This is a genomic window from Maritimimonas sp. 2205BS37-2 (assembly GCF_056591755.1).
Genome location: NZ_JBWQOI010000001.1, coordinates 519,042 through 749,727, shown reverse-complemented (window position 1 = coordinate 749,727; position 230,686 = coordinate 519,042). Strand labels below are relative to the sequence as shown.

Annotated in this window: 229 protein-coding genes, 6 tRNA genes and 1 other RNA gene (2 of these 236 only partly in view); 101 read left to right on the top strand and 135 right to left on the bottom strand. The window is 33.7% G+C overall.

The annotated features are described in order from the left end of the window. The 5 genes from efp to AC1EUU_RS03495 all read left to right on the top strand — a co-directional run. Window positions 1-319 carry the 3' portion of an elongation factor P gene (gene efp / locus AC1EUU_RS03515; protein ID WP_480199989.1) on the top strand. It extends 248 nt beyond the left edge of the window, so the window shows 319 of its 567 coding nt (coding positions 249-567); the start codon falls outside the window, past its left edge; it ends in the stop codon at window positions 317-319. Window positions 320-359: 40 nt separating this feature from the next. Next, entirely contained in the window at window positions 360-1,298 is a 939-nt protein-coding gene (locus tag AC1EUU_RS03510) for a UDP-3-O-(3-hydroxymyristoyl)glucosamine N-acyltransferase (protein ID WP_480199988.1), read from the top strand. A gap of 81 nt (window positions 1,299-1,379) precedes the next feature. Then, window positions 1,380-2,252 carry a succinate--CoA ligase subunit alpha gene (gene sucD, locus AC1EUU_RS03505; protein WP_480199987.1) on the top strand — a complete coding sequence of 291 codons (873 nt, stop codon included), beginning with the start codon at window positions 1,380-1,382 and terminating at the stop codon, window positions 2,250-2,252. Between the two features lie 138 nt (window positions 2,253-2,390). Continuing rightward, the gene (locus tag AC1EUU_RS03500; RefSeq protein WP_480199986.1) at window positions 2,391-2,924 is read left to right on the top strand and encodes a Crp/Fnr family transcriptional regulator; all 534 of its coding nucleotides are present in this window, start codon (window positions 2,391-2,393) and stop codon (window positions 2,922-2,924) included. A gap of 66 nt (window positions 2,925-2,990) precedes the next feature. After that, entirely contained in the window at window positions 2,991-3,536 is a 546-nt protein-coding gene (locus AC1EUU_RS03495) for a hypothetical protein (RefSeq protein ID WP_480199985.1), read from the top strand. A 59-nt stretch (window positions 3,537-3,595) separates the two neighbouring features. On the opposite strand, the gene AC1EUU_RS03490 is transcribed toward AC1EUU_RS03495, so the two are convergent. Then, window positions 3,596-5,530 (bottom strand): S9 family peptidase, encoded by a 1,935-nt coding sequence (locus tag AC1EUU_RS03490; protein ID WP_480199984.1) that lies wholly within the window; start codon window positions 5,528-5,530, stop codon window positions 3,596-3,598. A 149-nt stretch (window positions 5,531-5,679) separates the two neighbouring features. On the opposite strand from AC1EUU_RS03490, the gene fabG reads away from it, so the two are divergent. From fabG to AC1EUU_RS03475, 3 genes are read left to right on the top strand one after another with little or no spacing between them, the layout of a single operon-like run. Beyond that, window positions 5,680-6,426 carry a 3-oxoacyl-[acyl-carrier-protein] reductase gene (gene fabG / locus AC1EUU_RS03485; RefSeq protein ID WP_480199983.1) on the top strand — a complete coding sequence of 249 codons (747 nt, stop codon included), beginning with the start codon at window positions 5,680-5,682 and terminating at the stop codon, window positions 6,424-6,426. Window positions 6,427-6,462: 36 nt separating this feature from the next. Continuing rightward, the gene (locus tag AC1EUU_RS03480) at window positions 6,463-8,463 is read left to right on the top strand and encodes a VWA domain-containing protein (RefSeq protein ID WP_480199982.1); all 2,001 of its coding nucleotides are present in this window, start codon (window positions 6,463-6,465) and stop codon (window positions 8,461-8,463) included. 46 nt (window positions 8,464-8,509) lie between these two features. Continuing rightward, entirely contained in the window at window positions 8,510-9,334 is an 825-nt protein-coding gene (locus AC1EUU_RS03475; RefSeq protein WP_480199981.1) for a prohibitin family protein, read from the top strand. A gap of 79 nt (window positions 9,335-9,413) precedes the next feature. Here AC1EUU_RS03475 and AC1EUU_RS03470 read toward each other — a convergent pair whose 3' ends face one another. From AC1EUU_RS03470 to AC1EUU_RS03455, 4 genes are all read right to left on the bottom strand, one after another. Next, window positions 9,414-10,244 (bottom strand): carboxypeptidase-like regulatory domain-containing protein, encoded by an 831-nt coding sequence (locus AC1EUU_RS03470; protein WP_480199980.1) that lies wholly within the window; start codon window positions 10,242-10,244, stop codon window positions 9,414-9,416. A gap of 461 nt (window positions 10,245-10,705) precedes the next feature. Further along, window positions 10,706-11,188: a hypothetical protein gene (locus tag AC1EUU_RS03465; protein ID WP_480199979.1), complete on the bottom strand. Its 483-nt coding sequence runs from the start codon at window positions 11,186-11,188 to the stop codon at window positions 10,706-10,708. 143 nt (window positions 11,189-11,331) lie between these two features. Then, a tRNA-Leu gene (locus tag AC1EUU_RS03460) sits at window positions 11,332-11,416 on the bottom strand. A gap of 68 nt (window positions 11,417-11,484) precedes the next feature. Further along, window positions 11,485-11,557: transfer RNA gene (locus AC1EUU_RS03455), tRNA-Lys, on the bottom strand. 112 nt (window positions 11,558-11,669) lie between these two features. Here AC1EUU_RS03455 and AC1EUU_RS03450 point away from each other — a divergent pair. Continuing rightward, window positions 11,670-12,182 (top strand): shikimate kinase, encoded by a 513-nt coding sequence (locus AC1EUU_RS03450; protein ID WP_480199978.1) that lies wholly within the window; start codon window positions 11,670-11,672, stop codon window positions 12,180-12,182. On the opposite strand, the gene AC1EUU_RS03445 is transcribed toward AC1EUU_RS03450, so the two are convergent. From AC1EUU_RS03445 to AC1EUU_RS03435, 3 genes are all read right to left on the bottom strand, one after another. Further along, window positions 12,163-12,660, bottom strand: a complete 498-nt coding sequence (locus AC1EUU_RS03445; protein WP_480199977.1) for a phosphoribosyltransferase domain-containing protein — start codon at window positions 12,658-12,660, stop codon at window positions 12,163-12,165. The two genes, AC1EUU_RS03450 and AC1EUU_RS03445, sit on opposite strands and share 20 nt — an antisense overlap. 70 nt (window positions 12,661-12,730) lie before the next feature. Beyond that, complete coding sequence (locus tag AC1EUU_RS03440) at window positions 12,731-13,102, bottom strand: RNA-binding S4 domain-containing protein (protein ID WP_480199976.1); 372 nt, start codon at window positions 13,100-13,102, stop codon at window positions 12,731-12,733. 58 nt (window positions 13,103-13,160) lie between these two features. After that, window positions 13,161-14,663, bottom strand: a complete 1,503-nt coding sequence (locus tag AC1EUU_RS03435; RefSeq protein ID WP_480199975.1) for a S41 family peptidase — start codon at window positions 14,661-14,663, stop codon at window positions 13,161-13,163. Between the two features lie 138 nt (window positions 14,664-14,801). On the opposite strand from AC1EUU_RS03435, the gene AC1EUU_RS03430 reads away from it, so the two are divergent. The 4 genes from AC1EUU_RS03430 to AC1EUU_RS03415 are packed head-to-tail and all read left to right on the top strand — an operon-like array spanning window position 14,802 to window position 16,929. Continuing rightward, window positions 14,802-15,311: an RNA polymerase sigma factor gene (locus tag AC1EUU_RS03430; RefSeq protein WP_480199974.1), complete on the top strand. Its 510-nt coding sequence runs from the start codon at window positions 14,802-14,804 to the stop codon at window positions 15,309-15,311. Beyond that, on the top strand, window positions 15,298-15,741 hold the full coding sequence (locus AC1EUU_RS03425; RefSeq protein WP_480199973.1) for a hypothetical protein: 444 nt from the start codon (window positions 15,298-15,300) through the stop codon (window positions 15,739-15,741). Before AC1EUU_RS03430 ends, AC1EUU_RS03425 begins: the two co-directional genes overlap by 14 nt. 29 nt (window positions 15,742-15,770) lie before the next feature. Next, a complete protein-coding gene (locus tag AC1EUU_RS03420) occupies window positions 15,771-16,328 on the top strand; it encodes a DUF4252 domain-containing protein (protein ID WP_480199972.1) in 558 nt (185 codons plus the stop codon). A 43-nt stretch (window positions 16,329-16,371) separates the two neighbouring features. After that, the gene (locus tag AC1EUU_RS03415; protein WP_480199971.1) at window positions 16,372-16,929 is read left to right on the top strand and encodes a DUF4252 domain-containing protein; all 558 of its coding nucleotides are present in this window, start codon (window positions 16,372-16,374) and stop codon (window positions 16,927-16,929) included. Between the two features lie 48 nt (window positions 16,930-16,977). Here AC1EUU_RS03415 and AC1EUU_RS03410 read toward each other — a convergent pair whose 3' ends face one another. Then, a complete protein-coding gene (locus tag AC1EUU_RS03410) occupies window positions 16,978-17,340 on the bottom strand; it encodes a helix-turn-helix domain-containing protein (RefSeq protein ID WP_480199970.1) in 363 nt (120 codons plus the stop codon). Between the two features lie 244 nt (window positions 17,341-17,584). On the opposite strand from AC1EUU_RS03410, the gene AC1EUU_RS03405 reads away from it, so the two are divergent. The 5 genes from AC1EUU_RS03405 (at window position 17,585) to AC1EUU_RS03385 (ending at window position 22,177) form a co-directional block, all read left to right on the top strand. Next, on the top strand, window positions 17,585-18,703 hold the full coding sequence (locus tag AC1EUU_RS03405) for a M14 family zinc carboxypeptidase (RefSeq protein ID WP_480199969.1): 1,119 nt from the start codon (window positions 17,585-17,587) through the stop codon (window positions 18,701-18,703). Window positions 18,704-18,766: 63 nt separating this feature from the next. Further along, window positions 18,767-19,252 carry an Lrp/AsnC family transcriptional regulator gene (locus AC1EUU_RS03400; RefSeq protein ID WP_480199968.1) on the top strand — a complete coding sequence of 162 codons (486 nt, stop codon included), beginning with the start codon at window positions 18,767-18,769 and terminating at the stop codon, window positions 19,250-19,252. Between the two features lie 116 nt (window positions 19,253-19,368). After that, a complete protein-coding gene (locus AC1EUU_RS03395) occupies window positions 19,369-21,342 on the top strand; it encodes an alpha-ketoacid dehydrogenase subunit alpha/beta (protein WP_480199967.1) in 1,974 nt (657 codons plus the stop codon). A gap of 19 nt (window positions 21,343-21,361) precedes the next feature. Continuing rightward, complete coding sequence (locus AC1EUU_RS03390; RefSeq protein WP_480199966.1) at window positions 21,362-21,898, top strand: hypothetical protein; 537 nt, start codon at window positions 21,362-21,364, stop codon at window positions 21,896-21,898. 96 nt (window positions 21,899-21,994) lie between these two features. After that, window positions 21,995-22,177 carry a zinc ribbon domain-containing protein gene (locus AC1EUU_RS03385; protein WP_480199965.1) on the top strand — a complete coding sequence of 61 codons (183 nt, stop codon included), beginning with the start codon at window positions 21,995-21,997 and terminating at the stop codon, window positions 22,175-22,177. A 1,166-nt stretch (window positions 22,178-23,343) separates the two neighbouring features. Here AC1EUU_RS03385 and nfsB read toward each other — a convergent pair. Then, window positions 23,344-23,997 carry an oxygen-insensitive NAD(P)H nitroreductase gene (nfsB, locus tag AC1EUU_RS03380; protein WP_480199964.1) on the bottom strand — a complete coding sequence of 218 codons (654 nt, stop codon included), beginning with the start codon at window positions 23,995-23,997 and terminating at the stop codon, window positions 23,344-23,346. A 1-nt stretch (window position 23,998) separates the two neighbouring features. Further along, a complete protein-coding gene (locus AC1EUU_RS03375) occupies window positions 23,999-24,433 on the bottom strand; it encodes a DUF1330 domain-containing protein (protein WP_480199963.1) in 435 nt (144 codons plus the stop codon). A gap of 128 nt (window positions 24,434-24,561) precedes the next feature. Here AC1EUU_RS03375 and AC1EUU_RS03370 point away from each other — a divergent pair, with 128 nt between their 5' ends. Then, window positions 24,562-24,906: a winged helix-turn-helix transcriptional regulator gene (locus AC1EUU_RS03370; protein ID WP_480199962.1), complete on the top strand. Its 345-nt coding sequence runs from the start codon at window positions 24,562-24,564 to the stop codon at window positions 24,904-24,906. Window positions 24,907-25,288: 382 nt separating this feature from the next. Here the strand turns inward: AC1EUU_RS03370 and AC1EUU_RS03365 are convergent, their stop codons facing one another. The 3 genes from AC1EUU_RS03365 to AC1EUU_RS03355 are packed head-to-tail and all read right to left on the bottom strand — an operon-like array spanning window position 25,289 to window position 29,188. Then, on the bottom strand, window positions 25,289-27,271 hold the full coding sequence (locus tag AC1EUU_RS03365) for a serine hydrolase (RefSeq protein WP_480199961.1): 1,983 nt from the start codon (window positions 27,269-27,271) through the stop codon (window positions 25,289-25,291). Window positions 27,272-27,329: 58 nt separating this feature from the next. Then, complete coding sequence (locus AC1EUU_RS03360) at window positions 27,330-28,253, bottom strand: hypothetical protein (RefSeq protein ID WP_480199960.1); 924 nt, start codon at window positions 28,251-28,253, stop codon at window positions 27,330-27,332. Between the two features lie 35 nt (window positions 28,254-28,288). After that, window positions 28,289-29,188: a TolB-like translocation protein gene (locus tag AC1EUU_RS03355; RefSeq protein WP_480199959.1), complete on the bottom strand. Its 900-nt coding sequence runs from the start codon at window positions 29,186-29,188 to the stop codon at window positions 28,289-28,291. A gap of 241 nt (window positions 29,189-29,429) precedes the next feature. Here AC1EUU_RS03355 and AC1EUU_RS03350 point away from each other — a divergent pair, with 241 nt between their 5' ends. Both AC1EUU_RS03350 and AC1EUU_RS03345 read left to right on the top strand, forming a co-directional pair. Beyond that, complete coding sequence (locus tag AC1EUU_RS03350; protein WP_480199958.1) at window positions 29,430-30,428, top strand: sensor histidine kinase; 999 nt, start codon at window positions 29,430-29,432, stop codon at window positions 30,426-30,428. A 10-nt stretch (window positions 30,429-30,438) separates the two neighbouring features. After that, window positions 30,439-31,134, top strand: a complete 696-nt coding sequence (locus AC1EUU_RS03345) for a LytR/AlgR family response regulator transcription factor (RefSeq protein ID WP_480199957.1) — start codon at window positions 30,439-30,441, stop codon at window positions 31,132-31,134. Between the two features lie 255 nt (window positions 31,135-31,389). Here the strand turns inward: AC1EUU_RS03345 and AC1EUU_RS03340 are convergent, their stop codons facing one another. The 9 genes from AC1EUU_RS03340 to AC1EUU_RS03300 all read right to left on the bottom strand — a co-directional run bounded on the left by AC1EUU_RS03340 (window position 31,390) and on the right by AC1EUU_RS03300 (window position 42,399). After that, window positions 31,390-33,699, bottom strand: coding sequence for a hypothetical protein (locus AC1EUU_RS03340; RefSeq protein ID WP_480199956.1), 2,310 nt, complete (start codon window positions 33,697-33,699; stop codon window positions 31,390-31,392). Window positions 33,700-33,947: 248 nt separating this feature from the next. Then, window positions 33,948-35,009, bottom strand: a complete 1,062-nt coding sequence (locus AC1EUU_RS03335; protein ID WP_480199955.1) for a helix-turn-helix domain-containing protein — start codon at window positions 35,007-35,009, stop codon at window positions 33,948-33,950. Between the two features lie 35 nt (window positions 35,010-35,044). Continuing rightward, window positions 35,045-36,148, bottom strand: a complete 1,104-nt coding sequence (locus AC1EUU_RS03330) for a type 1 glutamine amidotransferase domain-containing protein (protein ID WP_480199954.1) — start codon at window positions 36,146-36,148, stop codon at window positions 35,045-35,047. A 115-nt stretch (window positions 36,149-36,263) separates the two neighbouring features. Further along, window positions 36,264-38,798 carry a heavy metal translocating P-type ATPase gene (locus AC1EUU_RS03325; RefSeq protein WP_480199953.1) on the bottom strand — a complete coding sequence of 845 codons (2,535 nt, stop codon included), beginning with the start codon at window positions 38,796-38,798 and terminating at the stop codon, window positions 36,264-36,266. Window positions 38,799-39,007: 209 nt separating this feature from the next. After that, complete coding sequence (locus AC1EUU_RS03320) at window positions 39,008-39,436, bottom strand: hypothetical protein (RefSeq protein ID WP_480199952.1); 429 nt, start codon at window positions 39,434-39,436, stop codon at window positions 39,008-39,010. A gap of 111 nt (window positions 39,437-39,547) precedes the next feature. Further along, window positions 39,548-40,153, bottom strand: a complete 606-nt coding sequence (locus tag AC1EUU_RS03315; RefSeq protein ID WP_480200759.1) for a protein-L-isoaspartate(D-aspartate) O-methyltransferase — start codon at window positions 40,151-40,153, stop codon at window positions 39,548-39,550. 148 nt (window positions 40,154-40,301) lie between these two features. After that, complete coding sequence (locus AC1EUU_RS03310; protein ID WP_480199951.1) at window positions 40,302-40,952, bottom strand: class I SAM-dependent methyltransferase; 651 nt, start codon at window positions 40,950-40,952, stop codon at window positions 40,302-40,304. Then, window positions 40,942-41,511, bottom strand: a complete 570-nt coding sequence (locus AC1EUU_RS03305) for a DUF4251 domain-containing protein (protein ID WP_480199950.1) — start codon at window positions 41,509-41,511, stop codon at window positions 40,942-40,944. The genes AC1EUU_RS03310 and AC1EUU_RS03305 overlap by 11 nt, the downstream gene beginning before the upstream one ends. An 87-nt stretch (window positions 41,512-41,598) precedes the next feature. Then, complete coding sequence (locus tag AC1EUU_RS03300; protein ID WP_480199949.1) at window positions 41,599-42,399, bottom strand: BtpA family protein; 801 nt, start codon at window positions 42,397-42,399, stop codon at window positions 41,599-41,601. Window positions 42,400-42,465: 66 nt separating this feature from the next. On the opposite strand from AC1EUU_RS03300, the gene AC1EUU_RS03295 reads away from it, so the two are divergent. Both AC1EUU_RS03295 and AC1EUU_RS03290 read left to right on the top strand, forming a co-directional pair. Then, on the top strand, window positions 42,466-43,389 hold the full coding sequence (locus AC1EUU_RS03295; protein ID WP_480199948.1) for a carbohydrate kinase family protein: 924 nt from the start codon (window positions 42,466-42,468) through the stop codon (window positions 43,387-43,389). Further along, window positions 43,386-44,309, top strand: a complete 924-nt coding sequence (locus AC1EUU_RS03290; protein ID WP_480199947.1) for a pseudouridine-5'-phosphate glycosidase — start codon at window positions 43,386-43,388, stop codon at window positions 44,307-44,309. The genes AC1EUU_RS03295 and AC1EUU_RS03290 overlap by 4 nt, the downstream gene beginning before the upstream one ends. A gap of 85 nt (window positions 44,310-44,394) precedes the next feature. On the opposite strand, the gene AC1EUU_RS03285 is transcribed toward AC1EUU_RS03290, so the two are convergent. The 3 genes from AC1EUU_RS03285 to AC1EUU_RS03275 form a co-directional block, all read right to left on the bottom strand. Beyond that, window positions 44,395-44,601 (bottom strand): helix-turn-helix transcriptional regulator, encoded by a 207-nt coding sequence (locus tag AC1EUU_RS03285; protein WP_480199946.1) that lies wholly within the window; start codon window positions 44,599-44,601, stop codon window positions 44,395-44,397. Further along, window positions 44,601-45,041, bottom strand: a complete 441-nt coding sequence (locus tag AC1EUU_RS03280) for a hypothetical protein (RefSeq protein ID WP_480199945.1) — start codon at window positions 45,039-45,041, stop codon at window positions 44,601-44,603. Before AC1EUU_RS03280 ends, AC1EUU_RS03285 begins: the two co-directional genes overlap by 1 nt. Window positions 45,042-45,192: 151 nt before the next feature. Next, a complete protein-coding gene (locus AC1EUU_RS03275; RefSeq protein WP_480199944.1) occupies window positions 45,193-46,497 on the bottom strand; it encodes a carboxypeptidase-like regulatory domain-containing protein in 1,305 nt (434 codons plus the stop codon). A 247-nt stretch (window positions 46,498-46,744) separates the two neighbouring features. Here AC1EUU_RS03275 and AC1EUU_RS03270 point away from each other — a divergent pair. From AC1EUU_RS03270 to AC1EUU_RS03260, 3 genes are all read left to right on the top strand, one after another. Next, window positions 46,745-46,828, top strand: a tRNA-Ser gene (locus AC1EUU_RS03270). A gap of 14 nt (window positions 46,829-46,842) precedes the next feature. Continuing rightward, window positions 46,843-46,917 (top strand) — tRNA-Pro (locus tag AC1EUU_RS03265). Between the two features lie 132 nt (window positions 46,918-47,049). Next, window positions 47,050-47,123 (top strand) — tRNA-Arg (locus AC1EUU_RS03260). A gap of 61 nt (window positions 47,124-47,184) precedes the next feature. Here AC1EUU_RS03260 and AC1EUU_RS03255 read toward each other — a convergent pair. From AC1EUU_RS03255 to AC1EUU_RS03230, 6 genes are all read right to left on the bottom strand, one after another. Further along, window positions 47,185-48,285, bottom strand: a complete 1,101-nt coding sequence (locus tag AC1EUU_RS03255) for a glycoside hydrolase family 3 N-terminal domain-containing protein (RefSeq protein WP_480199943.1) — start codon at window positions 48,283-48,285, stop codon at window positions 47,185-47,187. A gap of 97 nt (window positions 48,286-48,382) precedes the next feature. Continuing rightward, window positions 48,383-49,282: a hypothetical protein gene (locus AC1EUU_RS03250; RefSeq protein WP_480199942.1), complete on the bottom strand. Its 900-nt coding sequence runs from the start codon at window positions 49,280-49,282 to the stop codon at window positions 48,383-48,385. Beyond that, window positions 49,272-49,964: a hypothetical protein gene (locus AC1EUU_RS03245; RefSeq protein WP_480199941.1), complete on the bottom strand. Its 693-nt coding sequence runs from the start codon at window positions 49,962-49,964 to the stop codon at window positions 49,272-49,274. Before AC1EUU_RS03245 ends, AC1EUU_RS03250 begins: the two co-directional genes overlap by 11 nt. Next, window positions 49,961-50,875: a FlgO family outer membrane protein gene (locus tag AC1EUU_RS03240; protein ID WP_480199940.1), complete on the bottom strand. Its 915-nt coding sequence runs from the start codon at window positions 50,873-50,875 to the stop codon at window positions 49,961-49,963. The genes AC1EUU_RS03245 and AC1EUU_RS03240 overlap by 4 nt, the downstream gene beginning before the upstream one ends. Next, the gene (locus AC1EUU_RS03235) at window positions 50,872-51,903 is read right to left on the bottom strand and encodes a hypothetical protein (protein WP_480199939.1); all 1,032 of its coding nucleotides are present in this window, start codon (window positions 51,901-51,903) and stop codon (window positions 50,872-50,874) included. The genes AC1EUU_RS03240 and AC1EUU_RS03235 overlap by 4 nt, the downstream gene beginning before the upstream one ends. Before the next feature lie 110 nt (window positions 51,904-52,013). Continuing rightward, window positions 52,014-54,071, bottom strand: a complete 2,058-nt coding sequence (locus tag AC1EUU_RS03230; RefSeq protein ID WP_480199938.1) for an HD family phosphohydrolase — start codon at window positions 54,069-54,071, stop codon at window positions 52,014-52,016. 125 nt (window positions 54,072-54,196) lie between these two features. Here AC1EUU_RS03230 and AC1EUU_RS03225 point away from each other — a divergent pair, with 125 nt between their 5' ends. Together AC1EUU_RS03225 and AC1EUU_RS03220 are read left to right on the top strand one after the other, a co-directional pair. Then, on the top strand, window positions 54,197-55,372 hold the full coding sequence (locus AC1EUU_RS03225) for an acetyl-CoA C-acyltransferase (RefSeq protein WP_480199937.1): 1,176 nt from the start codon (window positions 54,197-54,199) through the stop codon (window positions 55,370-55,372). A 6-nt stretch (window positions 55,373-55,378) separates the two neighbouring features. Beyond that, window positions 55,379-56,149, top strand: coding sequence for a C40 family peptidase (locus AC1EUU_RS03220; protein WP_480199936.1), 771 nt, complete (start codon window positions 55,379-55,381; stop codon window positions 56,147-56,149). A gap of 52 nt (window positions 56,150-56,201) precedes the next feature. Here AC1EUU_RS03220 and AC1EUU_RS03215 read toward each other — a convergent pair whose 3' ends face one another. Both AC1EUU_RS03215 and gyrA read right to left on the bottom strand, forming a co-directional pair. Then, window positions 56,202-57,476 carry a tetratricopeptide repeat protein gene (locus AC1EUU_RS03215; RefSeq protein ID WP_480199935.1) on the bottom strand — a complete coding sequence of 425 codons (1,275 nt, stop codon included), beginning with the start codon at window positions 57,474-57,476 and terminating at the stop codon, window positions 56,202-56,204. Between the two features lie 15 nt (window positions 57,477-57,491). After that, window positions 57,492-60,014, bottom strand: coding sequence for a DNA gyrase subunit A (gene gyrA, locus AC1EUU_RS03210; RefSeq protein ID WP_480199934.1), 2,523 nt, complete (start codon window positions 60,012-60,014; stop codon window positions 57,492-57,494). Between the two features lie 224 nt (window positions 60,015-60,238). On the opposite strand from gyrA, the gene AC1EUU_RS03205 reads away from it, so the two are divergent. From AC1EUU_RS03205 to AC1EUU_RS03185, 5 genes are all read left to right on the top strand, one after another. Then, on the top strand, window positions 60,239-62,794 hold the full coding sequence (locus AC1EUU_RS03205; RefSeq protein ID WP_480199933.1) for an ATP-dependent Clp protease ATP-binding subunit: 2,556 nt from the start codon (window positions 60,239-60,241) through the stop codon (window positions 62,792-62,794). Between the two features lie 81 nt (window positions 62,795-62,875). Next, window positions 62,876-63,349: a YybH family protein gene (locus AC1EUU_RS03200; RefSeq protein ID WP_480199932.1), complete on the top strand. Its 474-nt coding sequence runs from the start codon at window positions 62,876-62,878 to the stop codon at window positions 63,347-63,349. A gap of 41 nt (window positions 63,350-63,390) precedes the next feature. Beyond that, window positions 63,391-63,696, top strand: a complete 306-nt coding sequence (locus AC1EUU_RS03195) for a hypothetical protein (RefSeq protein WP_480199931.1) — start codon at window positions 63,391-63,393, stop codon at window positions 63,694-63,696. A gap of 136 nt (window positions 63,697-63,832) precedes the next feature. Further along, a complete protein-coding gene (locus AC1EUU_RS03190; protein WP_480199930.1) occupies window positions 63,833-64,357 on the top strand; it encodes a TlpA family protein disulfide reductase in 525 nt (174 codons plus the stop codon). Between the two features lie 104 nt (window positions 64,358-64,461). Beyond that, the gene (locus tag AC1EUU_RS03185; protein WP_480199929.1) at window positions 64,462-65,484 is read left to right on the top strand and encodes a redoxin family protein; all 1,023 of its coding nucleotides are present in this window, start codon (window positions 64,462-64,464) and stop codon (window positions 65,482-65,484) included. A gap of 31 nt (window positions 65,485-65,515) precedes the next feature. Here AC1EUU_RS03185 and AC1EUU_RS03180 read toward each other — a convergent pair whose 3' ends face one another. From AC1EUU_RS03180 to ychF, 6 genes are all read right to left on the bottom strand, one after another. Then, window positions 65,516-67,096 (bottom strand): NAD(P)H-hydrate dehydratase, encoded by a 1,581-nt coding sequence (locus AC1EUU_RS03180; protein WP_480199928.1) that lies wholly within the window; start codon window positions 67,094-67,096, stop codon window positions 65,516-65,518. 79 nt (window positions 67,097-67,175) lie between these two features. Beyond that, complete coding sequence (locus AC1EUU_RS03175) at window positions 67,176-68,129, bottom strand: acetyl-CoA carboxylase carboxyltransferase subunit alpha (RefSeq protein WP_480199927.1); 954 nt, start codon at window positions 68,127-68,129, stop codon at window positions 67,176-67,178. Window positions 68,130-68,181: 52 nt separating this feature from the next. Continuing rightward, window positions 68,182-69,078 carry a DMT family transporter gene (locus AC1EUU_RS03170; protein ID WP_480199926.1) on the bottom strand — a complete coding sequence of 299 codons (897 nt, stop codon included), beginning with the start codon at window positions 69,076-69,078 and terminating at the stop codon, window positions 68,182-68,184. Continuing rightward, complete coding sequence (locus tag AC1EUU_RS03165) at window positions 69,065-70,150, bottom strand: LptF/LptG family permease (RefSeq protein ID WP_480199925.1); 1,086 nt, start codon at window positions 70,148-70,150, stop codon at window positions 69,065-69,067. Before AC1EUU_RS03165 ends, AC1EUU_RS03170 begins: the two co-directional genes overlap by 14 nt. A gap of 2 nt (window positions 70,151-70,152) precedes the next feature. Further along, a complete protein-coding gene (tgt, locus tag AC1EUU_RS03160) occupies window positions 70,153-71,283 on the bottom strand; it encodes a tRNA guanosine(34) transglycosylase Tgt (RefSeq protein ID WP_480199924.1) in 1,131 nt (376 codons plus the stop codon). An 8-nt stretch (window positions 71,284-71,291) separates the two neighbouring features. Continuing rightward, a complete protein-coding gene (gene ychF / locus AC1EUU_RS03155; protein ID WP_480199923.1) occupies window positions 71,292-72,383 on the bottom strand; it encodes a redox-regulated ATPase YchF in 1,092 nt (363 codons plus the stop codon). 104 nt (window positions 72,384-72,487) lie between these two features. On the opposite strand from ychF, the gene AC1EUU_RS03150 reads away from it, so the two are divergent. After that, entirely contained in the window at window positions 72,488-72,700 is a 213-nt protein-coding gene (locus tag AC1EUU_RS03150; protein ID WP_480199922.1) for a hypothetical protein, read from the top strand. Between the two features lie 188 nt (window positions 72,701-72,888). Here AC1EUU_RS03150 and speB read toward each other — a convergent pair whose 3' ends face one another. Together speB and AC1EUU_RS03140 are read right to left on the bottom strand one after the other, a co-directional pair. After that, the gene (speB, locus tag AC1EUU_RS03145; RefSeq protein ID WP_480199921.1) at window positions 72,889-73,662 is read right to left on the bottom strand and encodes an agmatinase; all 774 of its coding nucleotides are present in this window, start codon (window positions 73,660-73,662) and stop codon (window positions 72,889-72,891) included. A 97-nt stretch (window positions 73,663-73,759) separates the two neighbouring features. Then, entirely contained in the window at window positions 73,760-74,113 is a 354-nt protein-coding gene (locus tag AC1EUU_RS03140; RefSeq protein ID WP_480199920.1) for a 4Fe-4S dicluster domain-containing protein, read from the bottom strand. Window positions 74,114-74,175: 62 nt separating this feature from the next. Between AC1EUU_RS03140 and AC1EUU_RS03135 the strand changes: the two genes are divergently transcribed. Continuing rightward, entirely contained in the window at window positions 74,176-75,228 is a 1,053-nt protein-coding gene (locus AC1EUU_RS03135) for an acyl-CoA reductase (RefSeq protein WP_480199919.1), read from the top strand. A 36-nt stretch (window positions 75,229-75,264) separates the two neighbouring features. Here AC1EUU_RS03135 and AC1EUU_RS03130 read toward each other — a convergent pair whose 3' ends face one another. The 6 genes from AC1EUU_RS03130 to dnaB form a co-directional block, all read right to left on the bottom strand. Further along, a complete protein-coding gene (locus AC1EUU_RS03130; RefSeq protein ID WP_480199918.1) occupies window positions 75,265-76,692 on the bottom strand; it encodes an alpha-amylase in 1,428 nt (475 codons plus the stop codon). Between the two features lie 254 nt (window positions 76,693-76,946). Next, a complete protein-coding gene (gene folE, locus AC1EUU_RS03125; RefSeq protein WP_480199917.1) occupies window positions 76,947-77,633 on the bottom strand; it encodes a GTP cyclohydrolase I FolE in 687 nt (228 codons plus the stop codon). A 21-nt stretch (window positions 77,634-77,654) separates the two neighbouring features. Next, entirely contained in the window at window positions 77,655-79,028 is a 1,374-nt protein-coding gene (gene hisS, locus AC1EUU_RS03120; RefSeq protein ID WP_480199916.1) for a histidine--tRNA ligase, read from the bottom strand. A 170-nt stretch (window positions 79,029-79,198) separates the two neighbouring features. Continuing rightward, entirely contained in the window at window positions 79,199-79,771 is a 573-nt protein-coding gene (locus AC1EUU_RS03115) for a DUF4126 domain-containing protein (protein WP_480199915.1), read from the bottom strand. 457 nt (window positions 79,772-80,228) lie between these two features. Then, complete coding sequence (locus AC1EUU_RS03110; protein ID WP_480200758.1) at window positions 80,229-81,413, bottom strand: asparagine synthetase B; 1,185 nt, start codon at window positions 81,411-81,413, stop codon at window positions 80,229-80,231. An 82-nt stretch (window positions 81,414-81,495) separates the two neighbouring features. Next, window positions 81,496-83,019 (bottom strand): replicative DNA helicase, encoded by a 1,524-nt coding sequence (gene dnaB / locus AC1EUU_RS03105; RefSeq protein ID WP_480199914.1) that lies wholly within the window; start codon window positions 83,017-83,019, stop codon window positions 81,496-81,498. A 140-nt stretch (window positions 83,020-83,159) separates the two neighbouring features. Between dnaB and AC1EUU_RS03100 the strand changes: the two genes are divergently transcribed. The 9 genes from AC1EUU_RS03100 to AC1EUU_RS03060 all read left to right on the top strand — a co-directional run bounded on the left by AC1EUU_RS03100 (window position 83,160) and on the right by AC1EUU_RS03060 (window position 93,725). Continuing rightward, the gene (locus tag AC1EUU_RS03100; RefSeq protein ID WP_480199913.1) at window positions 83,160-84,233 is read left to right on the top strand and encodes a DUF3810 domain-containing protein; all 1,074 of its coding nucleotides are present in this window, start codon (window positions 83,160-83,162) and stop codon (window positions 84,231-84,233) included. A 30-nt stretch (window positions 84,234-84,263) separates the two neighbouring features. Further along, a complete protein-coding gene (locus AC1EUU_RS03095) occupies window positions 84,264-85,061 on the top strand; it encodes a TrmH family RNA methyltransferase (protein WP_480199912.1) in 798 nt (265 codons plus the stop codon). Between the two features lie 3 nt (window positions 85,062-85,064). Further along, window positions 85,065-85,526 (top strand): NlpC/P60 family protein, encoded by a 462-nt coding sequence (locus tag AC1EUU_RS03090; RefSeq protein ID WP_480199911.1) that lies wholly within the window; start codon window positions 85,065-85,067, stop codon window positions 85,524-85,526. A gap of 7 nt (window positions 85,527-85,533) precedes the next feature. Continuing rightward, window positions 85,534-86,766: a M48 family metallopeptidase gene (locus AC1EUU_RS03085; protein ID WP_480200757.1), complete on the top strand. Its 1,233-nt coding sequence runs from the start codon at window positions 85,534-85,536 to the stop codon at window positions 86,764-86,766. A 48-nt stretch (window positions 86,767-86,814) separates the two neighbouring features. Next, window positions 86,815-89,034 carry a RelA/SpoT family protein gene (locus AC1EUU_RS03080; RefSeq protein ID WP_480199910.1) on the top strand — a complete coding sequence of 740 codons (2,220 nt, stop codon included), beginning with the start codon at window positions 86,815-86,817 and terminating at the stop codon, window positions 89,032-89,034. A 78-nt stretch (window positions 89,035-89,112) separates the two neighbouring features. Beyond that, the gene (locus AC1EUU_RS03075; RefSeq protein ID WP_480199909.1) at window positions 89,113-89,574 is read left to right on the top strand and encodes a Fur family transcriptional regulator; all 462 of its coding nucleotides are present in this window, start codon (window positions 89,113-89,115) and stop codon (window positions 89,572-89,574) included. A 9-nt stretch (window positions 89,575-89,583) separates the two neighbouring features. After that, entirely contained in the window at window positions 89,584-90,855 is a 1,272-nt protein-coding gene (locus tag AC1EUU_RS03070) for an adenylosuccinate synthase (protein ID WP_480199908.1), read from the top strand. Window positions 90,856-90,966: 111 nt separating this feature from the next. Beyond that, window positions 90,967-92,544, top strand: a complete 1,578-nt coding sequence (locus AC1EUU_RS03065) for an OstA-like protein (protein ID WP_480199907.1) — start codon at window positions 90,967-90,969, stop codon at window positions 92,542-92,544. A gap of 2 nt (window positions 92,545-92,546) precedes the next feature. Then, window positions 92,547-93,725, top strand: coding sequence for an aspartate aminotransferase family protein (locus tag AC1EUU_RS03060; protein ID WP_480199906.1), 1,179 nt, complete (start codon window positions 92,547-92,549; stop codon window positions 93,723-93,725). 3 nt (window positions 93,726-93,728) lie between these two features. Here AC1EUU_RS03060 and AC1EUU_RS03055 read toward each other — a convergent pair whose 3' ends face one another. From AC1EUU_RS03055 to AC1EUU_RS03015, 9 genes are all read right to left on the bottom strand, one after another. After that, entirely contained in the window at window positions 93,729-94,310 is a 582-nt protein-coding gene (locus AC1EUU_RS03055) for a TlpA family protein disulfide reductase (protein ID WP_480199905.1), read from the bottom strand. Between the two features lie 114 nt (window positions 94,311-94,424). Continuing rightward, entirely contained in the window at window positions 94,425-95,324 is a 900-nt protein-coding gene (locus AC1EUU_RS03050) for an anti-sigma factor domain-containing protein (RefSeq protein WP_480199904.1), read from the bottom strand. 74 nt (window positions 95,325-95,398) lie between these two features. Continuing rightward, the gene (locus AC1EUU_RS03045) at window positions 95,399-96,070 is read right to left on the bottom strand and encodes a Crp/Fnr family transcriptional regulator (protein WP_480199903.1); all 672 of its coding nucleotides are present in this window, start codon (window positions 96,068-96,070) and stop codon (window positions 95,399-95,401) included. 48 nt (window positions 96,071-96,118) lie between these two features. After that, window positions 96,119-96,424, bottom strand: an RNA gene (gene rnpB / locus AC1EUU_RS03040) — RNase P RNA component class A. 366 nt (window positions 96,425-96,790) lie between these two features. Continuing rightward, window positions 96,791-97,909 carry a molecular chaperone DnaJ gene (gene dnaJ / locus AC1EUU_RS03035; RefSeq protein ID WP_480199902.1) on the bottom strand — a complete coding sequence of 373 codons (1,119 nt, stop codon included), beginning with the start codon at window positions 97,907-97,909 and terminating at the stop codon, window positions 96,791-96,793. Between the two features lie 7 nt (window positions 97,910-97,916). Further along, window positions 97,917-98,453, bottom strand: a complete 537-nt coding sequence (locus tag AC1EUU_RS03030) for a nucleotide exchange factor GrpE (RefSeq protein WP_480199901.1) — start codon at window positions 98,451-98,453, stop codon at window positions 97,917-97,919. A 108-nt stretch (window positions 98,454-98,561) separates the two neighbouring features. Further along, window positions 98,562-99,872, bottom strand: a complete 1,311-nt coding sequence (gene murA / locus AC1EUU_RS03025) for a UDP-N-acetylglucosamine 1-carboxyvinyltransferase (RefSeq protein WP_480199900.1) — start codon at window positions 99,870-99,872, stop codon at window positions 98,562-98,564. Window positions 99,873-99,897: 25 nt separating this feature from the next. After that, window positions 99,898-100,530, bottom strand: a complete 633-nt coding sequence (locus AC1EUU_RS03020; protein WP_480200756.1) for a DUF4290 domain-containing protein — start codon at window positions 100,528-100,530, stop codon at window positions 99,898-99,900. A 55-nt stretch (window positions 100,531-100,585) separates the two neighbouring features. Further along, window positions 100,586-102,919 carry an ATP-dependent helicase gene (locus tag AC1EUU_RS03015; RefSeq protein WP_480199899.1) on the bottom strand — a complete coding sequence of 778 codons (2,334 nt, stop codon included), beginning with the start codon at window positions 102,917-102,919 and terminating at the stop codon, window positions 100,586-100,588. A 152-nt stretch (window positions 102,920-103,071) separates the two neighbouring features. Here AC1EUU_RS03015 and AC1EUU_RS03010 point away from each other — a divergent pair, with 152 nt between their 5' ends. The 6 genes from AC1EUU_RS03010 (at window position 103,072) to AC1EUU_RS02985 (ending at window position 106,429) form a co-directional block, all read left to right on the top strand. After that, window positions 103,072-103,596 carry a DUF7935 family protein gene (locus AC1EUU_RS03010; RefSeq protein WP_480199898.1) on the top strand — a complete coding sequence of 175 codons (525 nt, stop codon included), beginning with the start codon at window positions 103,072-103,074 and terminating at the stop codon, window positions 103,594-103,596. An 80-nt stretch (window positions 103,597-103,676) separates the two neighbouring features. Then, the gene (locus AC1EUU_RS03005; RefSeq protein WP_480199897.1) at window positions 103,677-104,435 is read left to right on the top strand and encodes an MBL fold metallo-hydrolase; all 759 of its coding nucleotides are present in this window, start codon (window positions 103,677-103,679) and stop codon (window positions 104,433-104,435) included. 18 nt (window positions 104,436-104,453) lie between these two features. Further along, window positions 104,454-104,711: a hypothetical protein gene (locus AC1EUU_RS03000; RefSeq protein ID WP_480199896.1), complete on the top strand. Its 258-nt coding sequence runs from the start codon at window positions 104,454-104,456 to the stop codon at window positions 104,709-104,711. Window positions 104,712-104,743: 32 nt separating this feature from the next. Beyond that, window positions 104,744-105,235 (top strand): cupin domain-containing protein, encoded by a 492-nt coding sequence (locus tag AC1EUU_RS02995; protein WP_480199895.1) that lies wholly within the window; start codon window positions 104,744-104,746, stop codon window positions 105,233-105,235. Window positions 105,236-105,315: 80 nt separating this feature from the next. Further along, window positions 105,316-105,693 (top strand): VOC family protein, encoded by a 378-nt coding sequence (locus AC1EUU_RS02990; protein WP_480199894.1) that lies wholly within the window; start codon window positions 105,316-105,318, stop codon window positions 105,691-105,693. A 43-nt stretch (window positions 105,694-105,736) separates the two neighbouring features. Next, window positions 105,737-106,429: a helix-turn-helix transcriptional regulator gene (locus tag AC1EUU_RS02985; protein ID WP_480199893.1), complete on the top strand. Its 693-nt coding sequence runs from the start codon at window positions 105,737-105,739 to the stop codon at window positions 106,427-106,429. Window positions 106,430-106,434: 5 nt separating this feature from the next. Here AC1EUU_RS02985 and ettA read toward each other — a convergent pair whose 3' ends face one another. The 14 genes from ettA to aceB all read right to left on the bottom strand — a co-directional run bounded on the left by ettA (window position 106,435) and on the right by aceB (window position 118,382). Continuing rightward, window positions 106,435-108,126, bottom strand: coding sequence for an energy-dependent translational throttle protein EttA (gene ettA, locus AC1EUU_RS02980; RefSeq protein ID WP_480199892.1), 1,692 nt, complete (start codon window positions 108,124-108,126; stop codon window positions 106,435-106,437). Between the two features lie 42 nt (window positions 108,127-108,168). Beyond that, the gene (locus AC1EUU_RS02975; protein WP_480199891.1) at window positions 108,169-108,351 is read right to left on the bottom strand and encodes a CAL67264 family membrane protein; all 183 of its coding nucleotides are present in this window, start codon (window positions 108,349-108,351) and stop codon (window positions 108,169-108,171) included. Window positions 108,352-108,407: 56 nt separating this feature from the next. Beyond that, complete coding sequence (locus AC1EUU_RS02970; protein ID WP_480199890.1) at window positions 108,408-110,435, bottom strand: oxidoreductase; 2,028 nt, start codon at window positions 110,433-110,435, stop codon at window positions 108,408-108,410. A 107-nt stretch (window positions 110,436-110,542) separates the two neighbouring features. Next, a complete protein-coding gene (locus AC1EUU_RS02965; protein ID WP_480199889.1) occupies window positions 110,543-111,259 on the bottom strand; it encodes a pirin family protein in 717 nt (238 codons plus the stop codon). Between the two features lie 16 nt (window positions 111,260-111,275). Next, window positions 111,276-112,148 (bottom strand): pirin family protein, encoded by an 873-nt coding sequence (locus AC1EUU_RS02960; RefSeq protein ID WP_480199888.1) that lies wholly within the window; start codon window positions 112,146-112,148, stop codon window positions 111,276-111,278. Between the two features lie 51 nt (window positions 112,149-112,199). Then, on the bottom strand, window positions 112,200-112,637 hold the full coding sequence (locus tag AC1EUU_RS02955) for a MarR family winged helix-turn-helix transcriptional regulator (RefSeq protein ID WP_480199887.1): 438 nt from the start codon (window positions 112,635-112,637) through the stop codon (window positions 112,200-112,202). A gap of 10 nt (window positions 112,638-112,647) precedes the next feature. Then, window positions 112,648-112,896 carry a glutaredoxin family protein gene (locus AC1EUU_RS02950; protein WP_480199886.1) on the bottom strand — a complete coding sequence of 83 codons (249 nt, stop codon included), beginning with the start codon at window positions 112,894-112,896 and terminating at the stop codon, window positions 112,648-112,650. A gap of 14 nt (window positions 112,897-112,910) precedes the next feature. Then, window positions 112,911-113,192 (bottom strand): GNAT family N-acetyltransferase, encoded by a 282-nt coding sequence (locus AC1EUU_RS02945; RefSeq protein ID WP_480199885.1) that lies wholly within the window; start codon window positions 113,190-113,192, stop codon window positions 112,911-112,913. 3 nt (window positions 113,193-113,195) lie between these two features. After that, window positions 113,196-113,627 carry a (4Fe-4S)-binding protein gene (locus tag AC1EUU_RS02940; protein ID WP_480199884.1) on the bottom strand — a complete coding sequence of 144 codons (432 nt, stop codon included), beginning with the start codon at window positions 113,625-113,627 and terminating at the stop codon, window positions 113,196-113,198. 11 nt (window positions 113,628-113,638) lie between these two features. Continuing rightward, on the bottom strand, window positions 113,639-114,058 hold the full coding sequence (locus AC1EUU_RS02935) for a DUF1801 domain-containing protein (RefSeq protein WP_480199883.1): 420 nt from the start codon (window positions 114,056-114,058) through the stop codon (window positions 113,639-113,641). Window positions 114,059-114,061: 3 nt separating this feature from the next. Further along, on the bottom strand, window positions 114,062-114,592 hold the full coding sequence (locus tag AC1EUU_RS02930) for an NADPH-dependent FMN reductase (RefSeq protein ID WP_480199882.1): 531 nt from the start codon (window positions 114,590-114,592) through the stop codon (window positions 114,062-114,064). Then, complete coding sequence (locus AC1EUU_RS02925) at window positions 114,592-114,948, bottom strand: DoxX family protein (protein ID WP_480199881.1); 357 nt, start codon at window positions 114,946-114,948, stop codon at window positions 114,592-114,594. The genes AC1EUU_RS02930 and AC1EUU_RS02925 overlap by 1 nt, the downstream gene beginning before the upstream one ends. A 135-nt stretch (window positions 114,949-115,083) precedes the next feature. After that, on the bottom strand, window positions 115,084-116,715 hold the full coding sequence (locus AC1EUU_RS02920) for an isocitrate lyase (RefSeq protein WP_480199880.1): 1,632 nt from the start codon (window positions 116,713-116,715) through the stop codon (window positions 115,084-115,086). Window positions 116,716-116,783: 68 nt separating this feature from the next. Beyond that, window positions 116,784-118,382 (bottom strand): malate synthase A, encoded by a 1,599-nt coding sequence (aceB, locus tag AC1EUU_RS02915; RefSeq protein WP_480199879.1) that lies wholly within the window; start codon window positions 118,380-118,382, stop codon window positions 116,784-116,786. 122 nt (window positions 118,383-118,504) lie between these two features. Here aceB and AC1EUU_RS02910 point away from each other — a divergent pair, with 122 nt between their 5' ends. The 3 genes from AC1EUU_RS02910 to AC1EUU_RS02900 all read left to right on the top strand — a co-directional run bounded on the left by AC1EUU_RS02910 (window position 118,505) and on the right by AC1EUU_RS02900 (window position 122,593). Beyond that, a complete protein-coding gene (locus AC1EUU_RS02910) occupies window positions 118,505-119,986 on the top strand; it encodes a helix-turn-helix domain-containing protein (RefSeq protein ID WP_480199878.1) in 1,482 nt (493 codons plus the stop codon). Between the two features lie 76 nt (window positions 119,987-120,062). Then, on the top strand, window positions 120,063-121,706 hold the full coding sequence (locus AC1EUU_RS02905) for an acyl-CoA carboxylase subunit beta (RefSeq protein WP_480199877.1): 1,644 nt from the start codon (window positions 120,063-120,065) through the stop codon (window positions 121,704-121,706). A 2-nt stretch (window positions 121,707-121,708) separates the two neighbouring features. Beyond that, complete coding sequence (locus AC1EUU_RS02900) at window positions 121,709-122,593, top strand: hypothetical protein (protein WP_480199876.1); 885 nt, start codon at window positions 121,709-121,711, stop codon at window positions 122,591-122,593. Here the strand turns inward: AC1EUU_RS02900 and AC1EUU_RS02895 are convergent. Beyond that, entirely contained in the window at window positions 122,586-124,742 is a 2,157-nt protein-coding gene (locus AC1EUU_RS02895) for a TonB-dependent receptor plug domain-containing protein (protein ID WP_480199875.1), read from the bottom strand. The genes AC1EUU_RS02900 and AC1EUU_RS02895 overlap by 8 nt on opposite strands. A 71-nt stretch (window positions 124,743-124,813) precedes the next feature. Here AC1EUU_RS02895 and AC1EUU_RS02890 point away from each other — a divergent pair, with 71 nt between their 5' ends. The 5 genes from AC1EUU_RS02890 to AC1EUU_RS02870 are packed head-to-tail and all read left to right on the top strand — an operon-like array spanning window position 124,814 to window position 127,749. Then, entirely contained in the window at window positions 124,814-125,533 is a 720-nt protein-coding gene (locus AC1EUU_RS02890) for a YebC/PmpR family DNA-binding transcriptional regulator (protein WP_480199874.1), read from the top strand. Window positions 125,534-125,537: 4 nt separating this feature from the next. Beyond that, window positions 125,538-125,945, top strand: coding sequence for a tRNA (adenosine(37)-N6)-threonylcarbamoyltransferase complex ATPase subunit type 1 TsaE (tsaE, locus tag AC1EUU_RS02885; protein WP_480199873.1), 408 nt, complete (start codon window positions 125,538-125,540; stop codon window positions 125,943-125,945). Window positions 125,946-125,951: 6 nt separating this feature from the next. Beyond that, the gene (locus AC1EUU_RS02880; protein WP_480199872.1) at window positions 125,952-127,154 is read left to right on the top strand and encodes an alanine dehydrogenase; all 1,203 of its coding nucleotides are present in this window, start codon (window positions 125,952-125,954) and stop codon (window positions 127,152-127,154) included. After that, a complete protein-coding gene (locus tag AC1EUU_RS02875; RefSeq protein ID WP_480199871.1) occupies window positions 127,154-127,540 on the top strand; it encodes a hypothetical protein in 387 nt (128 codons plus the stop codon). The genes AC1EUU_RS02880 and AC1EUU_RS02875 overlap by 1 nt, the downstream gene beginning before the upstream one ends. Further along, window positions 127,537-127,749 carry an RNA-binding S4 domain-containing protein gene (locus AC1EUU_RS02870; RefSeq protein ID WP_480199870.1) on the top strand — a complete coding sequence of 71 codons (213 nt, stop codon included), beginning with the start codon at window positions 127,537-127,539 and terminating at the stop codon, window positions 127,747-127,749. Before AC1EUU_RS02875 ends, AC1EUU_RS02870 begins: the two co-directional genes overlap by 4 nt. Window positions 127,750-127,752: 3 nt before the next feature. On the opposite strand, the gene AC1EUU_RS02865 is transcribed toward AC1EUU_RS02870, so the two are convergent. The 5 genes from AC1EUU_RS02865 to AC1EUU_RS02845 form a co-directional block, all read right to left on the bottom strand. Continuing rightward, on the bottom strand, window positions 127,753-128,187 hold the full coding sequence (locus AC1EUU_RS02865; protein WP_480199869.1) for a cold-shock protein: 435 nt from the start codon (window positions 128,185-128,187) through the stop codon (window positions 127,753-127,755). A 224-nt stretch (window positions 128,188-128,411) separates the two neighbouring features. Continuing rightward, a complete protein-coding gene (locus AC1EUU_RS02860) occupies window positions 128,412-128,825 on the bottom strand; it encodes a VOC family protein (RefSeq protein WP_480199868.1) in 414 nt (137 codons plus the stop codon). A 67-nt stretch (window positions 128,826-128,892) separates the two neighbouring features. Then, a complete protein-coding gene (locus tag AC1EUU_RS02855) occupies window positions 128,893-130,503 on the bottom strand; it encodes a DUF1501 domain-containing protein (RefSeq protein WP_480199867.1) in 1,611 nt (536 codons plus the stop codon). Between the two features lie 6 nt (window positions 130,504-130,509). After that, entirely contained in the window at window positions 130,510-132,000 is a 1,491-nt protein-coding gene (locus AC1EUU_RS02850) for a DUF1800 domain-containing protein (RefSeq protein ID WP_480199866.1), read from the bottom strand. A gap of 97 nt (window positions 132,001-132,097) precedes the next feature. Beyond that, the gene (locus tag AC1EUU_RS02845) at window positions 132,098-132,775 is read right to left on the bottom strand and encodes a TrmH family RNA methyltransferase (protein WP_480199865.1); all 678 of its coding nucleotides are present in this window, start codon (window positions 132,773-132,775) and stop codon (window positions 132,098-132,100) included. A gap of 85 nt (window positions 132,776-132,860) precedes the next feature. On the opposite strand from AC1EUU_RS02845, the gene AC1EUU_RS02840 reads away from it, so the two are divergent. Together AC1EUU_RS02840 and AC1EUU_RS02835 are read left to right on the top strand one after the other, a co-directional pair. Beyond that, the gene (locus AC1EUU_RS02840) at window positions 132,861-133,547 is read left to right on the top strand and encodes an SIR2 family NAD-dependent protein deacylase (protein ID WP_480199864.1); all 687 of its coding nucleotides are present in this window, start codon (window positions 132,861-132,863) and stop codon (window positions 133,545-133,547) included. Then, on the top strand, window positions 133,540-134,124 hold the full coding sequence (locus tag AC1EUU_RS02835) for a hypothetical protein (protein ID WP_480199863.1): 585 nt from the start codon (window positions 133,540-133,542) through the stop codon (window positions 134,122-134,124). The genes AC1EUU_RS02840 and AC1EUU_RS02835 overlap by 8 nt, the downstream gene beginning before the upstream one ends. Here the strand turns inward: AC1EUU_RS02835 and AC1EUU_RS02830 are convergent. The 5 genes from AC1EUU_RS02830 to rpsF all read right to left on the bottom strand — a co-directional run bounded on the left by AC1EUU_RS02830 (window position 134,111) and on the right by rpsF (window position 139,020). After that, window positions 134,111-134,587 carry a DUF6495 family protein gene (locus AC1EUU_RS02830; RefSeq protein WP_480199862.1) on the bottom strand — a complete coding sequence of 159 codons (477 nt, stop codon included), beginning with the start codon at window positions 134,585-134,587 and terminating at the stop codon, window positions 134,111-134,113. The two genes, AC1EUU_RS02835 and AC1EUU_RS02830, sit on opposite strands and share 14 nt — an antisense overlap. A gap of 82 nt (window positions 134,588-134,669) precedes the next feature. Further along, window positions 134,670-137,777, bottom strand: coding sequence for a TonB-dependent receptor (locus AC1EUU_RS02825; RefSeq protein WP_480199861.1), 3,108 nt, complete (start codon window positions 137,775-137,777; stop codon window positions 134,670-134,672). Between the two features lie 131 nt (window positions 137,778-137,908). Beyond that, window positions 137,909-138,364 carry a 50S ribosomal protein L9 gene (gene rplI / locus AC1EUU_RS02820; protein ID WP_480199860.1) on the bottom strand — a complete coding sequence of 152 codons (456 nt, stop codon included), beginning with the start codon at window positions 138,362-138,364 and terminating at the stop codon, window positions 137,909-137,911. Window positions 138,365-138,378: 14 nt separating this feature from the next. Then, window positions 138,379-138,675: a 30S ribosomal protein S18 gene (rpsR, locus tag AC1EUU_RS02815; protein ID WP_480197802.1), complete on the bottom strand. Its 297-nt coding sequence runs from the start codon at window positions 138,673-138,675 to the stop codon at window positions 138,379-138,381. A 3-nt stretch (window positions 138,676-138,678) separates the two neighbouring features. Next, window positions 138,679-139,020: a 30S ribosomal protein S6 gene (gene rpsF / locus AC1EUU_RS02810; protein ID WP_480199859.1), complete on the bottom strand. Its 342-nt coding sequence runs from the start codon at window positions 139,018-139,020 to the stop codon at window positions 138,679-138,681. A 117-nt stretch (window positions 139,021-139,137) separates the two neighbouring features. Between rpsF and AC1EUU_RS02805 the strand changes: the two genes are divergently transcribed. Then, window positions 139,138-140,028 (top strand): sterol desaturase family protein, encoded by an 891-nt coding sequence (locus tag AC1EUU_RS02805; RefSeq protein ID WP_480199858.1) that lies wholly within the window; start codon window positions 139,138-139,140, stop codon window positions 140,026-140,028. A gap of 82 nt (window positions 140,029-140,110) precedes the next feature. Next, on the top strand, window positions 140,111-140,677 hold the full coding sequence (locus tag AC1EUU_RS02800) for an RDD family protein (RefSeq protein WP_480199857.1): 567 nt from the start codon (window positions 140,111-140,113) through the stop codon (window positions 140,675-140,677). 23 nt (window positions 140,678-140,700) lie between these two features. Here the strand turns inward: AC1EUU_RS02800 and AC1EUU_RS02795 are convergent, their stop codons facing one another. Beyond that, window positions 140,701-141,348, bottom strand: a complete 648-nt coding sequence (locus tag AC1EUU_RS02795; protein ID WP_480199856.1) for a porin family protein — start codon at window positions 141,346-141,348, stop codon at window positions 140,701-140,703. An 86-nt stretch (window positions 141,349-141,434) separates the two neighbouring features. Then, window positions 141,435-143,906: a replication restart helicase PriA gene (gene priA / locus AC1EUU_RS02790; RefSeq protein ID WP_480199855.1), complete on the bottom strand. Its 2,472-nt coding sequence runs from the start codon at window positions 143,904-143,906 to the stop codon at window positions 141,435-141,437. A gap of 194 nt (window positions 143,907-144,100) precedes the next feature. On the opposite strand from priA, the gene AC1EUU_RS02785 reads away from it, so the two are divergent. The 7 genes from AC1EUU_RS02785 (at window position 144,101) to AC1EUU_RS02755 (ending at window position 148,815) form a co-directional block, all read left to right on the top strand. Then, window positions 144,101-145,351, top strand: a complete 1,251-nt coding sequence (locus AC1EUU_RS02785; RefSeq protein ID WP_480199854.1) for a hypothetical protein — start codon at window positions 144,101-144,103, stop codon at window positions 145,349-145,351. Window positions 145,352-145,566: 215 nt separating this feature from the next. After that, window positions 145,567-146,076: a DUF4468 domain-containing protein gene (locus AC1EUU_RS02780; RefSeq protein ID WP_480199853.1), complete on the top strand. Its 510-nt coding sequence runs from the start codon at window positions 145,567-145,569 to the stop codon at window positions 146,074-146,076. Window positions 146,077-146,156: 80 nt separating this feature from the next. Further along, the gene (locus AC1EUU_RS02775; protein ID WP_480199852.1) at window positions 146,157-146,600 is read left to right on the top strand and encodes an SRPBCC family protein; all 444 of its coding nucleotides are present in this window, start codon (window positions 146,157-146,159) and stop codon (window positions 146,598-146,600) included. An 11-nt stretch (window positions 146,601-146,611) separates the two neighbouring features. Continuing rightward, window positions 146,612-147,535 carry an alpha/beta fold hydrolase gene (locus AC1EUU_RS02770; protein WP_480199851.1) on the top strand — a complete coding sequence of 308 codons (924 nt, stop codon included), beginning with the start codon at window positions 146,612-146,614 and terminating at the stop codon, window positions 147,533-147,535. Between the two features lie 2 nt (window positions 147,536-147,537). Continuing rightward, window positions 147,538-148,149, top strand: coding sequence for an alpha-ketoglutarate-dependent dioxygenase AlkB family protein (locus tag AC1EUU_RS02765; protein ID WP_480199850.1), 612 nt, complete (start codon window positions 147,538-147,540; stop codon window positions 148,147-148,149). 65 nt (window positions 148,150-148,214) lie between these two features. Next, window positions 148,215-148,436, top strand: a complete 222-nt coding sequence (locus tag AC1EUU_RS02760; protein ID WP_480199849.1) for a hypothetical protein — start codon at window positions 148,215-148,217, stop codon at window positions 148,434-148,436. Window positions 148,437-148,443: 7 nt separating this feature from the next. After that, window positions 148,444-148,815 (top strand): VOC family protein, encoded by a 372-nt coding sequence (locus tag AC1EUU_RS02755; protein ID WP_480199848.1) that lies wholly within the window; start codon window positions 148,444-148,446, stop codon window positions 148,813-148,815. A 3-nt stretch (window positions 148,816-148,818) separates the two neighbouring features. Here the strand turns inward: AC1EUU_RS02755 and AC1EUU_RS02750 are convergent, their stop codons facing one another. The 3 genes from AC1EUU_RS02750 to AC1EUU_RS02740 form a co-directional block, all read right to left on the bottom strand. Then, entirely contained in the window at window positions 148,819-149,232 is a 414-nt protein-coding gene (locus tag AC1EUU_RS02750) for a VOC family protein (protein WP_480199847.1), read from the bottom strand. Window positions 149,233-149,244: 12 nt separating this feature from the next. Further along, complete coding sequence (locus AC1EUU_RS02745; RefSeq protein WP_480199846.1) at window positions 149,245-149,550, bottom strand: hypothetical protein; 306 nt, start codon at window positions 149,548-149,550, stop codon at window positions 149,245-149,247. 343 nt (window positions 149,551-149,893) lie between these two features. Next, window positions 149,894-150,541, bottom strand: coding sequence for a rhomboid family intramembrane serine protease (locus tag AC1EUU_RS02740; RefSeq protein WP_480199845.1), 648 nt, complete (start codon window positions 150,539-150,541; stop codon window positions 149,894-149,896). Between AC1EUU_RS02740 and AC1EUU_RS02735 the strand changes: the two genes are divergently transcribed. Continuing rightward, window positions 150,541-151,494, top strand: coding sequence for a lysophospholipid acyltransferase family protein (locus tag AC1EUU_RS02735; RefSeq protein ID WP_480199844.1), 954 nt, complete (start codon window positions 150,541-150,543; stop codon window positions 151,492-151,494). The two genes, AC1EUU_RS02740 and AC1EUU_RS02735, sit on opposite strands and share 1 nt — an antisense overlap. Here AC1EUU_RS02735 and glmM read toward each other — a convergent pair. The 7 genes from glmM to AC1EUU_RS02700 all read right to left on the bottom strand — a co-directional run bounded on the left by glmM (window position 151,491) and on the right by AC1EUU_RS02700 (window position 160,885). Next, window positions 151,491-152,882, bottom strand: a complete 1,392-nt coding sequence (gene glmM, locus AC1EUU_RS02730; RefSeq protein ID WP_480199843.1) for a phosphoglucosamine mutase — start codon at window positions 152,880-152,882, stop codon at window positions 151,491-151,493. The genes AC1EUU_RS02735 and glmM overlap by 4 nt on opposite strands. A 103-nt stretch (window positions 152,883-152,985) precedes the next feature. Next, window positions 152,986-155,211: a 30S ribosomal protein S1 gene (gene rpsA, locus AC1EUU_RS02725; RefSeq protein ID WP_480199842.1), complete on the bottom strand. Its 2,226-nt coding sequence runs from the start codon at window positions 155,209-155,211 to the stop codon at window positions 152,986-152,988. Window positions 155,212-155,400: 189 nt separating this feature from the next. Further along, window positions 155,401-156,354 (bottom strand): AAA family ATPase, encoded by a 954-nt coding sequence (locus AC1EUU_RS02720; RefSeq protein WP_480199841.1) that lies wholly within the window; start codon window positions 156,352-156,354, stop codon window positions 155,401-155,403. Window positions 156,355-156,379: 25 nt separating this feature from the next. Then, complete coding sequence (locus tag AC1EUU_RS02715; protein ID WP_480199840.1) at window positions 156,380-157,768, bottom strand: peptidylprolyl isomerase; 1,389 nt, start codon at window positions 157,766-157,768, stop codon at window positions 156,380-156,382. Further along, window positions 157,758-158,609 carry a hypothetical protein gene (locus tag AC1EUU_RS02710; RefSeq protein WP_480199839.1) on the bottom strand — a complete coding sequence of 284 codons (852 nt, stop codon included), beginning with the start codon at window positions 158,607-158,609 and terminating at the stop codon, window positions 157,758-157,760. The genes AC1EUU_RS02715 and AC1EUU_RS02710 overlap by 11 nt, the downstream gene beginning before the upstream one ends. After that, on the bottom strand, window positions 158,606-160,507 hold the full coding sequence (locus AC1EUU_RS02705; RefSeq protein ID WP_480199838.1) for a peptidylprolyl isomerase: 1,902 nt from the start codon (window positions 160,505-160,507) through the stop codon (window positions 158,606-158,608). Before AC1EUU_RS02705 ends, AC1EUU_RS02710 begins: the two co-directional genes overlap by 4 nt. A gap of 96 nt (window positions 160,508-160,603) precedes the next feature. After that, complete coding sequence (locus tag AC1EUU_RS02700; RefSeq protein WP_480199837.1) at window positions 160,604-160,885, bottom strand: DUF493 family protein; 282 nt, start codon at window positions 160,883-160,885, stop codon at window positions 160,604-160,606. 137 nt (window positions 160,886-161,022) lie between these two features. Between AC1EUU_RS02700 and AC1EUU_RS02695 the strand changes: the two genes are divergently transcribed. The 5 genes from AC1EUU_RS02695 (at window position 161,023) to AC1EUU_RS02675 (ending at window position 165,511) form a co-directional block, all read left to right on the top strand. Continuing rightward, entirely contained in the window at window positions 161,023-161,562 is a 540-nt protein-coding gene (locus tag AC1EUU_RS02695; protein WP_480199836.1) for an AAA family ATPase, read from the top strand. Next, window positions 161,562-163,457 carry a RecQ family ATP-dependent DNA helicase gene (locus AC1EUU_RS02690; RefSeq protein WP_480199835.1) on the top strand — a complete coding sequence of 632 codons (1,896 nt, stop codon included), beginning with the start codon at window positions 161,562-161,564 and terminating at the stop codon, window positions 163,455-163,457. Before AC1EUU_RS02695 ends, AC1EUU_RS02690 begins: the two co-directional genes overlap by 1 nt. 2 nt (window positions 163,458-163,459) lie before the next feature. After that, window positions 163,460-164,404, top strand: a complete 945-nt coding sequence (gene fmt / locus AC1EUU_RS02685; protein ID WP_480199834.1) for a methionyl-tRNA formyltransferase — start codon at window positions 163,460-163,462, stop codon at window positions 164,402-164,404. 161 nt (window positions 164,405-164,565) lie between these two features. Then, entirely contained in the window at window positions 164,566-164,865 is a 300-nt protein-coding gene (locus AC1EUU_RS02680) for an HU family DNA-binding protein (protein ID WP_480200755.1), read from the top strand. A gap of 88 nt (window positions 164,866-164,953) precedes the next feature. Then, the gene (locus AC1EUU_RS02675; RefSeq protein WP_480199833.1) at window positions 164,954-165,511 is read left to right on the top strand and encodes a YqgE/AlgH family protein; all 558 of its coding nucleotides are present in this window, start codon (window positions 164,954-164,956) and stop codon (window positions 165,509-165,511) included. Here the strand turns inward: AC1EUU_RS02675 and AC1EUU_RS02670 are convergent. Both AC1EUU_RS02670 and AC1EUU_RS02665 read right to left on the bottom strand, forming a co-directional pair. Beyond that, window positions 165,508-166,335 (bottom strand): aminotransferase class IV, encoded by an 828-nt coding sequence (locus tag AC1EUU_RS02670; protein WP_480199832.1) that lies wholly within the window; start codon window positions 166,333-166,335, stop codon window positions 165,508-165,510. The genes AC1EUU_RS02675 and AC1EUU_RS02670 overlap by 4 nt on opposite strands. 78 nt (window positions 166,336-166,413) lie before the next feature. Continuing rightward, window positions 166,414-166,794 carry an START-like domain-containing protein gene (locus AC1EUU_RS02665; RefSeq protein WP_480199831.1) on the bottom strand — a complete coding sequence of 127 codons (381 nt, stop codon included), beginning with the start codon at window positions 166,792-166,794 and terminating at the stop codon, window positions 166,414-166,416. Window positions 166,795-166,918: 124 nt separating this feature from the next. Between AC1EUU_RS02665 and AC1EUU_RS02660 the strand changes: the two genes are divergently transcribed. Beyond that, window positions 166,919-166,992 (top strand) — tRNA-Met (locus AC1EUU_RS02660). Window positions 166,993-167,046: 54 nt separating this feature from the next. Here the strand turns inward: AC1EUU_RS02660 and AC1EUU_RS02655 are convergent. From AC1EUU_RS02655 to AC1EUU_RS02640, 4 genes are all read right to left on the bottom strand, one after another. Continuing rightward, the gene (locus tag AC1EUU_RS02655) at window positions 167,047-168,639 is read right to left on the bottom strand and encodes an FAD-binding protein (protein WP_480199830.1); all 1,593 of its coding nucleotides are present in this window, start codon (window positions 168,637-168,639) and stop codon (window positions 167,047-167,049) included. 2 nt (window positions 168,640-168,641) lie between these two features. After that, window positions 168,642-168,980, bottom strand: a complete 339-nt coding sequence (locus AC1EUU_RS02650; RefSeq protein ID WP_480199829.1) for a hypothetical protein — start codon at window positions 168,978-168,980, stop codon at window positions 168,642-168,644. Between the two features lie 209 nt (window positions 168,981-169,189). Next, on the bottom strand, window positions 169,190-169,936 hold the full coding sequence (locus tag AC1EUU_RS02645; RefSeq protein ID WP_480199828.1) for a M15 family metallopeptidase: 747 nt from the start codon (window positions 169,934-169,936) through the stop codon (window positions 169,190-169,192). A 344-nt stretch (window positions 169,937-170,280) separates the two neighbouring features. After that, window positions 170,281-171,441: a THUMP domain-containing class I SAM-dependent RNA methyltransferase gene (locus AC1EUU_RS02640; RefSeq protein ID WP_480199827.1), complete on the bottom strand. Its 1,161-nt coding sequence runs from the start codon at window positions 171,439-171,441 to the stop codon at window positions 170,281-170,283. A gap of 78 nt (window positions 171,442-171,519) precedes the next feature. Between AC1EUU_RS02640 and AC1EUU_RS02635 the strand changes: the two genes are divergently transcribed. Continuing rightward, entirely contained in the window at window positions 171,520-172,242 is a 723-nt protein-coding gene (locus tag AC1EUU_RS02635) for an SAM-dependent methyltransferase (protein WP_480199826.1), read from the top strand. Next, complete coding sequence (locus AC1EUU_RS02630) at window positions 172,239-172,925, top strand: ZIP family metal transporter (RefSeq protein ID WP_480199825.1); 687 nt, start codon at window positions 172,239-172,241, stop codon at window positions 172,923-172,925. The genes AC1EUU_RS02635 and AC1EUU_RS02630 overlap by 4 nt, the downstream gene beginning before the upstream one ends. A gap of 22 nt (window positions 172,926-172,947) precedes the next feature. Here AC1EUU_RS02630 and recQ read toward each other — a convergent pair whose 3' ends face one another. Then, window positions 172,948-175,146 (bottom strand): DNA helicase RecQ, encoded by a 2,199-nt coding sequence (recQ, locus tag AC1EUU_RS02625; RefSeq protein ID WP_480200754.1) that lies wholly within the window; start codon window positions 175,144-175,146, stop codon window positions 172,948-172,950. A gap of 75 nt (window positions 175,147-175,221) precedes the next feature. On the opposite strand from recQ, the gene AC1EUU_RS02620 reads away from it, so the two are divergent. From AC1EUU_RS02620 to AC1EUU_RS02600, 5 genes are all read left to right on the top strand, one after another. Further along, on the top strand, window positions 175,222-176,187 hold the full coding sequence (locus AC1EUU_RS02620) for a KpsF/GutQ family sugar-phosphate isomerase (protein ID WP_480199824.1): 966 nt from the start codon (window positions 175,222-175,224) through the stop codon (window positions 176,185-176,187). A 2-nt stretch (window positions 176,188-176,189) separates the two neighbouring features. Beyond that, the gene (gene tatC / locus AC1EUU_RS02615) at window positions 176,190-177,005 is read left to right on the top strand and encodes a twin-arginine translocase subunit TatC (RefSeq protein ID WP_480199823.1); all 816 of its coding nucleotides are present in this window, start codon (window positions 176,190-176,192) and stop codon (window positions 177,003-177,005) included. A gap of 22 nt (window positions 177,006-177,027) precedes the next feature. Continuing rightward, a complete protein-coding gene (locus AC1EUU_RS02610) occupies window positions 177,028-177,618 on the top strand; it encodes a YdeI/OmpD-associated family protein (RefSeq protein ID WP_480199822.1) in 591 nt (196 codons plus the stop codon). A gap of 2 nt (window positions 177,619-177,620) precedes the next feature. After that, window positions 177,621-178,361, top strand: a complete 741-nt coding sequence (lptB, locus tag AC1EUU_RS02605; protein ID WP_480199821.1) for an LPS export ABC transporter ATP-binding protein — start codon at window positions 177,621-177,623, stop codon at window positions 178,359-178,361. 62 nt (window positions 178,362-178,423) lie between these two features. Next, window positions 178,424-179,125: a tetratricopeptide repeat protein gene (locus AC1EUU_RS02600; protein ID WP_480199820.1), complete on the top strand. Its 702-nt coding sequence runs from the start codon at window positions 178,424-178,426 to the stop codon at window positions 179,123-179,125. 143 nt (window positions 179,126-179,268) lie between these two features. Here AC1EUU_RS02600 and AC1EUU_RS02595 read toward each other — a convergent pair whose 3' ends face one another. The 4 genes from AC1EUU_RS02595 to AC1EUU_RS02580 form a co-directional block, all read right to left on the bottom strand. Continuing rightward, window positions 179,269-179,571: a hypothetical protein gene (locus AC1EUU_RS02595; RefSeq protein ID WP_480199819.1), complete on the bottom strand. Its 303-nt coding sequence runs from the start codon at window positions 179,569-179,571 to the stop codon at window positions 179,269-179,271. Window positions 179,572-179,590: 19 nt separating this feature from the next. Next, a complete protein-coding gene (locus AC1EUU_RS02590; protein ID WP_480199818.1) occupies window positions 179,591-180,559 on the bottom strand; it encodes a PorP/SprF family type IX secretion system membrane protein in 969 nt (322 codons plus the stop codon). A 22-nt stretch (window positions 180,560-180,581) separates the two neighbouring features. Beyond that, a complete protein-coding gene (locus AC1EUU_RS02585) occupies window positions 180,582-183,896 on the bottom strand; it encodes a T9SS type B sorting domain-containing protein (protein WP_480199817.1) in 3,315 nt (1,104 codons plus the stop codon). A gap of 129 nt (window positions 183,897-184,025) precedes the next feature. After that, the gene (locus AC1EUU_RS02580) at window positions 184,026-184,793 is read right to left on the bottom strand and encodes a CDP-alcohol phosphatidyltransferase family protein (protein WP_480200753.1); all 768 of its coding nucleotides are present in this window, start codon (window positions 184,791-184,793) and stop codon (window positions 184,026-184,028) included. 146 nt (window positions 184,794-184,939) lie between these two features. On the opposite strand from AC1EUU_RS02580, the gene AC1EUU_RS02575 reads away from it, so the two are divergent. The 4 genes from AC1EUU_RS02575 to AC1EUU_RS02560 are packed head-to-tail and all read left to right on the top strand — an operon-like array spanning window position 184,940 to window position 191,238. After that, entirely contained in the window at window positions 184,940-186,799 is a 1,860-nt protein-coding gene (locus AC1EUU_RS02575) for a DNA topoisomerase IV subunit B (RefSeq protein ID WP_480199816.1), read from the top strand. Window positions 186,800-186,847: 48 nt separating this feature from the next. Beyond that, window positions 186,848-189,502, top strand: a complete 2,655-nt coding sequence (locus AC1EUU_RS02570; RefSeq protein ID WP_480199815.1) for a DNA gyrase/topoisomerase IV subunit A — start codon at window positions 186,848-186,850, stop codon at window positions 189,500-189,502. 1 nt (window position 189,503) lies between these two features. Continuing rightward, window positions 189,504-190,355 carry a mechanosensitive ion channel family protein gene (locus tag AC1EUU_RS02565; RefSeq protein ID WP_480199814.1) on the top strand — a complete coding sequence of 284 codons (852 nt, stop codon included), beginning with the start codon at window positions 189,504-189,506 and terminating at the stop codon, window positions 190,353-190,355. A 4-nt stretch (window positions 190,356-190,359) separates the two neighbouring features. Further along, entirely contained in the window at window positions 190,360-191,238 is an 879-nt protein-coding gene (locus tag AC1EUU_RS02560) for a DUF1684 domain-containing protein (RefSeq protein WP_480199813.1), read from the top strand. 10 nt (window positions 191,239-191,248) lie between these two features. On the opposite strand, the gene AC1EUU_RS02555 is transcribed toward AC1EUU_RS02560, so the two are convergent. After that, window positions 191,249-191,827 (bottom strand): non-canonical purine NTP diphosphatase, encoded by a 579-nt coding sequence (locus tag AC1EUU_RS02555; protein ID WP_480199812.1) that lies wholly within the window; start codon window positions 191,825-191,827, stop codon window positions 191,249-191,251. 142 nt (window positions 191,828-191,969) lie between these two features. Between AC1EUU_RS02555 and AC1EUU_RS02550 the strand changes: the two genes are divergently transcribed. Both AC1EUU_RS02550 and AC1EUU_RS02545 read left to right on the top strand, forming a co-directional pair. Next, window positions 191,970-192,962: a hypothetical protein gene (locus AC1EUU_RS02550; RefSeq protein ID WP_480199811.1), complete on the top strand. Its 993-nt coding sequence runs from the start codon at window positions 191,970-191,972 to the stop codon at window positions 192,960-192,962. A gap of 262 nt (window positions 192,963-193,224) precedes the next feature. After that, window positions 193,225-194,328, top strand: coding sequence for a tetratricopeptide repeat protein (locus tag AC1EUU_RS02545; RefSeq protein ID WP_480199810.1), 1,104 nt, complete (start codon window positions 193,225-193,227; stop codon window positions 194,326-194,328). A 6-nt stretch (window positions 194,329-194,334) separates the two neighbouring features. Here AC1EUU_RS02545 and mscL read toward each other — a convergent pair whose 3' ends face one another. Further along, entirely contained in the window at window positions 194,335-194,784 is a 450-nt protein-coding gene (mscL, locus tag AC1EUU_RS02540; protein ID WP_480199809.1) for a large conductance mechanosensitive channel protein MscL, read from the bottom strand. A gap of 109 nt (window positions 194,785-194,893) precedes the next feature. On the opposite strand from mscL, the gene ppgK reads away from it, so the two are divergent. Then, window positions 194,894-195,667, top strand: a complete 774-nt coding sequence (gene ppgK, locus AC1EUU_RS02535; protein WP_480199808.1) for a polyphosphate--glucose phosphotransferase — start codon at window positions 194,894-194,896, stop codon at window positions 195,665-195,667. A 7-nt stretch (window positions 195,668-195,674) separates the two neighbouring features. On the opposite strand, the gene AC1EUU_RS02530 is transcribed toward ppgK, so the two are convergent. Then, window positions 195,675-196,940, bottom strand: coding sequence for a hypothetical protein (locus AC1EUU_RS02530; RefSeq protein ID WP_480199807.1), 1,266 nt, complete (start codon window positions 196,938-196,940; stop codon window positions 195,675-195,677). Between the two features lie 117 nt (window positions 196,941-197,057). On the opposite strand from AC1EUU_RS02530, the gene AC1EUU_RS02525 reads away from it, so the two are divergent. Continuing rightward, the gene (locus AC1EUU_RS02525; protein WP_480199806.1) at window positions 197,058-198,158 is read left to right on the top strand and encodes a hypothetical protein; all 1,101 of its coding nucleotides are present in this window, start codon (window positions 197,058-197,060) and stop codon (window positions 198,156-198,158) included. A gap of 1 nt (window position 198,159) precedes the next feature. Then, entirely contained in the window at window positions 198,160-198,924 is a 765-nt protein-coding gene (locus AC1EUU_RS02520) for an alpha/beta hydrolase family protein (protein WP_480199805.1), read from the top strand. A gap of 19 nt (window positions 198,925-198,943) precedes the next feature. Here AC1EUU_RS02520 and rlmH read toward each other — a convergent pair whose 3' ends face one another. After that, on the bottom strand, window positions 198,944-199,417 hold the full coding sequence (rlmH, locus tag AC1EUU_RS02515) for a 23S rRNA (pseudouridine(1915)-N(3))-methyltransferase RlmH (protein WP_480199804.1): 474 nt from the start codon (window positions 199,415-199,417) through the stop codon (window positions 198,944-198,946). Window positions 199,418-199,536: 119 nt separating this feature from the next. Here rlmH and nadC point away from each other — a divergent pair, with 119 nt between their 5' ends. Then, window positions 199,537-200,394 (top strand): carboxylating nicotinate-nucleotide diphosphorylase, encoded by an 858-nt coding sequence (gene nadC / locus AC1EUU_RS02510; RefSeq protein WP_480199803.1) that lies wholly within the window; start codon window positions 199,537-199,539, stop codon window positions 200,392-200,394. A gap of 69 nt (window positions 200,395-200,463) precedes the next feature. Here nadC and AC1EUU_RS02505 read toward each other — a convergent pair whose 3' ends face one another. Next, complete coding sequence (locus tag AC1EUU_RS02505) at window positions 200,464-201,108, bottom strand: protein-L-isoaspartate(D-aspartate) O-methyltransferase (RefSeq protein ID WP_480199802.1); 645 nt, start codon at window positions 201,106-201,108, stop codon at window positions 200,464-200,466. Between the two features lie 87 nt (window positions 201,109-201,195). Between AC1EUU_RS02505 and AC1EUU_RS02500 the strand changes: the two genes are divergently transcribed. Both AC1EUU_RS02500 and AC1EUU_RS02495 read left to right on the top strand, forming a co-directional pair. Continuing rightward, entirely contained in the window at window positions 201,196-202,155 is a 960-nt protein-coding gene (locus AC1EUU_RS02500; RefSeq protein WP_480199801.1) for a Gfo/Idh/MocA family protein, read from the top strand. 118 nt (window positions 202,156-202,273) lie between these two features. Next, window positions 202,274-203,161, top strand: coding sequence for a 3-hydroxybutyryl-CoA dehydrogenase (locus AC1EUU_RS02495; protein WP_480199800.1), 888 nt, complete (start codon window positions 202,274-202,276; stop codon window positions 203,159-203,161). A 65-nt stretch (window positions 203,162-203,226) separates the two neighbouring features. Here the strand turns inward: AC1EUU_RS02495 and AC1EUU_RS02490 are convergent, their stop codons facing one another. The 4 genes from AC1EUU_RS02490 to AC1EUU_RS02475 are packed head-to-tail and all read right to left on the bottom strand — an operon-like array spanning window position 203,227 to window position 207,597. Then, window positions 203,227-204,351 (bottom strand): efflux RND transporter periplasmic adaptor subunit, encoded by a 1,125-nt coding sequence (locus AC1EUU_RS02490; protein WP_480199799.1) that lies wholly within the window; start codon window positions 204,349-204,351, stop codon window positions 203,227-203,229. Between the two features lie 43 nt (window positions 204,352-204,394). After that, a complete protein-coding gene (locus tag AC1EUU_RS02485) occupies window positions 204,395-205,654 on the bottom strand; it encodes an ABC transporter permease (protein ID WP_480199798.1) in 1,260 nt (419 codons plus the stop codon). Between the two features lie 18 nt (window positions 205,655-205,672). After that, window positions 205,673-206,902 (bottom strand): ABC transporter permease, encoded by a 1,230-nt coding sequence (locus AC1EUU_RS02480; RefSeq protein WP_480199797.1) that lies wholly within the window; start codon window positions 206,900-206,902, stop codon window positions 205,673-205,675. Between the two features lie 2 nt (window positions 206,903-206,904). Continuing rightward, on the bottom strand, window positions 206,905-207,597 hold the full coding sequence (locus tag AC1EUU_RS02475) for an ABC transporter ATP-binding protein (RefSeq protein WP_480199796.1): 693 nt from the start codon (window positions 207,595-207,597) through the stop codon (window positions 206,905-206,907). Between the two features lie 119 nt (window positions 207,598-207,716). Between AC1EUU_RS02475 and AC1EUU_RS02470 the strand changes: the two genes are divergently transcribed. Continuing rightward, a complete protein-coding gene (locus AC1EUU_RS02470; RefSeq protein WP_480199795.1) occupies window positions 207,717-208,127 on the top strand; it encodes a thiol-disulfide oxidoreductase DCC family protein in 411 nt (136 codons plus the stop codon). A 207-nt stretch (window positions 208,128-208,334) separates the two neighbouring features. Here the strand turns inward: AC1EUU_RS02470 and AC1EUU_RS02465 are convergent, their stop codons facing one another. The 8 genes from AC1EUU_RS02465 to AC1EUU_RS02430 all read right to left on the bottom strand — a co-directional run bounded on the left by AC1EUU_RS02465 (window position 208,335) and on the right by AC1EUU_RS02430 (window position 215,891). Next, window positions 208,335-208,910 carry a DUF2911 domain-containing protein gene (locus AC1EUU_RS02465; RefSeq protein ID WP_480199794.1) on the bottom strand — a complete coding sequence of 192 codons (576 nt, stop codon included), beginning with the start codon at window positions 208,908-208,910 and terminating at the stop codon, window positions 208,335-208,337. Between the two features lie 52 nt (window positions 208,911-208,962). Beyond that, window positions 208,963-209,370: a hypothetical protein gene (locus AC1EUU_RS02460; protein WP_480199793.1), complete on the bottom strand. Its 408-nt coding sequence runs from the start codon at window positions 209,368-209,370 to the stop codon at window positions 208,963-208,965. 89 nt (window positions 209,371-209,459) lie between these two features. Further along, window positions 209,460-209,861 (bottom strand): hypothetical protein, encoded by a 402-nt coding sequence (locus AC1EUU_RS02455; protein ID WP_480199792.1) that lies wholly within the window; start codon window positions 209,859-209,861, stop codon window positions 209,460-209,462. Window positions 209,862-210,602: 741 nt separating this feature from the next. Continuing rightward, complete coding sequence (locus AC1EUU_RS02450) at window positions 210,603-211,760, bottom strand: peptidase MATCAP family protein (protein ID WP_480199791.1); 1,158 nt, start codon at window positions 211,758-211,760, stop codon at window positions 210,603-210,605. Between the two features lie 30 nt (window positions 211,761-211,790). Further along, complete coding sequence (locus AC1EUU_RS02445; protein WP_480199790.1) at window positions 211,791-212,621, bottom strand: N-formylglutamate amidohydrolase; 831 nt, start codon at window positions 212,619-212,621, stop codon at window positions 211,791-211,793. Between the two features lie 44 nt (window positions 212,622-212,665). Continuing rightward, entirely contained in the window at window positions 212,666-213,499 is an 834-nt protein-coding gene (locus AC1EUU_RS02440) for a sulfurtransferase (RefSeq protein WP_480199789.1), read from the bottom strand. 10 nt (window positions 213,500-213,509) lie between these two features. Beyond that, the gene (gshB, locus tag AC1EUU_RS02435) at window positions 213,510-214,544 is read right to left on the bottom strand and encodes a glutathione synthase (protein ID WP_480199788.1); all 1,035 of its coding nucleotides are present in this window, start codon (window positions 214,542-214,544) and stop codon (window positions 213,510-213,512) included. A 21-nt stretch (window positions 214,545-214,565) separates the two neighbouring features. Beyond that, window positions 214,566-215,891, bottom strand: coding sequence for a dicarboxylate/amino acid:cation symporter (locus tag AC1EUU_RS02430; protein ID WP_480199787.1), 1,326 nt, complete (start codon window positions 215,889-215,891; stop codon window positions 214,566-214,568). A 166-nt stretch (window positions 215,892-216,057) separates the two neighbouring features. Between AC1EUU_RS02430 and AC1EUU_RS02425 the strand changes: the two genes are divergently transcribed. Beyond that, entirely contained in the window at window positions 216,058-216,699 is a 642-nt protein-coding gene (locus AC1EUU_RS02425; protein ID WP_480199786.1) for a DUF937 domain-containing protein, read from the top strand. Between the two features lie 106 nt (window positions 216,700-216,805). Continuing rightward, complete coding sequence (locus tag AC1EUU_RS02420) at window positions 216,806-217,111, top strand: DUF6787 family protein (RefSeq protein ID WP_480199785.1); 306 nt, start codon at window positions 216,806-216,808, stop codon at window positions 217,109-217,111. A 24-nt stretch (window positions 217,112-217,135) separates the two neighbouring features. On the opposite strand, the gene AC1EUU_RS02415 is transcribed toward AC1EUU_RS02420, so the two are convergent. The 4 genes from AC1EUU_RS02415 to AC1EUU_RS02400 all read right to left on the bottom strand — a co-directional run bounded on the left by AC1EUU_RS02415 (window position 217,136) and on the right by AC1EUU_RS02400 (window position 220,242). After that, the gene (locus tag AC1EUU_RS02415; RefSeq protein WP_480199784.1) at window positions 217,136-217,408 is read right to left on the bottom strand and encodes a hypothetical protein; all 273 of its coding nucleotides are present in this window, start codon (window positions 217,406-217,408) and stop codon (window positions 217,136-217,138) included. A 46-nt stretch (window positions 217,409-217,454) separates the two neighbouring features. Next, window positions 217,455-218,051: a GTP cyclohydrolase I FolE gene (folE, locus tag AC1EUU_RS02410; protein WP_480199783.1), complete on the bottom strand. Its 597-nt coding sequence runs from the start codon at window positions 218,049-218,051 to the stop codon at window positions 217,455-217,457. 93 nt (window positions 218,052-218,144) lie between these two features. Then, window positions 218,145-218,702, bottom strand: coding sequence for a peptide-methionine (S)-S-oxide reductase MsrA (gene msrA / locus AC1EUU_RS02405; protein WP_480199782.1), 558 nt, complete (start codon window positions 218,700-218,702; stop codon window positions 218,145-218,147). A gap of 193 nt (window positions 218,703-218,895) precedes the next feature. Further along, on the bottom strand, window positions 218,896-220,242 hold the full coding sequence (locus AC1EUU_RS02400) for a M28 family peptidase (RefSeq protein WP_480199781.1): 1,347 nt from the start codon (window positions 220,240-220,242) through the stop codon (window positions 218,896-218,898). Between the two features lie 101 nt (window positions 220,243-220,343). Here AC1EUU_RS02400 and AC1EUU_RS02395 point away from each other — a divergent pair, with 101 nt between their 5' ends. Continuing rightward, the gene (locus AC1EUU_RS02395; RefSeq protein ID WP_480199780.1) at window positions 220,344-220,850 is read left to right on the top strand and encodes a hypothetical protein; all 507 of its coding nucleotides are present in this window, start codon (window positions 220,344-220,346) and stop codon (window positions 220,848-220,850) included. A gap of 3 nt (window positions 220,851-220,853) precedes the next feature. Here the strand turns inward: AC1EUU_RS02395 and AC1EUU_RS02390 are convergent, their stop codons facing one another. The 3 genes from AC1EUU_RS02390 to AC1EUU_RS02380 all read right to left on the bottom strand — a co-directional run bounded on the left by AC1EUU_RS02390 (window position 220,854) and on the right by AC1EUU_RS02380 (window position 224,821). Then, window positions 220,854-221,306: an N-acetyltransferase family protein gene (locus AC1EUU_RS02390; protein WP_480199779.1), complete on the bottom strand. Its 453-nt coding sequence runs from the start codon at window positions 221,304-221,306 to the stop codon at window positions 220,854-220,856. Continuing rightward, window positions 221,307-222,329 (bottom strand): threonine aldolase family protein, encoded by a 1,023-nt coding sequence (locus tag AC1EUU_RS02385; RefSeq protein ID WP_480199778.1) that lies wholly within the window; start codon window positions 222,327-222,329, stop codon window positions 221,307-221,309. It lies immediately after the preceding gene. Window positions 222,330-222,427: 98 nt separating this feature from the next. Next, complete coding sequence (locus AC1EUU_RS02380; RefSeq protein ID WP_480199777.1) at window positions 222,428-224,821, bottom strand: zinc-dependent metalloprotease; 2,394 nt, start codon at window positions 224,819-224,821, stop codon at window positions 222,428-222,430. Window positions 224,822-224,934: 113 nt separating this feature from the next. Between AC1EUU_RS02380 and prfB the strand changes: the two genes are divergently transcribed. Together prfB and AC1EUU_RS02370 are read left to right on the top strand one after the other, a co-directional pair. After that, window positions 224,935-226,026, top strand: coding sequence for a peptide chain release factor 2 (gene prfB / locus AC1EUU_RS02375; RefSeq protein WP_480199776.1), 1,092 nt, complete (start codon window positions 224,935-224,937; stop codon window positions 226,024-226,026). Window positions 226,027-226,144: 118 nt separating this feature from the next. Beyond that, window positions 226,145-226,762, top strand: coding sequence for an HAD family hydrolase (locus AC1EUU_RS02370; protein WP_480199775.1), 618 nt, complete (start codon window positions 226,145-226,147; stop codon window positions 226,760-226,762). Here the strand turns inward: AC1EUU_RS02370 and AC1EUU_RS02365 are convergent. The 6 genes in view from AC1EUU_RS02365 to pxpA are tightly spaced (at most 18 nt apart) and all read right to left on the bottom strand, a layout consistent with a single transcriptional unit that may run on beyond the window. After that, entirely contained in the window at window positions 226,728-227,144 is a 417-nt protein-coding gene (locus AC1EUU_RS02365; RefSeq protein WP_480199774.1) for a 3D domain-containing protein, read from the bottom strand. The genes AC1EUU_RS02370 and AC1EUU_RS02365 overlap by 35 nt on opposite strands. Before the next feature lie 18 nt (window positions 227,145-227,162). Continuing rightward, window positions 227,163-228,479 (bottom strand): NAD(P)/FAD-dependent oxidoreductase, encoded by a 1,317-nt coding sequence (locus AC1EUU_RS02360; RefSeq protein ID WP_480199773.1) that lies wholly within the window; start codon window positions 228,477-228,479, stop codon window positions 227,163-227,165. 10 nt (window positions 228,480-228,489) lie between these two features. Then, on the bottom strand, window positions 228,490-229,020 hold the full coding sequence (locus AC1EUU_RS02355) for a GNAT family N-acetyltransferase (protein ID WP_480199772.1): 531 nt from the start codon (window positions 229,018-229,020) through the stop codon (window positions 228,490-228,492). Continuing rightward, a complete protein-coding gene (locus AC1EUU_RS02350) occupies window positions 229,020-229,871 on the bottom strand; it encodes a 5-oxoprolinase subunit C family protein (protein ID WP_480199771.1) in 852 nt (283 codons plus the stop codon). Before AC1EUU_RS02350 ends, AC1EUU_RS02355 begins: the two co-directional genes overlap by 1 nt. Continuing rightward, window positions 229,864-230,598: a 5-oxoprolinase subunit PxpB gene (gene pxpB, locus AC1EUU_RS02345; protein WP_480199770.1), complete on the bottom strand. Its 735-nt coding sequence runs from the start codon at window positions 230,596-230,598 to the stop codon at window positions 229,864-229,866. The genes AC1EUU_RS02350 and pxpB overlap by 8 nt, the downstream gene beginning before the upstream one ends. A gap of 1 nt (window position 230,599) precedes the next feature. Continuing rightward, window positions 230,600-230,686 carry the end of a 5-oxoprolinase subunit PxpA gene (gene pxpA, locus AC1EUU_RS02340; RefSeq protein ID WP_480199769.1) on the bottom strand. Its footprint extends 648 nt past the window's final position, so only the last 87 of its 735 coding nucleotides appear in the window; its start codon lies beyond the right edge, outside the window; it ends in the stop codon at window positions 230,600-230,602.

Sequence of the window (230,686 nt, the reverse complement as noted above, 5' to 3'; positions counted from 1 at the left end):
GAATAATGATGACTATACACAGATACAATTACAAAAAGAACTCTTAGATCGATCAGATTTAATGAAAGAAGGTGAGGTGGTGACTGTAATTGTTCGTGCAGCCGATGAAATTCCGTTGGCTGTTGAAATGCCAGCAAGCGTTATACTTGAGATTACACATACTGAGCCAGGTGTTAAAGGTAATACAGCAACAAATGCGACAAAACCTGCTACCGTTGAAACCGGAGCAAGGGTAAATGTTCCTTTATTTATTAATGAAGGAGATAAAATAAAAATAGAGACCGAAAAAGGTACTTACCAAGAACGTGTTAAGGAGTAGCTTTTTAATTGGCTATTTGAATTAATTGTAGAAATCGAAGATGAAATTCAATAGAACTTACACTTTAAAAGAAATTTCTCAACTAATTGATGTTGAATTTATTGGAGAAGAAAATTTTCCAGTAGAAGGGATGAATGAAATTCATGTTGTAGAGCCTGGTGATATCGTTTTTGTTGATCATCCTAAATACTACGATAAAGCATTAGAATCTGCCGCAACCATTGTACTTATTAATAAAAAAGTAAAACGCCCAGACGGAAAGGCATTACTAATTTCAGACGATCCTTTTCGCGATTTTAATAAACTGGCACAGCATTTTAATCCTTTTGCTTCTTCAAGTAAAATGATTGCCGATTCAGCCGAAATTGGTAACGGATCTATTATTCAACCTAATGTTTTTATTGGAAACAATGTGAAAATCGGGAAAGACTGTATTATACACCCTAATGTAACTATTTATGATAATTGTGTTATAGGCAATCACGTTACAATACATGCTGGTACCGTTTTAGGAAGTGATGCGTTTTATTATAAAAATCGCCCTGAAGGATTTGATAAATTATTATCCACCGGAAGAGTAGTGATTGAAGACCATGTTGAGATAGGTGCTTCATGTACTATTGATAAAGGAGTTACCGGAGATACGACAATAAAAGAAGGTACAAAAATCGATAATCAAGTTCAAATTGCACATGACACGGTAATTGGCAAGAAATGTCTGATTGCCTCGCATGTTGGCATTGCCGGTTGTACAATTCTTGAAGATGAGGTTACACTTTGGGGGCAAGTAGGAGTTATTAGCGGGATTACCATTGGTAGAAAAGCAATTATACTCGCACAATCTGGTGTAGGAAGAAGCTTGGAAGGCGGCAAAACGTATTTTGGATCGCCTTGTGAAGAAGCTAGAAAAAAATATCGTGAACTAGCCGGAATTAGAGTATTGCCAGAAATTATTGAAAAAGTAAATAATATATCTTAAAAGACTTTTGAAGTCGTTTATAAAAAATTACTTTTGTCAAGTCTAAATTGAGAAATTAATCAAACTAAATATAAAAATCACATGAGTGTTTTAGTCGATAAGAATTCAAGAATTATTGTTCAAGGTTTTACTGGAAGTGAAGGCACGTTTCATGCAGGTCAAATGATCGAATACGGAACCAATGTTGTGGGTGGTGTTACCCCGGGAAAAGGTGGTCAAACACATTTAGATAAACCGGTTTATAATACGGTAGCTGAAGCTGTACAAAAAGCAAATGCGAACACAAGTATCATTTTTGTACCACCAGCGTTTGCAGCAGATGCAATCATGGAGGCTGCTGATGCCGGAATTGAAGTTATTATTTGTATTACCGAAGGTATTCCTGTAGCTGATATGGTAAAAGTGAAATCTTATATAGAAGATAGAGATTGCCGTTTGGTTGGGCCTAATTGCCCAGGTGTAATCACGCCAGATGAGGCTAAAGTTGGTATTATGCCAGGATTTGTTTTCAAAAAAGGAAATGTGGGTATTGTTTCTAAATCAGGTACATTAACTTATGAAGCTGCCGATCAAGTGGTAAAGCAAGGTTTAGGGATTACAACAGCCATCGGAATTGGAGGAGACCCAATTATTGGTACAACAACGAAAGAAGCTGTAGAGTTATTAATGAATGATGATGAAACAGATTGCATTGTGATGATCGGTGAAATTGGAGGACAATTAGAAGCTGATGCAGCAAAATGGATCAAAGCTGACGGTAATAGAAAACCCGTGATAGGTTTTATTGCCGGGCAAACGGCTCCTGCGGGGAGAACTATGGGACATGCAGGTGCTATTGTAGGTGGAAAAGATGATACCGCTCAAGCTAAAATGGAAATCTTGGCTGCTAATGGAATTCACGTAGTGAGTTCACCGGCTGAAATAGGTAAAAAAGTAGCTGAAGTATTAGGATAAATATTTGAAATCAAAAAATATTAAGAGCCTGCGATAGCAGGCTTTTTTGTTTTCTTTTATAGAGCAAGTCGCTTCATGTTAAATTCAATAAGAATTTACTATGAGAAATGATTGACTAGGTTTATTTAACTTTATAGAATGGGTAACGCGTCTTCACTAAACGAATCTTTACATAAAATCCGTCATTTTAAAACTGGGGATTACTTTTTAAAGAAAGGAAAACCATGCACCACAATTGGTCAACTTAATAAAGGAGTAATGCGTGGTTTTGTATATGATAATGATGGTGATGAAGTTACTACACACTTTTACCAAGAAGGCGATATGATTGTGGGTAGCTTTATACCTAATGTAAATATTGCTTTTACTATAGAAGCCTTAACAGAATGTAAGGTTTCGGTTGCTGATTATGCCGAGGTAATGTCATGGGTAAATAAGGATAGAAAAATAACAGATGTAATCACTCATGAATTTCAAAAATTAAATAATCAATTACAATCAAGACTGGTATCCCTTTTAAATTTAAGTTCTGTTGAAAAGTATGAGCTTTTTTTGACAGAATATCCAAACTTAATTAACAGAATTCCACATTATTTTATCGCAAACTATTTAGGTATTACTCCAACACAATTAAGTAGAGCGCGAAAACAATTTATTGACAAATTGAAATAGTCAGATCATTTTCATTTATCAACAAATGTAAATGAAAAAGAAAATGCTCGTATGTTTCTTTGCCATATGAAAACAACAAGTATACTCATTTTATTGGCTATTTCGGTTACGGGATGTAGCGGACAGCATAGTGTAAAAAAGAAGTTCATCTCAGAAAGAGTTTCTAAAACAGCTTCATTTCAAGTAAATGAAAATATTAAAAAGGTTTTTCCTTTATATGGAGCTTTTGAAGAGCGCAAATGGGCCCCGGGTTGGGAGCCGGTCTTAGTTTATCCTGATAAAGAAATAATGGAAGAAGGAACAACATTTAAGATAAAAGCACATGGCCATGGACATGGAGGTAAGGGAGACATTCTGTGGGTCGTTTCTAAATACGAACCTAAAAATTACCTGGTACAATATTTTGTTTCTACTAAAAATAGATTTTGGACAATAACCGTAGAATGTAATGCTATTGATGCTTCAAAAACAAATACAACAGTTACCTACACATTTACAGGTTTAAACGAAAAAGGGAATAAGCTCAATGAAGATTCCCTTGAAAAGATGTATAAGAACAATTTACAAGATTGGGCAGATTTGATTGAAGAATATTTCAAAAATTTAAAATAACATAACAAAAGCCTGTCAATTGACAGGCTTTTTTCGTTAACTAAATAAAACTAAAACGATCAGGTTTTGATCTTTTCAGGCTTTTCTTTAAGGTTTTTATCTAAGAATTCAGTCATTGCATTATAGAAATCGAAACGATTTTCTTCATTTCTAAATCCGTGACCTTCATTTTCTTTTAGCATATATTGTACAGTAACGCCATTCTTTTTAAGCGCCTCTACCATTTGATCAGATTCAGCTTGTACAACACGCGGGTCATTAGCACCTTGCGCAATAAATAATGCAGCTTTAATCTTATTAACATGGAAAACCGGGCTGTTTGCCTTCATCATAATACTGTCCTTTGTGCTTGGATCACCTACCATTTCATAAAGCATTTTTTTGTAAGGTTCCCAGTATGGAGGAATTGTTTCCATAAAAGTAAATAAGTTAGAAACGCCTACATAGTCAACTGCTGCTGCATATAAATCTGGTGTATTTGTAATACCTGCTAAAGTTGCATAACCACCGTAACTACCTCCGTAGATGGCAACTCTTTTTGGATCAGCAATACCTTCGTCGATTAACCATTTAACCCCATCGGTAATATCATTTTGCATTTCTTGTCCCCATTTTTTAAATGAGCTTTCCCAGAATTTTTTACCATATCCTGTAGAACCTCTAAAGTTCATTTGCAACACGGCATATCCTCTGTTTGCCAATAACTGCACTTCTGGATTATATCCCCAGTTATCGCGTGCCCATGGACCACCATGAGGGTTGATAACTACAGGTAGATTTTTAGCTTCAACACCAATTGGTAACGTTAAATAACCATTGATCTTTAAACCATCTCTAGAAGTGTAGGAGATAGGCTTCATTTCGGCCATATGTTCAGATTTAATCCATGGACTTAAGTCTGCCATATGTTTCACATCGCCAGAGTTTCTATCATAATAATAGTAAGAACCACGTGTTTTATCATTACCAGCATAAATTAAGAACTTGTCTTCTTCTTTATTGCTTGAAGTAACATAATACTCGTTATTAGCACCTAATTCTGCTTCTAGTTTTTTGAAAATATCTTCAGCCTCTTTGTCTAAGAATTTTCTATTTAATTTGTCTTTAGTGAAATTAATTACGGTAGGTACTTTTCTTTTTGTAGAATAAGAAATACCTCCGGCATCTACTTCATCATTAATAAAGATTTCTTCAACTTCTTTATTTTCTTTCAAATCATATTTAACAATGGCTGCTTTATCTCTACCTCCTAAGTTAGATATAGCATATACAATATCACCATTGTCGAAATCAAAAAACTGTGGAGCTAAAGTTTGCTTAAAGTTCGTAGTAATCACCTCATTAAAAGGTTTGTCTTCAGCTTCTCTGTATAATAATGTTTGATCAACACCATTCGTTACATAAGCTAAACGTAGTTTACCGTCATGATCTGTTCCCCAACCTGTAATATTACCTGGATTTTCATATAATAAATCCATTTCACCGGTATTAATATTTAATCGATACGGATCAAACACTTGAGGTATACGTTTATTTAAGCCAACAATCATTTCATCTTGATTATCTTCTAAATTATCAATGATTTGAGCACGTACTCCATCGAAAGGAGTTAAATCCTTCTCATTAGAGCCGTCTTTGTTAACAGCGAATAAGTGGAAGTTTTCGTTACCTCCTTTATCACGCACATATACTAAGCGATCATCATTTGCCCAAAAATAACCGGCAAGATCACGATCTTCAACATTCGTTACTCTGGTAACGGAGTCACTATCGAACTTACGAACATGAATATTCATCCTTTTGTTATGAGGAGCCAAATAAGCGATGTACTCGCCATTAGGAGACATTCTAAATGTTCTTTTTTCGGAGTTTTTGAAGAAGTCTTCAACTGGAATTTTTGGTGCTGGTTTCATTGCGACAAGATCGTCGGCTTTGTCTTTTTTACATGCTACCACAAATAGAAGAACTAGCGATAGCATTGCTAATTTTTTCATGAATTATAATATTTAGTTATACATACTTGACGACGTTCAAAGATAAAAGTTACATTTTGTGAATTATTTTAACAAAATCAACCCTCAAAATGAGTATTTCCGCATAACTATTTTAGTATATTTGAATCTTAATTAACTAATGAAAACTTATGAAATTATTAGAAAATAAAACAGCTTTAATCACCGGCGCAACCCGAGGAATCGGTAAAGGAATTGCAGAAGTTTTTGCAATGCATGGTGCAAATGTTGCATTTACTTATAATTCTTCAGCCGAAGCTGCGAAAGCATTAGAAGAAAGCTTGCAATCACATGGTGTTAAGGCTAAAGGTTATCAATCTAATGCCGCTGAGTTTGATGCTGCTCAAGAACTAGCTAAAAATGTATTAGAAGAGTTTGGAGCTATTGATGTTTTAATTAATAATGCAGGAATTACCAAGGATAATCTTTTAATGCGAATTAGCGAAGAAGATTTTGATAAGGTTATTGAAGTAAATTTAAAGTCGGTTTTTAATCTAACAAAAGCGGTTATCCGCCCTATGATGAAGCAACGTGCAGGTTCTATCATTAATATGAGTTCTGTGGTAGGTGTTAAAGGTAATGCTGGACAGACCAATTATGCTGCCTCGAAAGCCGGTATTTTAGGATTTACAAAATCTGTTGCCTTAGAGCTGGGTTCGAGAAATATTAGATGTAATGCAATTGCACCTGGTTTTATAGAAACTGAAATGACTGGAGCATTACCTGAAGAAACTGTACAAAGTTGGCGCGATGCAATTCCATTGAAAAGAGGAGGGACACCAGAAGATATTGCAAATGCATGCGTGTTTTTAGCTTCAAATATGTCTGAATATGTTACAGGACAAACTTTAAATGTTGATGGCGGGATGCTTACATAAGTTGTATAATTAAACTTGGATACAAAGACTTATTTAATGATTTTACTAGCTGCAATTGCTGCATTAGCAATTGCAGTTTTTCAATATTTTTATAAAAGTAATAAACGCTCTAAAACAGTAATACTTCTAGCATTCCTCAAATTTTTGAGTATCTTTTTATTACTACTCTTACTAATTAACCCCAGCATAGAAAGTAATCAGCTTGAAACTAAGAAACCTCGATTGGTTGTGGCAATTGACAATTCATCGTCAGTGAAATTACTAAATAATGATGATGACGTAGAAGACGTTATTACATCTATTTCAAATGATAATGACTTGAATACTCGGTTTGATGTTGACTTCTTTGTGTTTAATGAAAATGTTGATCGTTTAGATTCTTTAGATTTTTCTGTTAACAAAACCAACATCATTAATACATTACAGTCACTTGATAATCTATATGAAAGTTCTGATGCCTTGGTTTTGGTTACTGATGGAAATCAAACATTGGGCTCTGATTATGCCTTCTATAATACAAAACCTAAAGCATATCCGTTGGTTTTAGGCGATACCGTGCCACATATAGATTTGAAAATTAATAAGTTAAATGTAAACAAGTACAGTTTTTTAAACAATACATTTCCGGTTGAAGTTTTTGTAAACTATAATGGTAGTGACCCAGTTACCACTAATCTTACTGTTGCAAATGATTCTAATACTATTTTTAGAAAGACAGTTACTTTAAATGGTAGTAAAAATTCAGAACGTATTACATTTAATACAACAGCAACGAACGTTGGTGTATTAAATTATAGCGTACAACTTTCTCCGTTAACAAATGAAATTAATAAGGTAAACAATCAAAGTAATTTTACGGTTGAAGTTATTGATGAGCAATCTAAGGTTGCTTTAATCTCTGATATTACGCACCCTGATTTGGGAATGTTAAAGCGTTCTATTGAAACAAATAAACAACGTAAAGTTGAAATAATAAGTATAAATGAAGTCGGTAATTTAAATGATTATCAACTAATTATGCTATATCAACCAACAATTAGTTTTCAGAATGTTTTTGACAAATTAAAAGAAAGCACTCTCAATTATTTTATAATTACGGGCACAAGAACTAATTGGAGTTTTTTAAACAGCGTTCAAGAAGATTTTATAAAAAGTACGATTAATCAAACAGAAGAAGTGCAGGCTACTAGAAATACTTCTTATAGTTCTTTTGTGGTTGATGATTTTGATTTTGAGAATTTACCACCTTTAGAAGCTAAATTTGGAACGTTGGAGTTTAAGCTTCCATCTGAAACCATACTTTATCAAAGCATTAACAATATTGAAACAGAAAAACCATTATTGGCAACTTTTATAAAAAATGACAAACGTGGAGCTATTCTGTTGGGTGAGGGTATTTGGAAGTGGAGAGCCTTTTCATATGCCAATACGAAGTCTTTTTTAGAATTTGACCAGTTTATAAATAAGTTAATTCAGTACTTATCGATTAAGAAACGACTTAACCGTTTAGATTTAGATTATGCGCCTGTTGTTTATCAAAATGATGTGGTCACCATTAAAGCTACCTACTTTGATAGTAATTATAATATAGACGCTAGGGCAAGCTTAAATCTAACACTTAGGAATAAGGAAAATAACGATGTACGAGTGTTTCCTTTTCGATTGAGCGGACAAAATTTTATAAGTAGTATTTCAGACCTTGAAAGCGGTAACTATACATTTACTGTAAAAGCAGAAGGACAACCTATAAGTAGAAGCGGTTCTTTTACCGTTTTGAACTATAATATAGAACAACAATTTACTTATGCTAACCTAGGGGCACTGAAAAGTCTTGCGGCCAATTCTAATGGCACTCTTTACCATGTTTCAAATTTTAATGAGCTCTTACAAGATTTAAAAAACGATGATACATATCGGCCAATTCAAAAAAGTAGTGTAAAAAAAATAGCACTGATCGATTGGAAATGGCTTTTAGGGCTTATTGTTTTATTCTTAGGCTTAGAGTGGTTTATTAGAAAATACTATGGAAAAATTTAAAACCAGGTTTTAATTGTAAATTTGAAAGAATAACAAAACGAAAATTATGAGTAATACACAATTAAGGTTTCCAAAATTAGGATTACCAATTATTATTTTAGGAATAATTACAATTTTTCTCTTTACTAAGTCAGCGGTGACTATTGGCTCGGGTGAGGCAGGTGTTTTATATAAAACATTTGGAGGTGGTGTAGTAACCGACCAGACATATGGTGAAGGATTTCATATAGTTGCTCCTTGGAACGACATGCATGTATATGAAGTTAGACAACAAGAGCTTTTTGAGAAAATGAAGGTATTGTCTTCTAACGGATTAGAAATTCAAATTGATGCTTCTGCTTGGTATCAACCCGTTTATGATGACTTAGGTAATTTACACCAAACTCTTGGAGAAAATTATTTACAACGTGTTATACAGCCAGCTATTAGAAGTGCAGCGCGTAGTGTTGTAGGCCGTTATACGCCAGAACAACTGTATTCAAGTAAAAGAGATGCTATACAAGATGAAATATTTGCAGAAACTAAGAAAATCTTGGAAAAGCAATATGTACAATTAAACGAGGTATTAGTAAGAGATGTAACACTACCACCTACTATTAAAGAAGCAATTGAGCGTAAATTAAAACAAGAACAAGAATCTTTAGAATATGAATTTAGACTTGTTACCGCTCAGAAAGAAGCTGAAAAGCAACGAATAGAAGCACAAGGTAAAGCTGATGCGAATAAAATATTAAGTGCTTCGCTAACCGACAAAATTTTAAAAGATAAGGGTATAGAGGCTACTTTAAAATTGTCTGAGTCACCAAATGCGAAGGTTGTAGTTGTAGGAAGTGGTAAAGATGGTATGCCACTTATTTTAGGGAACAACTAATAAATTATTGCATAAAAAATGTCATTTCGAGCGATAGATTTCTCACTTCGTTCGAAATGACATTTAGTATTGGTCAAGATTAATCTTCTTGTTTTTCGTTATTAATTCGAATTACTTCTTTTTTTACTTTGCCTTGTTTTAAAGCATTATAACTTTCATAGCATTCGAGTATAGCCTCAATTACCTGTAAATCGCTTGCTTTTCTTATGAAACGATTAGAATAATTACATTCTTTTAAAAGATCATTCAGATCTTTTCTACTCATATCCATATACTCCATCAAGATCTCACGACTAAACTTTTCTTCCATAATACCGCGAAGTTTATCTTCTTGTTTCAATTTTTTAAGCTTACGGAGCTGTTTAGGGCGTTTTCCAAGTTTATTATACCAAAAGTCAATGGGATTAAAAACGGCGTTTAGAGCGGATGTATATTCTTGTCCTGTAGGCCTACCTATTTCATAAGCTTGTGGAAGTCCTTCAATTTTAATTCTATTAAATTTATCGAGCGGAACACTAGCGGCATCTACAACTAAAACACCAATAAGTTTATGAGCTTTTATGGTTACTTCATCTATGTTCACTGTTTTTTCATGGATAGCAATCTCCAGTTCATGACCTTTTAATAAATCTTTGGTCACTTTTAATTTAATAGATTGAAATCCTACATAAGATATATAAACGGTGTCGTTAGCTTGCGCTGTGATTTCAAATTTTCCTTCTCTATTAGTGGTAGTACCTACAACCGAATTAAGATTTAAGATATGTGCACTTTGTAAAGGTTGTTGGTCGGTTACACTAATAATACGACCTTTTAACTTCTTAATAGAGTCTTGTGTAACTTCATTTTGAGCATACAAAGACAGGCCAAGTATACTAAGAAATAATGTTAGAAGTAGCTTTTTTTGCATGGGCAATGATACTAATTATTCAGTAATTATCTGTTAAAATAATACAAAAAGGATACCATAATTAATTAGTAAGGAAAAGTTGAAAAACTTACAGGGCGTGCTATTGTTTTGGATTATAGCAGTAGTGCAGTAGCGTTTTGTTAATGCTAAAAACCTCTTAGCACGAAAAGAAATGAAGCGTCATTCCTAATGGTTTTTAGGTGTCATTTTACTAAACTGGTAGAAAGCAGATGCGATAACTCTTTCTTTTTTCTTACTTTTAATCTGTCATTACCCTTCTTTCTGAAGGTTGATTGACTTAATATTTTGTTTTAGCTAGAGTTTCGACTCTAGCTTTTTAATTAAATAGCACTTGAACCCAATAATTTATCAACGTATAACCAAAATTGAGGAAAATAGGAGACAAGTGCTTTTCTTTTGAGTCGTTCTTGTTTAAACCTTGTTATCTTGAACTTATTAATTTAACGCGCTTTATTTGTTTTTGTAAAATTTTCGGTAAATATTGGATATGCGCATTGATAATGGCACTTAAATCGATCTAATGCTGCGATTGCCAAACATCTTAAATCTCCATCATCACAATCACTTTTACTTGATGCATAATGCTGATCGCAAATTTTTTCGCAGGGAAGCGGTGGTAAATCACCACCTGGTGGTAATCTTGGAACTCTAACTTTCCCGTCACCAATTTTTTCCCAAAACTCGGGAGAATTAAAAAACTCAAGCATAGAATCATGAATATTCAAACTCATCAATGTTTTTTTTGTAGCCTTATGATAAGATAAGAGCATCGCATTATATTCAGCTACTTCTAAATCTTTTGCTTTAATTTCAGCTTTAAGGCTCGTATTTTCTTTTTTAAGGTCAAGAATTTCTTTATTCTCGCAGTTCTCACAATTAGTTAGTAAGAAGCATAACAATAATAATATAACTGCAGCTTTCATTTTATTTGAATTTTAAAGATTAGCAAAGAATTACGGTTTATAATGTAGAAATCGAATGAATTCAAATCAAGAGGAAATATCCTGTATTTCTATAGGATTTTTCCTGTTTTATTTATGAAAATGAAATTAATGAAAAGATTTTGTGCGCACGAGAAGACTCGAACTTCCACGACCTAAACGGTCACTAGGCCCTCAACCTAGCGCGTCTACCAATTCCGCCACGTGCGCATATAGTAAGAAGTGCTGTAAAACTAAAAAAGTTAAGCGATTTAGCTTAACTTTTTAATTAAAAATTGTGACCTGGCTGGGGCTCGAACCCAGGACCCTCTCCTTAAAAGGGAGATGCTCTACCAACTGAGCTACCAGGTCATTCAAAATTCGGATGCAAAGATACTATCTAATATTAATTATACAAGTAAAATAATAATAATTTTTGTTAGATATTTGCGAAAATTTTTACCGACTTAAAAATCAGTTTTTTATGCAGATAGTTTTATTGGGTTATATGGGAAGTGGTAAATCTACTATAGGAAAAATACTCGCCGAAAAATACAACATTGATTTTGTTGATTTAGATCATTATATTGCTGAAAAAGAGAATGATAGCATAAATTCTATCTTTGATAAAAAAGGGGAAATCTATTTTAGAAAACTGGAAAACAAGGCTTTAGAAGAAATATTAACTTCTAACAGAAAAATGATACTTGCAGTTGGTGGTGGTACTCCTTGTTATGCCAATAATATAACAATCATTAATAGATACGCTACTTCGATTTATTTAAAGGCTTCGATGTTAGAATTATATAAAAGATTGGCAACTCAAAAGGAGGAACGACCGTTGATTAAAGATATTAATAACAACGACTTAAAAGAGTTTATAGCGAAGCACTTATTTGAACGTTCACATTACTACGAAATGGCTGACCATACGATTACCACCGATAATAAAAACACAGAACAAGTGGTTGAAGAAATTATGTTAAGTAAGCAGTAGCCTCTTTTTTAGAGAATTCTACAGTTACGTGCTCTTGTAAAGAGGTAGAAAGACTGATCCCTTTAAAATCTGCTTTTACAGGGTACTTCTTATGATTTCTGTTAACGAGAACAGCCGTTTTAAATTGTTTTAATGGTACCTCTAAGAAATGCTTTATAGCGTACATTAAAGTTGTTCCAGAGTTTAATACATCATCTACAAGAACCAATGATTTATTTTTATAGGCATTGGTATCTAATGAAGTGGTAATTTGGTTAATGGGGTTTTGTTTATCAACAAATACTTCACATAAGGTTGACTTTAAGTCAGAAACTTCATCTAATACCTTTTTTAATTGCGTAGCTAGAACAAATCCATTTTTTGAAATACCAGCAATAATTATTTCCTTATTATTAGAATTACTTTCATAGATTTGAAAAGCGATACGACGTATTTTATGCTCAATTTCTTGGTTGGTAAGAATAATAGATTTACTCATTTAAAGTGATTCTTTTATCAAAAGTACATGAATTTATAAATTCAAACAAAGTAAAATACACTTTAACATGTTATGAATCTAAATCTGTATAATCCTCAAGATCTCTTCGATCTTTTTTAGTTGGTCGGCCGGTTCCTTTTTTACGATAATAATCTTTTGCAAGTTTTAATAATTCTTGGTTTTCAAAAGCTTCTTTAGGTGTAATATCTTTTCGATATAAATCAACGAGTTTTGCTCCAACGCGGTTAGGAGGGATGTCTATAACCTCAAATTGGTAATTAATTTGATTTTTCCGCAGACTTATTTTATCACTTATATAAACCTCTCTTGCCGGTTTAATAACGAGGTCATTAATGCGCACCTGACCTTTTTTACAAGCAGTAGCTGCTTGATTTCTTGTTTTGTAATAACGCGTAGCCCAAAGGTATTTATCAATTCGCATGCTGTAAAAATAAAAAAGCTGCCGGGAAGGGCAGCTTTTTAAAAATATTTTTTATCAATTACTGTGCAAAATCTTCTTCACCAGGTAAGATATACATCTCATCTGAGAACCTTCCTTGATTTACACTTTCAAATAATTGAACTTTCTTGCGTGGTTGAATTTGAGACTTCGCAGCAGCTCCGCTTATATGATTTAATGCGGCTCTAAGCTGTACTTCATTTGTATCACCAAAGGGTAAGATATTGTCGAAGTAATCTAATTCGTCTACTGCAATATCTGCAGGGAATCCATCTGCATAATCACTTTGATTTAAGCTATTGAAGATTTGAAAAACAATAGGCTGCATTCCAATGGTATGGCTAGTGCTTCTTCCATCTAAATTAGTATACGGTTCATTATCTGCTGTGCCAGGAGCGTCAACAACAGTAATCGATCCCTCATTTTTACCTACTGTAGTTGTGCCAACCGTAATTACAGGCATTGAAGGCCTTAATCCGTTAATAATCATCTCACTTGCTGATGCCGTACGTCTAGAGGTTAATACATACAATCTATTTAAACTCGTTAAACGACTAATTGGTACAAATGTATTTGTAAAATCGCCTGTTTGCTTATCGAATATTGCGGCCTGATCAAAGAATGGGTAGATAACACCATTTTCAGCATTTCTTTTTTCATTGTATGTTAAACTCGCAAAAGCACTTCCGTCTGCTTTACTGCCATCAATCATACTTGATAGGTAAGCCGAAGTTAATACAGAGCCTCCACCATTGTAGCGCATATCTAAAATTAATTCATCAATACCTTGACTTTTAAAATCAGCGAATGCGTCGTTCAATTCTGGGTGGAATGTACTTCTAAAGCCATTATATACTAAATAACCGATCTTTTTACCGCCTTCTTCAATTACTGATGAATAATGTACAGGGTTCTCAGAAAGTAAAACAGCAGTTAATGATGCATCAGACTTTGGCACTACAGCGCCATTTTCAATACTACCAATACCTAATTCAATAGTTGGTTCACTAAAAATGTTATTAATTAATGAGGCGTTACTTGTATTCAGTAAGGTGCCATTTACCTTATATATAAGATCACCACGAACAATCCCAGCATTATCTGCAGGAGATCCTGGTACAACATAAGCTACATAAATAACTATATTGTCGCTAGATGGATTCTCTCTTACAATATGACTTGGTAGTCTAATACCATAAGATTCTGAGATTCCTCTAAAAGAATTTAACTGCGCATCTACATCAGGGATATACCATGAGAAATCATCTGCAGAAAATTTTAAACTATTAAAAAGTTGTTCAGAGTTAGAAAACCCATTTAGATAGGTGTAGTAATCATCTTGAACATCATCTTTTGTGTCAGCTAAATTTGGAATACTAGATTGCCAGAAGTACCAGTGATTCATTCCTTTCCAAATAAAATCACTTACCGGATCATTTAGTGTTACGCTTGGTGCTGGTTCTGGTTCAGGCGTGCTATCATCTTCACTACAACTGATAACAAATAGGCCTAGAAACAATAAGGCTAAAAAAGCTTTCTTCATAATTCTTGTCGTTTATATATGTATTTAAATTAAGTCGCAATTTAACAAAATTTATTACAGCGTGTAACAAAATTGTAACTTGCTCGTCGTAAGGTTGAGATACGATAAAAAAGCTTGTATCAAGAATCAAACCAAACTATGAAACAAACTGAATTTTTAAATACAGTTTTACCCTTAAAAGACAAGGTTTTTAGATTAGCCAAACGGTTATTGGTTTCTACAGACGAAGCTGAAGATGCTACCCAAGAGCTTTATCTAAAACTTTGGAAGAACAAAGCAAAGCTTAAAGATTATAAAAATGTAGAGGCTTTTGCGATGACTATGACCAAGAATTATTGTTTAGATCAATTAAAAGCTAAAAGATCAAATAATTTAACCTTAGTACATAGTAATTATAAAGATGACTCGGTTTCGTTACAGCGAAAACTAGAGTTGCAAGATAGTGTTAATAAAGTGCATGAATTGATAAAGAATTTGCCAGAAAAACAAAAGTTGATCATACAGCTTAGAGACGTTGAGCAATATGAATACGAAGAAATTGGCAAGATTCTTGACTTACAACCAACAGCAGTGCGTGTTGCGCTATCAAGAGCAAGAAAAACAATTAGAGAACAACTCATAAAACAACATAAGTATGGAATTAGCTAACATAGAAAAGTTACTCGAAAAATACTTAGAAGCTGAAACTTCAGTTCAAGAAGAAGCTATATTGCAAGATTATTTCGCACAAGACACTATAGCACCTCATTTACATGAATATCAAGCATTATTTGCTTATTTCGGCGAAAGTAAAGCAGAACGTTTTACAAAGACCATTCCTTTAAAACCTAGAAGCTCGAATTGGAAATGGTTATCTGTAGCGGCTGCCGTAGTATTATTATTTAGCGTTTATTCTGTACAACGTTCTTCTGTAGGGTTATCTGTGCAAGAAGAACAGCAAGCCAGAATGGCTTTACTAGAAACCCAAAAGGCATTCCAACTTATTTCTGAAAATCTAAATAAAGGAGAAAGTGTTGCTATTGCCGGATTGAGTGAATTTGATAAAGCCCAAAACAAAATTTTAAAAACAAAAAAATAGAAATCATGAATACTAATAAATACATAAAAATGAATACTAGAAAATTAATTATAGCATTCTCATTAGCATTATTACCACTGTTTGCTTTTTCGCAATCGTCTTTTGATGCTTTTGAAGATATGGATGATGTGTCTTCTGTAGTGATTAATAAACGTGCTTTTAAGCTATTAACACAAATAGATGTAAGCAGTGAAGATGAAGAAGCACAAGAATATATCAACTTAATTAGAAATTTAAATAGCCTAAAGGTATTTGCTACCGAAAATGCAACGATTGCAGCTAAAATGAAAGCTAAAGTATCAAGTTACCTAAAGTCGTCTTCGCAACTTTCTGAATTAATGCGTGTAAAAGATAAAGATGCAAATGTGAAAATTTACATTAAAGAGGGTAGAGATGAAGATCATGTAACAGAGTTATTTATGTTTGTTGACGGACTTAGTAAGCATATTGATGGTGAAGAGCGTAAGCCGGAAGCAGTGATCGTTTCTATTACAGGAGATATTGATTTAAACAAAATCTCTAAGTTGACGAAAGAAATGAATATTAAAGGTGGAGAGCACTTAAAAAAGGTAAAAAAGAAGAATTAGTATCATTCCTTATACAGGATGTGATATTTGAAAAGAACGAATTATGAAAAAACTAACGATCCTAGTAGTAAGTATTGCAACACTTCTTGTGTCATGCGCAGGTAGCGAAGCTTCCTTACAGAAATATTATATAGATAAACAAGATAATAAGAACTTTATATCGGTAGATATTCCTGCAAGTATTATTGACTTAAAAGATGATGTGCCTGCTGATGCGAAAGAAGCTTTATCGTCATTAAAAAAGATGAATGTGTTGGCCTTTAGAAAGAATGCTACGAATGGTGCCGAATATGAGGTAGAGAATAAAAAGGTAAAGGAAATCTTAAAAAGTAATAAGTTTAGTGAGCTAATGCGTGTTAAAGACAAGGGGAAAAGCATGGTTGTGAAGTATGAAGGTGATGAAAATACTGAAAGCTTTGATGAAGTAGTGGTATATGCTTCTGATAAAGAGACCGGATTTGCCTTAGTACGCGTTTTAGGAGATGATATGAAGCCTGAAAAGATTATGAAGCTAATGACAAGCATTAGAAACGTTGATGATGGTAGCCAAGGATTGAAACAGTTAAGTGATTTTTTAAATATAAAAATCGATAAAGATTAATTAATCGTTCGCCATATAAATATAGAATCCCGCTTCGAGCGGGATTTTTTATGGAATATAGTTCTCAAAGGTACCATCATTGTAGAAAATGATTATACGATCAATAGACTTTGTTTCTTTAAAAGCGCTTTTGGCTTGCTTTGGTGATTCTAGGGTTGGTGGTAGTGTAGAAGCTGTTTGCTCTGCTTTAGGGAAACTTCCTTTACCATTAAGCAACCAATAGAGTTCAACCTCTTTAAATCGTTCTAATACTTTTAAAACAAAATCTAGACTCGGTTTATTTCTGCCCGAAAGCAAATGAGAGATACTAGAGCGCTGTACATTGATTTCTTCTGCGAAAGCCGCTGATGAAAGCTGATAATAATCCATTACTTTTTTTAAACGACGCCCGAACTTCTCTGTATTGATCATTTGTAAAATATTTGAATTACAAATGTAAATATTTTGTTAAGACAAGAATTAATAATTGGATAATAATTATAGATTGTAGTTATTTATCACTTTACATAAAATAACATTAAATACTGAAATATAAAATATTACATGTATAAAATATTTATTTTTAAATATTTAATATTTTTTAATTGAATGAAAATTAATTTTGATTACAATTGTAAATTACATTTGTAAACTTTCCTTTATTTACATTTGCACCATGATAGCAATTGACCCTAAACAAATTCAACGTTGGCATGATGATAATCATCAATCATCTTTATATGATCGATGGATCACATTAAATCATATTACACCAATTATTGAAGGGTTAAGTGCAAACTTTAAATTTGAGAAAATAGGAGCTTCTACCTTAAATAGACCAATTTATAAGATCACCATTGGTAGTGGTACAATAAATGTTCTCATTTGGTCGCAAATGCATGGCAATGAAAGTACCGGAACTAAGGCCTTGTTTGATTTATTAAAATTTTTTGATGCTCCTAAGGAGTTTGTAGAGCTACGAGATCAGATTTTAAATCAATGCAGTATTACCTTTATTCCAATGCTGAATCCTGATGGAGCAGAAGCTTATACTAGGGTTAATGCTTCAAATATTGATCTAAATAGAGATGTTATTGCTCAAAAAGCTCCAGAAAGTCAGTTGTTGTTGTCCACCTTAAAAGAAGTAAACCCTATATATTGCTTTAACTTACACGACCAGCGTACCATTTTTACTGTAGGTGATACAATGGAATCAGCAACTTTATCTTTTTTAGCGCCTTCTCAAGACGAAAAACGTAAAATTACCAAAGGAAGAAAGGAAACAATGAAGGTTATTGTGGCGATGAATGACTTATTACAACAATTAATTCCGAATCAGATTGGGCGCTATACAGATGAATTTTATCCTACTGCAACCGGTGATAATTTTCAGAAAATGGGGCATAATACCATTTTAATAGAAGCAGGACACTTTAAAGATGATTACAAACGCGAAAAAGTTCGCGCTTATAATTTTATGGCCTTAGTGCAAGGATTAAATTACATAAGTTCGCCAGAAAAGCTTTCACACAAGCCTTATTTTGACATTCCAAACAACACAAAAAACTATTTAGACCTAATTTACCAAGATGTTTATTTAGAATCAGAGAAAAAGACCGTTGATGTTGGCGTTTTATTTAAAGAAGTATTAGAAGAGAACAAGCTTGTTTTTAACCCTGAAATTGAATGTATTGGAGATTTAAAAGCAATGGGAGCCAATACAATTATTAAAGAAAAAGAATTAAAGTTTGCCGATAGAACTGAACTACAACGTTTTCTTAAAAAAAGAAGTTAATTTTTTGGGATTTTTTTAAAATAATCCTCAATTTTACCCTTACAATCCCCTAAACTCAAAATAATGGCTAAATTCAAAATGGACGAGATCGATCATCAAATTCTGGACATCCTAATAGAAAATGCAAGAACTCCGTTTACGGATATTGCAAAAAAATTATTAGTATCAGCGGGTACAATACATGTACGTGTAAAAAAAATGGAAGAAGAAGGCGTAATTAAAGGTTCTACTTTAACCGTAGATTATGACAAAATGGGTTATACCTTTATAGCATATGTGGGTATATTACTTGAAAATTCTTCATTAACGACACGTGTTATTCAAGAGTTAGAAAGTATTCCAGAGGTTACTGTAGCACATCTAACTACAGGTAAGTTTACCGTATTTTGTAAGTTGAGAGCTCAAAACACAAAACATGCAAAAGATATTATCTTTAGAATCGATAATATTAGTGGTGTGCAGCGCACGGAGACCTCTATTTCTTTAGAAGAAGTTATTAATGACAAAAAACGATTGATGCATCAAATATTTAATGATTATATTATTTGATCTGTCAATAACCTTATAAACGTAAATCTTCTCAATTTTTTGAGAAGATTTTTTTTTGTTTAAGAGTAGCATAAACTAATTTTGTTACATTTGAAGCTGCACATTTTTAACTCTTAATGAACTACAAAAGAAATAAGTTAAGCCAAGAAAAATTAGAAGAATTATACAAAGCCATGATGCTCCCTCGATTAATAGAGGAGAAGATGCTGGTTTTATTGCGTCAGGGAAAAATCTCTAAGTGGTTTAGTGGTATTGGTCAAGAGGCCATTTCGGTAGGAATAACATCGGCTTTAAAGGATGATGAATATGTATTGCCGATGCATCGTAATCTTGGAGTATTTACCACGCGTAAAGTTCCATTATACCGTTTATTCTCGCAATGGCAAGGTAAAGAAAGTGGTTTTACAAAAGGACGCGATCGCAGTTTCCATTTCGGTACACAAGAATATAAAATTGTAGGTATGATCTCGCATCTTGGTCCGCAATTTGGCATTGCCGATGGTATTGCGTTAGGCAATAAGCTAAAAAATAATAATCAGGTTTGTGCAGTATTTACAGGAGAGGGTGGAACCAGTGAAGGAGATATTCATGAAGCTTTGAATGTAGCCTCTGTATGGAGCTTGCCTGTATTATTCTGTATTGAAAATAATGGTTATGGACTTTCAACGCCAACCGCAGAACAGTATAATTGTAAGGATTTAGCGGATAGAGCCATTGGTTACGGTATGGAATCGCATATTATTGATGGTAATAATATTCTTGAAGTGTATACTAAAGTTGATGCATTGGTAAAAAGTATACGTAAAAAGCCAAGGCCTGTATTGTTAGAGTTCAAAACCTTTAGAATGCGTGGTCATGAAGAGGCGAGTGGTACTAAATATGTTCCGCAAGAACTTATGGATACCTGGGCAAAGAAAGATCCAATAAAAAATTATGAAGATTATTTACTTAAGGAAGCCATTCTTACCGATGCTCAGATTAGCACTATAAAACAAGAATTAAAGAAAGAAATAGATGATAACTGGCAGTTAGCCAATAATGAAAATGAATTAATACCTGATATAACTACTGAATTAAATGATGTTTATAAAAACTTTGATTATCAAGAGGTTAATGCTAATTCAGAAATAGAAACTATTCGTTTTGTAGATGCCATTTCTCAAGGACTCAAACAGGCAATGCAAAGGCATGAAAACCTTGTGATCATGGGGCAAGATGTAGCCGAATATGGCGGTGTTTTTAAAATCACAGAAGGGTTTGTAGAAGCCTTCGGTAGAGAACGTGTTAGAAATACGCCCATTTGTGAATCGGCCATTGTTTCGGCAGCCTATGGTTTATCAGTCAATGGTATGAAAGCAGTTGTAGAAATGCAATTTGCTGACTTTGTGAGTTCCGGATTTAATCCGATTGTAAATCTATTGGCAAAATCACATTACCGTTGGAATCAACAAGCAGATGTAGTGGTTCGAATGCCATGTGGAGCAGGCGTAGGAGCAGGGCCATTCCATAGCCAAACAAATGAAGCCTGGTTTACGAAAACACCCGGACTCAAAGTAGTATATCCTGCTTTTCCTTATGATGCAAAAGGACTCTTAGCAACAGCCATTCAAGATGAAAATCCTGTATTATTCTTCGAGCATAAAGCCTTGTATAGAAGCATCCGACAAGAAGTTCCAACAGATTATTATACACTTCCGTTAGGAAAGGCATCTTTATTAAAAGAAGGAAATGATGTTTCTATTATTGCTTTTGGGGCAGCGGTTCATTGGGTATTAGAAGCATTAGAAAGCGAAACCATCGCTGCAGATGTTCTCGATTTAAGATCACTACAACCATTAGATACTGAAGCAATTATATCTTCAGTGAAGAAAACCGGAAAAGCTTTGATTGTGCAAGAAGATACCATGTTTGGAGGTGTAGCCAGTGATATTTCGGCATTGATCATGGAAAATTGTTTTGAATATTTAGATGCGCCTGTTAAAAGAGTAGCGAGTCTCAATACTCCGGTTCCTTTTCAAAAAGGACTAGAGGCACAGTATCTGGCAAAAGATAAAGTTCTGGCAGATTTGAAAGAATTAATTAACTATTAATAGAAACACCATTAATGCTATGGGAAAGAAGAAATTTTGGACTTCAGATCGTATCGTAAGTTTATCGGCAATGTTTATTAGTATAATTACCTTGTTTATATTTATTAAGCAGACCAATATTATTGAGAGGCAGAGTAAACTGTCTGCAATGCCGTATTTAATGATGAATATGTCTAATAATGCGTTTAAGAAGACCATATCGTTAGACATTGTAAATCACGGACTCGGACCCGCAATCATAGAAAGCACAAGCATGTCTTATAAAGGAAAAGAATATAATACGAGCATATTAGACTTTTTAAAAACGCAAATTAAAGAGCTAGATAGTGTAGAAATAGTGAATGTTACTAAGTTTGGTAAAGGTTTGGCCATACCGGCTGAAGACAAATTTAATATCATTACGGCAGGCGGATCTACAAAAGGATATGAGGTATTTCAAAATGCTGCCAGCTTGTTAATTTCTGAAGAATTTGAATATAAAATCATCTATAAATCGGTTTATAATGATCGCTGGTTGATTGATTCTAAAAGTGAAGTTCCAATATTATTAGATTGATTTGGTTTTGTGCTAAGTTATACTACAATTTGATTTAATTCGTTTTAAATTAAACCATTAGCTAAACTTACAAGTCTTACTAAAAACCGAATAGCTATGAAGGAACATGAATTTAATTGCCCTTATTGCTGGAATGAAGTTTCTACTTGGGTTGAAACGGATAAAGTTAAACAACAATTTATTGAAGATTGCATGGAGTGTAGTAATCCTATTGAAATGGTTATTGATTGTACGTTTGGATATATCATCAATGTGATGATAAATCCGATTGCTCAATAAGTTGATAGAGGAGATTATACTTTACATATCAAAATTAACAATTTAACATAATATTAATTATAGTACATATATAGTAATTTGCGTATAGCCATATTTCAGGCTATTTACACATAATTATAGATATAATACCTTTAGGTTTATATCGATTATAATTATGTTAAAGTAAATTACGGCTTATAAACTTTATGGTTTTATTTGATAGCCATAATTCAATATTATGTCTGCGCTTTGCTTGGCCTCGCCAATGCCGCTCGGCTAAATAGATTCGCACCGGCCATGCTTTTCTTTGCGTTCTACAAGATTATTGTACAGAAATTTTAAAATACGAGATTCTCAGAGACTTCAGCTAGTTCGTTTATTTGTATCTATAATTTTCCATCGCTTGCAGCCACCAAAAAAAAGCAAATCCTTTTAGTTCCTTTTTAAACATTCATTGTGCATCGTAAATTCTACAATAAAAATCTCAAAGGCATTTGTACAAGCTTCTCGCAACAGAACAGGTCGCGATTTTACAAAGTACAGTGTACTTTTAAAATTTCGGGCCAGTCGATGTGGCTGCGTAACAAATTCTGTTCACTTGCTTGCTTTCTTCTGCTAATTCAGCATTCTTTCTTTAGCTTTTCGATATTATGTTAAATAGAAATTAAACTTAACATGATTTACCTCTCTATCTTTTTTGCTTGTCCAAAAAAGAAACAAAAAAAGACACTCTTTATGAGGAATTTTTGTTGCACAAAACCTAAAGCTAAAAACTAAATTTTAGTTCACTAATCAATTATTGGTTTTGGTGTTCATGAATCTTCGATTTCTCCAAGGCCTCAAAAATTCTTAACGCTTTTAGCTTTTTATTCTGGCGTAAAGAGGAAAACTTAGCAAAAGAAATCGAAGAATGAGATTAGCCGAAGGCAAATCTTATTTAAGATTCACGAGCTCCACTTTATGAAACAACGAAGTGGCGAGTAAACAAAAAATCAAGACTGCATATAATTTTGGAAACAATGTACGGTTCGTTACGCTATATTTTAGGAAACATTGTAACAAACCAAGACTGTAAAGAACTTGATTTAATATTTAGAAAAACCAAGAATATTAGCTACTAAACCCCTAAAATATGGACGCTCCTCTCTCCTATTGTTTTAGCCAAAATTTTATGAGGTCGAGAGAGTTTATACAATTGTTAGAATTTCGTCTTGAGACAAACGCGATTTTGGTAGTTTGGCATTAAAATCAGAATCTTTACGATAACCTAAAGCTACAATAGTTACTGCTGTATATCCTTTTTCTCGTAAACCAAACTCTTCATCAAAAGCCTTTAAATCAAATCCTTCCATTGGCGTTGCGTCTATTCCTAATGTTGCAGCTCCTAATAAAAAATTACCAATATTAAGATACACTTGTTTTTCCATCCAATGCTGAAAATCTTTGATATCATAGCGATGTATATCTGCAAAGATATTACGAGCATTATAAGTTTGCTCTTTAAATTCTGGTTTTGCATAACGACCATCTACGTCTTCTTTATTTACCAAATGGCGCATATATACATCATCTGCTGACGTACGAGCACAAAACGCCACAACATGAGATGCGTTTAATACTTTAGGCTCATTAAAAATAAAAAAGCCTTGTGTACCTTTAGTAAAACGCTTTTTTCCCTCTTTGGTTTTTGCAATAACAAAATGCCAAGGTTGTAAGTTAGTGCTTGATGGACTCATTTGAAGTAAGGTTTTTAATTGCTTAAAATCTTCTTCTGAAATTTTTTTTGTTGGGTCAAACTCTTTGGTTGTATAGCGCCAGTTTAATACTTCTGTTAAATTCATTCTATAATTTATTTATTATTTCTTCTGTTTTATTAATCAATACTTTTATTTTTTCATCATTATATGCATCTTGATGTGCTGGACCAAAAACGCCTTTAGGGTTTCCTTTATCATTATCAAAATATTTCCCTGTTTCTCCTTTATATTCTTCAGTAACAGCTAAATCGTATAATATATCAGAACCTTTTGTACGTGCCTTTAAATGTGGTATATATTCTGGGTCTTTCATAAAGTTTTTTGCTGCTTCTTTTGATGGCCATTCTAAAATAATGCGTAATGCGGCTGGTTGGTCATCACCTTCTATTTGTTCGTGAGTTGCTGTTCTTGCTAAATACTTTCCTCCATATTTTGCAGCAACTTTTCCTGATACTTTTACATAATCTTCAACCCAATCCATATTTGTTGGTGTTACGTCTAATACTGAATAATAACTCATGTTTTTTTAATTTTAATGTTAAAATAATTTTACTATAATTTTTATAGTTGCAAAATTAAGTATAGTTTTACATCTACACAATAACGGTCAAAAAGGATAGTACAAAAAAATCATTAAAATCTAATAGAATGTATACATTTAAAGGTAAACAATACCCTTGTTGCGCAAGTTTAACAATGGGAGTTATAGGTGGAAAATGGAAAACAGTAATCCTGTTTCACCTTATAGATGGAACTCTACGCTATAATGAATTACGAAAATGTATGCCAACTGTAACCGAACGTACGTTAAGTTTACAACTGAAAAAATTAGAAGAAGATGGAATAATTAAAAGGAAGGTTTATACTTCTAAACCTCCATTAAAAGTAGAATATTCTTTAACTGATTTAGGAAAAACACTTATACCAATACTACAATCTATTGCAGATTGGGGAGATTTTGTGGTTGAAAACTATTCACCAAAAACAGTATAGAAATTCCGTTTTATAAAAATTAAGTATTTTTCTATTATTCCCATTACACACACATTACACTTCCCTCCTGCGTCGTCGTGTAAAAAGTGTTCCATTAATTTCAGTAAAAAATAGCTTTGGAGGAGAAAACTTTTAAAAGAAAAATAACAAATGAAACTATTGCTTTTACCAAAGCAAAGTAATCCCGAATCAAGTTCGGGACAGGCGTCACGCAAAACATTATAGTACATTTTATAATATTGGTTTATCCTGTGGATAAAGCTATATTTAAGAATGATGGCGTGCTGGTCAATATATATCTATTTCTATGAAGTTATAATTCTACGTTATGTAAAATACCCCAGAAGCTGTACTTATTCTTTATGATATTCTATGCTTGTATTTACTTCACAAAGGCTGGTAATATAATTTCAGAAATTGGTGTCATTATTTTATCTTCCCTATCATGACCAGAAATTACAATTGTTAAATCAAGCTCTTCTATAATTATTACACGTTGTCCTCCGCCTCCCCAAGCAAATGCAGCATTATAACTTTTGTCGCCTATCGTTATTGGTGTTTGATACCAAAAATAGCCATAGCGATAGTCTTTGGGTATCCAATCTTGAGTAGGTTTTACAATTCCAGCGGTGGCTTTAGCAAGATATTCTTTAGAAATAAGTTGCTCACCTTTTAATTTGCCTTTATTGAGAACCAAATTACCTAGTTTGATCATGTCGCGAGACATAATACTAGCACGCCACCCCGCTTCCGGTAAACCGCTAACATGATTTGACCATTTATAATTTGTAATACCAAGTTTGTCAAGTAGCTCAGTTTTAATAAAGTTCTCAGCCGTTCCCGGAACAACAGCATCAATGACCGTCATCACCAACATTGGATTGAAGTTGCCATACAAATAAGTTTGAGACTCTGAAGTTATGGGTTTACTTTGCTCAAGAAGCGTCTGAACCAGTCCCTGGCCTTTTAGTAGAACGGAATCTTTCTCAAACTCTTTCCATGTATCTCTGTCTATATTCAATCCTCCATGCATGGTTAACGCTTTATGAAGCGTGATTTTTTCAGCTCCTTTGGTCAATTTTTTAGGATTAACATCCTTTAGAAAATTAATTAACGGCTTGTTTAAATCTTCCATTGAAAGATATCCCATTTGTATAGCCCTACCCAAAACCAAACTCGTATAAGCTTTTACTGCTGATGCTTGCCCATGAGGTAAATTGATACGCCCTTTTTTATAATAGGACTCAAAGACTAATTTGTTTTTATGTGAAATGAGCAGCGCATCATAATTTCCATGCTTTCCATCAAAAATATCTTGAGAAAGTTTGACGATTGAGTTTATGTGATTGCTATCTAACGATAACGTATCAACAGATATCCCATCTTTTCTGTCTTCGGGTGTTGTATTGATAAATGCATTATTGAGATGTGGAATATCCCAAAATGAGATGTCGTTACCAATGCTTGAAACATGACTCATAAGAGATGACAACCAAGTCACACTGCGAACTGCCGTCATCGGAAAAGCAGTTTGATGATCACCATCAATCACTTCTTTTAAAACCGATAAACCATTGTCTCTTCTATTTTTTAATAAACTAACAAATTCATCAATTGGTTTAGCCATTTCATGCTCTAAAGAGCCATATGTAATAAAAACATTTGCATTAAGGCTTGAATTTTTCTTTGATGACTCATATGGTCCAAACTTTGTATTTAGTTCAGACAAGTAAGCCACTTCATTTTTAATTGACGGACTACCCAAAATGTAATTGTTAAAAGTATCTGGTTGTGTCAATAATATATAAGCGCCAAATTCTGCCCCAAGTGAATAACCAAAATATGTTTGACTGTTTGCATCGGTACGATAGTTATTGTTGATATACGTAATGACATCATTTCGAATAAAATCTAAATGCTTGCTGGCTTGTCCTAATTGATATTTAGCTTGAATTTCAGGATTTTTTGATTTGGTTATACTGTAATTTTTAAATCTGCCGGCATGTGCTCCTAATTTCCCTAATTCTCCTTTTAGATCTTTTTCCCATGAAATACCAACTAGAATGGCATCTTCTAACATATATTCTGTGGAGGCCGATAGTATTTCGATATGCCACATAGCATCTGTGAAATAAATAACAGGATAGTCTACATTCTTATTCTTTGAATAATCTTTCGGCAGTTTTATATAAAGTTCAAAGTTTCTTTCATTCTTAGTGTCTTTTATTGGAATTACTTGTGTATGAGGTAATTCTAAGGAAGATCCTTTCACCATTTGCAAATTTCGGTTTTCGCTAGTTTCTTGTGCAAAGGCGGCTTGTAACGAAATAGCAAATAACACTATTAATAACTTCGCTGTATTCATGTTTCTTATTTTAATGGTTTACTTTTCTTAATAGGTTGTTTTGGTGGTAATACCAGTTTTATTTTTTTGATCGTTGCTTTTCTATAACCGCTGTACTTACCCAATAGATATTAGCCAATCCAGGCTCAATATCTCTTTCATCTCTACCAAAAAACAAATACTTTCCGTCTGGCGTGATGGTTGGGCCTTTTTCATTAAAACTACTGTTTATGGTATTCCCAAGATTTATGGGTTTTGTCCACGTTCCATCTTTCTCTTTGAAATAAACATACATATCATTATCCTTTCTTTCATCTCCTTCATCGCTTCGAGCGGTTACTATCAAGTAATCTTGAGATGGGGAAATGAAAGCATGATGACCAAATTCAAGTGCAACTTCCCGTATTTCGGGAAATTCACCATTTCTATTGGGTGCATAATATGTTTTGAATTTTGACAAATTGAAATAATAGAGGTCCCCGTTTTTAGCCTGATTAGGGAAAAACACCAAGTCGTTATTTATTGGTGAATCAAGTAGAATTGCCTCACTCCAAGAATCCTCTAAGCGATTTACATACCAAATTTTTTCGTCTGTAAAAGCAGAGTCTAAAGCAGTGAAATAAATCCTTTTACCATCTTGACTCACATATGGATGCATTTCTTCATTTCTTTTTCCATTCGTGAAACCTATTCTTTTTATGGGAGTCCATTTATCACCTTTAAGCTTTGAGAAATAGATAGCTGTTTCTTCGTTTTCATTATTAGCTCCAAAATACATTTCAGTGAGCTTAGGAGAAAACGATACGGTACCTTCAAACCTTCCATCAATTGAAACAATATTTGGAGCAAAAATTTGGGGAACTAAACCTGGTGGTTTTTGACCAAAATATCGATTCTCTAAGCTTGGAAAATCATTACCCTTTACTTTTTGTTTTTTAGTATTACAAGCATATAGAAATAGCGTAAGTACAAGTATTAAAATTATAAGGTTGTAATTTCTCATTCTTTAAGCTTTTAAAATAGTGTGTTTACCTTGGGTTATTGTTTTGGTCTTAGCTTTTCTATAACCTGACTACTTACCCAAAAAATATCTACATTCACGTAATTTTTCGCCCCCATATTTCTGTTAAAAAAAAGATACTTTCCATCTGGAGTAATACTGGCAACAGCTTCCCAAGCTTTTGTATTTATTTCTTTTCCTAAATTAATAGGATCGCCCCAAGAACCATCTTGCCTACGAAAACTAATATAAATGTCTGAGTCGCCGTATCCATCTTCTCTCGTGCTATCAAATATTAAGTAGGATTCATCTGGAGCGATAAAAGGATGAAAGCTTCTCCCGGTATTAATCTTTTTATTGAGCAGTTTTGGTTCTTCGCGTTTACCATTTACAATTCGTGAATACCGAATGTCACCAGTAAAGTCACGTTTAAACTCATCAAAAAAATAGGTCCCTTTAGCAGAAACTGTAAGACGCATAGTTGGTAAGCTGTCAAAAGGAGCATCGAGGTTTTTTAGTTCAGACCAATCACCTTTATTGGTTCGTTCCCTATATTTTCTGCTTAAATACATTCTTTTTCCATCGGGAGCTATAAATGGTGCCCCTACTCTTGGAGATACCACAGATTTTTGCCATTCATTTTTGTTTTTTTGAACAACCACTAATTCCATTTTGCTTTTCCCGTCTTTTTCTTCTCCTTCTCTGAGGAAATAAAATTCTTTTAAATCTGGAGTGAATGCACCACAATTTTCCCAACTACTTGTTGTAACTAAACCAGGAGCGAAAGGTTCTGGTTTTAAACCAGGAGGCTTTTGACCAAGGTAGAAATTTCCTTCATTTGAAGTTTCATTTGCTTTAGTCTTTGATTTCCCAGTTTCACAAGAACTGAAAAATAGTATGAATACCAATACTGAAAATAGCGCTGTAGAATTTCTCATAATCTATTAATTTTTAACTGTTGCATTTCTGGTAATTTTTACCCGATAAAAGTTAGATACTCACAATTAAAATTTGAATAAAAGTATAATATAATCCAGGGGCAATATCTTAAATATGATAAACGCAAAAATTAAATGATGAAATCGTTTCATCATAGATATTTGTCTTTTATAAAGAATTTGTGCTACTTTGAATTTCAAGATAGTATCTTTATTCAGTTTCTAATAACATCCATAGTTTATGATGAAAAAGTCTTTACGGAATACCCTGCTTATTAATATTGGAGCCTTTTTATTGGTGGCTATGCTAGAAATATTGGGCGGATGGTTATCTAGAGATAAATATGATAGCGATTATGCATTTTATACATGGCAATTGGGCTTTGCAATAAGTATTATGGCGGTTATTTGGATCAACCATTTTATTCTTATTCCGCTTTTTTATGATAAAAGAAAGTACTTTTTATATGGTATATTACTAATTGGAGCCATATTCCTAACGTCTTACTTAAAAGGGTATTCTCCAACTAGTTGGGTTGGTGTCTATAAGATGTTCTTTTTCCTTATTTATACTACAGGAACCGGAATGGCTGCATTTTTTCTGAGGAGAAGTATCTTATTTCGAAGAAAAAATGATGAGAAGGAAAAACTACAAAAAGAAATGGAACTTACCTATTTAAAGGAGCAGGTGAATCCTCATTTTTTGTTTAACTCCTTAAATAGTATTTATTCATTGTCAAGACAGCAATCGTCAGAAACTCCTGATGTAGTTATGCAGCTTTCAGAATTAATGCGATATCAGTTAGAGAGTGCTAAAAAAAACACTGTTTTATTAAAAGAAGAGCTAGAATTTATAGAAAACTACTTGTTACTTGAAGAGAAAAGACTAAGCAACCGTTGCACTGTTGAATTCTTAATTGAAGGAGATTTGCCAGATTTAAGAATTGCCCCGATGTTATTAATTCCATTTGTTGAAAATGCAATTAAACATGGTGCACAAAGCACTAATGAACGTAGTACAATTGATATTTCAGCCTCAATAAAAAATAACACACTTCATTTTTATGTAGTGAATTCAAAGCCTACAATGACTACTACATCAAAAAGAGAAGGACTGGGTCTTGAAAATGTGAAAAGGCGTTTAAAGCTATTATACCCAAAATCCCACGTTTTAGAAATTGACGCCCTAGAAAAAGAATATCGCGTAAATTTAACCATTGAATTAACTGCGGAATATTAAAAAATGATGAATGATTAAAATAGGCATTATAGATGATGAAATACTAGCTCGTAAAGTTTTAGAAGATTATTGTTCTAAAATTGACAGTTTTGAATTGGTATTAAGCACAGGGAATCCGCATGAATTTATCAATTTCATTCAGCAAAATGAAGTTGACCTCATTTTTCTAGATATTAAAATGCCAGAACTTAATGGTATGGAGATTTTGCGCTCTATGATAAAGCCACCGAAGGTTATTTTAACCACGGCATATTCTGAGTATGCCTTAGAAAGTTATAATTATGGTGTGGTAGATTATTTATTGAAACCTGTAAAAATTGAACGTTTTCTGAAAGCAATAAATAAAGTTTCGGCCTCAAGAATCACAGCATCTAAAGAACATAGCAGAAATGAAGAGCTTCAAATAAAACATGATGGTATGCCTGTTAATATTTCATTTAAATCCATTTTATACATTCAGAGTTTTGGAAATTATTTGAAAATATTTACAGATTCAAGAATGTACCTTATTTCTGAAACACTTATTAATATTACTACATTATTATCTGATAATTTTCAACGCACGCATAAATCATACATTGCGAATTTAGATAGGGTTACAAAGGCCACTAGAACACATTTATTTATTGAATCTACTAAAGTACCTGTAAGCACAATGTATAAGGTTATTGTTTTTAAAAAATTGGATGCTTTATCTAAATTATAACGTAGCTCTTAGTCTTTTTACATGTATGATGCTTCCCTCCTACATCGTTGAGTAAAAAGTATTTCATTGATTTAAATGAAATATTTACTTTAAAGAAAACTGGTATTTGTAGTTGGTTATTAATTATTCGGTGGGACTTTAGAGTTAAATTTATGATTTTAAAGTACGCTAGTTATTACATAAACCCGCAAACAGATTTGTCTACGGGCTTATTCTTTACATATATTCTTTTGAATGTATGTTAGTAATGATATTTTATGGTTCTAGTGCAAATGCAGCACTCGCATCATCATCTCTATTTACTCGTGTGGAACCATTGGTAGCCATAGCATAAACCTTAAGGTCTTGTGCAAAAGCAGCTTTGCCTACTCCATCTTCATAACATTCACTCAGTAGTTCAGATGGATTAAACTCCTTACTATATTTCCCTATTGATGCATCTAGCGTGTAACCATCAGCACTATCTATTACCATTCCACTTGCGTTTGCAATACCCACAGAACCACAAGTTCCTTTTACAACACCAAAGTTAAATACTGCAAAATTTGTAGGATGCTTTGCTTCAAAAGTGATTTCAAGAACTGCCTCGGTGCCGTCAGGTTTGTAATTTACAAAACCACAACAATCTAAAGAGGCAGGTGCTCCATTAACATTAATGGTAAAAATGTCGGCTCCACAATCTTGGTTATCAAAACGCATTAGCATTTTATAGGCGTCTGCAGTGCCACCGGTAATTGAAGTTCCGGTAGGATTTTCAAGTAAGATATCTGGTGCATTTTCACTAAAATTGGCATTGTCATATTTAGGAACTTTAAATGTATCCCTTTGAATATCTTGAAGCAAGTTTCCGGCTTTGTCAAATAATTCTAGCTTGAATTCATACAAGCCATTCCCAAAATCAGACAAATTCATAGAGTTAAAACTTATTGTAAGCATATTATAGGTGCTCTCATTCCAAAGCGGACTTGATGCCGAATCAATATTAAATGGTTCCTCGGTTGGTGATTGTGGTGGAATAATATAAAGATGGTCACTAGGTCCTTCTGTAAAAGGCCCTAATTTCACACTGCTCGATCCTATTTGCTCATCACCATTAGAATCAGTATATTCGAATTCATAGCCTTTTCTTACTTCAGCATTATTAGCAGCTGGAATCAGTGGTTTAAACGAATCTGCAACAGGGAGCAGGTCTGCATCTTTTACCTGGCGATAACTCCATCGATAATAATAGATATTGTTATTTGGCAAACCACTACCGAAGCCAACATATAATGAAGGGCTTCCACCAAATGGTCGTTTATAATCGCCAACCGTTGTTGGTAATATTCCAGGATCTCCTATTGCGCCAGCATCAGTAAGGCCAATACGATTGTAAGGTACCGTTTGACCAGCTGGAGGTTGAAGCAGATCTGTTTGTTGAATATGAGAAACACTAGCGCCACGGCTAATCGTTCTAACAAAGACTAAATCACCTGCAATTTGACAGTCACAACAGCAGTCTCCAGGTATTCTTGGATCTGTAATAGTAATGTTGATGTTTGTACCGCAAACGTAGTTCCAATGCGTATAACATGGAATCGGCGGCCTATATACAGTTACCCATTCACCATTGATAAAATATTCTACCCAGATATAAATGTCTGGCTTATCTCCAAAACAAGAATAGGTAATCGTTGTGTCAAATTTACCATTAGCATCGGTTCTTACAACAGCTAATTCTTTGCAACGATAAAAATAAGGCCACCACCAAGGCCATAAACAAAACCAAGGATGGAATAAGGCATAATTTTTAACTATGGATGCTCTAATTAAGCTTAGATTTCCAGAAGCCAATTGTTGTTTTACCTCAATTCCTAATTCTGGCAAGTGTGCTGTTGCTAGTTTCCTTTTCTCTTCTATAGATTTTGTGTCGAATATATTTATTGGTTTTGGAGGATTTATGGAAGACATATCAAAGCGCTCAAATGGCGGAGGATCTGGTATAGGCCTCGGAAATGGCTTTACACGATCAGGGTTTAAAATTGCATCGGGGATTTTAGCAATGATATGATCTGGTATTCGTTCAATCCAATAACGTAGATGGTCAATCTCGCAAATATGCACTCTTGCCTTACAGATAGCCTTCTTTTCCCAAATATGTCCATTATTAAACCATTTTGATACCGTCCCTCTAATTCTGCATTTACAATAAAGCCAATATTTTGATAGAACATCTGGTATAGGTTCAATTTTAACTGCACCTCCTTTTATCTCGGTAAGCACTGGCTCATAAGCCTTGTAGCTTTCTAGTTCTTCAAGAGTTGTAACCTTTTCAATACGTTTATCAGTTGCAGGTGCAATAAATAGTCTTAGCTGATCAAGGCGGTTAACAGTAGACGTTTTACGAGACTTACTAGTTTCTAGTTTAGAAAAAACAAGCACATTATCTTCAGCGAGTTCTCTTGCAAGTAATAAGCCTTTACAGTTAAAAAGAAAACCTATAAGTGCAATTTTTTCCTTTGGTATTTGTTCATAGCTTAAAGGAACCTTAAACCATGATTTTTGACCTTTCACTTTCTTTTCCATAATTACAATTTTTTAGGATGAACTGCATTAATAAAGAGGTTAATGGTATACCCAAAGTGGCAGTTCAAAAACACGATGATATAGAAAATAGCAATTTGTAGGAGTAACAAATTTAGAAGTGATTTTAATACCAATCAAGAGGAATTATCACCTTTTTGTAATGGATTTTCCCTGTGCTTTTTATGGGGTTTTTCCTGTTTTAATTACGCTACAATTAATAAAGTATCATAATATCAGGAGATTATTAATTAAGATGAAGATTGGTTATTTTTTCTATAAATAGAAGGCGTTACGCCTTCAAATTTTTTAAATGCGCTGTTAAAAGATGAAAGACTACTAAAACCTGTATCAAATGCTATTGATGAAATTGTAAAATTTTTAGAATGCTCATCTAATAACATTTCTTTTGCGGCTTGTATTCGATAATAATTAATAAAATCATTGAAATTTTGTTTGGCATATTGATTAATGATCTCTGAAGTTTTTTGTGTTGTTTGCCCAATTTGTTTGCTTAAGCTTGAAAGCGAAACATCTGATTCTAAGTATACTTTTTCATTAACCACTATTTTTGAGAGTTTCTCAAAAACGGAAGCATTATTATTCTCTTTAAAAACATTGCCATCAATCTCGGTGGCTCCTAATTGAAATGCCACAAAACTTAAATAATAAACCACTATTGAGTAAATTATGGGCCCAATAATATAAGGAATAGTATCTTCTATAATATTTAGAAAAAAAGATATCCAAATAATTACAAAACCAATAATTAAATATTGCAACCATTTAAATATTATTTTTTGCGATTTTGTCTGTAATTCAGATTTAAAATTTCTTTTGGTCTTTTGCAATAATCGATGAGCTGAGAATATGTAGAAGGCAAAATGTAGGTAAATAAATATTAGCGTACTACCAAAAACAATAATGGCCTGTTTATTATTGGTGTCAAACCAATTTTTGGTAATAAAAAGGCTCATAATGAAAACCAAAACGAATGGTGTTAGTTCAATTAGATAATGATTAGAAAGCTTAAAATTTGGACGTGTCATAGCTAAAACGTACCATCTTAAGAACGGACCAATTAATAATAAAAATGCCAATCCGGCAATTATGAATAATGGCTCCAGATCATTGCCAAAATTGAGCATAACAGATTTACCAATTCTAAACGCCATAAATATCAACAGCAACCCTAGTAAGAGATTGGCTAGTGTTCTTTTCTTTTTGAAAAAACATAAGTATGCAGCAAATAGCATTCCATGTAACAGACCAGCACTGCTAATAATAATAAGAAGTATGTCTAAAAAACTCAATACACTATTTTTCTCAAAGCTACTGATATTTTTTCTTAAGTAGCTTCACATTTTTTCGCAAAAGACACCAAACCTATAATATCAAAAAAGCGTCCGATTTCTCCTTTCATTCCAGCAACAATACTGTGTGAAGCAATCACTACTAGTTTTACGGGTTTCTTTTCTTTTACTAACATTTTTTCTATCATTCCCTTTGCTTTTTTTGAACCATATCGATCATAAACTGATAGTATTTTTATTGCATTCTCTTCTCCTGTGATCTCTCTATATTTTGGTGTATAGCCCAATTGCTTGATCATCGTTTCGGCCAATGTCCAAGTTGACCATGGATTTTGCCCTGTAATTAAATTTTTATCGTGACTTATTTTTTCTAGATACATAGATCCTTCATTAAAGCGTGCGCCTTGACTTACTAATTTATCCTGTAAAAGAAATGGAAAAATTGACTTTGCCTTTGGTATTAAAAGCAACTCCTCTTTGTTAGTAAAGCTACTTATTGTTTTATTTTCTAAAATAGGCCGGCCATTATCTAAAGTTACATTAACTAATGCCGCAGGGCCATGGCAAACTGCTCCCACTACTTTATCTGATTGATAGTACTTTTTAATAATATTTTGAATTGCTTTGTTCTCTGGAAAATCAAACATAGCGCCTTTACCGCCTGCAAAAAATACCGCTTGATAGTCTTCGGCTTTTACTTTGGCTACAGGAATAGTATTTTTAATTTTACGTTGCGCTTCTTGATCATTTAAAAAAGCATAGTCATACACACCCATATCATCATCATCAATAACAACTGGTGGTGTACCTCCTTTCGGGCTCGCAATATCAACATCAAAACCATTGGCTTTAAATACATAGTAAGCTCTTGACAGTTCTGTTAACTCATAACCAGTGCTTTTTCCACTACTACCCATAGTATCAGTGCTTGTAACCACTGCCAAGATCTTACCTTTAACAGGATACACATTCTCTGATAAATAAGGTAGGTCTTTTGCCATTGTGGTTTCTAATGCCTCCTCTTTTGGTGGAATAAGACTCATAAACCAATACCCAAAGGTAAACAGCACTAGGATTAATGCTGTGAAAGAAATTAATAACCACTTAAAGATTTTAAGAATTCGCTTTTTTCTCGACATAATTTTACTTTTATAAATCGATGACGAAATAAGCCATTTTGATCTATAAAAACTGTCGGAATGATAATTCCGTCAGAGTAAAATATGATTTTACAATTCTTTAAATGGAGCTATTTTAAAGACGAACTCTTCTTAATCTTAATGCGTTTGCAATAACAGAAACGGAACTAAAACTCATTGCCAAGGCAGCAATCATTGGCGATAATAAGAGTCCAAATAATGGATATAAGAGTCCAGCAGCAATTGGCACACCTAGTATATTATATACAAAAGCAAAAAATAGATTCTGTTTGATATTATTCATTACAGACTCACTAAGTTTCTTAGCTTTAACAATACCATAAAGGTCGCCTTTCACCAATGTAATTGTTGCGCTTTCTATAGCAACATCGGTTCCTGTACCCATAGCTATACCAACGTCAGATTGTGCTAAAGCCGGGGCGTCATTAATACCATCACCAGCCATAGCTACTTTTTTTCCACTAGCTTGTAATTGCTTAATTTCTTCGAGCTTATCTTCGGGTAAACATTCGGCTTTGTAATGTTTTAAATTCAATTTTTCAGCAACCGCTTTTGCAGTATTTTTATTATCTCCGGTAAGCATAATTACATCTATTCCTAGCTGTTGTAATGATCTTATAGCTTGTTTGCTGGTATTTTTAATAGCATCAGAAATAGCTGCATATCCTACAACTTTATTGACTATTGCAATATATGAGACTGTTTTGCCTTGCCGTTGCTCTTCTTTGATTTTTGTACTAAACTCTGTAGGGATTACTATTGAGAACTGTTGCAGGAGCTTATCATTACCTACAAGAACTTGCTGCCGGTCAACCATGCCTATAACTCCTTTGCCAAGTATAGCTTCAAAGTTTTGAACCTGCATCATTGTTATTGATTTCTCTTTACCGTAATTTACAATGGCTTCTGCTAAAGGGTGTTCGCTAAACTGATTTAAAGAAGTAATTTTTTTGGTTAATTCTAAATCTGAATATTCATCAGAGAAAGAGATCACTTTTTCAACAGATGGCTTTCCTTCTGTAATAGTTCCTGTTTTGTCAACAATTAAAGTGTTAACCTTATGCATTTTCTCTAGTGCTTCGGCATTTTTTATTAAGACTCCTGACTGTGCACCACGGCCAACACCAACCATAACAGACATAGGAGTTGCCAATCCGAGTGCACAAGGACATGCAATGATTAACACCGCGATCGCATTTACAAAAGCGAATACATATGAGGGTGTAGGGCCAAAAATTGCCCAAATAATGAAGGTTAGTACTGCAATAATAATGACAATAGGTACAAAATACTTAGAAATTTTATCGGCTAACTTCTGAATTGGTGCTTTAGATCGGCTCGCATTATTTACCATGCTAATAATTTGAGAAAGCAGTGTTTCTGCTCCTACTTTCTCTGCCTTCATCACGAAAGATTTAGTACCATTAATGGTTCCTGCACTTACTAAATGGCCTTTACCCTTATCAATTGGTATTGGTTCTCCCGTAATCATAGATTCATCGATCGTGCTTTCGCCTTGTATAATTATTCCATCAACGGGAATTTTCTCGCCGGGCTTTACGCGTAGAAGATTGCCTTGCTCGATTTTATCAATTGCAATTACCTTTTCTTTATTGTCTATTAAAAGTGTAGCCGTTGATGGCACTAACTTTAGTAGTTCTTTAATGGCACCACTCGTTTGATTATGCGCTTTTGCCTCTAATAATTGACCTAGCAATACTAAGGTCAATATTACTGTGGTTGCTTCAAAATAGACAAAAACATTACCATGATGGGTTCTAAATTGTGCGGGAAATATTTCTGGAAATACCATTGCAACAACACTAAATACCCAAGCAATTCCGGCTCCAATTCCTATTAAGGTGAACATGTTTAGATTCCATGTCTTGATGGATCTCCACGCTTTTTCAAAAAACATCCAGGTTGCATAGAATACCACAGGAATCGATAAAATAAATTGAATCCAATTCCATGTTTTCTGACTTAAGATTGTATACAGTGGATTATTAGGAATCATTTCTGACATTACAATGATGAAGATTGGTAGTGTGAAAAAAATGGCTGTTTTAAACTTTTTGAGTAAACTTTTATAAGCCAAATCTTCGTCATTATCAGTAGTTATAGGAATTAAATCCATACCGCATATTGGGCAGTCACCCGGTTCATTTTGAACAATTTCTGAATGCATTGGGCAGGTGAACGCTATCGCTTTAGGAATTAGTTCAGGAATCTTCTCTAGACGCATACCACAAACAGGGCAGTCTCCAGGATTTTCATATACTTTTTCTCCTTCACAATGCATCGGGCAATGATATTTTCCAACTGCATCTGAGCCTAAAGTTGGCTCTGGATGTTCATGAGACTTTTCATGATTATTGCAACAGCTTTCTTTATGGAGATGAGAAGCGTTTAAAGAATCTTCATTAGCAGCTTCTATTGTATAATTTCCTGCGCTCTCTAAGGCTTCTTGCATTGCTGAAATGTCTATATGCGTATCCATTTCAACAAGGGCCATATTTGGTAGTCTTACCGCTGCAAAACTTATTCCATCTATTGTTTTTAACGTTTTTTCAACCTTAGCTCTGCATCCATCACAGGTCATGCCTGTTATTTTATATGAATGTTTCATTTACTAGCACTTTTTACCATATAGAATTGAAATATTCTCACCCTATCAATAAGGGTTCATAAAGTACTGTAAAGATACGCCTTGCTTTTTCTTAAGCCTAAGAAATGCCGTAATAATAAAAATTAATAAAGAGTATTTGGAATCTAGCGTTGAAATACCAAATATGGTCTTCTAATCACTTATTTGGTATACTAAAATGCAAATTGCAATTATGATTTTGCCATAACCACGAGTTGGGCTCCTCCTCTACTTGACCTACCATTTCTATAAATGAACAAGATCTTTTTAATCATACGATGATGCCCTATAAGATCGAAAGCGCGTGTGGAGTCTCCTTTATCTAAACGACGAGAAATAATATGATTTTCTGAAGTGTCATCTTCATAAATAACTTTAACACTAGATAGATATACCGATGTTTTTAATACTTTTAATTTAAGGCGTTTTATGTTCTTCTTTTCTTCGGTGATATCTAGTGTGTCATAATCAACGCCTTCACTTACTTCTTGCTTTCCTAATTTTACCCAACCACCAAAACTGGTAATGTTAGCAACACTCGTATTAAGCTTTGTAAATGAAGTTGAACTTATTATTAGAAATAACATGAATACATATAAAACTCTTGTATCATTCTTCATAGGTCAATATTTTTGGTTGAAATGATTACTATTAAAAACGAAAATCATCCTTAAATAGTATATATCAACTATTTAGGCGAAATAACTTGAAGTGTTTTTCTAGTGAAGATTTTAATCTTTTCTGGTAAATGGAACAAAGCGAACACCTAATCTTTTCTCTTGCTTTATCGCGCCATTTTTCTTAGTAATTAAAATTAATTGTTGATTGTAAGGGTTGGAACCAACAGGAATTATCATTCGTCCACCTTCTGCTAATTGGTCAATTAGAGGTTGCGGAATTTTGGTCGCACCAGCAGTTACCATAATAGCATTAAACGGAGCTGCCTTGGGCCAGCCATGATAACCATCACCAATTTTTACGTTTATATTAGTGTAGCCTAACTCCCCTAAGACTTTTTTTGCTTTTAATCCTAGCTCCTCAATAATTTCTATGGTATACACTGAATCTGCAATTTTCGCCAATACTGCTGCCTGATACCCAGAACCTGTGCCTATTTCTAAAACCTTATGGTCTTTTTTTAGTTTTAACTCTTGCGTCATAAAAGCAACAATATATGGCTGTGAAATTGTTTGTTTATTACCTATAGGCAAGGCTGTATCTTCATAAGCATAGTCTTTTATTTCATCTGGTACGAAAAGATGTCTAGGTACTATAGTCATCGCGCTAAGCGTTGCCTTATTAGTAATCCCTCTAGACTTGAGTTGCTTTGATACCATAACTTCTCTTTTCACAACTAAGGTATCTTGACTATAGCTTACGCTGGAATAAAATAAAAATATCAGTAAGAATAATACACGAAAATACATTAGAGCTACCTAAAATTGATACCAATAAAAATACTCAAAAAAATGGTAGTAAGTAAAATTAAGGTTTTATAGCAACCAATATCCACATGGTTTTAGTTCGATCACGCTCCCAATAACCAAAGTTCGTAATTTCTTTTTTTATAATGAAACCAGCCTGTTGCAGTTCTTCTTTTACATAACTTAATGATAAAGTATGAGCGGTTACTTGCCTTTCTCTAGACTCTCCTATCATATGTTTCTTAATTTTTTCTAATAGAACTATTCTTCCTTGTGACTTTAAAGAGTTATTAAAATGTTGAAGCATCTTTTTATATGAGGTCATTTCATGATAAGTATCTATCACGAAGAGTGCATCTAAAGTGGTTTTGGGTAGTTTAGGGTCATCATATTCTCCTACAATGGTTGTAATATTTTGACGCTCTCGTTTTTTAGCATTCCTTTTAAGTTTCTCTAATCGATCACTTCTAACATCTACAGCGTATACACCACCCTGCTCTCCTACTTTTTTTGAAAGATGCATGGTTAGATAGCCTTCATGGCTTCCAACATCAGCAACAGTATCTCCTAACTTTAGATCGGCCAAATTTAGAAGCGTATTCACTTTCATCCATTGATCTCTGGATTTCCAATCACTTGAAGTATATTGTGAAAAACAATACGAATAACAGCAAACAAATACTAAAAAGAATAAGCGTTTATTATAATTCATTCTCTAATTTAATACTACTTGCTTTACCTCTATATTGAATGAAGGAGCGATGTGAGCTATTTATATTCACAACACTGGTTAAATTTGGAAATAAGGTGATTTGAACAATATAACTTTCACTGGGATTGTTCTTGTCATTTACTTCAAAACGAATTTCATAACTATCTTTTTTCCCTTTCTTTATCTTGTAGTTATTATAACTTTCATCAAATTCGATACCTATTTTTGTACTTCCTAAATTACTTCCCATTCTCCTTTCTCCGTAAAAAGGTAAATATGCCTGAGCTACGCTATCATTTAGTTTTAAAAAATTAGTATTTCCAATTAAGTTTATACTTCCAGAATTACTTCCTGGAGGAAAGAAACCAGAATTACCAAATTGCATTAGTGCATTTGAGGCAATTGGTCGAGCCCATTGAGATTCAATTTCAAATGATTTGTTGTTAATTAATGATTCTAATGCTGCGGTATTAACATTGGCTGTATCGCTAGTTTTTGAAGTAGAAGCGCATCCATAAATTAAGCCAAGAACCATTAGTAATAAGCCTATCCGTTTCATCTTTAATAATTTTGGTGCTATTAAAGTTAGTTAATAATGCTTTTATTCACTTTAATTTTAACGTATTTTAACGCATATCACTTAAAATTAAGATTTAAAAGCTTTCATAAATTGATGAATGCGGTCAAAATTTAATTGATTGTTCCATTTGCCATTTTCTTTAAAGTACGAACCAATAATCATAGCATCGCAAAGTGGTAAATAGGTGCTAAAGTTTTCTAATGTAATGCCAGACCCGATCATTATGGGAGTATCTAATTTCCCTTTTAATGACTTTAATTCTTCTACTGAAGCTGCTGTACCAGTATGATTTCCGGTAACAATTAAGCCATCACTTAAGAAGAACTCTGCTGCCTGTGCTGTCTCCAAAATTGAAACATCATTGGTAATGGCATGTGAACTATGTTTTTTCTTAATATCTGTAAATACAGCAATATGTTCAGCACCAAGTTGCTTTCTAAATCGCAAAAGTGCACCGGCTTGCGCATCAATAAACCCTTCATCGGCTATGTGCCCATAGACATATCCTTCAGCACGAATAAAATCTAAATTTGCAGCAAGCGCTACAGACATCGCAGCATTATTCGCGCCCGCTAAAATTTGTATTCCAATGGGTAATGCTGTTTCCTGTTTAATTGAGTAGCAGCAAATTGCCATTAGTGCACTTATTTCGTGCCCAACATTATTTTTAACGTATGGAATGTCATGCATATTCTCAATAATAAGAGCATCTATGCCGGCTTCCTTATAGATTTTTGCTTCTTCTAGTGCCTTAGCAATAATCTGATCTGAAGTTAATCTATTCGTCGGTGTTCCTGGTAGTGCAGGAAGATGAATGACACCTATTGCTACTTTATTGTCACCAAAAATTAACCTAAATTTATCCATAAGAAATTGCTATGTTTCGTAAATTTACTTAAATTAATATGATAATTTCATTTAATACTTTAAAAGATGGCTACGTCTTCAAAAATTACAGTTGTTGGTGCTTCAAATATTGATTTAATAGGATGTTCAAAGGATAAATTGATCTTTAAAGATTCGAATATTGGTACGTTAGAAACGGTTCATGGTGGTGTTGGCAGAAATATTGCTGAAAATCTTTCGAGACTTGGTCGCGATGTTGAATTTTTAAGTGTCTTTGGTGATGATGAATTTTCAAAATCGCTCAAAAAATATTGTAGCAATTTAGGGATGTCAGTTGCGAATAGCTTAACGAAAGAGCATACAACTACTTCTACTTATTTAGCTATTATGAATAAGTATAATGATCTAGCTCTTGGATTATCTGCTATGGATATTTATGATGAATTGGCAGATTCATTTATTACAGATAGATTAGACATTATTAAGCAAAATGAATACTGCGTATTAGAAACGAATTTTCCGGCATCTATTTTAAATATTGTAACCGATAGGCTTCCTGATACCAAGTTTGCTTTAGAAGCTGTTTCCGCAAAAAAGGCATTACGAGCAAAGTCAATTTTAGACAGACTTTATATTTTAAAGTGTAATCACTTGGAAGCTGAATTATTAAGTGGTTTAAAAATGGACTATGAAGGTGATTATGAAAAGGTGGTTGAACATTTCTTAGATATTGGAGTTAAAAAAGTATTTATAACATTAGGAAAAGATGGTGTGGCCTATGGCGATAAAAATGAAGTTTTTGTGGAACGAAATAATGTGGTAACTCCAGTTAATACCAATGGTGCAGGTGACGCATTTATGGCTGGTGTTTTATATGGGGAAACAAAAGGAATGGAATTGTATGAAACCGTTAAATTTAGTGCTGCTTGTGCTGCTATTACAATTCAGCATAAAAATGCTGTACATCCTGAAATCACTGAACAAATGGTTTTAGATACCATGACCTTATGATTGAGAATTATCTAGATATCCATCCTAAGGTTCATCATGCTTTAGAAAATAATCTTCCGGTAGTTGCATTAGAGTCTACTATTATTTCACATGGTATGCCCTATCCGCAGAATTTTGAAACCGCTTTACAAGTTGAAAAGATCGTACATTCGAATGGTGCTATACCTGCAACAATTGCCTTGCTAGATGGAAAAATAAAGATCGGACTAGAAACGAATGAAACTAATTATTTAGCAAAAAGTGGCACTCAGATTGTAAAAGCTAGTAGAAGAGATTTGGCATATCTGTTAGCGAATAAAATTGATGGCGCTACAACAGTAGCCTCAACAATGATCGCTGCCAGCCTTGCCGGAATTAAGGTATTCGCTACGGGAGGCATTGGAGGTGTACATCGAGGTGCTTCACAAAGCTTTGATATATCTGCTGATTTGCAAGAGTTGGCAAATACCAATGTAGCGGTTGTTTGTGCCGGTATTAAGGCTATTTTAGACTTAGGATTGACATTAGAATATTTAGAAACGTATGGGGTGCCTGTTTTAGGGTATAGAACAGATGAACTTCCTGCGTTTTATTCAAGTACGAGTGGATTTAAAACAAATTATAAGGTTGATACTACGCTAGGCATCGCTAAACTTTTAAAAGCAAAATGGGACTTAAATCTTAAGGGTGGCGTTGTGATTGCCAATCCGATACCAAAAGCACAAGAACTTGAATTTAAGACTATGAATAATGCTATTGAACAAGCATTGCTTGAAGAAAAAAAGTTAGCTATTTCTGGTAAAGAAAGTACGCCTTTCTTGCTTAAAAAAGTAAAGGAACTTACTAAAGGGAAAAGTTTGGAAGCCAACATTCAACTTGTTTATAATAATGCCAAGCTCGCTGCTGAAATTGCTAAGGATTATCAGAGTTTGATAGATTAATTGCGATCACCACTCCTATTCTTCTAAAATAAGAATAGAAGACATATATAGACGATCCAAGAAATTAATAAGATAAGTAACTTTATCATGATCTATCGTTTTCATCAAGTTCAAAAAAATCATTTACAGGCTTATTAAATACCTCTGATAGTTTTAAAGCTAAAACTGTCGATGGTACATAACGATTCTTTTCAATCGAATTAATTGTTTGTCTTGATACCCCAATCTTTTGTGCCAATTCATCTTGTGTAAGATTTAAAATGGCACGTTCAACTTTTAATCTATTTTTCATTAACGATACCTTTTAATGTTTTCGAAAAAGGCTAATTGAACGACTAGCATAAATACCAAGACTTGAAAGTAACTGAAATCAGCGGTTGGATTATCTTTCTGTAATGCAAAATCAACTAAATAATTCGCAATTGGTTGTACTATAGAATATAGAACGCTAATAATAAATGCAAATCTATATGATTGTGACCGTATACTAACAATCAACTCGTCTTCAATCTTTTCCTTCGAAAGCGACACTATTAATAAACCCAATAAAAAGATGTTGCTTAATACCGGCTTTACCCAACTTGGTTCATCGAAGAACTTTTTAGCTATCATTAATAAAAATGTTGCAATAACTATAATCCAGCCTATTTTTTTATATTGATTTGGTAATTGAAATTTATTCAATTTGTCCAACCTTCTTCTTTCTGCTTCACAAAATGTTTCCTTACTCATACTAAATTAGTTAAATTAATTTTCCTTTATGTAAAAAATATTTATTATAATGACAAATATACTTTACATTTTTAAATTCACCAAATGTTTAAATAAAAAAATGAGCTGCAAGAAAGCAACTCATTTTATAAGTATTGAAAATTAAGATTATTTAGTGCCCAGAATTATTTCCAATTCGTCTTAACTGGCGCTGAATCTTCTTTATTGCAGATTCAATAGATTTTTCGGGTTCTATAACATTATAGGCGCCCCAAAATTCTGGATCTGAAAAACCTGAGGCTTCATCGGCAATAATAATGGATGGTTTTAAGCGCTCTTTATTTTTTAAACCTTTATCTAAATTAAGTTTCCAATCGGTTACGGCCATTTCACTTGATAAAGAGTATACAGAATTAAACCATTTACGTTTCTTATGTACTTTAAATGTTAATTGCACATTGCTATAACCATAGTACCACTTGCCATTTTTTTCTCTATAGTCTACTCTATAAGCAGCTTTCGTAGGATATACCTTTACATCTTTAGGTTTTCTTCTAACAAATAATTCACTGGCTAAGTCTTTGTTTTCAACATTTAAACTATAGATGGCACTAGTTAAGGCGAGTGTTTTAGAATCAATAAATAGCTTACCGTAATATAAAGGTTCTCCTATTTCATCTCGTTGCTTAAAATTCACCACATAAACAGGTTTATCATTTATTGTTGTTGAGGGGCCAAAGGTAAATTTGTATAGATCTATAGCATTATTACTAAATATATACTCTGGGTATTTCATTAAATCGATATACAAAGCGTTAAACGGGCCTCCCTGTAGCTTTAAGGCCAATGTATCTAATTTTGTATAGTCAGTATTCTTTCTTGCTTTATATAGTTTTATTTTATCTCTTTTAGGAGAAGTATAAGGTTCTTTGTATAAGGTAACTATCGCTTCTGCCAGCGATACATTTTTACGCCGCTTCTTTATAGTCTCTCTATAAAAAGCGGTCATTAATGCCTGCTGATTTAAATTATTCTTTCCCTTTTTTTGTAGGGTTTTCCTAATTAAACTTTTCGCATCTTTTGGTAAAGTAACATTTATCTCAGAAAGTGCAATTGTTGATGGAGAGAGCGCAATTCGATTTTTTCGTTTTTTCAAAGTACTCAATGCGAGACTCATTTGTTGGTATCCCAAAAAAGAAACGATTAATTTAGCATTTTCAATGCTCTTTGGTACTTTCAATAAAAACTCGCCCTCAGCATTGGTTATTGTACTTATGTTCGAATCTTCAATTGAAAGCGATGCAAACACAAGGGGTTTATTTGATTGTTTATCAACAACTACACCGCTATATTCGTTATATTCTTCGGTAACATTTTGAATAGCAAATGTCATGCTTGTTGTAATAAAAACAAAGCATAAGGTTAATAAAGCAGTTTTGGTTAAATTGGTTTTTAAGATGTTGTATTTGTAATACATAATTGACAAAACTTAAATTAAACCTATTGATTTTGAAGTACCTAAAGGTACTAAAAATTTAAGTATTGGTTTCTATAATTCTAGGACTTTAACAGATGTAGGCTATTGAACGAAATAAAAATTCAAATTTTATATAAAAATTTAATAAAAGCTGTTGTACCAACACATCAAATTTATTACATTTGCACCCGCCTAGATAAAACATGAAGAATGTTTGTTCTTGGTAATAAAAGTTCATTAGAATTTAGGAGAGGTGCCGGAGTGGTAACGGAGCAGATTGCTAATCTGTCGACGGGTAACTGTCGCCTGGGTTCGAGTCCCAGTCTCTCCGCTTTTAAATTCTATCGGGGTGTAGCGTAGCCCGGTTATCGCGCCGCGTTTGGGACGCGGAGGTCGCAGGTTCGAATCCTGCCACCCCGACAAGAAGCTTTGCTTTTTGTAACGATGTATGTAAGATTAGTATATTGAATTGATGCATCAATTTGAGTTTGTCAGCACAGCTGATGACTTCTTAATAATGAAAAGTAAGGGTTTTTATAAAAATTTAATCTGGGTCGCGTAGCTCAGCTGGATAGAGCATCTGCCTTCTAAGCAGACGGTCGAAGGTTCGAATCCTTCCGCGATCACAAAGCATAACCTCCTTAATTTAGGGAGGTTATTTTGTTTATAGCTCTATTGAATAGTAAACTATAGTAATCCCAAGCAAATTTTTAATCGAATAATCTTCTTTACTGATTGATATACCTGATGCTTATAGTCATTGTTATTTTGCATTTCTTGATAAATAGATTCAATAGTTTTATCTTCATCAATAGGCATTAAGAGAATATCACAGCCTGCCTTTGAGGCTTGAAGCGGCGCGTCTTTAATTATCGTAACGGCCTTCATAATATTCAAGGCATCTGTAATAATAATACCTTTAAATCCTAACTCTTTCTTTAATAAGTCAGTTACAATCGTTTTTGAACAACTGGCAGGTAAATTATTGGTTTGATATTTCGTATTATTTTGAACGGTAATATGTGCAATCATAATTGACAAAACACCAGCCTCAATAAGTGGTTTATACACATCTACTTCTTGCAATTCACCATCAATGTAAACAGACTTTTTATGCGTATCGCCTGTCACCAATCCATGACCGGGAAAGTGTTTCGCTGTAGCAACAATGCCTTGGTCTTGTGTAGTTTTTATAAACTGCTTACTCAATTCAATTACCTTCTCTTTATCATTACCAAAACTTCTGTTTTTAATAGCTTCATTTTGTGGACTAATATCAACCACCGGTGCAAAGTTTTGTTGTATGCCAATTTCTGAAAGATGGGTATTGATTATGGAGGCAATTGAATCAGCTTGCTTCTTATTTTTGATATCAATAGTATTCATTAACTCTGGAGTTCCTTGTAGTCTACCATTAAACAAACTTGGTTCGGCATCTATTGAATATAGTAATGGAAGCTGCCCTTGAAGTTCTCCAATAGAATTTAAAGAGTCTATTAATTTTTTATGAGCTTTCTTCTGCCCTTTTAAAAATACAACTCCGCCAATTTTATTTTCTTTGACTAATTTTAGAACTGTAGCATCAGCCTTACCCAATTCTCCAGCCGAAGTAACGATCATTTGAGCGATACGTTCTTTATCTGATAAAGTAGTAAAAATAGTATCTACCTTGTGAGCCAAATCAGCATTATAATTGTAGAAATCACTAAGATTGAACGTGCTTTCTTGAGCAAAAGTTAAAGACGCATTTAATACTAGTATTAGAGAGATTAGTGCTTTTATCTTCATGTATCTTAAGTTGTTTCCTTAAAAATACTATTTTACCATTTAATTACTAAGAAAAATGTTGGTAATCGTATTTAATATCTTTAAGTATCAACCAATTTCAACTTTTTCTCTTTTTCCTTTTTGTAGTAATTTCTTCTAAATCATTAATAAAAGTTAGGCATGTAGAAATGAATAGTAAAAACGCAAATGCAGAAGAAATGGCCTGGAAAAGACTATCATTCAAAAGTCTACTTACTAAAGTGGTGGCAATGAAATATCCAGACTTTTGATTTACTGGACCAGGGGTTATTATTTTGCCTTTTTTAGCAACCACTTTATAGGTAGCCTGCATTGCCGGATTTTCATTAATAACAATAAATCCAAAGGCCTTACTTTTTGATTTTTCCACTATAAATTCTTCTCCAATATTTAATTCATGAATACCAGATTGGAAAAAATGATTTCCTAGTATCGACTTCCCGACCATTGTTATCTTACCACTTCTAACTAAAGCTGGATTATACGCACTAGACTCATACCCTACTGCCCTACCTAATATGACTTCCCCAGAGATTGGTATGATTATATTTTCACCTTTTTCCGCTCTCTGAGAAGGATTTGAAATATAAAACTCAATAAATTTATCCGCCTTCCCAATAATTTTATCCTGCTCAGCATCATAAAAAATACCCGCGCTATTATTCAATTTATTTTCTACCTGTATAAGCAAAGCTCCATTAGAAATTCGTTCAACGATAACCTGAGATTTTGAACTTACTTGAAATGAACCATTATAACTACCTAAACTATCACCGTTATAATTAAAAGCTATTATATCATTTAATGGGATTCTAGGAGTATTCTCATCTTCCGTTTTAAATTCAATTCGCTCTGTAACTACAGCAACGTTAAAAGTGGTAGGAATAAGCTTGGCAATAGCAATAAGAAAGAGGAATGCTGTGCCCAACAAGATTGCGGCTAGAATGACAATCGATTTGGTTCTTTTCTTAATTTTCAAAGCTTAAATGTTTGATTGGCAACTCGTAAGAATTAAACTTTATTGAACCAAACCTTCGAACTCGTTGTTTAATGTATAACATCGCGTTTTTATGAATTGCTTTAAGCGGAATACTACATTTCTTGTTATAAGCGATTGTTGGCGACTCAAGATCTTCACACTCATATTCTTTTGCGCCAACCTCTATTGTTGTTGGAATCTGGGAGTTAATATAGATTACTCCATTGTTATTTTCTGACAAATTTTCCCAACTACTTAAGAGATATGAACTCGGACTATGATCGCAACTTTTACCTAAAGAAACTAAAATAACCACTTCATCAGTGGAATATTTTGATAACTGCTTTTTGTATTTCGTTGGTAGTAAAAACTCATTAAATCCCGTTTTAGAATTAGAGATATCATAATCTAATTTTGCTGAATATCTACCATCTTTAGAACTTAATTCAACACATAAAGTATTTAGGTTAGTCTTAGGAATAGCTACATAAAATGAATTTGGCTGAATCTTTTGACTTGAATTTTGTAACATTAGCCCTACCCGAATCCCTCCGCTAACAGGTATTTTATCTTGCCAAACTTCCCAATCAGGCGTCTTTACCGTCTTTTCATTTGGTTTTATTTGAGCACAGGTAATACCAAAAAAACTAATTAGAGGTACTATGATGAATAACTTTTTCACTTAATAGTATAGGTTTTTGATTTGCAGGTTTCAATTTTTATTTCACCACGATCCATGCTAAATTTTGCAGCCGATGAAAAACCTATCTTTCCATAACGGCCATCTAAATCTTTCTGGAACACGTCCCAAGTCACGGCATGATATGTAAGTTCTCTACTAATAAGCTTATAAACACATTTCGTTTCACCCGCATTTATTGTTAAGTCTTTGTGCTTAACTCCTCCTCTTTCTAATTGTGTATAATGTTGTATTCTAATTACAATTTTGTTCTTGGTGCCATTAAAGAAACATAAATCTCCAAAACTCTCTTCTTTACACTTAGGATCTACGGTTTTTGGGTTATTTATTGTTTCATTTGAATTTAAAGGTGTATTAAAACCTTTATTGGTGGTATTGCCACCTGCAACACTAATACCTAAATAAGATGCTATATTTTCATTCATGGGTAAGGTACTCATATTAGCTGCAAATTGTAATGCTGTTTCAGTATCAAGTACTTTGGCCCTTACTTTTACTACATTATTTAAAACAGTGTAAGTACCAGTAATAATTGCATCTACTGCAATTATCTTACCTAGCTCTTTAGCCGTTGCTTCATCAATATAACCTTCAGAATTTAACTTATGTTCTTTTAAAATAGCATCTAAGTGATTACGGTCTATCACATTGAAGTTCTTACCAAAATTGGTGAGGTAAATAGAGAAATCTTCTGTTACGTAATTGCCCAAGGCGGTTCTTTCTCCGCTTTCGGTAACAAAGCCCCAAACGGCTACTTTTTTCTTTTGAGTGTTATTAATTTTATTCGCTAAACCTTCTGCAAGCTTTTCAAGTTTAGCATCAAAGTCTTGACTAAACGCATTTGAAAATAGAATAAAACAGATAAAAGAAGCTAACAACTTTTTAAAATTCATGGTATTTCTTTTTTAAGATTAGTTACTAAAGATTTATAAGATTTATGCAACGCCAATGTTTTATTGTAGTCTAATCCTCTACCTAAAACTGTAATCGTTTTTAACAAAGCAAAGCCATCAGATGAGAAAATGTGAGCCTCTAAAATAGATCTAACATTATGTAAATTTCTTTCATTTAACTCTTCGGTTATAGTTATCCTACCTAATAAGAGCTCTTCAACACTTCCCTTAATTTTTTTAGCATGTTTTTTTTCAACATTTCCAGAAATGATAGCATTAAAGTGCTTCTTGATAAAATACTTATCCTTAAAATAAGCATTGGCTTGATATAGGTCTCCTTTATTAAGTTGTGAGACAATTGAATTTGTAATATTGGTATCCTCTTTATTATCCTTGAATAAAACAATTCCAATTTTCTTCTTAACTGTTGGTTTAAAAAATGATGAAACTATTTTATCAAGAGTATCTATCCTTAATACAAAACCAGTATACAAGTCGTTCTCAATAGTCATTAGCATACCTAAAAGAACTTTTTCATTCTGGTATATTGTATATAAAGATGATCCGCTCATGCCTTTAGAAAACGATATATGGTTCTTTGGAACTATAGAAAGGCTTTGTAGGTCTTTAGATTTTATGGCTACCTTAATCAAGTTTGAAGTGCCCATATCATCTATATATTCTAAAAATCCTTCTGAGGCCTCGTTAATAATTGCATTAAAACTCCTTGAAACATTCCATGCATTGCATTTTTGAGTTCCTCCTTTCTCAATTCTCGCCACTGCAAGATCAAAAGGATACGATTCAATTAGTTTGGCATATGAAAGAACTCTTTCTTTATTTAACACAGTTATGGCTCCTGAGTAGCCATCTATAACATGATTAGGAGTTATCGTAAAGCATTCATTAGAACGATTCTTTAAAATACCATTTCCTTTCTCTTTTGCTTTAATAAACACATTCTGTTGCGCAAAGAGAGCACTTGTAGGGACTAGAATGGCAATTACTAGTAGTAAATTTCTTTTCAAAGGCATTTATAATTAATAACCTTTAAAAATATCTAATCAAAATGATTAAAAATTACGGAAAACCTCAAAATGAATATTTACTGGTAGTTTTGAATGGAATTCAAGCAATTTTATTCGGGATATTCTATTCTTAAATGATAAATATTTAGCAACTTCTTCTTTATTACTTTTTTTATAGCTTCAATCTCTTTAAAAGTAATATTTGCATTTATAAATTGATTATTTTTCATTTGAGAGTCAACAATTTTTTCAATGAGATTGTCAATTAACTGAGCGGTGGGTTCTTTTAAGCTTTTTGATGCGGCTTCGGCAGCATCACAAACCATTAATATTGCTGTTTCTTTAGAGAAAGGAATTGGGCCAGGATATGTAAAATCTTTACTATCTAATTGTTCTGGAGCAAATTCTTCTTGTTTTTTATAAAAATAATATACTTGCGATGTACCATGATGGGTACGTATAAAGTCGATAATTCTATCTGGTAAACCATTCTTTTTAGCAACTTCAATGCCTTTAATCACATGATCAATAATAATTTTAGCACTGTCTTTTGGAGTTAACTCGTTATGCGGATTTACATTCGTAGTTTGGTTTTCTGTAAAATACATCGGATTTACCATTTTACCAATATCATGATATAAAGCTCCAGTTCTAACCAGCATTGCATTGGCCCCGATTTCATTAGCACTTGCCTCTGCTAAATTGGCAACCTGCATAGAATGTTGAAAAGTACCCGGTGCTTTTTCAGCAAGCTCGCGCAAAAGTTTTGAATTTGTATTTGATAATTCCAGTAAAGAAACATCTGACACCAGATTAAACAGTTTTTCGTATATCAGAATAAACAATAGCGATAAAAAGGACAATACCCCATTTAATGCAAACCATCCAAAATAATCATAATTTAACTGAGAAGCATTTCCTTCTTGTATAATCGAAAATGCAAAATAAGCCACCATATAAATAATGGTTATCTGACTTATGGAAATAAAAAGATTAGCTCTTCTATACAATTCTGAAACTGTTAGAATTGTAATAATACCTGCAATAATTTGTAAGAAAATAAACTCGAAACTATTAGGAACTATAAACCCTAATAACAAAACGGTTAAAACATGCGTAAATAAACCCAGTCGTGCATCAAAAAATGCTTTCAATATAATCGGTAATATAATAAGCGGCACTACATATAAGAGCTCTACGCGATATTTTACTACCAAAGTCACCAAAAACACCATGAGTAAAACATTGAAAAAAATAAAAGTGACCTTGGTATTATTTTCAAAAATTTCTGGTCGGTATTTTTGTATAAAAAGTAATAACATTAGCAAGGCTAAAGCAATCAAGATAATATACCCGAAAACGATCCAGTTGTAATTGGATTCACTCCAAAGCTGAGACTCATATTCGCTTTTCAAAGAAGTTAATATCTCATACTTTTTCCCTTCAACGACATCTCCCTTAGAGATGATTCGCTCATTTTCAGATACTAAACCTTTTGTTTTAGAAATACTATTTAAACTTTCATCTAGTACTTTTTGAGTGAGCTCATTATCGAAATAAACATTTGGCTCTAGTACTTCTAAAAATATAGTGGTTAATGAATTTTTAAAAGGTAAATATTTGGTTCTACTAAAGTAGGTGTCTATTTCATCTTGAATTGTTGCTTGGCGTTCAAACCTATCATAAACAAACTTCTGTGTTTCATTACCTTTTCTTAAGGTTATAATTTGTTTATCGCCTGCATTGTTTCGATCATCATTTTCTATGTAGCCATTCTCATAAACTTTATTAAGAAACCGCTGACCAAAATTCATCACCCTTCTCCTACTTTGATTTTTAAATAAGGAATCGGGCAAATTCGCTTGTACTTTTTGATTAAAATTATTTTTTACTCTAGCTATTATATTCTGATTATAAGCAAAAAACAACTCCTTATTTAACTCTATTTGTTCTTTTTCTTTTTCTAATTCATCGTCTGTCTTTTGAATAGCAAAATCAAATGGCGCATATAAATTATCTGCCTGCCAAGGTTTCCCCTTTTGAATATCCAGTCCGAAGTGCCCCCCTTTAGGGAACATATATACAATACTAGCGGTTGTAATGATGAATAAAAAAACTTTATAGATCAGTGAATGATTTTGATAAAGTCTATTGATGAAATTCTTCATTTAATAAAAGTAAGTTTTCAAATGTAAAAAATAGTAATCAATAAATGCTATCAATTAAATAAGATTGCTTAAAATTAATTAAATTCGCCACATAAAATTCAGATTAAATTTAAGAAAACATAAATATGAAGGAAGTTGTAATTGTTTCGATGGCTAGAACGCCTATAGGAAGCTTTCTAGGAGCTTTATCAACCATTCCTGCTCCACGCTTAGGTGCAATTGCCATTAAAGGAGCGTTAGATAAAATAAACTTAAACCCAGCGCTAGTAGATGAAGTTCTAATGGGTAATGTTGTACAAGCAGGAACTGGACAAGCTCCTGCGAGGCAAGCAGCCATTTATGCAGGAATTCCAGATACAGTACCCTGTACTACCGTGAATAAAGTATGTGCATCGGGTATGAAAAGTGTAATGCAAGGTGCACAAGCTATTGCTTTAGGTGATGCAGAAATAGTAGTTGCAGGAGGAATGGAAAATATGAGCTTAATACCTCATTATTACCATGCCAGAACTGCCTCTAAATTTGGACCTGTAAAAATGGAAGATGGTATGCAAAAAGACGGGTTAGTTGATGTATATGATCAAAATGCTATGGGTGTTTGTGCTGATGCTTGTGCCAATGAATATGAATTTTCACGTGAAGATCAAGACGCTTTTGCAATTCAATCTTATAAACGTTCAGCAAAGGCTTGGTCGGAAGGGAAATTTGAGAACGAGGTCGTTCCCGTTGAAGTTCCTCAAAGACGTGGAGAGCCACTTGTAGTTGCTGAAGATGAAGAGTACAAAAATGTAAAAATGGAAAAAATTCCGGCGCTTCGTCCGGCATTTACCAAGGAAGGGACCGTTACCGCAGCAAATGCATCAACCATTAATGATGGTGCCGGCGCAATGGTACTAATGGCTGCAGATAAAGCGGCAGAATTAGGGTTAAAGCCACTCGCAAAAATCAAAGGATATGCAGATGCAGCTCATGAGCCTAAATGGTTTACTACAGCTCCTGCAAAAGCATTACCAAAGGCATTGGCAAAAGCAGGTGTTACTCAAGACGAAATAGATTTCTTTGAATTTAATGAAGCTTTTTCGGTAGTTGGATTGGCAAACATGAAAATTTTAGGATTATCAGACGATAACGTAAATGTTAATGGAGGTGCTGTTTCATTGGGTCATCCACTCGGATGTTCTGGTGTGAGAATCTTAATTACTTTGGTAAGTGTTCTTGAACAAAATAATGCTAAATTGGGTGCTGCAGCAATTTGTAATGGTGGTGGCGGAGCTAGTGCCGTTGTAATTGAAAGAAATTAATCTTAGATGAATTACGGACTCTGTAATTTAAGTATTGTTCCATTACGGATTGAACCTAATGATAAAAGTGAGATGGTCTCTCAGGTTTTATTTGGAGATCATTTTAAAATTTTAGAAAAATCTAAACAGTGGCGAAAAATCCGTCTTGCTTTTGATAATTATGAAGGCTGGATTGATGAAAAACAATTTGCCATTATATCAAAGGATTTTTACAAAAAGTTAGATAAATCTGAGGTTCACATTACAACAGAGTTAGTAGAGGCCATTAGTAATGCTAAAAATGAATTATTGCCCATTCCTCTAGGCGCTTCCTTGCCTTTTTTAAATAAAGGGAATGTAGATTTTGAAACTACTCAATTCTCTTTTGAAGGAAAGTATACTTCAAAACAGTATAACAAAGAGCATCTAATAAAAACTGCATTTATGTATTTAAATGCTCCTTATCTATGGGGAGGCAAGACACCCTTTGGTATCGATTGTTCTGGTTTTACACAAATGGTTTATAAACTTAATGGTTATAAGTTATTACGAGACGCTTCACAGCAAGCTTCTCAAGGTGAAGTATTAAGTTTTATAGAAGAGTCTGAACCCGGTGACCTCGCCTTTTTTGACAATAAAGATGGCGAAATTATTCACGTAGGAATTATTATGGCGAACAATTATATTATACATGCCAGTGGTAAAGTACGTATTGACAGGTTAGATCAAAGCGGTATCTTTAATGAAGAATTAAAAAGACATACCCACAAGCTAAGGGTAATTAAAAAAATATTCTAAAAAAAAACTCGCTGTGTTAACAGCGAGTTTTTAGTTTAAGATTTACTTAAATTTATTCTTTTGAAGCATCCCAAATTGCTTTCATTTCTTTAAACTTATCATCCATTCCCACATTCTCATATAGGCTCATCAACGTTCTCGCAATACTAGCATCAGCTTTACCATCTTTCTCTTTTTTGATATTGAAAGCTTTTTCGTAAACAGGAATTACTTCTTTATATAACTTCGCTTGCTTCGCTTTGATCTCATCATATTTTTTGAAGTTACTTAAGTTATTATTCATCTCCTCTACTAACTTCTTATCATCTTCTAAAAGTGCAGATCCTAAATTCAAATAAGCATCAGAATAATTTGGGTCAAGCTCAATTGCTTTATTATAATTAGCCTTAGCTTCTTCTATTTTACCTTGCTCTTGGTTAATAACACCAACGTTAAAGTGTAAACTAGGATTGTTAGGGTCTGTTGCAATAGCTTCTTCCATTAAGCCTTTGAATTCATCTTTCTTACCTAATTTCAAGAAAAGGTTAGCTTGATTTAAAATAAGATTGATGTCTTTTGGGTCTGCCTTTCTGGCCTCATCCATAGCTGCAACAGCCTTTTCATTGTCGCCTTTCTCAACTAAAATAAATGCAATATTCTTAATTACTGAAGCTTTCTTTGATTCTGATACTTCTGTTTTTGGGTCTTTATACTGATTGGCTTTTACCATTAAATCCATTTGAGATTTAGACCCCATGTTTTCACGCTCTCCGGTTTCAACATTCACAGCTGTGTATTGCGTTGTAATACCAGTATAGCCTAAATCTTTTAAATTGTTAAAATACTCTAAGGCCACATCAAAATCTTTATCTAAATAGGCAGCATTTGCAGCATATTCCAAAAACGCAGTATCCTTTTTACTTAACGTATATGTTTGATACAATGAGTTTTTAGCATTTGCATAATCTTTAGTTTGATATTCTTTAATACCTTTATTAGAAACATCTGAAATCAACGCATTTAACATTGGCTCAGCCTCACCAGTATATTTAGATTTTCCTGATTCTTTTTCAAAAGCAATTAAATTTTGAAAAGCCTTTGCTGCCATATCGTAAGATGCTGCATCGGCATTCTTTTTAGCTAAATCATAATACGTTTTAGCTTTCAAAAAATAAAATTTTGCTTTGTACTTATCTTCTAATGCTCCTTCTGCTTCGGTTATAGCAGATTTCGCAGTTGCCGCATCACCATTTTTCAATGCTTTCTCAGCAGCTTTTAATTGATCTTTTTGCGCATAAGCAGCCATACTAATGGTAACTGCTAATAACATTAAACCTATTTTTCTCATTTCGATTTTAATTAATTATTCTTGATTGTTTGTTGAACTGTTCGTTTCATTATTGTCAATTTCCGTGCCATTTGCTAATTCGTCGGTTTCTTCTTCCTCTTCTTCATGCATTACTTTGGCTACAGCAGCTATAGAATCGTTCCCTTTAATATTGATGAGTTTCACACCTTGGGTAGCACGTCCCATAACACGTAAATCAGCAATTGCCATACGAATTGTAATCCCAGACTTATTAATGATCATTAAATCATCTTCGTCTGTTACATTCTTAACAGCTACTAAGTTACCAGTTTTTTCGGTAACGTTAATTGTTTTAACACCTTTTCCACCTCTATTGGTGATTCTATAATCTTCTAATGATGATCTTTTTCCATATCCATTTTCTGAAACTACCAAGATATTACTTTCCATATCATTTACAGAAACCATACCCACAACTTCATCAGTATCATTAGCTAAAGTTATACCACGCACACCCGAAGCATTTCGTCCCATTGGGCGTGTTTTTGCTTCTTCAAAACGTATGGCTTTACCAGATTTTACAGCGATCATGATCTGACTATTACCATCTGTTAATTTAGCTTCTAACAATTCATCTCCATCTTTAATGGTAATTGCATTAATACCATTTGTTCTTGGTCTAGAATACTGTTCTAAAGATGTTTTTTTAGTTTGTCCTTTCTTAGTAACCATTAATACATAATTACTATTTACATATTCTGAATCTTTTAGATCTTGTGTACAAATAAATGCTTTTACCTTATCATCTTGCTCGATATTAATCAGGTTTTGAATGGCTCTACCTTTAGAAGTTTTATTTCCTTCGGGTATTTCATAAACCCGCATCCAAAATACTTTTCCTTTCTGAGTGAAGAAGAGCATATATTGATGATTTGTGGCTACAAATAAGTGTTCTAAGAAATCTTCGTTACGAGTTGCAACACCTTTTTGACCGCGCCCTCCTCTATTTTGGCGTTTATATTCAGAAAGATCTGTACGTTTTACATATCCTGCATGAGAAATAGTTACCACTACTTTAGAATCTGGTATCATGTCCTCTATGCTCACATCGCCTCCTGCGTACTCAATTACCGATCTACGTTCGTCTCCATATTTCTCTTGTACCTCTAATAATTCTTCTTTAATGATAGACATTCTTCGAGGCTCATTAGCCAAAATATCTTTTAAATCTTCAATTAATTTCTTGATCTCTTCATATTCTGCTCTTAGCTTATCTTGCTCTAAACCAGTAAGCTGACGCAATCTCATTTCAACAATTGCTTTGGCCTGGATCTCTGAAAGTTCAAAACGCTTCATTAAAGACTCGCGAGCCTCATCAGCATTTGCAGAAGCACGAATTAATTTAATCACTTCATCAATATTATCTGATGCAATGATTAAACCTTCTAATATATGAGCTCTGGCCTCTGCTTTCTCAAGTTCATACTTAGTTCTTCGAACAACAACTTCATGACGGTGATTAACAAAATGCTTAATTAAATCTTTTAAATTTAATAGTTCAGGTCGCCCATTAACTAAAGCAATATTATTAACACTAAACGATGTTTGAAGTGCAGTGTATTTATATAGTTTGTTCAGTACAATATTTGGAATGGCATCTCTTTTTAATACATATACCAACCTTCTACCTTTTCTACTTGTTTCATCACGTAAAGAAGCAATGCCTTCTATTCTTTTATCATTTACAAGGTCGGCAGTCTTCTTTAAAAGATCAGCACCATTAACTTGATATGGCAATTCCGTAACTACGATACATTCTCTACCATTTACTTCTTCTATATTGGCTTTAGAACGCATTACAATACGCCCACGACCGGTATGAAAAGCATCTTTTACGCCTTCATAACCGTAGATGATTCCTCCAGTTGGAAAATCCGGAGCTTTGACAAATTGCATTAACTCATCAATTTCTATATCATTATTATCAATATATGCGATTGTACCATCAACTACTTCAGAAAGGTTGTGAGGGGCCATATTTGTAGCCATACCAACTGCAATACCAGAAGCGCCATTTACAAGTAAACTTGGTATTCTGGTTGGTAAAACCGTTGGTTCTTGTAAAGTATCGTCAAAATTTAAGCGGTGATCTACAGTATCTTTATCGATATCAGCTAACATTTCCTCAGAAATCTTACGCATACGCACCTCTGTATAACGCATTGCTGCCGGACTATCGCCGTCTGGAGAACCAAAGTTTCCTTGTCCATCAACCATTTCATAGCGCATACTCCAATCTTGAGCCATACGAACCATAGCATCATAAACTGATGTATCTCCATGAGGGTGATATTTACCTAAAACTTCTCCAACAACTCTTGCTGATTTCTTATGTGCTCCTGTAGCGCGTATTCCTAATTCGTGCATACCATATAAAACACGTCTGTGAACAGGTTTTAATCCATCTCTCACATCAGGTAGTGCTCTTGATACAATCACAGACATTGAATAATCAATGTACGATGACTTCATTTCATCTTCTATGGTAATAGGAATTAACTTTTCACCTTCTGCCATATAATTTTCTTTTAGTTTTACTCGTTTTTATAATCGGAGCAATATACAACAAATGCAAATTTTTAAGTACATAAAAGAGTTGATTTATTAACAGTTTTTATTAACAATAAAGCCTTATGATTACTTAGTTTTACATGCCATAACGTCATTGTTAATAGTTGGGCATAACTTTTGTAATGTTTATTTAAAAATTCTACTAAATTTACGACAATAAATAGTAAAAAATGGACGATAATTTTTCACCAAAAGTAAAGGATGTAATAGCTTACAGTAAAGAAGAGGCGCTTCGTCTAGGCCATGATTTTATTGGTACTGAGCACCTTATGCTGGGTTTATTACGTAAGGCCAATGGAGAAGCAATCGATATTTTAACAACGTTAGATATCGATCTTAATATGTTGCGAAAGAAAATTGAAGGATTGAGCCCTGCAAACCCAGACGCTGTTGGAGGTAATGATAAAAAGAGTCTTCACCTTACCAAACAAGCCGAGAAAGCCCTTAAAACCACTTTTTTAGAAGCTAAATTATACAAAAGCAAAGCTGTAAGTACAGCACATTTATTATTATGCGTACTGCGTAATGAAAATGACCCTACGACAAAACTGCTTAATAAGTTTGATATCGATTATGACGAAGTGAAAAATATTTTTAGCCAATTGTTCTTAGAGGAAGATATTTCAATAACTCCAAGTGCCGAAGCTGAAAATGATGATGATTTCGAATCTCCAAGACAAAATCCATTTGAGGGAAGTGGTGACAGCGGACAAAAAAGTAAATCAACAAAAAAATCTAAAACGCCTGTTTTAGACAATTTTGGGCGCGATTTAACAGCTTTGGCTGAAGAAGGTAAGTTAGACCCTGTTGTTGGAAGACAAAAAGAAATTGAACGTATCTCTCAAATATTGAGTAGACGTAAAAAGAATAATCCGATTTTAATTGGTGAGCCAGGTGTTGGTAAATCAGCCATTGCAGAAGGATTGGCACTACGAATTATTCAACGTAAAGTATCAAGAATACTATTCAATAAACGTATCGTTTCATTAGACCTTGCCAGCCTTGTAGCTGGAACCAAGTATCGCGGACAGTTTGAAGAACGCATGAAAGCGCTAATGAATGAATTAGAAAAGAATGACGATATCATTCTTTTTATTGACGAAATTCACACAATTGTAGGTGCAGGAGGAGCTACAGGTTCTTTAGATGCATCAAATATGTTTAAACCTGCATTGGCTAGAGGTGAAATTCAATGTATTGGCGCCACTACCCTAGATGAATTTCGCCAGAACATCGAGAAAGATGGCGCATTAGAGCGTCGATTCCAAAAGGTAATGGTAGAACCTACATCTGTTGAAGAAACGATTCAGATCTTAAATAATATTAAAGATAAATATGAAGATCATCATAATGTTACTTTTACCGAAGAAGCTATAGAGGCCTGTGTAAAATTAACAAATCGCTATATGACAGATCGTTTTTTACCAGATAAAGCGATTGATGCCTTAGATGAAGCTGGTTCAAGAATACATATTACTAATATAGTAGTACCAAAACAGGTGCTTGAATTAGAAAAACAACTCGAAGAAGTTAGAGACTTGAAAAACAGCGTTGTAAAAAGTCAGAAATACGAAGAAGCTGCACGCTTAAGAGATGATGAAAAACGCATTGAGAAAGAGTTAGCCGCTGCTCAACAAGCTTGGGAAGCACAATCAAAGCTTCATAAAGAAACTGTTACTGAAGACAATGTAGCCGAAGTAGTTTCTATGATGACTGGTATACCAGTAAATAGAGTAGCTGAAGCGGAAAGTGCGCGCCTGGCTGATCTGCACAAGCTGATTAAAGGGAAAGTAATTGGGCAAGATGAAGCGGTAACAAAGGTTGTAAAAGCCATTCAGCGTAATCGTGTTGGACTGAAAGACCCAAATAAACCTATTGGTTCTTTTATCTTCTTAGGGCAAACGGGAGTTGGTAAAACTCAATTAGCAAAAGTATTGGCTCGTGAGCTATTTGATTCTGATGAAGCATTAATTAGAATTGATATGAGCGAATACATGGAGAAATTTGCCATTTCAAGATTAATTGGCGCACCTCCAGGGTATGTTGGTTATGAAGAAGGTGGACAGTTAACCGAGAAAGTACGTCGTAAGCCTTATTCAGTAGTCTTACTTGACGAGATCGAAAAAGCGCATCCAGACGTATTTAATATGTTATTACAAATATTAGATGATGGATATATCACAGATAGCTTAGGAAGAAAAATTGATTTTAGACATACCATTATTATAATGACTTCTAATATTGGCGCACGTCAATTAAAAGATTTTGGTACTGGTGTTGGTTTTGGTACTAGTTCTAAAAAGCAACAGGCTGATGCTAATGCAAAGAGCGTTATAGAAAATGCATTAAAGAAAAGCTTTGCTCCTGAGTTTTTGAATAGAATTGATGATGTAATTGTCTTTAATCCATTAGAGAAAGAAGATATCTTTAAGATCATTGATATTGAATTAGAGAAGTTATTAGAGCGTATTGATGGACTTGGATATAAGCTTATCTTAAGCGGTAAGGCGAAAGATTATATCGCTGAGAAAGGCTTTGATAAGCAATACGGCGCGAGACCATTAAAGCGTGCTATACAGAAATACATTGAAGATGCCTTAGCAGAAGAAATTGTAAGCTCTAAATTAAAAGAGAATGACAGTATCTACATGGACCTCAATGAAGAAAAAGATGAATTGGTCATTAAGATCAAAAAAGCTAAAAAAGCGACCGAAGAAAAAGATTAAGTTAAATTGCCCTCCTTACGGAGGGTTTTTTTATATGATTATTAATTTATCTATAGTGCGTATTTGCAAACAATAATGATAATGAAAAAAAAAGGCTTAATTATTTTTGGTTTCATCCTACTATTTAGTTGTGCAAAGGAAAATCATGAAAAAGAAGTGACTGATACAATAGAAAAACAAGCTATTAAATCTACATTGATTGACATGTGGGATGCCATTGAAAAAGGTGATATAGAGCGGTATGCATCTTATATTCATGATGATTTTACGCAGTTCGGTGAATATGATTCTGTTTTGCGTTCTGGCAAAAATGCAGAAGTAAAAGGAATTAGAGAATGGGTAGAAAGCTCGACGCCCATTCATACTGAAATGCACTCACCTAACGTTACTATTAACGGAAATACAGCATTTATCACCTATTATTGGTCAGATTCTGGTACCACAAATGGTAAACCATTTGCTACCAAGGGAAAGTCTACCAGAATATTCGTGAAAGAAAATGATAAATGGGTATGTATACATGGCCATTATACTTTATTGCTTGATAGTCAGTAAAGTATAATTTTATTATATTAGACAACCCAAATACTATGATCATGAGTAGAGATCACGTTACCTCATTGCAAGAGCGTATAGTAAAAGAAATAACAAGCACATATAATTCTATTGCCGAATATAAGAATCATACTTTTAGAAGAGTTTCTAGTAAACAAATTATTGATCAACCTACTGCAGATCGTAGAATTCAAATTGTTGAGCATAAACTTAAAGCATTAAAAATGATGTTAGCGCGAATTGATGACGGTCAACATGGTTTTTGTGAAAAATGTCATGCGCCAATTAAATCTTTAGGTAGACCTTTAAATAGGTCTGTAACTAGATTTTGTTCTAATTGCAACTAAAAGCAATCCTTTTTCTTTACATATAGCTATTTAGTTTACTAACTACCAAATAATTACGTTAATTTATTTGAATAGATACAATATCTATAAAAAAAGACGTTAATAATAGTACAATAAATCCCAAAATTAACTGATTATGAGGAATCTACTATTATTAATTGTAGTACTAGGTACCCTCTCCTTTACCTTAAGCAAAGAAGTAACCCGCAATGTTGAAAAAGCAAGCATTGCTACCGGAAAAGTTGCACCTAATTTTTCATTAAAAAACACTAATGACAAACAAGTAAGCCTAAGTGATTTTAAAGGAACATATGTGTACATTAACTTATGGACTACTTGGAGCCAACCTAGCAAAGATGAATTTCCACATTTGCAAGAATTGATTAAAGAATACGGTAATGCCATAACATTTATCAATTTATCAATTGACTATCAAAGAGAAAAAGGTAAATGGAAAGCGTATATCAACAAACAAAAACTAAATGGTATTCACTTAATTGCTGATAGCGATTGGCAATCTGAATTTGTAAAATCGTATAACGTAATCAAAATACCGAGGGCCATCTTAATAGATAAAGAAGGTACTATTGTAGATGCTTATGCACCAAGACCATCACAAAATAAGCTGTTAACAAAGTTATTCGATTCTCTAAAGGAATAATTTACCTACTTGAATTGTAAGGAACTGTTAAATTGTATGACTTTAGAAGTATTTAAAACTATAATTCAATACTTTTGAAACTTAAAATACAATTTGAACAGATAATGAAAAGAATACTTTTAGTGTTATTGGCAGGTACTTTATTTATTGCTTGCAATAAGTCAACACAAACTACTAAAGATTATGTTAGCCTTTCTGGAACTGTAAGTAATAGAACATCTGATAATATTGTTTTAAACGGCCCAGGTTTTCAAAAAGAACTTACATTAGATGAGAACGGCTCGTTTAAAGATACTGCAAAACTAGAAGAAGGCTTCTATATGTTATCGCATGGAGATATTAAGACTTTTTTGTTCTTAAAGAATTCATATGATCTTGAATTAAGTTTTGATGCTCAGAATGCCAAAAATTCCCTTTCTTTTTCTGGTTTAGGGGCCGGTACTAATAACTATATGGCTAGCAAAGTTCGTCTTGAAGAACAAGAAAACCTGAATGATTTCACTAACTTTTTTGAATTAGATAAACCTGCCTTCGACCAAAGGGTAACAACTTTGGGTGCTTCTTTGAAGGGTTTAATAGATAATGCAACAGATTTAGACTCACTGTTTTTAAGTCGTGAATTAAGGTCAAACGAACAATTGATTAATTTTTTGAATAAAAATTATGAGCAGCAACACGAAATGCTTACTGTTTTAGGTAAAGGAAACCCATCTCCAAAATTTAAATATCCAGATATTAATGGAAAGAATGTTTCACTAGACGATCTAAAAGGTAAATATGTTTATGTGGATGTTTGGGCTACTTGGTGTGGGCCTTGTAAACGTGAAATACCTTTTTTGAAGGAGCTAGAGCATGAATATGAAGGCAAGAATATTACGTTCGTAGGATTATCTATTGACACCCAAGAAAACAAAGAAAAATGGAAGACAGTAGTGGCTGATCGAGGCTTAAAAGGGGTGCAAGTATTAGCAGATAAAGACTGGAATTCTCAGTTTGTTCAAGATTATAGAATAACAGGTATACCTAGGTTTATCTTAATCGATCCAAAAGGAAATATTGTGAGTCATGATGCCCCTCGCCCATCAGAACCAGCTTTAAAACAACTTTTAAATAAGTTAAATATATAAATACGAAACGACTCTTTTTGGAGTCGTTTTTTTATTTTTTGCTTTGTTTATTTTCCTGAGCTTGTCGCTGTTGCTCACTTTCATTTACTTGCTGCTGAACGGGCTGTTCTCTTCTAAATAACTCTTTAAAAGCATCAGGTAGATAGTCAATACAATCTGATGCCGTAAATGTTTCAAAGGTAAGGTCTTTCATAGCAACGTCTGCAGATAAACCGTGTAAGAATACTCCAAACACAGAAGCTTCAAATTCAGTATATCCCTGAGCCAATAAACCTGTAATTACACCGGTTAAAACATCACCAGTTCCTCCAGTTGCCATTCCTGGATTTCCTGTTTGATTAAAGAATAAAGTGTTGTTAAATGCAATCGCTGTTTTAGCTCCTTTTAAAACCACTACAGATGCTAAGCTATTCGCAAGTTGTTTTAACTTGTCTAATTTGTCAAAATCATTTTCCCATTTTCCAACTAGACGCTCAAACTCTTTCGGATGTGGAGTTAGAACAGATCCTTTAGGGATTAAATTTAACAGCGCTTTATCTTTCGCGAGCAAATTGATCGCATCGGCATCCATAACCAAGGGCAATTTATTATGTTGCAAAAATTCTTTAAATCCGTTTAAGGTCTTCGTTGAAGTTCCGAGTCCAACGCCAATACCTATAGCACTCGCCTTAACCTTGGAATTTATATTTTCGATTAAATCTTCACCATTTGTTTCAACCATCACCTCAGGAAGCGCCGTTTGAACTATTTGATAACCGCATTTAGGAATATATGCTGTTACCAATCCACTACCAATACTCAGCGCTGCTCGAGCTGCTAAAGCTACTGCTCCTATTTTCCCATAACTACCTCCAACAATTAATCCATGACCATAGTTGCCCTTATGAGAAAATTCCTCACGAGGTTTATACATTGGTAAAACATCTTGTTTATCAATAGTAAAAGCACTTGCTTCAACGTTGTAAATAAATTCAGCATCTAGGCCAATATCAATAACATTATATGATACTAGGTATTCTTTATTTTCAGGTAATAAGAATGCCAGTTTTGGTGTTTGAAATGTTAAAACATGATAAGCTCTTATAACAGCTTCTTTATCCTCAATAGCTTTATTGGCATACATTCCGGAAGGAACATCAACAGAAAGCACATAGGCATTAGATTTATTGATATGCTGAATGGTTTCTTTAATAACACCTTCAGGTGGTCTAGAAAGACCTAATCCGAAAATGGCATCTATAACCATATCATTTTCGGAGATTTCAGGAAGTTCAGATGAACAAGTAATCATTTCTGGCCAAACACCAATTTCTTTTAAACGTTCATAATTTGTTAAGAAATCACTGCTTCTTTTGTTGCTACAATTAACTACATACGTGAATACATTATAGCCATGTTGCTTCAAATGACGTGCAATGACTAAACCATCACCTCCATTATTACCTGTACCACAAAATACTTTAATGGGTATATTATTACCTTGAAGTCGGTTATGTATCCACTGAAAACAAAGCGTGGCAGCACGCTCCATAAGATCAGCCGTAGTCATTTGGCCCTTTTCTATAGTAACTTGATCAGCTTGATATAATTGCTCAGTGGAAAGTATTTTCACACGTTTAAATTTTAATAATTATTGATATTAAGTTAATTATAAAATAAAGAACGTGTGCAGTGACTACGTTCTCACATGGTTAAGCTTTATATACGCCCATATCGGCATATTTATCCATGCGCTGATTAATCAACTCTTCCACTTTAAGTTTTTCTAGCTCTTTAAAAGATTTTATGATCTGCTTTTCAACAATTTCAAATGCCTCTTCCCTATTGCTATGTGCGCCACCAAATGGTTCTTTAATGATACCATCGATTAACTGTAATTTTTTCATATCTGCAGCCGTTAATTTTAAGGCTTCAGCGGCTTGTTCTTTATATTCCCAACTACGCCATAAGATTGACGAACAAGATTCGGGTGAGATTACGGTATACCAAGTGTTTTCCATCATAAAAACACGATCTCCAACACCAATACCAACAGCACCACCAGAAGCACCTTCGCCAATAATGATTGAAATAATAGGTGTTTTAAGTTTGGTCATTTCAAAGATGTTTCTGGCAATCGCTTCGCCTTGCCCGCGCTCTTCAGCTTCCAGCCCTGGATAAGCCCCAGGAGTATCGATTAATGTAATCACCGGTACGCCAAATTTTTCGGCCATTTTCATTAAACGTAATGCTTTACGATAGCCTTCTGGATTTGCCATACCAAAGTTACGGTATTGACGTGTTTTAGTATTATAGCCTTTTTGTTGGCCTATAAACATAAATGACTGGTCACCAATCTTACCTAAACCGCCAATCATTGCTTTATCATCTTTTACCGTACGATCACCGTGAAGTTCCATAAATGTACCTTTAGTAAGTGCATTTATATAATCTAAAGTATATGGTCTATTAGGATGGCGAGACAACTGTACTCGTTGCCATGGCGTTAGGTTTTTATAAATATCTTTTTTAGCTTTTTCTAATTTTTTTTCTATTTGTTGGCAAGTTTCAGAAACATCAATATCACTTTCTTTACCAATCAATAAGCACTTTTCGAGTTGTTCTTCTAACTCTTGAATAGGCTTTTCAAAATCTAAATACTCCATTAGAGGTTAATTAAGTTAGGTGTACAAATATATAAACTTTAGATGTATGCAATTACTTTTTTGTTTGTAATAAATTCGGATTATTTTTCAATAATACATCTAAAATCACAGTAATTAAAATCAAAATAGCGCCGTAATAAAACTTAGCACTCATAATTTCACTATCTCCAAAAATCAAAATTGCCAGTATAATACCATAAACTGGCTCTAAGTTATAGGTAAGCATTACCGTAAACGGGCTAATGAATTTCATAATATATACTGCTGCAATAAATGCATAAGCTGTACAGATTGAAGCTAATATAATTAGATAAAACCAATCGGCGTTATTTATCGAAAAGAATTCTTTACTAAACCCTTCACCAAAAAAAGCTATATAAATGGTAATAAAAGCGATTCCTCCTATAAACTCATAAAAAGAAATAACCGAAGCATTATCCTTTTCTACAAACCGTCCGTTAATTACGGCGAACAACGACGAAAAGAAAGCTGAAGAGATTCCTAAGATTATTCCGGTAAGGTATTTTATTTCACTATCAATTATTAGGTATACGCCAAGAATCACGAGAATACCAAATAGTAATTCATAGCCAATTATCTTTCTTTTATAAAATAATGGTTCAATAAGTGCTGTAAAGAAAGCACCCGTAGAAAACATGGCTAGTGCAATAGAAATATTAGCTTCCTTAATAGAAGCAAAAAAAGTAATCCAATGCAAAGCTATAATGACACCTGCCCCTAAAAACTGAATGAGCTTTCTTCTTGAAACTGAAATTTTAATCTTTACAATTTTAATATAAACCAGCATTATAACCATAGCTATGGTCATTCTAAACCACACTAACGGAAAAGCATCAATTGTAATTAATTCTCCTAGAATAGCAGTAAAACCAGCAATAAACACCAATAAATGTAAATGCAACGTATGTTTTAGCTTACCTTCTTGCATTTATATATAGATAAGCTGCTAGAATACCGAAGAGAATGTTTGGTATCCATACCATTACTAACGGATTTGAAGTTGCACTTGAGCCTAAAACCTCAAAAACCTTTAAGAAAAACACATATGAAAACATAACCGCGACTCCAGTGGCAAGATTAATACCAATACCGCCTCTCCTCTTTTTAGAGGCCAATGCAACAGCAATAATTGTCAATATAAATGAAGAAATAGGTAAACTGGTACGTTTATAAAGTTCTACTTTATATTGATTTAAATTGCTAACTCCTCGTTTTTCTGACTTATCAATCAAAGCACTTAGGTCAAATGAGTTCATTGCTTTTGCTAACGTGCTGGTATATAGTAAATCTTGAGGTTTAAAATTAAACGTAGTATCTAACTTTATTCCAGAGTGAATACTATCATTTTTAGGTCTTAAAAAACGCTCTTTATAGTTGCTAATTGTGAAGGTAGAATCTTTATCGTTATACCGAATATTTCTGGCGATTAATTTATACGATAGTTTAAGGTCATTAAATTTTTCATATGAAAAATCATACCCTACATTTCTTTTTAAGTCAAATGTTCTAAAATAAACGAAGTCATTTTCAGTGAGCTGCAAACTCACATTCGTAACACTCGTTTTAGACCTTTTTGTTCTACGCGTATAATTATCTTGAAATTCTTCAAAAGTACCATTGGTTCTGGGTACTATAAAATGATTTGCTAATAAAGCTACCACAGCAATAATTGTAGCACCAATAAAATAGGGTTTAAGAAACCGTTTAAAGGAGATACCTGCACTATGAATCGCTACAATTTCTGTATTGCTAGCCAATTTTGAAGTAAACAAGATTGTAGAAATAAACAAAGCCAATGGCATAAAAGTATTGGCATAAAAAACGATAAAAGGGATATAATAATCATTGATAATTTCAACAACGCCTAAGTTATCATGTGCTAGAAATTTTCCAATCTTTTCAGCGGTATCAACAGCCACTGCAACCGGAATTAAAATTAACAGGGTTAATAGAAAAGAAGAAAAATATTTCTTTAAAATGTATCTATCTAGCTTCCGCAAGGTTATAATCTTTTGTTCATTTGATTTACCATTTGGTTTTTCCAAGTAGTAAAATCACCTGCTAATATATGTTTTCTAGCTTCACGAACCAACCATAAATAAAATCCAAGATTGTGTATAGAGGCTATTTGTTTTCCTAAATATTCTTTAGATACAAATAGATGTCTAAGGTAAGCTTTAGAGTACTGGGTGTCTACATAGGTAATTCCCATTTCATCAATTGGAGAAAAATCATCGGCCCATTTTTTGTTTTTGATATTGATTGTTCCATGTGCCGTAAATAACATACCGTTTCGTGCATTTCGAGTAGGCATTACACAGTCAAACATATCTATTCCAAGTGCTATGTTCTCTAAAATATTAATTGGAGTTCCAACACCCATTAAGTATCGAGGTTTATCTTCTGGTAAAATAGCACAAACAACATCAGTCATTTCGTACATTTCTTCTGCTGGTTCTCCTACTGATAATCCTCCAATTGCATTTCCTTCGGCTTCGACAGAAGCAATAAACTCAGCTGATTGTTTACGTAAATCTTTATAAACACTTCCCTGAACTATAGGAAATAGCGTTTGCTTATAATCATATATTTCTGGAGTCTTATCAAGATGGTCAATACAGCGTTTTAGCCAACGATGTGTCATATGCATAGATCGCTTCGCATACCCATATTCACAGGGATATGGTGTACATTCATCAAAAGCCATTATGATGTCGGCACCGATACTGCGTTGAATATCCATTGAAAATTCTGGAGAAAAGAAATGTGATGAACCATCTATATGTGATTTAAACTTCACCCCTTCTTCGTTGATCTTTCTGTTTCCTGATAAAGAATATACTTGATAGCCACCCGAATCGGTTAGAATTGGTCTATCCCAATTCATAAATTTGTGTAAGCCTTTTGCCTGCTCTAAAATCGGAGTTTGTGGTCTTAAGTATAAATGGTAGGTGTTACCTAAAATAATATCAGCATCGATATCATTTTTTAGCTCACGTTGATGCACGCTTTTAACCGATGCAACGGTACCTACCGGCATGAAAATAGGAGTTTCGATCACTCCATGATCTGTAGTTATAAGACCAGCGCGTGCTTTACTATTTTGATCGGATGATTTAAGTTCAAACTGCATAAAAAAAATTAAACATTAAATCTAAAGTGCATCACGTCGCCGTCTTTAACGACATATTCTTTACCTTCTACAGATAGTTTACCAGCTTCTTTTACCTTTATTTCACTTCCGAAATCAACAAAATCAGTATATTTCATAACTTCGGCACGAATAAATCCTTTTTCAAAATCAGTATGAATCACTCCTGCTGCTTGTGGAGCTGTATCTCCAATATTAATTGTCCAGGCTCGCACTTCTTTTTCACCCGCTGTGAAATAAGTTTGCAAATTCAATAATTTATAGGCTGAGCGTATTAATTTTGAGACGCCAGGCTCTTCAAGGCCTAAATCTTCTAAGAACATCTCTTTTTCTTCGTATGTTTCTAATTCGGCAATATCAGCTTCGGTAGCCACCGCTAACACTAAAAGCTCAGCATTTTCATCTTTAATTGCCGATTTTACTTTTTCAACATATGCATTTCCAGATTTGGCTGAAGCCTCATCAACATTACACACATACAATACAGGTTTATCTGTAATAAACTGCATTGGCTGCATAAATTCAGCTTCCTTTTCGGTTCGTTCAATGGCCCTTACTGATATACCGCTTTCTAAAGATACTTTTATTTTTTCTAGAACTGCTTGCTCGGCTTGGGCTTCCTTATTTCCGGTTTTAGCTGTGCGCTTAACACGTTCCAGTCGTTTTTCAACCGATTCAAGGTCTTTTAACTGAAGCTCAATATCTATGGTTTCTTTATCTCTAATTGGGTCAATTGAACCGTCTACATGCACAATATTATCATTATCGAAACAACGTAATACATGTATAATGGCATCCGTTTCACGAATGTTTGCCAAAAATTGATTTCCAAGTCCTTCTCCCTTACTGGCACCTCGAACCAATCCTGCAATATCAACAATCTCTACCGTGGCTGGAATTACCTTTTCAGGACTCACCAATTCATCTAATTTTTCAAGACGTTTATCAGGTACATTTACAACACCAATATTAGGTTCTATCGTACAAAAAGGAAAATTTGCACTTTGAGCTTTAGCATTTGATAAACAATTAAATAAGGTTGATTTTCCTACGTTTGGCAATCCTACAATTCCTGCTTTCATTGATAACTTTTTAAACTGTTATTTTCCATATAAATGGATTCTCATTTTTCGCGGTGCAAATATAATAGTTTGCATTAAGATAAGACTTAGTACTTAGCTTAAATATGTCTTATATCGATTATAAATTAAATTATTCTAACTTTGCGATACTTGCACATGGATTTGATATACAAATGAAAAATCTTTCTGAAGAAGCATTATGGAACGCGTTTAAAGATGGAGACCTTAAAGCCTTGGCTACATTGTTCAAAGTATATTATTCCCCTTTATCTTATCATGGAGAAAAACATTTGGTCTCAGGCTTTCAGAAAATCTAAAACTAAACATCGGTAGCAATAATTTATTTAATGTATATCCAGATCAACAGGATGACTGGACAGAAGCCGGAGGTTATTGGGATTCTGTTTAAATGGGCTTTGGAGGTACTTTCTATTATGCCCGCATGAATTTTAACTTCTAAATAACCGAGCTTATTAAATAAAATCGGGCAGCTTGCTCGGTTTTTTTATACCATTTTGGCAACAATCTCTTTCATCATTTTTGCAGCTAAAAATGCTGTCATATTCTTAAAATCTCTATTTGGATTATACTCAACAATATCAGCACCAACAACGTTTGCATCAATATTCTGAATTAAGTCTATTACTTGTCTAGATGTTAAACCTCCTGGCTCGTGATGAGAAACACCCGGAGCAAAAGCAGGGTCAAATGCATCCATATCTAAAGAAATATATAGAGGGTTTTTAAATTCAGCGATTTTTGAAAGATCTAAATTTTTCATCTCATGTACTTCAACATTAAACTTTTGTGCCTGTTCAATTTGGTGTGTATTTAAAGTTCTAATACCAACCTGCACTAGTTTATCAGCTAATTTATTCTCCATAATTCTTGCAAATGGACATGCATGCGAATACTTGTCGCCTTCAAAATTATCATAAAGATCGGCATGTGCATCTATATGCAATATATCTAATACAGGATAATTCTTTCTAAGAGCTTTAATTATAGGATAAGTAATAGAATGATCACCACCAAGAGTAATTATTTTTGTGACATTCACTAAGTGGTTATCTGTTATTTTCTCAATATCAAAATACTCTGAAATTTTAAAATCTCCTTTATCATCTAATAAATTCTCAATTGAAACTCCATTTTCAGAGAATAAGTTTGAAGAACCACAATACAGTGCTTCTCGAATTAATGATGGTGCGAGTTCAGCACCCCTCTGATAAGACGATTTTTTATCAAATTTTATTCCTTGAAGTACGATTTGGTTCATTTAAAGTCAATTTTATCGATATAAATATCTATACAAAACTTCAAATAAAAAAAATCCCAAACAATTAGTTTGGGATTCGCTTTATAAGAACATATTTTTAGTCTTCTGGGTGCATAAATTGTTGTTTCCCTAGAAGCTCCTCCTCCGTTTCAACATTATCTTCATCGGGTACGCAACAATCTACGGGACAAACTGCTGCACATTGTGGTTCTTCATGAAATCCTTTACATTCCGTACATTTATCCGGTACTATATAATAAATTTCATCTGAAACCGGTTCTTGAACTTCATCAGCATCTACTTCTTTACCATTTGGTAATATTACGTTTCCGGTTAGTGAAGTTCCATCTTTATAACGCCAATCGTCAGCTCCCTCATAAATTGCAGTATTAGGGCACTCTGGTTCACAAGCACCACAATTAATACATTCGTCTGTTATAATAATTGCCATAATTAATTTAACTAAATTTGTAGCCGCAAAGTTACAAAAACCTGAACGTAAAAAACGAATGAATGTTGCTACAAAACAGAATTAACGCTTTTGTTGAATTTGGTAAATTTTTAAGTCAATTTTCAAGAGGGAAAATTGAAAGATTAGATGCGGTTTCATATAATGATTTATTTTTTGATGCTTTTAATCTACAGTTAAAACGTGCGAAAGAATTTAATGGTTGGTTTACAGAAGATAACATTTTATATGCATTTGAATCGTGGTCTAACTTGTTGTCAAAAAACAATTTAGATAGCTGGATCTCTAATTATGCTTTAAATTCAAAAGACAAAACTGTTGCGGTAATAATGGCCGGGAATATTCCCCTGGTTGGATTTCATGATTTTATTTCCGTACTACTTTCGGGTCATTCGATCATAGTAAAACAATCTTCAAACGATCGATATTTCTTACCACTGGCAGCCAAATATCTTGAGCATGTTGAACCTGAATTAAAGGGAAAAATACTTTTTACCGAAGAAAAACTTGAAGGATTTGATGCCGCGATAGCTACAGGAAGTAATAATACAGCCCGATATTTCGAGTATTATTTTGGTAAATACCCAAGTATCATTCGTAAGAATAGGAACAGTGTTGCCGTTTTAACCGGGAACGAATCTGAAGATGAATTAATAGGTTTAGGAGAAGACATCTTTCGTTATTTTGGTTTAGGCTGCAGAAGTGTTTCCAAGATTTTTGTACCAAACGATTACGATTTTGATCAACTTTTTAGGGCAGTATATACTTATAAAGACATTATTGACTACAAGAAATATGCTAATAATTATGATTATAACAAGGCAGTATATTTAATGAGCGAATTTGATCTTTTAGAAAATGGATTCTTAATACTTAAAGAAGATAAAAGCTATGCTTCGCCAATTGCTTCCCTATTTTATGAATATTATGACGATCTAAATTCGTTACAACAGAAATTAACAGGAGAAAAAGAACAAATACAATGTATTGTAAGTAATTCTTTAGAAAATACGGTAGACTTTGGTAAAACCCAGCGGCCTTCTTTGACTGATTATGCAGATGGTGTAGATACCATGAGCTTCTTAAATTCTTTATAAGAAAAGGGCTGCAAAGCAACCCTTTTGTATCATTTTTTACTGATTAATAGACCATATTGAGTAACTCTTCGGTGGGCATTGAATTTTTACCCATCCTCCTCCTTGCGTTGTTGGATACCAATTAGAATGCCCGGTAAAATCTTTTATCTGAGTATTATTCCAATTTGTAGGTACCCATCTTTCTTGCCAATGATTTGCATTGTTTATATAGACAATTAATCCCGGATTTCCATTGTAGCCATTTCGTCTGGCAACGTACTCATCATTATCAGTATAAAGAATTGATGTATTACCTGTAGCCTTGTTATTATGAATCCAAATTAAGTTATTCATTCGTTCTTTATTCAACCACTCTTCATAGTCTCTATAAAAAATTGTTGGATAACCTTCATGCGTTAGAATGTATGCATACGCGAGCAATTTCTCCCATATCTCATCGGTATCATGGTTTGCCACGAATGTAACGGCTTTAAACGGATCTCTTTTCCACATCATGTCATCATTTAGTACATTTAGATTATTTCCGTCAAAAGCATCGTTCATTTTGTAATAACACGCAAAATCAAAGACGCTACTATTAGCTGCATTGGCCCACCAGCTTAATGTGTTTACATTAGCATCCCAATATTCTCCAATAGATAATCCACCAATGCTTGCATTCCATTGACTTACTACAGATGGTGAAAATCCCTTTACATAATCAAAACGCCAACCATCAAAACCAATAGAATCTCTATAATACTTTCCTACGCTATCATCTCGAAGCCATAACCAATCTTTTACGTGTTGTACGTCGTGGCATAAGTCTGGGAAACCACCAAAAATACCGTCATCATTAGTATGAATATTATTAGGGTGAAAATCGTGCTGCGTTCTAGTAAACTTACCCGAAGAAATATTCGTAAAATCTGTCCACGTATCTGTATTTGTATATTGATTCGCTTCTAATTGCCCACCACTGTTATGATTTAAAACAATATCTGCATAGACTTTCATGTTTTCATTATGAGCGGTGCTAATAAGGTTTTCTAACTCAGTTCTTGATCCGAAACGTGTTTCAATTGTATTATTTTGGTTGTAATTACCAAAATCAAAATAGTCTGTTGGGTCATACCCCATAGAATTTGCACCTCCTTGTGCCTTAGATACCGGAGGTAGCCAAATAGATTCAATACCGGCACTGCTCCATTCAGAAAGTTTACCTTCTACAACATCCCACCATGTACCACCAGCAGGCACATCCCAATAAAATGCTTGCATCATAACCCCACCTCCTGGCCCGGGATTGTAGTTTTTTAAATTCACACCACTACCAGAATTGAATGGTTGTCCTTCGTGTTTTGTAACATGTTTAATTACAACTTCATTCTTTTGTTGTAATTCTAAATCTTCTACAGATTCACTACATGAAATAAAAATTAGTGTTACTCCTATTATACTCCAACAAAAATTTAATAATTTCATAATCAATAGTTTAGTTAATAATTGAATGCATTAGATTCTTACTTTTAATCTAATTGTTTATCAAATTAGCTATTAAATAAACATCGCTTGATTACGAAACCGATTTCGTGTTAAAAACTTTATGATTCTTTAACATTTTAGCGGTATTGCTGAGGTATTATTAAAAAAATCGCTATTTGGAGGTGTATTTCTTTAATAAATCAAAAAAGCCCAAGAAAATCTTGAGCTTTTTGATCTTATTTTTTAATCGAAGATTAATCTCCGAACTCAGTATCGAGTTTAATATAGTCTAGAAATTCTCTTTTTGTGGCTTCATCTTTGAATTTACCACCAAATTCTGAGGTTACAGTGCTACTAGCCACATCTCGAATTCCACGTGAATTAACACATAAATGCTTTGCATCTATAACACAAGCTACATCTTCAGTATTTAGTGCTTGCTGCAATTCTTGCACAATTTGCATGGTTAATCGCTCCTGTACTTGTGGTCGTTTAGCATAATAGTCAACGATACGATTCATTTTAGAAAGACCAATAACCTTTCCGCTAGAAATATATGCAATATGAGCTCTCCCAACAATAGGTAATAAATGGTGTTCGCAAGTAGAATACACTGTGATATTCTTCTCAACCAACATTTCACCGTACTTATAGTTATTGTCGAATGTAGACGGTTTTGGCTTTCGTTTTGGATTTAAGCCACCAAAAATCTCTTTAACAAACATTTTAGCTACACGTTTAGGTGTACCTTTAATACTATCATCGGTAAGGTCCATTCCTAATTTATGAAGTATATGAGCTACATCTTCTTCGATAGCTTGTATTTTTTCATCATCAGAAATATCAAAAGCATCGTTACGCAAAGGTGTCTTTGCCGATGTAAAAATGTGATCGTCACCAAATTCTTCTACACTCACTTTTCCGTTTTTTCCTTCAAACATCATTTTAAAATTTATGCAAAATTACGAATTCCTTATCGTTTCAAGCAGTTCTTCAAAATTGAAGGTGGTTTGCTCACCAGAATTCATATTTTTTAATGTATATTTTTTATTCTTTAATTCTTCTTCTCCAACCAATACTACAAACGGTATTTCACGTTTATTAGCATAGTTCATTTGTTTTTTAATCTTTACTGTATCAGGATAAACTTCAGCTTTTACACCTTCGTTTCTTAAAGTATTTATCGCTTCTAAACAATAAATAGATTCATCTCCTCCAAAATTTAAAAACAATACTTTAGGTTTTGGTAATTCAACTGATTGTTTAAACAAATCTAATTCTTCTAACACTAAATAAATTCTATCCAACCCAAAAGAAATACCAATACCGCTCATATCTTTGAGTCCAAAAATACCAGTAAGATCATCATAGCGGCCACCACCACCAATAGAACCTAACTTAATATCATTGGCAGTAACTTCAAAAATAGCGCCAGTGTAATAGTTTAATCCACGGGCCAACGTTACGTCTAATTGCAGCTTAGATAAACTTAGACCCAATTTGGTTACATTTTCTATAACAAATTGTAAATCATTTACACCTTGTAAGCCTTCGTCGGAATTTACAAGCAGTTCTTTCAATTGCACCAATTTTTCTTCATTTGTTCCAGAAAGGCCAAATAAAGGCTTCACTTTGCTAATTGCTTCTTCATTGATGCCCTTAGCCAACATTTCTTTCGCAACACCTTCTTTCCCTATTTTATCCAATTTATCTAAAGCCACCGTAAAATCGATAAGCTTGTCTTTAGCTCCTATAATATCTGCAATACCAGATAAAATCTTTCTGTTATTTAATTTAATCGTCGTGCTAATTCCTAAGTCAGAAAAAACAGCATCATATAATTGAATAAATTCTACTTCTTGTAACAATGATTTACTACCAACTACGTCGGCATCACATTGAAAAAACTCTCTGAAGCGCCCTTTTTGAGGACGGTCTGCCCTCCAAACAGGCTGCACCTGGTATCGCTTAAATGGAAAAACAATTTCATTTTGGTGTTGCACCACATAACGCGCAAACGGCACCGTTAAATCATAGCGAAGGGCTTTATCAGAGATTTGAGGAGTAAGTTTTAAACTTTCTTTACTTTTTAATAATTCCTCATCTGTTTTGGCAAGAAAATCTCCAGAGTTTAATATTTTAAAAATCAGACGATCTCCTTCTTCACCATATTTACCCAATAATGTAGACGAATTCTCAAAACTTGGCGTTTCAATTGGCTGAAAGCCATAAAGTTCAAAATGCTTTTTGATTACAGTAAAAATGTAATTACGTTTTGCTACTTCTGTTGGAGAAAAATCTCGTGTTCCTTTAGGTATACTTGGTTTCTGTGCCATTTCTAAAACTAAGCTGCAAATATCTGAAATTTATACTGATTTGTGCTAAAATAACTAAAATCATATTTAATATGAAAAGATCATGCTATACTTGTTTCTGCATCACAAAAAATTCATAAATGAAGGTTTGATATAATGGAGCCTTAAAACAAGTTCTGAGTGACGATTAGCTATTCTAAACTACGCTTCGGTTTAAACCATTTGAAAACTTTAAACATCAGCCAAAGTATAACGATCACCAAAATAATTGTCAAAACCGGAGCTACAAAAGCCAAAACAGACATTACAATTGATGAGCCCGTTTCTACTGTAGAAACTATAGGGTTGGCAATACCTCCAGTGGTAGCAGAAGATGCCAATCGTGTTGTGGACGTGGATGTTTTTATCGCAGTTGCCGTACCTCCACCGGCTATAATTGCTAAAGACCAAGTAACTACCGGATCTAAATCTGCAGCAGTTGAAAGCATAACCGCCGTTCCTGCAAGTGCCGCTAGCGGCACTGCAATGGTATCCAATAAATTATCTAACCAGGGTATTAGGTATGCTACAATTTCTACAATAGTAGCAATTCCTAATGTAATCATAGCCGGTAAGCTACCAACCCATTCCCAACTTTCATTAAGAGGAATAACTTGATAGAATGAAGCAATGCTAAGTGCAAATAAGGGAACAAATACACGAAAACCGACCGATGCAGCTAGTCCGACACCTAGAAGAATACTAAAAATGGTTGATGGATCCATAGTTTTGGCTAATTTAAGGATTAATATGATTATTCATAATCCAAAATTATACCAAAATCATAGTAAATTTTAATGAAAAATGCAAAGGGGATTTTCCCCCTTTTTTTAAGGGGATTTTTCCTGAATTTTATTCCATGCCTTTTAATTTAAAGGGCTTAACGTTACATTTGTTAGACAAAGTTTAGTCAGGATAAAATTTAACTCTCGTGCAACACCGTAAAAAAAATCAAAAGAAATTCTACAATAATGAAATGGAGTTCTGGGAGAAAAAAGATAGTCAGTTTTGGGATAGGTTAGTTAAGGGTTTATTTATTTCGGGACTGGCTATAATACTTTTTGCAGTCTTATTAAAATGGCTAGAGTTTTTTTAATCGAAGAAAAATAGTTAAATTGCTTACTAAGTATCGGCTGTGAAAAAGGACTAAGCCCTTTATAGTTTATTCAAACTGTGAAGGGTTTATGTTTTTTGCTTCTTTTTCTTGGCAGCAGGAAACAATACATTATTTAATATTAGTCGATACCCTGGAGAGTTAGGATGCAAATCTAGTTCGGTTTTAGGATCTCCTACACGATGTGTATAATCTTCAGGATCATGCCCTCCGTAAAAAGTCCACATACCTTTACCATTAATACCATGAATATATCGAGCTTCACCATTGCTCTTATTTTCACCCATAACTAATACATTAGACTTTACCGTACTCCGGTCATAACTTGTAGTTTGCCCCATAAAACCTTTTACCAGCTGCGTATGATTTTGGCATAACATGGTTGGAACCGGATCCCATTTAGCAGAATATTCCTGCAAAGAAAAATAATCTTCGGTACGCTGTATGCGTCGCTTACGTGTCATATCAATTGAAGAAAACTCATATTCAACCGGGCTTCGCACCAATTGAAAATCTTTAAAAGCAAAAGTTTTAGAAAAATCTATCTTTTTTTGATAATTAGCTTCTGCTCTATCTCCATCAAACATTGCCTCGCAAATATCAACACCTTCTGCTGCTAAGGCAATATCAAAACTATCGGTAGCAGAACACATAGCAAACATAAAACCACCACCTATCACATAATCGCGAATGCGCAAAGCAACAGCCAACTTAGACTCAGAAACTTTTGAAAATCCTAGTTTTTTTGCAAGATTCTCAGAATAACGCTTGCCCTCGATATACCATGGAGCAGCTCTAAATGATCCATAGAACTTTCCATATTGTCCGGTAAAATCTTCATGATGTAGATGTAACCATTCATATAGCAATAACTTATCTTGTAGTACTTCTTCATCATATACCACATCATATGGTATCTCAGCATAATTTAAGACTAAAGTTACAGCATCGTCCCAAGGCATTTTGTCTTTCGGTGAATACACCGCTATTTTAGGCGCTTTCTCTAATATAACAGCTTCCATATTCTGAGATGGACTTTGAATCTCTTCTAATATCTGTAAAGCTTCTGCATCTGATATTACCTCATAAGAAACACCTCGTATAGTGCATTCTTTTCTAAAAATTTCTTGATCTTCTAGAAGGAAGGAGCCTCCTCTGTAATTAAGTAGCCATTTAACATCACTGCCTTTTTGTAATGATAGGTAAGTAATCCCATAAGCCTTAAGGTGATTTTTTTGAGCTACTTCATCCATAGGAATTAAAATGAATGAAGCATGACATACGATGCTTATAAAAAATAGTATTATGGATACTATATACTTCATAAATTAGTGTTTAGAATGGCACATCATCTGGACTACCAAAAACATCATCAGCATTAGGAAGGTTCTTTGTATCAATAAAATCATTCATTTTAGATTGATTCATTGAAGATTCAAATTCAGTAGAAAAAGATTCTTCTAAGTCTGAGAACTGAGCTAAATGCCCTGTAAATTTTAATCGAATATTATCTAAACCACCATTTCTATGTTTTGCAACTATAAATTCTGCTTGACCTTCACAAGGCGTTCGTTCTTCATCATCCCATTCTGTTTGCCCATAATACTCAGGTCTAAAGATAAAAGATACGATATCTGCATCTTGTTCTATCGCTCCAGATTCACGTAAATCTGATAATAACGGACGCTTGCTACCACCTCTAGTTTCAACAGCTCGTGAAAGCTGCGATAACGCAATTACCGGTATATTTAATTCTTTAGCGAGTGCTTTTAGATTACGTGAAATGGTTGAAATTTCTTGTTCACGATTACCACCTCCTTTGGCGGCTGTACCGGCCGTCATTAACTGCAAGTAATCAATAATGATAATTTTTATACCATGTTGTGAAGCTAATCTTCGTGCTTTCGCTCTAAGGTCGAATATCGATAATGATGGCGTATCATCAATAAATATAGGCGCTTTAGATAGATTTTTAACTTTTACATTTAATTGCTCCCATTCATGAGGCATTAAATCTCCTTTTCTAAGTTTGCCAGAAGAAATACCTGTTTCACTCGAGATCATACGAGTAATTAATTGTACAGAAGACATCTCTAATGAGAAAATTGCAGCTGGTATTCCAAAATCAATTGCCATATTCTTGGCCATAGACATTACAAAGGCTGTTTTACCCATACCAGGTCTTGCAGCCAGAATTACCAAGTCAGAAGGTTGCCAACCAGAAGTTAAGGCATCCAATTTTGTGAATCCTGTTGGTACTCCACTCATTCCCTCTTTACTTGAAATTTCTTCAATCTTTTTTAAGGCCTGAGAAACTAATCCTTCAGCAGCCTCCGAACTTTTCTTCAAATTACCTTGAGTAACTTCAAAAAGCTTCGTTTCAGCAGAGTCTAAAAGGTCAAAAACATCCGAGGTTTCGTCGTAAGCTTCATCAATAATTTCACTAGAAATTGAAATCAATCTGCGCTGTATATATTTTTGTATAATAATTCGGGCATGAAACTCAATATGGGCAGACGAAGCAACTTTCTGAGTAAGGTTTACTAAATAAAAATCACCTCCAATACTTTCTAATTTACCATCTTTACGTAATTGATTAGCAACCGTTAAAAGATCAATAGGCTCTGAAGCATTAAATAATTTGAACATCGCTTCAAAAATATCTTGATGCGATTGCTTATAAAAAGCATCGGCATGTAATATATCAATCACATCATCAACACCTTTTTTATCAATCATCATAGCACCCAACACAGCTTCCTCTAAATCAACCGCTTGAGGAGGTATTTTACCTTTCTCAAGGCTGATTAGAGTTCCTTTTTTTAAACTTTTAGCTGGTAAGGGTTGTAAATTTTTCATCACGCAAATGTAATTTTTTTAAAGCTTACAATACCTTTTTGTATAACTTTTATTTGTACACAATTCCTGTTAATAAGACCACTAGTTGTTAATAAATACATCAAAATCTACACCAAAATATAATTAGCTATTTTTGGGCAATGAAGCCACTCAAAATTTATAAAATTCTTACGCTGTTTTTCTTTGTACAGCTTGCTTTCGTTTCAATTATTTCAAAGTTCCCAAACCTTATAGAAAACTACTATTCTAATGGAATTTACCCTTTTATTTCATCTACTTTTAGAACGGTTCTAGGTTGGATTCCTTTTTCATTTGGTGACATTTTTTACTTTTTGTTAGGACTATTCATAATTACTTCAATAGTTAAGTTCTTTAAAAACAAGTTTAAAGGTATGAAAGAATATGTTTTCAAATTAGGAGCCTTTATTTCAATATTGTATTTCCTGTTTCATTTTCTATGGGGAATGAATTATCATAGAAACTCTTTGTTTACAACTTTAAAACTTGAACAAAAAGAATACACAATCGATGAATTAAAAGATCTTTCTGAAGATCTGATCAAAAAAACGAGTACCATTCAGTATAAAATTACCAAAAATGATACTATAAAAGTAACCATAGAAAAAACGAAAGCTGAAATTTTAGAAGATGTATCCAAAGGGTATACGAATTCCATTAAAAACCTTCCCAATTTAAACTATACCAGAGGTTCTGTAAAAAAATCCTTATTTAGCCTTCCATTAACCTATATGGGATTTTCTGGATATTTAAATCCTTTTACGATCGAAGCGCAAGTAGATTATTTAGTGCCAAAACATAATTTACCAATGATTACTAGTCATGAAGTGGCGCATCAGCTAGGATATGCATCAGAAAGCGAAGCAAATTTCGTAGGCTATTTAGCTGCATCTAATCATCCCGATTTGTATTATCAATATTCTGCAAATTTAACGGCTATGCGTTATGCAATTGCTGCAACTTATGGTAAAGATTCCATTCTAGGTAGGCAACTTATAGATAGTATTCCAAAAGGAATTAAGAAGAATATACTAGAATCTCGTGATTTCTGGCGTTCATATCAAAATAAGGCAGAACCTTTTTTTAAACTATTCTATGATAATTATCTGAAGGCAAATCAACAACAAGATGGCATTAAAGGTTACAGTAAAATGGTAGGTTTGTTAGTTGCTTATCGCGAAAAATATACTTTATAACGCTTTTCATATTTTTGACAAATTTTCACCGTGTATAAACAGATTACTAGCATACAAAATCCTACTATAAAGGAGATCGCACTTCTTCAAGAAAAATCTAGGGCTCGAAAAAAAACCGGATTATTTGTCGTTGAAGGAAAGCGTGAAATACAATTAGCATTAAAAGGAAAGTATGAATTGAAAACCCTTTTATTTTGTGATGATATTATTGATGAATCAGAGCTTAAAGATTTTAATAGTAAGCAAGCAGAAATAATTAAAATAGATAAAGAAGTATATCAAAAACTAGCACGTAGAGATTCAACCGAAGGTCTTTTAGCCGTATTTCGAATAAAAGAACATGACTTAAGTTCTATACACCTTAAAAGAAAACACCCTTTAATTTTAGTAGCTGAAGCACCAGAGAAACCAGGAAATATAGGTGCATTGCTACGCACGGCCGATGCCGCAAATTTGGACGCTGTCTTTATTGCAAATCCTAAAACAGATTTATATAATCAAAATATTATTCGTTCTAGTGTGGGCTGTGTATTTACAAATCAGATAGCCACCGGAACAACAACCGAAATAATTTCATTTTTAAAACAGCAGAACATTCGAATTTACTGTGCTGCATTATCGGCTTCTGAATCGTATGAGAGAATAGATTATACCAAAGGATCTGCAATAATAGTTGGCACCGAAGCTACAGGATTAAGTGAACAATGGCTAGAAAACAGTTCTCAAAATATTATTATACCCATGCAAGGAGAAATTGATTCTATGAATGTATCAGTTTCGGCAGGGATTTTGATCTTTGAAGCGAAACGACAACGTAACTTTAATTAAAGTATGCGATTTAGACATTTCATAAAATTTTTATTCATTTTATTCGTGTTAGCTAGTTGTGGAAGCTCAAAGAAAACAACTTCTACCATAACTTTAAAAAATAAGTTAGAAGCTCAGTTTAAGATTTATAAAGGCACCAAATATAAATATGGAGGCAGTGATAAAAGAGGTTTTGATTGTTCAGGGTATGTAAATAAGGTTTACAAAGATGCTTTCAATATACAATTGCCACGTTCTACGAAAGAAATAGCTAAACAAGGTAAAAAAATAAATAAGGGGCAGCTAAAAATTGGGGACCTCGTATTTTTCAGACCAACAATTAGATACAGGCATGTTGGAATTTATATGGGGAATGATATTTTTATGCATAGTTCTACGTCTAAAGGTGTCATAAAATCAAGTTTAAACAATCGCTATTGGAAGCGAAAATATAGATATGCAAAACGCATACTAAAAAGCAGATAAAAGAATGATAACTCCACAATTCATATTTACAGTATTCATCGCAATACTTGTTGTTAATTTTTTAATTAACAAATACTTAGACTATTTAAATTCTAAGCATTTTGATGATGAAATTCCAGAAGAATTACAAGATGTTTATGATGATGAAGCCTATTATAAATCGCAAGATTATAAAAAGGAGAATTTTAAATTTTCGATGCTAATCTCTGCTGTTTCATTTATTGCAACGATTGCTTTTTTTTACTTTGAAGGATTCGCTATTGTTGATGCTATGGCACGAAGCTTTAGCACAAACGAAATTATAGTGAGTCTTGTTTTCTTTGGGATTATCATGTTTGCGAGCGACCTTTTAACTACACCTCTCTCCTATTATCAAACCTTTGTTATTGAAGAAAAATATGGATTTAATAAATCTACTAAGAAACTTTTTTTTATTGACAAGATAAAAGGATGGTTATTAACTATTGTTTTAGGCGGTGGAATTTTGGCATTGATCATTTGGTTTTATCAACTTACAGGTAAAAATTTCTGGATTTATACCTGGATATTAATCTCGGTATTTTCAATATTTATGCTATTGTTTTATTCCAGCCTAATTGTACCATTATTCAATAAACAAACTCCCTTAGAAGATGGAGAATTAAAAGTGAAATTAGAAGTATTTGCGATGAAAACTGGGTTTAATCTTGATAAAATATTTGTTATAGATGGCTCTAAAAGGTCTACGAAAGCAAATGCCTATTTCACAGGCTTTGGCGCGAAAAAAAGAATTGTATTATATGATACATTAATCAATGATCTTGAAACCGATGAGATTGTTGCTGTATTGGCACATGAAATTGGTCATTATAAAAAGAAACATGTTGTTTTTAATATGCTTGTTTCTGTTTTAACAACAGGAATCACTTTATATATTTTGTCATTATTTATGGATAACGCATTATTATCAAATGCACTATCAGTTAAACAACCGAGCTTTCACATAAGCTTAATTGCATTTGGTATACTCTACTCTCCTATATCAGAAATTACAGGCTTGATAATGAATTATATCTCCAGAAAATTTGAATATCAGGCCGATAATTATGCGAAAGAACATTTTAACGCTGAATCGCTTATTTCGTCTTTAAAGAAATTGTCAAAGAATAACTTAAGTAACTTGACGCCTCATAAGAGTTATGTATTTGCACATTATTCACATCCAACCTTATTACAAAGAGTTCAAAATTTGTTGAAATAAAGCATTCCTCTGCTTGCTTAAAAAAAATCTTTGGTTTACTTTTAAACTATGGCATACACGGCGACAATAGAAGAAGAGAAAAAAGAAATAACCAAGCGTTATAAAGATATGCTGAGTGAAACGTATCAAACCTTATCTGTAAAAGATAAAAAAATGATACGTAAGGCTTTTGATATTGCTGCTGATGCTCATAAAGAGCAACGTAGAAAATCGGGTGAACCCTATATTTATCATCCTATAGCTGTAGCAAAGCTGGTAGCTAATGAAATTGGCCTTGGAGCTACTTCAATAGTTGCAGCATTATTACATGATGTTGTTGAAGATTCTGAAGATTACGATTTTAATGATATTGAGCAATTGTTTGGCGAAACGGTATCTAGAATTGTAAACGGACTTACAAAGATCTCTAATTTAAGTAAGGAACAAGACATTTCTATACAAGCTGAAAACTTCAGAAAAATGTTGCTCACACTTAATGACGATGTGCGTGTGATTTTAATTAAAATAGCTGATCGCTTGCATAATATGCAAACTATGGGCTCCATGCCTCCGCACAAGCAAGTGAAAATTTCTTCAGAAACCCTGTACATATATGCGCCATTGGCACATCGATTAGGGCTCTATAATATTAAAACCGAATTAGAGGATCTTGGGTTAAAGTATACAGAACCTGAAGTGTACAATGATATTCTTACCAAGATTAGAGATAGCAAAGAAGAACAAAGTAAATATATTGAAGGGTTTTCGAATGTTATCAAATCTTCTTTAGATAAAGAAAAAATTGAATATTCTATTAAAGGACGGCCCAAATCTATCTACTCTATTCGTAAAAAGATGCTCGCACAAGGAGTTTCTTTTGATGAAGTTTATGATAAGTTTGCTATCCGTATTATCTATAAATCTACCGAAAAGCGCGAAAAATTTGATGCTTGGAGAATATATTCTATCGTAACCGATCACTTTAGGCCAAATCCAAATCGTTTAAGAGATTGGATATCGCAACCTAAATCTACTGGCTATGAATCCTTACACATTACCGTTATGGGTACCAAAGGGCGTTGGGTAGAAGTTCAAATACGTTCAGAACGTATGGATGAAATTGCCGAAAGAGGTTACGCTGCGCACTTTAAATATAAACATGGTAATGATAAAGAATCAGGCTTAGAAGGTTGGTTAAATCGCTTAAAGGAAACATTAGAAAATCCAGATATAAATGCAGTCGATTTTGTAGAGCAGTTTAAGCTAAACCTCTATTCAAAAGAGATTTATGTCTTTACACCAAAAGGAGATATTAAGTCGTTACCTAAAGGTGCTACACCTATAGATTTTGCATTTGCTATACACACCGAAGTTGGTATGCGTTGCCGTGGAGCCCGTGTAAATGGAAAGTTAGTTCCTTTAAGTCATGAACTCAAAAGTGGCGACCAGGTAGAGATTATCACCTCTAATTCTCAAAAGCCTAAGCTAAGTTGGCTAGATATTGCTCAAACGGCACGTGCAAAGTCAAAAATTAGAACAGCTTTAAAAGATGAACAAAAACAAATTGCGGCCGAAGGAAAGGAAATCTTAGCACGTAAGCTCCGTCATTTAAAAATTCCCTTAAATGAGAAGACGGTAAATGAATTGGTCAATTATTTTAAATTAAAAACGAGCCTTGATCTTTTTTATAGAATCGGTAACGGGTCTATAGATAATCAGCAGCTAAAAGAATATGTAAGTCAAAGAAGTAATGCCCTCTATAGTTTCTTTAAAAATAGATTGCGCCGTGGCTCTTCAGTAAAAGAAATAGAAACTAGTCATCAAGAAGTCACCAATAAATATGATCTTTTAGTATTTGGAAAAGAAGAAGATAAACTTGATTATAAGTTAGCAAACTGTTGTCACCCTATTCCTGGCGATAAAGTATTCGGTTTTGTAACTGTTAATGAAGGTATTAAAGTTCACAAACAAAATTGCCCGAATGCCATTAGCTTACAATCACAGTATGCATATCGTATTATGCCTGCAAAATGGATAGACTCATCGCAACAAGAGTTTAAAGTGACTTTAAAAATTACAGGGTTAGACAACATGGGCTTGGTAAATCAGGTAACAAAAATAATTTCTAATAGCATGAATGTTAATATTCATAGTATTAATATTGCCGGTGATGATGGTGTTTTTGATGGGAAAATTGCCATTAGCGTTAAAAACAATTCGCAGCTTAAAAAATTAGTTGCTCGGTTAAAGAATATTGAAGGTATTGACAAAATACAACGGTTGGATTAATTTTGTTTACAAATTGTTGATCTTTTTAAAAAGTGATTGTAAGAATCATCTAATTAAAATGTAAATTTGCCGAAGGTTATGAGTGCTGTAAAACAAGTAGAAAATCAAAAAAATCAGGAAATCGTAAAGAATGTCTTTACCAAATTCCTGGAAAAGAATGGTCACAGAAAAACTCCAGAGCGTTATGCTATCTTGCAAGAGATATATGACCATAACGACCATTTTGATATTGAGTCGCTCTATATTTACATGAAAAATAAAAATTATCGTGTAAGTAGAGCTACGCTTTACAATACTATAGAATTGTTATTGGAATGTGGTTTAGTAAGACGTCATCAATTTGGACAAAATCAATCACATTATGAAAAATCATACTTTGATAAACAGCATGATCATCTTATTCTTGAGGATACCGGAGAGGTGATCGAGTTTTGTGACCCTCGAATACAAATCATTAAAAAAACCATAGAAGAGGTATTTGATGTTACAATCGATAAGCACTCGCTATACTTCTATGGATCCAAAAACCAAAAAAAATAAGAACATTACATGGCGGTAGATTTACTATTAGGACTACAATGGGGAGATGAAGGTAAAGGTAAGATTGTAGATGTCCTCACTAAAAACTATGATATTATTGCAAGATTTCAAGGTGGACCCAATGCCGGTCATACCTTAATTTTCGATGGAAATAAGCACGTATTGCATACCATTCCGAGTGGTATTTTTCATAAAAGTGCGATGAATCTTGTTGGGAATGGTGTTGTAATTGACCCGGTAATATTTAAGAAAGAGTTAGATAATCTTGCCCAACATAATATTGATTACAAATCAAAGCTATTGATCTCGCGCAAGGCACATCTAATATTACCAACACATCGTTTGTTAGATGCAGCCTCAGAAACTTCAAAAGGAAAAGCAAAGATCGGGTCTACTTTAAAAGGAATTGGTCCAACTTATATGGATAAAACCGGTAGAAATGGAATGCGAGTTGGCGACTTAGAGCTAGATACTTGGAAAGATAAATATAGAGCGTTAACAGCTAAGCATATTAAAATGCTCGATTTCTTTGATGTGGATATACAATATGATATTGAAGAATTAGAAACTGAATTTTGTAAGGCCGTAGACACACTTAAAGAATTAACCTTTATTGATAGCGAAGAATACTTAAATCAAGCCATAAAATCTGGAAAATCTATTTTAGCTGAAGGAGCGCAAGGTTCATTATTGGATATTGATTTTGGTACCTATCCATTTGTAACTTCTTCAAATACTACGGCAGCCGGAGCATGTACAGGATTGGGTGTTGCTCCTAATAGAATCGGAGAGGTATTTGGTATTTTTAAAGCATATACAACTCGTGTAGGTTCTGGCCCCTTCCCTACTGAATTATTTGACAAGGATGGTGAGACCATGGGGCGTGTTGGTCATGAATTTGGGGCAACTACGGGGCGCCCACGTAGATGTGGTTGGTTAGACCTTGTTGCTTTAAAGTATGCCGTTCAGGTAAATGGTGTAACTCAATTAATGATGATGAAAGGAGATGTATTATCTGGTTTTGATACACTTAAGGTTTGTACTTCTTATACTTATAAAGGAAAAGAGGTGAGCCATTTACCATATAATATTGAACCCGAAAATGTATCAGTAAACTATACTGAAATGGATGGTTGGCAAGCCGATCTAACTAAGATGACTTCGGCTGATGAATTACCACCAAACCTCAATGCTTATATTGACTTTATTGAAAAAGAACTAGAAGTGCCTATCAAAATTGTTTCTGTAGGACCAGATAGAAAGCAAACTATAATGAGGTAAAGAAAAGGTAAAAGCTTTTGTTTGTATAGTGATGATTTTGTTCTTTAACAATAAATTACATAGCTTAAACTTAACACCTTTTTCCTTAGTTTTGTAGCAAAATAAATAAGCTTGAAGAAAGTACTTTTTATACTTTTAATATTTACCTTTTCATCTGTTGGTTTTGCACAGCAAAAGCGAATTCAAATAGTGCATGCCGATAATTCTAATATAGATGAAGAAAAGTATCCTGGCGCTACCATTCTCCTCGGCAATGTATATGTTGAACATGAAGGAATTACGCTTCGTAGTAAAAAAGCAATTCATTATAGAAAAGATAATATTCTTGAAGCATTTGGTGATGTAGTTTTAAACCAGGGAGATACTATTACTCAAAATAGTGCATATGTTCAATACAGCGGAAACACAAAAAAAGCACTATCATGGGGTAATGTGGTACTTAAAGATCCTTTAATGACCTTAACCACCGATACCCTACGTTTTGATAGGTTAAAGCAAAAACTCTATTACCGAAGCGGCGCAACCATCCGTGACACAACAAATGTTTTAACCAGTACCGTTGGAAATTATTATTTACAAAGTTCAAAATTTCAAGCACAGAATGATGTGGTATTGACCAATCCAGATTATGTATTAAAGTCAGATCATTTAGAATACTTTACGAGTGATGGCAAAACATACTTATTTGGACCATCAACCATTACGGGTGAAGATAATTTTATTTATACTGAAAGTGGATTTTACGATACCAAAAAAAATATATCATACTTTACAAAGAACTCACGAATAGAACATCAGAATAGAGAAATTACTGCAGACAGCCTTTATTATGACAGAAATTTGGGTTTTGCGTCGGCAACTAAAAATATTCAACTTAAAGACACTACCAATAACTCCATAATACGAGGAGGTTATGCCGAATTTTATCAGCAACTGGATTCGGCTTATGTGGTAAATCGAGCTGTTGCCATTATGGAGATTGAAAAAGATTCGATGTATGTTCATGGTGATACGCTACTAGCAACAGGTAGGCCAGAGAATAGAATTATAAGAGCCTATAACCGTGTAAAGTTTTTCAAAAGTAATTTGAGTGGTAAATGTGATTCTATCCATGCGAATCAATCAACTGGCTTAACACAATTATTTAGGAAACCTGTTTTATGGTCCAACGAAAATCAAATTACAGGAGATACAATTCAATTACTTTCAAATACAAAAACAGAACAATTAGATAGTTTAAAAGTGTTACGTAATGCTTTTATAGTACAAAAAGATTCTGCAGGTTTCAATCAAATTAAAGGCCGTAATTTATATGGGAAGTTTGTAAAAAATGATCTTAGAGATGTACATGTTATTGGTAATGGTGAAATGATTTATTACGCACGTGATGAAGGTAATAATGAGCTCATTGGTATCGATAAAACCACTTGTAGTTCTATGTTTTTCTTATTTAAAGAGAATCAAATTCAAGAGGCACGTTTTTTAACAAGTCCTGAAGGCAGTACTTATCCACTCTCTCAATTACCTGAGAATGTTCGAATTTTAAGAGGGTTTATTTGGCGTGAAGATGAGCGTCCTAGAACCAAAAATGACATTTTTATTAAAGATAGTGATCGCCAACTATCAAAGGAAGAAGATGATAATGTTCCAATAAACACAGAAAAAATTTCAAAAGAAGAAGAGAATTAGCCATGAAAGCCAATTTCTTCAAATATCAAGCACAAACTTCAGAAAATCCATTAGCATTAGAAATATCACATGCTGAAGGTTCTTATGTATATGATGTCAACGGTAAAAAATATTTAGATTTTATCGCAGGAGTATCAGCGAATAGTTTAGGTCATAATCATGCTTCTATTAAAAAGGCCATTACAGATCAATTAGAAAAATATACTCATGTAATGGTTTATGGCGAATTTATTCAAGAACCCCAAGTTTCATTATGTAAAGCATTAGTAAATACATTACCAAAGTCATTAAACAGTGTATATCTTGTGAACTCAGGCACAGAAGCTACTGAGGGTGCTTTAAAATTAGCAAAACGATTTACCCAAAGGTCAGAGATTATTGCTGCTAAAAATGCTTACCACGGCAATACGCAAGGCGCAATGAGCGTATGTGGAGCTGAAACGCAAAACACGGCCTTTCGCCCCTTAATTCCAGGGGTGAAATTCATTGAGTTTAATAAGTATGATGGTTTAAAAAAAATAACTAAAAACACGGCAGCAGTTATTTTAGAAACTATTCAAGGTGGTGCCGGTTTTATTGAACCAAAAGACGACTATTTATACAAAATTAAAAAGCGCTGTAAAGAAGTTGGAGCTCTTTTAATATTAGATGAAATACAAACTGGTGTTGGCAGAACAGGGAGGTTTTGGGGATTTGAAAATTATAATGTCAAACCTGATATTCTAATTACAGGAAAAGGCTTAGGAGGTGGAATGCCAATTGGAGCTTTTATAGCTAATGTTGAGATAATGAGATCATTAAGTATGAACCCAAAACTTGGTCATATTACTACGTTCGGTGGTCATCCTGTGATTGCGGCCTCGGCTTTAGCAACCATTAAAGAACTCCAAAACAATCATCTAATTGCTAAAACGCGTGAAAAGGAAAAAATAGTTAAAGAATCACTTCAGCACCCATTGATTAAGGAAATACGCGGTCGTGGTTTAATGCTTGCCCTAATTGTAGAGTCATCTGAACTTGCATCAAAAATTATTCTTATGGCCATTGAGAAAGGGTTATTGCTCTTTTGGCTTCTTTATGAAGAGAAAGCTATACGAATTACGCCTCCACTGAATATTAGTAATCGAGAAATAGAAGAAGGCTGTAAAATTCTGTTAGAAATTCTTGAAGAATTAAATTAATTGCTACTCAGCTAAGAGCTCATCTATTGTTGCACGTACTTTAGTACTATTCCAATCTGCAGGTCCAAATTCTTCTAAAGAAACTGCACCATTTTTATCTAATATAAATGTTGCAGGTAAACTATTTGTGTTAATTTCCTCTGGTAACCTAGACCCTAGTTGGTACGTTGGAAAATTAAATCCTTTAGCCTCATAATATTTTTCTACTGCTCGTTGTAGATCGGTAGTTAAGAAAATAAATTCAACCTTATCATTGTAATCTGCATAGAGTTTATTCAATGAAGGCATTTCGGCTCTACAAGGAGGACACCAAGTTGCCCAATGATTTATGAATACAACCTTCCCTTTTAGAGATTCTAAATTTATATTTTGAGCATTATTTATTCCCTTTAAAGAAACATTATAAGTCGCCAAAGCAGTTCTATTCTCTTTTTCATTTATTGTTGGGGCGAAGAACTTTCCTTTTACGTACGTTAATCCTTGTGTTAATTTAGCCCTCGTGCCTAAGCCATATGGCGTCATTAAGAAGAATATAAATGCAAAAAACAGTATATAAAATATAGTGTCTTTTTTTCTTTTGGTCATAATAAAGCTAATTTTTGTATTGGTGTCCGTTAAATTTATTCCTTACAAATGTACTATAAAAAATGTGGCGCTAAAATAGCGCCACATTAACCCAAAACAATACGCAATAAAGAACTATCTACTTACAGTTCCTGATGGGAATGAGGTGTTACTAAACATTAAATTATGTGTAGCCGGAGCCAATTCATCACCGGCGGCACCTACTAATGGCTTAAGTAAAAATGGAGCTGGTGAGTTATCAGGTGATGGTTCTATAGAAATTACTACGGTTCTTCCTCTAATATCTAAAGGAAAAGTAAACCCTGCTGGTGCATTATTAAAGAAATCTTCACCAGGTATTGGAGGCCCGTTATTCTCGGTACCGCTAAATGAAGCAGCATCGCCGGCATTATCGTCTGCTGTATTGAAAGCTGTGAATGTACCTGTTGATAATGGTCCGGTACCATCTACAACAACCCAGCCTTCATATTTCCATCCGGCTTCTAAAGCCGGTAAGTTTAAAGCAGGTGTTGGAGGTGCTCCTGGTTCACCAAACCAAATTCCATTTTCATCATTACCATTATTTCCTACGCCTGAAGCCTCATCCGTTGGTGATCTTAAAAAGAATCTACCAGAAGGCGTTATAGAATTAAAATCTGCTACTGTTTCTATTGAAATTACTGCAGTATTGCCACTAAAGTCTCCTACTAATAATTTACTATCTGAAGGGGTTGCTGCATCAGTACCAGTTTCTCCTGCTGGCTCTATAGTCAAAACAAATCGGGTTGCAGCTGCTAATTGGCCAGCATCAATAGAAAATGTCTGCCCGGTGGCAGTACTAGAAAATACCCCTGTGCTAACAGGAGCCCCATTAACTATAATCCAACCTTCGTATACAAAGTCGTTACCTAGATCTTCTAAACCGCTAATGTTTAAAGTTAAGTTCGCATTCGCTTGTCCATCATCATCGTCAGAACAAGAATGAAATACTAAAGAAATAACGGCCAAAGCCATTAATAATACCCTTTTCATCATAAAAATATGTTTTTAATTAATTTATGATTCAAAGGTAAGTGCGAGAAAAAACATAAAATGTTAGCTAGCTAACATTAAGCCACTTTTTTTCTGATTCTAATTTCTTTTCTATTAAAATCTATAGTACCATCTTCTTTTAACTCATTTAAAAGAATATTTAGTGTAGGTCTAGAGGTGCCAATTAATGTAGCTATATCTTTTTGAGTATAAGGGTGAATAATGACTTTGTCACCGGTTTTTTCACAATCATAACCATAATCATCACATAATTCATCCAAAAACTCAAGTAGTCTAGTTTTAGTGTCTTTAAATAGTAGTAATTGTAGCCTGCGTTCTAATTTTTTTATACGTAAACCAATGAATTTGTAAATTTTAAAGCTTACAGATACATTGTCTCGCATGATTGAAAATAAGGCATCTTTGGTTACAGGGCAAATTGCAGTTGTATTATCTATAGATTGTGCAAACTCACTACGTTTTTCAACACCCAGTAGTGCCTTTTCACCAAAAATTTCACCTTTGGTTAAAATAGCTTTAATGACTTCTTCCCCATCTTCAGTATAGTACCCAATCTTAACTTTACCTTTATCAATTAAATAGATTTTATTGGCCGAATCTTCTTCAAAATAGATATAATCACTCTTCTTATAAGTGTTTAGACTATGTGTTTTCGTATAAGCAGGGTACTTATGTGGGCATAAGATTTTAAACAAATTAATATCTTCAAAATACCAAACGTTACTCATCTTGAAATTGGTTTTAAATAAATGTCGGTAAAATGAACAATAACTTACAAAAAAAGTAGGCCATAAGCCGGATTCTGTTTTCCATAAATAGAAATCCTTATCATTTATCTAGATCAATAATTACTTATTGACTCTAACCGCCTACCCTCCAACATTGGGCGCGCTACCCTCAAAAGCTGGTTTACATGGCGTTGCACTGTATAGAGTTTACCTGATTTCACTACAGCATTACCTGTACTTGCTTTCTGCTGCACTTGTCCTCAGCTCAAGCTGGACGGGTGTTACCCGCTATACTGCGCTTTAGTGTCCGGACTTTCCTCTCTAATTAATCAGAGCGATAAGGTGGCCTACTTGCGTACAAAAATAGAAGTAAATAATGGGTAAAAAAAATCCCACTCTCTAAAAAGGGAGTGGGAAAATTGCTATGAAAAAGAAATATTACCGTACTATTAAACCAGTAATACAAGACCATAACGCAATAGGTATTTTTATATTGTACATTACTGAAAAAAATTACATCTTTTTTCAATAATTTTTTAGCGTAAAGTTTTTTGATAAATATGGGCATAAAAAAACCCACTCCATTAGAGTGGGAAAATTGCTATGAAAAAGAAAAAGTTGTTAAGTTTTAAACTTAACGGTACAAATATATAAAAATTCGCCTGTGAAAAACAAACTTTATTAAAAAAAACCGCTTTTTTTTAAATAATTAACTTTTCATTAGGAAAACATGTCCTTAACTTTTTCGAAAAATGACTTATCTGTATTTGATGGCTCGGGCTTAAAATTTTCATCATCAGTCATACGCTCAAAAAACTGTCTTTGCTCTTTGGTTAATTCTTTCGGAGTCCAAACATTTACGTGTACTAAAAGATCGCCTTTCCCATAGCTATCTAAACTTGGAAGTCCTTTTCCACGTAAGCGTAAAATTTTACCAGATTGCACACCGCTATCTATTTTTACTCGTACTTTACCAGTTAATGTATCGATCTCTTTCGTACTACCTAAAACCGCCTCAGAAAAACTTACATACATATCATAATGTAAATTATTACCTTCTCGCTTTAGATTTGGATGATCTTCTTCTTGAATAACTACCAAAAGATCTCCTGAAATACCATTACCTGGAGCATCATTACCTTTGCCTGAAACTTTTAGCTGAACACCATCGGTAACTCCTGGAGGAATTTTTATAGAAACGTTCTCTTCTTTTATTATCAATCCACTAGCATCTGCACCCGCGGGTCTATTATCTATAGACTCACCTGCACCATGGCATGTTGGGCATGCAGTTGCTGTTTGCATCCTTCCTAAAATGGTATTAGTAATTCGTGTGACCTGCCCTTGCCCATTACAAGTAGAACAGGTTTTATAGGTAACGCCATCAGCTTGTACCTTACGCTTTACTTTTACTTTTTTCTCAGCACCGTTTAGTATCTCCTTGAGTGTAAGTTTTACGCGTATTCTCAAATTACTTCCTTTCACTCTGGCTCTTCCACCACCTCCAAATCCGCCACCACCGAAGGCTCCACCAAAGGCTCCACCAAAGATATCGCCAAACTGACTGAAGATATCTTCCATGTTCATATTGCCTCCACCAAAACCACCAGCACCGTCAAAGGCGGCATGACCAAATTGGTCATATCGTGCTTTTTTATCAGAATTACTCAATACTTCATAAGCTTCTGCTGCTTCCTTGAATTTTTCTTCAGCTTCTTTATCACCTGGGTTTTTATCAGGATGATATTTAATCGCTAATTTTCTGTATGCTTTTTTAATTTCAGCATCAGAAGCACTTTTGCTAACACTTAATATTTCGTAATAATCTTGTTTTGCCATCTCTAAATTATTGTCCTATCACCACTTTAGGGAAACGGATTACTTTCTCACCTAATTTGTATCCTTGCTCCACTACATCAACTATTTTTCCTTTTAGTTTTTTAGAAGGAGCAGGTATTTGTGTAATGGCCTCATGAAGTTCTGCATCAAACGAATCACCTTGTTTTACTTCCATTTTTGAAAGCCCCTTCTGCTCGAGTGTAGTTACCATTTTTTGATAAATTAACAACACTCCTTTTCGTAGTTCTTCTGCTTCTTTATCGTCTTCTATATGTGTCAACGCACGCTCGAAATCATCTAAAACAGGTAATAAAGCTGTCATTACGTCTTGACTAGCAGTTTTAAACAACTCTATGCGTTCTTTTGAAGTACGTTTTTTATAGTTTTCAAATTCTGCAAATAATCGCAGATATTTATCTTTTTCTTGCTTTATTAATTCTTCTGTAGAAGGTTCTTTTTCAACTTCTTGACCTTCATTCTGTGAAGTTTCCATTTGCTCTTCGACAACTTGATCTTCTTCTTTGATCTTTTCTTTTTTACTCATGATTTTTCATTGATTCTTAGTGATCACTTTAAATAGTAGCAAAAGTACTGCCAATAGTGTGTTTATGTCAAAATGACATTAAAGCGTAATTATTAAAAAATGTGGTGATTATTCTACACGTGTAATTTTTGCTCCAATAGCGCGCAAACGACCATCAATATTTTCATATCCGCGATCTATCTGATTGATATTATGGATAGTAGAAGTGCCTTTTGCCGATAATGCAGCAATTAATAATGAGATACCTGCACGTATATCTGGCGATGTCATAGTAGTTGCTTTTAACTGTGATTCAAAATCATGACCTATTACAGTTGCTCTATGCGGATCGCAAAGGATAATTTTTGCCCCCATATCAATAAGCTTATCAACAAAGAATAAGCGACTTTCAAACATTTTTTGGTGAATAAGTGCGCTTCCCCTTGCTTGCGTTGCTACTACTAAAATGATACTTAGTAAATCTGGTGTAAACCCTGGCCATGGCGCATCAGAAATAGTCAATATCGATCCATCAATATAACTTTGAATTTCATAGCCATTTTTATGTTCTGGAATAAAAATATCATCTCCCTTACGTTCAACGATAATTCCAAGTTTTCTAAAAACATTTGGTATCTGACCTAAATCATCCCAACTTACATTTTTTATAGTTAGTTCACTCTTAGTCATAGCTGCCAATCCAATCCAACTCCCAATCTCAATCATATCGGGTAACATTCTATGATTTGTTCCGCCAAGTGATTCTACTCCTTCAATTTCAAGCAAGTTGGAACCTACCCCAGAAATTTTTGCTCCCATTCTATTGAGCATTTTACAAAGTTGCTGTAAATAGGGCTCACATGCTGCATTATAAATTGTAGTCTTACCTTCTGCTAAAACTGCAGCCATTACTATATTTGCTGTTCCGGTTACCGATGCTTCATCTAAAAGCATATAGGTTCCTTTCAACTTATCGGCTTCTACTCCATAGAAGTAATCTTCTTTATTATAGCGAAATTTAGCTCCAAGATTAATAAAGCCTTCGAAGTGCGTATCTAAACGACGACGTCCAATTTTATCACCTCCAGGTTTAGGAATATATCCTTTGCCAAATCGACCTAATAAAGGGCCTACAATCATAATAGAACCTCTTAAGCCTTTACCTTCTTCTTTGAATTGTGGTGATTCTAAATATTTTAAATTAACATCATCTGCTTTAAAAGTATATGATCCTGGTCCGTTTTTTTGTATTTTAACTCCAAGATTACTTAATAGTCGTATCAACTTATTAACATCAACAATATCAGGAATGTTATCAATAGTGACTTCTTCTGGTGTTAATAATACGGCACAAAGTATCTGCAATGCTTCATTCTTGGCTCCTTGGGGTATAATTTCACCTTTTAATTGATGGCCTCCTTCAATTTTAAATGTTCCCATAGTTTGGTTGATTGGCTATTTGTTCTTAGCGTCTTTTTCTATTCTTATTTTGTTTGTGCCCTTTTTTACCAGATTGTCTGCTTTTATTGCCACGCAATAAATCTTTTGATTCAGACAATGTTTCATTCTCTTGTGATAAGGCAATTTTACCTCCAGAAAGTTCAGCTAAATGCTCGAAGATTACGGAATCTTCAACTGTGTCTTTATTCCAGTTTAAATAGCACTTTTTCATATGGTTAGCAATGGTAAAAACAAGCGCGTCTCGCATTTCACCTTCATCCCAAGTTAAAGCAGTATCTATCATTGTTTGGATATTATGCCCATAAAAGCGGTATTTTGATGCTGATTTTGGATACCCCAATGCATCTGGTTTAGCCGCCAGTTCTTCTTGAACAGGCTTAGGATACGGCGAATCAGCTTCCAATTTAAAATCAGACATAATAAATAACTGATCCCAAAGCTTGTGCTGAAAATCAGGAACATCACGTAAATGCGGTTGTAAATTTCCCATTACGTCAATAATAGCGTTTGCCATTTTATTTCGTTCTTCTTTCTCTTCTAAGCTTACACAGTGATTTACCAGTTTTTGAATATGGCGTCCATATTCGGGGATAATCAATTTCTCACGCTTTGAATTATATTCTAAATCAAACTCCATCATATATTTTAATTTCTATCAACAAATAAACAATTATTTCTATAAATATTGTCAATTAAGCCAAAATTTTAAGTCTGGCAAATTGAAGCAAAAGTTTTTTGGTTCCAACAACTTCAAATTTTATCTCAGCTTTCTTGTTAGAGCCTTTGCCTTCTAGGCTTAGCACCTCTCCTTTTCCGAACTTAGCATGCTCAACAATATTACCAACCGTAATAGTACTGTCAAATAAATTAGAAGCAGTAACATTAGGGATTTTCTTTAAGTTCTTTGGCGGTCTAATTTCTATTCTTTTTGAAGGTGGTTTTTCTGTTTTTTTAGGTTTAACCGGAGTTCTTGCTGTAGGTTTTTTAAATCGGATCTTATCCTGAGGAACACTTCCAAAAATATCTTGGTTTATAAAACGATTTATTTGCTTAGGTAACTTAGGAGTTAAGTGCTCTAAAAATTTATCATCGATTTCCTCTAAAAACCGGCTGGGCTCTCCATCTACTAATTTTCCCCAACGGTACCGCGTTTGTGCATAGCTTAAATAGGCTTGTTTTTCCGCTCGTGTTAGCGCCACATAAAACAATCTTCTTTCTTCTTCCAATTCGCTGCGCGTATTCATACTCATTGCCGACGGGAATAGGTTTTCTTCTAAACCAACTATGTAAACATACTGAAATTCTAGTCCCTTTGCCAAATGTATAGTCATTAATGAAACCGCATCTTGGTTAAATTTTTTATCGTTATCAAAATCTGTAGCAAGTGCGACATCTTCCAGAAAATAAGATAATGAGGCATTTTCTCCTTTTTCAGTTTGCTCTTCAATAAAATCTTTAATACCGTTTAAAAGTTCTTGTACATTTTCTACTCTGCTAATCGCTTCTGGAGTAGCTTCTTTTTCGATGTCTTTTACGATTTGCGTTTTCTTGATTACATAATCAGCTACTTCAAAAGCATTCTTGTTTTCTGCTTCTATTTGAAAGCTTTTGATCATTGTCATAAAATCACTCAGCTTATTCTGGGTTCCAGCATTTATCTTAAGATCAACCTTATTAATATTCTCAATAATTTCAAAAATTGAGCGCTTATAATGATTTGCAGCTACAGCCAATTTATCTAATGTAGTTTGACCAATACCTCTTGCCGGATAATTAATAACACGTTTAAGTGCTTCCTCATCATTATGATTTACCAACAACCTTAAATAGGACAAAACATCTTTTATCTCTTTTCGCTGATAAAATGATAAACCGCCATAAATTCTATACGCTATATCTTTTTTACGCAAGGCATCTTCAATGGCACGAGACTGAGCATTGGTTCGGTATAAAACGGCGAAATCGTTATTCTTAAGCTGTTTATTGAGCTTATTATCAAAAATTGAATCGGCTACAAAACGTCCTTCCTCTCCATCAGAAACAGTACGCATAACCTTAATCATTTCACCTTTATCATTGGCGGTCCAAACTTCTTTATCAAGTTTGCTCCTATTTTTTTCAATAACACTATTCGCCGCCTCGACTATATTACTTGTAGATCTATAATTCTGTTCTAGTTTAAAGATTTTAGTATCATCATAGTCTTTCTGAAAATTTAGAATATTTTGAATGTTCGCACCACGAAAAGCATAAATACTTTGTGAGTCATCTCCTACAACACAAATATTTTGAAATCTATCAGCTAAAGCACGAACAATTAAATATTGTGAGTGATTGGTATCTTGGTATTCATCAACCAAGATATATCGAAACCTATCTTGATATTTCGCCAATACATCGGGAAAGCGTGTTAGTAGCTCATTTGTTCTCAGTAGTAAATCATCGAAATCCATAGCACCCGCCTTAAAACAACGCTCAACATATTCTTTATAGATATCTCCAGTTTTTGGACGACTTGCCATCAGGTCGGCTTCTTGCAATTCTGGTGAGTTGTAATAAGCCTTAACTGTAATTAAACTATTCTTAAATTGAGATATGCGCCCAAGAATCTGTTTTGGCTTATATCTATCTTTATCTAACTGTAATTCTTTAATAATAGAAGTAAGTAATCGAACGGAATCTTGTGTATCATAAATCGTGAAATTTTTTGGATACCCAAGTTTATCAGCTTCCGAGCGCAAAATACGTGCAAATACAGAGTGAAAAGTACCCATCCATAAATTCTTAGCTTCACTTTCGCCAACGATCTTACCAATACGCTTTTTCATTTCGCGTGCAGCTTTATTTGTAAAAGTCAGTGCTAAAATGCTAAAAGCATCAATGCCTTGACTCATTAAATGTGCTATACGATAGGTTAATACACGCGTTTTACCCGAGCCTGCACCTGCAATAATAATCATAGGGCCGTCTTTATGTAAAACCGCCTGCTTTTGAGCTTCATTTAAGTTTTCGAGATACTTGGTCACTATACCATCATTATTGGGGCTAAAGTACAATTGTAATTGGCGACAAACAATAAAAGTTATCGACAAAATCTGTAAATTATTAAAGAATGATTTGCTACTAAATCCTAAATAAAAATGATTATTTTTGGTCGAACTAACTATAATTATATTAAATGGATACAGAAAATTTTGTTCAGCTAATTGCCTACACGCTACCTGCATTAGTTACAGGTGCGGTCGCTTTGTATTTTTTTAAGTTGCATACCGATAATGAAAAGAAAAATCGTATTTATCAATTGCGCAAAGAAAAACAAAACATTGCCTTACCAACACGATTGCAAGCCTATGAGCGAATGGCACTTTTTTTAGAGCGAATTACCCCAAATAACTTGGCTGTACGGGTGAATCCATCCGGTAACGATAAACCTACTTATTTTAAAAAGCTTTTAGGAACTGTTGAACAAGAGTTTGAGCACAATTTGGCACAGCAAATTTATATGACTAGCGAATGCTGGGATGTAATTACTACCGCGAAGAACAATACCTTAAACTTCATACGTGATATCATGTTAGAAGGAGAAGTTACTGACGCCAAAGCAATGCGCGAGGCCATCATTCAACGCACAGGGAAAGATAACTTACCTCCTACTCGAACCGCTATGGATTTCGTTAAAGAAGAAGTACAAACCATATTTTAATACAGCAAAAAAAAATCTTAAAACTTTGTAACTTATAGTTAAACTAATAAATCAGGAGTCGAATATGTAAAAACAAACAAATGAAAACTAAAATCCCCTTCTTATTACTTGCACTGTTGTTGGCAACAGTGTGCTTTGCCCAACGCCCACAACCCGATACTATAAAATCTGAGGAAGGCGACATTATTATTCAACCAATTTTGCATGGTACCTTAGTCTTACAATGGAACGGAAAAACCATCTACATAGATCCTTATGGTGGTGCAGAACGATTTGCCGGATTGGCAAAACCCGATCTTATTCTAATTACAGATATTCATGGTGACCATACAAACGTGGAAACCTTAAAAGGATTAGACACTAAAAATACCAAATTTATTGTTCCTCAAGCCGTTGCAGATAAATTAAATGCTAACTATCAGACCCAATTAACGGTGATTAAAAATGGTGGTATTCATGTTGAAGGCAGCATTTTTATTAATGCCCTACCGATGTATAACTTACCTGAAGATACTACTTCTCGACATCCTCGAGGTAGGGGAAATGGTTATTTCATTAACCTTGGTGGAAAAGGTATTTACATAAGCGGTGACACCGAAGATATTCAAGAAATGCGTGACCTCCGTAATATAGATATCGCATTTATATGCATGAATCTGCCTTATACTATGGATGTTAATCAAGCAGCTAGTGCTGTATTAGACTTTAAACCTAAAATAGTATATCCATACCATTACAGGGGTAAGCCCGAGACTAGTGATACAACAAAATTCAAGGAATTAGTGAACAGCAAAAACAAAGATATTGAGGTTAGGCTAAGAAATTGGTACATGAAATAATAACTAAAAATATAATTAGTGAAATTAGAAGATAAAACTACTGAGAAGTTAAAATCAGAATTGAATGGACTTAAAGTTATTACCGGAGCTTTAATGGCTGTATTGACTTTACTCTTTATTATTATCATATATGGCTTTCTCACAAAAGAAGATAATAGCGTATTTATCTCTTTAATTGTTATACCAATTGCTTTAAGTGCAATTATTCCTATTAACTTTATGAACATAAAAAAAATCACAAAAGAACTTCAACGGAGAGAGAACTCTAGTAATTAAATGCGTAAGCATAAACTTGTAACCAATTATCTATGTCTACGCCAGAAGAAATCATTGAAAAATTAGGTTTATTGCCACATCCTGAGGGCGGTTATTATAAAGAAACCTATAGAAGTGATGAACGAATAAGTCTAAAGAACTTTAAGGGTAAAAGAAACTATTCAACATGTATTTATTTTTTGCTTACCTCAGACAGTTTTTCGGCGTTTCATAGAATTCAACAAGATGAGATTTGGCATTTTTACCAAGGGTCACCAATTTGTTTACATACAATTTCTGATACAGGAGAACATTTAAAATTTATTATTGGAAACAATCTTTCAAAAGGTGAAACACCTCAATTGGTGGTACCCGGAGGTTATTGGTTTGCAGCCGAAGTAATTGAAAATAATAGTTATTCGTTAGTCGGGTGTACCGTAGCTCCTGGTTTTAGTTTTGAAGATTTCGAACTCCCGAAAAGAAAAGAGCTTATCACTATATTCCCGCAACATAAGGCCGTCATAAATAAATTTACAAATCATTAATTTTATTTTTGCACCTCTGACATAATCTGTCAAAACCACTTCTACATTTGTGCTCGTAAAACTTAAAAAATATAGTACAAATGAAAAACGCAATTAATTGGTTTGAAATACCAGCCAAAGATTATGAGAGAGCAAAAAAATTCTATTCAGAAATTTTAGATGTTGAAATTACGGATTATCACATGCCAGAAAAAAAAATGAAGTATGGCATCTTTCCTTATGACATGGAGAATAAGGGAATAGGTGGTGCCATAGTAGAAATGGAAGGTACGAACCCTTCTCAAGATGGTTCGACTGTATATTTAAACGGAGGAGATGATCTAAACACTGCATTAAATAAAGTAGTTGATGCTGGTGGACAAGTAATTATGCCAAAAATGGATATTGATGAAAATGGTTTTATTGCTCAGTTTATTGACACCGAAGGAAATAGGGTCGCACTACATTCTATGAATTAAATTTTAAATAGCGAATCCTATTTGGGTTCGCTATCTTTGTTTTATGTCACAACTTTCAAGGCTCATAGCTATACTTACTTTATTAAAATCAAAGCGGTTATTGACTGCTTCTGAGTTATCAAAAAAATATGATGTAAGTATTCGAACAATCTATAGAGATATAAAAAAATTAGAAGAGGCTGGGGTTCCGGTATATACAATTGAGGGTCGTGGTTATAGTTTAATGGATCATTATACGGTACCTCCCGTTCAATTCACAGAAAAACAAGCGAATGCCCTAATTACTGCGCAACACATTGTTAATCAATCTAAAGATGCTTCATTTGTAAATCATTTTAATGATGCTTTAACCAAGATTAAATCTGTTTTCAAGAGCTCAATTCAAGAAAAAAGCGAATTGCTAAGTGATAAAATTCACATTATGAACTGGGAATATGAAGAATTCTCAAGTGATGCATTAGCCGAAATTCAACTAGCAATTACGAACTTTAACTATATTGAAATGAATTATCAAAAAGTAAACGAAATTTCAATATCATTTAGAAAAATTGAGCCTTGTGCTATGTATTCCACCAACCGTAAGTGGATTTTAATTGCATGGTGTCATTTACGAAATGATTATAGAGCTTTTCGCATTGATAGAATCAAACATTTCAAAATTCTATCAGACACCTTCGAAGATAGAAAATTTAGCATTCAAACTTATTTTGCCTCTTGTCCTTACGAAGATAAATAGCTTAATTATCGAATCAACTTTTTATATTTAATCCTTTTTGGCATAATATCTGCTCCAAGGCGTTTCTTTTTGCTCTCTTCATAATCAGAGAATGAACCTTCAAAGAAATACACTTGACTATCTCCTTCAAATGCTAAAATGTGAGTACAAATACGATCTAAAAACCAACGATCGTGAGAGATTACAACTGCGCATCCGGCAAAATTTTCAAGCCCTTCTTCAAGTGCACGTAATGTATTGACATCTAAATCATTAGTTGGTTCATCTAAAAGTAGAACATTACCTTCTTCCTTAAGTGTCATTGCTAAGTGTAAACGATTTCGCTCACCGCCGGATAGCGTAGCTACTTTTTTATTTTGCTCACTCCCGCTAAAATTAAATCTGCTTAAATAAGCGCGAGAATTCACTTGTCTTCCTCCCATCATAATCAGCTCTTGTTTATCTGAGAAGTTTTGCCAGATTGACTTATCAGGATCTATATTCGAATGGCTTTGGTCTACATAAGCCAATTTTGCAGTTTCGCCAACAGTAAAGTTTCCCTTATCTGGCGATTCTTCCTCCATTATCATTTTAAAGATGGTGGTTTTACCAGCTCCATTGGGGCCAATAATTCCTACAATCCCCGCTTGAGGCAAACTAAATTCTAAATTTTCATAAAGTAGCTTATCCCCATAGGCTTTAGAAACACCGCTAGCTTCAATAACATTAGTTCCAAGGCGCGGCCCGTTAGGAATATAAATTTCTAGCTTCTCATCAAGTTGTTTTTGGTCTTGATTCACCAACTTATCATAATTTTTTAAACGTGCCTTCTGCTTGGCTTGTCGCCCTTTGGCTCCTTGGCGCACCCAATCTAATTCACGCTCTAATGTTTTCTGTCTTTTTGAAGCCTGTTTTTGTTCTTGCGCTAGTCGTTTCGCTTTTTGATCTAGCCACGATGAATAATTTCCTTTCCAAGGAATACCTTCTCCTCGATCTAATTCTAAAATCCATCCTGCTACATTATCTAGGAAATAACGATCGTGTGTTACAGCTATTACAGTACCTTTGTATTGCGCTAGATGATGCTCAAGCCAATGCACTGATTCTGCATCTAGGTGGTTTGTAGGCTCATCTAAAAGTAAAATATCTGGTTCTTGTAATAATAGTCTACATAGTGCAACTCGTCTACGTTCACCTCCAGAGAGTACCGAAATCGACTTATCGGGTTCTGGAGTACGTAAAGCATCCATTGCAATTTCTAATTTTGTATCAAGTTCCCAAGCATTAGAAGCATCAATTTTATCTTGTAGCTCGGCTTGCTTGGTCATTAACTTTTCCATTTTGTCAGGATCAGAGTACACTTCTTCTAATCCAAACATATCGTTTATTTTGTTATACTCATCAAGAATAGCAACTGTTTCGGCAACACCTTCCTTAACAATATCAATTACGGTTTTAGATTCATCAAGTTGGGGTTCTTGTTCGAGATATCCTACTTTATAACCTGGGGAGAATACAACATCACCCTGATAATTTTTCTCTACTCCTGCAATGATCTTTAAAAGAGTAGATTTACCCGAACCATTAAGGCCCAAAATTCCGATTTTTGCTCCATAAAAAAAGCTTAGGTAAATATCTTTTAGTACTTGTTTACCAGTAGATTGATAGGTTTTAGAAACCCTATTCATTGAAAAAATGACCTTCTTATCGTCAGACATAGTTAGTTAGTTTGAAAATTAGATAATGAAAAAAGAATTTATTTAAACTCGTCCTTTTAAAGCATTAAATACCCAGGCGATAGCAAAGAAACCAATACCTACAGTAGCAAACCCCCATCCTGCAACATCATCATATCTGTATGCTCCCATTAAGATTAGGATAATTCCCATTAAAATCATTAGCATAGTTGCCCAACCGAGGACGGTATTTTTATTCATTGCCATATCTTCAAATTTTGGTTAGAAAGGCAAATATCGCAATAATTTATGTAAGCAAAAAGTTAAAGCGTAGCGGCCAATCTACTACCTTGATCTATAGCTCGTTTAGCATCTAATTCCGCGGCAACATCTGCCCCGCCAATAACATGTACGCTTAATCCTTTAGCCTTTAGAGGCTCAAATAGTTCTTTAAAAGGTAATTGGCCTGCACAGATTACAATATTATCAACTTCAAGAACTTTTTGTTCTTCGTTTTGTACGTAATGGAGACCCTGATCATCAATTTTAGTGTATTCAACCTCATTAATGAATTTTACTTTTTTCTTTTTAAGATTGGCTCTATGTATCCAGCCTGTTGTTTTTCCAAGCTTTCCTCCAAATTTACCTTTACTACGTTTTAACATGTAAATCTCGCGTGAAGCTGCATGAAAATCGGGTTTAACGCCTTCAATTCCACTACGGGCTTTTAAAGACTTATCAATTCCCCATTCTTTCAACCAAGCATTAATATTTAAAGAAGTGCTTTGCCCCTCATGTGATAAGTATTCTGAAACATCAAAGCCAATACCGCCTGCACCAATAACGGCTACTTTTTTGCCAACCTCTTTTTTATGTTTTAAAACATCTATATAACTTAATACTTTTGGGTGCTCAATACCTTCAATTCTTGGAGTTCTCGGCACAATACCTGTTGCAAGGATTATTTCATCAAAATCTAACTTTGCTAATTCTTCAATCTCAACTTTGGTATTAAGCTCAATATTCACATGATGTAATTCTAACTGCTTCTTGAAATAGCGAATTGTTTCATAAAATTCTTCCTTTCCTGGTATTTGTTTTGCCATATTAAATTGCCCCCCAATTTCACTATCGGCATCAAATAAAGTAACTTCATGACCACGTTGTGCTGCAACAGTAGAAGCCGCAAGTCCTGCTGGACCAGCACCAACAACCGCTATTTTTTTCTTTTTAATAGCAGAATGATAATTTAATTCTGTTTCATGACAAGCACGTGGATTCACCAAACAGCTAGCCACTTTTTGCTTGAATACATGGTCTAAGCAAGCTTGATTACAAGCGATACAGGTATTTATTTCATCATCACGTTCTTCCTTGGCCTTATTCACCCAATCTGCATCCGCCAAAAAAGGGCGTGCCATAGAAATCATATGAGCATCACCATCAGCCAATATCTTCTCTGCTGTCTCGGGCATGTTAATTCTGTTAGAAGTAACTAAAGGAATCGTTACTTCTTCCTTCATTTTTTTTGTAACCCAAGTAAATGCCGCTCGAGGAACTGAAGTTGCTATTGTAGGAATACGAGCTTCATGCCATCCGATTCCTGTATTAATTATAGTAGCTCCCGCTTTTTCAATTTCTTTACCTAGCTGTACAATTTCTTCCCAAGAACTTCCATTTTCAACAAGGTCTAACATCGATAGCCTATAGATAATGATAAAATCTTTACCGACGGCCTCTCTGGTTTTTTTTACCAATTCAATTGGAAGTCGCATTCTATTTTCATAAGAACCTCCATATTCATCATTCCGCTTATTGGTTCGCGTAGCAATAAATTGGTTGATCAAGTATCCTTCCGATCCCATAATTTCTACACCGTCATATCCTGCAATTTTAGAAAGTTTGGCACATTTTACAAAATCTCTAATTGTACGATTGATACCAGATTTTAGAAGTTTAAATGGTTTAAATGGATTAATGGGTGCTTTAATTGCTGATGGAGCTACATTCAGTGGATGATAAGCATATCGACCAGCGTGTAGTATCTGCATACATATTTTCCCGCCTTCTTTATGAACGGCTTCAGTAATTTTTTTATGTTTTCTAGCATGTTTTTTTGAGCTCATTCTAGCAGAAAATGGCCCCGTCCAACCTTGAATATTGGGTGCAATTCCTCCGGTTACAATTAGACCTACGCCTCCTCTTGCTCTTTCAGCATAAAAAGCAGCCATACGGTCATAACCATTTTTTTCTTCTTCTAGGCCAGTATGCATGGAGCCCATTAAAATTCTATTCTTTATGGTAGTAAATCCTAGATCTAAAGGTTCAAAAATATGCTTGTATTTGGTCATAAACGATTGATTTATTTATTATGCATGCATAACAGTTGCAAGATACAGCATTTTTTTAAACAAAAAAACCTCACTGTTTTGTGAGGTTTAGCATTATCATAACTCAATTATGACATTGGCACTTCAACAATGAGCATATCAGTGGTGTCGTTAGCGGTGATCATGACAGTATTTACTTCTGAAACACCAATAGCGTCGCGACTTTTTATTTGCTCATTATTTACAACGATATTACCTTCTATATTCATTACGTATATGCCGTGATCTTTTGATTTCAATTTATATTCGATCGACTTATCCTTAGCTAATGTGATACGCGAAATCTTAGCATCCTGGTGGATTTTGAGAACTTTATTATCATCATTCTCTATTGAATCAACTAACACCTGGAATTTGTTCACTCGCTCTTCTGGATCAAAGTATTTTTGTTCATACCTTGGCGTAACATTTTGATCATTAGGCACTATCCAAAGTTGAAAAAAATTAACCCGCTCATTATTACTGTCATTAAATTCAGAGTGTGTTAATCCGGTACCGGCTGACATGGCCTGTACTTCGTTAGAAGTAATTGCTCGCTTATTATCCATACTGTCCTTATGCGAAAGTGCTCCCGAAAGTGGAATTGATATAATTTCCATATTATTATGCGGATGTGTTCCAAATCCCATTTTGGGCTGCACAATATCGTCATTAAATACTCTTAAAGCACCAAAATTCATTCGTTCTGGGTTGTAATATCCGGCAAAACTAAAACTATGATAACTTTTTAGCCATCCATGGTTTGCAAAGCCTCTAGTTTCTGCTTTATGTATAATTGTTTTCATCTTACATTATTATTGATTAATATAAATATCCCATTTTGCCTTGCTGAAAATCACGCATGGCCTCCATAATCTCAGTTTGAGTATTCATAACATACGGGCCATATTGAGCAACTTTTTCGTTAATTGGTTCCCCAGACAAAATGAGTAACGTGCTTTCTTTTCTTGCCTCGAAAGCAATAGTATTGCCATCTTGGTTGAATGTTATAGCCTGCATGGCTCCTTTTTTTAATAAGGCCTCATTATTCACTAACACTTCTCCGTCTAACAGATAAATTAATGATTTGTGATCATTAGGGATTGTGACTTTCATGATGCCAGATTCTTTTGTCTTTGCGGTAAACACATTCACAGAAGTTTGCGTTTTAATAATTCCCTTTTTGCTAGCTTGTTTACCGGCAACAATTTTTAAGCTAATGGTTTCATCATCATTTTCTATTGTTGGTATATCTTCACTTTTCGCATGTTGATATGCCGGTGGCATCATTTTATCTTTTGCAGGTAGGTTCAACCAGAGTTGAATACCTTCGAGCTCTCCACCTCTTTCAATAAATTCTTTTGAAGGTCCTTCTGCATGTATAATTCCTCTTCCTGCCGTGGTCCATTGTACATCTCCAGCTTTTACAAGCATTTCATTACCTAAAGAATCACGATGAAATTGTTCACCTTTAAAAAGTAATGTAATGGGTTCAAATCCTCTGTGAGGATGTGGTCCAAGATCAAATGGATTATTATAAGCACTAATGGCATATGGGCCATAGTGATGTAATAATAAAAATGGATCTACCTGATCTACATTGGAACTTGGTATTGGTTGCCGTAATCGTATTGGCCCCATATTTACCAAAGGGCTTCCAAGCTTATGTTCTATAGTTTTCAATTCTTCTTTCATTTTTTTAGTTTATTTAGTTTCCTAGGAAACAATTTTTATAAATTTTTTTCTTTACCGAATTTTGTCTAATAAATCACTCAGTTGAGATGCTTCTTTAGTATTTAAATTAGCCAACAAGTCTTCATTAAAGCTAGCATCAATCTCCTTTAACAATTCTAATCCTTTTTGAGTAATATTTATATGTACCACTCGTCTATCATCCGGACAAGATAATCTTTCAATTAATTCTTTCGCGCATAGCTTATCCATCAAGCGGGTAGCATTTGGAGCGCGCTCAATCATTCGCTCTTTTATAACTTGTACTTTTAATGGTTCATTAGCTCCGCGTAAAATTCTAAGAATATTATACTGCTGTGGTGATATTCCATAAGGTTTAAAGAAGGTATTCTGCTTACTGTTAATCCAATTTGCGGTATAAATAATATTCAATAAGGCCTTCACCTTATCATTTGCGAATTTTGAATTTATATCTTTAGCAATATCACCCATTTTCAACAAATTATCCTCTTAATTTTAAGTCTTTCATCACTTTATTAAAGGTGTCTGAAGATGGAGTTTTATATATTTCATCATCTACAAATAAGGTAGGGATTTTAATAGCGCCATCATAAATCTCTTGTGTATGTATTTTGGCATCTTCATCTATCATTATGTCTTTATATTCAAATGGTATTTCTGCCATTCTCAAAAAGTTTTTATATGCCACGGTATGCGCATGACCTTTCTTACCATATAGTTTAATCTTCATAAGTTAATTATTAATTAAAATAATACATCTGAATACGCTGGAGTTTTATCAAAAACAGATTTGGCAAATGGGCATAAAGGCATCACTTTTAAGCCATTATCTCTCATAAAACCAACCGAAGCTTCTACTAACTTATAGCCTACTCCTTGTCCTCTGAGGCTATCACCAACTTCGGTATGATCAATAATAATCTTATCATTACCTGCCCAAGTATAGGTCATTAGTGCTTCTCTTTTTCCATCAATTTCAATGTAAAACGTTCCTTTTTTAGTATCGTCATTATGTTTAATATCCATAATTTATCCTCTAAAATCTACTTTTACATGAGCCCCATCACAATACGGTTTATTGTTTGAGGCACCACATCTACAAAATGCCGTTGTTTTATTTTTAACTTCTTTTGAACCATCAGAATTTGTAATATTCAAAGTTCCATACACTAATAGTGGTCCATTTTCTAAAGCTTCAACTTTAGTTTCTAATTGAACAGCCTCTTTATCCTTTGCTCCCTTTGCCATATAAGATAAAGCACCCGAGGGGCATGCTTCAACTTGTTTTTTTATACGCTCTGTAGACGCTCCATCCATATTAATCCAAGGACGATTCTGTGGATTAAAAACCTGTAATAGTCCTTTCCAACAATTTTTTGCATGAATGCAAGTTCCCGGCTTCCATACCACAGTAATATCATCATTACTGTAGTGCTTTACTATTTCCTTTGTATCTGACATAATGCTATATTTTAGTTAGCGTTTTCTTTCATATGGTAATAGGTATTCTTTATTACTTTCTTTAAAATTGATGTATCAACATCAGAAAGCTTTTTAAGATATAAGCATCCTTTACCCATACTGTGTTTTCCTAATTCATCCAGAAGTGCTGTTTGGTCTTCTAATCCAAACATTAAGTGCAAGGAAATATCATTCTTTCTGGGTGAAAATCCTGTTAGAAACCATTCCCCAACTTTACCTGCCTTGGTCTTATAGGTGTATTTGCCGAAACCAATCATCTTACTACCCCACATTTTAGCACCAGCGCCAGAAATCTCTTTCATCATATCTAATAGCTCAAAGCAATCTTGTTTTTTAATAGCATCTTCAATACTATTTAAAAACACTATTACATCTTCATTGTTTTCTTTTGTTTTTAGATATGACGACATACACTATAGGTTTTGTTCTAATTTTTTAACAGCATCTTTAAGCTGATCATTTAAAGATCTGTCTATTATTTTTCCTTCTTTAAAGTTATCATAAAAACTTGGTAATGAAAAACTAGAGACAATATTTCCTCCCATATATGGAAAGCGACCTTTAGCTATTTCTAATACAGTTGCTCCGCCTCTACCACCTGGCGAGGTTGCCATTAACAGCATGGGTTTATTGTTCCATAATTTCCCATCAATACGAGACATCCAATCAAATAAATTCTTAAAAACAGTAGCATAAGCGCCATTGTGCTCTGCTAATGAAAGTATAAGGCCATCTGATGATTGAATTTCCTCTAAAAATTTCTTAGCATTTTCTGGAATACCATATTCATTTTCGTGATCTATCCCGTATAATGGTAGCTCATAATCATTTAAATCTACGAGTTTCTTTTCTGCATCGTCAGTTAAATTAGCTGCGTAACCCGCGAGTTCTTTATTAACTGAATTCTTACTATTACTACCTGCAAAAGCTAATATCTTCTTCATTAAGCGTTTATTTTTTTATTAAAGTAATATGAAATTAATAACAACACCATCGCTACGATAGCACCTGATTGCTCGCCATCACCGATCATTACATGTGCGAAGAATGCAAGGATAAATGCGAAGAAAAAACCAGCATATGCCCATTCTTTAATTACTTTGAAATTTGAGTTCCACAAAGCAAAAAGTCCAAGCAACTTGGCCGCGCCATAGGGATAAATGATATAAGTTGGATAACCAAAACCTTCAAACATTTTGGAAACTTCATCGTGGTTAAAAAAATACATGCCAGCTGAGAATAGCATTAACAAGGTTAACAATCCTGTTGCTATGTAATAAATAATTTTATCTCGTTTCATAATTAATATTTTAAATTCTTGGCAAAGTTACAAAACATATCTTTATTTTCCAAGGAAACTATTTACATGGAATATTATTAAACATAAAAAGAGCCGCTATTTGAGGCTCTTAATTATTCAATTTGAATTATTATGCTAAGCTACAACACTCATTTCAGGTTTAATTCGAGGGTCTTCTTCTACCATTCTGAATTGATTAGAAGTATTCTTCTCACCACTGGCCTTAAGTGCATTATCTCCAGCGAAAAAGCCTTTATGGTCATCTCCTAGATCTGATCCAGCCATTCTTTGATGTTTTACACAAGATACGCCTTTGCGAATTTCCTGTCGCTGAACGCCTCTCACATAGGCCAGCATAGCATCTTTTCCGAAATACCCTTTAGAAAGATCATTCATATGTAATGCCGTTGTGTGATAGGTGGGCAATGTAATTAAATGATGAAAGATACCTGCTTCTTGTGCGCCGTCAATTTGAAAACTTTTAATCTTCTCATCAGCTCTATGACATAACTCAGAACCATCATATTGAGCATCCATTAAATTATTTCTATCATATCCGGTCATATTTTCGCCTTCTTCTAACATTTCTTCATATGCTTGATTACGAAAATTTAATGTCCAGTTAAAAGATGGAGAATTATTGTACACCAGTTTAGCTTTTGGCATTACTTCTCTTACTCTATTCACCATATGAGAGATTTGTTTTAAATCTGGAGTTGGAGTTTCTATCCAGAGTAAATCTGCTCCATTCTGTAAACTGGTAATGCAATCTAGTACTACTCTATCAATGTTAGATCCTTTTTTAAATTTATAGAGTCCATTTGATAATCTCTTTGGGCGCACTAATTTTCCATTTCTTCTTAAAAGAACGTCGTCTTCATTAGCATCTTCAATTGTGATTTCTTCTGCTTCTACAAAGCTTAAGTATTTTGATGCTAGATCTCCGGGCTCCTTACTTACCGGTAATTTTTGGGTTAAACCAGCTCCTTCAGAATCTGTTCTCGCTACTATAATACCGTCTTCAACTCCTAACTCTAAAAATGCATATCGAATGGCATTCAATTTTGCTATAAAATCTTCATGTGGAACGGTAACTTTTCCATCTTGATGACCGCATTGCTTAGCATCAGACACTTGATTTTCTATTTGAATGGCACAAGCCCCTGCTTGAATCATTTTCTTCGCTAATAAATAGGTGGCTTCTTCGTTACCAAATCCGGCATCGATATCTGCAATAATCGGCACAATATGTGTTTCAAAATTATCTATCTGCTCTTGCACGTCTTCCCCATTTTCTAGCCTTCTAAATAAATCGTTTAATTCTATAGCGTCAGCCTGGCGTAAAAAGTCATAAATCTCTTCTATAAGTGTCGGAACAGCCGTTTTTTCATGCATTGATTGATCAGGTAATGGTCCAAATTCTGAGCGCAACGCCGCAACCATCCAACCAGAAAGGTATAAATACCTTTTGTTTGTTGTTTTATGATGCTTCTTCACGGCTATCATTTTTTGTTGTGCTACAAATCCATGCCAGCACCCCAGAGATTGCGTATAATTAGATGAATCTTGGTCATAGGCATTCATATCTCTTCTCATAATTGCGGCTGTATATTTGGCAATATCGAGTCCTGTTTTAAAACGGTTTTGAATGGTCATTCTTGCGGCATTCTTGGGGTTAACGGCATTCCAGGGGCTACCGTATTTCTCTTTAAGGTTCTGTATTGTTTCTAGTGCAGAACTGTACGTAGCTTTTTCTAAATTTTTCATAATTTTGTGTTGTATTAATTTACATTGTTATAATCACCCTTTAATTTCGCGGTTATGGGGTGGTTTTTTTATAAATAGTTATAGGCGTCTTGTGTTAAAAATTCTTGATACTCTTCTGAAAGCACGAGCTTGTCAAATAACTCAATAGCTAAATCAAATTTTCCATTCTGATATCTCTCAAGTCCTACCAAGTTTTTAATTTTTTCTAATTCCTGTTGCTGCCAGGTTACATATTTTTCAATTGTAAAAACGTCATTCGTATCAAGTTTCACCCTTTTATGCAACCAAAGCCAGACCTGCGTTCTTGAAATTTCTGCAGTCGCCGCATCCTCCATTAAATTATACAGCGCAGCTGCTCCTTTACCCATAAGCCAAGATTCTATATAAAGAATTCCAACATTGATATTTTCTCTTATACCTGCTTCGGTAATGATCCCTTTGGGCTGTTCTATTAACTGCTCTTCGGTAATATCTAACTCTTCTCTTTTTATATGAATTTGATTTTTAGTAAGCATATATTCATCAAATACTTGTGTAGCCAATGCTACCAAACCGGGATGTGCCACCCAAGTACCATCATGACCATTTCTAACTTCTCTTTCTTTCCCTTTTTTTATTTTTTCGAAAGCTGCTTTATTTGCTTCTTCATCATTCTTTATAGGAATTTGAGCCGCCATTCCTCCCATGGCATGCACGCCACGCTTATGGCATCGTTGTATTACACGTAAAGAGTATGCTTCCATAAAAGGTGTTGCCATGGTCACTTGAGCTCTATCTGGAACAAAAAAGTTTTTATGGTTTTTTAGCTTTTTGATGTACGAGAAAATATAGTCCCATCTCCCGCAGTTTAAGCCGGCCATATGATCTTTCAATTCATAAATAATTTCATCAAGTTGAAAGCTTGCGGTAATTGTTTCAATTAGCACCGTAGCTTTAATGGTTTGTTGCGGTATGCCCATATATTCTTGTGCAAAAACAAATACATCATTCCACCATCTAGCCTCTAGGTAATGTTCTAGTTTTGGCAAGTAGAAATAAGGGCCGCTATTACTTTTTATTAGTTGTTTCACATTATGAAAGAAATACAACCCAAAGTCAACTAAAGAACCCGATAACTCTTGTCCGTTTATTAACAGATGTTTCTCATTTAAGTGTAGCCCTCTAGGGCGCACTAGTAATGTTGCCACTTCATCATTTAATTTATACGTCTTGTTTTTAATAGAATCTTCAAAAAGAATTGTTTTATTAACAGCGTCCTTTAAATTAATCTGGCCTTGCATCATATTATCAAACGTAGGCGAATTGCTATCTTCAAAATCTGCCATGAAGACCTTCGCTCCAGAATTCAATGCGTTAATTACCATTTTACGATCTGTTGGGCCTGTAATTTCAACTCTTCGATCTAATAAGTCTTTTGGTAAAGGAGCCGCAACCCAATCTCCATCTCTAATTTCTTTTGTTTTTTTTGGGAAAGCAGGCAAAAATCCTTTATCAAACTTTTTTTGTTGCTCTAGTCGCTTTTCTAATAACTCTAATCGTTTGTCATTAAAACGAATGTGTAAGTTGACCAAAAAATCTAACGCTTCACCAGTCAGTACCCGAGTATACGGTGTGGTGTTTTTATTTTTGATCTCTATTTTACCATTGAGTACTTCATTTAAAATCATGGCTTTATTTTTTGATTATGCAACAAACATAAAATAAAAAACGTTATCAAACAAGCGAACGTTCGCTAAATTTTTATAATTCATAAAAATTTGTATTTTCGCAAACATAAATATTAAAGTAAATGGCGGTAGAAGAAGAGTATATTCGACTAATTTTCGGACTGAAAGTCAAGCAGATAAGAACTGAAAAGGATCTTTCGTTGTTTGGTCTTTCTAAATTAACAGGCCTTTCAAAATCTTATCTTAACGAAATTGAAAAAGGAAAAAAATACCCTAAAACTGATAAAATTGTGGTTCTATCTGAAGCATTGGAGGTTCCATATGACCATATGGTATCTTTAAAACTGGATAAAAATCTGGCTCCAATTGGTGAAATTTTACAATCGAAAATTTTAAAAGAAATACCCCTAGAAGTTTTTGGTATTAAAGAAAGTAACTTGATAGATATTATAGCGAATGCACCTGTAAAAGTAAATGCATTTATTAGCACCTTAATAAAGATAGCACAACATTATAGTGTTTCAAGAGAGAGCTTCTTTTTGGCGGCACTTCGCTCCTATCAGGAAGCACAGAATAATTATTTTGAAGAAATTGAAAACTCGGTTGAAACATTCGCTAAAGCATATCATATTGACCTTACTACACAGGTAACTACCCAAGAGTTAGAAGAAATTCTTACCGAAGAATACAATTATAGCATTGATAATAAAGAGCTCTCAAAGCATGATAATCTTGAGGAATTAAGGTCAATCTTTATCCCTAAAAAGAAAACATTACTTATAAGCAAAAAGATAGACGAATCTCAAAAACGATTTATTTATGCAAAGGAAATTGCATATAATTATATGGAAACCAATGACAGGTTATATACATTCCCTTGGATTAAATTTGACGGGTTTGATCAGGTTTTAAACAATTTTCTGGCTTCTTACTTCGCAGGCGCCTTATTAATACCTAAAGATCGCCTAATAAAAGAATTGAAAGAGTTCTTTCAGAAAGATACATTTAGCAAAGACTCTTTTACTAAGTTAATGCTGAAATTCACAAATTCTCCTGAAACATTCTATCAACGACTAACCAATATTCTACCTAGGCATTTTCATTTTAAAAATCTATTCTTTTTGCGTTTTACCCACAAAGTTGGCCAAAATACCTATAGACTTAATAAAGAGCTACATATTACACAGCAACAAGCCCCCCATGCTAATGAATTACAAGAACACTATTGTAGGAGATGGGTGTCGTTAAGAACCTTAAATGTTCTTGAAAATGAAAACGATCAAAGTCATGTATTTGATGTGCAAATTTCTGATTACCCTCAAAATAACACGCAGTATTTGGTTTTTTCATCGGCTACAACAGATCCGTTTAAAAAAGATATTAATAGAAGCGTTTCACTTGGAATGCTTATTTCTCCTCATTTAAAAAAACATATTAAGTTTTTAAATGATTCTTCTATAACAACAAAAAAAGTCGGCGTCACTTGTGAAACCTGTGCTATTAAGGATTGCAACGAAAGAGCAAATGATGCTTATAAGCTTGATAAGCGTAAAAGACATAAAGAAATAGAGCAGAAAGTTGAAGAAATTATTGAGAAGTTTTAATCTTTCATGCTAAATTATCTCAATTTGGTTTCTACAATTTTGTATTTTAGCGCAAGTCATAAACAGTACAAATTTAATGGATATCAACTTCAACAAAAACGAAGATCATAATAAATTATTAGTTTCTGAATTACGTAAGCGTCTTGCAAAAGTTAAGCTCGGTGGTGGGCAAAAACGCATCGATAAGCATCATGAAAAAGGGAAGCTTACGGCAAGGGAGCGTATTGATTTTTTACTAGACTCCAAAAAGCCAGCAATAGAAATTGGTGCGTTTGCCGGAGAAGAAATGTATAAAGAACATGGTGGTTGCCCTTCTGGAGGTGTTGTTGTAAAGATAGGCTATGTTCAAGGTAAACAATGTATCGTTGTTGCTAATGATGCTACTGTTAAAGCGGGCGCTTGGTTTCCAATTACTGGAAAAAAGAATTTAAGAGCCCAAGAGATTGCTATTGAAAATCGGTTACCAATTATTTATTTAGTAGATTCTGCTGGCGTGTATTTACCAATGCAAGATGAAATTTTTCCAGATAAAGAACACTTTGGGCGCATTTTTAAAAATAATGCAGTAATGAGCAGTATGGGTATTACTCAAATTGCTGCGGTAATGGGGAGTTGCGTTGCTGGTGGTGCCTATTTACCAATTATGAGCGACGAAGCATTAATTGTAGATAAAACAGGTAGTATATTTTTGGCTGGAAGTTATTTGGTTAAAGCGGCTATTGGAGAATCTATAGATAATGAAACTCTTGGAGGCGCAACAACACATTGTGAAGTTTCTGGGGTAACAGATTATAAGGCTAAAGACGATAAAGATGCATTAACAACCATTAAAAATATAATGGGTAAGATTGGCTCCTTTGAAAAGGCGGGATATAATCGAGTTGACTCCATAAAGCCCAAAGAAGAAGAACGAGATATCTATGGCATATTACCTAGATCTAGAGCAGGTCAATATGATATGTATGAAATTATAAAGCGTTTAGTTGATAATTCAGAATTTGACGAATATAAAGCTGGTTATGGGCAAACAATTATAACAGCTTATGCTCGTATAGATGGTTGGGCGGTTGGTATCATAGCAAATCAACGTAAAATTGTAAAAACCACTAAGGCTAAAACGAAACCAAGTGAAATGCAATTTGGTGGTGTTATCTATTCTGACAGTGCTGATAAAGCAACTCGATTTATAGCTAATTGTAATCAAAAAAAGATTCCGTTAGTATTCTTACAAGACGTTACTGGTTTTATGGTTGGTAGCAAATCAGAACATGGTGGTATTATTAAAGATGGTGCAAAAATGGTAAATGCGGTAAGTAATTCTGTGGTTCCTAAATTTACCATTGTAATAGGAAATTCATATGGTGCAGGTAATTACGCAATGTGTGGTAAAGCCTACGATCCAAGACTAATTGTTGCATGGCCAAGTGCAGAACTCGCCGTAATGAGTGGGAATTCTGCCGCTAAAGTACTTTTACAAATAGAAACTGCTGCCTTAAAGAAAAAAGGTGAAGAAATCACGAAAGAAAAAGAAGAAGAACTTTTTAATAAGATAAAGTCGCGATATGATACTCAAGTATCTCCATATTATGCTGCAGCGCGTATTTGGACAGATGCTGTTATTGATCCCTTAGAAACGAGAACATGGATCTCAATGGGTATAGAAGCTGCTGATCATGCTCCGATTAAGAAACCTTTTAATTTAGGGGTACTCCAGGTATAAATATGAAGAAGATTATTTTTTTCTTTTTGATATCTTTCGTAACATTTACCTACGCACAAAAATCAAAAAAAGATTCACTTAAACCGAGGCATTATGTTACACTCAAGTCATATAAGAAGTTATATGGTAAAAGTTTAACAAAAAAAGACTCCTTAAACTTTATCATAAAAGGAAATGATACCTTAGTTGCAACGCAAGCTAAAAAGCACAAAAGAAAATCGGTTCCATATGAACCAAAAGATTCTTCATTTTTAGAGATCTATAAGGATATTGTCTATAGAAAATACTCCAATATTGATACCATTCAAAAGAGAAAAATGTACATGAGGCTATGGAATCAGCCTATTAAAATATTTTTTAGTAAATCAGTAGACGAGCGTTATAAAAGAATGATTGTAAGATTGTCTGCAACGTTAACCAAAGAAGTAGATTCTCTCAATATTTCAATTGTAAGTGATATTGAAAAATCTAATTACATCGTCTACCAGATAGACGATAAGCACACTTACAAATATTCTAATAATATTAGAAATAATAAGTATATAGGTTACTATAATTTCTGGAGAAAAAGTAGGATTTATGACACGAAGTTTGAAATAAATGTTACTAAATTTAAGAACAAACAATCAAATACGAACCATATTATTCAGAACTTCTTGAAATCAATCGGTCATTTTAATAGCACTTCTATGGTGCCCTGCAAAAGTATTTTTTCAACCTGTAGCAGTAATAAAAAAAGGTTTAGAAAAGAAGATCTAGAAATTATAAAATATCATTATTCTTATGGTATATGCAAATTTACTGACTTAGAAATGTTTGAAAAAACGCATATGATGGCGAAGGAAGAATTCGAACGCACAGGTAGATACCCAAGAATTCTTAATTGATTAAGAACTTTAAAACATTTTCATTTTCTCCAGATTTATCAGACGTAAAAAGGAATTCCTTCTTTGTTTGGCTTGCTCTACCAAAATCAGTGTATAGCTCGATTTTATAATAGTTAGGAATCATCGCAGTACTGTTTAAATCTTTAATATTCATAATCCACTCCCCTTTTAGTTCTTTTATATCACCATCAATGTGAAACTCTTCCGTAAAATACCCTTTGGTCAATTCATCTTTTAATCTTGAACTATTTGAGCTATTTGTATGATTCCATGTAATATATCTTTTTAAGGGATTTACAAATTGAACTACAAATTCTGCACTGGGATTATTCCATTGCACAACCAAACGTGCATCATATTGTGTATTATGTAAATATTTCGGTGGCATCCCAACAACACCAATCTCTTTTTTGTGTTTTCTAATTAGATTTCTAAAATCATTATCTATAGTTTTTGATAATCCAGATACATCAATTTTAGCTGTTATTTCAGCGCTTGTAATTTCCTTGAATCGGTTTAATGATTTCTCAGATTCTTTAAGATTTGCAAGTGCATTTGCAACATCTAAATAAGATTGAGCGTAGGTAGGATTTTGTTCTAATATTTTTTTATAGATACCAAGTGCTAAATCATATTCTTTGTCAAAATCATATTTAAAAGCTAACAACTTCAATACACTTAGGTTATTTGAAAATAGCTCTAGTAAATTAGATAGAATTTTTTTAGCAACAGGTTTATTTGTTTTTTTAAAAAAATCGTAGACGTTTAAAAAATACTCCGGTGAATTTAAATATTGAAGTCTTTGAACTAAATAATGGTGATAGGCTTTTTTTACAGTTTTAAACTTACTAAGTTCTTTAATATACGGAATAGCTCTTTTTTCTTTATCATACTTAATGGTTTCATCAGTATAAATATTATTGTTCAATATTTTTAAGCTCTTATTTGTATCACCAATCTTAACACCCGCTCCTTTTGTTGTAATTAATATCACACCGTTATTTCCAAGTGAACCATATCTATTTGTCGCTGCAAGTCCTTTTAAGATGGTTACACTCTCAATATTATTCGGATCTAAATAACTAGTTCCTTGAACTGAGTTTAGACCTCCTGTAGCGTTTGTGCGTTGTGGAGCATCATCTAGCAGTCCTACAGAACCAGAGGAAGATCTTGGCATTGGCACTCCATCAATTACAATTAATCCATAATTATTCGATAGAATTGAATTGGAACCACCTCTAATTACAATTTGACTCAAATCTTGATTTTGTCCGTAACTAGCCCCAGAGAATTTTCCTTGCACAGCTTGAGAAACATTAGAGACTGATGGTGAAATGTCTTCACTGGTGATCGATTGTACGGCATATCCAACAGCATTTTTATTTCTTTTTCCTGTCGCCGTATTTACTACTTCGTCTTCAAAAGAACCTTTTGTCTTCACAACTACCTCATCTAAGGATTCTATTTTACTAAAAAAGGTAACTAAAATAGTATCGTTTTTTTCAATTACATATGTAATCGTATCATAATCTTCAAACTCGAATAAAAGAGTGTCTTTTTGTTTCGCCTTTATTTTAAAATTCCCTTGGCTATCTGTTATCACAGATTCATCACTTCCTTTTACCGAAACCTTTACATTTCTTAATGGAACATTATCATTATAAACAAAACCAGAAATTATATTTTCTTCTACTGCTTTGACTTTGGTATTATTCTCTATAATGGAATTGATGTAAAAATCATTAGAACCAAGTAATTCTGGTGATGCACTGCAATTATTTAAGCCATCAGTGAAAAATAGCGTTTCGCTTCTTTTAGTAAAAAAAGAGGATAGTATTTCAAAATTTGTAGAGCCATCATAAGTTATATTTAACAGATAATCTCTCAGGTTTTTCCAGTTACCATTACTAATTGCAAACCCTTTTTCTTCAATTATTTCATTGCTAAAAACGATGACTTTCAAGCGTATTTCTGGAAACTCTTTAAAATAATTAGTCAAAAAAGAAAAATCTCTTTGTACATCTCTATTTACCATAGATAATGATGCATCCCATAAAACTGCAGTTGCTTTTTCCCTTTTTATTGATTGCTGGGCAAAGCATATATCAAATAAAAAAATAAGCATGAAAGGTATTAGAAGATTTTTCATAAAATAGAATCTATAATTTACTTAAATTTATCGCCAATTTTTAATAAATACAAATTTTTTAAAATCAATTAATGGGAAGAGCATTTGAATTTAGAAAAGCACGTAAAATGAAACGGTGGTCAGCAATGGCCAAAACATTTACTCGTATTGGTAAAGATATTGTAATGGCTGTAAAAGAAGGCGGGCCAAATCCTGAAACAAATTCACGTTTAAGGGTGATTGTTCAAAACGCAAAGTCTGCCAATATGCCTAAAGACAATATTGAACGTGCTATCAAGAAAGCTTCTGATAAAAATACAGAAAACTATAAAGAAGTATTGTTTGAAGGTTATGCGCCGCATGGTGTGGCCGTGCTTGTAGAGACTGCCACCGATAATAACAACAGAACGGTTGCTAATGTAAGAGCAGCTTTTAATAAATGTGAAGGCAATTTAGGCACATCTGGATCTGTAGTTTTTATGTTTGATCACACCTGTAACTTTAGAATTAAAGAAGATAGTTTACAAATAGACTTAGAGGAGTTTGAGTTAGAAATGATCGATTTTGAAGTTGAGGAAGTATTTAAAGACGAAGATGGTATATTAATCTATGCTCCTTTTGAGCAATTTGGAGCCATTCAGAGCTATTTAGAGGAAAATAATATTGAAATTTTATCATCTGAATTTGAAAGAATTCCAACTACTACAAAAAAATTATCTGAAGAAGAACAGGCAGATGTAGAAAAACTATTAGAAAAGCTTGAAGGTGACGACGATGTTCAAAATGTGTATCACTCCATGGAAATGAATTAAAGAAATGAATCAATCATATACCATTGAGAAGTTACCAGATATTGTTGAAAAGCTAATTAAGCAGGTTTCAGATAAAACCCTACTATTTTACGGAGAAATAGGTGTAGGCAAAACTACTCTTATTAAAGAACTTGTTAAGCAGTTGGGTTCACAAGACATTGTTTCTTCGCCTACATTTTCTTTGGTAAATGAATACCATTCAGAAAATGGAGAGCTCATTTTTCATTTTGATTTTTATCGCATCAATGATGAAGAAGAAGCATTAGACATTGGTATAGAAGACTATTTCTATAATAATAGTTGGTGTTTGATAGAGTGGCCCGATAATATTAAAAATTTACTACCTTTAAATGCTGTTGCCATTTATTTAACCAAAAATGAAAATGGTACACGCACAATTACCATCAAATAACCAACTATGAGTAAAAAACAATTTTCGCCTTTTAGCAAAGAAGAATTAATGCCAAAACCAGAAATGCTAGAGATAAAAAAACAAAAAGGTGAATTGTTTATCGGTATTCCTAAAGAAACACATTTACAGGAAAAAAGAATCTGTCTAACGCCAGATGCCGTGGCTGCATTAACAAATCACGGGCATAGAATCGTAGTAGAATCTGGTGCAGGTGAAGGTACTAATTATTCTGATAATGAGTACTCTGAAGCAGGCGCTAAGATTTCTTATAGCACTGAAGAAGTTTTTGGATGCAACATCATTTTAAAAGTTGAACCACCTTCATTAAAGGAAATTGAATACATGAACCCACAAAGTGTGTTATTCTCTGCCTTACAACTTAAAACACAAAATAAAAAATACTTTGAAGCACTTGCTAAAAAGCGTATCACTGCAATTGCTTTTGACTTTATAACAGACGAACATGGAGTATACCCAGTTGTAAAATCATTAAGTGAAATTGCAGGGATTTCTTCTGTACTTATTGCTGCAGAATTAATGAATAATACTAATGAGGGCAATGGATTATTATTCGGCAACATAGGAGGCGTTCCTCCTTCAGATGTTGTGATATTAGGTGCTGGTACCGTGGGTGAATTCGCTGCACGTTCGGCCATGGGCTTAGGTGCACGCGTTAAAGTATTTGATAATTCAATTACCAAACTAAGACGTTTACAAGAAAGTTTACATCATCCGGTTTATACATCGACTGTGCAGCCAAAAACATTACAGAAAGCACTAATGCGATGCGATGTAGCCATAGGAGCCGTTAGAGGAAAAACCCGTACTCCTGTTCTTGTAAGTGAAGATATGGTAGAACAAATGAAAGATGGAGCTATAGTTGTTGATGTAAGTATTGATAGTGGTGGTTGTTTTGAAACCTCTGAAATTACTACACACGACAATCCAACATTTACCAAACATGGTGTCATCCATTATTGTGTGCCAAATATTCCATCAAGATATGCTAGAACTGCCTCATTATCAATTAGTAATATCTTTACTCCTTACTTACTCCATATTGCCGAAGAAGGAGGTATAGAAAATGCTGCAAGATTCGATAAAAGTCTCAGAAAAGGAATGTATTTTTACCACGGAATTTTAACCAATCGTGCCGTGGCAGATTGGTTTAGCTTACCGTATAGAGATATTAATTTACTGATTATTTAATGGACTTAAAACGTCGTTTTGCCTTTTTCGGGTTTGGATTTATTTTAGGAATAATTGCATTACTATTTTTCTTAAATGGAAAAGATGCTTCATGTAACTATTTTCCTAATGCAAGAATGCTGGAAATCTTACGTAATAAAGAAAGAGCTTATACCGCTGAAGTTCAGCAATTAATGAATAATAAAAAAATAGATTCTACCGAAATCGCTTTATTTTTAAGCCATGGTGATATTGATTTTTCTAAAAGTAAGCCTCGCCAAGAACCCTGCCGTTATTACTGGATCGACGGATTTATAAAGGAAAGAGTTTCTTCAATTTACGTTGAAAATTGTGATTCTTTGGTTACAGTTCAGAAAATTTATTTTGATCAAAATAAACACGAATGAAAGCATTTCAACTTAAAGATGACCAAGAGTTCATACAGTTAAATAACCTTCTTAAAGTATTACAACTTGCACAAACAGGTGGTCATGCAAAAATTTTGATCCAAAATGAAGAAGTGAAAGTAAATGGACAAATAGAAATAAGGGTTAGAAAAAAATTAAGAAAAGGAGATCAAATTGAAGTCGATAGCCAACTAATTGAAATCTGTTAAATTCTACTTCTTTTTAACACGAACGGCATTCATTCCTCTTGCGCCCTTTTCTAACTCAAAAGTAACCTTGTCATTTTCTGCGATGGTATCAATTAATCCGCTAACGTGCGTAAAATACTTTTCGTTATTCTCGGTATCTGTTATAAAACCAAAGCCTTTTGAAGAATCAAAAAAAGCAACTTTGCCATTTCGCACAGGATCTTCTTCTATTTCTTCCTTTTTGTAATCTAGGTCAATCGTCTCGGCATCAATTTTAACTTTCATAGAAGGATCTGGTGGAGTATCTGTTAGATTTCCATTATGATCTACATAGGCAAACGGAATTCCTCCTCCTTTTTCCGCTTTTCTAGCTTCTTTTTTCTTTGCTTTTTCTTCTCTCTTTTTTAAACGTTTCTTTTCTTTTTCTTTCTTATTAAAAGTTTGTTGTGATCTACCCATTTGTTATTTTAAAAGTTTATAATATAGTTTAAGAGAAAATTGAGAGACTAAAGAATGTTTGAAATAAGCTGTGGCTATTTGGTTTAAAATAGTTTTCAAACAAATGAAGCAATTATTCAGATAATTCTATAAACCAAAACAAATATAAGGTTTGTAATCTTATTTCATGAGATACTTCCTTATATTTTTAATAATGATTAAAACGCCATAGGCCAATAATTCTTTTAAGAATTAGAAGTATGTTCTGCACTCACCATCCATTGAACTCCAAATTTGTCAGTCAAACTACCAAATTTTCCACCCCAAAATACTTCTTTAAAAGGCATTTCTATGACACCTCCGTCTGCTAGGCTATTAAAAATAGCAACGGCTTCATCCTCATTATCAACACTTATACTTAAATAATTATTATTTCCCTTGTTAACAGGAGCCATCATAGCATCAGAGGCCAATAACTCAATTCCATGAAATTGCATGGTAACATGCATTATTAGATTTTCGTTAGACGGGTTAGAAAACTCTGGTGGACCATCTTTGTAACGCATTAGCGTTACAAATTCACCGTCAAAAATATCCTTGTAATAGTTCATCGCTTCTTCGCAATTACCATCAAACATAAGGTAGGAGTTTAACTTCATGACAAAAAGATTAAGATTTGCCTATGAAATTACGAATTATTTTATACTAAAACTAGTTGATTATATATTAACCGCTGATAACAACTTTTTTACTATAGTTCCTATTATTCTTATTAATGTTGTAGATGTAGACTCCTGCAGTTAATTGTGGCATTTGATCTGTTATACTAATATCATGTTGACCTGGCTCTAAAACATCACTAAATAACATCCCTGTTTTTTGTCCGAGTACATTATATAATGAGATTTCATAGCTGTCTTGAAAGTTATTATTTATTCTAATTGAAACACGCTCTTCATCATAAATAGGCATATGCTCGAAACTTTCACGAATCAAATAATCATGGTTTGTAACACCACTTGAACAGTTAAATCCGAGATCAATTGGTGTATAAGGCCTTGGTATGGATTGGTTGATAATAGCAGGATCAATACATAACCACTGTTCCATCACTGTTCCATATACATTGATATAATCTTGCGTGTATTGTAAATTACCACCTCTCGTAAGGTTACTCATGCTAGGGTGATCACCAATAAAACCACTTCCGTTTAAAGAAGGGCCAAATAACAGCATTGGCGCCGCTGTACCATGATCAGTTCCATTTGATCCATTTTCACGTACTCTTCTACCAAATTCAGAAAATGTCATTGTTAATACGTCATTATCTCTACCACTTGGTTCTAAATCACGATAAAACGCCATAATTGATTGAGAAATATCCGAAAGTAATTCTTGATGCCTTTCGGGTTGATTGGCATGTGTATCAAACCCATTAAGATTTACCATATATACACAAGTACCCATACCTGCTTTGATTGTACGAGAAATAACTGCTAATGAGTTACCTAAATTTGTATCTGGAAATTCTACAGTATTAGTTTGAGAGTTATATGCGTTCTGGATTACTTCTGAATACTTTAGCGTAGCATTTAATACTCCTCGAACGAATTGCAATTGTGACCCTCGAGTACAGTCTGGAACATTAGCAACATCGAATAATTCTCCGGTAGAAGCAATTTGAAGTAACTGTCGTGTATTCGCAACGGTTAACCCATATGAACTTTGAGATCCTGTTAATATAATATCTCCAACACCACCAATCTGTAATGCAGGTGGTGCTTCAGGTAAATTCAATAAATAATCTGGATAAATGCTTTCAAAGTATCGGCCATAAACACCTGTTTCTATCAGTTCATCATCGGTTCCTCGAGACATATTATCTGTACCTGTAAAATGCGAGAGGTTTTGATTTTCATACCCTGTGCCATGTACTACTTTCATACACCCTCCTTCCCAAATAGGTTCCATCCATTCTTGTAAATAGCTTGGTACGCCAAAATCAGCTGATAATCTATAAATATCTGCCATATCATGCCTCAGCGTAGGTCTATAATTAGCATACCGATCATAATCATAAATTGGAACAATAGTATTTAAGCCATCATTACCTCCTTGTAACCGCACAAGTAACAGAATTCTACCTGATTCTGATTTTCCTAAGGCATTTGTTAAGGGTGTAGGTTGCCCGAATGCCATTGGTATACCACTCATCATTAAAGTAGCCCCTGCACCTCCCAAACCTAGTGTTTGCATAAATGAACGACGGTTCCATTTTTTATGGTCATCGGTATTACAATTTGAATGTATGTTGTATATATCTTTAGGTGAACACATAAGTCTTTATTTAAGTTGATAATCTGGTAGGGAGACTATATATTCTAGTAAATCACGAACTTCGAGAGGAACGCCTTCAAAACTTAAGGTCCATAAATTATCGTCAAAATAATTAGATGGGACTCTACTTTTAAACACATCAATGCCTGTTTGGTAGTCATCTGTGGTATATGGAATTTCCCCCATGATCGCCTCAAAAATGGTAGTAGCAACAAAATCGGCATCATTACTATTTCCTGAAACGTCAATAGCAAATTGTCTAAATTGTTCCTCGTTTTGTTGCCATGCCCAATAGATTACGTCTTTACACAGGAAACCCAGTCTAAAGGTTATTGTTCCTGAGTTGATCCAATTTCGATTACCTGGCCATCCAAAAACTGTAGGAGGGTTCAATATGTTTTGGTCAAAAACACGAGCAGCTCCATAAATAAATTCTTTATTCATTTCATAATCACCAAAATTTAACCCTGATGATGTTATAAATTGAATAATAAGATCTAATGGACTTTTAATAATTGTATTCCTTGCCTTTTCATCATAAAAATGCTCACTTTTAAAGAGCGTTCTTAATACTGGGGCAATGTCAAAATTATTGGCTATAAAAATATCGGCAAGTGGGTTTATGATGTTTTGGTGAATTTGGTCATCAACTTCCGGGCTTACAAAATTGACATACATTTTCTCGCAAATGTAACGTGCTATTAGCTGCGTTCTTTGAGCAAAAACAATGTCGATTACGTCGTCATATCCCCAATTACCAGTTTGACCAAAAAATGTTTTATCATCGGTATCAAAATTATCCGGATTAAAAAGAATTGTCGAATTTTCTCCATTTGCATAGTCATTATATCCGGTTAAAGCACGTGAAGTTTCTACAATATCATCTTCGGTATAACCATTTCCTTCTCCTAAAGTGAATAATTCATATAATTCTCGCGCATAATTCTCATTTGGGCTACCTGCTGTATTCTCAAATCCATTTAAAAATTTAAGCATTGCTCCATCTAATCCCATTTCATGTACAAAGTCTTTAAAATTACCAAGGCAATTTCTTTGTAAGGCTTGAAAATATCTAAAAGCATATCCTGCAAATTGATATTCGTGAGCAATCGTAACAAAATGATTGTGCCAGAATAATGTTAACCTGCCTCTAATACCATTATCTAATAAATCTTTTATAAATGTATATTGTGTTTCCTGAACTAGACGTTCATTTTCATCTTCGCTATACGTAAATCCATTTGCGGCATAATCTGCCGGATCCAATGGCGCCCATGCTGGCTCTAAGGTAGGCGTCAAAGCCATTGCAGCGTCAATTAATTGATCTACGTAAGCCTCTGGAGACATTAATAATGCATTCGCTACAGAAATGGCGTTTATTCCAAAACCTAAGCGATTATGTAAGTGTCGAACCTTAATAGCATCCCAAGGATTGGAAGCTGTAGGAACAAAAATGTCTAGCGGGGAGGTATTACATGATACTAAGTTAGTTGTCATATAGTTACCTGATTTGATTAAAAGATAACGAAGTTATCCATACTAATATTGTAACCGAATGTAGTTTTAAATTCTAAAGAAAATCTGAATTACACATTCAGTCGCAATTTTTCTCTGAATAAAAACGCTCAATTATCATATCAACATTATTAATAGATTTTTTACACCAGTCTAGTCTAAGTATATTTTTTTCATCTTCTGAAAGTTGCCATTTTATTTTGGAATTTCTTAAGCGAGAGGTAAGATCATTAAGAATGATAGCGGTTGCCACAGAGATATTTAAACTTTCTGTAAAACCAACCATGGGAATTTTTAAATAGCCGTCAGCTTGATTCATTATATCTTGTGAGACACCTTCCTTTTCTACTCCCATAACAAAAGCCGACTTTTTAGTAATATCAAAATCTTGTAATAAACACGAGTTATTATGTGGTGTTGTAGCAATGATCTGATACCCTTTCTCTCGTAAGGCATCTACGCAATGTTGATTATTATATTCTAATTTATTAAAATAGTGAAAATCAATCCATTTATGTGCCCCTTTCGCTACTTGGTTTGACACATAGCTCTTATATTTATTTTCTATAATGTGAACATCTTGTAAACCAAAAACGTCGCAACTTCGTACTACTGCACTAGTATTATGTTTCTGGTATATATCTTCTAAAACCACAGTGAAATGTCTTGTACGTTGATTTAAAACCTTCTCAAAGGTTTCGTTTCTCTTTTCAGTTAAAAATGACTGTAAATGACTAAGTAATTCTATATCTACCATTAATCTTTATGAATAAATAAAATGTAAATTAGCTAAAATAATTTTTAGTAAAAAAACATATTCTGATTTTCGTTTAAAAGCAAATATGAAAAAAATAGTTGTATTAACCGGCGCAGGAATGAGTGCAGAGAGTGGAATTAATACCTTTAGAGACGCTGATGGTTTATGGGAAGGGCATGACGTAATGGAAGTTGCTTCTCCTCAAGGTTTTGCTGCTAACCCTGAGTTAGTATTAGACTTCTATAATCAAAGGCGTAGACAGTTATTTCATGTAAAACCCAATAATGCTCATTTGGCTTTGGCCGATTTAGAAAATACTTATTCAATTACGATTGTTACTCAAAATGTTGATGATTTGCATGAGCGCGCGGGAAGTAATGATGTGCTGCACTTACATGGTGAATTATTAAAAGCGCGAAGTACTAAAAATGAGCATTTAGTTTTTACATGGGAAAAAGATATTGTTTTAGGTGATCTTGCCAAAGATGGAGCGCAAATGCGTCCGCACATTGTTTGGTTTGGTGAAGCAGTTCCCATGCTAGAATCAGCTATAAGGATAACTGAGCAAGCCGATATTCTAATCATTATTGGTACTTCTATGCAGGTATATCCTGCCGCCAGCTTAGTTCATTATATTCAACCAAGTACACCTATTTATTTTATTGACCCGAAACCTGCAGTATCTGAACGCGATTTCAATAACCTAACCATTATTTCTGAAAAAGCAACTAAGGGAATGGATATTTTAATTAGTAACTATTTAAATGGATAAACAACAATTCAGTACATTAATAGTTAAGGGTAAATACCGGTGGGAAAATAGAGAACTTCTAGTAAACTCAGCCATTGCCAATCGAGATCTTATGTTGGCTTTATTAGAAAATATGAATAAGGTTGATGAAAAAGATTCAGCCTATTCGGCGAGAATATTAGAGTTAGCAGTTAAGAAGGATCGGAAAATTCTCCTTCCCTATTTAAATGAGTTTTGTGATCTATTGAAATTAGTAAAATTTGATGGTTCGGTTAGGGCAAGTGCCAAGTTAATAGAAATGTTCTGCGTTGAATATTTTATAAAGTATAATCCTGTTTTTATTGAAAAATTAAATAATAAAATACTAGAATTATTTACAGAAGTCTGTTTCGATTGGATGATCACTGATAAGGCAATTGCCATTCAAGCGCACTCAATGTATTCACTCTATTTACTTGGGCATAAATTTGATTGGATTCATGCTGAGCTAGTGCAGGTTATTAATAAAAACCTACCTTATGGAAGTACTGGTTATCAAAATAGAGGAAAAAAGGTTATTAAAGCAATAGAGACAAATAGTTTGCTTAAGCTTTATTGATCAATTTATATAAGCTTTCATAAAGCTTTCCATCTGAAATAACACCTCCTTTTTCTATTAAGTCAAATAGTTCTTGATTACGCTCTTTATTATACTTCTTTTTACCTTTCATAAATTCAATGGAAGCATCGTTAGTATTATCAATAAACCATTTATAGTGTTCATTGTCGAAAAAGTCAAAGTCTGGTTTATTAACATTAACAACCAATCTAGAAATAGATTTTGTATCGCACTTAAACAGGTTAACGGTCTGTTTTGAAAAATGTTCTAAGTATTTAGTTTTTGTTAGAGCATCGTCCCAAACCAAGTCGCTAAATAGATTCAATTCTTCTTCAGCAACTTTGGGTTTATTCAATTTTATTTCACTCCATTCCTTTACATCAATTTGTTGCGTAGCTAAGAATTGTGCAAATTCTTTATTGAGTGCTTCAAACTGCTCTTTACTTAATTGTCTATACTTCATTTAATCTTTGATTAAGCGAGTGCAAAAATAAAAAAACCGCTCATTAAAAGAACGGTTTTTTAAGTATTAAATTTAGTTTAAATTAGAAAATATATCTTAAGCCCAATTGCATTTGCCATCTAGATAATAAGCTTGTATCAAAACCAAAAGTTTCAGTAAGTGTTGTATCAAATGTATATGTAGGCACATTATTAGCATCAACAGATACACCTATTGGCTGTACACTATTTGGTTGTTCAATTACACCCCAATCAGAATTTAATAAATTACTTAAATTTAAAATATCTATACTAAACTGAATTGCATTGTCATCAGACACTTTAAGTTCTTGAATAAATTTCATATCCCATTTACCTCTCCATGGAGCTAACGCAGCATAACGCTCAGCGTATTGTCCTCTTCTATCTCTTAGGTATTCGTCTTGCTGTATGAATGCTTCGAATGCAGCCGCTTGACCAGATCCTGAGAATTGCATTTGATTGATTTCACTAGCCAATGGTACGTATAGTAAATCATTTAATGCAGAACCATCACCATTAATATCACCTCCATAGGTATAGTTGAAGCGTCCGCCTTGTGCATATTCAAAGAATGCTGATAATGTAGTACTCCACTTATCACTTCCATAAGTCCATTTCTTACTTACAGCACCAATAATTCTATGCTTATCTCCATATTTAGAATATCCTAAAACATCATTATTCACATTTCCAACAGCAGGGTTACCAGCAAAGGCATCACTTGTAATTTCTGCCTCAATTGAGTTTACATCTTGCGCATCTAGGTAGTTATATCCTAACATCGCATACATATTGTTCTCCCAAGTTTTTTGCGCTTTAAATGAAGCATTCCAGATTCTACCTTTATCAGAATTAGTAAAAACAAAGGGCCCATTTCCAGGAGCTCCGCCAAACGATGCAATATCACTTGCTTCGTATACCGATCTATTGTCAACGCCTTGTAAAGTACCTGTTGGAGGTCTTAAGCCCCAATGCTGTACATGTGGTCCGTTAATATCTTTGGTATAAGAAACATCAGCAGTCAATACTAATCCGTTTTCAAAACGTTTATCAGCTCCAATATTTGTTCTCCATACTTGTGGGAACTGATATTCTGGATCTACTGCTTGTAAGAAAAACGCATCTGGGTTTGCAATTTGGTTTCCTAACCATACAAATGGAAAACGACCAGTAAACAAACCACTTCCTCCACGCAGTTGGAACGTATCGTCACCATTCACATCCCAGTTAAATCCTAATCTCGGTGAAATTAAAAATTTATTATCGGGCATTTGCGTATTATCAATTGTTACGGTTTGACCATTATTTGGGTTGAAATATGGAAGGTCTGGTAGTACAAAACCTCTATCAATTACGTCTTGTGCGTTCTCTGCAGAGTCAAAAAATAGTGGCTTATCAAAACGTACACCATAGGTAATTTTAAATCTATCGGTAATACTCCAATCGTCTTGAGCATAAAAAGAAAGCTGACCAACATTCGTCTCTGACAAAGTCCACCCTCCTGGAGTTCCTGGAGGTACTGCATTATTTGCTGCGAAAACATTTTGAGCATTTTCAATAGCTCCTACATAATTATTGGCATCGAAGTCTGCGATATCTACACTTCCAAAAAGATCAAATCCATACGCTACTAAATTAAATGAGTTATCAAATTGAAATCTTTCGTATGAAAAACCAACTGTGAAAGTGTGGTCTCCACTAAAAATATTCAAATTGTTTGTCATTTGAAATACTTTTTGATCAAGTCTATTATGAATAGAAAATGGCTCATGTCCGGCAATAATATAAGGAGTTCCTTCTCTTGTTATATTAATAGAAGGGGCTGGTGTTGAGAATGGATTTCTAAAATCATCAAAATGTGTATAACCAATTTGAAATTTATTCGTCATGTTATCACCAATCGTTGAGTTTAATTCTAACTGAACAGAATTTAACTTATTATTGATTTGATATCCTGAATTTTGAAATTGCAGTGTGTTAGCACTTGGTCCTCTAAATGCAATCGCCGTTGGGTGTGCCGGCTTATCTTGGGAAGCATCTAAAAAATTGTAGATAAGCGCTAAACGGTTATTATCATTAATATTCCAATCAAGTTTAAATATTCCTTTAGTAGAGTTAGATTCGTGGATAAACCCTTCAAAAGCTCCAGGTTCGTACCCAACTGCTCTTAAAGCAGACTGTACAGCTAAAAGATCAGATTCTAAAACTCTTGATTCATTAATAGCGCCAGAATTTCTATTAGGTAACCAATTTTGACCTAAATCATCTCTTCTATCCTCTTCAAAATTGATGAAAAAGAATAATTTATTTTTCACTATTGGTCCACCAACACTAAATCCATATTGTTTTTGTGAAAGTTCGGCTTTTGGTAATTCATCACCTTTTACTTTTCTACCTGTAATATTTTCATCTCTATAAAAGCCATACACAGTACCATGAAATTCATTAGTACCGCTTTTTGTAACGGCATTTACAGATGCACCGGTAAATCCGGCTTGTGTAACATCGTAAGGAGCCAAAGATACCTGAATCTGGTCGATGGCATCTAACGACACAGGCTGTGCATTGGTTTGACCTCCAGGTGTTGCAGCATCAAGACCAAATGGGTTATTGAAGATTGCACCATCTAAAGAAAAATTATTGAATTGGTCATTTCGGCCTCCAAAAGAACCGCCGCTTGAAGAAGGTTCTAATCTTGTAAAATCGGCTTGAGAACGCGCAATGGTTGGTAAAGTAGTTAATTCTCTTCTTCCAACGCTTGTTTCAGAACCGGTTCTATCGTTTCCAAAGATATTATTACCTCCCGTACCTCTAACTACTACTTCATCTAATTGCTGGCTATCAGGAACCATACTTAAATCTAAAGAATACGTTTTACCTAAGGTTAAAAAAACGTTAGTTACTTCCTGTGTTTTAAAGCCTACATAGCTTATAGTAACGGTGTAAGGTCCTCCTACTCTCATATTAAGTAAGTTGTAGCGGCCGTCAAAGTTTGTAGAACCTCCATATTTAGTACCTGTAGGAGTATGAACAGCTACAACACTAGCTCCTGGTAAAGGCTCATTTTGATCATCTACTACCAGTCCTCGAATATTAGAGGTAGTTACCTGAGCAAATGAAGTTAGTGCAATACAAAAGAATAGTACTGCAAAAAAGTACATTTTTTTCATAATTATCTGAGTTTATTTGAATTTAGTTTAGATGCTCTTATAGTAATCACATCCTTACGAAAGTAACAAAAAAAAGGCTATCCAAAAAAGGATAGCCTTAAAACTTAACATTGGAAATTATTCACAAATGTTTATTTCTTTGCTTCAGCTACAACTTCAAATGGTACTTCAATTACCACTTCTCTGTGTAAACGTACTTTAGCATTATACTTACCTAAACGCTTTACTAAACCACCTGCAACAGAAACATATTTTTTATCTAATTCGTGACCAGCTTTTGTAATAGCCTCTGTAACATCAGCATTACTAACTGAACCAAATAGTTTGTCTCCTGCACCTACTTTAGCTGCAATTTTAATTTCTAAAGCTTTTAAAGCTTCAGCAGTTTTATTTGCTTCAGAAATAATATTTGCTTCTCTATGCGCTCTTTGCTTTAAATTCTCAGCTAATACTTTCTTAGCAGAAGTTGTTGCTAAAACCGCATATCCCTGAGGAATTAAAAAGTTACGTCCATAACCATTCTTAACAGTTACGATATCGTCTATAAAACCTAAGTTCTCAACGTCTTTCTTTAATATCAATTCCATAATCGTACTGTTTATTATTTTAACATATCACCCACATAAGGCATTAATGCCAAATGACGAGCTCTTTTAATTGCTTGTGATACTTTACGCTGATATTTTAATGATGTACCTGTTAAACGACGTGGTAAAATCTTACCTTGCTCGTTTACTAAATACATTAAAAAGTCTGCATCTTTATAATCGATATATTTAATACCATTTTTCTTAAAACGGCAATATTTTTCTTTCTTTTGAGTATCAATATCTAACGGAGTTAAATATCTGATCTCTGCTTTGTTTCCTTCTTTAGCCTGTTGATCTATTGATGCCATAGCTTAGTTTTTAGATTGTTTAACACGTTCTTTTCTTGTAACCGCCCACGCAGCAGCATGCTTATCTAATTTTACTGTTAAATAACGCATAACACTGTCATCTCTTCTAAATTCTAATTCAAAAGGAGCAACCGCTTCACCAGCTACTTTGTACTCAAATAAGTGATAAAAGCCAGTTTTTTTCTTTTGGATTGGATATGCTAATTTTTTTAAGCCCCAATCTTCTTTGTGTATCATTTCGGCACCTTTAGAAACCAAGTAGTCCTCAAACTTCTTTACTGTTTCCTTTACCTGAGTTTCAGATAAAACGGGATTCAAAATGAAAACAGTTTCGTAATGATTCATAATAAAGTTATTAAATGTTTAATTTTTAAGCGTGCAAATATACAATATTATTTTTGGAGAAACAGTATAGATTAATTAAAAAAATGTAGTTTTGAGATTAAGCTAAACAGCTCATTTATGCAAGTGCCAGAAATACCAAACCTTATTCATTATGCAATTCCTTTTTTTATTATCACGTTAATCATAGAAATTATCGTTGATACTAGAGAGAAAACCAAAGCATATGAAACTAAAGATGCATTAACTTCATTGAGCATGGGACTTGGTAATGTTTTCTTAGGCTTAATAAGCAAGGCCTTAATCTTTGCCATTTTTATTTATATCTATAACAATTTTAGGTTATTCACCATACCGTTTGTTTGGTGGGGATGGCTTTTAGTACTTTTTGCAGATGACTTTGCTTATTATTGGTTCCATAGGGTAAGCCATGAAAGTAGATTCTTCTGGGCAAGTCACATCGTACATCATTCTTCTCAGAAATATAACTTAAGTACCGCGTTACGCCAAACTTGGAGTGGTAGTTTTTTATCATTTGTTTTTTGGTTACCCTTACCTCTTTTAGGGTTTCATCCCGCAATGATCTTAGCTCAAATGTCGATTAGTTTGATCTACCAATATTGGATACATACAGAGTTTATAAAAAAGATGCCAACTTGGTTTGAAGCAATTTTTAATACACCTTCGCACCATAGAGTGCATCATGCAACGAATCCGCAATATTTGGATAGAAATCATGCGGGAATTTTTATCATTTGGGATAAATGGTTTGGTACATTCGAACCAGAAATTGAAAAACCTGTATATGGTTTGGTTAAAAATATCAATTCTTTTAACCCCCTTTATGTGGCGTTTCATGAATGGATAGGTATGTTTAAAGATGTTTTTCAAAAGAATACTCCTTTTATAGGAAGACTAAAATATTTTGTTAAACCTCCAGGATGGCGGCATGATGGAACGGGTACTGTTTCTTCCGATCTGCGTAAGGATTGGGAAAAATACAATACTTAACTTTTTGTTTTGAACTTACTTATTCATCCAAATTTTTCGTTAAGCAAAAGATAATTATAATTTAACAACATAATCAAATACTATGGACAAGAGCCCGTTTGAAGATTTTGAAAAAAGTGTAGAATATGTAAAGTTTTGGCCTAGAGCAGGGGCATATATTCTCGATGGTATACTAGTTGGCATTGTAACTGGTGGTCTTAATTTCTTAAATATCGTACAATTTAAGAGTTTCGCTTTTTATTTATTAATTGCTATAATCGCCATTCTTTACAAGCCCTATTTTGAAAGCAAATACAGTGCTACTCTTGGCAAAATGATACTAAAAATAAAAGTTTTAGACTATAATTTTAAGCAGATCTCTTTTGAACAGTCTTTGTTAAGAAGTGCTATTTTGATTCTACCTTCATTATTATATATTCCAATTTATTTTTTCGCATTTAAAAATCCAAATGTTCTTGATACCAGTGGCTTCATGGAATTTAGTGAGGTTCTAGTCTCTGAATATCCTATTCAAACATGGATTGGAAACTTAATTTTCTTAATCGTTATTATTGAGATTATTGTTTTGTTGACTGACGCAACTAAAACGCAAAGATCTCTACATGATCAAATTGCTAGAACCTATGTTGTCTATAACAGGGAAGTATAAATAGAATAGTATTTAGTCAAGCACTAATAGACCTCGCGTTCTTTTAAAAAGTAATTTATTGAGAGGCCAATTGAATTATTTTTCCAAGTGTCACCTTCTGTATTAACGATACTAGAGAGGTTACTATAATAGCTTAAACGTAATTTTATGCGCTTCTTAATCAACAGTCCTGCACCAACCGTACCTCCAAAGGAAAGGCCTTTTACATCAGCATCGCTACCAATGTCTAAACGAATAGTTTCTTGTTCATTTTCGGTAATTGCCCTTGCATTAAATCCTACATTCACTCCGGCATCGACAAAAAACTGAAGATTACGCCTATTCCAGTTAAGATAATATCCTAAACCAATTGGAATTTCTATCACATCAACACCCCATTTTTCATTAGATGTATTAATTCCTCTTCTTGCAATAGCATCAACCTCACGTCTATTAAAATTAATTCCTAAACGAATAAATAAATTATCTGAAAGATCACGTTCTGCTACATATCCAAGAAAAACGCCAATTTTACTACTCGGGTCAACAGATTCGCCAATCATAAAATCAGCGTTATTGGTGTGCACACCAAATTCTATTCCATGGTAAAACTGACTATAAGATGTATATGAGGTGATAAAAAATAAGAATATAACAATTCTTAATATCTGTAGTTTCATTTTTGTTCCCATTAATATTCTTTTATAAAGAATTTCTAAATAATCTGGGGAGTTTACTTTACAAAAACGCCTAAGTAATCTATTTAGTATAGATGCTGCTAATAACTATCTACATCGATATTTAATCGTACTGATCTAAATTCGGCAATACTTTGAAAGCTATTCTTTATTTTTTTTAGTATGGCCTTTGATTCGCGCAGGGGTCTTTCTTTAGGTAATTTAATTAAAATCGTTTTGATATGTTGATTTCTTATTCTGGAGATCGCTGGGCTCGTTGGGCCTAGCACATTGTTATGGAAAGAATTTTTTAATGATTTACCCAACCAAGTAGCAGCAGTATTTACTTTAGAGTAATCTTTATGCTTCAGTGTTATTTTAATCAATCTTATGATTGGTGGGTAATGATATTGATAACGATCATGAAGTTGCTCCTTAAACATGGTCTCAAAATCATTAACAGTAACCTGTTGCAATATTTGATGAAATGGATTAAATGTTTGAATAACTACCTTTCCTCTTTTTTTTGCGCGCCCTGCCCTACCCGAAACCTGCGTTAACATTTGAAAACTTTTTTCATGTGCTCTAAAATCAGGGAAATTCAACATATTATCAGCATTCAAAACACCAACCAAAGAAACGTTGCTAAAGTCTAATCCTTTACTCAACATTTGTGTACCTACTAGAATATCGATTTCATGAGCCTGAAAGGCATTAATTATCTTTTCATAACCATATTTCCCTCTTGTAGTGTCTAAGTCCATTCTACCAATATTAACATCAGGAAAGAGTTCTTTAAGCTCTAGCTCTATTTGCTCAGTACCAAACCCTTTAGTATCTAAGGTGGCATTACCACAAGCAGCACAAGTTTGTGGCATTGCTCTATTATATCCACAATAATGGCATTTAAGTTCACCTCTAAACTTATGATATGTTAGGCTTACATCGCAATTAGGGCATTGTGGTGCTACTCCACAAGTAGTGCATTCAACAATAGGTGAATACCCACGCCTATTTTGAAATAAAATGATTTGTTCATTTTCAGCTAAAGCTTCGTTTATTAACATCAATAAACGATCAGAAAAATGACCTTTCATTCGCTTTTTTCGATAGCCTTCTTTAATATCTGTCAATTCAATTTCGGGAAGTAAAACATTTCCAAATCTTCGATTTAACCTTGTGAGACCATATTTACCCTCTTTAGCGTTATAATAACTTTCTATGGATGGAGTTGCACTACCCAATACAACTTTTGCACTGTGAATATTAGCTAACACAATTGCGGCGTCTCTTGCATGATAACGAGGTGCAGGGTCAAATTGCTTATAAGAGGTTTCATGTTCTTCATCAACAATAATAAGACCTAGATCTGTAAAAGGTAAGAATATTGAAGAACGAGCTCCTAAAATTAATTGTGTTTTCTCCTTTCGGTTTAATAAATTGTTCCATACTTCTACCTGCTCATTTAAGGTATACTTAGAATGGAACACCGAAATTTTATCTCCAAAGTAGCTTCTCAACCTTGAAATTAACTGAGTTGTAAGTGCTATTTCGGGTAGTAAATACAAAACTTGCTTCCCCTTTTGTATAACTTTTTCAATTAGATTTGCATAGATTTCGGTTTTACCACTTGATGTAATTCCATGTAATAAAACCACATCTTTTTCCTTGAAATTAAAATTTACTTCATTAAACGTATTTATTTGATATTCAGTTAATTTCGGTATTTCATTTTTTGCACCACTTAAATCCACTCTATCAACTTGTAAATAATAGAATTCTAAGATGTTTTTATCAACCAATGCTCTTACTACAGCGTCAGAAACATTGCTTTGATTAATTAAATCTTTAGCTTTTATAGGTTTTTTTAAAGCACTCATCGAAAAGTACGTTAATAATACTTCTCGCTGCTTTTTTGCACGTGTTAAACCATCTAATAATTTATTTAAATTGTCCTCATTGCTATATATATCGTTTAAACGAACATACTTTATGAGTTTTGGCTTATACTGCTCATAGATTTCTTCTTTTAACTGAACGGCGTCTTTTTCTAATAATTTATGGATAATAGGTAATACCCTCTTTTTATCTAAAATATTACTTATCTCATCAATCTTGAGAATAGGTTGATGCTGTAATGCTTCAATGAGTAAAAATTCATCGTCAGTAAGCTTAGATTCATAAGCATGGACTCCATCTTCTAACAAATAACCATCATTTAAAGAAACTAAAGTTTCGCTTTCTAATAGTAAAGCAGATGGTAATGCTGATCGCACAACTTCTCCTAAAGAGCATAAATAATAATCAGCTATCCACTTCCAGTGTTGCAATTGCTTCTCATTTACCACAGGAACATCATCTAAAATCTGATGAATCTCCTTAGCATCATATGCAGTTGGTGCATTGCTATGCTTCGTATATACAACAGCGGTATATATTTTTGATTTACCAAACGGAACTGCAACTCGCATACCTACTTCTAAAAACGAGGCTTCCGCTTCGGTAATCGCATAGGTGAACAATCGCTCTAGTGGGATTGGTAAAATAACATCTATGTAATGGGTGGCTTTCAAAACGAACGTAAAAATATCTAATTAGCTCAAATGCTGAAACGAATTCATAAAAATCTTCTTAACAACGGGTCCCCAATTAAAGTAATAAAGATAGATTGTGAAACCATTCGATTTAAAACTTTGGCACGCTGTTTGGTAAACTACCTGTAATAGTGCTAACCAAAAATTAGTATTAATAGTTAAACACTTAAAAAATGAAAAAAACAGCATTATTTGTAGCAGCACTTTTCTTAGCCCTTTCTCCTCTAGCTGCTGCTGAGAGCAAAGAGAGCACTTCGAGTTATGGATATTACAACGGTAATGGTGAAATGTTCACTTTTGTAGAAAGAGGGGTTACATTTTCAGTATTTCAAAATGGTGAATTTGATTTTTATATAAACCCTAGACGTGGCGGTGCAGTTCATGCCGGTATAGATCTAGGCGCTGTTAGTATTAATTTTAATTCGGGCTATAATTATGATGCTTATGTACAATACGATGATTATGGTGCCATAGTACAAATTGAAGATATCCCTATTTACTATGACTATTACGGACGTATTAGTCAAGCTGGAAATGTGCGCATTCATTATAATAACGGACGCTTATATCGTGTTGGTGGCTTATATATTCATTATAATAGATTTGGAGTATACTCTCATTTTACCGGATTTATTAATAGATGGAATAGATTTTACACATACCACCCGTATCATGATTATTTTATAAGACCGATTTTTAATCGTTGCATTGTAAGCTACCGTCCGTATAGAAGATATTATAGACCTGTTCGCTATGATTATTATAGAGGACGTGGCTATGCTCGAGGATATAGATATAAAAACTATAGACGCAATGGCAGAAGCTTTAGAACTATCGATTCTAGAATAAGAACTAATAATGATAGCAGGAGAACTGCAAGACGCTATAATGATGCTAGAAGAAGTAACGATCGTGTGGTAAGACTTAATGAAGGTGTGCGAAGAGGTACTCAGCAAAGAAGTGTACAAAGAAATAGAAATCAATCTGTTGAGAGAAGATCACAAGGTGTTCGTAGAAGTAATAACGCTGTGACTCAAAGAAGAACCAATGATGTTAGAAGAAATAGTTCTTCAAGAGTAGAACAAAATAGATCAGCTCAAAGAAGGTCTACCTCACCAAGAGCTACACAACAAAGAAGGACAGTTGAAAGACGTGCTACTCCAAGAGCAACACAACAACGCCCAACAGTTGAGAGAAGAACTACAACACCAAGAGTAAATAAGCAAAGAACTGTGCAAAGGCGTTCTCAGTCTCAAACGAGAACACAAACGAGAAAAGCACCTCAAAGGCGTGTAACTCAAAAAAGAAGCAATAACTCTAGAAAATATAATTCTAGACAACAAAATACTGTTAGAAAAAAATCACCTAGCAGATCAACGCAAAGAAACGGCAATCGAAGAGTAGCTACAAGAAGAACCATGTAGTTTTGGTTAGCGCGTGGATAAGACAAAGGCTTGCAGTTTGCAGGCCTTTTTCTATTTAGCAAATAATTATGTTTAATCATTGATCGGATAATCGGGTGTAACAATTACCATGGTTGGTTAAACGAAAACTACAGGCGATAGTGCTGATTCTTCAAAAGGAAGCATTCATTTTGTATCTTTGAATAGACCTCTTTTTGAAGCACTTACAAATAAAAATGAAAGGCATAGTTTTTATATTATTACTGTTTTCAACACAAATTTATAGCCAGGAGAAGTTCGTATATAACGAAGTTGGTTTAACACCTGAATATAAAATAACACAAATAGGTAACATGTCTAAAGTTGAAATCTATAAAAAAACACTTCATTGGATTAAAGCCTCTTATAAGAATTCAGACGATACTATTGATAATAAAGTTGAAAATAATTTTATAACCTTAACCGGAATTAAAGAAAACGCTTTAAAAGTAGGTAAACAATATCATCATATAAAGTATACTCTCAAATTTAGTTTCGAAGAAGGCCAATATAAGTTTGAGCCTTTGAAAATTCAATCTAAATTAAATAGTAAATACGATATGGGTTGGGTAGACTTTGATCTAAAAAATGGTGTTTCTTTTTTTAAGAAAGATAAAGTCGTTAAAAAGTTGAAGTCATATATTATAGATATTCCAGCTTTGTTAAACGAATTAAACACTGATTTACATAATTATTTAGTTCAATGAAAGTAAATCAATAGGTAAGACCTTTCCTCTTTATACTAAAACATTCATTTTGTATCTTTGAGTAAACCAACACTTTACTTATGAAATTCAAAGCCCATATAGATATTAATCAAACACAAGACATTGTCACGCAATTATTTGCTGATCCACAATATTTAAAAGATTACCAAGATGGATTTGTTAAAAAAGAATTGATTAGCGGTGAAGCGGGTCAAAATGGTGCAATATCAAAAATGTTCTACAAACAAGGAAAACGAGAAATGATATTGACTGAAACCATTAAAGCTAACAACCTGCCTGATACTTTTGAAGCTTTTTATCATCATAAACATATGGATAATACCTTCTTAGCTACTTTCACCAAACTTGACGATAAAAAAACACGTTACGCTATGGAAGTAGATTATATTCGTATGACCTTTTTACCAAAGCTAATGGGAATGCTGTTTCCTAGCATGTATAGAAAGCAAGGCGAAAAATGGATGAACAATTTTAAAAATCTTGCCGAGAATTATAAGAGGTGAAATAAATTATTATGTTTAAAAGGATAGTTAAGCGGGTTTTTAAATTGACCCTATTTTTAATCATTGCAATTCTGATTTATGGAGTAATTTTTCAATATAGATATGATAAAAAAGTAGCTCAGAATCATAGCCCCACGGGTAAATTTTCTGAACTAGTAAATAATACTATTCATTATAATTTTTTCGGTAATGGTGAGGTTACTTTTATATTAGAAGCCGGATTAGGAGAGAACATGAATACTTGGGATAAGATTCAAGATTCGCTGGCAATCATTGGTCGTGTTTTTATGTATGATCGATCTGGCTTGGGGTTTAGTGAAGAAGACGGCAACCCGCGTACAACACGTCAGATCACTCAAGAATTAAATGAGCTATTGATTAAAGAACAAATTCCAGGGCCATATATTTTAATTGGTCATTCTATTGGTGGAGCACATATTCGATATTATGCACATATTTTCACCGAAAATGTAGCTGGACTTTTTTTAATTGATGCGAGTCACGAAAAAATGAAAGATAGCTTGCCGCCACCTTCTTTCATTGAAAAGCTTTTCATTTTTTCCTTAACTAACCTTTCTTGGAGCGGCATCCCTTATTACTTGCTACCTAGCCCTCCCCATCCTACATATAAAACATCAAAGAGTATAAAAACTTACGGCAATGAGATGATAGCCATAGACGAATCAATAGAGCAATTTAAGGAGGCTAAAGTAAACTTAAGTCATTTACCTATTTATATCATATCCGCTACAAAAAATGATGGTGATTTTAAAGACACCTACATTAAGTATAGAAATGAATTAATTGATCACTCTAACAGTACTATTAAAAAACACGTTATTATTGAGAAACCACACCATATTCATAAAACAGATCCTGATATTGTTCTAAAAGAGATAAAGGAATTTGTTTCAAAAATTCTAACTAGTAATTAAAGGTGGACTTATTCAACAATGCTTTAGATGAACCTCGTAACCTACTCCACAAAGATGGTATTGTGCAGTATTATGGCAAAGTAATGCCGTATAGCCAGGCAGCACACTATTATGCTTTGCTTTTAAATACCATTGCCTGGCGTAATGATGAAGCAAAGATTTTTGGTAAATTATATATTACAAAGCGTAAAGTTGCGTGGTATGGTGACAGAGAATTTGAATATGCTTACTCTAATCGTGTGAAATTGGCTTTGCCTTGGACAGCCGAACTACTTGAACTCAAAAAACTTGCAGAAAAAAAGACCAATGAAACGTATAATTCTTGCCTATTAAATTTATATCATGACGGCTCTGAAGGTATGGCTTGGCATAGCGATGGCGAAAAAGATCTAAAAAAGAATGGAGCCATTGCCTCTTTAAGTTTTGGAGCAGAGCGTAAGTTTGCTTTTAAGCATAAAGAAACCAAGCAAAAAGTTGATCTCATTTTAGAACACGGATCTTTATTAGTTATGAAAGGTGAAACACAGACAAATTGGTTACATCGCTTACCTCCTACTAAAAAAATTCATAAGCCACGTATTAATCTTACCTTTAGGACTATTGATGAGTCTTAATAGGCATCAAATCATTTTTTAAATAACTTAGTCAGAATTAAACATAACTAAAATCTTCAAATACGATGAAAAAACATCTTTCTTCAACAGATATAATTGTAATTGTTACAACCATGGTATTATTTATTGTCGCCATGTTTGTAAAAGGTTTTACCAAAGAATTATTATTAGAGGCCGGTGTACTTCTGGTATCTATTAAACTCATTCTAATGAATCATAAAAATGCTACTTCTAACGAGAAAATATTGGAAGAATTAGATCAGATAAAAAAACAACTACCAAATTAATTTAAACATGAACTTAGGCGCTTTTTCAATCAGTTTAACAGTTAAAGATATTCATGCTTCAAAAGAATTTTATGAAAATTTAGGCTTTACCGTTTTTGCAGGTGAGCTTGAACGGAATTATCTAATTATGAAAAATGGGAATGCTTTAATAGGACTTTTTCAAGGAATGTTTGATAAGAACATTCTTACTTTTAATCCAGGATGGGATGAAAATGCCCAAAAACTTAATAGCTTTCAAGATATAAGAGAGATACAAGAAGATTTAAAACGAAAAGGACTTGCATTAGATAGAGAGGCCGATAATACAACCACTGGGCCTGCTAGTATCGTATTAGTAGATCCCGATGGGAATCCTGTATTGATTGACCAGCATGTTTAGGGCTCACTTTTCAAAAATCTCATCGTCTGTACTAAACGACTTAAACTCTACCATATAACCGTTTGGATCTTTTACAAAAAAGGAGATATGCTCTCCTTTTTTATTCTTTAAAAAAGTTATCTCATCAAACACTTCAATATTGGCAGCATTAACTTTTGCGTATATTTTACCCCATGTAGTTATATCTACAATTACACCAAAATGAAAAGAAGGTAATATTTTCCCTTCAAAACTATAGTTTTGATAATTAAATCCAAATCGCCCCGATTTGGTAAAAGTTATTTGATTTTCATAAAGATTAATATCAATCCAGTTATGGCCACTTCTACCAATACTGGCTCCCAATTTGTTTACATAAAAATCGCTCGTACTATCTACATCTAAACATGGTAATGATAAATGAAATGAGGCCTGCATATGTTTTAATTTTTATTCTTCGTCTAAGTCTACTTCTTGATTGCTTATTTCTTTGATGCCAGAATTACTTGAAACTGTATCTCCATCACTATCGCCATCTTCATCCATAAAACTTTCCATACGCTCTTCAAGCTTCACGCTTACTTTTACGAGATAAACAGTATCTTCTGTGCGTACTTCAACGGCTTCAACCCATTCTCCAGCGGCATTCCTAAAAGAAATTATATCCGAGTCATTATAACCATCAGGATACTTTTCTACTAATAAATCTAGAATGTCTTGTGTTAATTTTTTGTAGTCTACTATAACCCTTCTCATATATTTTCGTTTAACTAGAGGTTTAATATTAATCCATTTTACGATAAATCATAAATGCAAAACCAAATAATGAAATGCTAATAAAGTTTAGCCTTAAACAAACTAAACTTGAAGTTTTAAGTAAATATTTTGTAATCCAATAACCCGAAATCGGTTATTGTAGTTAAAGGTCTTTAAAACTGAAGAAATAATCCTAATTTTTTCGTTGTACAATCGTTGTACATTACATCTACTCTTCTTCTTAGTTATAATGTAATCGAAAAAAGCAAAACTTATCATTTTACTGAATCATACTAATCAAATTTAAAAAATAATTTGATTCGGTGAATACTTAAATGAAAAATTAATTCCGCTCCAATTTATCTTTAAAGAGAAACAGTAAAACTATAGGGACAGCTAGTATTAAAATGATGTTTCTATTCTCTAAAAATATCTGCGGGTATAATGCTAAAGTCAAAATAAAACCTCCTACTGCTCCCCCTAAATGGGCACTATGGCCAATATTTCCTAGTTGAGTTTTCATACCATAAATGGAATAAAGAAAATAACCAACACCAAAAACCCAGCCTGGAAAGCTAAACACCGGGAAGAAAATAAATGACAAGCGCATACTCGGGTTTAACATAATTGCGGCGTATACAATGCCCATAACAGCTCCAGAAGCTCCCACAGCACTATAATAAGGCTCTCTTCGATGCATGCTCAAAGACAATGTGTTACCGGCTAATAAACTACCAAAGTAGATAATCACAAACTTTAAAATACCAACTTCATTAATTACTTCATCTGCAAAAATATATAGTGCAAACATATTAAAGAACAAATGCGCTTGGTCAACATGCAAGAATCCAGAGGTAAGCATACGCAACTGCTCTCCTTTTAAAATTGGCCCAATCTGAAACTTGTTTTTTTCAATAAAAAGACGATCAGAAAAACCTTTAAAAGACACTAAAACATTAGCGGCAATAATTACAAGTACAATAGCATCCATTGAACAGAAATATTTTGCTCAAAGATAAAATTATATACCGATATTTGTCCAAAATTTTACTAGTGCATTTATTGACGTATATTTTGGTCTACCCTTTAATTTGGCTGTTTTCTATTCTGCCATTTAGAGTCTTATATTTTGTATCAGATCTAGCATATTTACTTGTTTATTATGTGATTGGATATCGAAAAAAAACTGTTTTTTACAACCTAGAACAGGCTTTTCCCGAAAAATCAGATATAGAAATAAAACAGATTGCTAAAAAATTCTATAAGCACTTTACTGATATTTTTATTGAAATGATAAAATCTTTCACTATCTCTAAAAAAGAACTGACGAAGCGATATAGTTTTAAAAATTTAGACATATTACATAAGTTAGAAAGTGAAAATCGGAGTGCAATATTACTCGCTGCACACTATGGAAACTGGGAATGGATTTTTATATTAAATACTCAAGTGAAATTTAATGGCTATGCTATTTATAAAAAAGTGAAAAATCTGCACTTCGATAAAAAAGTAAGAGAAACTAGAGGTAGATTCGGAACAACTTTAGTTCCTACGAAAGAAATATTCTCGGTAATCAGAGAAAATTCAAAAAATAATGAATTATCACTTTATGGATTCTTAGGAGATCAATCTCCAAAACCAAATAAAGCACATCATTGGGGCGAATTTTTGGGAGTAAAAAATGTGCCTATCCATACAGGCGCAGAACTCTTATCTAAAAAATATAATTTACCTATTGTAATTTTTACTACTAAAAAAATTAAAAGGGGTTATTATGAAACCACATTTATAACCACAACAGAAAAGCCTCAATTAGTTGAAGATTATAAAATTACAGATCAGTTTTTAAAAATCCTGGAAAAACAAATAAGAGAAACCCCAGAGTATTATTTTTGGACTCATAAACGCTTTAAACATATAGGTAAAGCGCCAATTAAAGCTTAGATACCAGCTACTTTAGCAATTTCGCCCATTACTTTTTGTGCTAAAACATCTGCTTTTTCTTGAGATGTACTTTCTGTATAGATACGTATTATTGGCTCTGTATTAGATTTACGTAAATGCACCCATTCTGAATCGAAATCAACTTTTACACCGTCAATGGTCGTTACAGTTTCATTTTTATAGCTCTCGGCCATTGCATTTAGTATTCCGTCAACATCTAATTCTGGAGTTAGTTGAATTTTATTCTTACTCATAAAATAGGACGGATAACTATTTCTAAGTTCTTTACAGCTCATCCCTGATTTAGCCAAATGCGTAAGGAATAGTGCCACTCCAACCAATGAATCACGTCCATAGTGCGAAGCAGGATAAATAATGCCTCCATTACCTTCTCCACCAATAATGGCATTTGTATCTTTCATTAATTGTACAACATTTACTTCTCCCACTGCACTTGCTTGGTAATTACCACCATGCTTTTCGGTAACATCACGTAGTGCTCTTGATGAAGATAGGTTAGATACGGTATTTCCTTTAGATTGACTTAAAACATAATCAGCACAGGCAACTAGTGTATATTCTTCTCCAAACATTGATCCATCTTCAGCGATTAATGCAAGTCTATCTACATCGGGATCAACCACAATGCCTAAATGTGCATTCTCTTTAACTACTAACTCAGAAATATCGGTAAGATGTTCTTTTAAGGGCTCTGGATTATGCGGAAAATGACCATTGGGTTCACAATATAACTTAACACATTCTACCCCTAACCTATCTAATAATGCCGGAATCGCAATACCTCCCGTAGAATTGACGGCATCAACTACAACTTTAAAGTTGGCATTTTTAATGGCGGTTACATCTACTAATTCAAGTTTTAAAACTTCTTCTATATGTCGATCTATATATCCTTTGTCTTTAATATAAAGTCCTAAATCGTCTACTTCGGCAAAGTTATAATCATCGGCTTCTGCTGTTTTTAAAATCTCAGCTCCATCGGCTCCATTTAAGAATTCACCCTTTTCATTTAATAGTTTTAATGCATTCCATTGCTTTGGATTGTGCGAAGCTGTTAGTATGATTCCTCCATCCGCATTTTCTAATGGCACGGCTACTTCTACAGTTGGTGTAGTAGACAAACCTACATCAACTACATCTATCCCCAAACCTACTAAGGTATTAGCCACAATACTGCTAATCATTTTACCTGAAATACGTGCATCACGCCCAAGAATAACACGTAATCTTCTATCGGTATCATTTCTATTCAGTAACCATGTTCCGTAGGCAGCCGCGAATTTGGCTGCATCTATTGGAGTTAAATTATCGTTTACGTTACCACCAATGGTACCTCGAATTCCTGAAATAGATTTTATTAGAGTCATAGTTATGATTTAGTGAGAGCAAATATAATTTATTGCATAAAAAAAACCGCTCTATGCAGAGCGGTTTTTATCATTAAAATTAGTTTCTGTTAATAGAACTAAATTACTTTCCTTCCATTTTATCTTTAAGCGCTTGTAATGCATTATTTGCATCACCTAAAGTTGGCTTTTCTACTGAATCAGCCATTTTCTTTTGAACTTTTTTGAAGTTCTTTTCTTCTTGCTCTCTAAAGATAGATGTATGAGAAGCAACAATTCTTCTATATTCTTTGTTGAACTCAATTACTTTAAAGTCTAAAGTCTCTCCTTTTGCCAATTTAGTACCATCTTCTTTTTCAGTAAAACGGCTTGGTACAAAAGCTTCAACTTCATCATTTAATACAACTACAGCTCCTTTATCAGTCTTGTCTTTAACAACCCCTGAGTGTATAGAGTCAATTGCATACGTTTCTTGGTGTTTATCCCAAGGATTTTCTTGAGTTTGTTTATGTCCTAAGTTTAACTTGCGACCTTCAACATCTAATTCAAGAACTTGCACATCTAAATTATCACCAACTTTTACAAAGTCTGATGGGTGTTTTACTTTCTTAGTCCAAGAAAGATCTGAGATATATACTAAACCATCAATTCCTTCTTCTAATTCTACAAATACACCAAAGTTAGTATAGTTACGTACAATACCTGTGTGTTGAGAACCAACAGGGTATTTTACTGTTATATCTGTCCAAGGGTCTGGGTGAAGTTGTTTCATACCCAATGACATTTTGCGCTCTTCTCTATCTAAAGTTAAGATTTGAGCTTCAACTTCATCACCAACTTTTACGAAATCTTGAGCTGAACGTAAGTGTGTAGACCAAGACATTTCTGATACGTGAATTAATCCTTCAACACCATCAGCAACTTCGATAAATGCACCATAATCAGCAATGATTGCTACTTTACCTTTTACTTTATCACCAACTTTTAAGTTTTCGTCTAAAGCTTCCCATGGGTGTTTGCTTAATTGCTTTAATCCTAATTGGATTCTTGATTTATCATCATCAAAATCAAGTATTACCACATTTAATTTTTGATCTAATTCAACAACTTCACTTGGGTGATTAATTCTGCTCCAAGATAAATCTGTAATGTGAACTAATCCGTCAACACCACCAAGGTCAACAAATACACCATAAGAAGTTACATTTTTAACAACTCCTTCTAATACTTGACCTTTTTCTAATTGACCAATAATTTCTTTCTTCTGTAATTCAATATCAGCTTCAATAAGTGCTTTGTGAGATACTACTACGTTTTTAAATTCGTGGTTGATTTTTACAACTTTGAATTCCATCGTTTTATCTACATATTGATCGTAATCTCTAATTGGCTTAACATCAATTTGAGAACCTGGTAAGAATGCTTCGATACCAAATACATCAACGATCATACCTCCTCTAGTTCTACATTTCACGTAACCGTTAACCACTTCTTGAGTTTCGTGCGCTTTATTTACACGCTCCCAAGCTTTAATTACTCTTGCTTTCTTATGAGATAATACTAATTGACCAGTTGCATCTTCACGCTTATCAACTAATACTTCAACAGTATCACCAACAGCTAAGTTTGGATTGTAACGGAACTCATTTAACGAGATTACACCTTCTGATTTAGAATTGATATCAATGATAGCCTCACGTTCTGTTAAACGTACAACAGTACCATCAATTACCTCACGTTCGTCTACAAATCCAACAGTGCCTTCTAATGCTTTTTCAAAAGCTTTTAATTTATCTTCATCAACAGCTTCAATACCTTCTTCGTATTTATGCCAGTCAAAATTATCTAAGAATTCTTGTGTGTTTGTTGCAGTTGCTTCTGCAGGTTGAGCAGCTTTTTGTTCTACTTTCTCCTCTACCTTTTCTACTTTTTCTGTTGCTTCAGCTACAGTTTCTTCTTTCATTTCTGTTTTCTCTTCTATTTTAGTTTCTTTAACTTCTTCTTTTTCTGAAGTTTCATAAAATGATTGCAATCCTAAATCTTCAACTAATAATGCATAGAAAATCGCTCTATATTTATTTCTGTTTGAAGAACCAATTTTTTCAATTGCTCTAGCAATCGCTTCATCTAATTTTGGTGAATCTTCTTGACCTAATTTCTTAATCAAAAAGTTCTTTTTGATGGTTTCTAATTCTTTTGGATCAGAGCTTGATACTTTTTCAGAATCTACTTTATAAATAGATGGACCTAATCCTTTTGTAACGTTTGCTAATAAATTTTTATCGATTTTTAGATCTAACTTGTCTACCTGAGCGGTATATAAATCGATTTTTTCTTGAAGTTTAGACATAAGTCTAATATATTTGTATCTTACTGTTTATCAGATTTTTACGCAATTAAACAATTAAGAGGTGTTTAACTTTATTTTATAAAATCCTTTTTGCAAATCTGTTCTCGCTCAAAAAGGCGTGCAAATTTACAACTTATTTTCTATAAAAACAATAAGAGTTTTAATTATTTCTTTCGAAGAAAAAGTTTCCTAAAACAATGCGGTGATAAGCTCCTTTTCTGATATATTCTCAGCTTCAGCCTTATAGTTTTTCACAATACGATGTCTCAGTATCGCATTAGCTACCTTGCGTACATCTTCAATGTCTGGTGAAAACTTTCCATTTACGGCAGCATGTGCCTTTGCTCCTAAAATAAGGTTTTGAGAGGCCCTGGGTCCTGCTCCCCAGTCAATATAATCTTTTACTAGTTGCGGGACACCATTGGCATTCGGGCGTGTCTTTCCAACCAAAGACACCGCGTATTCTACAACATTATCTGCCACAGGAATACGCCGCACTAAATTTTGTAAATCAAGAATCTCTTTTGCCGAAAAAATAGCATTTACCTCTTGGGTAGTATGAGAGGTTGTGCTTTTCACTACTTGCACTTCTTCTTCAAATGAAGGGTAATCTAAATAAATAGAAAACATAAAGCGGTCTAATTGTGCTTCTGGCAATGGATAGGTTCCTTCCTGTTCTATAGGGTTCTGTGTTGCCAAAACGAAAAACGGAAGGTCTAATTTATAATGATGGCCAGCAACTGTTACCGCTTTTTCTTGCATTGCCTCTAATAAAGCCGCTTGCGTCTTAGGAGGTGTTCTATTTATCTCATCGGCGAGAATAATATTTGCAAAAAGTGGTCCTTTGATGAATTTAAATCTTCTATTTTCATCTAAAATCTCACTCCCAAGAATATCTGAAGGCATTAGGTCTGGCGTAAACTGTACTCGTTTAAAATCTAAACCTAAAGCTTGTGCAACTGTATTGATCAACAAAGTTTTAGCCAACCCAGGTACTCCTACTAGCAGTGAATGGCCACCACATAAAATAGAAAGTAAAACATGGTCTATGGCTTCATGCTGGCCTACAATCACTTTAGCGATTTCAGCCTTTAATTTTGCATGTTTCTTAACCAGATTTTCAATAGCAGCTACATCAGACATAAAATAGTTATTAAGAGTTTAATAATTAAGGATTCGTTTTAGACCAGTTGTTTTTAAAACTACATTCTTTAAACTCATTATTGATCTTAATATAAGTATCTCCTAGTTTTTCTTTTGCCCATTTATCTATCGTCTCTTCCTTCTTTTTTAATAGAGCAAGATCTTGAATCTTCACATAATCACCAGAGAGGTTTGCTTTATGCGCAGGTGTTTTTTTCTTTACTAAAATAATCTTATACATTTTCTCTCCCTCGCGTGTTTCATCATAAAACACTTCACTTATTTCACCTTCTTTTAAGGTACTTATTCTTGCATATAATGCAGGATCCATTCGCGTAAGGTCAAATTTTGTGTCACTCGTTTGTGGATTCACTAATAATCCCTTATTACTCTTGGTATCTTTATCTTCTGAGTATTTTTTTACGGCATCTTCAAAAGTAATTTTAAAGGTTAAAACATCCTTTCTCAGTTTAACCAATGTATCCTTTACTCTTTGTAATTCGCTATCACTTATTTTTGGTTGCATTAATAAATGCCTTGTATCGCGTTGCTTCCCTTTAATCTTTTCAACTTTTAAGATATGGTATCCAAAATCTGATTTAAATGGCTCTGATATCTCTCCTTCATCAAGACTAAATGCAGCTTCTTTAAATTCTTTTACAAATGAGCTTTCTCTTGTTAATGTATAGGCTCCTTTATTTTCGGTAACTCCGGGGTCTTCTGAGTACAACACCGCTTTCATCACAAAACTATCTCCGCCTTCTACATCACTTTTAATCTTTTTTAGTTGATCTATCACGCGCTCTGTTTCATCTTCAGTCGGTTCTGCATATAAAACGATCTGAGCCAATTCTACTTCAGCTCCAAAATCTGGTAAGTTATTTTTTTCTTCTAAACTTTTATAATAGCTTCTTACTTCTTCAGGAGTAACATCTACTTTTTCTGTTAGCGTTTGTTGCATTTTTTCGATGAGTACTGCCTCCTTTTCAATTTCTACGAACTCTTTTCGAAGATCGGCCATACTATCAAAACCATAATATTTATAGGTTCTTTCTTCTGACCCTAGCTGTTGCATAAAGTAGGCAATCTTACGCTCTACTCTAGTGTTTACTTCTGCATCTGTTGCTACAATACTATCAATAACGGCATGATGAGCTAATAACTTTCTGTCCATAATTTGCTCAAGCATTTCACAACTGGTTACTTCAGCTTTTCCTTCGCTCTGTTCTAATAGTTGTTTTTTATAGGCCTCAATTTCAGAATCAAGTACTATATTTTTTCCTATAACTGCAGCAACTCCGTCAAGTTTTATTTTTTCTGACTTTTTAGCTACATCTTGTGTATTGGTATTCTGAGCAAAAGTTAATACCGGAATCAACATTAGTAATAACACTATTCTTTTACTAGTCTTCATAAATCTCAAATTCTTTATTTGTAATTGCATCTTCTATAAGTGTTTCTTCTATTTTTTTTAATAATTCAAGCTTTCGCTTGTGTAAAATCATTTGTTTAACAGTTGGCAGCACATAACTCATAGGTGCCGTTTGTCCTCTTTTTAATACATCTTTTACCGCGACCAAATATAATCCTAATGAATCTTTTTTCTCAAAAAATGGTGTCTTTTTTAAAATTCGTTCTTTATCATCCGCATCGAAAGGTTTAAGTTCTTTCATAATATCATCAACGCGAATCCATATCGAATCATTAAGGTTATACGAAATTAGCTGTAATTCTTTTGATTTTAAACTATCGAGATCTTCCTTTTTTGAGGATCTAAATAAATTTTCAAAATCATCGGGGTCTAATCCTTGGTTACTAAAATGTATATATTTTAATTTGGTTAACTCTTCATTGAGTTTAAATATCTCTTTATTTTCATCATAGAATTTAGAAATATCTTCTGTAGTAGCCAAGGTATCTAAATATTGAGCTATAACAGCCTCTTTATATTTGCTAATGATTAAATCTTGTCGGTATTGATTGACCAACTCATTGATTTCTTTAAAATCACCATTAACATTAATTTCAGCTTTCTTTAACAACAATTTTTGCTTCGCCCAATTATTGATGAAGTTTTTGGCTAGCAAAATACTGTCTGTCTTTGCATAATCTTCTGGTAAGATATTTTCAATATCATTATGATAGAGATACATATCATAAACTCTAGCAACACTTCCTTCTTTATCATCTTTCTTTGCACAAGAAAGTGATAAAAGTAAAATCAAAAAACTTATTATTAAAGTTTTATTTTTCATTTATTAGGATACTGTTTTATGAGTTTTTTTAAAGTGCGCTTATTCACTTTAACCGCATATTTATTTCTTAATTCTGTTACCCATTGTTTTTCAATATATTCTTGAAAATCATTGATTACAATTCCTTTTGTCTCATTTAATTCCTTGTTCACGGGTTCTAAGACCTTATTAACCTTAACAATAATAAAGTGATCATCGTCGTCTTGATAGATTTTAGAAACGCCTTTTTTGAGCTCAAAATTATTTGGTAGTTTTTTATTCTTTGCATCTACAATTCCCTGTGAAAACAACACATGTATTGTTGGGCTTTCATTTACCAAAGACTTGATTTCATCAATAGTTTTACCCTCTTCGAAGTATTTCTTCACCAAGCTAGCTTTATCCTTTTTGGTACAGGTAGCAATAACGAGATCTCCTCTTTTGCTATGTACATAGTTCTTCCGATTTTCGCTAAAAAACTTTTGGAGCCCAATAGTATCTACTTCAGCCCGTTTCCAGACTTTTTCCTGTAGGAGATCGAAGAGCAATAATCCATCTTTATACTCCTGAATCGTATTTTTAAAACGTTCATTTGTATGCTCAAGATTATCTTTATAGTAGTTAATAAGTTCTTCATTTAGAAAGTCAGAGTAAGTGTCTTCTAATGACTTGTTGCGACGTAACTTATTGTATTTTAGTAATTCTGAAACTTTAACATTCTTTGCATTAATTGAGAATAAGGTTTCTTCTTTATTTTTAGTCAAATACGCTGTATTCTTATTTAAAAATGCAGTTTTAAACGGAATATTGTAGTCTATTTTGTACTGCTTTTTTAAGCGGTTTGCTACAGAATTTCCTATAATGACTGCACGTTCACTCTTTTCAATTCTACGAGTAAGTTCATTTTCTAATTCCTCAAAACTCTTAATTGGATACTTTTTAATCAATTTTGCAATATGCCATCCGTAAGGAGTTTGAAACGGTTTTGAAATATCGTTTTCATTCTTCAATGAAAATGCTACTTCTGAAAATGAAGGTATCATTTTATTCGAGGCAAATTTTTGTAATCTTCCTCCTTTGGGTGCACTAGCTTTATCATCTGAAAACTGTTGTGCTAGAAAAATAAACTTATCCCCTTGTTGCAGCTTTGCATATATATCATTGATCTGCTTCTTCGCATGCGCAGTATCTTTAGGATTATTCTTAATCATAATATGTGCTACTTCAACCTCTCCTTTAGCAGAACGTTTATCATTTACTTTAACAATATGATACCCAAAAGCAGTTTTAAATGGCATTGATACCTCACCAATTTCACTAGTATAAGCTGCACTTTCAAAAGGATACACCATTCCAAATGCGGAAAAATAGCCTAGATCACCTCCATTCTTTTGAGCTGATGGGTCTTCAGAGTACTCTTTTGCAATATCTTTAAATGATGCTCCTGCTAAAATCTTATTTCTGGCTTCAATTATCCTATTATATGCTTTCAACGTATCAGCTGGTAGAGCCTTTGGGTTGAGACGTATTAAAATATGACTAGCATTTACTTCTTGAAGCATTCTATCATGTGCCTCTTTTACTAATGCTTTCGTTACCTTAGAATCTTTCAAATAAGGTTGGATCAATTGCTCACGGTATTTTTCCAATTCTCTTTTATAGGTTGCAACGGTATCTAAACCCAATGCATATGCTTGCTTAAGTTTGAGCTTATAATTTATATAAAGGTCTAAATACTCTTCAATAGATTTGCGATTTTCTTCTTCAACAATATCTCTATTTTTATTGAAGACCCTTAAAAATTCATTAGAATAGACAGGTTGTTTATCAACCGTAAATAAAACATCCTTTTTATCTTGAGCATGAAGTGAAAAAACAAAAAAGGAAATTACTACTAATAAGAACTTGTTCAATGTCATTATTTAAAGTTGCTAAATGTAATTTAGATTTTAATAAGAATTGGTTTTAGAACGCACAAAAATATCTGATTATTTTAACTTTTCTTGTTAAATAAATCACAAAGAAATAACGCCTTCAACACTAGAAACTTCTTTATATTTTGCAATGATTTCATCTGCATTTTTCATATCAACCATTACAGTAATACTATTATATTTTCCGGTTTTTGAAGGTTTCGTTTGAATTACGGCACCTGTGTAATTAAAAATGTCTTCAATTTCCGTCAGTTTTTCCTTACTAGACGGTATAATGAACTTATACATGTACTTGGTTGGAAACTTAGTTGTTTCTTCTAAACTCAACTTTAATTTCTTGTAAAATTCGTCTTCTTTATTCATTTCTTAGTTTAAGCTTGTTTGTTCAAATACAATACCAATTGTTGAAATACTTTCAAATTGCTGACAAAAATACCGATATTATTCGTGTAAACTAAATATTTTCTTTTCTTTGTTTTAACAGAAACTTAAACAATAGTATGCAGAAAAAAATTGTCATTACCGGAGGACCCAGCACTGGTAAAACTACTGTAATCAATGAGTTAATAGATAGAGGCTATTTGTGTATGGAAGAAATTTCGAGACAGGTAACTAAAAAAGCTCAAGAAGAAGGCGTAGAACAATTATTTTTAAAAGACCCTTTACTATTTAGCAAACTATTACTTGAAGGAAGAGAGAAACAGTTTCTGGATGCTGATAAACTTAAACAGCCACTTATTTTTTTTGATAGAGGGGTGCCCGATGTTCATGCTTATATGAATTATTTAGGTACCGAATATCCTGACACCTACTTAGAAAAAAGTAAAGAATGTAGATATGATTATATTCTACTAATGCCACCTTGGGAGAAAATATACATTACCGATTCTGAACGCTATGAGAGTTTCGAACAATCACTTGCAATTTATAATCACCTTAAAAATGCCTATGAAGAACTGGGTTATAAAGTAATCGAAATTCCGTTAGGCACAATTGATGAACGAATACATTTTATTTTAGAAACAATTAATGCGGTATAATGACTAGCCCCAAAGAGGTACTCAAAAAATATTGGAATTATAATTCTTTTAGAGAACCGCAAGGAGCAATTATAGACGCTGTCATAAGCAAAAACAACGTTTTTGCATTATTACCGACTGGCGCGGGTAAATCTATTTGTTTCCAAGTACCGGCGTTACTTTTAGAAGGCGTGTGTGTGGTTATTTCTCCGTTGATTGCATTAATGCAAGACCAAGTTGATAGCTTAAAAAAGCGAGGAATAAAAGCCGCGATGTTATCTTCTGCTTTAAGGCATGGTGAAATTGTAGACCTTTTTGATAATCTTCGCTACGGGGGTTATAAGTTCTTGTATCTTTCACCTGAGCGTCTGCAATCAGAATTTATTCAAGAAAAATTAAAACAGCTTCATGTAAATATTATCGCCATAGATGAAGCACATTGTATTTCAGAATGGGGGCATGATTTTCGACCTTCTTACCGAAAAGTTCACGCGCTCACCGAGATACATCCAAATGCTACCGTTATAGCATTAACAGCCTCTGCAACCGTAAAAGTTATTAAAGATATTATTGCTAATCTTCAATTAAAAGATAGCATTCATTTTAGAACTTCCTTAAAACGAACAGAGCTTCACTATAAAGTAATTCGCACAAATAATATTCGATTAACGATAAAAGAAATCGTATCTAACGATGCCCCGTCCATCGTCTATACCACAAGCAGAAAAGCTACAAAAACTATAAGTTCTTATCTAAATCATAATAATTATCATTCTAGCTTTTATCATGGTGGTTTAACCATTGATGAAAAACAAGAAGCTTATAAGGATTGGTTATCAGAAAAAACACCAATTATGGTAGCTACCAATGCTTTCGGAATGGGTATCGATAAAGAAAATGTTTCAGCTATCATTCATTCTAACCTGCCATTTAGCATAGAAAATTATATGCAAGAATCTGGAAGAGCTGGAAGAAATGGTGCAAGATCTGAAGCCTACCTACTCTATAATGAGGCTTCATTGGCAGAATTTGATACTCATTTTAATAAAGCTCTTATATCACTACATTTTTTAAAAGAAGTATATAATAAGCTCAATCAATATTATAACATTGCCTTAGGTGAAAAATCTTTAGAACCTTTGCCGTTTAATCTTGCTCAGTTTTGTAGTACATACACATTGCCTCATTTAAAAACATATAATGCTATTTCTATTCTAGAAAAAGAAGGTGTTATTGAATTGAATAATAATCTTAATAAAAAATCATCATTAAAGTTCATTGTAGGTCAGCATTACTTTTTTCAGTATATTAAGAATAATAGGCAGCTTGATTTACTAACAAAAATGTTGTTGAGAACTTATGGCGGTTTATTTGAGCAATATATTAAAATTGATGAGTTTATACTTGCAAAAAAAATACAATTAGACAAAAATTTAGTTATGCAGTTACTCTTTCAACTGCATAATGATAAGATTATTGATTATAAACCTGTTTTAACAAATCATTCAATATCTTTTTTAGTTCCGAGAGAAGACGCTTATACTATTAATCGTATTTCTGCAAACGTAGAACAGCGCAATAAAATTAGGCGGGAAAAACGAGAAGCTGTACTTGCCTATGTAAAAAACGAAAAAATATGCAGAAGTAGATTATTGCTTGAATATTTTGGAGAAACCAAGGTAAAAGATTGTGGCTCTTGCGACATCTGTATCTCTAAAAATCAAAAATCAAATAATTATAACACAAGTGCTGTTTCTGAAGAGATCTTAAAGTTATTAGTTACAAAACCCTTAACCTCAAGAGCGCTTGTAAAACTGACAGGAATTGATAAAAAAACTGTACTAACAGCCCTGCAATTATTATTGGAAAAGAATAAAATTGCTATAACTTCGCAGAATAAATTTCAACTTAAATAAACATGCGTGATCTACGAATTGTTTTTATGGGTACTCCAGATTTTGCTGTAGGTACTTTAAAAGTACTTATAGAAAATAATTTTAACGTTGTTGGTGTAATCACAGCTCCTGATAAGCCTGCTGGTAGAGGTCGTAAGCTAAATCAATCTGCAGTAAAAAAATTCGCTATTGCTCATAATTTAAAAGTACTGCAACCTACGAATCTTAAAAATGAGGAATTTCTAAGTGAACTACACGCACTTAAACCAAACCTGCAAATAGTGGTTGCGTTTAGAATGTTGCCAAAAGTGGTATGGCAATTGCCTAAGTTTGGTACATTTAATTTACATGCTTCTTTATTACCAGAATACCGTGGCGCGGCTCCAATTAACTGGGCTATTATCAATGGCGAAAAGAAAACCGGCGTTACCACTTTTTTTATTGATGAAAAGGTTGATACCGGGGCAATTATTTTGCAAAAAGAAGTGAAAATCAAGAAAGAGGATACTGCTGGTGATTTACATGATAACTTGATGGAAGTTGGTAGTAAACTTGTTGTGAAAACAGTAAAAGAGATTGAGGAAGCCACAGTTAAAACTAAAAAGCAACCCGATAAAGAATTAAAAGCTGCTCCAAAAATATTTAAAGAAACCTGTAGAATCGATTGGTCAAAATCACGTAAGAAAATTCACAATCATATAAGAGGTCTGAGCCCTTACCCAGCTGCTTGGACGGTTATTAGAAGTGACAATGATGAGTTCGAGCTTAAAGTTTACAAAGCATCTGCTCAAAAAGAAAAACACAAGCATGCCGTTGGTACTGTATTACATACCAAAAAAGAAATGAAAATTGCCGTTAAAAAAGGTTATATACTTTTAAATGAAATACAGCTCTCGGGTAAAAGAAAAATGAAGATATTAGATTTTTTAAATGGTTTCTCATTTGGCGATACTGTAAAAGTGCTGTAAGCCTTTATTTATAGGCATTAGCGATGATTTCACATCCTTTTAGCAGCTGTTATTAACAATTCAATGTAATTTATTAACAAAAGTGTTAGTTTTTAAGGGTAAATCTTGCGTAAACCCCTATAAAATCTATATTTGTCGAGCTTCAAAGAAAGCAAAGAGTAATTTTTAACCAATTTAATTTTTTAATTATGAACAAATCAGAATTAATAGAATCAATGGCTGCTGATGCAGGTATCTCAAAAGCTTCTGCTAAGAAAGCTTTAGATAGTATGATGGGAAATGTTGAAAACACACTTAAAAAAGGTGGAAGAGTATCTTTAGTAGGTTTTGGTTCTTGGTCAGTTTCTAAAAGAGCTGCAAGAGAAGGAAGAAACCCACAAACTGGTAAATCAATTAAGATTGCTGCTAAAAATGTAGTGAAGTTTAAGCCAGGTGCTGAATTAAAGAATTCTGTTAACTAAGAATCGATTTTCATTATAAAAACCCTCATATTTATGAGGGTTTTTTTATGTTGTAAAATTTACTATATTAGATGAATGTAAATTAGTTATGCTATCATTAGAACCGACAAAAGGAAAATTATTAGTAGCTGACCCTTCTATCTGGAATGATTCATCTTTCAATAGATCGATCATACTTCTTTCTGAGCATAACGATGAAGGAGCCGTTGGTTTTATTATGAATAAACCTTCTATTTATACCATTAATGATCTTATTCCCGAAATAGATTCAGACCTTAGAATTTACAATGGAGGACCCGTCTCAAAAGAAAATCTCTATTTCGTACATCGCATACCAGAATTAATACCCGATAGTGTTGAAATAGCTGATGGTATTTTTTGGGGTGGTAACTTCGATACTGTTCAGCAATTACTAGACAATAATACATTATCTTCTCAAGATATTCGTTTCTTTTTAGGCTATTCAGGTTGGAGCAAAGAACAACTGGCTGACGAACTAGAAACCACCTCGTGGAAAGTCATTGAAAATAAGCATAAAAATATCTTTGGGATTCATCATAAATCTTTCTGGAAAGACGAACTAATGAAATTTGGTGGCGAATACCAACTATGGGCAAATGCTCCAGAAAATCCTTCTTTAAATTAAGTTAGAAGTGCTAAAGCACTTAATTTTTTCTTCAACTTTTCCGAAATTTCTGTTGTGTAGGTTTTACGCCTGTACTTGGTTATTGGTTGAATACCTATTATAGCATTCGTAATAAAGACCTCATCACATTTTTGAAGTTCAAAAGGTGAAATCTCGGTTTCTTTAACGGTGAATTCCGAATCTTTATTCAATATCTCCAGTAATTTTTTACGGATCACACCTTTTATACAGCCTTCCGTTAAGGCGGGTGTTAAAATGCTAGTACCTTTAACTAAAAATAAATTGCCGTTAGTAGCTTCAACAAGCTGTTTCTTTTCATTTAAAAGTAAACAGTTGTCATAATTGTTTTCAGTCATGAATACACTAGCTATTACGTTAATAAGCTTATTATTCGATTTAATAGTTGATAAAAGCCCAGAATATATATAATGATCTTTAAATAATTCTACCTCATATTCACTTTTAATAAGCTCTTTTAATTCATCAGCTTCAATTAAAAAATCTGTTTGATTTGTAGAAGGGCTGTATAAACCGCCTTCTTTTCTAAATACCTTAAAACGAACCCGAGCATTATCTAAATTAAGCACAGTAATTAGTTTTAGAATTTCTTCTTCAAAAAACTCTAAGGTAAATTCCATTGCCATATGCATACGCAACATGCGCGTAGATGCCATTAATCTAAAATAATGATCTTCGGTAAAATGAACTTTTCTGTTTTTTACCTTTATGGTTTCAAAGACTCCATCGCCATACTTAAAGGCACGATTATCTATTGAAATTGAAGCGCTGACTTTGGGTATTATTTTTCCGTTATAATTAATCATACAGAAATTTTAGTTTGCAAAGCTACATAAAAAAAGCCTTGAAAATTTCAAGGCCATTTATTAAACTTCATGATGTTTTTAAGCACCAATTGTGTGCTTTAACTCATCTATTTGATTTTCCCAAAACATTTTAGACTCTTCAACTTCATCTTCATCAGAAAAAGCAGTAACAATTAGTGAAACATCTTTTGTAATATCATCAACCTGTATTCTAAATTCAAAATATGTGTCTTCATCTTCTTCTAACCATTTGAACCGTATACGTTCGTTTGCTTTGTAAGATATTCTTTTAGCTTGTTCTTCAGAATCATCCCAAATAAAAGTAAATACATCGCTACGTGAATTAACATTATCTGCAAACCACTCACCCAGTCCATCTGGTGTAGACAAGTATTGATATAAAAAACTTGGTGAAGAATGTATAGGGAATTCTAAGTCGAATTTTACTTTATCTGACATTTAATGTATTGTTTGGATTGTATGCCAATATATATATTATTTGTTTTAAAAAAAACTTTTTGTAAAAATTTAAATAGTATACTTGCCGCGAATAAATTTGTTTTTATATTTGCAACCGCAAAAAGGCGAGGTAGCTCAGTTGGTTAGAGCGCAGGATTCATAACCCTGAGGTCGGCAGTTCAAATCTGCTCCTCGCTACAGAAAAAAAGCTCCAGGTTTGGAGCTTTTTTTATTGTTACTTTTCATCTTATCTCAAGAAAGATTAATAGTATCTAAAAATTTATTAGAAAAAAGATTTTTCATTTTTACGCTTAGTAGTGATGTTCGTATTGATTTCCATTGATTTACTTTCACAGGAAACATGCTACTGATTAAACCAGGGAAATCCCATTTAGCATTTTTACCCCAATGAATTGTAAATGAAATTCCAGCTGCCTGCAGCGCTTTTATCATTCTTTCTGAGTACTCGTCAATACTTATTAACTGATTTGATTTTTCCCATTGTATTCCATCAATTTCTATCATGCAGGTCATATCAAACTTAGCAAAAGAAAGTAAAGCCTCAGATTTTGGTATGAATCGCATTGCAAAAATACCTGGTATAGGTCCTTCATCTATTGTAACTTTAGATAATATTTCTAAGGTTTTCGCAGAGTCTTTAAAGTCAACACCGAAGGAGCATGCAAAGGCTTTTCCTTTATATCCTGCATCCCAAAATATTTCTGATAGCTTTCCTACTACAACTTTGTTTTCTTCCGGTAAAATAGAATTTTTGAGTAAATTGATTAGAAGTGGTATTGAATCTGGCACTTTTCGTGCAAATTGCATAAACAAATGAATTAAATCACGATACACAAACTTCGACATAAATGGAATTGGATCTTCGAACTTTATTTTATAATCATCTATATAAGCTCTCTTATAAATGAGTTCTACAGGGTAATTATCACTGTCATTGTATTGATTAATATAAATTTTATAATGATAAGGCCTTAGCCCTTTTAAATCCATATCGAGTGAAATGTCTGCAGCTGTATGTGATTGAGGATCAAAACTGTTAAAGTTCATTGTTGTTGCTAGGTTTAGTGCCTCTTGTTTAGGTATTTTTATAATAAATCGTTGCAATAAAAATAAATCTTCGGCTTCAATAACAATTCCATGAATGAATCCCATGGCTCCTAAGCCTACTAATGCAGCATTAAAAAGATCATCATCGCGCACTATTTTGGCATTGAATTTAGCAATGTACTCATCTTTAAGAACAGGCTTGGATGCTCGCTCCACATAAATAATATCATCTGGGTTTGGGCCTAGTATTAAGTTTAGCCCAACAACATAATCTTGAACAGAACCTACATCAATTGCAGAACCATGTACGCCTGTTGAAATACATCCAGCAATTGTTTGTCCATTACTAGCCCCAGAGCTCTTCAGCGACTTCCCTCTACTTTCTAATTTATTGGAAATCTCTTTTACCTCATTTCCACATTGAAATAAAAAGATATTTTCACTTTTATATGGTGAATCTGAACGTATATCGTTATCAGTTGTGGTAAACCATAGGTTCATATTTTTTGTGAAATGCATTTCATCTTTACAATGTGCAATATTAGATAAAGACCACTTTGATCCTATAGATCTAAACCGATGCCCTAAGTTATCAGCCTCTTTCAATAACCTTTGAATTTCTTTAGCCGTATCATTGTAGTTATCAAACGTATTATTAAAGCTCTTTAATTTAGTAGTGAGGAAAAATTTTAGCTTAAATGGCCCATCTTTATGCTGAACCCCATTTCTATGCATGGTATCCCACCTAACACGTTCTTTTTTTTCTGTAGTCGCCATGGCTATATACTATTCGGTTTTGTACATACATATTTAATTCTCACAACTTTTTTGCGTCCAAGAGTTATAAGCGATAATAAGCTTCCTCCAAAGGTGTTTTTATACTCAACGGTATGTAAACCCCAAGGAGAGCATTTTTTTATGTTTATAGGATGTTCTCCTATTGCAAATCCCCTGGTAACGGTTGTATCAAGTACATGAAGTTTTAAATTTCTATAACCATCATTATGCTCATTATCTTCTGGTTCTGGTGTACCATTCTCAACATGGAATTTCACTGAATAACAGGAAGTGCAAGCATATAGCAACGTTATAAAAAGAATAAGTTTAATCATTCTCATGAGGGTAATTTTAAAGTTTTACTTAATGTTCACTCAATAAAATTACCGATAACGATTACTTAATTCAAGAGGATTTTTCCTGTTTTCGCAGCGTGTTTTCCCTATTTATTCGTAGAATTTAAGGATGTAAGAACAAAAAAGCCCGGATAACTTAAATTAATAAGCTTATTTCCGGGCTTTCTCACCTAATTTGAGTTAGATTCCCTTTTTTAGAATAATAGGTTTTTATTAATACCCATAATATTGTCTCTGGTGTATTTTTCAATAAAGGTCTCTGTGAAATGTTGACGACCTAAAAGTTCTTGTTTCTTTAAAAGTTCTTGCACATCACGTTCTCTATATTCTTTGAGCATAGGCTTACCTATTTCTGCAAAACTATAGTGCCAAGGTTCATATTTAAATCCTCTACGCGTATGGTCATTGGTGTATACTTGATAAAACCCATATTTATGAGCATTCGCATCCATCCATTCCCTAAACGTTTTATAGATGCCATACCCATGAAAATTCTTAGTGCTTAACGGATAACGTGACGTTTTGATTCTACCATTTACAACATCGATTTCTGTTCCCCAATGGTGACGGGAACTACCAGGAATTGCAGTGTATCGAATATTGCTATAAACAGCTTCTTTTGGCGTTAATTTTCTTGAGCGATACCGCTTGTACTTACGTGTCCAAATTAAGTTCTGATGATTAAAACTCCGGTAGCTAGACACCACACGAATGGTGAAACCATCTTTCTCTGCCTGGCGATTCATTTCTAAGAAAGCTTGATATGCCCTCTTTAGTAAACGATACCCTTTACCATAAAGCTGAGGTTTCCCCCTACCTATTAAATCATGCTCTGTAAATGAAAAACTTTCTGTTGTATTTGTAAATGCCAGATTCGGAGCCGCAATTATGGCTATACCGGCAAACGCAGACGATTTTAAAAAACTTCTTCTAGAATTCACTTAAATCTTTTTATTAGCAATTAGACTAATTGTAACTAAAATTCAAACGAAACACTATATACTCCTGCCCAAATAGTAGGATCGCCCTTTAAAAATTTTCTAAACACTAAAATAGTAGAATGAAATAGTACGAGTAAAGTGCTTACCAAATGATTTATCAACAATATTAAATTGTTTTAAAACTTGAAGTTTGTTCTGCTTTTTTTAAACCTTATTTGATGCAAAATCCTCATAATTAATATTTTAAATACTCTTGGTATTTGAACTTATAAACATAGTTTATCAACAATTGCTAATAACTGCCCAATCATCTTAATCATTTAAAATAGAAAGTGAGGTTTCATTTAGTGATTGTACTTTGCTTTTTTACTGCCTTTATACATTTCGTATTTAACAAACCTACATTCTAATTTTCCATTAAAAAGCTTAATTTTTTTAGAAGTGCGTAAACCTACATTTTTTAAACCATTCTCAAAATCGGAAGTGATCAACCAGGCATCTGTATCAGAATAACCATGCTTCAACGTATTACCAATTTCTTTATAGAATATTGGAACATCAATTTCTATACGTTCTCCATAGGGAGGGTTAAATAGTACAATGGTCTTTCCATCCACCATCTTCTCAGTATTAAAAAAGTTCTCATGATCGAGCGTGATAAATTCTTCAAGGTTTGCATTTTTTATATTTCCATAGGCCTTTTTAACAGCAGAAGGTGCTTTATCATAACCTATTATTTTTCTATCACCAGACCGTATTCTCTTTAATAGAGAGTTTTTTATCACCTCAAATAAATCTTCATCAAAATCTCTCCAGCGTTCAAAGCCAAATTCTCGCCTGTTAATATTTGCAGGTATATTGTGAGCAATCATGGCGGCTTCAATTAAGATTGTACCACTTCCACACATAGGGTCTATAAAATGCTGTGTGCCATCATATCCAGATAGTAACACTAAACCAGCTGCTAAGACTTCATTTATAGGTGCAATATTTGTTGCACTTCTATAACCACGTTTATGTAATGAATCTCCCGAACTATCTAGTGAAACCGTGCATTGATCACGTTGTATATGAATATTTATTTGCACCGTAGGGTGTTTTATATCTACATTAGGTCTTTTTCCAAATTTATTCCTAAAATAGTCAGCAATAGCATCTTTAGACTTTAAAGCAGCATAGTGCGAATGTGTAAATTGTTCTGAATTTGTGACTGCATTAATTGCAAATGTATCTGAGTGCGAAAAATATTTTTCCCACTTAATAAATTGTAATTGTTTATAGAGATCATTTTCAGATTGAACACGAAATCGCCTTATTGGTTTTAAAATTCTTATGGCGGTACGTAAAGAAAGGCTTGCTTTATACATAAACCCATTATCTCCTTTAAAAGAAACGCTCCTTACGCCTTCTTTTACTTCCATAGCACCTAACGCTCTAAGTTCTTTAGCTAGTATACTTTCAAAACCAAATAAGGTTTTAGCTACCATTGTAAAATTTTCACTCATAAAAACAGCTATAATTTGCTACAAAAGTAATCTAATGGTTTGATTTCTTATTTTTGTGCTTCAATTTTTTATAAGCAAGTGCAAAAAGACTGGTTTCAAGAATGGTTCGATACAGCCTATTATCATATTCTTTATCAAGACAGAAATGATGAAGAAGCGCAGTTATTTATGCGCAATCTTACGTCTTTCTTAAAGTTAAAGAAGAATAGTAAAGTATTAGATTTACCTTGCGGGAAGGGACGCCATGCTGTTTATCTAAACTCTTTGGGCTTTGATGTAATTGGAGCAGATCTCTCAAAAAATAGTATAGAATTTGCGAAGCAATTCGAAAATGACAACTTGAAATTTGAAGTACATGATATACGTCATGAATTTAGAACAAAATTCGATGCTATTTTTAATTTGTTTACCAGCTTTGGGTACTTTGATGATGATGAAACGAATATCAAAGTTCTTAAAACCTTGAAAAATGGATTAAAAAAAGATGGTATTCTGGTGATTGATTTTTTAAATGTAGCTTTTGTAAAGAAAAATCTGATTTTTGAAGAAACGCAGACAAAAGGTGATATAAGCTTTAAAATCAATAGATCCATTAATGATAAGTTTATTGTAAAAGATATTAAGTTTAAGATCGAGAACAAGGAATATCATTTTACAGAATATGTGCGAAATATAGATCTTAAGACTTTTAAACATTATATAGCTAAAGCTGAATTAAAATTAAAGCATATCTTTGGCGACTACGGTTTAAGCGAATTTGATGCGCAGCACTCACCCCGTTTAATATTAATTTTAGAATGAATTACCTAGCTTTAGTTTTAGCTGTCTTTTTTGGTTTTTTAGTTGTTTTGGTTGTAAAGCCTAAGACTAACACTATTCAATTATTACTTTCGTTTAGTGGCGCTTACTTACTGTCAATTACTGTTTTACATTTAATACCGGATGTTTTTGAAACCCACCAGCGCAATATCGGTGTCTTTATTTTAGGTGGTATTTTACTGCAAACAATCTTAGAGTTTTTCTCAAAAGGTGCTGAACATGGTCATGTTCATATTCATGGTGAATTGAAAGTTATTCCATGGTTATTACTTATTAGTTTAAGTGTTCATGCTTTTGTAGAAGGTATTCCATTGCATAATTCCGAAAGTAATACCTTGCTTTGGGGAATTATTATTCATAAAATACCAGTAACACTTGTGTTAGCTGCATTTTTGCTGCAAACACGCTTATCAAGGATAACTATCTATTTAATTTTAATTGCTTTTGCATTAATGAGTCCGTTAGGTGCTTTTATACCCGAATATTTTTCCTTCTTTCAAGAATACAGTACTGAAATTACTGCTGTAATTATTGGTGTTTTCTTACATATAGCAACGGCAATACTTTTTGAAAGTTCACAGAACCATCAATTTAATATCAAGAAATTTATCGCTGTATTAGTAGGTTTTGGAGTAGCTTATTTAAGCACATCAATGGGACATTGATTAGCTAAAAAGTAAGGTAATTTTAATTCGCTACCTGGCTTATGAACTTAATACGCATTAAACGAAGTTCTTCTTCATCATAATCACCATCAAACTCATCTAATGCCTCTTGAATACGATCATTTTCCGCTTCCATAAAATACTCATGAATTTCTTCTTGTTGATCTTCATCGAGTAATTCTTCAAGTGAATAATCAATATTTAATTTGGTTCCCATGTAAACGATTCGCTCCATTTCTTTGATTAACTCAGTCATGGTTAATCCTTTAGATTTTGCAATATCTTCTAGCGGAATTTTTTTATCAGTGTTTTGGATAACGAATAGTTTCAATCCTGAATTTAATCCTGCACTTTTTACAACAAGATCTTCGGGCTTAACAATGTCATTTTCTTTTACATAACGAGCAATAAGATCAACAAATGATTGTCCATATTTTTTCGCTTTCCCATCACCTACTCCATGTACATTTGCAAGCTCTTCTACCGTAGTAGGATATTTTAAGGTCATATCTTCTAAAGAAGGATCTTGAAAAACCGCAAATGGCGGTACGCCTTTTTTCTTTCCAACACTCTTTCTCAAGTCTTTAAGCATTCCCATTAGTTGATCATCTACAGCACCACCAGAACTTTTGGTGTTTGTAATAATCGTAGAATCGCTCTCATCTTCATAAACATGGTCTTCTGTCATCATAAAAGAAATCGGGTTCTTTATAAACCCATGTCCTTTCACTGTAACTTTTAATACGCCATACTGTTCAATTTCCTTTGAAACATATCCTTCAACCAGAATCTGACGAATTAAAGCCATCCAATGGCTTCCATCCTTATCTTTTCCAACTCCAAAAAATGGCCGCTGATCTGTTTTTCGTGATTTTAATAGCGCATTTTCTTTCCCTATAATCGTATTTACTATTTCCTTGGATTTATATTCTTGATTCGTATCGCGAATTACCTCCAAGATCGTCTTAACATCATCTTTAGCTTCTTTTTTGCTTTTAGGGTTACGCACATTGTCGTCCATATCTGCTCCATCACCATTTACTTCGTCAAATTCTTCACCAAAATAATGTAGTAAGAACTTTCGCCTCGACATTGATGTTTCAGCATAAGAGACTACTTCTTGTAGTAAAGCATGTCCTATTTCTTGTTCTGCAACTGGTTTACCAGAAAGGAATTTCTCTAATTTTTCAATGTCTTTATAAGAATAAAAAGCTAAGCAATAACCTTCTCCTCCATCACGGCCTGCTCTTCCAGTCTCTTGATAATAGCTTTCTAAGCTCTTTGGTATATCGTGATGAATCACAAAACGCACATCAGGTTTATCGATACCCATACCAAAAGCAATGGTTGCCACAACAACATCTGCATCTTCCATTAAAAACATATCTTGATGCTTTGCTCTTGTTTTTGCATCTAGCCCAGCATGATATGGTATCGCTTTAATACCATTAACTTGTAGAATTTGTGCAATTTCTTCAACCATTTTACGGCTTAAGCAATAAATAATGCCCGATTTACCTGCATATTTTCTAACAAACTTGATAATGTCTTTTTGTACATCTTTTGTTTTTGGGCGTATTTCATAAAATAGATTAGCCCTATTAAAGGATGCTTTAAAAGTTCTTGCATCAGACATGCCTAAGTTTTTAAGAATGTCTTCTTGTACCTTTGGTGTAGCTGTAGCCGTTAGACCGATAATAGGTACATCATCAATTTTTTTAATAATGTTTTTAAGATTTCTGTATTCTGGCCTAAAGTCATGACCCCATTCTGAAATACAATGTGCTTCATCTATCGCAACGAAAGAAATATTCTGATCTTTTAAAAAGTCTATATATTCTTCTTTTGTTAGAGATTCAGGTGCAACATAAAGCAATTTGGTAATTCCATTCTTTATATCACTCATTACCTGAGTTACCTGAGTTTTATTTAACGAAGAGTTTAATACATGGGCAATGCCATGCTCAGTAGAAATTCCGCGTAAAGCATCCACCTGGTTTTTCATTAGGGCAATTAAGGGAGATACAACTATGGCAGTACCATCTTGTACTAAAGCGGGTAATTGGTAGCACAAAGACTTACCGCCTCCGGTGGGCATAATTACAAAGGTGTTATCCTTATCTAAAATACTGTTAATAACCTGCTCCTGTAATCCTTTAAACTGCGAAAAGCCAAAATATTTTTTTAGCGCTGCATGTAGGTCTAATTTTGTCACGTTCAGTAAAAATTTGTCTATTATTTTAGATACATTTGCACTTAATTCTATAGCAACATCTATTTTGAAAAACTAAAAACATTGAGCCTCAAAAAAAACATACTAGATATAGCGAAACAAACTATTTCTATTGAAAGTAAAGCGATAGCGAATTTAATAAATTTTTTAGACACAGACTTTGAAAATGCTGTAAATTTTATTTTAAATGCTAAAGGTCGCGTTATTGTAACCGGTATCGGTAAAAGCGCCAACATTGCCAATAAAATTGTTGCCACATTAAATTCTACAGGAACACCTGCCATTTTTATGCATGCTGCTGATGCTATTCACGGAGATCTTGGTATTATACAAAAAGATGATGTTGTAATATGCATCTCTAAAAGTGGTAACACGCCAGAGATTAAAGTATTAATACCTCTTATTAAAAACTCTGAGAATAAAATTATTGCAATTACTGGTAATAAAGATTCATATTTGGGTCAACAAGCTGACTTCATATTGAATGCCTATGTAGAGCAAGAAGCATGTCCAAATAATCTTGCTCCTACCACTAGCACTACTGCCCAATTAGTTATTGGAGATGCTTTGGCGGTCTCATTACTAGAGATGCGTGAATTTACCAGCAAAGATTTTGCTAAATATCATCCAGGCGGTTCTCTTGGAAAACGCTTGTATTTAAGAGTTAAAGACTTGGTAGACTCTGCTTCGAAACCAAAGGTTTCAACAAATGCCAGTATTAGCGATGTTATTATTGAAATCTCAGAAAAAAGATTAGGTACCACAGCAGTGACTGACAATGGGCAAATACTTGGTGTTATAACTGATGGCGATATTAGAAGAATGCTAAAGAACAATCAAAATATCGAAGGGCTCACAGCTAAAGATATTATGAGTAAAAACCCAAAAACTATTAATTCAGATGCCATGGCAGTGCAAGCACTTGAGGTTATGGAAAATTACAATATTACACAGCTACTGGTTGCCGACGATGAGCAATATGTTGGGGTGGTTCATTTACATGATTTATTAAAAGAAGGAATCATTTAAAGATGGCACAGAACGAACAAGGAGAAATGTCATTTTTGGGTCATCTTGAAATTTTAAGATGGACACTTATACGATCAGCCATTGCCGTTTTTTTAGCAGGTGGTGTTGCATTTGCACTTAAAGATTTCATTTTCAATAAGATTATCTTATTACCAAAAGATGCATCTTTTTTTACCTACAGGTTTTTATGCAGCGTTTCCAAAAGCTTTGGTGCGGAAGGATTATGTATTGACGATATTCCATTTATTGTGCAAAGCCGCACTATGGCAGGACAATTCTCTGCCCATATTTGGACTTCAATTACTGCAGGATTCATTATAGCTTTTCCATATATTTTATGGGAAATCTGGAAATTTATTAAACCAGGCCTATATCCTAAAGAGCGTAAAAATGCGAAGAGTTTTATCATCATTTCGTCTATTTTATTCTTTTTAGGGATTTTATTCGGCTATTATGTTATCACTCCTTTGTCTATTAATTTCTTAGGTGCCTATCGTGTTGCAGAAGAAGTAAAAAACAATATTGATCTTAGTTCTTATATCGGGCTATTACGCGCTTCAGTACTATCATCAGGATTGATCTTTGAAATGCCTATTATCATTTATTTCTTAACTAAACTAGGGCTGGTAACACCAGAGTTTTTAAGAAAGTATAGAAAATATGCTTTGGTATTGGTTTTAATTTTAGCTGCACTTATTACGCCACCAGATGTAATAAGCCAAGTTATTGTGGCAATACCAATGATTATTCTTTATGAAGTAAGTATTACAATCTCTAAAATTATCATTCGCAAAGAAAAAAAAGCCGCAACTAGCTAATCTTTACTTAAATTTGTTGATTATGCAAGCTATAGACCAATACATAGAGAAGCAAACAAAGTATCGAGCCGCACTAGAAAAGATACGCGCGCTATTAAGCACAACAGAATTAAAAGAGACTGTTAAATGGAGTATGCCTACGTATACGATTAACAATAAAAATGTAGTTGGTTTTAGTGCTTTTAAGAATCATTTCGGAATCTGGTTTTTTAACGGTGCCTTATTAAAAGATACTAAGAAAGTATTACACAATGCGCAAGAAGGTAAAACACAAGCCATGCGACAATTACGTTTTCAAACCATTGATGATATTGATGAAAAATTGGTTTTAACCTATGTGCAGGAAGCCATTGAAAATCAAAAAAAAGGCCTTGTTGTTAAATTTGATAGAAAACCAAAACCTTTAGTAATACCCGAAGAACTTAATGTTGCTCTTGATACTAACGCCCAATTAAAAGATGCTTTTAATAAATTTACTCCTGGAAAGCAGCGCGAATATGCCGAATACATTTCTGAGGCTAAAAGAATAGAAACCAAACAAAAAAGAATAGAAAAAATCACTCCTATGATTATTAGTGGTGTAGGACTGAATGATAAATACAAAAACTGTTAATAGTGATTTTAAGAGCTGATAATATTCAGAAAATATATGGAAGCCGTAAAGTGGTAAAAGGTATTTCTTTACAAGTTGAACAAGGTGAAATTATTGGTTTATTAGGGCCCAATGGAGCCGGTAAAACAACGTCTTTCTATATGATTGTTGGAATGGTACAACCTAATGAAGGACGCATCTTTCTTGACAATGAAGATATTACCGAAGATTCTATGTACAAACGTGCACAAAAAGGTGTTGGGTATCTGGCACAAGAAGCTTCCGTATTTAGAAAATTGTCTGTTGAAGATAATATTATGGCAGTTTTGCAATTCACTAAACTCTCTAAAAAGGAGCAAAAGGAAAAACTAGAATCGCTTATTGATGAATTCAGCTTAGGGCATGTACGAAAAAACAGAGGTGATCTGCTTTCTGGGGGTGAGCGTAGAAGAACAGAAATAGCCCGAGCGCTGGCATCTGACCCAAAGTTTATTTTGCTAGACGAACCTTTTGCGGGTGTTGACCCAATTGCAGTAGAAGACATTCAAAGTATTGTAGCACATTTAAAAGATAGAAACATTGGTATTTTAATTACAGACCATAATGTACAGGAAACCTTAGCTATTACCGATAAAACCTATTTAATGTTCGAAGGGGGCATTTTAAAAGAAGGTACGCCACAAGAGCTAGCAGATGATGAAATGGTACGTAAGGTATATCTAGGTGAAAGTTTCGAACTAAAAAAGAATCGTTTTTATAATTAAAAATTTGTTACAAAATTATTTTTAATGCGTCTTACTTGGTATAATCAAGAAATCAAATTACCATGAAAGGCAGTGCTTTTACCATTCTTACTTTATCTTTTTTACTTTTTTTCGGTTGCAAATCAAAATCTAATTCTCCAGAGTTTTTAGAAAAATTTTCAGGCACTTATCTATACACTGATGATGAGACTATCCTTATTCATTCAAAAAATGATGAGTTATTAATTGATTGGAGAGGTGCAAAAAACATACAGCCAATGAAGGTTGGAGATGCTACTTTTTATGTAAAAGATATGAATGCCAAAATCCAGTTTTTAACAAACCCAAAAGACAATAAAGAATATTTAGTTTTTGTACCGAAAGAAAAAAAAGCGCCAATTGAGTACAAGCATGTTAAAGTACCAAAAGATTATAAGACACCTAGTCAGCATTTTGAAGAAGGTAATTATGACAAAGCTTTAGAAGGTTTTTTAAAAATTCAAGGAAAGGATTCCTTAAATCCAATAGTAGATGAGCGAAGAGTTAACAGAAAAGGATACCGTTACCTTAGAGATAATGAATACGATAATGCCTTAGAAGCATTTAAGATGAACATCGCACTATACCCTAATAGCACCAATGTATACGATAGTTACGCCGAAGCGCTGTATAGAAGTGGTGATACCGCAAATGCTATTGTAAATTATCAGAAAGTACTAAGTATGGATTCTGGTAATAGAAATGCTAAAAGGCAATTAAAACGCCTACAGAAGATTGATCAATAATAAAGTATTAATTTAGTTAAGCAGTTTCTTCAGCTTGATTTTCTCTTCCGTAATCATTATTTGCCATAAAAAAGATAATCGCAATTAGATCAATTAGTGTTTCTAAGTTAAAATTTTTCATTGTTAGGTTGGTTTCTTTGTATTTAGTTTTCTCGTTCTCCTTCTCTAATACCTACTACTTTTCCTTTTTTATCTATCAATAAGGTATATGCAGAATTTTTTCGTTGTACTTTAAAAGCGTATACTGTTTTACTTCCTCTCTTTTTTGTGTAAGAAACTTCTTCTTCTAATGTATAGCCGGTATAGTTCTTTAGTGTGTTTTTTACCTTTTCAGGAACTTTATTCATAGCTATTTTAAGCGTTTTTTCTTGGGTTGCCTGTGCAGAAATAGAAGTTGCTCCTGCTAATAAAATTGTGGCCAGTAAAATGGTTTTTAAATATTTCATCTCTTTATTTTTATTGCTATTATCTATTACTCCAACTTGTTCCTCCTCTATTTCGTTCAAAATCAAATCCAAGTGTGATCAAGTGCGTACCAGAACTATTAAAATCAGACGCATCTCCTATATTCCATTGAAATGCATAGCCTACATAGAATTGATCTTTTTTTAACCCTAATAAAGGCGCAATTGATGAAGCCTCAAAACTTTGGTCATTAAAGAATCTGCTATTAATTCCTGCCCATATATAACCGCTATCAGTAATCTTTCGTGCCTTAAAATTAATATCAGTAACCGAACGACCATCTCCTTCAAAAAGCTTGAAATATATAGAAGGTTCGTATTCATATTCTTGACTATTACTTATAAACTTGTATCCAGTGTATATGTAATAGTTTCTAAGTTTAAGTGGTTCGGTATTATCAAAAATTGATACACTTTTATTCAATATATTCGATGCATTAAAGCTGAAGAAAAATTCTTCTAATCGATATAAAAAACCTACTTCAAAATTATGGTTACTAGTTGAAGGCGATGCACCAACTGAAGGATCATCAACAGGATCATCAGGATTCCCCGTTGTGAAATCTCCGGTATCAATTTTAAAGTGATTGAATTTATAAGAAATTCCTAATGATAAATATTGCTCATTTGCATCATTTAAGGTTAAATGATGTGCATATGATAATTGTCCACCTATCTGCTTCGTGTTACCATTTTTATCATTGTATAATAAAATACCGATACCCGAGCGCTCATTATTTAAGCGTGTATCGAATGATAATGTTTGTGTATTAGGCGCATTGTCTATACCTAACCATTGTGCTACACCTCCTAGGCGTAATCTACTCATTTCATCGTCATAGCCGGCATAAGTAGGAGAAATAACAAAAGGGTTTTCAACCAAGTATTGCGTATAAGGCGACAGCTTAAACTCTTGAGCCTGAGCAACACATGTTAGTGCTAAAATTGCTATTATAATTATTTTTTTCATCGGTTTGTAGGGCTTTAGTTGATTAACGGTATAGCGTCACATTTCCTTTAAATTCTCTATCATCTGTTGGCTCATTTAAACGGACAATATACCAGTAGTCACCAGAGGGCAATTCTTTTCCTTTATAGAAACCATCCCAACCTTTTGATTCATCATTTCCTTGATACGTAGCAAGTAAACGTTGGTATCTATCAAAAACCTGAACACTGATATTTGGATATAGTTCAATGTTTCTTGGATACCATTGATCATTGGTACTATCATTATTTGGTGTAAAGAAGTTTGGTATTTCTATATCTTTAAATTCTACAACCTCTTCAACAATACACCCTCGTGTATCCCTTACATAAAAGGTGAAGAATCCTGCACTTGGCACTATAAATACATTGCTCGATACGAAATCTTCTTCTGTTACTTCAGGAGAAACGTTTTCTGATGGATTCTTAAGCATGGCATACTCATAATCCGGTGAACCGTTATTCGCTAATACAATATAATCACGTAAAGCAGCAGAGGCTGTATTTTGTTCAACCGTAAATGTTACCGGTATATAATCATCAATTACTATGTCTATAGGTGCAGCAGAACAACCAGTAGAGTTTTGCTGTACTGTAATTGTATGTGATCCTTGTGCCACATTTTCAAAAATTCCGGTGCTATTAGCTGAACCGCCATTTAATCTATAAGTAACATCATTTGCAAATTCAGAAGCTACCGTTGCGGTAATTGTGTTTACAGCTCCTTCACAAGAGAATCCTCCCGTAGCTTCAAATTGTAGGTCAATTTGCTCGTCAAGCGTAATCGATTCGGTGATTAAACAAGTATTTACACCTTTTACCTTGCGGATGGTAATTTGATAATCTCCTTTAGCTAAGCCCGCAAACGTTGGACTTGATTGATAATTAACACCGCCGTCAATACTATATGTTATGGTATTACCTGCATTATTTTGAGTAACATTAACGGTAACACTACCATCCGTACCTTGGTAACACAACACATCTTGTGTATCAACAGTGTATTCAATTTCTTCATCAAAATCTATCGTTGCTATAGTTGTAGTTGTACAACCGTTAGCGTCTCTTACTGTTATGGTATGATTTCCTTCTTGCGTAGTTTCAAAAATATTAGATGTTTGAAAAGCGCTGCCGTCCATGCTATATTCATATTCGTTGGTTCCTCCAGTAAATTGGGTTCCACCATTGCCAGAAACTTCTATTCTACCACTCAATAAGTTACCATTACATGGCATAATATTATCTAATACTACATTGCTTGCTGTTAATAAGGTTGGTTCTTGTACTTCAAAACTAAATGTATCAAAACACCCATCAGTATTGGTTACACGTACATTGTAAGTGCCAATATCTAGACCATTAAATGTATGTGTCTTAGCTGTAATTAAGCCCGTAGTTTCTAATGTATTACCCCCTTGTGATAATTCATAATTATATGTGGCGGCGTCATCGGTAACATTGATAGTTACACCTCCATCTGCGCTATCTTTACACAGATTATCAAACGGAGTAAAGTCTACATCTAAGCCAAGAACAGTAACAGTTCTTGTAGTAACTGTACAGCCTACCTTAGTTTGAGTACATGTATATACTCCAGGGCCGGTTACCGTTATAGTTTTTGAATTAGCAGCTAGAAGATTACCATCTTCATCTCTCCATTCATATATATTATAACCATCATCACCTGTAATGGTTAAGTTATTATTACAGAATTCTAAAACAGTATCAAATTGACAAGAACTTGTATCTACAAATAAATCCATAGAACCTGCATTTCCTAAACCACACCCATTAATTCCATTAAGACCAGGTTGACCAGAAATATTTGTTCCAGACGTTTCACCATCATAATAAGACTCCAAACTATTTTCTAAAACGTTGGTACACGCATCTGTATAATCAAAGCAATTGTTTGATGCCGTTACCTGATAGCGAATATTATATGAAGCATTATTAGGATCAGATTCTCTTACTAATAATGAATTATCTATATCAAAACGAATAACTCTTGTTGTAGAATTATAGTTCTGTGTTATTAATCCTGGTGCTAATGGGGCTCCATTTTCATCTAAAAACTCAAATGTTGTATCGTCTAAGGTTACATTTATTGGTAAAGTATTTAAAATATAGGCGTTTTGTGCATTATCTGTACCTATGTTCTGAAAGTTTAAATTATACCAAACAGTAGCTCCAAGAGGAACCGGTGAATTTAATGTAATCTGATTACCCAAATCATCTTCAACACTAGTTAAAACCTGAAGTACAGGTTCTATTATATTTACTGAAAAAGTATTTAAAAAAGTATAAATCCAGTCACCTCCAACATCATTTCTAACGCGTACAGTTGCTCCTGTTTCATTATTTCCTATTAATGCATTACCAGCATTTAAAGTAGTTAAGTCTAATAGTTTCTGATCCCATCCTAAGGTGTTTTCACTACTTAGATTTCTATCGTATACTATAGAGCCGTTATCGGTAATTCTACTATTAAAGAAATTATCTACCGGGTTGGCTGCATCATATAGATCGGTAAAAGTGGCATTGTTATCTGCTCTAAATTGCATTCTGTCTCCTTGCCATCCATAATCTCCTTCTAAGGCGGCAACACCAACTTTACCCTCAACGGGTCCAGATGGTGGTGTTACAAAACCAGAATAACTGAAAGAAACAACCTCATTTGGTGCTTGATTAACAGCAGAAAAACCATCAAAAGTAGAGATGTACTTTCGTGGTTCATTCGGATCTTCATAAACGATCACTAAAGACCAACCTGCCGAAGAACTGGTTCCGGTGGTGGTACTAATATTTGCAACGAAATATTCCCCAGAAGGGTTTCCTGAAGTATTCATCAGGCTCGTTACATCTTTATAATAAATTCTATCTAAGTCTTCTCTTGCTGCTGCATTCGTAATATCAGCAACTATATCTTGATAGGCTCCCCCAGGAATTCTAAATTTTACCGTATTTGGTGCCGGTGCCGCCGGAGCTGCAACGGCTCCCCAGTATAATCCAGCATACACTACTCGGTTACAAGCATTTGTTGTAAACGTAGCGCTACTCGAATTAAACGTACTAGCATCGTTATCAATATCAACGTGCACCATATCAATAAAATTATTTTGAGTGGTGCCGTTATATGGACTTTCTGTAGGGTGCCCTAAAATGGAGTTACCAATAATGGTTAATTCACCATTAATACCGGTACTCTCATATCTTTTTTCAAATGGAACTGTAGTTTGTGAATAAATTAAACTTGAGTTGAGTAAAAATAATGCAACAAGTAGAATCTTTACTCTCGTAAATGAGGCTTGCTTTGGCATAATAAATGTTTAGCGATTACTAACTCTTAACGTAAAAACGAACCAATTTATTACCTACTTGCCGGTTATTGCACTAAAAATTAATGCCAAAGTCTTGCATAAAGCTGAAGTTCAGCCTTTTAAATCTTATTATTTCTTCTGATTGAATAATGAAAATAGCACATAAAGCACTATGATAACAGGAATAGCTACAAACTTGAGAATCGTTAGAAGAATTAACGATAACACCAAAAATATACTTTGTATTAGATTTTTATTAAAAGAGAAATCTTTGAACTTTAAAGAAAAAAGAGGCAGCCCAATATTCATTAAAATTGCCAACGCTATTGTTGAAATAATCAAAAAATATGTGTTGCTTATTAATTCAATGGCCATTTCTTGTTCTCCATAGGCAATAATTAGCGGTAGTGAAATTACAAAGAGCGCCATTGCCGGTGTAGGTAAACCAATAAATGATGTAGTTTGTCTTGTGTCTATATTAAACTTTGCGAGTCTATACGCAGCGGCTAGTGTTAAGAGTAATCCTAAAAAAGGAAGTAAATCAAGGGGTCTAAAATTAAGCCCAATCCAATTTACCGTTTCATGACTTGGAGTATAGGAACTTTCAAAAATTCCAAATCCAGACCAATGACCTATGGCCCTTCTAATTAACTGAAGCATAACAATACCCGGAACTACGCCAGATGTGATCATATCTGCTAATGAGTCAAGCTGTACTCCTAAGTCACTCTGAACCTTTAAAAGCCTGGCCGCAAAGCCATCGAAAAAATCAAAAAATATGCCTAATAAAACAAAGAATGCTGCTTCAATTAAATGATCTGTCGCTGCAAAAAGAACTGCTATTACCCCAGCTAGTAAGTTTAACAAGGTAATAATATTTGGTATATGCTTTTTGATATGAATTCGGTTTTAGTTGGGATAAATTTAAATAAATTAATCGTATTTAAGATTCTTAATTTTGCTGTTGATAAATTATCGGTAATCCATTTCAAATTGTTATATGAAATAGTATTTTAGCAAATCCGCATAATTTACGATGATAAATGGCTAAACAAACTACTTATACTGAAGAAAATATACGATCGCTTGATTGGAAAGAACATATCAGAATGCGTCCTGGTATGTATATCGGTAAGCTGGGTGATGGTTCATCACCTGACGATGGTATTTACATTTTAATCAAAGAGGTAATAGACAACGCCATTGACGAATTTGTAATGGGCGCCGGTAAAACCATTGAAATTTCTGTAAAAGATAAAACCGTATCTATTAGGGATTACGGACGAGGAATTCCATTAGGTAAAGTAGTAGATGTAGTCTCTAAAATGAATACGGGCGGTAAATATGATTCAAGGGCTTTTAAAAAATCTGTTGGATTAAATGGAGTTGGTACTAAAGCCGTAAACGCCTTATCTACGTACTTTAGAGTGCAGTCTGTTCGTGAAGAAAAAACAAATATAGCTGAGTTTGAAAAAGGTGAATTAACCACAAATGAAGGCCCTCAGCCCTCTTCTCTTCGTAAAGGAACGAAAGTTAGTTTTGTTCCAGATGAGACCATATTCCATAATTACAAATTCAGAAACGAGTACATCATAAAAATGGTGAAGAACTATGTGTACTTGAATCCAGGACTCACTATTATCTTTAATGGAGAAAAATACATCTCTGAAAATGGTTTAAAAGACTTACTCGAAGAGAATATTAGTGAAAGCGATATGCTGTATCCTATTATTCATCTTAAAGGGGATGATATTGAATTAGCTATTACACATAGTAAAACACAATATAGTGAAGAATATCATTCTTTTGTAAATGGCCAACATACTACCCAAGGCGGAACACATCAAAATGCTTTTAGAGAAGGAGTTGTAAAGACTGTTCGTGATTTCTTTGGAAAAAATTATGAAGCCGCAGATATCAGAAAATCAATTGTTTCTGCAGTTTCAATTAAAGTAATGGAGCCGGTTTTTGAAAGTCAAACGAAAACAAAATTAGGCTCAACAGAAATGGGTGGTGGCTTACCAACGGTTCGTACTTTTGTGAATGATTTTATTAAAAAGTATTTAGATAATTACTTACACAAAAATCCTGAAGCCGCAGAAGCACTTCAGCGTAAAATCTTACAAGCTGAGCGCGAACGTAAAGACCTTTCAGGCATTCGTAAGTTAGCAAGAGAACGTGCTAAAAAAGCAAGTTTACACAACAAAAAGCTACGCGACTGCCGTGTTCATCTTAATGATATGAAAAAAGACAATCGTCTTGATAGTACTTTGTTCATTACCGAAGGGGATTCTGCAAGTGGTTCGATCACTAAATCACGTAATGTGAATACGCAAGCCGTATTTAGCTTACGCGGAAAGCCTTTGAATTCTTTTGGTATGTCTAAAAAGATAGTTTACGAAAATGAAGAATTTAACCTTTTGCAGGCTGCATTAAACATTGAAGATGGCATCGAAAACTTACGCTATAACAATATAGTAATTGCCACTGATGCCGACGTAGATGGTATGCACATTCGGTTATTATTAATTACTTTTTTCTTACAGTTCTTCCCAGAATTAATTAAAGAAGGGCATTTATACATCCTAGAAACGCCACTTTTTAGAGTAAGAGACAAAAAAGACACACATTACTGCTATTCTGAAGAAGAAAAGCAAAAAGCTATTAAAAAGCTAAGAGGTAAACCAGAAATAACCCGATTTAAAGGTCTTGGAGAGATATCTCCTAACGAATTTGCATACTTCATAGGCGAAGACATGCGCTTAGATCCGGTAATGCTTGATCGTGAAATGTCTATTGAACAGTTATTAACCTTTTATATGGGTAAAAACACACCCGACAGGCAGAAATTTATTATAGACAACCTTAAAGTAGAGCTTGATTTAGTAGAAGAAGCTCAATAATTTTGAAAAACACAAACTAAGAAATAAAGAGAGGACAACCCAAAATCTATGCAAGACGATAACAATCAAGAAGAGCATTTAGAATCTAACGAAGAAATAAATCACGAAGAAACCCCATCTCAAGAAGAAACAATTACCCGGGTTACTGGCATGTATAAAGACTGGTTTCTGGATTATGCTTCTTATGTGATCTTAGAGCGTGCTGTACCCGCTATCGATGATGGTTTTAAGCCTGTACAGCGTCGTATTATGCAGTCAATGAAAGACTTAGATGATGGTCGCTATAATAAAGTGGCAAACCTGGTAGGTCATACCATGCAATACCATCCTCATGGTGATGCAAGTATTGCTGATGCTATGGTGCAATTAGGCCAAAAAGAATTGCTCATAGACATGCAAGGTAACTGGGGGAATATTTTAACTGGTGATCGTGCTGCCGCTTCTCGTTATATTGAAGCACGTTTATCAAAATTCGCATTAGAAGTTGTTTTTAACCCAAAAACTACAGAATGGCAAGCATCTTATGATGGTAGAAAAAAGGAACCTGTTGACCTTCCGGTAAAGTTCCCTCTATTATTGGCGCAAGGTGCCGAAGGTATTGCAGTAGGGCTCTCCACCAAAATTCTACCTCATAATTTCAACGAACTCATCGATGCTTCCATTAAGTACCTAAAAGGGCGTAGTTTTAAGATTGTCCCCGACTTCCTTACCGGAGGAATTGCTGACTTCACTAATTATAATGATGGTAAAAGAGGAGGCAAAGTTAGAGTGCGTTCTAAAATTTCTCAATTAGATAAGAAAACATTAGTTATCAATGAAGTACCGTATGGTACTACAACCTCTTCTTTAATAGACTCTGTGCTTAAAGCGAATGATAAAGGAAAGATAAAAATTAAGCGTATTGAAGATAATACAGCAGCAGAAGTAGAGATTCTCGTACATCTTCCGTCTGGAGTTTCACCAGACAAAACCATCGACGCCTTATACGCATTTACTAATTGTGAGCAATCTATTTCACCGTTATGCTGTGTCATTGAAGATAATAAACCAATTTTTATAGGTGTTAGTGAAGTTTTAAAGCGATCAACAGATCATACGGTAGATTTATTAAAGCAAGAGCTAGAAATACAGCTAAAAGAGCTAGAAGAACAATGGCACTTCGCATCGCTAGAGCGTATTTTCATAGAAAATAGAATCTATAGAGATATTGAAGAAGAAGAAACCTGGGAAGGCGTGCTATCTGCTATTGCTAAAGGATTAAAACCACACACCAAGCACCTTAAAAGAGCAGTTACTGAAGAAGATATTATTCGCTTAACCGAGATAAGAATTAAGAAAATTTCGAAATTCGATATCGATAAAGCAAAACAGCACATAGAGGCGCTTGAAGAAAAGATCGCCGAGGTTAAAGATAACCTAGCAAACCTAATCGATTATGCTATTGATTACTTTAAAAACCTAAAATCTAAGTATGGTAAAGGAAAAGAACGTAAAACGGAGATTAGAATTTTTGAAGACATTGTAGCGAGTAAGGTTGCCATGAAAAATGCAAAGCTTTATGTAAATCGTGAAGAAGGTTTTGTAGGTACCTCATTGCGCAGAGACGAATTTGTGGCTGATTGTTCTGATATAGACAATATTATCGTATTTAGAAATGACGGTAAAATGATAATTACCAAATTAGACTCTAAAACCTTTGTTGGTAAAGGAATTATACACGTAGCCGTATTTAAGAAGAGCGACAAACGCACCGTGTACAATATGATCTATCGTGATGGAAGATCGGGCCCAACCTATATGAAGCGCTTTTCAGTTACTTCTATCACTCGAGATAAAGAGTATGACCTAACTGCAGGCAATAAGCTCTCTAAGGTCTTGTATTTTTCAGCAAATCCAAATGGTGAGGCAGAAGTAGTTACAATACATCTTAGAGCCGTAGGAAGCATAAAAAAATTAAAATGGGATATCGATTTTGCCGATCTCGCCATAAAAGGAAGAGGCAGTAGAGGAAACACCGTTACAAAATACTCTGTAAAACGTATCGAACTTAAAGAAAAAGGTATTTCAACGCTAAAACCGCGAAAAATATGGTTTGATGACACCGTACAAAGATTAAATGTAGACGATCGAGGTGAGTTATTAGGTGAATTTACAGCCGAAGACCGATTGCTAATCATCACACAATCTGGAATTGTTAAAACCATTCGACCTGAATTAACCACTCATTTTGATGATGATATGATTGTCTTAGAAAAATGGATTCCGAATAAACCCATTTCAGCAGTTCATTTTGATGGTGATAAACAACGCTATTTTGTAAAGCGTTTTATGATAGATAATCCTAATAAAGAAGAGAAATTTATTACAGATCACGCTAAATCGCAGTTAGAAATTGTAGCTACCGATTTTAGACCTATAGCCGAAGTAATCTTTTCAAAACGCAGTTTAGAATCGATACAATTAAATTTTGAAGAATTTATTTCAATAAAAGGAATTAAAGCCATTGGTAATCAATTGACTACAGAAAAAATAAAACAGGTAAATTTATTAGAATCTTTACCTTATGAATCTCCACAAGAAGAAGAGATAGAAGTAGTTGATGAAGAACAAGTTGATTCGAAAGAAAGCACTTCTTCCGAAGAAAAAAAGACGAAAAAGAAGCCTGAAGAAGATGATGATGAAGGACAAATAGCACTATTCTAAGATGAACTTATTTGGTTATGAACTTCCGTTAAACTCTTTCTTAAATGTACTCATTTATTGTTTTATAGTATTATTTATAGGTTGGCTTATATCCAGATTATTACGGTTTCTATTAGTAGCTTACATCAATAGAATTAAGTTAAGCGAGCAATATAGCATTACACGTTTAAAGTTCATTAAGAATTCTATTACTTTCATAGTTGTACTTATTACTTTTTCGTTTATCATTTATTCGGTTCCGCAATTTAAGAGTAGAGCCACGCTCATTTTCTCTGGTGCCGGTATTTTAGCTGCTATTATTGGTTTTGCTGCACAAGCAGCGGTTTCTAATCTTATTGCTGGTGTCTTTATTGTAATTTTTAAACCCTTTCGTGTTGGCGATTTTATCAAATTAGATGATTCTCGAGTTGGTATTGTTAATGATATCACATTACGTCATACGGTAATTAATACTTTTGATAACAAGCGATTAATCATACCTAACTCCGTTATAAGTACCGAGTCCATTTTTAACAACTCTATAGATGATGAATATGTATTGAGTTTTAATAATTTTATTATCGGACTCAATTCAGATATTGATAAGGCCATAGAGATTATTCGTGAAGAGGCTTTAAAGCTCGATTATATTATTGATAATCGCACACCCGAACAGGTAATGGAAAATGAACATCAAATTAAAGTACGCGTAAAAGATATGAACGAAGTTGGTATTTATCTACGAGCTTTTGTTTGGGTAAGTGAGCCCTGGGATGAATTTCGTGTGAAATCAGACTTGCTGCAGGCTGTTCATAAGCGCTTTAAAGAAGAAGGTATCGAATTACCTATACCGATACGAAAAATTATTAAATAAGACAATGAAGTTTATTGCTTACACGCTGTTATTATTCACTTTCATTCATTGTACTAAGAAAAGTACCTTAAGTGAAACGTATTTAGCTCAATTAGAATCTTATAGAGCCGAAAAAATGGATAGTAGAAAGCAAGGATACCTTCAGTTAGTAGCACTCAGTGAATTAAACGATTCCATGAATACTTTTGGCAAGCACAAAGGGAATAATTTATTATTACAAATAGAAAGCCTGCCAGATACTATTGGAGTTTTTACTTATCTAGATACTGTTCTTAATTTTAAAGCGAATTCAGCTATAGATGTAAAAATCAATTCTGACTCCTTAATAAGCGCTATTGACTTGGTTTTTGATGAATATGGCAATTCTCAACAACTAACCTATGATCGTTTAAAATGGCAAATCATCACCCGTGCTGCCGATAAACACTTTTTAAGAGTTTGGGACACTAAAAGCCCTGAGATAGAAGCTTTTAAAGGCTTTGTGCACTTTAAGCCTAACGAAGATTTTATTTTTGATGCACAATTTACCTACTACGATACTATTAAAGCCGAAGCTGTAAAATCGCAATTGGGTGTAAAAGCGACTACAAGGTTTATAGGTCAAGTTAGTTTTAACTATCAAGGTCAAAATCACACTCTAGACGTAGGAAATAACGGATTTTTAATGGTTGCAGACGCTACAAATGATGAAGAAACCTATGGCGGCGGTCGTTATGTTTATTTAGATTTACCCGAAAGAGATGGTGGTGTACTACTTGATTTTAATAAGCTATACAATCCACCTTGCTCATTTAATGATTATACAACTTGCTTATACCCGCCCAGGCAAAATCAGTTACCGTTTAAAATTACGGCGGGTGAAACGATTAAACGAATAGAATAAATAAGCTGCCTTAAGCTAGACTATTAAAGAATGTGATTAATTGCTCCACTGCTCTACCGCGATGACTTATTGCGCTTTTTTCTTCCATTGACATTTCTGCGAACGATTGATTAAAACCTTCGGGTTGAAAAACAGGATCATAACCAAACCCTTGGCCTCCACGTTTATTAAATAAAATCTCCCCTTTACAGATACCTTCGAAAAGATGTTGTTCTCCGTTTAAATTTAAGGCAATTACTGTTTTAAATTGCGCACTTCTATCGGCTTTATTTTTAAGGTTTTTTAATAGTTTTTGTGTGTTAGCTTCAGAATCATGGTACACACCGGCATATCTGGCAGAATATACACCTGGAGCTCCGTTTAGTGCGGTGACTTCTAAACCTGTGTCATCTGCAAAGCAATTAAATCCATAAATTTTGGTTACATGATTTGCTTTTATCTGGGCATTCCCGGCTAAAGTAGTGGCTGTTTCTGGTATATCTTCTACACAACCAATATCGGTTAAGCTTAATAACTGAATATGTTTTGGCACCAAAGCTTGAACTTCCTTCAGCTTATGCTCGTTATGTGTAGCAAAAATAATTTTCATTGAGCTAAAGTACTAAAACTGAAAAAAGGGGAAAAACCCCTTTAATTTTATTAAATAAAAAAACGAACTTCGCTATCGGTAGATATAAATAATTAAAACGAATTTATATCCTTAATTCGTTATGGGCAGTTAAAAGAAAAATATGGCAATTGAGAAAATATATGAACAATCCGAATTTGAAGGACTTGCGTCTAATTTATTACAACAAAAGGCGCAGGAAATCAAGCAACGTTTTGACCAAAGGAGAAATTTTTACCACACTTTGAGAAATAATCAAATTGATTTTGATAAATGGATTTTACTTAATAAAGAACTAACTGAATTTGACAAAACTAAATTTCCAAATTGGAATAATCAGTGGAATAATATTTACAGAAGTCCTAATGTAAACAATTACACGAACTATTTTAATAATGGAATTGAACTATTTAAATCTTTTGAAGATGATTTGGATATACAAAACTTCAGACCTGTAATTCATCATTCGGATGGTATTGAAGAATTAAAATCTGAACTTCTTGAGAAAATAGATTCGGATATGGTAACAATAAAGAATTCAATTATTGAAAGTGTTAATGAGGGAATTCAGAATGTTGTTAACCTGAAAGCTGAACTTGGTCTCTCAAAAAATTTTGCTGATAACCTTGGAAAAGATAGAAAAACTGCAAACATTACTAGCTTTGCGTTTTTAGGTGCATTTATTCTTTCATTAATAATTATTGGACTTTGGGTGGTATACTCTTACGACTTAAAGGTTATGAGCGAATTAAGTTTATATGAAAAAATTGCTGTTAAAGTAGGTGTTGCAATCCCTTTAGGTTTTCTTTCTTATTTCTTCTTTTCTCAATTTAAAATTTACCAACTTATCCATTTGAAATATTCTCATTTAAGTAATTTCCTTGGTGGTGGAGCAACATACATTTCTCAACTCATAGGACAAGACACTGAATCAAGAAAAACTACTAACCAAAAGCTTGCATCAATGTTTATGGAGATTGATGACTTAATGAATACGATAAAAAAACAGAAACATCCAAGTGACACTACAGTTGAAAATGGGAATAAAGCAATTACTTCAGTAATGAATAAATTGTCTGATATTTCCAAAAATATTAAAGAAATTAAAAGCCCATAGCAATGGTTATAAGCAATTGCTTGTTCTCGCCTACTTCTGAAAATCCTCGCAGATTTTCAGTTTGTCGTGTACTTGTTAAGTTAAGTGCTAAACCATGCAACCACTCATAGCCGAGGCCGATAGCGAAACATCAAAGCCAGTCTTTTCACTTTTTTTGTTGATAAAAAAGAGAAAAACACCCTTAAAAAACAGGAAATACCCTCTTGATTTTAAATAAAAAAATAAAGATCATTACATTCTAGAAAACTAGAATCTAAGTATCATGAGTTTTAAAGTAAAGAAAGTAATACTTATAACCTTTCTGTTTCTTTCAACTTTATTGGTTTATTCAAGAGCTGAACCAGAAGAAGCTAGCATAACAATTGGCATAAAAACCAATATACCGCAAAGTGAACAATTAAGACTCTTACAATTAGTTTGCGAAGAAAACCATTTTAAACTTATTAAAGACATTGATTCTATTCAACAGATTTTCCCATTGACTGTATTGAAGAATGACACTACTTTAATTAAAGTTGATTTTCTAATTCAAAGTGTCAACAAATTAAGTAATGGAGAAATAAGGGTTAGTATATTACAGTCAGGGCAATCATCTTCACATACTATAAAAGCCAAAAGTAATGAAGAGCTAGAATTAAAATTCTTACATAAAATTGATAATTATTCCTTTAATAGCAATGACACTCAACTATCTTATAATGAAATACTAAAAAAGTACACCGATGATTACTCCATTGCTAGAGCATTGCTTAAAACAAATCACTTAGATTCTTCAATTGTATACTTAAGAAAGTCTATTAATGAAAATAAACGGGTTGATGCTTCTTATTATTTACTTTACTTATGCTATGATGCTCTTGGTAAAAATGAAAAATCTCTTAATGCATTAAAAAAAGCAATTGAATATAATAGTCAAAAAGGAAGCTATCAGATAGCCTTAGGAAATCATTATTTAAATAATGATAAGGTATATGATGCTATAGCAATCTATAAAAATCAATTGGACCAATATCGATATAAAGATCTCGCACATTGGAATTTATATGTTTCCTATAAAATGCTAAAAAATGACTCATTAGCTTATATACATCTTCACAAAATCACCTCTCAATCAAAGTATTATTATAGGGCACAATCAATTATTGAACAGGATAACAATAGAAAAGTCATAAAAAAACGTAAATATAATAATCTAACCTTATGGGTTAGGATCTTTGCAATAGGTGTTGTAATTTTTATGGTGATTCGATTATGGAAACGTTTGCGAAGTGGTTCCAAAATCGAAAATCAAAAATTCGAAATAATCATGTTGGTAATGGGTGCACTTATTGCATTAGCCATTGACTTTATAAAAGAAATACTTTAGTTAAAATCAACTTTTTATATTAGATCTAATTAGTGCATTCTGTTCCTCTAATAACGTATTCATTTTTGACAGCAGCTCTATGTCCTTTGGTGTAGCTACGGTTTCGTCTTTAGTATCTTGTGCTTTATTACGAAGCCTATTCATAGCCTTTACTACAATGAAAATGGTTAAACCAACAATCAAAAAATCTAAAAAAGCTTCCGCTAAAGCGCCATAGGCAATTGCAACTTCTTCTTGCACCATCGCGCCCGAAGCATCTAAATTCCCCTCCCGAAGTATTATTTTTCTATTCTCCAAGCTAAGTCCGTTAGATAATAATGAAAGTGGTGGCATTAAAACCTGTTTTACCAATACATCAATTACAGTATTAAATGCAGCGCCAATAATAATACCTATGGCCATATCCATCATATTTCCTTTTACCGCAAACTCTTTAAACTCTTGTAAAAATTTCATTCTATATTCTATTTTATACTTATGTTAACAAAAATAACATAAGTGAGCAGATGATAAATTTGAATTTTTTAAAAATAATCGCATTTTGCGTCAAATTAAAGCGTTGTAGATGGAAATTTTAGGGATAGATGTGGGTGGTTCTGGTATTAAAGGAGCCATTGTAGATACTGAAACTGGTGAGCTATTAAGTGAAAAGCATAGAATCCCTACACCCAAAGGTGCGAAACCGAATGCTGTAGCCGATGTGATTAAACAATTAGTAGATCATTTTAATTGGGATGGCAAAGTTGGATGCGGTTTTCCGGCAATTATCTTTCATGGCGTGGCACGTACAGCCGGAAATATTGATGAATCTTGGATAGGCACCGATGTTAAGAAATTACTTGAATCAAAAACTGCTTTAGATTTTACGGTGCTTAATGATGCCGATGCAGCGGCCATCGCATCAATGCATTTTGGTGCCGGTAAAGGAAACATGGGCTTCGTTTTAATGATTACCATTGGTACCGGGTTAGGGTCTGGCGCTTTTTATAACGGACATTTAATTCCTAATTTTGAATTAGGCCGTTTCCCTTATAAAAAGTATAAAAAAATAGAACACTTTGCGGCAGATTCGGCACGCAAGCGCGATGAGATCTCTCTAGAACAGTGGGCAATACGCTTTAATAAATTTTTAAAAATTATTGAGCAAATACTCACACCAGATCTTATTATACTTGGAGGTGGAGCATCTAAAAAATTCGATAGATTCAAAGACTTAATATCCATAGACACTAAAGTTGTTCCGGCGACATATCAAAATAATGCGGGTATTGTAGGTGCTGCTTTAGGTGTGGTTGAAGAAAAATACCATCAGAAAAAAATTAAAGAGAGTACTCAATAATTTTACTTTATTCTGAGCTATTTAATGAGAAATTATTATCAAATACGATACTCTTAGCATCTTTTAGCTTTAAATAGTCAACCTCTCCGGCACCCAAGAAACGAAAACGAACACCCACAATAGTACCAATTGATTTATTGTATTGATGTGAGAAAATTGCATTATCATCTATAAAAACCGAAAGCTCCTTGTCTTTTGAAGATATTTTGACATTTCTAAAGCTAGAAAGGTCGGTACCAAAAGTTGAAAGATCATGTTCTTTACCATCAATATACACATCGCTAAGCATAACACCGAGCTCTGAAACACAACCAGAAATAGCAAATGGTATCATAATAGCACTTTTAGTACCAACAATTATGATCAAAGACCGCTGGCAAACCGCCCATTTATCGCTATAAACATTTTTAATTGAAGTAGTGAGTTCGAAATTATCACCAGAAATAGCTGGAAGATCATTCACATAATGAAATGATGACATAAGAGGTTTGCTACTTGCTTTAATTTCGTTTAAAATATCATTCGCGTACGATAGTTTATTTGATAAAATAGCTTCGGTAGCAACATATTTAGGTATCGGCTCATAATCTATGGTACCTAACCAACCATTACTCTTAATAAAAAGATCATGTTCTTTTATAAGTTCACCATCAATTAAAAGCTTTGCCCTGAAATACCCAGGATAATAATACTGCCCTGTGGCTTGCTTTTGTTCTTTTTTAAGTTTAATGGTTTTCGTAGGATCCCAAAATTGTTGAATATAGATACTATCAGATAGTACCTCATTTAAATCAAAATCAAATACAACAGAATTTGGCAGTCCTACCGTGATCGGCCTGCTACTAAAGGGTACACTCGAATAGTCTGGTTTTACTATTGAATTGGTACCTTTCATGGAGTAAAAAGAGATAAAAACCAACGTCATTATTGCTGCCGATGCCATTATTACCCCAAAATTAGGTGCAATCTTTCGAGAAAACCATGAAGGCTTTTTCTTCTGAATATTATTTTTAAAATCGCGCCAATTTACAAATCCGGCAAACTGTGCCAAGGTATTAAGTGTACTTATGCTAGGCGCATTCGTATAGTTAACACGTCCCCATACCCTTTTTAAAGTAGTAGGACTCAATAACACCTGCGTTTGTTCTTGAATCTTATCACTTAATTCAATAAACACATCGTTGTGCCAGTTTTTAGAACTCCCCCAGCCTAATCGATCTTCTATTAAAAGAAGGCAGCGTTGTACAAGATGATATTCAGCGTAACTAGTCATTGCAACAAAATTCATCAAAAATATTCATTTGAACAACAATGAATGAGATTGAACAGCTTTGTTTTCTCCTTTAAAATGACTTTTTAGAATTTTGTGCTCATCCTTAATATACAAATCATGAAACTTCAAAAATTAATAATTTTACTTGCATTATTTACTACCGCCGGTAATGCGCAACAAATCATACCGCTAGATACCTTAAACTGGAAAATAACGGCTAACTCACATGTAATTGAAAATTACAAAGGCAAAGACGCTATTTATCTACAAGGTGGCGCTATCACTTTAAAAAATAAGAAATTTCTAAACGGAACCATTGAGTATGATATTTTTCTAAAAGAAGAACAAGCCTTTCCGGGTTTATATTTTAGGGTAAATGATTCTGATAGTGAGCAATGGTATATAAGACCACATCAATCTGGAAATCCTGATGCCAATCAGGCAGCACCGGCAGTAAAAGGAATTTCTCCATGGCAATTATATTTCGGACCTAGATATTCATTTCCGTATGAATATAAATATAATGATTGGACGCATGTGAAGCTTGTAGTTAATAATGATAAGGCACAGGTGTATTTAGACCATTCAGAGAAACCTAATTTATCGTGGAATTTATTCCACAAACCACAAAGTGGTGGCATTATTTTTAGAGGTGGTAATAGGTCTGGAATGCATATCGCTAACATTTCTATTGATGAAAACAACTCTGAATTACAAGATTTTAAACCGATTGAAAGAAAACCAATAGAAAATTTAATAGCTGAATGGCAAATCTCAAACAAATTTGATGAAAAGCTCTTAGATGCTCCAAACAAAATAGACTCTATTCTAAAAACAAGAAAATGGGTTGGAAACATTCAAGTTGAAGAAGGTACCGCCGCCAATATTTCTAGATTGATACAACGTTATAACAAAATTCCAGGAAATACAGTATTTGCTAAAATCGAAATCACTTCAAATCAAGATCAATTAAAGTTGCTTGAGTTTGGCTATAGTGATAGAGTTGTAGTTATTCTAAACGGAAAACCATTGTATTGGGGTACTAATAGATGGCGATCTAGAGATTATCGCTACTTAGGAACGGTTGGCCTATTTGATGGAGTATATTTAGATCTTAAAAAAGGAAAAAATACATTGTTAATGGCTGTTTCTGAAGATTTTGGTGGATGGCTAGTTACAGGAAGAATAAAAGATAAAAAAGGAATCAGCATTAATTAAAATGAAAATATTGGCAATTTCACTTCAGGTAATAAGCTTTTTACTCGTTCTATTTCAGTGCAGTGCGCAACAAGAGCACTTTCAATCACAATTATTAAAACTGAAGGATTCTACTTATCTAGATGCCAGATACTATGGGCAAGATAGCGATGAGCTAAGACCAGGAGTTCTTTTACTTTGTCAATGTGATCCAACAACAGATCAAAATGAATATAATAGTTTGGCTTCGAAACTGAAAAACTCTGGATATCATGTGTTATCATTTGATTATCGCGGCTTTGGCAAAAGTGAAGGTAGTAAACCAAACCTAATGGCTATGAAATCAATGACTGAGGTCATGGAATATTGGAGGAAGCATTGGTTACACGATGTTGAAATTGCCTTTAATACCTTGAAGAATATGAAAGGTGTAGATACAAAACGAATGACCATAGTAGGCGCCAGCTGCGGGAATTTTTTAGCATTGGAGTATGCCCTCAAGTATAAAAACCTGAGGTCTTTAACACTTTTGGGTGGGCCAGTAGATGATAATATTATAGAGCGCCTCGAAAATTATAAAGAATTGCCAATCTTAATTTTAGCAGGGAATGAAGGGCCTACTTTTGAATGGGTAGATCGAATATTTAAAGCATCAAAAAACAAACGAACAAGCATTACAAAATTTAATACTGTAAGTCACGGTACCGGAATCTTTAAAAAACAACCTCAAACAGAAGAAACAATAGTCAACTGGATAGACAAAACAATGATGCCTAATAAAAACTAGTAAGATTGGATTTTAATCCTTATTCATGGTGATAAGGTTCATTTTTCAAGATGGTAAAAGCTCGATATAATTGTTCAACCATAAAAAGGCGTATCATTTGATGCGAAAAGGTCATTTTTGATAACGATATTTTTCCTTGTGCTTTTTGATAAACCGTTTCTGAAAACCCATAAGGACCACCTATAACAAACACTAATTGTTTAATACCAGAGTTTAATTTCTTTTGTAAGAATTTTGAAAATTCAACAGATCTATATGTAGCACCTTTTTCATCTAATAAGATCAATTGATCGGTAGGCATTATCTTTTTCAATATCAACGCTCCCTCCCGCTCTTTCTGTTCATTTTCAGATAGATTTTTTGTGTTTTTAAGATCGGGTATAATATCAAGATCAAACTTTATATAATGCTTTAATCGTTTTTGATAAGCCTCAATTAACTGAATTAATTGTTTATCATCTGTCTTTCCAATAGCAAGAAGTTTAATTTTCATAAGGCAAATGTACAATTTATCATGTAGCAATCTAAGGCTAAAAAAGCATCAAAAAATCATAAATCTAATACCGCATATCGTAAATCTAATTCTTATTTTTACCACATAAATTTCTACGTATGATAAGTAAAGAACAATTTGAAAAAGAATTAGACCTTATTATTAGCAATGCCATTCGCGAAGATGTTGGCGATGGAGATCACAGTTCTTTGGCTTGTATACCATCAGAAACAAAAGGAAAAGCAAAGCTTTTGGTTAAAGATAAAGGTATTATTGCCGGTGTTGAATTTGCTAAACTAGTTTTTAATTATGTAGATAAGCAGCTAGTGGTAGAAACTTTAATAGAAGATGGAAGTGCTGTTAAATATGGAGATATTGTTTTTTATGTTGAAGGTAGTTCTCAATCTATTTTAATGGCAGAGCGCTTAGTTTTAAATGCTATGCAACGAATGAGTGCCATTGCCACTAAAACGAGAAAGTTTGTTGACCTTTTAGAAGGCACTAACACAAAAATATTAGATACGCGTAAAACCACACCCGGCATTCGTGCTTTAGAAAAATGGGCTGTTAAAATTGGCGGTGGTGAAAATCATCGATTCGCCCTTTATGATATGATCATGTTAAAAGATAATCATATTGATTTTTCTGGCGGTATTACTAAGGCAATAGATAAAACGAAGCAGTATTTAAAGGCTACTAATAGAGATCTTAAAATTATAGTTGAAGCTAGAAGTCTAAAAGAGATTGAAGAAATTTTACAGTCTGATGGCGTTTACAGAATTTTAATTGATAACTTTAACTATGAAGATACTCGAAAAGCAGTTAAATTAATTGGTGATAAATGCCTTACGGAGTCTTCTGGTGGTATTAATGAAAAAACGATTAGAGGTTATGCCGAATGTGGTGTAGATTATATTTCTTCTGGTGCCCTTACCCACTCTGTTTATAATATGGATTTGAGTTTAAAAGCTGTTTAGCGTTATATGATTTAATTGGTAAATTATATATAGAGTACCAATTTCTGGCTTTTAATTTGTTAAGAGATCTTACTTCTGGCTTTCTTTAAGCATTGGTACAAATCTGAAATCACCAAACTCATGTTTTTCAAATCCCTTTTCACTTGTACGAATGAATAAGGTCATTACTTGTACAGCATCTCCAACAGGGATCACGAGTCTACCACCTATTTTAAGTTGGTCTAGTAAAGGTCTTGGAACAAAAGGGGCACCGGCTGTAACTACAATCTTGTCAAAAGGAGCAAACTCTGACCAACCTTTATAGCCGTCTCCAAAACGCATCTTTTTTGCAACATAACCAACCTTAGGTAAGAATTTTCTGGTCTTTTCATAGAGTTCTTTTTGACGCTCTATGCTATAAACTTCAGCCTTAAGCGCCACTAAAACCGCTGTTTGATATCCAGAACCCGTGCCTATTTCTAAGATTTTATCCCCTTTTCTCACCTCTAGAAGCTCCGTTTGAAATGCAACGGTATAGGGCTGTGAAATGGTTTGATCTGCAGCGATTGGAAATGCTTTATCTTGATAAGCAAAATCAACAAAGCTAGAATCCATAAATAAATGGCGAGGTATTTTAGCAATAGTATCTAGTACTTTCTCATCTGTAATTCCTTTGGCTTGTATTGTTTGAACTAATTGATTTCTAAGTCCTTTATGTCTGGCTGTATCTTTCATCTTGATGCCTTCAAATTACGCAAATATTTCACTAAAAAAACAAAATTAAAACAGCTTATTTTGTAGTTTTGTTAAAAATCAAATTCTATGCTCAAAGTAGGCGTTCTGGGTGCTGGTCATTTAGGAAAAATTCATTTAAAATTATTACAACAATCAGATAAATATGAGTTGGTAGGGTTCTTCGATCCGAACCAGGACAATACGAAAAAAGTAGCCGCTGAGTTTGGTTATACACCTTTTGAAACGGTCTCAGATCTTATTGATGCTGTTGAGGTGGTAGACATTGTTACACCTACACTTTCACATTTTGAATGTGCAAAAGAAGCGATTACAAAAGGGCGTCATATTTTTATTGAAAAACCAATTACCAATACTGTTTCTGAAGCTGAGGCTATAAGAACATTAGCGAGTGTTCACCATGTACGCGGGCAAGTTGGTCATGTAGAGCGTTTTAATCCGGCTTTTACTGCTATAAAAGACACCATAAAAGATCCGATGTTTATTGAAACACATCGTTTGGCGGAGTTCAATCCTCGTGGTACAGATGTTCCTGTTGTGCTCGACCTAATGATCCATGATATTGATATTATACTAAGTGTTGTTAATTCAAAAGTGCGAAATATTAATGCAAGTGGTGTATCTGTAATAAGTGAAACACCAGATATAGCTAATGCGCGAATAGAATTTCAAAATGGTTGTGTAGCAAACCTTACCGCTAGCAGAATTTCTTTAAAAAATATGCGAAAATCACGCTTCTTTCAAAAGGATGCTTATATCTCTGTTGATTTTTTAGATAAAAGTGTTGAAGTGGTAAAAATGAAGGATGTGCCAGAAAATCCTGATGAATTTGCAATGATTTTACAGAATGCTGAAGGGTTTAAAAAGCAAATTTACTTTGAAAACCCAGATATACATCCTAACAATGCCATATTAGATGAGCTAGAAACGTTCGCTGATGCCATTATTAATGATACAACACCTATTGTAACCTTACAGCAAGGAGCAGCAGCCTTACGAGTTGCTCAACAAATTATAGATTGCTTTTAAATAAAAAGGTATTGTAATTATAGCACTCTTATTAATTTTATAAATAAACTTTAATCATCATTATAAATTGTTTCTTACTGTATTAAACATAAGAATCATTCAAGAAAATAAAATATAAATGAAAAACGTAGCAGTTATTGGAGCAGGAACAATGGGTAACGGAATTGCCCATACATTTGCTCAATTTGGATACAAAGTTCAATTAATAGACATTTCTCAAGCAGCCTTAGATAAAGGGATTGCAACCATTTCTAAAAACTTAGATCGCATGGTTGCTAAAGAGAAAATCTCAGAGCAAGATAAAGCCGATACACTTGGTAATATTCAATCATATACTTCTGTAAAAGAAGGTGTACAATACGCAAGTTTAGTGGTTGAGGCCGCAACAGAAAATATTGACCTTAAGCTTAAAATCTTTGAAGAGTTAGATAAGGTTTGTCCAGAGGATACCATTCTGGCAACAAATACATCTTCAATTTCAATTACGAAAATTGCCTCTGTAACTTCTAGACCAGACATGGTAATCGGTATGCATTTTATGAATCCGGTGCCTATTATGAAACTGGTAGAGGTGATTCGAGGTTATAATACATCTGATGAAGTGACCGAACTGGTTATGGAGCTTTCTAAAAAATTAAATAAGGTTCCGGTTGAGGTTAATGATTATCCAGGTTTTATAGCCAATCGAATTTTAATGCCTATGTTAAATGAGGCCATTTACTCACTGTATGAAGGCGTGGCTGGAGTTTATGAAATTGATACTGTTATGAAGCTTGGAATGGCACATCCTATGGGGCCATTGCAATTAGCAGATTTTATTGGGTTAGATGTATGTCTTTCTATTTTAAACGTACTACATGAAGGATTTGGTAATCCAAAATATGCACCGTGCCCATTATTAGTGAATATGGTCACTGCCGGTAAATTGGGTGTGAAATCTGGTGAAGGATTTTATGATTATACCGAAAGCAGGAAAGCAGAAAAAATTGCTAAACAGTTTTCTTAAATATAAAAATCCGAAGTTGCTCACACAACTTCGGATTTTCTTTATTACCTATTCTAAAATGCTATTTAGTCATCATCGCTTTCCTCTCCTTCTTCGTCATCTTCTTTTTTAGACTTTTTATTCCAAATCTTAATTTCATCACTTTCTGTAACTCCTTCTAAGATCTCAACATTAATACCGTCAGAGATTCCTAATTTAACGTCTTTCTTCTCAAATTTATCTTCTCCGGTTTTAACTTCAACAAAAGGTTTTTCTGTTTTTTTATTAAACTGTAAAAGCGATTCTTTAATAGAAAGTACACTATCTTTTTGCTCTAAAACAATTTCAGCATTAGCGCTATAGCCTGCACGAAGAAAATAATCATCATCCAACGTAACATCAGCTTTGATGGTAAATTGAACAGATCCGCTTTCCTCTGTCCCTTTAGGTGCAACAAAATTTAATTTAGCCGGAAATTTCTTGTCTTCTACGGCTCCTAATGTAATATCTAAATCAATATCTTTTTTGATCTTTCCTACCTCAGCTTCATCTACTTTTCCTTCAAAGATCATTTTAGTCATATCTGCAATTGAAGCAATGGTAGTACCTGCATTAAAGTTATTACTTTGAATAACTTGATCTCCTTCTTTAACAGGAATTTCTAATACCGTTCCAGAAATTTGAGCTCTAATATTCGTGTTGGCACCTCCACCTCCACCGATAGATCCTCTTCTTATGATCTGGTAGTCGTTTTGTGCATTAATTAAATCTTGTTTCGCTTGATTATATGTTAATTCAATCGCTTCAAATTCTGATCTAGAAATAACACCCTTATCATATAATGCTTTGTTTCTATCAAATGAAATTTTAGCGTTATTCAGTTGTATTTGAACACTGTTTACTCTACCTCTGGCGCTAGCCAAAGATTGTTCATTAGGTACAACACGAACTTTTGCTATCAAATCTCCTTTGTTAACTTTAGCTCCCTCTTCTAAGTAAATTTTATCGATTATACCTGTAATTTGAGGTTTAATCTCAATTTCTTCAAGCGGTGTAACTTTCCCGGTGGCTACCGTCTTTTTAACGATAGTGGCTTTAAATGGTTTTTCTGTTTCGTATTCGATGGTTGACTTGTTATTCATCATACCAAACCATATTAAAACTGCAATAAGTAAACCTAATATAGTACCAAATATGATTTTTCTTTTCATTTGTTCTTAATTTTCTTAGTTGATTTATAAATTATTTAAATTGTTATTCTTCTCTTAGCGCTTCTATTGGACGAATGCTTACAGCTCTTTGTGCTGGTATTAATCCTATTAAGGTACCAAATGATACTAAGGCAAACACAGCTCCAATAGCAATTGGAATATTAACTGTTGGGTTTACAAAAGGAAATCCATCTCCTCCTGCCAAGGTTGCATTGATAATAAATAATACAATTCCTCCAAAAATAATTCCTAAAACGCCAGCAATTAAAGTTAAAAAAACAGACTCAAGTACTATCTGACCTTTCACATCTTTGGGTGTTGCCCCAAGTGCTCTTCTAATACCAATTTCTTTTGTTCGCTCTTTTACTGTAATTAATAAAATACTACCAATGGCGATTACGCCTGCAATTAATGTAGCAATTCCAACAAACCATGTTAAAAATTTAATTCCTTTAACAAAACCCGTAATTTTCGCGAACATTTCACCAAAATTAAAGGAGCCAAAAGCTTGTTCATCTTCTTGGTGCGCTCCATGCCTGCGCTTCAGTAAGGCTTTAACATTATTTTCAACCTCCAAAACATCTGCATCTTTATTGGCAGCTATCACCATCCATCCTATATTATCACCTGTATTGTTAATTTTTCTATAGGTTGTAAATGGTATATAAACTGAATCGTCTCCTTCAAAACTTCTTCCATTATCTTTATATGTTCCTACAATTTGAAAGAAACTTCCATTGATTTCAAGGTAATCACCTACCGGTTTTTCACCTTTTTCAAATAGTTCGTCTACAATTTTTTCACCGATGACACATATTTTTCGCTCTTCATTAATATCACTCGAATTAATAAATCTACCGTCAAGTAATTTTACTTTATTAACATTATCTAATGTTGGATAATCTCCAAAGAGTTTATATGTTTTAGTATTTGCCTTTCTTTTTATTTGTGCCGGTGGGCCTCCAAATACGCCTTGTACATCTCTTGGCACCACAAATTCTATATCTGGAACCTGCCTTCTAATTGCTTCTACATCTTGCACTTTTAATCGTAATTGTCTACCTCTTTGAAATCCTTTATTTGGCATACTTGTTCTTTGTGCCCATAAGAAAATACTATTGGTTGCCAAATTGCTAAACTCTTTATCAAACCCATTCTCCATACCTCTTGCTGCACCTAATAAAGTGATGAAAAGAAAAATACCCCAAAGTACACCTATAATTGTAATGGCCGTACGCAATTTACTTTTCTTTATCGCTCCGAAAATTTCTTGCCAAGTATCGTTATCAAATATGAATTTCATTATTACAGTTTAAAGTTTTTAATCTTCACCTAATGCAACTACCGGTTTTATTCTCGCGGCCCTTCTTGCAGGCACATATCCTGCTAAGGCGCCAACAAAAACCAAAATAATGGTAGCCCAAACAATAGTACCTTGATTTACTTGAGGATTTGTAATAAAATAATCTTCTAGATTATTACCCATTCTACTTAAAGCAAATATTGCAATAAGAATACCTATATATCCTGCAATTGCGGTAATAAATATTGATTCTTGTAAAATCAATCCAACGATCGAACCTGGTGTGGCACCTAAGGCCTTTCTAATACCTAGTTCTTTAGTACGTTCTTTAACTACAAATACCATAATGTTACCAATAGCAATGGCTCCGGCAAATAAAGTCCCAATACCAATCCATAATACAATTATTTGCAACATATTGGCAAACTGCATGTTTTGTTGGTAGTCATCAAAAACAGATCGTACTCGAATGGCACTTCTATCTTCTTTAGACACATTATGTTTGTCTTTTAATATTTTAGAAATATCTGAAACCATTTTTTTTGCACCAGATACGCCTAAAGCTTTATTAAATGATAAATTAATTTGGTCTATGTCATCTGTATTTTTATGGATAAGCTGAATGGTTGAAACCGGAGCATAGATTAACCGCTCTTCATTGTCTCCCCCAGCGTCGCTAAAAACACCTACCACTTTGTAAGCCAACCCATTAAGCTCAATAAATTTACCCAAAGCGCTTTCTTTCTTGAATAGATCTTTCTCTACTAATCGGCCAATTACTACTACTCTAGCTCTATTTTTCACATCATTTTCATCTATAAACTTCCCTTCATCAATAATTGTTTTTTCCAAAAATTGATGGTCAGGGAAAACAGCTCTCATTGTATAAGCACCAGACTCATTTTTTCTGGTGGCCTGCATGCTTTTATAGATTCTAGGGGTAATATACTCTATCTTATCACCAAATTCCTTGCGTAAAAGTTCTAGATCTTCATTTTCAAATTGAATCTGTCTTCCTTCTTTAAAACCTTTATAGGCTTTTGTGGTTCTACCGGCCCAAATAAAAATGGTATTTGTTGCATCATCAGAGAAAAATTTATCAAAAGTATTTTTTAAGCCATTCCCCATACCGAAAAGTACAGTAAAAATGAAAATCCCTAAGGTTACGGTAAATGCCCCAAGAAAAGTTCTTAGTTTGTTTTTACTTATTGATTGAAATATTTCTTGCCAACGACCTAGATCAAACATGTTTATGCTTTTTGTAAAGTTTTGGTTCTTTCATCACTAGTAATCACACCATCTTTTAAACGTACAATTCTATGTGTCATTTCTGCAATATCTTCTTCGTGTGTAATAACCACAATGGTCATTCCTTCATTATTAATTTCAGTTAATAAATCCATTACAGATTCAGAAGTAGTTGAGTCTAAAGCTCCTGTAGGTTCATCTGCCAATACAACCTTTGGTTGTGTTACTAAAGCACGCGCAATAGCCACACGTTGCTTTTGCCCACCAGACAATTCACTTGGTAAATGATTTGCCCAATCTTTTAGTCCTACTTTATCTAAATATTCTAACGCAACCTCTTGACGTTCCTTTCTTCCCATACCCTTATAATACAATGGCATTGCCACATTTTCTAAGGCTGTCTTATAGGTAATAAGGTTAAATGATTGGAAAACGAAGCCTAAAAATTTATTACGTAAAACAGCTGCTTTCTTTTCATTAAGCTTTTCAATTTTTTGTTCATTTAAAAAGTACTCGCCTTCATCATGGGTATCTAATAAACCTAATATATTTAAAAGTGTAGATTTTCCAGAACCTGAAGCTCCCATAATAGACACGAACTCGCCTTCTTTTATTTCAAGATCTAATCCTTTTAATACATGTAAAGAATCCTTACCCATTGGGTAAGATTTGTGAAGTTTTTTGATTTCAATCATTTGGTTAATTCTATTTAATTTAACTTTTAAAGTTAAGAATTGCTTTTCTGCGCAAATCCTAATAATATGTTAAAAGACGATTCAAAAATTATTATGTTACTATTATGTAACTTTGCATTATGATAAATTTACAAGACAAATCATTAATCTTATTTGATGGTGTTTGCAATTTATGCAACTCATCCATACAATTTATCATAAAAAAAGATAAAAGAAACCACTTTTTATTCTCTTCTCTACAATCTGACGCCAGTAAGGAAATTTTGTTACATAATAATCGAGAAAATTTAGACTTAACTTCTATTTTATTGTTAGAAAAGGGTAAAATTTATGATAAATCTACTGCGGTATTAAAAATTGCCAAAAAATTATCGGGTGGTTATTCTATATTATACGGATTCATACTTGTACCAAAATTCATTAGAGATTTCTTTTATGGCATCATCGCCAAAAATAGATATAAGTGGTTTGGTAAAAATGAAGCTTGCCTATTACCTACTAAAGAATTAAGACTTCGCTTTTTGGATTAATGTTTTCATGAGCAACGAGGGCAATAAGCAGACATGAAAAAGCCTAGGTCAAGGACGACCTAGGCTGATTAATGAGAAGCATTTTTTGAAACTTAATTATTCTTGTAAAAGTAGTATCTGTATTTCTGTTAGTTTCACTTTGATCTGATGTCAAAACAAAATGCCTCTCATTTTGCTATTGCATTTAATTCAATTTAAAGAACATAATTATAGTTTAGCGACATAATTATCTTGATCTATTCTCATAGGTACGTTTACTCTAGTTGATCCCCAACCTAATACCATATTTAACTTTTCACTACCTTTTTTAAAGGCAATAGAAAATGACTTCAACATTTCGGCTTTGCTAACGGGGACTTTGATACGAACTACATCTGCCTTAGAATCATATTGAAATGATCCCCATACATCAAGATTAGAATTTAAAATGATTTCCCATTCATTTTCGCCCGGTATTGTTAGCAAAACATATGTACCTGCTTTCACTACTACATCATTAAAGACTGTATCTTGATATAATTTTATTTCAGTGGCTTCATTAGCTCCTGTTCTCCATAACTCCCCAAATGGTATTTTATTGCCAAAAGCTTCTTCATTTTTTTCTATTGATGGTCTTCCGTAAACTACTTTTACTAGTGGTGGTGTAATATTACTCTCTCTGTAGTAAGCAATATCATGTGGAGCCTTATCTAAATTCTTAAAACTTTGTGCATTTCCATTTAGCGCGAATAATAGCGTTGCGTAGATTACTATTATTATTTTTATATATAATGACTTTTTCATTTTTTCTGATTTTAAATTTTTCAAGCTATTCATAACAATTTTTTTCTAAGTATTATTCATTCATATTCACTGCTAGTGTTTGATCTGCCTTTATTGCATTTCTTAACTTACGAGTGGCTGAAACTGTAATCTTTGATGTAATTACAAAGTTTGACGTATATAATTTTAAATTATAGGTTCCTGCAGCCAATTTTGTTTTATCAATCTCACAGGCCTTACCTTTATTATGAGCAGAATAAACTGGTTCACTAGTCTTTGGATCTAAGATTTGATACTTATAAAAGGTGTCAGCTGATTCTAATTTCATTACATCTTCTCTTGTATCATCAATTATAGTCATGGCTATAGATCCATCTGGGCCTGTAGTAACATACTTTAATCTTTGTGGAACTTCTTTCGTTTGTGCAACTGTTACGATTGCTACTAAACTTAATACGATGGTGAAAACTGCTTTCTTCATGATGTTAATTTTTAAATGTTTTTAATTTTTTGTTTGCGACTTAATTTTTTAATCTGGTTTAGGGAAGAAAGGAGCCCTCGTTATATTTATTAGTCTTCGTAATTTACTGCTACAGCATCTTCTTGTATAGCATTACGTAATTTTCTCGACGCCGATACTGTAATCTTAGAAGTAATTACAAAATTCGATGTGTACAACTTTAAATTATAAGTACCTGCGGCTAATTTTGTTTTATCGATCTCACACGTTTTACCTTTATTTTCTGATGAATATACTGGCTCTGCAGTGCGTGGATCTAAAATTTGATATTTATAGAAATTATCTGCTGATTCTAGTTTCATGTTATTTTCTCTTGTATCGTCAATAATGGTCATTGCTACTGATCCGTCTGGACCGGTGGTAACATATTTCATTCTCTGTGGAGCGTTTGATTGTGCAAATGCTACAACTGCTACTAAACTTATTACGATGGTTAAAACTGCGTTCTTCATGACTATAATTTTTTATGTGTTAAACTTTTAATTATTACTATTCAATTTTAGTTTAGGAAAGAAAGGAGCAAGTCGACAATATCTCGTTAATATTGTGTATTTCGCTGTATTTCAACATCTTAAATAAGTATTTCGTTTTAAATTAAGATGTACTCTCCCTATGTTAGCTTTACAATAAAGCAACATCATATCCGTTGTAAATAGACTAAGTCATTTACCAAATCTCTAAAAAGAGATACTAAAATTGATTAACTAAAAGATTTTAAGGTTGAAGGAAAATGAATCCTGATTATAAATGTAATAGCGACTTACAATAACTTTAATAGTTATTACCTAAAATCTTTAAACTTTTTGTTTTGTTTTGAAGACCGTGCCCGAGATACCGAGCAAAGAATTCAAGAATAATTAACGAAATACACTGCTAATGTATAGTATCAACCTATACGAGTCAATAGAGCAATTAGTGATTTTTAAAATTCATGGAAAACCATGAGTTTTTCATTTTAGGCAAAAAACTCAATGTTTATAGGGGTTTCAGAGCTGTATTTCAATAATAAATGGTTGAAAATTCTCAAAAAAATGTCATTTAGTCCTCTTTTCAGAAAATAACACTTCACTAATTTCAACCAATAAAATGCTCATTTTTCAGTAGTGAAAATTGTTCATTTCATAAAAATTAGGCCAGAAATAATGAAAAACTTGTAAGATTTTAGGCATCTAATAGCAAAAATGGCAATAGAATTACTTAAGGTTCTTTAGTATGAAATCTACCGTTTTATCTGTATTCTTGTTTTCTTTAAATGAAGTTGTAATATGTTTTACAGGAGAAGCTAATCCTTTAGCTAGCAAAGACTTAATCTTATCTTTATATTCAATTGATACCTTACCGGCCAGTAATAAGTTTAAATCCTCGCCAGAATGATAATAATCATATACTTTTTTCAAACCAGTTAGATATTGATAATCTTTTGTGAGCCCTCCGCCTCGATGTGTTCTAACCGCTATGTAAAATGCTTTATCTTTATTTAAATCATACACATTATGTAATAATCTAAATGTTTTCGAGAATGAATATCCTTTTGCCAAGCTATCAACGGCAATTACACGATAAGCAAGCTCTTTTAAACGTGTAATGGTTAAACTACCTGACATATATTCGCTAAAAACAGATAAGCCCTCTTGCGTTTCTACATTATTCGGAAACCCATGAGAGAATATTTTTAATGGATGTAATAAACCATTCATTGTAGTTACCATATGCACACCTATTTCATGATTGGTTAAAATTGCCATCTCATTATCTGAAAAAATATGATTGCCATTAATGACTAAGGTTTTTACATTGTTTAATACCATTGCTATAGCCCCCATTGTATCAGAAAACTTGATCTCATAGCTAAAATCATACTGTTTAGAATAGTCTCTAAATATTCTTTCTGCTTCTTGAGGTGTATATTTAGGTTGGAATTTTTCGGATAAAGGATCTTCTTCTTTAAAATGCAGAATGAACTTAGCATTTTCTACATCCTGTTCAGTGGGTGTACCAAATGAATGAAGGCTATTATAGTAGAATTTCTTTCCTTCTCCTATAGTTTCAATACAACGAATTAATCCAGAATAGAAGTAGATAATTTCTTCATATAGTTCTTTTAGATCATTATCTTCAATTAATTCAATTGGTTGCGCAAAGAACTCCCTATGTAGCTTGAATTTATCAAAATCTATATTTGGATACTTAAAAATGGGATCTGTAAGATACTTTGAAGCAAAGAACTTTTGTTTCTGTTCTTCTATATTAATAGGATTCACATAACTCAAGAGCTCAATTTTCTTAACTAATTGATCTATATAATTATCTATTTTAAATAAAGCTTCAGTGGTTACTTCGGGATCTCTCATTAATTCAATTCTTCAAAAGGAAACGCAAATTTAAGCTTTATGATTGGTATAGAAAGTATTGGCATGCTTTTTTAAGTCTATTTTCAAAGATCGTTCAACCGCAGCTACTACCTCAGGGTACATAATTTGATTTAACTCATCACAATATACCTTGGCAATTTCTGTAGCTAGCACCAAAGTATTACTAAAATTATTCGTAATATATTTTAAGAAATGACCATTCCCTTGAAAAGTATCATTAATTCTAGAAGTAGATTTTATGCCATTTGGCAATTCCATCTTTTCGAGTATAGACCTCCATAATTCAATATCATTGCCAAATCGTTCATTATCGTTATTTGCAGTACCTAAATTCCAGGTTGGCACTTCCCTATCCCAACGTTGCCAGTTATAAGAATGCATATCATAAACAACACAAACTCCAAATAACTCTTCAAGTTTACTTATAAGTGCATGTACCACTTTATAAAAATTATGGTGCTTTGTTAAGCTTTTTTCTTTCATTTTAATGGGTAATGCATCTTTCCACAGTTGTTTACCCCAAGCATCATCATATATAGCTACGTCTGGGTGGCGATTTAAATCATATTCAAATCGCGAATCCATTCCGGCAATAACTATGGGGTGTGTTCTTACCATTTCTTTGGTAGCCGGATCTTCTTCATACCAACGCTCATATTCTGTATGCAAACAATTCTCCCAAAGTTCACTTCTAAATTGATGCCCGTCATGCACAGCGCCACAGGCATAATGCACATATTTGTCTATTTTTATAGTAAAAGAATAATCTTCAGAAACAGCTTCGAAAGTTTCTTGATTTTCAATTTTTTTTATGATCTGATCTACTGAAATTTTTAACATCATTATTTGTTTAATAAATTAGATATGATCTTTAGAAAGATTATTTATTCAATAGGTAATGCAGGATTACTTCCCCATTCTGTCCAAGAACCATCATAAACGGCTATCTTGTTATGCCCTGCTAATTCGGCACCTAAGGCCAAAATACAAGCTGTAATACCCGATCCGCAAGAAAAAATCAAGTCTTTATCTGCATACCGTTTGAAGCTGTCTCGCAATTCGTCTTTTGACAAAAGCTTATTATCATTGATCAATTCTGTATAAGGCAAATTGAGAGATGAAGGTATATGCCCACTTCGCAACCCCTTTCGAGGTTCTGGGATAGTTCCTTCATAGCGTTCGGCGGAACGCGCATCCAAAATCTTTATGTTATCCGAATTTATAGCAGTTAATACTTCATTAAAATTTTTAATGCTATTTTCTTGATACGAAGCCTTAAAGTCTCCTGAAGTTTTGCTATGTAGTGTTGTATTTTCAATAGGAAATCCGGCAGTTTCCCAAACTGGCAACCCTCCATTTAAAACGGATACATTTTTATGTCCGAAAGATCGGAATAACCACCATACGCGGGCGCTTGAATAAATACCATAGTCATCATAAATTACAATAAAACTATCATTGTTAACACCTAATTTTTGAGCTTCTTCTTCGAATTGTTTCTCAGTAGGAAAGGTATTTGGTAAAGAGGATGAAGTATCACTAAACACATTTTTTATATCAAAAAATCGGGCGTTCTTAATTTGACTTTCCACCTCTTTTACAGGCACATTCTTATTTGTAGCCTTAGGAATAGTGGCATTTAATATAATAAGATTTGGGTCTTCAAGATTTTGGACAAGCCAATCTGGAGAAACCAAAGGAGTTTTAAACCCTTTCATCAATCATTATTTAAGCTTCGTCAACAATTTTTCTTAGATCAGTTTTGCGATTAAAAGCAGCATTACGCTCTAATACCTTACTTTCTAAAAAGTCTATAACCTTTTCTTGTAGCTTTACTTTGTATACTTTATTAATGTAGGTAACACCACCTGGGCTCATTACATTAACCTCTACTAATTTACCACCAATAACGTCAATCCCAACAAAATATAGACCATCTTTAACTAATTTTGGACCAATCTTTTTACACAAAAGCTTTTCTTGGGTTGTTAGTTTATGTTTAGCTACCGTACCACCGGCCGAAACATTAGAGCGATGATCTTTATCACCTGGAATACGACGCATAGCGCCAATTGGTATACCATTTAAAAGTAGTACTCGAACATCTCCTTGGTCAGCTCCTTCAATATACTCTTGTAGTATTACATAATCTGAGCCTCCTTCACTTTTACTTATATAAAAATCTAATAATGAATTAATATTACCCATTGCGGCTTTTTCTATAAGTATAACACCTGAGCCTCCAAAGCCGTTTAAAGGTTTCAAAATCATTTTATCTGATGAAGATTCTTCAATCATTTTAATCAGATAATCCTTGTTTTTTGAAACATGAGTTACCGGGATAATCTCATTGTCGGGATCTTCAAAAACAGCGGTATATACTTTATTGTTTGCTTCGCGCATGCCTTGAACGGAATTAACAATAAATACATCATCTTTCACGGAATCAAGGAAATTCAACATTAATGGATCTAATGGAGGTTCGGCGCGCATAAAAATCACATCAAATCCTGCCAAAGGAAGCATTTCTTCTCGTGTAGTGGCGTTCTTATGGAATGACTTTAATGAACCTGGTACTTTTTCCATTCTTTCAATTATAGTAACAAAAGCACAGGTAACACTATTTCTTATTGTTAGATTCGCAGGAGCACACAGTGCAACTCCATGGCCACGTTTTACACATTCATGAATTAAGGCAAGTGACGTATCATTTTCTGGAGATGCAATACTCTCCCATGGATACATTAAAAAACAAACATTCATAATTTGGTTAGTTTAAATTCTTTATTTTACTTCATCATAATGGTCGTCCCATTCTTTTGGCTTTGGGGTGCTTAACTTACCTACCGATTTAGCAATTACAGTAGAAACTGTTGCATCTCCAGTAACGTTGATTACTGTTCTACACATATCTAAAGGTCTATCTACTGCAAAAATCAATCCTAACGCTATAGGGTATTTTTCTGGAGGAAACCCAATAGATTCTAATACTATTACCAACATAACCATTCCTGCTCCTGGTACAGCTGCACTACCAATAGATGCCAATAATGCGGTTAGAATAATTGTTAATTGATCTGCAAAAGTTAAATCAAAAGCCAGAGCCTGAGAAACAAATACCGCAGCAATACCTTGGTATAAGCTCGTACCATCCATATTTATAGTTGCCCCAACTGGCAGTACAAAACTTGATACTTCTTTGTCAACTCCAATATGCTCTTCTACACGCTCCATAGTTACCGGTAGTGTAGCTGCACTACTACTTGTTGAGAATGCCAATAATTGGGCTGGACTCAATTCTTTTATAAACCAAAGTGGATTTTTCTTTGTAAATACTTTTATAATAAACATATAAAATGCCACCATTAAAGCCAAACCTAGAACAACAGTTCCTGCATACTTGAGCAGCGCCACTAATAGCTCTGGGTCTCCGGAAGAGACAACCACGTTGGCCAATAAAGCAAATACAGCAACAGGTGCAGACAGCATAATTAAATCTACCATCTTTAATACTACATCATTTAGAGAATCAAAAATATCTTTTAAAGGTTTTGCTTTTTCTTCACCTATTAACAACATTGATATTCCTAAGAAAATTGCAAAGACAATCACCTGTAACATGAGTCCGTTAGAAGAAAGTGCTTTAAAGGCATTATCTGGAAACATATCTACTAAAAATTGTAATGGGCCAGATGATTTTTGTTTTCCCGCCTGTACAATTTTTCCTTGTACTCCACTATCATTTGCATAGGTTTCAGATATTTTAGCAATCGTTTCATCAGACACGCCTCCGCCAGGCTCTAAAACATTTACAAGTATAAGACCAATACTAATGGCAATTATTGTTGTACCAATATAAATACCTATCGTTTTAAGTCCCATATCTCTAAACTTAGAAATATCTTTTAGGTCAGAAATACCTTTAATAAGTGAAGCTAAAATGAGAGGAATAGCAATTAGCTTTAGTAGGTTGATAAATATGGTTCCAATGGGTTTAATCCAATCAGTCACAAACTCTTTTCCCCAAGAAATTTGTATCATTAAAAAACCAAAAAGTAAACCTAGAAGCATTCCAATAAGGATTTGCCAGTGCAGTGCTATTTTTTTCATTCGAGTTAGTTTATTATAGAGTAGAAAGATAAAAAATATATGTTAATCTAAAATTAACTTTTAATATTTCTTAATTCTACCGAAATTTAGACTTCCAATATTTATTTTATTGGAACAATTATTGTAACTTGTGAAATAGTATTAATCAAAAACAAACAATAACAAAATGGAAGGAATTTTAGATCTTCTAAATAGTGATTTAGGAAAAACAATTATCTCTGGTGTAGCTGGTTCAACTGGGCAAGACACCAATAAAACTGGAAGTGTGCTTACAATGGCTCTTCCTGTTCTTATGAAAGCCATGCAACGTAATGCTTCGACACCTCAAGGTGCAGAAGGGCTTATGGGTGCTTTAAGCAAACACGACGGAGGAATTTTAGATAATCTAGGTGATCTATTTAGAGGAGGTGTTGGTCAAGAAGTTACTAATGATGGCGGAAAAATATTAGGCCATATTTTAGGTAACAGACAGCAAGGAGTTGAACAAGTTATTGGACAAAAATCTGGTTTAGATGCTGGATCTGTGGCCAATATTTTAAAAGTAGCAGCACCAATTTTAATGGGAGTTTTAGGCAAACAATCACGCCAGCAAAATGTAAGACAATCTTCGGATTTAGGCGGTTTACTCGGTGGATTGTTAGGCGGAAATTCTACGCAACAAGAGCAAAGCTTCTTAGAGAAAATTCTTGATGCCGATGGCGACGGAAGTGTTTTAGACGATGTTGCCGGTATGGTATTAGGTGGTGGAAACCAAAAGAAAAGTAGTGGCCTTGGAGGCTTATTGGGTGGATTGTTCGGAAAAAGATAAGGTTTAACTCAACAACTTATTTAAAGGCTGGAAATTTTCCAGCCTTTATTATTTCTTGTTTTTTAAGACAAAATCATGTAGTACATTTGCACAGCGAAATATAGTTATGGAAAAACTTAAAGAACGTTGGGGTATTGAAAGTAACTGGGCAATTGTTGCAATATTTATTGTATTTGCTATTAATGGGTCATTTTCGGCTTGGGTAGCAGAACCGGTAACCGAATTCTTTGGTATAACTAAAGAATCTTATTCCCCATGGCTCTATTATACGATTCGGTTTTTATTAATATTCCCTATTTATCAAATAACATTACCGATTGTAGGATGGTGTTTCGGGCAATTTCGTTTCTTCTGGAATTTTGAAAAAAAATTCCTAACCCGATTAGGATTAGGATTTTTATTTAAAAAGTAAGCATTAAATTCTTGAAGTAGCTCTTTAACTTACTTCAACTTCAACAATTTTATCTTTTGCAGTATCGAATACATAGGTATATAACCACATAATTGTAAAAGTTGGGATTATATCTAAAAATGGTAGCGCTTCTTCAACAAACGTGATTGCCGCCGCTAACTTTCCTTTTTTACCAGGATACATTTTTGTCATTAAGTAGGCTGAAAGTGGAGCCCATACAAGGTCTAAAAAAGGAACAAATCCAATGGCATCGAAAACAATACCTAATGCCAGTTTTTTATATTTATTATCAGTCATAATTTTTGATTAATGTATTTATGCTATATCAATAAAAGTGCCATATTTATGATAAATCAGAACTTATTAGTTTTAAAAACTCCGTTCTGGTTTCTATGTTCTTAAAAGCGCCTCTAAATGCTGATGTGGTGGTAACTGAATTTTGTTTTTGTACACCGCGCATCATCATACACATATGTGATGCTTCTATAACTACTGCAACTCCTTCGGGTTCTAAAACTGAATTGATACTCTGTACAATTTGATCGGTTAAGCGTTCTTGCACCTGCAAACGCCTGGCAAAAATATCTACAACTCTAGGTATTTTGCTTAAGCCTACAATCTTACCTTTAGGGATATAAGCAACGTGCGCCTTTCCAAAAAAGGGTAACATATGATGTTCACATAGTGAATACAACTCAATATCTTTTATAATCACCATTTCAGAGTAATCTTCATCAAATAATGCCGATCTAAGTACATCTTCCGCATCCATTTCATAACCAGAAGTTAAATATTGCATTGCTTTTGAAGCACGTTCTGGTGTTTTAAGTAATCCTTCACGAGAAATATCTTCTCCTACACTCTCAATTATAGATTGATATTTTTCTCTAATATCATCTGTAACCTGAATATTATACTCCTCAAATTTTCTATAAGGCATAGTTATATTTTAAAAAATAAAGATATAAAAAAAGAAGATTTGCCGAAAAACAAGCCTCGACAAATCTTCAAAACCAAAAATCAACCAAATTTTTTACTTCTTTTTAAGCTTATCTTTATACTGCTTGATAAACTTTTCTAATTTAGGATTTATAACTGCTCTACAGTATCCTGCATTTTTATTATTGTTATAGTAATCTTGATGATAGTTTTCTGCTACATAGTAATTATTTACTTCTGTAATTTCAGTAACTATTTTATCATCAAATACATTTGCCTTTTCTAAGTCGGCTATCATCTTCTCCGCTTCAGCTTTTTGCTCATCATTATGATAGAAAATAGCCGACCTGTATTGTGTGCCTACATCAGCACCCTGTCTATTTAAAGTAGTTGGGTCGTGTGTATTAAAAAATACATCTAACAACTCTCTATAACTTATCTTTTTTGGGTCATAGCTCAACCGAATTACCTCGGCGTGACCAGTATTCCCTGTACAAACTGCTTTATAAGTTGGGTTTTTAACTGCTCCTCCTGCATATCCTGCTTCTACTTTATAAACCCCTTCTAATTGCTCAAAGATGGCTTCGGTACACCAAAAACATCCATTGCCGAATGTTGCTAATTCCAATTCTTTCTGTTTAGATGAATCCATTATTATTTTGTTATTTTCTTGTTTTTCTTCAGCTCTTAAAGAACATGATAAAAAAGACAAAATAAAAATGAAAACAATACTTTTTTTAATCAATTTTAAATCATTTTTCAATCTCTACCTATATGACGAATAAATTAATAAATAATTACACTCAAAACAAAAATTTAACATTATTTAAGGTTTTAGCATTTTCTTAATTTCTGGGGATCAGCTTTCTAGGAAATTGCACTAAACTTTCAGCTCCATTTTTACCAACTGCCGCAACACCAAAAAGGTAGTTGTCAATTACAATATTTTTTAGTGTATAGTCAGTTACTTTTCCAACAAATCTACTATGTTGCCATCGTGGTGATGTCGTATCTCTCCAATATATTTTATAACCGATCAAATCATCATCGTTAACAGTATCCCATTTTAATCTTGTTGACGGTTGCACAGCACCTCCTATACTCACGTTATTAGGTGCTGGCGGCGCTGAGGCCAAAGCAGCCAGAGTCAATGCATTTACGGCTGTTAACTTTGCGGCATAATCAAAATCAACTGACTCGATCACATCGCCATATTTTATACCATTTTCGGTACGTAAATCTTGATGCTGTTCATTATAATTTTCATGCGTTTCCATAATACGAACACCAGTAAAACCTTGATCATTAAAGGGACGATGATGCCCTCCTCTTCCGAAACGATCTAGTCTATAAATCATAATGGCATTTAGGTTTGTCATATAATCATTGGTTATTTTATCGATATAACGTGCCAGTTGTCTTGAGGGCCCATCAATTTCACCTCCATAAAAACGCATTCCTCTTTTTTCTCGATCTGTCATTGTCATTGAAATTGCTTCAGAGAATACTCTAAAGCTACTATTATCAATGACTCCATCAATCCCTTTTATGTTACCAATCATATCATTATTTAATACTCCAATAATGTCCCAGCCTTTTTCTTTAGCCACTTTAGCCATATGCTGTCCTCCATATAATCCTTGCTCTTCCCCAGATAGACCTACATAAATAATAGAAACAGGAAATTTATACTTTGATAATATACGAGCAGCTTCTATAGTACCTGCCATACCAGAAGCGTTATCATTTGCCCCAGGAGAGTCGGAAGTATAATTATTAGGATCTGATACACGAGAATCAATATCACCAGACATGATCACATACCTATTAGGATATCGTTCGCCACGTTGAATGGCCAATACATTTACTATTTCAACATCTTTTACAATTCTACGGTTGTTTTTAGGAACAAGATTGCGCTGATAACTCACCTCAAGACAATTATTACAATCTTTTGAGATTTCATCGAATTCAGCTTTAATCCAACGCCTTGCCGCTCCTATTCCGCGTGTTTCAGAAAGTGTATCAGATAGTGTATGTCGGGTTCCGAAATTTGCTAGTTTGCGAATATCTTTCTCGATGCGCTCGGAAGAAGGCGCAATTGCTATGTCGGTTAGAATTTTAGAGACTTCACTTTGAGCCGAAAGTAAAGTCATGTTTATCAAGAATAAAAAGGTTAGTGTTTTTTTCATTGTAGTATTTTGATTTACAAATGATTAATTAATTGAGAGCTTAAAGTTATTATTATTTAAAAGAATACATATATTAGTCGCCATAAATTTGGTACCTGACAATGAAAAGAATTCTATTGCTTTTGTTTTTAATTGCTACGATAGCTGCCTACACTCAAAATAACTCTAATCAGATAAAACAGCCTTCAAACTTTTGGGAAAATGTGCGAATTGGAGGCGGTTTCGGTTTTGGGTTTGGATCTGATTATACGGCGCTCTCTATTGCACCAAGTGTGATCTATGAATTTAGCGATAAATTTGCTGCTGGGCTAGGTACCAGTTATCTCTACGCTAAAGATGGTGACTTGAAATCAAATGTATTCGGAGCTAGCGTCCTTACTTTTTTTAACCCTATACAAGAACTACAGGCTTCAGCTGAGTTCGAGCAATTATTTGGAACACAAAAACTAGGTACTATTAATGAAGATATAAGTATTCCTGCGCTGTATTTAGGGATTGCCTATAGAACTCGTTGGGCCGCATTCGGAATTCGATATGATGTATTGTATGATGATCAAGAGAGTATTTTTGTTTCTCCTTGGTCTCCAATTGTTCGCTTTTATTTCTAAAGCTTAAAAATGTAGTTTCATGCCTTCATGTGAGGCTTTAAAACCTAGTTTTTGATAAAACTTTAGTGCTTCAGGTCTCTTTTTATCAGTAGTTAGTTGCACTAGATGTGCTCCTTTTTCCTTTGCCCTCTTTATTGCCCATTTAAATAGTTTTTCACCAAGTCCTTTACCTCTTTGATCTTCTCTAACCCTTACCGCTTCAATTTGTGCGCGTATTCCACCTTGATACGTTAAATATTGTATAAAGCTTAATTGCATAGTTCCAATTACTTCTCCTTGTATATTCTCTACAGCAATAAGTTCTTGGTTCATATCTTTATCAATATTATCAAAAGCTTGATAGTATTTTGATGGTAATGGATCTTTATAATCTTCGCGCAATTGGCCTAGTTTGTCATGCGCAATCAACTTAACGATAGCAGAAATATCTTCTCTTCTTGCTTTTCTAAACTGCATTTAATAAAGGTTTTTCAATTCATCAATTAGTTTTTCCAACATTTCATCGGTAAAATCAAGATGGGTAACCATTCGTAATTTGCCTTGCCCCATTCCAACAATTAGAATATTTTTCTTCTTAAGCTTTTCGACGAACTGATCATCATTAATATCGTCATTTACATTAAAAATGATAATATTGGTTTCTACGGGTTCAACGTTCTTAATAAATGGTAATGATTTTAAGACCTGAGCAATTTTTTTTGCTTTTTTATGGTCTTCGGCCAGGCGTTCTACATTATGGTCTAGTGCATAGATTCCAGCAGCTGCCAGATAACCGACCTGTCTCATTCCTCCACCTAAGCGTTTACGAATGCGAAGTGCTTCATTTATATGGTGCTTATTTCCTAATAAAATTGATCCAATGGGGCAGCCAAGTCCTTTTGACAAGCACACCGAAATGGTATCAAATAATTCTCCATATTGTTTTGGAGAATCATTTCTGTTTATTATAGCATTAAACAGCCTTGCCCCATCAAGATGATATGCCAAATCTTTTTCTTGACACACTTTTTTGATTTTTACCAGTTCTTCAAAATCCCAACAAGCACCTCCCCCTTTATTGGTGGTATTTTCAACGGTTACTAATGACGTAAAGGCTTCATAAATGTGATTTTTATTTTTCACATGTTTTTCTACTTGTTCTGCTGTAAACATTCCGCGATTTCCATCAATCAAATTACAAGTAACCCCAGAATTGGCTGCGGGCCCGCCACTTTCATAATTATAAACATGTGCCCATTTATCACATATTAATTCATCTCCCGGCTTGGTGTGCAACATTATTGCAGCTTGATTTGCCATAGTGCCAGAAGGGAAGAACAAAGCGGCCTCCATTCCGAATAAGTTTGCCGCTTTTTCTTGTAATCTGTTTACTGTTGGATCGGCTCCAAAAACGTCATCACCAACTTCTGCATTCATCATTACCGCTAACATTTCTTCTGTCGGTTTTGTAACAGTATCGCTAATTAAGTTTATTATCATAGTACTTACTCATGAAAATGAGCTTCTTTTTTTAAAATTTAATATCTTTAGTAATTAGGCTCTATATACTTTATTTTGTGAGTAATTGAACTACTTATTTACTCCATTCCTATAGGTGAACCATCCGGAATTTTCGGAGCTTCAGTTCTTTTATACTTAGAAGGATTCTTCATAAATGCTGCTATTCGTTTAATCATATTAGCATCGTATATTTTTTGAAGTCCAGTTTGCTTCTTTGATTTTAAATACGCTGAAATTTCATCAATTTGATTAAGTACAATGGCATTTACTTGTCTATATGTATTCTGGTTTGCCGCTAAATAAAAAAGTTGATTCAACACTTCTTGATTCACCACATTTTGCAAATCTTGCTGATATTCATCTTTATGGTTCTTTTTAAATGAAGCATTTACAACTTTATTTATTACTTCATTTAATCCGAGTTGACTTTTATCTAAACTTTTATGTTGCACTAAGCGTGAAGCGCGCTCGGCATTAAATAATAATTCTAGAGGTAGCTGAACGGCTGTTTCAACCGCTCCATATGGATCAAATGCAACGCCATTTTTACTTTTAAATGATTCCCTACTTCTATTATACCCAAAGGCTCTTGGAGGAAATAAGTTTAATTTGTCTTTTGGAATGGCAATTTCGTTCACATTAATTGTTTTTATTAAAGTGTTGAGAGCTTTTCTTTCTGTTACTCCATCTACTCTCTTTACTGGAGTTTGCTCACCACCTTTAATGGCATAACCATAATCTAATCCGCCTATTAATTTTACGACAGCCTCAGTTTGGTATCTATGAAAAAAATAAAGAGGAACAAAAACATCTTCTAGTACCGAGTAAGGTTTATCTGTCTTAATATTATCTACCGAGAAGTTTGCGATTGCTGTTTTACGGATCTCTAATACATTATTTAGTTCTTCTGAAATATCGTCTCCATTATCCCATAAATGGGCATAGGCATTTGCGCTTCCTTTTGGGCGCGCATCTTGATCTGAAATGTAGCATAATCCTTTTGCGAATGCATCATCTAAAATCTTCTGTAGGCCTGATTTTTCATTTTCTGTAAAATCTTGATAGGCATAGGCTACGGTTACTTTATCCCATTCTCCTATTCCAACGGCATAAGCATCTGAAAAATCAACCTTTCCTTGCTTTAAAGATAATTTTGGATGTGGATAATCCATAACAGATGCTCTATTATTGGTACTTGCCGCAAAATTATGTGCAAACCCCAGCGTATGTCCTACTTCATGAGCAGACAGTTGACGTATTCTGGCCAAGGCCATTTCTAATGCAAAAGTATCATCTGTTGCGCCGTTGGCGTAAGGCGCTTGTAACGCTTGTGCTATCATAAAATCTTGACGAATACGCAATGATCCTAAACTCACATGTCCTTTTATAATTTCTCCTGTTCTAGGATCAGAGATACTACCTCCATAGCTCCATCCTCGCGTAGAACGATGTACCCATTGAATCATATTATAGCGTAAATCCATGGGATCGGCTCCTTCTGGTAGCATTTTTACTTGAAAAGCATCTTTATATCCTGCTGCTTCAAATGCTTGATTCCACCAGCGAGCCCCATCTAATAATGCAGAACGAACAGGTTCTGGAGTTCCTCTATCTAAATAGTAAATAATAGGTTCTTTAGCTTCACTTATACTAGCTGAAGGATCTTTTTTCTCTAATCGGTGACGGTAGATAAAGCGCTTTGTAATTGATTCATTAACCGGAGTGGCATAATCTAAATAACTCATTGGATAGCAGCCGGACCGAGGGTCATAAACTCGCGATTTGTAATTATTATCTGGCAATTCTACAAACGAATGATGTTGGTGAGATGTAACCGCCGTTGCATCTGGTGTCACACTTCTAATATTATATCCTTTAGGTTTTCCTGTAAAAGTAAGTAATACATCAAATTCTACATTTTTAGGAAATGCTTTTGTACGCTCTAAGTTAAACGCACTCCTTGATTTATCAAGCTTATAAGTTCCTTGCTTATTATTTGATAATCTATTGACCACTCCATGTGCATCTCGCATTAAAAAGTCGGTAGCATCAACTAAATACTTTCCATTTTCAATTTCTTGAATCTTAAAACCCCATAAAACCGATTTTGCAAAAGCCTCTTGTATCGACTTTCTTTCTTCGCTATTATCTGTTAAAGCACGGTAACGTTGATTGGGTTGTATTAATAATAATTTATTTCCTGCTCTTTGAAATTTCACAACAACACCATCCCCTAGTTGCCCACGATCAAGCCCAATATCATTAGATCCTAACCCTTCTGAAAGTGAATGAACATATAGAAATTCTGCATCCAATTTATCTACTACTAGAAAAATCTTATCGGTATTCTCATCATAGTAGAAATTAAAATAGCCTTTGTATTGCTCAATATCTTTTTGATCTTCAAAAAATTGAGCGTGTATAGGGTTAAAGAAAGTAACGAATAAAAGTAAAAGAATTAGTTGTTTCATCTGAAGTAAAATTTGCATAAAGCTATGAAAATTTGATAAATAAAGTTCATAATGATTAGAGCGAAAAATTAAGTTTTATGGTTGGTTATTAAACCTTATTTTTGCTACCTACTATGATTACACAAGACCAGATAAAAAACATTAATGAACGTGTTGAGAAGCTTAAAGGTTATTTAAATATAGATCAAAAGCTGATTGAAATTTCAAACGAAGAAGAGAAATCGGCCGATCCTAATTTCTGGAACGATCCAAAGGAAGCGGAAAAATTAATGCGTTCACTTCGTTTTAAGAAAAAATGGGTGGAGAACTATAATACGGCTAAGACGGATAGTGAAGAACTCCAAATTTTATATGATTTCTATAAAGATGGTGAAGCTAGCGAAGAAGAAATTATGGAAACATACCATAAGGTCAACACCTTTTTAGAGGAAATGGAATTTAAGAACATGCTTTCTGAAGAAGGTGATGATTTAAATGCTGTTTTACAGATTACTGCTGGTGCCGGTGGTACAGAAAGTTGTGATTGGGCTTCTATGCTCATGCGTATGTATATGATGTGGGGAGAAAAGCATGGTATGAAAATTAAAGAATTAAACTATCAAGAAGGTGATGTAGCAGGAATAAAAACCGTTTCATTACAGTTTGATGGTGATTATGCTTTTGGATGGCTTAAAGGAGAAAATGGAGTGCATCGTTTAGTACGTATTTCTCCATTTGATAGTAATGCTAAGCGGCATACTTCATTTGCATCGGTCTATGTATATCCTTTAGCCGATGACACCATTGAAATAGAAGTAAATCCTGCAGATATAGAAATCACTACTGCACGTTCTAGTGGAGCGGGTGGTCAAAATGTAAACAAAGTGGAAACCAAAGTTCAGTTAACACATAAACCTACAGGAATTCAGATTTCGTGTTCTAATTCACGTTCGCAGCATGATAACAGAGCTACGGCACTGCAAATGCTGAAATCGCAGCTTTATCAAATTGAACTTGAAAAACGTCAGGAAGCCAGAGCGGATATCGAAGCTAACAAACTTAAGAATGAATGGGGAAGTCAGATACGTAATTATGTAATGCACCCCTATAAATTGGTGAAAGATGTGCGCACAGCCGAAGAAACTGGTAATGTTGATGCTGTTATGGATGGTGATATTGATGCTTTTTTAAAGGCTTATCTAATGGCGAATGGGCAGAAGAACTAAACTATTGTATTGGTTCTCTTATTACTGATATAAATAAAAAGAGATTTTTATGTTATCTCAGATAATTACATATTAAAAGAATATTTCAATAAATAGAACTAATTATTATTATCTGAAAATGTCAAAAGTCAACACAATTATCTATGACCTCGGAGGCGTCCTTATCGATTGGAATCCCAAATATGTTTATCGTGATGTTTTTAATGATGACGAAGCTAAAGTAGATTGGTTTTTAAATACTATCTGCACCCATGAATGGAATGAGGAGCATGATGCAGGTCGATTGATTGAAGATGGTAATAAAGTACTCATCGCCCAATATCCTGAACATGAAGGTTTAATTAGAACTTATTATGAACGCTGGAAAGAAATGCTTGGTGGACCTATAAAAGAAGGCGTTGAAATATTAAAAAAGATAAAGGATACTAAAACCTATAGTCTATATGCATTAACTAATTGGAGTGCAGAAACCTTTCCCGTAGCAATAGAGCGTTATGATTTTTTACAATGGTTTGAAGGAATTGTAGTCTCAGGAACAGAAAAAACCAGAAAACCATTTCAAGAGATTTATGATATCATCTTAAATAGGTATGATCTTACAGCTGAAGATTGCGTGTTTATAGACGATAATTTGAAAAATGTAGAAGCTGCCAGAAAGTTAGGAATACATGCAATTCAATTTAAGAATAGTCAACAATTAACTAACGAATTGAATCATTTGGGAGTTCACTTTTAAGAATACCGTATTTAATTTTTAATCGCTTGACACCCCATTCTTTTGCTTTTTTTATGTCTTTGCCCATATAGACATCTATTTGTTTACGTTTTCTACGGTGCATTTTATCTTTAACAAGATAAATACTATCCAAGCCTTCAATTTTAACCGGAGTATTGTGTTTTAAACCCAATCGAATTAAATCGCGAGACACTGCAATACATTTCATACCAGGCTTTAATGTATCACCCCAAGCTGCTATACTAGGATTACCTGATGTTTGAGCTCTGGTAGAATTATACGCAGTAGCTTTTACCTCAATTTCTTTCCAGATATACTTATCTTTTGGTTTACATGAAGTATTTAATAAAAATAGACTTAGAAGTATAATAAAGTATTTCATAAAATATAATTTGTATAATTACAATTCACTTCTGCTTTTAAATCTTTCTATAGCTAAACGTGCTGCAATACCTATACTTAAAAAAGGCTCGGGAGGATTCCAGCAGGGTAATTGACTTTTGTTTATTAGATCTAGGTCTTCAGATTCGCCATTAATAATTTTCTCGGCTAGTGCTTTACCCGCAATTGAGCCTCTTGCCGCCCCAACACCATTATGTCCTACCACCGAATAAACATTCTTCTCTAATTCTCCTGCAAAAAAGCCAAAATTTCTTGATACAGCACAAACTCCGCCCCAGCTATGCTCCAGTTCCAGATTATCAATATTGGAATATCTAATTTTTAATCCGTTCTCATGTTGCTTTTTTATTTTGGAAATAAATGTATCTCTTACTTGATAACTTGGGGTATGTGTATAATGGTTTCGTATTACTAAGCGTTTGTCAGGCGTCATTCTTAGTGTGGTGCCTCCTTTATCAGCAGATGTTAATCCCCATCCGTAAGTGCCACAGAATTGTTCTTGTTGTTCTACAGACAAAGGTTTTGTCATGCTTGCGTATGTAACTATAGGAATTAGTTTATTCTTAAAGAAGCCAAACTCTCTGGCGAAAATATTTACAGCCAAAACCACCTTTTTACATTTAATTATGGCATCTTTTGTTCTAATGTTAATTCCAACGCCATTAGATTCCATATTTTCTACCATGGTATTTTCGAATATGGTAACATTTTTAGGCATCGCCTTCGCTATTCCTTTTAAGTAAGCCGCTGGTTGAAAAAGAATACAATTAGGTGTAAATATCGCTTTCCTATAATGTGGAGTTCCTAAAATAGCTCTGAGCTCATCTTGACCTAAAGTTTTATATTCTTCTTCAGTAGCATCCAACATTCTTCTATATCCATCTAAAAAAGAAACACCTCTTGCAGAGGCAGCCACTTGAAACTTACCTGCTTTATGCCAATCGCAATTAATTCTCTCTTTTTTAACTATTTCTTCGATCCAACGAATCCCTTTTCTATTAATTTTAAATGCTTCTTTATGCAAAAGCGAATCATTGTGCAGTAAATCTCCTTTATGAGGTGTGTCAATAATAAAACCGCTACAACGCCCAGATGTACCAAGTCCTATTCTAGTGGCATCAATTAGTGCAACGGTTGAATCTGGAGACAACAGCGCTAGTCTTCTAGCTGCAGCCATGCCCACAAAACCGCCACCAACAACCACAAAATCGAAAAAAGATTTTCCTTTGAGCTTATTCTCGAAAGGTTTTTCTTTGGTAATCGTATAATACCAACCATTAGAGCCAATACTATTTTGAAACTTCTTGCTATTCAAATTTCTAATTTTAGGTTCGCACAAGTCCGTAGTAAACCAAATCTACAACAGTGCCACTCATAGTTTTATAATCTTTTTTGATTAAACCTTCCTTTTGAAACCCATTCTTTTCTGCTACTCTTTGACTTCCAATATTCGTTGGCATGGTACGCAATGAAAGCTTCTCCATTTTAAGTTCATTAAAGCAATAACGAATAATATAGTTTAAAGCCCAACTCGCAATACCTTTTCCCTCACTTTTTAAATCTATAAAATACCCTATTTCTGTTTTAGGAATATCCCAATTTATATTTTTTAAATCTATAAACCCAATAATTTCATTCGAGTTTTGTTTATAGATCACAAAAGGATAATACATTTTTAAGCTCATTCTGTGTGTTGCTTCTTTGATAAATTCTTTAGTCATCATTAAGGTTTGCGTTTTCACTACCGTACCCGCAAAAGTATCTTCTAGCCTTGACAAATTATTTTGAATTAATTGATAAAAAGCATCTGCGTCTTCGCTTTTTAGTAATCTAATACTTAGTTGTTTGACTATCATCACATTAAAGGTATTTGCTTAAATTGAAAAGTGCTATTTGTTGTCTTTTGTGCAAGCTGATTTATCGATTTGTCCGATAGCTGTAATATTCTAGGATACCCCCCAGTAACCCCACAATCACGCATTAAAATAATGAGCTTACCTGATGGAGTTAGTTGAACCGTACCTGGCAAAACGGCTGATGTTAAAATGGTTTTACCGTCATTTTGAAGTATTTCTTGCAGTCTATATCCCATACGGTTATTTTCATTGGATACCGTAAAGAAAGTCGTGGCTAAAAAATTCCTTTGTTTTTTTGTGAGTATGTTATACTCGGGGCCTTGATAGACCTCAATTTTTGCAGTTGTGAAATGTTTCTCAACTACTTTTATTGAAGCCAATGATTGTTTGCTCAAGGTAGAAAATGCTTCATAGAATATTTCATCATCTTTATGTAGTCTATATTTCTTTGTTATCTCCTTAAAAAGGCTTCTACTACCCAACACAGGTTTATTTAGAAAGCCTCCTTTTACAGCAACATAAGCTCTTAGCCCATATTTAGGGTTTTTAAACTTTAAAACACTATTTGTTTTGGCTTTAATAGGTTGATTGCATTGAACAAATTCATTATCTAGCACTGCATTTAAATTGGCTCCGGCTATGCTGAAAATTGTTTCTTTTAAAAATTGAAACTCGCCGTTAAAAGTAACTTCTAAAACTGCATCATTTTTATCATTTTGTAGAAGTAAGTTTGCCACTTTCGCCGAATAATGATCCATGACACCGGATACAGGAACTCCACTTGTGGCATAGCCATATCTGCCCAGATCTTGAATGGTGCTGTAAATACCAGGTTTAATTACTTTAAGCAAGGAGCACCTCACTTTCTACCTTATAGCGTCTATACGCAACGAGTTTGCTAATTTCAGCGTGCTCATCCATACTAATTGGAACAAATTGAACTTTATCACCAGGCTTAACAAAACAAGGAATTTCATTCTTTCGGTCAAAGAACTGTATCGGTGAATTTCCAATAATATTCCAACCTCCCGCACTCTCTTGCGGATAGATTCCGGTCTGTGCGCCTCCAATACCAACAGCACCTTTTGCAACTTGCAATCTTGGAGTAGCTTTTCTAGGAAAATAAAGCTCCTCTTTGAGTCCACCCAAATATAAAAATCCAGGCAAAAAACCAATAAAATAGACTGTATAATTTTGGCTAGAATGTAAGGTTATCAACTGTGATTTTTCAATTTTTTTTTCAATAGAAATATCCTCTAAATCGATACCAAATTCTTCGTCATAACATACTGGTATTTTCCATAATTTAGAATCGTAATTTTTTCGCGCAACCTGGCCTTCATATAACGATTTTAGCACTGAAAATTCATTATAAATATTATCTATAGTTGAACTATATATGATTGTTAATGAATTATATGTGTTTATTACCTCAAGTTTTACTTTAATATATTTTTCTTTTATATTTTTCTTAAATTCTAAGACATCATTTAGAATATTTTCATTAATGTCCTCTGGCCATTCTATTAAAATTGCATGGTTTCCGAAAGGTTTATATGTTAATTTGTATTGGCTCAATTTAGGCTATTTTTATTCCTTTATTTTGAAGTTCTTTTACCGCGTATTTCAGTAGATTGATGGCCATTGGATTATCACCATGAAAACA

What these genes read in the sequence shown, in the direction of transcription:
- AC1EUU_RS03510 (WP_480199988.1), top strand. Translation starts at nt 360, where the DNA reads ATGAAATTCAATAGAACTTACACTTTAAAAGAAATTTCTCAACTAATT.
- sucD (WP_480199987.1), top strand. Translation starts at nt 1,380, where the DNA reads ATGAGTGTTTTAGTCGATAAGAATTCAAGAATTATTGTTCAAGGTTTT.
- AC1EUU_RS03500 (WP_480199986.1), top strand. Translation starts at nt 2,391, where the DNA reads ATGGGTAACGCGTCTTCACTAAACGAATCTTTACATAAAATCCGTCAT.
- AC1EUU_RS03495 (WP_480199985.1), top strand. Translation starts at nt 2,991, where the DNA reads ATGAAAACAACAAGTATACTCATTTTATTGGCTATTTCGGTTACGGGA.
- AC1EUU_RS03490 (WP_480199984.1), bottom strand. Translation starts at nt 5,530, where the DNA reads ATGAAAAAATTAGCAATGCTATCGCTAGTTCTTCTATTTGTGGTAGCA.
- fabG (WP_480199983.1), top strand. Translation starts at nt 5,680, where the DNA reads ATGAAATTATTAGAAAATAAAACAGCTTTAATCACCGGCGCAACCCGA.
- AC1EUU_RS03480 (WP_480199982.1), top strand. Translation starts at nt 6,463, where the DNA reads ATGATTTTACTAGCTGCAATTGCTGCATTAGCAATTGCAGTTTTTCAA.
- AC1EUU_RS03475 (WP_480199981.1), top strand. Translation starts at nt 8,510, where the DNA reads ATGAGTAATACACAATTAAGGTTTCCAAAATTAGGATTACCAATTATT.
- AC1EUU_RS03470 (WP_480199980.1), bottom strand. Translation starts at nt 10,244, where the DNA reads ATGCAAAAAAAGCTACTTCTAACATTATTTCTTAGTATACTTGGCCTG.
- AC1EUU_RS03465 (WP_480199979.1), bottom strand. Translation starts at nt 11,188, where the DNA reads ATGAAAGCTGCAGTTATATTATTATTGTTATGCTTCTTACTAACTAAT.
- AC1EUU_RS03450 (WP_480199978.1), top strand. Translation starts at nt 11,670, where the DNA reads ATGCAGATAGTTTTATTGGGTTATATGGGAAGTGGTAAATCTACTATA.
- AC1EUU_RS03445 (WP_480199977.1), bottom strand. Translation starts at nt 12,660, where the DNA reads ATGAGTAAATCTATTATTCTTACCAACCAAGAAATTGAGCATAAAATA.
- AC1EUU_RS03440 (WP_480199976.1), bottom strand. Translation starts at nt 13,102, where the DNA reads ATGCGAATTGATAAATACCTTTGGGCTACGCGTTATTACAAAACAAGA.
- AC1EUU_RS03435 (WP_480199975.1), bottom strand. Translation starts at nt 14,663, where the DNA reads ATGAAGAAAGCTTTTTTAGCCTTATTGTTTCTAGGCCTATTTGTTATC.
- AC1EUU_RS03430 (WP_480199974.1), top strand. Translation starts at nt 14,802, where the DNA reads ATGAAACAAACTGAATTTTTAAATACAGTTTTACCCTTAAAAGACAAG.
- AC1EUU_RS03425 (WP_480199973.1), top strand. Translation starts at nt 15,298, where the DNA reads ATGGAATTAGCTAACATAGAAAAGTTACTCGAAAAATACTTAGAAGCT.
- AC1EUU_RS03420 (WP_480199972.1), top strand. Translation starts at nt 15,771, where the DNA reads ATGAATACTAGAAAATTAATTATAGCATTCTCATTAGCATTATTACCA.
- AC1EUU_RS03415 (WP_480199971.1), top strand. Translation starts at nt 16,372, where the DNA reads ATGAAAAAACTAACGATCCTAGTAGTAAGTATTGCAACACTTCTTGTG.
- AC1EUU_RS03410 (WP_480199970.1), bottom strand. Translation starts at nt 17,340, where the DNA reads ATGATCAATACAGAGAAGTTCGGGCGTCGTTTAAAAAAAGTAATGGAT.
- AC1EUU_RS03405 (WP_480199969.1), top strand. Translation starts at nt 17,585, where the DNA reads ATGATAGCAATTGACCCTAAACAAATTCAACGTTGGCATGATGATAAT.
- AC1EUU_RS03400 (WP_480199968.1), top strand. Translation starts at nt 18,767, where the DNA reads ATGGCTAAATTCAAAATGGACGAGATCGATCATCAAATTCTGGACATC.
- AC1EUU_RS03395 (WP_480199967.1), top strand. Translation starts at nt 19,369, where the DNA reads ATGAACTACAAAAGAAATAAGTTAAGCCAAGAAAAATTAGAAGAATTA.
- AC1EUU_RS03390 (WP_480199966.1), top strand. Translation starts at nt 21,362, where the DNA reads ATGGGAAAGAAGAAATTTTGGACTTCAGATCGTATCGTAAGTTTATCG.
- AC1EUU_RS03385 (WP_480199965.1), top strand. Translation starts at nt 21,995, where the DNA reads ATGAAGGAACATGAATTTAATTGCCCTTATTGCTGGAATGAAGTTTCT.
- nfsB (WP_480199964.1), bottom strand. Translation starts at nt 23,997, where the DNA reads ATGAATTTAACAGAAGTATTAAACTGGCGCTATACAACCAAAGAGTTT.
- AC1EUU_RS03375 (WP_480199963.1), bottom strand. Translation starts at nt 24,433, where the DNA reads ATGAGTTATTATTCAGTATTAGACGTAACACCAACAAATATGGATTGG.
- AC1EUU_RS03370 (WP_480199962.1), top strand. Translation starts at nt 24,562, where the DNA reads ATGTATACATTTAAAGGTAAACAATACCCTTGTTGCGCAAGTTTAACA.
- AC1EUU_RS03365 (WP_480199961.1), bottom strand. Translation starts at nt 27,271, where the DNA reads ATGAATACAGCGAAGTTATTAATAGTGTTATTTGCTATTTCGTTACAA.
- AC1EUU_RS03360 (WP_480199960.1), bottom strand. Translation starts at nt 28,253, where the DNA reads ATGAGAAATTACAACCTTATAATTTTAATACTTGTACTTACGCTATTT.
- AC1EUU_RS03355 (WP_480199959.1), bottom strand. Translation starts at nt 29,188, where the DNA reads ATGAGAAATTCTACAGCGCTATTTTCAGTATTGGTATTCATACTATTT.
- AC1EUU_RS03350 (WP_480199958.1), top strand. Translation starts at nt 29,430, where the DNA reads ATGATGAAAAAGTCTTTACGGAATACCCTGCTTATTAATATTGGAGCC.
- AC1EUU_RS03345 (WP_480199957.1), top strand. Translation starts at nt 30,439, where the DNA reads ATGATTAAAATAGGCATTATAGATGATGAAATACTAGCTCGTAAAGTT.
- AC1EUU_RS03340 (WP_480199956.1), bottom strand. Translation starts at nt 33,699, where the DNA reads ATGGAAAAGAAAGTGAAAGGTCAAAAATCATGGTTTAAGGTTCCTTTA.
- AC1EUU_RS03330 (WP_480199954.1), bottom strand. Translation starts at nt 36,148, where the DNA reads ATGTCGAGAAAAAAGCGAATTCTTAAAATCTTTAAGTGGTTATTAATT.
- AC1EUU_RS03325 (WP_480199953.1), bottom strand. Translation starts at nt 38,798, where the DNA reads ATGAAACATTCATATAAAATAACAGGCATGACCTGTGATGGATGCAGA.
- AC1EUU_RS03320 (WP_480199952.1), bottom strand. Translation starts at nt 39,436, where the DNA reads ATGAAGAATGATACAAGAGTTTTATATGTATTCATGTTATTTCTAATA.
- AC1EUU_RS03315 (WP_480200759.1), bottom strand. Translation starts at nt 40,153, where the DNA reads ATGGTATCAAAGCAACTCAAGTCTAGAGGGATTACTAATAAGGCAACG.
- AC1EUU_RS03310 (WP_480199951.1), bottom strand. Translation starts at nt 40,952, where the DNA reads ATGAATTATAATAAACGCTTATTCTTTTTAGTATTTGTTTGCTGTTAT.
- AC1EUU_RS03305 (WP_480199950.1), bottom strand. Translation starts at nt 41,511, where the DNA reads ATGAAACGGATAGGCTTATTACTAATGGTTCTTGGCTTAATTTATGGA.
- AC1EUU_RS03300 (WP_480199949.1), bottom strand. Translation starts at nt 42,399, where the DNA reads ATGGATAAATTTAGGTTAATTTTTGGTGACAATAAAGTAGCAATAGGT.
- AC1EUU_RS03295 (WP_480199948.1), top strand. Translation starts at nt 42,466, where the DNA reads ATGGCTACGTCTTCAAAAATTACAGTTGTTGGTGCTTCAAATATTGAT.
- AC1EUU_RS03290 (WP_480199947.1), top strand. Translation starts at nt 43,386, where the DNA reads ATGATTGAGAATTATCTAGATATCCATCCTAAGGTTCATCATGCTTTA.
- AC1EUU_RS03285 (WP_480199946.1), bottom strand. Translation starts at nt 44,601, where the DNA reads ATGAAAAATAGATTAAAAGTTGAACGTGCCATTTTAAATCTTACACAA.
- AC1EUU_RS03280 (WP_480199945.1), bottom strand. Translation starts at nt 45,041, where the DNA reads ATGAGTAAGGAAACATTTTGTGAAGCAGAAAGAAGAAGGTTGGACAAA.
- AC1EUU_RS03275 (WP_480199944.1), bottom strand. Translation starts at nt 46,497, where the DNA reads ATGTATTACAAATACAACATCTTAAAAACCAATTTAACCAAAACTGCT.
- AC1EUU_RS03255 (WP_480199943.1), bottom strand. Translation starts at nt 48,285, where the DNA reads ATGAAGATAAAAGCACTAATCTCTCTAATACTAGTATTAAATGCGTCT.
- AC1EUU_RS03240 (WP_480199940.1), bottom strand. Translation starts at nt 50,875, where the DNA reads ATGAATTTTAAAAAGTTGTTAGCTTCTTTTATCTGTTTTATTCTATTT.
- AC1EUU_RS03230 (WP_480199938.1), bottom strand. Translation starts at nt 54,071, where the DNA reads ATGAAGAATTTCATCAATAGACTTTATCAAAATCATTCACTGATCTAT.
- AC1EUU_RS03225 (WP_480199937.1), top strand. Translation starts at nt 54,197, where the DNA reads ATGAAGGAAGTTGTAATTGTTTCGATGGCTAGAACGCCTATAGGAAGC.
- AC1EUU_RS03220 (WP_480199936.1), top strand. Translation starts at nt 55,379, where the DNA reads ATGAATTACGGACTCTGTAATTTAAGTATTGTTCCATTACGGATTGAA.
- AC1EUU_RS03215 (WP_480199935.1), bottom strand. Translation starts at nt 57,476, where the DNA reads ATGAGAAAAATAGGTTTAATGTTATTAGCAGTTACCATTAGTATGGCT.
- gyrA (WP_480199934.1), bottom strand. Translation starts at nt 60,014, where the DNA reads ATGGCAGAAGGTGAAAAGTTAATTCCTATTACCATAGAAGATGAAATG.
- AC1EUU_RS03205 (WP_480199933.1), top strand. Translation starts at nt 60,239, where the DNA reads ATGGACGATAATTTTTCACCAAAAGTAAAGGATGTAATAGCTTACAGT.
- AC1EUU_RS03200 (WP_480199932.1), top strand. Translation starts at nt 62,876, where the DNA reads ATGAAAAAAAAAGGCTTAATTATTTTTGGTTTCATCCTACTATTTAGT.
- AC1EUU_RS03195 (WP_480199931.1), top strand. Translation starts at nt 63,391, where the DNA reads ATGAGTAGAGATCACGTTACCTCATTGCAAGAGCGTATAGTAAAAGAA.
- AC1EUU_RS03190 (WP_480199930.1), top strand. Translation starts at nt 63,833, where the DNA reads ATGAGGAATCTACTATTATTAATTGTAGTACTAGGTACCCTCTCCTTT.
- AC1EUU_RS03185 (WP_480199929.1), top strand. Translation starts at nt 64,462, where the DNA reads ATGAAAAGAATACTTTTAGTGTTATTGGCAGGTACTTTATTTATTGCT.
- AC1EUU_RS03175 (WP_480199927.1), bottom strand. Translation starts at nt 68,129, where the DNA reads ATGGAGTATTTAGATTTTGAAAAGCCTATTCAAGAGTTAGAAGAACAA.
- AC1EUU_RS03170 (WP_480199926.1), bottom strand. Translation starts at nt 69,078, where the DNA reads ATGCAAGAAGGTAAGCTAAAACATACGTTGCATTTACATTTATTGGTG.
- tgt (WP_480199924.1), bottom strand. Translation starts at nt 71,283, where the DNA reads ATGCAGTTTGAACTTAAATCATCCGATCAAAATAGTAAAGCACGCGCT.
- ychF (WP_480199923.1), bottom strand. Translation starts at nt 72,383, where the DNA reads ATGAAAGCAGGAATTGTAGGATTGCCAAACGTAGGAAAATCAACCTTA.
- AC1EUU_RS03150 (WP_480199922.1), top strand. Translation starts at nt 72,488, where the DNA reads ATGTCTTATATCGATTATAAATTAAATTATTCTAACTTTGCGATACTT.
- speB (WP_480199921.1), bottom strand. Translation starts at nt 73,662, where the DNA reads ATGAACCAAATCGTACTTCAAGGAATAAAATTTGATAAAAAATCGTCT.
- AC1EUU_RS03140 (WP_480199920.1), bottom strand. Translation starts at nt 74,113, where the DNA reads ATGGCAATTATTATAACAGACGAATGTATTAATTGTGGTGCTTGTGAA.
- AC1EUU_RS03135 (WP_480199919.1), top strand. Translation starts at nt 74,176, where the DNA reads ATGTTGCTACAAAACAGAATTAACGCTTTTGTTGAATTTGGTAAATTT.
- AC1EUU_RS03130 (WP_480199918.1), bottom strand. Translation starts at nt 76,692, where the DNA reads ATGAAATTATTAAATTTTTGTTGGAGTATAATAGGAGTAACACTAATT.
- folE (WP_480199917.1), bottom strand. Translation starts at nt 77,633, where the DNA reads ATGTTTGAAGGAAAAAACGGAAAAGTGAGTGTAGAAGAATTTGGTGAC.
- hisS (WP_480199916.1), bottom strand. Translation starts at nt 79,028, where the DNA reads ATGGCACAGAAACCAAGTATACCTAAAGGAACACGAGATTTTTCTCCA.
- AC1EUU_RS03115 (WP_480199915.1), bottom strand. Translation starts at nt 79,771, where the DNA reads ATGGATCCATCAACCATTTTTAGTATTCTTCTAGGTGTCGGACTAGCT.
- AC1EUU_RS03110 (WP_480200758.1), bottom strand. Translation starts at nt 81,413, where the DNA reads ATGGATGAAGTAGCTCAAAAAAATCACCTTAAGGCTTATGGGATTACT.
- dnaB (WP_480199914.1), bottom strand. Translation starts at nt 83,019, where the DNA reads ATGAAAAATTTACAACCCTTACCAGCTAAAAGTTTAAAAAAAGGAACT.
- AC1EUU_RS03100 (WP_480199913.1), top strand. Translation starts at nt 83,160, where the DNA reads ATGAAGCCACTCAAAATTTATAAAATTCTTACGCTGTTTTTCTTTGTA.
- AC1EUU_RS03090 (WP_480199911.1), top strand. Translation starts at nt 85,065, where the DNA reads ATGCGATTTAGACATTTCATAAAATTTTTATTCATTTTATTCGTGTTA.
- AC1EUU_RS03080 (WP_480199910.1), top strand. Translation starts at nt 86,815, where the DNA reads ATGGCATACACGGCGACAATAGAAGAAGAGAAAAAAGAAATAACCAAG.
- AC1EUU_RS03075 (WP_480199909.1), top strand. Translation starts at nt 89,113, where the DNA reads ATGAGTGCTGTAAAACAAGTAGAAAATCAAAAAAATCAGGAAATCGTA.
- AC1EUU_RS03070 (WP_480199908.1), top strand. Translation starts at nt 89,584, where the DNA reads ATGGCGGTAGATTTACTATTAGGACTACAATGGGGAGATGAAGGTAAA.
- AC1EUU_RS03060 (WP_480199906.1), top strand. Translation starts at nt 92,547, where the DNA reads ATGAAAGCCAATTTCTTCAAATATCAAGCACAAACTTCAGAAAATCCA.
- AC1EUU_RS03055 (WP_480199905.1), bottom strand. Translation starts at nt 94,310, where the DNA reads ATGACCAAAAGAAAAAAAGACACTATATTTTATATACTGTTTTTTGCA.
- AC1EUU_RS03050 (WP_480199904.1), bottom strand. Translation starts at nt 95,324, where the DNA reads ATGATGAAAAGGGTATTATTAATGGCTTTGGCCGTTATTTCTTTAGTA.
- AC1EUU_RS03045 (WP_480199903.1), bottom strand. Translation starts at nt 96,070, where the DNA reads ATGAGTAACGTTTGGTATTTTGAAGATATTAATTTGTTTAAAATCTTA.
- dnaJ (WP_480199902.1), bottom strand. Translation starts at nt 97,909, where the DNA reads ATGGCAAAACAAGATTATTACGAAATATTAAGTGTTAGCAAAAGTGCT.
- AC1EUU_RS03030 (WP_480199901.1), bottom strand. Translation starts at nt 98,453, where the DNA reads ATGAGTAAAAAAGAAAAGATCAAAGAAGAAGATCAAGTTGTCGAAGAG.
- murA (WP_480199900.1), bottom strand. Translation starts at nt 99,872, where the DNA reads ATGGGAACATTTAAAATTGAAGGAGGCCATCAATTAAAAGGTGAAATT.
- AC1EUU_RS03020 (WP_480200756.1), bottom strand. Translation starts at nt 100,530, where the DNA reads ATGGAGTTTGATTTAGAATATAATTCAAAGCGTGAGAAATTGATTATC.
- AC1EUU_RS03010 (WP_480199898.1), top strand. Translation starts at nt 103,072, where the DNA reads ATGGATACAGAAAATTTTGTTCAGCTAATTGCCTACACGCTACCTGCA.
- AC1EUU_RS03005 (WP_480199897.1), top strand. Translation starts at nt 103,677, where the DNA reads ATGAAAACTAAAATCCCCTTCTTATTACTTGCACTGTTGTTGGCAACA.
- AC1EUU_RS02995 (WP_480199895.1), top strand. Translation starts at nt 104,744, where the DNA reads ATGTCTACGCCAGAAGAAATCATTGAAAAATTAGGTTTATTGCCACAT.
- AC1EUU_RS02990 (WP_480199894.1), top strand. Translation starts at nt 105,316, where the DNA reads ATGAAAAACGCAATTAATTGGTTTGAAATACCAGCCAAAGATTATGAG.
- AC1EUU_RS02985 (WP_480199893.1), top strand. Translation starts at nt 105,737, where the DNA reads ATGTCACAACTTTCAAGGCTCATAGCTATACTTACTTTATTAAAATCA.
- ettA (WP_480199892.1), bottom strand. Translation starts at nt 108,126, where the DNA reads ATGTCTGACGATAAGAAGGTCATTTTTTCAATGAATAGGGTTTCTAAA.
- AC1EUU_RS02975 (WP_480199891.1), bottom strand. Translation starts at nt 108,351, where the DNA reads ATGGCAATGAATAAAAATACCGTCCTCGGTTGGGCAACTATGCTAATG.
- AC1EUU_RS02970 (WP_480199890.1), bottom strand. Translation starts at nt 110,435, where the DNA reads ATGACCAAATACAAGCATATTTTTGAACCTTTAGATCTAGGATTTACT.
- AC1EUU_RS02965 (WP_480199889.1), bottom strand. Translation starts at nt 111,259, where the DNA reads ATGAAAACAATTATACATAAAGCAGAAACTAGAGGCTTTGCAAACCAT.
- AC1EUU_RS02960 (WP_480199888.1), bottom strand. Translation starts at nt 112,148, where the DNA reads ATGAAAGAAGAATTGAAAACTATAGAACATAAGCTTGGAAGCCCTTTG.
- AC1EUU_RS02955 (WP_480199887.1), bottom strand. Translation starts at nt 112,637, where the DNA reads ATGGGTGATATTGCTAAAGATATAAATTCAAAATTCGCAAATGATAAG.
- AC1EUU_RS02950 (WP_480199886.1), bottom strand. Translation starts at nt 112,896, where the DNA reads ATGAAGATTAAACTATATGGTAAGAAAGGTCATGCGCATACCGTGGCA.
- AC1EUU_RS02945 (WP_480199885.1), bottom strand. Translation starts at nt 113,192, where the DNA reads ATGGATATTAAACATAATGACGATACTAAAAAAGGAACGTTTTACATT.
- AC1EUU_RS02940 (WP_480199884.1), bottom strand. Translation starts at nt 113,627, where the DNA reads ATGTCAGATACAAAGGAAATAGTAAAGCACTACAGTAATGATGATATT.
- AC1EUU_RS02935 (WP_480199883.1), bottom strand. Translation starts at nt 114,058, where the DNA reads ATGTCGTCATATCTAAAAACAAAAGAAAACAATGAAGATGTAATAGTG.
- AC1EUU_RS02930 (WP_480199882.1), bottom strand. Translation starts at nt 114,592, where the DNA reads ATGAAGAAGATATTAGCTTTTGCAGGTAGTAATAGTAAGAATTCAGTT.
- AC1EUU_RS02925 (WP_480199881.1), bottom strand. Translation starts at nt 114,948, where the DNA reads ATGAAACGAGATAAAATTATTTATTACATAGCAACAGGATTGTTAACC.
- AC1EUU_RS02920 (WP_480199880.1), bottom strand. Translation starts at nt 116,715, where the DNA reads ATGAAAAATTTAGAAAAAGCTACGTACAGTTCTGCACTAGAAACAATA.
- aceB (WP_480199879.1), bottom strand. Translation starts at nt 118,382, where the DNA reads ATGATTTTAAATGAAGTACTCAATGGTAAAATAGAGATCAAAAATAAA.
- AC1EUU_RS02910 (WP_480199878.1), top strand. Translation starts at nt 118,505, where the DNA reads ATGGCGGTAGAAGAAGAGTATATTCGACTAATTTTCGGACTGAAAGTC.
- AC1EUU_RS02905 (WP_480199877.1), top strand. Translation starts at nt 120,063, where the DNA reads ATGGATATCAACTTCAACAAAAACGAAGATCATAATAAATTATTAGTT.
- AC1EUU_RS02900 (WP_480199876.1), top strand. Translation starts at nt 121,709, where the DNA reads ATGAAGAAGATTATTTTTTTCTTTTTGATATCTTTCGTAACATTTACC.
- AC1EUU_RS02895 (WP_480199875.1), bottom strand. Translation starts at nt 124,742, where the DNA reads ATGAAAAATCTTCTAATACCTTTCATGCTTATTTTTTTATTTGATATA.
- AC1EUU_RS02890 (WP_480199874.1), top strand. Translation starts at nt 124,814, where the DNA reads ATGGGAAGAGCATTTGAATTTAGAAAAGCACGTAAAATGAAACGGTGG.
- tsaE (WP_480199873.1), top strand. Translation starts at nt 125,538, where the DNA reads ATGAATCAATCATATACCATTGAGAAGTTACCAGATATTGTTGAAAAG.
- AC1EUU_RS02880 (WP_480199872.1), top strand. Translation starts at nt 125,952, where the DNA reads ATGAGTAAAAAACAATTTTCGCCTTTTAGCAAAGAAGAATTAATGCCA.
- AC1EUU_RS02875 (WP_480199871.1), top strand. Translation starts at nt 127,154, where the DNA reads ATGGACTTAAAACGTCGTTTTGCCTTTTTCGGGTTTGGATTTATTTTA.
- AC1EUU_RS02870 (WP_480199870.1), top strand. Translation starts at nt 127,537, where the DNA reads ATGAAAGCATTTCAACTTAAAGATGACCAAGAGTTCATACAGTTAAAT.
- AC1EUU_RS02865 (WP_480199869.1), bottom strand. Translation starts at nt 128,187, where the DNA reads ATGGGTAGATCACAACAAACTTTTAATAAGAAAGAAAAAGAAAAGAAA.
- AC1EUU_RS02860 (WP_480199868.1), bottom strand. Translation starts at nt 128,825, where the DNA reads ATGAAGTTAAACTCCTACCTTATGTTTGATGGTAATTGCGAAGAAGCG.
- AC1EUU_RS02855 (WP_480199867.1), bottom strand. Translation starts at nt 130,503, where the DNA reads ATGTGTTCACCTAAAGATATATACAACATACATTCAAATTGTAATACC.
- AC1EUU_RS02850 (WP_480199866.1), bottom strand. Translation starts at nt 132,000, where the DNA reads ATGACAACTAACTTAGTATCATGTAATACCTCCCCGCTAGACATTTTT.
- AC1EUU_RS02845 (WP_480199865.1), bottom strand. Translation starts at nt 132,775, where the DNA reads ATGGTAGATATAGAATTACTTAGTCATTTACAGTCATTTTTAACTGAA.
- AC1EUU_RS02840 (WP_480199864.1), top strand. Translation starts at nt 132,861, where the DNA reads ATGAAAAAAATAGTTGTATTAACCGGCGCAGGAATGAGTGCAGAGAGT.
- AC1EUU_RS02835 (WP_480199863.1), top strand. Translation starts at nt 133,540, where the DNA reads ATGGATAAACAACAATTCAGTACATTAATAGTTAAGGGTAAATACCGG.
- AC1EUU_RS02830 (WP_480199862.1), bottom strand. Translation starts at nt 134,587, where the DNA reads ATGAAGTATAGACAATTAAGTAAAGAGCAGTTTGAAGCACTCAATAAA.
- AC1EUU_RS02825 (WP_480199861.1), bottom strand. Translation starts at nt 137,777, where the DNA reads ATGAAAAAAATGTACTTTTTTGCAGTACTATTCTTTTGTATTGCACTA.
- rplI (WP_480199860.1), bottom strand. Translation starts at nt 138,364, where the DNA reads ATGGAATTGATATTAAAGAAAGACGTTGAGAACTTAGGTTTTATAGAC.
- rpsR (WP_480197802.1), bottom strand. Translation starts at nt 138,675, where the DNA reads ATGGCATCAATAGATCAACAGGCTAAAGAAGGAAACAAAGCAGAGATC.
- rpsF (WP_480199859.1), bottom strand. Translation starts at nt 139,020, where the DNA reads ATGAATCATTACGAAACTGTTTTCATTTTGAATCCCGTTTTATCTGAA.
- AC1EUU_RS02805 (WP_480199858.1), top strand. Translation starts at nt 139,138, where the DNA reads ATGCAAGTGCCAGAAATACCAAACCTTATTCATTATGCAATTCCTTTT.
- AC1EUU_RS02800 (WP_480199857.1), top strand. Translation starts at nt 140,111, where the DNA reads ATGGACAAGAGCCCGTTTGAAGATTTTGAAAAAAGTGTAGAATATGTA.
- AC1EUU_RS02795 (WP_480199856.1), bottom strand. Translation starts at nt 141,348, where the DNA reads ATGGGAACAAAAATGAAACTACAGATATTAAGAATTGTTATATTCTTA.
- AC1EUU_RS02785 (WP_480199854.1), top strand. Translation starts at nt 144,101, where the DNA reads ATGAAAAAAACAGCATTATTTGTAGCAGCACTTTTCTTAGCCCTTTCT.
- AC1EUU_RS02780 (WP_480199853.1), top strand. Translation starts at nt 145,567, where the DNA reads ATGAAAGGCATAGTTTTTATATTATTACTGTTTTCAACACAAATTTAT.
- AC1EUU_RS02775 (WP_480199852.1), top strand. Translation starts at nt 146,157, where the DNA reads ATGAAATTCAAAGCCCATATAGATATTAATCAAACACAAGACATTGTC.
- AC1EUU_RS02770 (WP_480199851.1), top strand. Translation starts at nt 146,612, where the DNA reads ATGTTTAAAAGGATAGTTAAGCGGGTTTTTAAATTGACCCTATTTTTA.
- AC1EUU_RS02760 (WP_480199849.1), top strand. Translation starts at nt 148,215, where the DNA reads ATGAAAAAACATCTTTCTTCAACAGATATAATTGTAATTGTTACAACC.
- AC1EUU_RS02755 (WP_480199848.1), top strand. Translation starts at nt 148,444, where the DNA reads ATGAACTTAGGCGCTTTTTCAATCAGTTTAACAGTTAAAGATATTCAT.
- AC1EUU_RS02750 (WP_480199847.1), bottom strand. Translation starts at nt 149,232, where the DNA reads ATGCAGGCCTCATTTCATTTATCATTACCATGTTTAGATGTAGATAGT.
- AC1EUU_RS02745 (WP_480199846.1), bottom strand. Translation starts at nt 149,550, where the DNA reads ATGAGAAGGGTTATAGTAGACTACAAAAAATTAACACAAGACATTCTA.
- AC1EUU_RS02740 (WP_480199845.1), bottom strand. Translation starts at nt 150,541, where the DNA reads ATGGATGCTATTGTACTTGTAATTATTGCCGCTAATGTTTTAGTGTCT.
- glmM (WP_480199843.1), bottom strand. Translation starts at nt 152,882, where the DNA reads ATGACTCTAATAAAATCTATTTCAGGAATTCGAGGTACCATTGGTGGT.
- rpsA (WP_480199842.1), bottom strand. Translation starts at nt 155,211, where the DNA reads ATGTCTAAACTTCAAGAAAAAATCGATTTATATACCGCTCAGGTAGAC.
- AC1EUU_RS02720 (WP_480199841.1), bottom strand. Translation starts at nt 156,354, where the DNA reads ATGTCTGATGTAGCTGCTATTGAAAATCTGGTTAAGAAACATGCAAAA.
- AC1EUU_RS02715 (WP_480199840.1), bottom strand. Translation starts at nt 157,768, where the DNA reads ATGAAGACTAGTAAAAGAATAGTGTTATTACTAATGTTGATTCCGGTA.
- AC1EUU_RS02710 (WP_480199839.1), bottom strand. Translation starts at nt 158,609, where the DNA reads ATGAAAAATAAAACTTTAATAATAAGTTTTTTGATTTTACTTTTATCA.
- AC1EUU_RS02705 (WP_480199838.1), bottom strand. Translation starts at nt 160,507, where the DNA reads ATGACATTGAACAAGTTCTTATTAGTAGTAATTTCCTTTTTTGTTTTT.
- AC1EUU_RS02700 (WP_480199837.1), bottom strand. Translation starts at nt 160,885, where the DNA reads ATGAATAAAGAAGACGAATTTTACAAGAAATTAAAGTTGAGTTTAGAA.
- AC1EUU_RS02695 (WP_480199836.1), top strand. Translation starts at nt 161,023, where the DNA reads ATGCAGAAAAAAATTGTCATTACCGGAGGACCCAGCACTGGTAAAACT.
- AC1EUU_RS02690 (WP_480199835.1), top strand. Translation starts at nt 161,562, where the DNA reads ATGACTAGCCCCAAAGAGGTACTCAAAAAATATTGGAATTATAATTCT.
- fmt (WP_480199834.1), top strand. Translation starts at nt 163,460, where the DNA reads ATGCGTGATCTACGAATTGTTTTTATGGGTACTCCAGATTTTGCTGTA.
- AC1EUU_RS02675 (WP_480199833.1), top strand. Translation starts at nt 164,954, where the DNA reads ATGCTATCATTAGAACCGACAAAAGGAAAATTATTAGTAGCTGACCCT.
- AC1EUU_RS02670 (WP_480199832.1), bottom strand. Translation starts at nt 166,335, where the DNA reads ATGATTAATTATAACGGAAAAATAATACCCAAAGTCAGCGCTTCAATT.
- AC1EUU_RS02665 (WP_480199831.1), bottom strand. Translation starts at nt 166,794, where the DNA reads ATGTCAGATAAAGTAAAATTCGACTTAGAATTCCCTATACATTCTTCA.
- AC1EUU_RS02655 (WP_480199830.1), bottom strand. Translation starts at nt 168,639, where the DNA reads ATGGCGACTACAGAAAAAAAAGAACGTGTTAGGTGGGATACCATGCAT.
- AC1EUU_RS02650 (WP_480199829.1), bottom strand. Translation starts at nt 168,980, where the DNA reads ATGAGAATGATTAAACTTATTCTTTTTATAACGTTGCTATATGCTTGC.
- AC1EUU_RS02640 (WP_480199827.1), bottom strand. Translation starts at nt 171,441, where the DNA reads ATGAGTGAAAATTTTACAATGGTAGCTAAAACCTTATTTGGTTTTGAA.
- AC1EUU_RS02630 (WP_480199825.1), top strand. Translation starts at nt 172,239, where the DNA reads ATGAATTACCTAGCTTTAGTTTTAGCTGTCTTTTTTGGTTTTTTAGTT.
- tatC (WP_480199823.1), top strand. Translation starts at nt 176,190, where the DNA reads ATGGCACAGAACGAACAAGGAGAAATGTCATTTTTGGGTCATCTTGAA.
- AC1EUU_RS02610 (WP_480199822.1), top strand. Translation starts at nt 177,028, where the DNA reads ATGCAAGCTATAGACCAATACATAGAGAAGCAAACAAAGTATCGAGCC.
- AC1EUU_RS02600 (WP_480199820.1), top strand. Translation starts at nt 178,424, where the DNA reads ATGAAAGGCAGTGCTTTTACCATTCTTACTTTATCTTTTTTACTTTTT.
- AC1EUU_RS02595 (WP_480199819.1), bottom strand. Translation starts at nt 179,571, where the DNA reads ATGAAATATTTAAAAACCATTTTACTGGCCACAATTTTATTAGCAGGA.
- AC1EUU_RS02590 (WP_480199818.1), bottom strand. Translation starts at nt 180,559, where the DNA reads ATGAAAAAAATAATTATAATAGCAATTTTAGCACTAACATGTGTTGCT.
- AC1EUU_RS02585 (WP_480199817.1), bottom strand. Translation starts at nt 183,896, where the DNA reads ATGCCAAAGCAAGCCTCATTTACGAGAGTAAAGATTCTACTTGTTGCA.
- AC1EUU_RS02575 (WP_480199816.1), top strand. Translation starts at nt 184,940, where the DNA reads ATGGCTAAACAAACTACTTATACTGAAGAAAATATACGATCGCTTGAT.
- AC1EUU_RS02570 (WP_480199815.1), top strand. Translation starts at nt 186,848, where the DNA reads ATGCAAGACGATAACAATCAAGAAGAGCATTTAGAATCTAACGAAGAA.
- AC1EUU_RS02565 (WP_480199814.1), top strand. Translation starts at nt 189,504, where the DNA reads ATGAACTTATTTGGTTATGAACTTCCGTTAAACTCTTTCTTAAATGTA.
- AC1EUU_RS02560 (WP_480199813.1), top strand. Translation starts at nt 190,360, where the DNA reads ATGAAGTTTATTGCTTACACGCTGTTATTATTCACTTTCATTCATTGT.
- AC1EUU_RS02555 (WP_480199812.1), bottom strand. Translation starts at nt 191,827, where the DNA reads ATGAAAATTATTTTTGCTACACATAACGAGCATAAGCTGAAGGAAGTT.
- AC1EUU_RS02550 (WP_480199811.1), top strand. Translation starts at nt 191,970, where the DNA reads ATGGCAATTGAGAAAATATATGAACAATCCGAATTTGAAGGACTTGCG.
- AC1EUU_RS02545 (WP_480199810.1), top strand. Translation starts at nt 193,225, where the DNA reads ATGAGTTTTAAAGTAAAGAAAGTAATACTTATAACCTTTCTGTTTCTT.
- mscL (WP_480199809.1), bottom strand. Translation starts at nt 194,784, where the DNA reads ATGAAATTTTTACAAGAGTTTAAAGAGTTTGCGGTAAAAGGAAATATG.
- ppgK (WP_480199808.1), top strand. Translation starts at nt 194,894, where the DNA reads ATGGAAATTTTAGGGATAGATGTGGGTGGTTCTGGTATTAAAGGAGCC.
- AC1EUU_RS02530 (WP_480199807.1), bottom strand. Translation starts at nt 196,940, where the DNA reads ATGACTAGTTACGCTGAATATCATCTTGTACAACGCTGCCTTCTTTTA.
- AC1EUU_RS02525 (WP_480199806.1), top strand. Translation starts at nt 197,058, where the DNA reads ATGAAACTTCAAAAATTAATAATTTTACTTGCATTATTTACTACCGCC.
- AC1EUU_RS02520 (WP_480199805.1), top strand. Translation starts at nt 198,160, where the DNA reads ATGAAAATATTGGCAATTTCACTTCAGGTAATAAGCTTTTTACTCGTT.
- rlmH (WP_480199804.1), bottom strand. Translation starts at nt 199,417, where the DNA reads ATGAAAATTAAACTTCTTGCTATTGGAAAGACAGATGATAAACAATTA.
- nadC (WP_480199803.1), top strand. Translation starts at nt 199,537, where the DNA reads ATGATAAGTAAAGAACAATTTGAAAAAGAATTAGACCTTATTATTAGC.
- AC1EUU_RS02505 (WP_480199802.1), bottom strand. Translation starts at nt 201,108, where the DNA reads ATGAAAGATACAGCCAGACATAAAGGACTTAGAAATCAATTAGTTCAA.
- AC1EUU_RS02500 (WP_480199801.1), top strand. Translation starts at nt 201,196, where the DNA reads ATGCTCAAAGTAGGCGTTCTGGGTGCTGGTCATTTAGGAAAAATTCAT.
- AC1EUU_RS02495 (WP_480199800.1), top strand. Translation starts at nt 202,274, where the DNA reads ATGAAAAACGTAGCAGTTATTGGAGCAGGAACAATGGGTAACGGAATT.
- AC1EUU_RS02490 (WP_480199799.1), bottom strand. Translation starts at nt 204,351, where the DNA reads ATGAAAAGAAAAATCATATTTGGTACTATATTAGGTTTACTTATTGCA.
- AC1EUU_RS02485 (WP_480199798.1), bottom strand. Translation starts at nt 205,654, where the DNA reads ATGAAATTCATATTTGATAACGATACTTGGCAAGAAATTTTCGGAGCG.
- AC1EUU_RS02480 (WP_480199797.1), bottom strand. Translation starts at nt 206,902, where the DNA reads ATGTTTGATCTAGGTCGTTGGCAAGAAATATTTCAATCAATAAGTAAA.
- AC1EUU_RS02475 (WP_480199796.1), bottom strand. Translation starts at nt 207,597, where the DNA reads ATGATTGAAATCAAAAAACTTCACAAATCTTACCCAATGGGTAAGGAT.
- AC1EUU_RS02470 (WP_480199795.1), top strand. Translation starts at nt 207,717, where the DNA reads ATGATAAATTTACAAGACAAATCATTAATCTTATTTGATGGTGTTTGC.
- AC1EUU_RS02465 (WP_480199794.1), bottom strand. Translation starts at nt 208,910, where the DNA reads ATGAAAAAGTCATTATATATAAAAATAATAATAGTAATCTACGCAACG.
- AC1EUU_RS02460 (WP_480199793.1), bottom strand. Translation starts at nt 209,370, where the DNA reads ATGAAGAAAGCAGTTTTCACCATCGTATTAAGTTTAGTAGCAATCGTA.
- AC1EUU_RS02455 (WP_480199792.1), bottom strand. Translation starts at nt 209,861, where the DNA reads ATGAAGAACGCAGTTTTAACCATCGTAATAAGTTTAGTAGCAGTTGTA.
- AC1EUU_RS02450 (WP_480199791.1), bottom strand. Translation starts at nt 211,760, where the DNA reads ATGAGAGATCCCGAAGTAACCACTGAAGCTTTATTTAAAATAGATAAT.
- AC1EUU_RS02445 (WP_480199790.1), bottom strand. Translation starts at nt 212,621, where the DNA reads ATGTTAAAAATTTCAGTAGATCAGATCATAAAAAAAATTGAAAATCAA.
- AC1EUU_RS02440 (WP_480199789.1), bottom strand. Translation starts at nt 213,499, where the DNA reads ATGAAAGGGTTTAAAACTCCTTTGGTTTCTCCAGATTGGCTTGTCCAA.
- gshB (WP_480199788.1), bottom strand. Translation starts at nt 214,544, where the DNA reads ATGAATGTTTGTTTTTTAATGTATCCATGGGAGAGTATTGCATCTCCA.
- AC1EUU_RS02430 (WP_480199787.1), bottom strand. Translation starts at nt 215,891, where the DNA reads ATGAAAAAAATAGCACTGCACTGGCAAATCCTTATTGGAATGCTTCTA.
- AC1EUU_RS02425 (WP_480199786.1), top strand. Translation starts at nt 216,058, where the DNA reads ATGGAAGGAATTTTAGATCTTCTAAATAGTGATTTAGGAAAAACAATT.
- AC1EUU_RS02420 (WP_480199785.1), top strand. Translation starts at nt 216,806, where the DNA reads ATGGAAAAACTTAAAGAACGTTGGGGTATTGAAAGTAACTGGGCAATT.
- AC1EUU_RS02415 (WP_480199784.1), bottom strand. Translation starts at nt 217,408, where the DNA reads ATGACTGATAATAAATATAAAAAACTGGCATTAGGTATTGTTTTCGAT.
- folE (WP_480199783.1), bottom strand. Translation starts at nt 218,051, where the DNA reads ATGCCTTATAGAAAATTTGAGGAGTATAATATTCAGGTTACAGATGAT.
- msrA (WP_480199782.1), bottom strand. Translation starts at nt 218,702, where the DNA reads ATGGATTCATCTAAACAGAAAGAATTGGAATTAGCAACATTCGGCAAT.
- AC1EUU_RS02400 (WP_480199781.1), bottom strand. Translation starts at nt 220,242, where the DNA reads ATGAAAAAAACACTAACCTTTTTATTCTTGATAAACATGACTTTACTT.
- AC1EUU_RS02395 (WP_480199780.1), top strand. Translation starts at nt 220,344, where the DNA reads ATGAAAAGAATTCTATTGCTTTTGTTTTTAATTGCTACGATAGCTGCC.
- AC1EUU_RS02390 (WP_480199779.1), bottom strand. Translation starts at nt 221,306, where the DNA reads ATGCAGTTTAGAAAAGCAAGAAGAGAAGATATTTCTGCTATCGTTAAG.
- AC1EUU_RS02385 (WP_480199778.1), bottom strand. Translation starts at nt 222,329, where the DNA reads ATGATAATAAACTTAATTAGCGATACTGTTACAAAACCGACAGAAGAA.
- AC1EUU_RS02380 (WP_480199777.1), bottom strand. Translation starts at nt 224,821, where the DNA reads ATGAAACAACTAATTCTTTTACTTTTATTCGTTACTTTCTTTAACCCT.
- prfB (WP_480199776.1), top strand. Translation starts at nt 224,935, where the DNA reads ATGATTACACAAGACCAGATAAAAAACATTAATGAACGTGTTGAGAAG.
- AC1EUU_RS02370 (WP_480199775.1), top strand. Translation starts at nt 226,145, where the DNA reads ATGTCAAAAGTCAACACAATTATCTATGACCTCGGAGGCGTCCTTATC.
- AC1EUU_RS02365 (WP_480199774.1), bottom strand. Translation starts at nt 227,144, where the DNA reads ATGAAATACTTTATTATACTTCTAAGTCTATTTTTATTAAATACTTCA.
- AC1EUU_RS02355 (WP_480199772.1), bottom strand. Translation starts at nt 229,020, where the DNA reads ATGATAGTCAAACAACTAAGTATTAGATTACTAAAAAGCGAAGACGCA.